The 230,686-nt window shown below is 31.5% G+C and carries 192 protein-coding genes, 1 tRNA gene and 4 pseudogenes (2 of these 197 only partly in view); 120 read left to right on the top strand and 77 right to left on the bottom strand.

The window, feature by feature from the left end:
* Positions 1 to 2,384, top strand: the 3' portion of a protein-coding gene (locus Q4487_RS03590; protein WP_303541684.1) for a right-handed parallel beta-helix repeat-containing protein. The gene continues 355 nt to the left of window position 1, outside the view; the window shows 2,384 of its 2,739 coding nt (coding positions 356–2,739); the start codon falls outside the window, past its left edge; the stop codon is at positions 2,382 to 2,384.
* Positions 2,385 to 2,500: 116 nt separating this feature from the next.
* Here the strand turns inward: Q4487_RS03590 and Q4487_RS03585 are convergent, their stop codons facing one another.
* The 11 genes from Q4487_RS03585 to Q4487_RS03535 form a co-directional block, all read right to left on the bottom strand.
* The gene (locus tag Q4487_RS03585; protein WP_303541685.1) at positions 2,501 to 3,544 is read right to left on the bottom strand and encodes a hypothetical protein; all 1,044 of its coding nucleotides are present in this window, start codon (positions 3,542 to 3,544) and stop codon (positions 2,501 to 2,503) included.
* A gap of 68 nt (positions 3,545 to 3,612) precedes the next feature.
* Positions 3,613 to 3,870, bottom strand: coding sequence for a hypothetical protein (locus tag Q4487_RS03580; protein WP_303541687.1), 258 nt, complete (start codon positions 3,868 to 3,870; stop codon positions 3,613 to 3,615).
* 6 nt (positions 3,871 to 3,876) lie between these two features.
* Complete coding sequence (locus Q4487_RS03575; RefSeq protein ID WP_303541689.1) at positions 3,877 to 6,249, bottom strand: hypothetical protein; 2,373 nt, start codon at positions 6,247 to 6,249, stop codon at positions 3,877 to 3,879.
* Positions 6,250 to 6,292: 43 nt separating this feature from the next.
* A complete protein-coding gene (locus tag Q4487_RS03570) occupies positions 6,293 to 7,150 on the bottom strand; it encodes a hypothetical protein (protein ID WP_303541691.1) in 858 nt (285 codons plus the stop codon).
* 114 nt (positions 7,151 to 7,264) lie between these two features.
* Positions 7,265 to 8,017 (bottom strand): hypothetical protein, encoded by a 753-nt coding sequence (locus Q4487_RS03565; protein ID WP_075695694.1) that lies wholly within the window; start codon positions 8,015 to 8,017, stop codon positions 7,265 to 7,267.
* A 1-nt stretch (position 8,018) separates the two neighbouring features.
* Complete coding sequence (locus Q4487_RS03560; protein ID WP_303541693.1) at positions 8,019 to 13,442, bottom strand: hypothetical protein; 5,424 nt, start codon at positions 13,440 to 13,442, stop codon at positions 8,019 to 8,021.
* Between the two features lie 28 nt (positions 13,443 to 13,470).
* Positions 13,471 to 14,556 carry a fibronectin type III domain-containing protein gene (locus tag Q4487_RS03555; protein WP_303541695.1) on the bottom strand — a complete coding sequence of 362 codons (1,086 nt, stop codon included), beginning with the start codon at positions 14,554 to 14,556 and terminating at the stop codon, positions 13,471 to 13,473.
* A gap of 20 nt (positions 14,557 to 14,576) precedes the next feature.
* Complete coding sequence (locus Q4487_RS03550) at positions 14,577 to 15,974, bottom strand: PKD domain-containing protein (RefSeq protein WP_303541696.1); 1,398 nt, start codon at positions 15,972 to 15,974, stop codon at positions 14,577 to 14,579.
* Positions 15,946 to 19,266 carry a T9SS type A sorting domain-containing protein gene (locus Q4487_RS03545; protein WP_303541698.1) on the bottom strand — a complete coding sequence of 1,107 codons (3,321 nt, stop codon included), beginning with the start codon at positions 19,264 to 19,266 and terminating at the stop codon, positions 15,946 to 15,948. The genes Q4487_RS03550 and Q4487_RS03545 overlap by 29 nt, the downstream gene beginning before the upstream one ends.
* A 3-nt stretch (positions 19,267 to 19,269) precedes the next feature.
* A complete protein-coding gene (locus tag Q4487_RS03540) occupies positions 19,270 to 21,342 on the bottom strand; it encodes a fibronectin type III domain-containing protein (protein ID WP_303541700.1) in 2,073 nt (690 codons plus the stop codon).
* Entirely contained in the window at positions 21,342 to 26,060 is a 4,719-nt protein-coding gene (locus tag Q4487_RS03535) for a hypothetical protein (RefSeq protein ID WP_303541702.1), read from the bottom strand. Before Q4487_RS03535 ends, Q4487_RS03540 begins: the two co-directional genes overlap by 1 nt.
* 338 nt (positions 26,061 to 26,398) lie before the next feature.
* Here Q4487_RS03535 and Q4487_RS03530 point away from each other — a divergent pair, with 338 nt between their 5' ends.
* The 15 genes from Q4487_RS03530 (at position 26,399) to Q4487_RS03460 (ending at position 51,222) form a co-directional block, all read left to right on the top strand.
* Positions 26,399 to 27,385, top strand: a complete 987-nt coding sequence (locus Q4487_RS03530; RefSeq protein ID WP_303541704.1) for a GntR family transcriptional regulator — start codon at positions 26,399 to 26,401, stop codon at positions 27,383 to 27,385.
* Between the two features lie 2 nt (positions 27,386 to 27,387).
* The gene (locus tag Q4487_RS03525; protein WP_303541706.1) at positions 27,388 to 28,872 is read left to right on the top strand and encodes a xylulokinase; all 1,485 of its coding nucleotides are present in this window, start codon (positions 27,388 to 27,390) and stop codon (positions 28,870 to 28,872) included.
* Position 28,873: 1 nt separating this feature from the next.
* A complete protein-coding gene (gene xylA / locus Q4487_RS03520) occupies positions 28,874 to 30,199 on the top strand; it encodes a xylose isomerase (RefSeq protein ID WP_303541708.1) in 1,326 nt (441 codons plus the stop codon).
* A gap of 54 nt (positions 30,200 to 30,253) precedes the next feature.
* Positions 30,254 to 31,705: a D-xylose transporter XylE gene (xylE, locus tag Q4487_RS03515; RefSeq protein WP_303541920.1), complete on the top strand. Its 1,452-nt coding sequence runs from the start codon at positions 30,254 to 30,256 to the stop codon at positions 31,703 to 31,705.
* A 413-nt stretch (positions 31,706 to 32,118) separates the two neighbouring features.
* Positions 32,119 to 44,880, top strand: coding sequence for a T9SS type B sorting domain-containing protein (locus tag Q4487_RS03510; RefSeq protein ID WP_303541710.1), 12,762 nt, complete (start codon positions 32,119 to 32,121; stop codon positions 44,878 to 44,880).
* Positions 44,881 to 44,996: 116 nt separating this feature from the next.
* The gene (locus Q4487_RS03505; protein ID WP_100895792.1) at positions 44,997 to 45,191 is read left to right on the top strand and encodes a hypothetical protein; all 195 of its coding nucleotides are present in this window, start codon (positions 44,997 to 44,999) and stop codon (positions 45,189 to 45,191) included.
* Between the two features lie 136 nt (positions 45,192 to 45,327).
* A complete protein-coding gene (locus tag Q4487_RS03500) occupies positions 45,328 to 46,023 on the top strand; it encodes a hypothetical protein (protein WP_303541712.1) in 696 nt (231 codons plus the stop codon).
* A 5-nt stretch (positions 46,024 to 46,028) separates the two neighbouring features.
* Positions 46,029 to 47,243, top strand: coding sequence for a DUF4272 domain-containing protein (locus tag Q4487_RS03495; protein ID WP_303541715.1), 1,215 nt, complete (start codon positions 46,029 to 46,031; stop codon positions 47,241 to 47,243).
* A gap of 29 nt (positions 47,244 to 47,272) precedes the next feature.
* Positions 47,273 to 47,803, top strand: coding sequence for a hypothetical protein (locus Q4487_RS03490; protein ID WP_198519434.1), 531 nt, complete (start codon positions 47,273 to 47,275; stop codon positions 47,801 to 47,803).
* A 20-nt stretch (positions 47,804 to 47,823) separates the two neighbouring features.
* Positions 47,824 to 48,084, top strand: coding sequence for a hypothetical protein (locus tag Q4487_RS03485; protein ID WP_303541717.1), 261 nt, complete (start codon positions 47,824 to 47,826; stop codon positions 48,082 to 48,084).
* A 144-nt stretch (positions 48,085 to 48,228) separates the two neighbouring features.
* Positions 48,229 to 48,849, top strand: a complete 621-nt coding sequence (locus tag Q4487_RS03480) for a hypothetical protein (protein ID WP_303541719.1) — start codon at positions 48,229 to 48,231, stop codon at positions 48,847 to 48,849.
* Positions 48,850 to 48,890: 41 nt separating this feature from the next.
* A complete protein-coding gene (locus Q4487_RS03475) occupies positions 48,891 to 49,379 on the top strand; it encodes an ATP-binding protein (protein ID WP_303541721.1) in 489 nt (162 codons plus the stop codon).
* Between the two features lie 23 nt (positions 49,380 to 49,402).
* Entirely contained in the window at positions 49,403 to 49,786 is a 384-nt protein-coding gene (locus Q4487_RS03470; protein ID WP_100895799.1) for a hypothetical protein, read from the top strand.
* 29 nt (positions 49,787 to 49,815) lie between these two features.
* Positions 49,816 to 50,499: a hypothetical protein gene (locus Q4487_RS03465; RefSeq protein ID WP_303541723.1), complete on the top strand. Its 684-nt coding sequence runs from the start codon at positions 49,816 to 49,818 to the stop codon at positions 50,497 to 50,499.
* 120 nt (positions 50,500 to 50,619) lie between these two features.
* Entirely contained in the window at positions 50,620 to 51,222 is a 603-nt protein-coding gene (locus Q4487_RS03460; RefSeq protein ID WP_303541725.1) for a DUF3592 domain-containing protein, read from the top strand.
* Here Q4487_RS03460 and Q4487_RS03455 read toward each other — a convergent pair.
* Positions 51,204 to 52,028: a hypothetical protein gene (locus tag Q4487_RS03455; protein WP_303541727.1), complete on the bottom strand. Its 825-nt coding sequence runs from the start codon at positions 52,026 to 52,028 to the stop codon at positions 51,204 to 51,206. The genes Q4487_RS03460 and Q4487_RS03455 overlap by 19 nt on opposite strands.
* Positions 52,029 to 52,063: 35 nt before the next feature.
* Positions 52,064 to 52,516 carry a hypothetical protein gene (locus Q4487_RS03450; RefSeq protein WP_303541729.1) on the bottom strand — a complete coding sequence of 151 codons (453 nt, stop codon included), beginning with the start codon at positions 52,514 to 52,516 and terminating at the stop codon, positions 52,064 to 52,066.
* A gap of 158 nt (positions 52,517 to 52,674) precedes the next feature.
* Between Q4487_RS03450 and Q4487_RS03445 the strand changes: the two genes are divergently transcribed.
* From Q4487_RS03445 to Q4487_RS03380, 14 genes are all read left to right on the top strand, one after another.
* Complete coding sequence (locus Q4487_RS03445; RefSeq protein WP_303541731.1) at positions 52,675 to 54,519, top strand: tetratricopeptide repeat protein; 1,845 nt, start codon at positions 52,675 to 52,677, stop codon at positions 54,517 to 54,519.
* The gene (locus tag Q4487_RS03440) at positions 54,516 to 55,250 is read left to right on the top strand and encodes a LytTR family DNA-binding domain-containing protein (RefSeq protein WP_303541732.1); all 735 of its coding nucleotides are present in this window, start codon (positions 54,516 to 54,518) and stop codon (positions 55,248 to 55,250) included. Before Q4487_RS03445 ends, Q4487_RS03440 begins: the two co-directional genes overlap by 4 nt.
* A 110-nt stretch (positions 55,251 to 55,360) precedes the next feature.
* The gene (locus Q4487_RS03435; RefSeq protein WP_100895806.1) at positions 55,361 to 55,771 is read left to right on the top strand and encodes a hypothetical protein; all 411 of its coding nucleotides are present in this window, start codon (positions 55,361 to 55,363) and stop codon (positions 55,769 to 55,771) included.
* Between the two features lie 12 nt (positions 55,772 to 55,783).
* Entirely contained in the window at positions 55,784 to 56,245 is a 462-nt protein-coding gene (locus tag Q4487_RS03430) for a DUF3806 domain-containing protein (protein ID WP_303541735.1), read from the top strand.
* Positions 56,246 to 56,259: 14 nt separating this feature from the next.
* Entirely contained in the window at positions 56,260 to 56,814 is a 555-nt protein-coding gene (locus Q4487_RS03425) for a hypothetical protein (RefSeq protein WP_303541737.1), read from the top strand.
* A gap of 36 nt (positions 56,815 to 56,850) precedes the next feature.
* Positions 56,851 to 57,570 (top strand): DUF6882 domain-containing protein, encoded by a 720-nt coding sequence (locus Q4487_RS03420; RefSeq protein ID WP_303541739.1) that lies wholly within the window; start codon positions 56,851 to 56,853, stop codon positions 57,568 to 57,570.
* Positions 57,571 to 57,741: 171 nt separating this feature from the next.
* A complete protein-coding gene (locus Q4487_RS03415; RefSeq protein ID WP_303541741.1) occupies positions 57,742 to 58,236 on the top strand; it encodes a MepB family protein in 495 nt (164 codons plus the stop codon).
* Positions 58,237 to 58,309: 73 nt separating this feature from the next.
* A complete protein-coding gene (locus Q4487_RS03410) occupies positions 58,310 to 59,767 on the top strand; it encodes an SH3 domain-containing protein (protein ID WP_303541743.1) in 1,458 nt (485 codons plus the stop codon).
* Between the two features lie 137 nt (positions 59,768 to 59,904).
* The gene (locus Q4487_RS03405; protein WP_303541745.1) at positions 59,905 to 60,399 is read left to right on the top strand and encodes a hypothetical protein; all 495 of its coding nucleotides are present in this window, start codon (positions 59,905 to 59,907) and stop codon (positions 60,397 to 60,399) included.
* Positions 60,400 to 60,411: 12 nt separating this feature from the next.
* Positions 60,412 to 60,990, top strand: a complete 579-nt coding sequence (locus Q4487_RS03400) for a DUF1287 domain-containing protein (protein WP_303541747.1) — start codon at positions 60,412 to 60,414, stop codon at positions 60,988 to 60,990.
* A gap of 124 nt (positions 60,991 to 61,114) precedes the next feature.
* Positions 61,115 to 61,705, top strand: coding sequence for a hypothetical protein (locus Q4487_RS03395; RefSeq protein ID WP_303541748.1), 591 nt, complete (start codon positions 61,115 to 61,117; stop codon positions 61,703 to 61,705).
* Positions 61,706 to 61,784: 79 nt separating this feature from the next.
* The gene (locus tag Q4487_RS03390; protein ID WP_303541750.1) at positions 61,785 to 62,072 is read left to right on the top strand and encodes an acetyltransferase; all 288 of its coding nucleotides are present in this window, start codon (positions 61,785 to 61,787) and stop codon (positions 62,070 to 62,072) included.
* A gap of 21 nt (positions 62,073 to 62,093) precedes the next feature.
* Positions 62,094 to 62,693: a DUF4272 domain-containing protein gene (locus tag Q4487_RS03385; RefSeq protein ID WP_303541752.1), complete on the top strand. Its 600-nt coding sequence runs from the start codon at positions 62,094 to 62,096 to the stop codon at positions 62,691 to 62,693.
* 137 nt (positions 62,694 to 62,830) lie between these two features.
* Complete coding sequence (locus tag Q4487_RS03380) at positions 62,831 to 64,678, top strand: PLP-dependent transferase (RefSeq protein WP_303541754.1); 1,848 nt, start codon at positions 62,831 to 62,833, stop codon at positions 64,676 to 64,678.
* 322 nt (positions 64,679 to 65,000) lie between these two features.
* Here Q4487_RS03380 and Q4487_RS03375 read toward each other — a convergent pair whose 3' ends face one another.
* Positions 65,001 to 66,035 (bottom strand): NAD(P)/FAD-dependent oxidoreductase, encoded by a 1,035-nt coding sequence (locus Q4487_RS03375; RefSeq protein ID WP_303541756.1) that lies wholly within the window; start codon positions 66,033 to 66,035, stop codon positions 65,001 to 65,003.
* A gap of 282 nt (positions 66,036 to 66,317) precedes the next feature.
* Here Q4487_RS03375 and Q4487_RS03370 point away from each other — a divergent pair, with 282 nt between their 5' ends.
* The 4 genes from Q4487_RS03370 to Q4487_RS03355 all read left to right on the top strand — a co-directional run bounded on the left by Q4487_RS03370 (position 66,318) and on the right by Q4487_RS03355 (position 69,129).
* Complete coding sequence (locus Q4487_RS03370; protein WP_100895817.1) at positions 66,318 to 67,127, top strand: hypothetical protein; 810 nt, start codon at positions 66,318 to 66,320, stop codon at positions 67,125 to 67,127.
* Positions 67,128 to 67,174: 47 nt separating this feature from the next.
* Positions 67,175 to 67,432, top strand: coding sequence for a hypothetical protein (locus tag Q4487_RS03365; protein ID WP_303541758.1), 258 nt, complete (start codon positions 67,175 to 67,177; stop codon positions 67,430 to 67,432).
* Positions 67,433 to 67,434: 2 nt separating this feature from the next.
* A complete protein-coding gene (locus tag Q4487_RS03360) occupies positions 67,435 to 68,448 on the top strand; it encodes a hypothetical protein (RefSeq protein ID WP_303541760.1) in 1,014 nt (337 codons plus the stop codon).
* A 138-nt stretch (positions 68,449 to 68,586) separates the two neighbouring features.
* Positions 68,587 to 69,129, top strand: a complete 543-nt coding sequence (locus tag Q4487_RS03355) for a hypothetical protein (RefSeq protein WP_303541762.1) — start codon at positions 68,587 to 68,589, stop codon at positions 69,127 to 69,129.
* A gap of 114 nt (positions 69,130 to 69,243) precedes the next feature.
* Here the strand turns inward: Q4487_RS03355 and Q4487_RS03350 are convergent, their stop codons facing one another.
* The gene (locus Q4487_RS03350) at positions 69,244 to 69,636 is read right to left on the bottom strand and encodes a hypothetical protein (protein WP_100895820.1); all 393 of its coding nucleotides are present in this window, start codon (positions 69,634 to 69,636) and stop codon (positions 69,244 to 69,246) included.
* Positions 69,637 to 69,817: 181 nt separating this feature from the next.
* On the opposite strand from Q4487_RS03350, the gene Q4487_RS03345 reads away from it, so the two are divergent.
* The 10 genes from Q4487_RS03345 to Q4487_RS03300 all read left to right on the top strand — a co-directional run bounded on the left by Q4487_RS03345 (position 69,818) and on the right by Q4487_RS03300 (position 77,308).
* Positions 69,818 to 70,276, top strand: a complete 459-nt coding sequence (locus Q4487_RS03345) for a hypothetical protein (RefSeq protein WP_303541764.1) — start codon at positions 69,818 to 69,820, stop codon at positions 70,274 to 70,276.
* A 24-nt stretch (positions 70,277 to 70,300) separates the two neighbouring features.
* Positions 70,301 to 70,495: a hypothetical protein gene (locus Q4487_RS03340; RefSeq protein WP_303541766.1), complete on the top strand. Its 195-nt coding sequence runs from the start codon at positions 70,301 to 70,303 to the stop codon at positions 70,493 to 70,495.
* Between the two features lie 31 nt (positions 70,496 to 70,526).
* Positions 70,527 to 70,892, top strand: coding sequence for an arsenate reductase family protein (locus tag Q4487_RS03335; protein WP_303541768.1), 366 nt, complete (start codon positions 70,527 to 70,529; stop codon positions 70,890 to 70,892).
* 89 nt (positions 70,893 to 70,981) lie between these two features.
* Positions 70,982 to 71,827: a universal stress protein gene (locus Q4487_RS03330; protein ID WP_303541770.1), complete on the top strand. Its 846-nt coding sequence runs from the start codon at positions 70,982 to 70,984 to the stop codon at positions 71,825 to 71,827.
* Positions 71,828 to 71,969: 142 nt separating this feature from the next.
* On the top strand, positions 71,970 to 72,821 hold the full coding sequence (locus tag Q4487_RS03325) for a universal stress protein (protein WP_303541771.1): 852 nt from the start codon (positions 71,970 to 71,972) through the stop codon (positions 72,819 to 72,821).
* Positions 72,822 to 72,968: 147 nt separating this feature from the next.
* Positions 72,969 to 73,190, top strand: a complete 222-nt coding sequence (locus Q4487_RS03320; protein ID WP_072302358.1) for a hypothetical protein — start codon at positions 72,969 to 72,971, stop codon at positions 73,188 to 73,190.
* Between the two features lie 425 nt (positions 73,191 to 73,615).
* Positions 73,616 to 75,427, top strand: a complete 1,812-nt coding sequence (locus Q4487_RS03315) for an ATP-dependent endonuclease (protein ID WP_303541774.1) — start codon at positions 73,616 to 73,618, stop codon at positions 75,425 to 75,427.
* A 40-nt stretch (positions 75,428 to 75,467) separates the two neighbouring features.
* Entirely contained in the window at positions 75,468 to 76,493 is a 1,026-nt protein-coding gene (locus Q4487_RS03310; RefSeq protein ID WP_303541776.1) for a hypothetical protein, read from the top strand.
* A gap of 116 nt (positions 76,494 to 76,609) precedes the next feature.
* Positions 76,610 to 77,068 (top strand): RNA methyltransferase, encoded by a 459-nt coding sequence (locus tag Q4487_RS03305; RefSeq protein WP_303541778.1) that lies wholly within the window; start codon positions 76,610 to 76,612, stop codon positions 77,066 to 77,068.
* Positions 77,069 to 77,223: 155 nt separating this feature from the next.
* Positions 77,224 to 77,308 (top strand) — tRNA-Ser (locus Q4487_RS03300).
* Between the two features lie 115 nt (positions 77,309 to 77,423).
* Here Q4487_RS03300 and Q4487_RS03295 read toward each other — a convergent pair.
* The 6 genes from Q4487_RS03295 to Q4487_RS03270 all read right to left on the bottom strand — a co-directional run bounded on the left by Q4487_RS03295 (position 77,424) and on the right by Q4487_RS03270 (position 82,958).
* On the bottom strand, positions 77,424 to 78,185 hold the full coding sequence (locus tag Q4487_RS03295; protein WP_303541780.1) for an RDD family protein: 762 nt from the start codon (positions 78,183 to 78,185) through the stop codon (positions 77,424 to 77,426).
* 119 nt (positions 78,186 to 78,304) lie between these two features.
* Positions 78,305 to 78,685, bottom strand: a complete 381-nt coding sequence (locus Q4487_RS03290) for a Fur family transcriptional regulator (protein WP_100895830.1) — start codon at positions 78,683 to 78,685, stop codon at positions 78,305 to 78,307.
* 93 nt (positions 78,686 to 78,778) lie between these two features.
* The gene (locus Q4487_RS03285) at positions 78,779 to 79,258 is read right to left on the bottom strand and encodes a DUF4625 domain-containing protein (RefSeq protein WP_303541783.1); all 480 of its coding nucleotides are present in this window, start codon (positions 79,256 to 79,258) and stop codon (positions 78,779 to 78,781) included.
* Positions 79,259 to 79,312: 54 nt separating this feature from the next.
* Positions 79,313 to 80,101 (bottom strand): DUF4625 domain-containing protein, encoded by a 789-nt coding sequence (locus tag Q4487_RS03280; RefSeq protein WP_303541785.1) that lies wholly within the window; start codon positions 80,099 to 80,101, stop codon positions 79,313 to 79,315.
* Positions 80,102 to 80,129: 28 nt separating this feature from the next.
* The gene (locus tag Q4487_RS03275) at positions 80,130 to 82,493 is read right to left on the bottom strand and encodes a TonB-dependent receptor (RefSeq protein WP_303541787.1); all 2,364 of its coding nucleotides are present in this window, start codon (positions 82,491 to 82,493) and stop codon (positions 80,130 to 80,132) included.
* 156 nt (positions 82,494 to 82,649) lie between these two features.
* On the bottom strand, positions 82,650 to 82,958 hold the full coding sequence (locus tag Q4487_RS03270; protein WP_303541789.1) for a hypothetical protein: 309 nt from the start codon (positions 82,956 to 82,958) through the stop codon (positions 82,650 to 82,652).
* A gap of 294 nt (positions 82,959 to 83,252) precedes the next feature.
* Between Q4487_RS03270 and Q4487_RS03265 the strand changes: the two genes are divergently transcribed.
* The 3 genes from Q4487_RS03265 to Q4487_RS03255 all read left to right on the top strand — a co-directional run bounded on the left by Q4487_RS03265 (position 83,253) and on the right by Q4487_RS03255 (position 85,924).
* The gene (locus tag Q4487_RS03265) at positions 83,253 to 84,005 is read left to right on the top strand and encodes a sulfite exporter TauE/SafE family protein (protein ID WP_303541922.1); all 753 of its coding nucleotides are present in this window, start codon (positions 83,253 to 83,255) and stop codon (positions 84,003 to 84,005) included.
* A 14-nt stretch (positions 84,006 to 84,019) separates the two neighbouring features.
* Complete coding sequence (locus tag Q4487_RS03260) at positions 84,020 to 84,652, top strand: nitroreductase family protein (protein WP_303541791.1); 633 nt, start codon at positions 84,020 to 84,022, stop codon at positions 84,650 to 84,652.
* Between the two features lie 78 nt (positions 84,653 to 84,730).
* The gene (locus Q4487_RS03255; RefSeq protein ID WP_303541793.1) at positions 84,731 to 85,924 is read left to right on the top strand and encodes a DegT/DnrJ/EryC1/StrS aminotransferase family protein; all 1,194 of its coding nucleotides are present in this window, start codon (positions 84,731 to 84,733) and stop codon (positions 85,922 to 85,924) included.
* A gap of 80 nt (positions 85,925 to 86,004) precedes the next feature.
* On the opposite strand, the gene ribB is transcribed toward Q4487_RS03255, so the two are convergent.
* From ribB to tpx, 6 genes are read right to left on the bottom strand one after another with little or no spacing between them, the layout of a single operon-like run.
* The gene (ribB, locus tag Q4487_RS03250) at positions 86,005 to 87,135 is read right to left on the bottom strand and encodes a 3,4-dihydroxy-2-butanone-4-phosphate synthase (RefSeq protein WP_100895837.1); all 1,131 of its coding nucleotides are present in this window, start codon (positions 87,133 to 87,135) and stop codon (positions 86,005 to 86,007) included.
* Complete coding sequence (locus Q4487_RS03245) at positions 87,125 to 88,618, bottom strand: LptF/LptG family permease (protein ID WP_303541924.1); 1,494 nt, start codon at positions 88,616 to 88,618, stop codon at positions 87,125 to 87,127. Before Q4487_RS03245 ends, ribB begins: the two co-directional genes overlap by 11 nt.
* Positions 88,619 to 88,643: 25 nt before the next feature.
* Complete coding sequence (locus Q4487_RS03240; RefSeq protein WP_303541795.1) at positions 88,644 to 89,285, bottom strand: outer membrane lipoprotein carrier protein LolA; 642 nt, start codon at positions 89,283 to 89,285, stop codon at positions 88,644 to 88,646.
* A 20-nt stretch (positions 89,286 to 89,305) separates the two neighbouring features.
* Positions 89,306 to 91,702: a DNA translocase FtsK gene (locus Q4487_RS03235; protein ID WP_303541798.1), complete on the bottom strand. Its 2,397-nt coding sequence runs from the start codon at positions 91,700 to 91,702 to the stop codon at positions 89,306 to 89,308.
* 38 nt (positions 91,703 to 91,740) lie between these two features.
* Positions 91,741 to 92,112, bottom strand: coding sequence for a diacylglycerol kinase (locus Q4487_RS03230; RefSeq protein ID WP_303541800.1), 372 nt, complete (start codon positions 92,110 to 92,112; stop codon positions 91,741 to 91,743).
* Between the two features lie 2 nt (positions 92,113 to 92,114).
* Entirely contained in the window at positions 92,115 to 92,612 is a 498-nt protein-coding gene (gene tpx, locus Q4487_RS03225) for a thiol peroxidase (RefSeq protein ID WP_100895841.1), read from the bottom strand.
* 228 nt (positions 92,613 to 92,840) lie between these two features.
* Between tpx and Q4487_RS03220 the strand changes: the two genes are divergently transcribed.
* Positions 92,841 to 94,298, top strand: coding sequence for a catalase (locus Q4487_RS03220; RefSeq protein ID WP_303541802.1), 1,458 nt, complete (start codon positions 92,841 to 92,843; stop codon positions 94,296 to 94,298).
* A gap of 60 nt (positions 94,299 to 94,358) precedes the next feature.
* Positions 94,359 to 94,832 carry an ankyrin repeat domain-containing protein gene (locus Q4487_RS03215; protein WP_303541804.1) on the top strand — a complete coding sequence of 158 codons (474 nt, stop codon included), beginning with the start codon at positions 94,359 to 94,361 and terminating at the stop codon, positions 94,830 to 94,832.
* Between the two features lie 136 nt (positions 94,833 to 94,968).
* On the opposite strand, the gene Q4487_RS03210 is transcribed toward Q4487_RS03215, so the two are convergent.
* The 4 genes from Q4487_RS03210 to Q4487_RS03195 all read right to left on the bottom strand — a co-directional run bounded on the left by Q4487_RS03210 (position 94,969) and on the right by Q4487_RS03195 (position 97,956).
* Positions 94,969 to 95,226, bottom strand: a complete 258-nt coding sequence (locus Q4487_RS03210; RefSeq protein ID WP_100895844.1) for a hypothetical protein — start codon at positions 95,224 to 95,226, stop codon at positions 94,969 to 94,971.
* Positions 95,207 to 95,521, bottom strand: a complete 315-nt coding sequence (locus tag Q4487_RS03205) for a thioredoxin family protein (RefSeq protein WP_100895845.1) — start codon at positions 95,519 to 95,521, stop codon at positions 95,207 to 95,209. Before Q4487_RS03205 ends, Q4487_RS03210 begins: the two co-directional genes overlap by 20 nt.
* 7 nt (positions 95,522 to 95,528) lie before the next feature.
* Positions 95,529 to 96,173, bottom strand: a complete 645-nt coding sequence (locus Q4487_RS03200) for a peroxiredoxin (protein WP_100895846.1) — start codon at positions 96,171 to 96,173, stop codon at positions 95,529 to 95,531.
* A gap of 118 nt (positions 96,174 to 96,291) precedes the next feature.
* Positions 96,292 to 97,956: a Na+/H+ antiporter NhaC family protein gene (locus tag Q4487_RS03195; RefSeq protein ID WP_303541808.1), complete on the bottom strand. Its 1,665-nt coding sequence runs from the start codon at positions 97,954 to 97,956 to the stop codon at positions 96,292 to 96,294.
* A gap of 277 nt (positions 97,957 to 98,233) precedes the next feature.
* Between Q4487_RS03195 and Q4487_RS03190 the strand changes: the two are divergent.
* Both Q4487_RS03190 and lpdA read left to right on the top strand, forming a co-directional pair.
* Positions 98,234 to 98,338: pseudogene (locus Q4487_RS03190) on the top strand (AsnC family transcriptional regulator); the annotation flags it as partial.
* 120 nt (positions 98,339 to 98,458) lie between these two features.
* Positions 98,459 to 99,859 (top strand): dihydrolipoyl dehydrogenase, encoded by a 1,401-nt coding sequence (gene lpdA, locus Q4487_RS03185; RefSeq protein WP_303541810.1) that lies wholly within the window; start codon positions 98,459 to 98,461, stop codon positions 99,857 to 99,859.
* A 54-nt stretch (positions 99,860 to 99,913) separates the two neighbouring features.
* On the opposite strand, the gene thiD is transcribed toward lpdA, so the two are convergent.
* The 4 genes and pseudogenes from thiD to Q4487_RS03165 form a co-directional block, all read right to left on the bottom strand.
* Positions 99,914 to 100,732 (bottom strand): bifunctional hydroxymethylpyrimidine kinase/phosphomethylpyrimidine kinase, encoded by an 819-nt coding sequence (gene thiD, locus Q4487_RS03180; protein ID WP_303541836.1) that lies wholly within the window; start codon positions 100,730 to 100,732, stop codon positions 99,914 to 99,916.
* A 139-nt stretch (positions 100,733 to 100,871) separates the two neighbouring features.
* Entirely contained in the window at positions 100,872 to 101,078 is a 207-nt protein-coding gene (locus Q4487_RS17045) for a CDGSH iron-sulfur domain-containing protein (RefSeq protein ID WP_348132925.1), read from the bottom strand.
* A pseudogene (locus tag Q4487_RS03170) lies at positions 101,070 to 101,126 on the bottom strand (hypothetical protein); the annotation flags it as partial. The gene Q4487_RS17045 and the pseudogene Q4487_RS03170, both read right to left, overlap by 9 nt.
* A 38-nt stretch (positions 101,127 to 101,164) precedes the next feature.
* Positions 101,165 to 102,283 carry a heparan-alpha-glucosaminide N-acetyltransferase domain-containing protein gene (locus Q4487_RS03165; RefSeq protein ID WP_303541838.1) on the bottom strand — a complete coding sequence of 373 codons (1,119 nt, stop codon included), beginning with the start codon at positions 102,281 to 102,283 and terminating at the stop codon, positions 101,165 to 101,167.
* A 123-nt stretch (positions 102,284 to 102,406) separates the two neighbouring features.
* Here Q4487_RS03165 and Q4487_RS03160 point away from each other — a divergent pair, with 123 nt between their 5' ends.
* The 9 genes from Q4487_RS03160 (at position 102,407) to Q4487_RS03120 (ending at position 113,327) form a co-directional block, all read left to right on the top strand.
* Positions 102,407 to 102,937, top strand: coding sequence for an NADPH-dependent FMN reductase (locus Q4487_RS03160; RefSeq protein ID WP_303541840.1), 531 nt, complete (start codon positions 102,407 to 102,409; stop codon positions 102,935 to 102,937).
* A 4-nt stretch (positions 102,938 to 102,941) separates the two neighbouring features.
* On the top strand, positions 102,942 to 104,246 hold the full coding sequence (locus Q4487_RS03155) for an anthranilate synthase component I family protein (protein ID WP_303541843.1): 1,305 nt from the start codon (positions 102,942 to 102,944) through the stop codon (positions 104,244 to 104,246).
* 20 nt (positions 104,247 to 104,266) lie between these two features.
* Positions 104,267 to 105,574, top strand: coding sequence for a tRNA lysidine(34) synthetase TilS (gene tilS / locus Q4487_RS03150; protein WP_303541845.1), 1,308 nt, complete (start codon positions 104,267 to 104,269; stop codon positions 105,572 to 105,574).
* An 84-nt stretch (positions 105,575 to 105,658) separates the two neighbouring features.
* Positions 105,659 to 108,052 (top strand): penicillin acylase family protein, encoded by a 2,394-nt coding sequence (locus tag Q4487_RS03145; RefSeq protein WP_303541847.1) that lies wholly within the window; start codon positions 105,659 to 105,661, stop codon positions 108,050 to 108,052.
* Positions 108,053 to 108,140: 88 nt separating this feature from the next.
* Positions 108,141 to 109,676: a YifB family Mg chelatase-like AAA ATPase gene (locus Q4487_RS03140; RefSeq protein WP_303541849.1), complete on the top strand. Its 1,536-nt coding sequence runs from the start codon at positions 108,141 to 108,143 to the stop codon at positions 109,674 to 109,676.
* Positions 109,677 to 109,784: 108 nt separating this feature from the next.
* Positions 109,785 to 111,017, top strand: a complete 1,233-nt coding sequence (locus tag Q4487_RS03135) for an Nramp family divalent metal transporter (protein WP_303541851.1) — start codon at positions 109,785 to 109,787, stop codon at positions 111,015 to 111,017.
* A complete protein-coding gene (gene pxpA / locus Q4487_RS03130) occupies positions 111,017 to 111,757 on the top strand; it encodes a 5-oxoprolinase subunit PxpA (protein ID WP_303541853.1) in 741 nt (246 codons plus the stop codon). Before Q4487_RS03135 ends, pxpA begins: the two co-directional genes overlap by 1 nt.
* Before the next feature lie 6 nt (positions 111,758 to 111,763).
* Positions 111,764 to 112,489 (top strand): 5-oxoprolinase subunit PxpB, encoded by a 726-nt coding sequence (gene pxpB, locus Q4487_RS03125; protein WP_303541855.1) that lies wholly within the window; start codon positions 111,764 to 111,766, stop codon positions 112,487 to 112,489.
* Positions 112,482 to 113,327, top strand: a complete 846-nt coding sequence (locus Q4487_RS03120) for a biotin-dependent carboxyltransferase family protein (RefSeq protein WP_303541857.1) — start codon at positions 112,482 to 112,484, stop codon at positions 113,325 to 113,327. The genes pxpB and Q4487_RS03120 overlap by 8 nt, the downstream gene beginning before the upstream one ends.
* A 114-nt stretch (positions 113,328 to 113,441) precedes the next feature.
* Here Q4487_RS03120 and Q4487_RS03115 read toward each other — a convergent pair whose 3' ends face one another.
* Positions 113,442 to 116,297, bottom strand: coding sequence for a T9SS type A sorting domain-containing protein (locus Q4487_RS03115; protein WP_303541859.1), 2,856 nt, complete (start codon positions 116,295 to 116,297; stop codon positions 113,442 to 113,444).
* 378 nt (positions 116,298 to 116,675) lie between these two features.
* Between Q4487_RS03115 and Q4487_RS03110 the strand changes: the two genes are divergently transcribed.
* Positions 116,676 to 117,497 carry a GLPGLI family protein gene (locus Q4487_RS03110; protein ID WP_303541861.1) on the top strand — a complete coding sequence of 274 codons (822 nt, stop codon included), beginning with the start codon at positions 116,676 to 116,678 and terminating at the stop codon, positions 117,495 to 117,497.
* A 96-nt stretch (positions 117,498 to 117,593) separates the two neighbouring features.
* A complete protein-coding gene (locus Q4487_RS03105; protein ID WP_303541863.1) occupies positions 117,594 to 120,185 on the top strand; it encodes a hypothetical protein in 2,592 nt (863 codons plus the stop codon).
* Between the two features lie 39 nt (positions 120,186 to 120,224).
* On the opposite strand, the gene Q4487_RS03100 is transcribed toward Q4487_RS03105, so the two are convergent.
* From Q4487_RS03100 to Q4487_RS03090, 3 genes are read right to left on the bottom strand one after another with little or no spacing between them, the layout of a single operon-like run.
* Positions 120,225 to 120,989 carry a TIGR02757 family protein gene (locus Q4487_RS03100; protein ID WP_303541865.1) on the bottom strand — a complete coding sequence of 255 codons (765 nt, stop codon included), beginning with the start codon at positions 120,987 to 120,989 and terminating at the stop codon, positions 120,225 to 120,227.
* Positions 120,989 to 121,546 carry a CPBP family intramembrane glutamic endopeptidase gene (locus tag Q4487_RS03095; protein WP_100895865.1) on the bottom strand — a complete coding sequence of 186 codons (558 nt, stop codon included), beginning with the start codon at positions 121,544 to 121,546 and terminating at the stop codon, positions 120,989 to 120,991. Before Q4487_RS03095 ends, Q4487_RS03100 begins: the two co-directional genes overlap by 1 nt.
* A 1-nt stretch (position 121,547) precedes the next feature.
* Complete coding sequence (locus tag Q4487_RS03090; protein WP_100895866.1) at positions 121,548 to 122,210, bottom strand: ABC transporter ATP-binding protein; 663 nt, start codon at positions 122,208 to 122,210, stop codon at positions 121,548 to 121,550.
* A gap of 166 nt (positions 122,211 to 122,376) precedes the next feature.
* Here Q4487_RS03090 and folE point away from each other — a divergent pair, with 166 nt between their 5' ends.
* From folE to Q4487_RS03065, 5 genes are read left to right on the top strand one after another with little or no spacing between them, the layout of a single operon-like run.
* Positions 122,377 to 122,976, top strand: coding sequence for a GTP cyclohydrolase I FolE (gene folE, locus Q4487_RS03085; RefSeq protein ID WP_303541868.1), 600 nt, complete (start codon positions 122,377 to 122,379; stop codon positions 122,974 to 122,976).
* A gap of 52 nt (positions 122,977 to 123,028) precedes the next feature.
* Positions 123,029 to 123,331 (top strand): hypothetical protein, encoded by a 303-nt coding sequence (locus Q4487_RS03080; RefSeq protein ID WP_100895868.1) that lies wholly within the window; start codon positions 123,029 to 123,031, stop codon positions 123,329 to 123,331.
* A gap of 1 nt (position 123,332) precedes the next feature.
* Positions 123,333 to 123,518 carry a hypothetical protein gene (locus Q4487_RS03075; protein WP_303541871.1) on the top strand — a complete coding sequence of 62 codons (186 nt, stop codon included), beginning with the start codon at positions 123,333 to 123,335 and terminating at the stop codon, positions 123,516 to 123,518.
* 21 nt (positions 123,519 to 123,539) lie between these two features.
* Positions 123,540 to 124,760 carry a sulfite oxidase gene (locus tag Q4487_RS03070; RefSeq protein WP_303541873.1) on the top strand — a complete coding sequence of 407 codons (1,221 nt, stop codon included), beginning with the start codon at positions 123,540 to 123,542 and terminating at the stop codon, positions 124,758 to 124,760.
* Positions 124,760 to 125,242 carry a monoheme cytochrome C gene (locus tag Q4487_RS03065; protein ID WP_303541875.1) on the top strand — a complete coding sequence of 161 codons (483 nt, stop codon included), beginning with the start codon at positions 124,760 to 124,762 and terminating at the stop codon, positions 125,240 to 125,242. The genes Q4487_RS03070 and Q4487_RS03065 overlap by 1 nt, the downstream gene beginning before the upstream one ends.
* A 35-nt stretch (positions 125,243 to 125,277) precedes the next feature.
* Here the strand turns inward: Q4487_RS03065 and Q4487_RS03060 are convergent, their stop codons facing one another.
* The 6 genes from Q4487_RS03060 to Q4487_RS03035 form a co-directional block, all read right to left on the bottom strand.
* Positions 125,278 to 125,598, bottom strand: coding sequence for a DUF6787 family protein (locus tag Q4487_RS03060; RefSeq protein WP_100895872.1), 321 nt, complete (start codon positions 125,596 to 125,598; stop codon positions 125,278 to 125,280).
* A 32-nt stretch (positions 125,599 to 125,630) separates the two neighbouring features.
* Entirely contained in the window at positions 125,631 to 126,083 is a 453-nt protein-coding gene (locus tag Q4487_RS03055; RefSeq protein ID WP_303541877.1) for a DUF6146 family protein, read from the bottom strand.
* Between the two features lie 80 nt (positions 126,084 to 126,163).
* A complete protein-coding gene (locus tag Q4487_RS03050; protein WP_303541879.1) occupies positions 126,164 to 126,805 on the bottom strand; it encodes a DUF937 domain-containing protein in 642 nt (213 codons plus the stop codon).
* Positions 126,806 to 126,887: 82 nt separating this feature from the next.
* Positions 126,888 to 127,841, bottom strand: a complete 954-nt coding sequence (locus tag Q4487_RS03045) for a D-2-hydroxyacid dehydrogenase (RefSeq protein ID WP_303541881.1) — start codon at positions 127,839 to 127,841, stop codon at positions 126,888 to 126,890.
* 26 nt (positions 127,842 to 127,867) lie between these two features.
* Complete coding sequence (gene serC / locus Q4487_RS03040) at positions 127,868 to 128,932, bottom strand: 3-phosphoserine/phosphohydroxythreonine transaminase (RefSeq protein WP_303541883.1); 1,065 nt, start codon at positions 128,930 to 128,932, stop codon at positions 127,868 to 127,870.
* Between the two features lie 161 nt (positions 128,933 to 129,093).
* Positions 129,094 to 130,155: an acyl-CoA reductase gene (locus tag Q4487_RS03035; protein ID WP_303541884.1), complete on the bottom strand. Its 1,062-nt coding sequence runs from the start codon at positions 130,153 to 130,155 to the stop codon at positions 129,094 to 129,096.
* A gap of 87 nt (positions 130,156 to 130,242) precedes the next feature.
* Between Q4487_RS03035 and Q4487_RS03030 the strand changes: the two genes are divergently transcribed.
* The gene (locus tag Q4487_RS03030; RefSeq protein ID WP_100895878.1) at positions 130,243 to 130,596 is read left to right on the top strand and encodes a 4Fe-4S dicluster domain-containing protein; all 354 of its coding nucleotides are present in this window, start codon (positions 130,243 to 130,245) and stop codon (positions 130,594 to 130,596) included.
* Between the two features lie 74 nt (positions 130,597 to 130,670).
* On the opposite strand, the gene Q4487_RS03025 is transcribed toward Q4487_RS03030, so the two are convergent.
* A complete protein-coding gene (locus Q4487_RS03025) occupies positions 130,671 to 133,361 on the bottom strand; it encodes a TonB-dependent receptor (RefSeq protein WP_303541888.1) in 2,691 nt (896 codons plus the stop codon).
* A 108-nt stretch (positions 133,362 to 133,469) separates the two neighbouring features.
* Here Q4487_RS03025 and ychF point away from each other — a divergent pair, with 108 nt between their 5' ends.
* The 4 genes from ychF to Q4487_RS03005 all read left to right on the top strand — a co-directional run bounded on the left by ychF (position 133,470) and on the right by Q4487_RS03005 (position 140,331).
* Complete coding sequence (gene ychF / locus Q4487_RS03020; protein ID WP_303541926.1) at positions 133,470 to 134,564, top strand: redox-regulated ATPase YchF; 1,095 nt, start codon at positions 133,470 to 133,472, stop codon at positions 134,562 to 134,564.
* Positions 134,565 to 134,793: 229 nt separating this feature from the next.
* Positions 134,794 to 136,650, top strand: coding sequence for a DNA topoisomerase IV subunit B (locus Q4487_RS03015; RefSeq protein WP_100895881.1), 1,857 nt, complete (start codon positions 134,794 to 134,796; stop codon positions 136,648 to 136,650).
* Positions 136,651 to 136,681: 31 nt separating this feature from the next.
* The gene (locus Q4487_RS03010) at positions 136,682 to 139,321 is read left to right on the top strand and encodes a DNA gyrase/topoisomerase IV subunit A (protein ID WP_303541891.1); all 2,640 of its coding nucleotides are present in this window, start codon (positions 136,682 to 136,684) and stop codon (positions 139,319 to 139,321) included.
* A 50-nt stretch (positions 139,322 to 139,371) separates the two neighbouring features.
* Positions 139,372 to 140,331 (top strand): sterol desaturase family protein, encoded by a 960-nt coding sequence (locus Q4487_RS03005; RefSeq protein ID WP_303541892.1) that lies wholly within the window; start codon positions 139,372 to 139,374, stop codon positions 140,329 to 140,331.
* A 151-nt stretch (positions 140,332 to 140,482) separates the two neighbouring features.
* On the opposite strand, the gene Q4487_RS03000 is transcribed toward Q4487_RS03005, so the two are convergent.
* Together Q4487_RS03000 and Q4487_RS02995 are read right to left on the bottom strand one after the other, a co-directional pair.
* Complete coding sequence (locus Q4487_RS03000; protein WP_303541894.1) at positions 140,483 to 140,863, bottom strand: hypothetical protein; 381 nt, start codon at positions 140,861 to 140,863, stop codon at positions 140,483 to 140,485.
* 66 nt (positions 140,864 to 140,929) lie between these two features.
* Entirely contained in the window at positions 140,930 to 141,292 is a 363-nt protein-coding gene (locus Q4487_RS02995; protein ID WP_100895885.1) for a helix-turn-helix transcriptional regulator, read from the bottom strand.
* A 304-nt stretch (positions 141,293 to 141,596) separates the two neighbouring features.
* Here Q4487_RS02995 and Q4487_RS02990 point away from each other — a divergent pair, with 304 nt between their 5' ends.
* The 3 genes from Q4487_RS02990 (at position 141,597) to Q4487_RS02980 (ending at position 143,889) form a co-directional block, all read left to right on the top strand.
* The gene (locus Q4487_RS02990; RefSeq protein WP_303541897.1) at positions 141,597 to 142,712 is read left to right on the top strand and encodes a M14 metallopeptidase family protein; all 1,116 of its coding nucleotides are present in this window, start codon (positions 141,597 to 141,599) and stop codon (positions 142,710 to 142,712) included.
* A 107-nt stretch (positions 142,713 to 142,819) separates the two neighbouring features.
* Complete coding sequence (locus Q4487_RS02985) at positions 142,820 to 143,299, top strand: Lrp/AsnC family transcriptional regulator (RefSeq protein ID WP_013622539.1); 480 nt, start codon at positions 142,820 to 142,822, stop codon at positions 143,297 to 143,299.
* A gap of 74 nt (positions 143,300 to 143,373) precedes the next feature.
* On the top strand, positions 143,374 to 143,889 hold the full coding sequence (locus Q4487_RS02980) for a DinB family protein (protein ID WP_303541899.1): 516 nt from the start codon (positions 143,374 to 143,376) through the stop codon (positions 143,887 to 143,889).
* Between the two features lie 13 nt (positions 143,890 to 143,902).
* Here the strand turns inward: Q4487_RS02980 and Q4487_RS02975 are convergent, their stop codons facing one another.
* Positions 143,903 to 144,202, bottom strand: a complete 300-nt coding sequence (locus tag Q4487_RS02975; protein WP_100895888.1) for a hypothetical protein — start codon at positions 144,200 to 144,202, stop codon at positions 143,903 to 143,905.
* A 98-nt stretch (positions 144,203 to 144,300) separates the two neighbouring features.
* On the bottom strand, positions 144,301 to 145,362 hold the full coding sequence (gene aroB, locus Q4487_RS02970) for a 3-dehydroquinate synthase (protein ID WP_303541902.1): 1,062 nt from the start codon (positions 145,360 to 145,362) through the stop codon (positions 144,301 to 144,303).
* Positions 145,363 to 145,457: 95 nt separating this feature from the next.
* Here aroB and Q4487_RS02965 point away from each other — a divergent pair, with 95 nt between their 5' ends.
* Positions 145,458 to 146,624: a proline dehydrogenase family protein gene (locus Q4487_RS02965; protein WP_303541904.1), complete on the top strand. Its 1,167-nt coding sequence runs from the start codon at positions 145,458 to 145,460 to the stop codon at positions 146,622 to 146,624.
* Positions 146,625 to 146,700: 76 nt separating this feature from the next.
* Here the strand turns inward: Q4487_RS02965 and Q4487_RS02960 are convergent, their stop codons facing one another.
* The 4 genes from Q4487_RS02960 to Q4487_RS02945 all read right to left on the bottom strand — a co-directional run bounded on the left by Q4487_RS02960 (position 146,701) and on the right by Q4487_RS02945 (position 150,381).
* The gene (locus Q4487_RS02960; protein ID WP_303541906.1) at positions 146,701 to 147,087 is read right to left on the bottom strand and encodes a DUF4258 domain-containing protein; all 387 of its coding nucleotides are present in this window, start codon (positions 147,085 to 147,087) and stop codon (positions 146,701 to 146,703) included.
* A 1-nt stretch (position 147,088) separates the two neighbouring features.
* Entirely contained in the window at positions 147,089 to 148,288 is a 1,200-nt protein-coding gene (locus Q4487_RS02955; RefSeq protein WP_100895892.1) for an alanine dehydrogenase, read from the bottom strand.
* Positions 148,289 to 148,373: 85 nt separating this feature from the next.
* Positions 148,374 to 148,781: a tRNA (adenosine(37)-N6)-threonylcarbamoyltransferase complex ATPase subunit type 1 TsaE gene (gene tsaE, locus Q4487_RS02950; RefSeq protein WP_303541909.1), complete on the bottom strand. Its 408-nt coding sequence runs from the start codon at positions 148,779 to 148,781 to the stop codon at positions 148,374 to 148,376.
* 55 nt (positions 148,782 to 148,836) lie between these two features.
* Positions 148,837 to 150,381: a bifunctional response regulator/alkaline phosphatase family protein gene (locus Q4487_RS02945; RefSeq protein WP_303541911.1), complete on the bottom strand. Its 1,545-nt coding sequence runs from the start codon at positions 150,379 to 150,381 to the stop codon at positions 148,837 to 148,839.
* Positions 150,382 to 150,418: 37 nt separating this feature from the next.
* Between Q4487_RS02945 and Q4487_RS02940 the strand changes: the two genes are divergently transcribed.
* From Q4487_RS02940 to hisIE, 19 genes are all read left to right on the top strand, one after another.
* On the top strand, positions 150,419 to 151,642 hold the full coding sequence (locus tag Q4487_RS02940) for an HD domain-containing protein (RefSeq protein WP_303571875.1): 1,224 nt from the start codon (positions 150,419 to 150,421) through the stop codon (positions 151,640 to 151,642).
* Positions 151,643 to 151,869: 227 nt separating this feature from the next.
* On the top strand, positions 151,870 to 152,895 hold the full coding sequence (gene lpxD / locus Q4487_RS02935) for a UDP-3-O-(3-hydroxymyristoyl)glucosamine N-acyltransferase (RefSeq protein WP_303544655.1): 1,026 nt from the start codon (positions 151,870 to 151,872) through the stop codon (positions 152,893 to 152,895).
* Positions 152,885 to 154,288 (top strand): bifunctional UDP-3-O-[3-hydroxymyristoyl] N-acetylglucosamine deacetylase/3-hydroxyacyl-ACP dehydratase, encoded by a 1,404-nt coding sequence (locus tag Q4487_RS02930; RefSeq protein WP_100896862.1) that lies wholly within the window; start codon positions 152,885 to 152,887, stop codon positions 154,286 to 154,288. The genes lpxD and Q4487_RS02930 overlap by 11 nt, the downstream gene beginning before the upstream one ends.
* Position 154,289: 1 nt before the next feature.
* Positions 154,290 to 155,075 (top strand): acyl-ACP--UDP-N-acetylglucosamine O-acyltransferase, encoded by a 786-nt coding sequence (lpxA, locus tag Q4487_RS02925; RefSeq protein WP_100895897.1) that lies wholly within the window; start codon positions 154,290 to 154,292, stop codon positions 155,073 to 155,075.
* 8 nt (positions 155,076 to 155,083) lie between these two features.
* Positions 155,084 to 155,650 carry an elongation factor P gene (efp, locus tag Q4487_RS02920; protein WP_303544648.1) on the top strand — a complete coding sequence of 189 codons (567 nt, stop codon included), beginning with the start codon at positions 155,084 to 155,086 and terminating at the stop codon, positions 155,648 to 155,650.
* A 45-nt stretch (positions 155,651 to 155,695) separates the two neighbouring features.
* Positions 155,696 to 156,631: a UDP-3-O-(3-hydroxymyristoyl)glucosamine N-acyltransferase gene (locus Q4487_RS02915; protein WP_303544646.1), complete on the top strand. Its 936-nt coding sequence runs from the start codon at positions 155,696 to 155,698 to the stop codon at positions 156,629 to 156,631.
* Between the two features lie 69 nt (positions 156,632 to 156,700).
* The gene (sucD, locus tag Q4487_RS02910; RefSeq protein WP_077399679.1) at positions 156,701 to 157,573 is read left to right on the top strand and encodes a succinate--CoA ligase subunit alpha; all 873 of its coding nucleotides are present in this window, start codon (positions 156,701 to 156,703) and stop codon (positions 157,571 to 157,573) included.
* Positions 157,574 to 157,758: 185 nt separating this feature from the next.
* Entirely contained in the window at positions 157,759 to 158,505 is a 747-nt protein-coding gene (gene fabG, locus Q4487_RS02905; protein ID WP_013622522.1) for a 3-oxoacyl-[acyl-carrier-protein] reductase, read from the top strand.
* A gap of 43 nt (positions 158,506 to 158,548) precedes the next feature.
* Positions 158,549 to 160,585, top strand: coding sequence for a vWA domain-containing protein (locus Q4487_RS02900; RefSeq protein ID WP_303544640.1), 2,037 nt, complete (start codon positions 158,549 to 158,551; stop codon positions 160,583 to 160,585).
* Between the two features lie 8 nt (positions 160,586 to 160,593).
* Complete coding sequence (locus Q4487_RS02895) at positions 160,594 to 161,409, top strand: prohibitin family protein (RefSeq protein WP_303544637.1); 816 nt, start codon at positions 160,594 to 160,596, stop codon at positions 161,407 to 161,409.
* A 255-nt stretch (positions 161,410 to 161,664) separates the two neighbouring features.
* A complete protein-coding gene (hisG, locus tag Q4487_RS02890) occupies positions 161,665 to 162,522 on the top strand; it encodes an ATP phosphoribosyltransferase (protein ID WP_303544634.1) in 858 nt (285 codons plus the stop codon).
* Complete coding sequence (gene hisD / locus Q4487_RS02885) at positions 162,522 to 163,805, top strand: histidinol dehydrogenase (RefSeq protein ID WP_303544631.1); 1,284 nt, start codon at positions 162,522 to 162,524, stop codon at positions 163,803 to 163,805. Before hisG ends, hisD begins: the two co-directional genes overlap by 1 nt.
* Positions 163,805 to 164,854, top strand: a complete 1,050-nt coding sequence (hisC, locus tag Q4487_RS02880) for a histidinol-phosphate transaminase (protein ID WP_303544628.1) — start codon at positions 163,805 to 163,807, stop codon at positions 164,852 to 164,854. Before hisD ends, hisC begins: the two co-directional genes overlap by 1 nt.
* A gap of 43 nt (positions 164,855 to 164,897) precedes the next feature.
* A complete protein-coding gene (hisB, locus tag Q4487_RS02875; RefSeq protein WP_303544625.1) occupies positions 164,898 to 166,031 on the top strand; it encodes a bifunctional histidinol-phosphatase/imidazoleglycerol-phosphate dehydratase HisB in 1,134 nt (377 codons plus the stop codon).
* Between the two features lie 25 nt (positions 166,032 to 166,056).
* Positions 166,057 to 166,638, top strand: a complete 582-nt coding sequence (gene hisH / locus Q4487_RS02870; protein WP_303544623.1) for an imidazole glycerol phosphate synthase subunit HisH — start codon at positions 166,057 to 166,059, stop codon at positions 166,636 to 166,638.
* A gap of 90 nt (positions 166,639 to 166,728) precedes the next feature.
* Entirely contained in the window at positions 166,729 to 167,043 is a 315-nt protein-coding gene (locus Q4487_RS02865; protein ID WP_303544620.1) for a four helix bundle protein, read from the top strand.
* 62 nt (positions 167,044 to 167,105) lie between these two features.
* Complete coding sequence (gene hisA / locus Q4487_RS02860; protein WP_100895908.1) at positions 167,106 to 167,834, top strand: 1-(5-phosphoribosyl)-5-[(5-phosphoribosylamino)methylideneamino]imidazole-4-carboxamide isomerase; 729 nt, start codon at positions 167,106 to 167,108, stop codon at positions 167,832 to 167,834.
* An 18-nt stretch (positions 167,835 to 167,852) separates the two neighbouring features.
* On the top strand, positions 167,853 to 168,608 hold the full coding sequence (hisF, locus tag Q4487_RS02855; protein WP_303544614.1) for an imidazole glycerol phosphate synthase subunit HisF: 756 nt from the start codon (positions 167,853 to 167,855) through the stop codon (positions 168,606 to 168,608).
* Positions 168,609 to 168,630: 22 nt separating this feature from the next.
* Complete coding sequence (gene hisIE / locus Q4487_RS02850; RefSeq protein ID WP_100895910.1) at positions 168,631 to 169,227, top strand: bifunctional phosphoribosyl-AMP cyclohydrolase/phosphoribosyl-ATP diphosphatase HisIE; 597 nt, start codon at positions 168,631 to 168,633, stop codon at positions 169,225 to 169,227.
* Here the strand turns inward: hisIE and Q4487_RS02845 are convergent.
* Positions 169,224 to 170,711 carry a cell wall metabolism sensor histidine kinase WalK gene (locus Q4487_RS02845; protein ID WP_303544610.1) on the bottom strand — a complete coding sequence of 496 codons (1,488 nt, stop codon included), beginning with the start codon at positions 170,709 to 170,711 and terminating at the stop codon, positions 169,224 to 169,226. The genes hisIE and Q4487_RS02845 overlap by 4 nt on opposite strands.
* A gap of 2 nt (positions 170,712 to 170,713) precedes the next feature.
* Positions 170,714 to 171,406, bottom strand: coding sequence for a response regulator transcription factor (locus Q4487_RS02840; RefSeq protein WP_303544607.1), 693 nt, complete (start codon positions 171,404 to 171,406; stop codon positions 170,714 to 170,716).
* Positions 171,407 to 171,624: 218 nt separating this feature from the next.
* Between Q4487_RS02840 and Q4487_RS02835 the strand changes: the two genes are divergently transcribed.
* Positions 171,625 to 172,506, top strand: a complete 882-nt coding sequence (locus tag Q4487_RS02835) for an anti-sigma factor (protein WP_303544604.1) — start codon at positions 171,625 to 171,627, stop codon at positions 172,504 to 172,506.
* A gap of 82 nt (positions 172,507 to 172,588) precedes the next feature.
* Here the strand turns inward: Q4487_RS02835 and Q4487_RS02830 are convergent, their stop codons facing one another.
* Together Q4487_RS02830 and Q4487_RS02825 are read right to left on the bottom strand one after the other, a co-directional pair.
* The gene (locus Q4487_RS02830) at positions 172,589 to 173,074 is read right to left on the bottom strand and encodes a hypothetical protein (RefSeq protein ID WP_303544601.1); all 486 of its coding nucleotides are present in this window, start codon (positions 173,072 to 173,074) and stop codon (positions 172,589 to 172,591) included.
* A gap of 183 nt (positions 173,075 to 173,257) precedes the next feature.
* Positions 173,258 to 173,695 (bottom strand): hypothetical protein, encoded by a 438-nt coding sequence (locus Q4487_RS02825; protein ID WP_303544598.1) that lies wholly within the window; start codon positions 173,693 to 173,695, stop codon positions 173,258 to 173,260.
* 87 nt (positions 173,696 to 173,782) lie between these two features.
* On the opposite strand from Q4487_RS02825, the gene truA reads away from it, so the two are divergent.
* Positions 173,783 to 174,577, top strand: a complete 795-nt coding sequence (truA, locus tag Q4487_RS02820) for a tRNA pseudouridine(38-40) synthase TruA (protein WP_303544595.1) — start codon at positions 173,783 to 173,785, stop codon at positions 174,575 to 174,577.
* Between the two features lie 26 nt (positions 174,578 to 174,603).
* Here the strand turns inward: truA and cysM are convergent, their stop codons facing one another.
* Together cysM and Q4487_RS02810 are read right to left on the bottom strand one after the other, a co-directional pair.
* A complete protein-coding gene (cysM, locus tag Q4487_RS02815) occupies positions 174,604 to 175,485 on the bottom strand; it encodes a cysteine synthase CysM (RefSeq protein WP_303544593.1) in 882 nt (293 codons plus the stop codon).
* The gene (locus Q4487_RS02810; RefSeq protein ID WP_100895918.1) at positions 175,475 to 176,269 is read right to left on the bottom strand and encodes a serine O-acetyltransferase; all 795 of its coding nucleotides are present in this window, start codon (positions 176,267 to 176,269) and stop codon (positions 175,475 to 175,477) included. Before Q4487_RS02810 ends, cysM begins: the two co-directional genes overlap by 11 nt.
* A gap of 98 nt (positions 176,270 to 176,367) precedes the next feature.
* Between Q4487_RS02810 and Q4487_RS02805 the strand changes: the two genes are divergently transcribed.
* Positions 176,368 to 177,048 (top strand): DUF2461 domain-containing protein, encoded by a 681-nt coding sequence (locus Q4487_RS02805; protein ID WP_303544590.1) that lies wholly within the window; start codon positions 176,368 to 176,370, stop codon positions 177,046 to 177,048.
* On the opposite strand, the gene Q4487_RS02800 is transcribed toward Q4487_RS02805, so the two are convergent.
* Positions 177,040 to 177,447 (bottom strand): glyoxalase, encoded by a 408-nt coding sequence (locus tag Q4487_RS02800; protein WP_100895920.1) that lies wholly within the window; start codon positions 177,445 to 177,447, stop codon positions 177,040 to 177,042. The genes Q4487_RS02805 and Q4487_RS02800 overlap by 9 nt on opposite strands.
* A 102-nt stretch (positions 177,448 to 177,549) precedes the next feature.
* On the opposite strand from Q4487_RS02800, the gene Q4487_RS02795 reads away from it, so the two are divergent.
* The 8 genes from Q4487_RS02795 (at position 177,550) to Q4487_RS02760 (ending at position 188,163) form a co-directional block, all read left to right on the top strand.
* Entirely contained in the window at positions 177,550 to 178,446 is an 897-nt protein-coding gene (locus tag Q4487_RS02795; RefSeq protein ID WP_303544586.1) for a DUF72 domain-containing protein, read from the top strand.
* A 31-nt stretch (positions 178,447 to 178,477) separates the two neighbouring features.
* Entirely contained in the window at positions 178,478 to 178,867 is a 390-nt protein-coding gene (locus Q4487_RS02790; protein ID WP_072302246.1) for an acyl-CoA thioesterase, read from the top strand.
* A gap of 280 nt (positions 178,868 to 179,147) precedes the next feature.
* Positions 179,148 to 180,821 carry a response regulator gene (locus Q4487_RS02785; protein WP_303544583.1) on the top strand — a complete coding sequence of 558 codons (1,674 nt, stop codon included), beginning with the start codon at positions 179,148 to 179,150 and terminating at the stop codon, positions 180,819 to 180,821.
* Positions 180,822 to 180,831: 10 nt separating this feature from the next.
* Positions 180,832 to 181,206, top strand: coding sequence for a response regulator transcription factor (locus Q4487_RS02780; protein WP_330400365.1), 375 nt, complete (start codon positions 180,832 to 180,834; stop codon positions 181,204 to 181,206).
* A gap of 27 nt (positions 181,207 to 181,233) precedes the next feature.
* On the top strand, positions 181,234 to 183,111 hold the full coding sequence (locus tag Q4487_RS02775; protein WP_303544580.1) for a HEAT repeat domain-containing protein: 1,878 nt from the start codon (positions 181,234 to 181,236) through the stop codon (positions 183,109 to 183,111).
* A 25-nt stretch (positions 183,112 to 183,136) separates the two neighbouring features.
* A complete protein-coding gene (locus tag Q4487_RS02770; protein WP_100895925.1) occupies positions 183,137 to 184,567 on the top strand; it encodes a glycosyltransferase in 1,431 nt (476 codons plus the stop codon).
* Between the two features lies 1 nt (position 184,568).
* Positions 184,569 to 186,896, top strand: coding sequence for a sulfatase-like hydrolase/transferase (locus tag Q4487_RS02765; RefSeq protein ID WP_303544576.1), 2,328 nt, complete (start codon positions 184,569 to 184,571; stop codon positions 186,894 to 186,896).
* A gap of 37 nt (positions 186,897 to 186,933) precedes the next feature.
* On the top strand, positions 186,934 to 188,163 hold the full coding sequence (locus Q4487_RS02760) for a YaiO family outer membrane beta-barrel protein (protein WP_303544573.1): 1,230 nt from the start codon (positions 186,934 to 186,936) through the stop codon (positions 188,161 to 188,163).
* 446 nt (positions 188,164 to 188,609) lie between these two features.
* Here the strand turns inward: Q4487_RS02760 and Q4487_RS02755 are convergent, their stop codons facing one another.
* Positions 188,610 to 189,473 (bottom strand): RNA polymerase sigma factor RpoD/SigA, encoded by an 864-nt coding sequence (locus tag Q4487_RS02755; protein WP_100895928.1) that lies wholly within the window; start codon positions 189,471 to 189,473, stop codon positions 188,610 to 188,612.
* Between the two features lie 209 nt (positions 189,474 to 189,682).
* Here Q4487_RS02755 and Q4487_RS02750 point away from each other — a divergent pair, with 209 nt between their 5' ends.
* The 5 genes from Q4487_RS02750 to Q4487_RS02730 all read left to right on the top strand — a co-directional run bounded on the left by Q4487_RS02750 (position 189,683) and on the right by Q4487_RS02730 (position 194,806).
* Positions 189,683 to 190,192, top strand: coding sequence for a DUF6155 family protein (locus tag Q4487_RS02750; RefSeq protein ID WP_303544567.1), 510 nt, complete (start codon positions 189,683 to 189,685; stop codon positions 190,190 to 190,192).
* Positions 190,193 to 190,341: 149 nt separating this feature from the next.
* Positions 190,342 to 191,853 (top strand): DEAD/DEAH box helicase, encoded by a 1,512-nt coding sequence (locus tag Q4487_RS02745; RefSeq protein WP_303544563.1) that lies wholly within the window; start codon positions 190,342 to 190,344, stop codon positions 191,851 to 191,853.
* An 11-nt stretch (positions 191,854 to 191,864) separates the two neighbouring features.
* Complete coding sequence (locus tag Q4487_RS02740; protein WP_303544560.1) at positions 191,865 to 193,100, top strand: glycosyltransferase; 1,236 nt, start codon at positions 191,865 to 191,867, stop codon at positions 193,098 to 193,100.
* Between the two features lie 13 nt (positions 193,101 to 193,113).
* Positions 193,114 to 193,956: a 1,4-dihydroxy-2-naphthoyl-CoA synthase gene (locus Q4487_RS02735; RefSeq protein ID WP_170932137.1), complete on the top strand. Its 843-nt coding sequence runs from the start codon at positions 193,114 to 193,116 to the stop codon at positions 193,954 to 193,956.
* 238 nt (positions 193,957 to 194,194) lie between these two features.
* Positions 194,195 to 194,806 carry a DEAD/DEAH box helicase gene (locus tag Q4487_RS02730; RefSeq protein WP_100895932.1) on the top strand — a complete coding sequence of 204 codons (612 nt, stop codon included), beginning with the start codon at positions 194,195 to 194,197 and terminating at the stop codon, positions 194,804 to 194,806.
* A gap of 154 nt (positions 194,807 to 194,960) precedes the next feature.
* On the opposite strand, the gene Q4487_RS02725 is transcribed toward Q4487_RS02730, so the two are convergent.
* The 5 genes from Q4487_RS02725 to Q4487_RS02705 form a co-directional block, all read right to left on the bottom strand.
* Complete coding sequence (locus tag Q4487_RS02725; RefSeq protein ID WP_303544557.1) at positions 194,961 to 196,292, bottom strand: alkaline phosphatase; 1,332 nt, start codon at positions 196,290 to 196,292, stop codon at positions 194,961 to 194,963.
* 228 nt (positions 196,293 to 196,520) lie between these two features.
* Positions 196,521 to 197,762: a right-handed parallel beta-helix repeat-containing protein gene (locus Q4487_RS02720; protein WP_303544554.1), complete on the bottom strand. Its 1,242-nt coding sequence runs from the start codon at positions 197,760 to 197,762 to the stop codon at positions 196,521 to 196,523.
* Positions 197,763 to 197,780: 18 nt separating this feature from the next.
* Positions 197,781 to 198,176 (bottom strand): hypothetical protein, encoded by a 396-nt coding sequence (locus Q4487_RS02715; RefSeq protein WP_303544551.1) that lies wholly within the window; start codon positions 198,174 to 198,176, stop codon positions 197,781 to 197,783.
* A gap of 126 nt (positions 198,177 to 198,302) precedes the next feature.
* Positions 198,303 to 199,073: a TIGR03915 family putative DNA repair protein gene (locus tag Q4487_RS02710; protein WP_303544548.1), complete on the bottom strand. Its 771-nt coding sequence runs from the start codon at positions 199,071 to 199,073 to the stop codon at positions 198,303 to 198,305.
* A gap of 9 nt (positions 199,074 to 199,082) precedes the next feature.
* Entirely contained in the window at positions 199,083 to 200,345 is a 1,263-nt protein-coding gene (locus tag Q4487_RS02705) for a putative DNA modification/repair radical SAM protein (protein ID WP_303544546.1), read from the bottom strand.
* A 135-nt stretch (positions 200,346 to 200,480) separates the two neighbouring features.
* Here Q4487_RS02705 and Q4487_RS02700 point away from each other — a divergent pair.
* The 4 genes and pseudogenes from Q4487_RS02700 to Q4487_RS02685 form a co-directional block, all read left to right on the top strand.
* Positions 200,481 to 200,657, top strand: a pseudogene (locus Q4487_RS02700) (helix-turn-helix transcriptional regulator); the annotation flags it as partial.
* A gap of 48 nt (positions 200,658 to 200,705) precedes the next feature.
* A pseudogene (lexA, locus tag Q4487_RS02695) lies at positions 200,706 to 201,083 on the top strand (transcriptional repressor LexA); the annotation flags it as partial.
* A gap of 275 nt (positions 201,084 to 201,358) precedes the next feature.
* On the top strand, positions 201,359 to 201,991 hold the full coding sequence (locus tag Q4487_RS02690) for a hypothetical protein (protein WP_303544543.1): 633 nt from the start codon (positions 201,359 to 201,361) through the stop codon (positions 201,989 to 201,991).
* Between the two features lie 175 nt (positions 201,992 to 202,166).
* A complete protein-coding gene (locus tag Q4487_RS02685) occupies positions 202,167 to 202,799 on the top strand; it encodes a hypothetical protein (protein WP_100895939.1) in 633 nt (210 codons plus the stop codon).
* Positions 202,800 to 203,016: 217 nt separating this feature from the next.
* On the opposite strand, the gene Q4487_RS02680 is transcribed toward Q4487_RS02685, so the two are convergent.
* A complete protein-coding gene (locus tag Q4487_RS02680; RefSeq protein WP_100895940.1) occupies positions 203,017 to 203,169 on the bottom strand; it encodes a YqaE/Pmp3 family membrane protein in 153 nt (50 codons plus the stop codon).
* A gap of 349 nt (positions 203,170 to 203,518) precedes the next feature.
* Between Q4487_RS02680 and Q4487_RS02675 the strand changes: the two genes are divergently transcribed.
* The 3 genes from Q4487_RS02675 (at position 203,519) to Q4487_RS02665 (ending at position 210,262) form a co-directional block, all read left to right on the top strand.
* Positions 203,519 to 204,967, top strand: coding sequence for a T9SS type A sorting domain-containing protein (locus Q4487_RS02675; RefSeq protein WP_303544535.1), 1,449 nt, complete (start codon positions 203,519 to 203,521; stop codon positions 204,965 to 204,967).
* A 430-nt stretch (positions 204,968 to 205,397) separates the two neighbouring features.
* A complete protein-coding gene (locus tag Q4487_RS02670; protein ID WP_303544532.1) occupies positions 205,398 to 207,239 on the top strand; it encodes an NACHT domain-containing NTPase in 1,842 nt (613 codons plus the stop codon).
* On the top strand, positions 207,239 to 210,262 hold the full coding sequence (locus Q4487_RS02665) for a S1 RNA-binding domain-containing protein (RefSeq protein ID WP_303544529.1): 3,024 nt from the start codon (positions 207,239 to 207,241) through the stop codon (positions 210,260 to 210,262). The genes Q4487_RS02670 and Q4487_RS02665 overlap by 1 nt, the downstream gene beginning before the upstream one ends.
* A 545-nt stretch (positions 210,263 to 210,807) precedes the next feature.
* Here the strand turns inward: Q4487_RS02665 and Q4487_RS02660 are convergent.
* The 8 genes from Q4487_RS02660 to Q4487_RS02625 all read right to left on the bottom strand — a co-directional run bounded on the left by Q4487_RS02660 (position 210,808) and on the right by Q4487_RS02625 (position 228,008).
* The gene (locus tag Q4487_RS02660; RefSeq protein ID WP_303544527.1) at positions 210,808 to 212,154 is read right to left on the bottom strand and encodes a vanadium-dependent haloperoxidase; all 1,347 of its coding nucleotides are present in this window, start codon (positions 212,152 to 212,154) and stop codon (positions 210,808 to 210,810) included.
* A complete protein-coding gene (gene glpK / locus Q4487_RS02655) occupies positions 212,135 to 215,305 on the bottom strand; it encodes a glycerol kinase GlpK (protein WP_303544524.1) in 3,171 nt (1,056 codons plus the stop codon). The genes Q4487_RS02660 and glpK overlap by 20 nt, the downstream gene beginning before the upstream one ends.
* A 31-nt stretch (positions 215,306 to 215,336) precedes the next feature.
* Positions 215,337 to 216,992, bottom strand: a complete 1,656-nt coding sequence (locus tag Q4487_RS02650) for a solute:sodium symporter family transporter (protein ID WP_303544521.1) — start codon at positions 216,990 to 216,992, stop codon at positions 215,337 to 215,339.
* Between the two features lie 4 nt (positions 216,993 to 216,996).
* The gene (locus tag Q4487_RS02645) at positions 216,997 to 218,769 is read right to left on the bottom strand and encodes a glycoside hydrolase family 36 protein (protein WP_303544518.1); all 1,773 of its coding nucleotides are present in this window, start codon (positions 218,767 to 218,769) and stop codon (positions 216,997 to 216,999) included.
* Complete coding sequence (locus tag Q4487_RS02640) at positions 218,766 to 222,119, bottom strand: VCBS repeat-containing protein (protein WP_303544515.1); 3,354 nt, start codon at positions 222,117 to 222,119, stop codon at positions 218,766 to 218,768. Before Q4487_RS02640 ends, Q4487_RS02645 begins: the two co-directional genes overlap by 4 nt.
* Before the next feature lie 93 nt (positions 222,120 to 222,212).
* Positions 222,213 to 223,790: a RagB/SusD family nutrient uptake outer membrane protein gene (locus Q4487_RS02635; protein ID WP_303544512.1), complete on the bottom strand. Its 1,578-nt coding sequence runs from the start codon at positions 223,788 to 223,790 to the stop codon at positions 222,213 to 222,215.
* Between the two features lie 18 nt (positions 223,791 to 223,808).
* Positions 223,809 to 226,829, bottom strand: a complete 3,021-nt coding sequence (locus Q4487_RS02630; protein WP_303544509.1) for a TonB-dependent receptor — start codon at positions 226,827 to 226,829, stop codon at positions 223,809 to 223,811.
* A 162-nt stretch (positions 226,830 to 226,991) separates the two neighbouring features.
* Entirely contained in the window at positions 226,992 to 228,008 is a 1,017-nt protein-coding gene (locus Q4487_RS02625; RefSeq protein ID WP_100895968.1) for a GntR family transcriptional regulator, read from the bottom strand.
* Between the two features lie 647 nt (positions 228,009 to 228,655).
* Between Q4487_RS02625 and Q4487_RS02620 the strand changes: the two genes are divergently transcribed.
* Both Q4487_RS02620 and Q4487_RS02615 read left to right on the top strand, forming a co-directional pair.
* Complete coding sequence (locus Q4487_RS02620; RefSeq protein ID WP_100895969.1) at positions 228,656 to 228,961, top strand: hypothetical protein; 306 nt, start codon at positions 228,656 to 228,658, stop codon at positions 228,959 to 228,961.
* A 198-nt stretch (positions 228,962 to 229,159) separates the two neighbouring features.
* Complete coding sequence (locus Q4487_RS02615; protein WP_100895970.1) at positions 229,160 to 229,462, top strand: HPF/RaiA family ribosome-associated protein; 303 nt, start codon at positions 229,160 to 229,162, stop codon at positions 229,460 to 229,462.
* 58 nt (positions 229,463 to 229,520) lie between these two features.
* Here Q4487_RS02615 and Q4487_RS02610 read toward each other — a convergent pair whose 3' ends face one another.
* Positions 229,521 to 230,686: the 3' portion of a dehydrogenase E1 component subunit alpha/beta gene (locus tag Q4487_RS02610; protein ID WP_303544505.1), read on the bottom strand. Its footprint extends 811 nt past the window's final position; only the last 1,166 of its 1,977 coding nucleotides appear in the window; the start codon falls outside the window, past its right edge; it ends in the stop codon at positions 229,521 to 229,523.

Here is a 230,686-nt window from a genome sequence, read left to right as displayed (position 1 = left end):
GTGGTAATATCTGGAAAACAAACCTAGGTAAGGTAAATAATGGTAGAATTGCGTCTCTGTTTTTAAACAACCAAGCACAGCAAATAGGTAGGGAGCCAAATGTTAGTGCAGCTAATGGTGGTTACAGAACAATAAAATCTCACGCAGGAAATAATAAATCTATTTCAGAAGCATCAAGTTTACCATATGCATCAAATAGGTTTAAAGGCGGTGAAATTACTATTAGAACTACAGACGATAATGTAAAGGTAGAAACAGTTACATCTCACGGAGGTACAACGGTAAATTTTAGTTTATCTGATCCTAGTGCAGGTTTTGAAAACAATTTGGAAAACAATTTTGGATACTTTTTTCAGAATCACGTTAACACATTAGACAAAAACGGAGAATGGGCACACGATACCAATGCTGGTGTTTTGTATTTGTATAGCAATGGTAACCCTAACAATTTAAATGTAGAAATACCATCAGGGGAAGAGGCTTTAGCTTTAAATAATACCAATTATATTAAAATTCAGGATTTAAGAGTAGAAGGAGGTTTAAGTCAGACTTTATCTATTAGCGGTGCATCTAACTTAACTATTACAAACTGTAATTTTTACAATGGTAATAACTACTTGTCTTTAGGATATACACTAACAAATATTACAGCAACTAACAATACGTTTGAGGAGAGTAATAATATAGCTTTACGTTGGGAAGGTGTTAGTGGTTTAACCTTTAAAAATAACACAATAAAAAATATAGGTATGCGCTCTGGTATGGGAGCACGTAGTTTTATTGGGTATACAGGAGCTAGATTTGTAAGCAGATCTGGATCATCTGTAAATATTATAGAAAAAAATGTATTACAAAATATTGGATACCATGCAATGCTTTTTGCTGGCGGAAACTTAAAGATTAGATATAATGATATAAGTAACTTTTGCTATACCAAAGATGATGGTGGTGGTATATATTCTGTAGGTAATAAAAACGGAAATAACAGTATTTATAACAATATGGTACATGATTCTCCTGGTGCCATTAGAGGTATACCTGCCGGAAGAGGTGTTAAAACAGCTGGTATTTACATAGATAATGACTCTCAAAACCAGTTAATTTATGAAAATACGGTATACAACATTGTAGGCTGGGGGTTAATGGCAAACCTGTCTAGTAAAAATACAATTAAAGACAATACGGTTTATAATTGTGATAATGGGTTAGTACTATCTACCTATAATAATAGTTTTGGTGCTGGTGGTAGTGTAGCAAAATCAACAAATAATACAGTTACTAATAATATATTGTTTTGTAAAAAACCAAACCAGTTTTCTGCAAGGTATACCAACCAAATTACAGATGCTGGTTTTAATACTTTTTTAGGAGATGTAAATAGTAATTATTATTGTATGCCCTTTAATGGAAGTAAACAAATTAGTATAAGAGCTGGCAGACAAAATACAGAGTATAACTTAAATGAATTTAAATCAAAATATCCTAATTACGAGAAAAAAGGAAAGAGTGCTCCGGTTACTTTTGCAGCAACAGCAAATCCAAATACTTTTATAAAATTTGTAGTAAATACAACAGGTGTGGCAAAATCTGTAAGTTTAGGATCTACAGATTATGTAGATGCAAAGCATAATAATTACACAGGAAATATAACTGTAGCTCCTTATTCTGCTATTGTATTGTTAAAAGGAAAAGCAGATGCAGGTTCGCCAGTAACCTCTCAGTTAATAGATAATGGAATGTATACTATAGAGTCTGTAACTTCTAACCAAAGATTATTGTCTAGAGCCTTAGAGACATTTAACGCTAAAATGGTAAATCCGGGTAATTATGATGATCAAAAATGGATTTTTACGCATTTAGGTGATAATGTATATACTATAAAAAACAAAGCAAACAATAGATTTTTAGAAGTGCCTTATGCTAAATGTGAAAACGGAATTCAAGTAGCAACTTATACAAGTGCTGCTGGCAAACATCAACAATGGAAAGTTATAGAAAACGGAACTAATGTATACGGCTTATTGCCTAACCACTGCCAAACACAAGGTTTAGACCGTAATAACGGAACACTTAATACCAATGCAATAACTTATACTTATGAAAAAGGAAATGGCAACCAAAAATGGAAAATAGTACCAACAACAGCTAGTTTAAGAAGCAGTGAAGCTGTTTTAACAGTATATCCTAATCCTGCAAGTGAATTAATAAAAGTAGCAGGAGTAAAAGTAGGAGATAAGCTTGTAGTTAGGAATATGAATGGTGTTGTTGTAAAAGAGATGAATGCAACAGCAGAAGAAGCAGTTATTATTTTAGATAATTTAAAAACTGGAATGTATATTATTTCTATACCAGGAACAGAAAGTAAACAGTTTTATAAACAGTAATACTTTAAAAATTAGTAAAATGCCACCTGAATGTAACATTTGGGTGGTTTTTTAATTTGCTTTTACTCTGCTTACTCTTTAAGGCACGAGCGTGACGCTCGCGCTAGCGGGGTTTTCTAAATTTCCTCAAAAATGTGGAGAGTTTTAGAACTATCTAGAATGTACAGTTTACCCTCTTTAATTTGTGGCGCTTCTTCAAAGTAAATACCAGGTTTACATTTAGTAGTCCAAAGTATTTCTTTTGTGTTTCTATCTATAACCCCTGCAACCATTGGAAATTTACCTAAAACATTTGCTCCCGAAAAAGTAATATAATTATCACATAACCTACTGTACTTAAAATACCACTCTTTTTCTCCTAAATTATTATAATCCTTTATAAGTTGCGATTTCTTTTGATTTAAATCTAACTCGAATAAATAATTTAGGACTAATAAATAAGCTTTGCTCTCTACTTCTGAAAGGAGCCATTTAATACTATTCCGCTTTTTTGATTCAATAATTGGGTTTAATGATACTTCTTCAATAAAATCATCTATCCTCCAAAGCTCTTTCCCTTTCTCTAAGTCAAACGAAACAATTCTAAACCTTCCTATGGATACCAAAAGCTCATTTTTCCATTGACCTATAATCTGAAATACTTCTCCATCAAACTTTTCTCCTTCTAAGTTAGACCATTGTTGATTGGTAATATCTATGGAGTAAAATTTAATAGTATCGGAAACAAGGAAAACATTAATTTTATTAGCTGTGGCAACTTCAAGAGATACAAACAAGTTCTCCGCAGTATAGTGACCTCCTGTGTTAAATTCTTTTTCAAAAATTACTTCTAGCTTTTTATTTAAAAATTGTATGTGTTTTTTTCTTTCTTTTTTATAAAGAGTAATCAAATAATCTCCTATATGACTAACCGAATCAAATTCTTTTCTAAATATTTCTTTTCCATTATTCCAAAAAGAAGATTTTTTTTTATTTACATTTGAAAAAACTAAATAGTTATTCCAATAAAAGGGAATACCAAAAACTTCTTTATCAATTTTTGCTGAACTATCTTTAGTAAGAATAGTAATTTTATTATCTGAAGTCTTTTGAAAAAAAAGTTCTTCAGCTTCTAAATTATAGCTATCTATTTTATCTCTCTTTTCTAGAAGTCTGTACATTATTTTACTTTTATGAAACCCCCGCTAGCGCAAGCATCTTGCTTGTGCCGTTAAACAAACAAAAAGTGTTACTTATTTTTACTAAAGTCCCTTATTATTTTATAAATATAATAGCTGCTTAAAACAAGTAAAGTTCCTTTACCTAAAAATACACCAAATTTGTTGTTGTGTAGGTATCTTAATATTGCTTCTAACAAACCGGCTCTCCAACTAGAAGGAAATTCCTCCATAGGAGTCCAAAAGTCATAAATATAGTAGAGAAACTCTAAACAGAGTATAGAAAATAAGTTATGTAACAGCTCTTGTGTTTTTTCTGAGAGTTTCATTATAACCTATTTCTTAATCTGCTTATGGTATAAATCAGCTAAATAATACTCTAAAAAGTTTACAATGTCTACTTCGGTTTTACCATTGGTGTACATTAAATAAACTTTGTTTATATGCTTGTCTTTAAAGGCAGTTAAACGTGTACTATTAATTTCATCCATAATGTCCCAAGTACGCATACCTTCTAACATATTTCTATGGTTGTCAAAACGCTCATTAACAACCTTTAGTTTTTCTACAGAAGCTTTTGTTTTTTTAACTTTAGGGTCGTTATTCTCAGCATTTAAACGTATAAACTCTTTTTCTAGTTTGTAGTCTATATCTTCTGCATCTTTAACCAACTTGTTATAAGCACGTAGTACAAAGTCGTTGTATTTTTCCTGAAAATCTTTAAAATCTTCTAAGGACTTTAAATAGATAATAGCTTGCTCTTTGTAAACGGCATCTTTTTTACCAATAGCCTTAATCATATTATCTGCCAAGCCTCTTAACTCAAGGTTTTTATCGTCTGGTATTTTTCCAAAGTTAGGATCTTTGGTTAGTTGTAAAATGGTGTCTGTAATATTATTGGCGTAATCTACGTATTTGTATTTTTTATAATTAATAGTAATAATACTGTCTCTAGTTTTACGTTTTTTGTCTTTTTTCTCCCATTTAATTTTAGGTTTTTTAACGTCAAAAGAATAGTTGTAAGAGAAGGTTGCTGTAAATTCTTTTAGACCAGAAACCGTTGGTGTGGTTCTAAAAAGTTGAACTGCATTTAGGCTAAAATTGTGCTTTTCTAATAATATGTAAGACACACCACCTCTAAAGTTAGTTATGTTAGTAGTGCCACCAGTGTTTTCAGTTTTATTGTAGGATGATGCTAAAACCGATTTTAACTTATTGTCAAAAAAACCTTTTTTAACGCTTAGAGTAGGACCCCAAGTAGTAGCATCTTCACGACCAATAGTATTGTATGTACCATTTAATGATGGTGTAATATTTAGGTTTAATTCTGTAAAACCAATAGTGTAGGAGGTAGCTATGTTATGAAAAGTAGACGCATCACCAATTCTAACAATTCCGCCTTGCTCGTTGGCAATATCACTTACATTGTAGTTTAAATTTATATTCTCTTTTTTTGTTTTAGAGCTCGATAAAATATAGTTGATATTTAAATTTGCATTTTGCGATATCTGCTTGTAGTTTAAAGAGTCTGTAGCGTTGTCTAGTAAATTATCATCGTTAATATCATCAAACTGATTGGTTCTAACGTTGGTATAAGTACTAAAGTTAGAGTAGGAGCCAGTAAATGTTAAACGCTCTGATGCCGTATACGTTGCATTTGCAGCACCAACAAATCTGCTTGTAGGATTTGCTTTTTGGTCGTCTAAATCATCTCTCTGAAAACCGACATTAAAGCTTAAATTAACTTTATTGTTAAATAGCGGTCTAGATAAGTTTAGTGTAATATTCTCAAAATCGTTATTAAAAAAATAAGCACCTAAAGTCTCATAACCAGGATCTACACGCTCATAATTAACACCAAGATTTGCTTGGTAAAACGAGTAATTTACACCTAATTTATAAGCATTGTAATATTCTGTAGAAGCTCGGTTTTTAAAAAAACTACCCAATAATCCTTTTTTACCGCTAGAGGTTTCTTGTGCTCTAGTGTCTTGTGTTATGGCAGTTGTAGCATATTCTGCACGCAACTCTAAGTTTTTAGATAGGTCTACACTACCTTCAAAACCAAGAACAAGGTTTTCTTTAGGTAACACACCTTCTTCATCTGGGTTAATATCAATAGAGTTTTCTTTGTCCGATGCATAAAAAGTAGACACGCCTACACTGTATTTATCTTGCTCAAACACCGTTTTAAAACCATAACCCATTCTTTGGTAGGCAACAATAGCACGCTCATCTTCTACAGGCTCTGTGGCCTTTAAAAGTCTGCCATACATAGCACTAAATGTAAAACCTTTGCTAGGTGTTAGTTCTACACCACCACCAGTAAATTGGTGTCCGCTTAAGGTGTAAGGAGAAAATGTCATATTTACATCTCCAATATGGGCAGTAATCCATTTGTATTTAGGGTGTAAGCTTAGCCTGTTAAAATTAAAAGGCAATTGGTAGCCTAACTGTTCCCCTTGGTTAGAGTAGTTGTAGCTAACAGGAATAGAAAAATTATAGTAGCTAAAATTTAAATTTCCTTGTGCGTAATATGTAAAAGGTTCTCTGTTGTTTCTTTGGTTGCTACTATAAAATACAGAACTAGCGGAAATACCTCCGCCTACTTTAAAAGGCGAAGATTTTCCAAAAGTCTCTAAATCTACACTTTGCGATATGGCAAGTGTAGGTAGTAGTATAAAAAGTGAAAGTAGTAAGTTTTTCAAGAAAAAAGTTGGTTGGTGTTTATAGTAATAGTAAAAACAAGAATTATAGTTTTTCTCTTAAAATATGGTTTATAGCCATAGCTTTTAAAACCTCTTCTTTGGTTTTTAACTTGTCTAATTTGTCACTTTCTTCTTTTCTAAAAGGAACGTATGTTTTGTAATTATAGGTTACGTATGATGCCAGAGGCACCCTTTTAGCATTTAATAAGTACGTTTTTTTATACGTAGTATTATTTGCAAATGTTTTAAACTCATACACACCGTAACCAATTAATAAAGGCTCACTATCTGGGTTTTCTTCTGTAGCAGTATTTTGGTAAATTTCTAACTCAGTAGCAGTAACCATCATAGTACTTTTAATACTAGTTGTTTGTTTAGGAGCATAGGTTTTTATAAAAATATCACGATTTTCAAAGTCTCTTTCAACTTTGTAGCCAATGTGTTTTTTAAGCTCTTTTTCGTTGTTTTGTAACTCTACCAATTTTGTTGGTATTTTGGTAGATTTTGCAATTAAATTAGGAATATTAGCTTCATTATAGCCGTTACTATTTAAAAAACCAGCTTCTACCAAGTACTTTACAATTCTTTTTTGCGTAATATAAAAGCCTTTTTCTACTATAGCAAGTGTGTCTTGTATTTTGTCTCCTGTAACCACGTGGTAGTCTTTAGTTTCATCATCATGAAATAAGATAGACTTGTAAACTATAGTTTTTACTTTAAAAAGCGGATTACCATCTACGTCTGATATTTGATAGTATTTAGGCTTTTCTGTTTTTACCTTTTCTATGTTTGCAATTTTCACTTTATCTAAAAATATCTCTCCTTTTTTTTCTTTTATTTTTTGTGCGGTAGCACCAAGAGATACTAAAAATAATGAGGCAATAAGCAATTGTTTTTTCATAATTATATGTAATTTATTTGGGTGATTTTTTTGTTTTTATATTGATTTGTTGCTCTGCTTAATCTTTACGGCACTAGCGTGACGCTCGCGCTAGCGGGGGGAGGGCTAGTGGGGCTAATAGTTTTTATTGGATTTTAAACGGTTGTAAACCTCTTCAAAAACAATAGGTATATTTTTAAAGTATTCATAACCTATTTCTTTTGATGCTTCTATGTAGTCAGGAAAAAAACTTCTTTCATGCTTACAAATTTCTTCATAGAGTGGATTGTTCGTCAATCTTGCAATAATAATTCTTCGTAATAAAACACCATTATCATTAATATTATATTGTTCGAAATTATCCAATTCTATAGAAGAATTTAGCTGATTATCTAAAATTTGTAAGGAACGTACGTTTTCGAGTTTAGGTATTAAATCTTGTTCAATAATATATTTGATTACCTCTTTAAATTCTTCTATTCCATTGTCACTAATTTCAAAGGTTAACCATCCTGTTTCTTTAACATTTTGAGGAAATTTTTCTTGAATTTGTTTTTTGTCAAAATATACTGAATAAGTAGGAGGAGTATATTTTTTATTCCATTCTGTAAATTCGGATTCTCCTTTAGTTAAGTAATATAAATCTTTCCATATATTTTCTATTTCAAGAATTGTGCAATTTCCACTCAAAGTAACTTCAAATTGATTATTAGACACACCAAGGGTTACTGTTTGAGAAAGGCTTAAAGAGTGAATAAATTTGTTGTTCTTTCTAATGTTTGTTCCTCCAGTATTACCATCAATAGTTTGTTTATTTGAATACTTATTATGTTTACATATTTCAGCAAAAGCATCATTTAATCTAATATCTAAATCTTTTTTTTTCATTTTATTTAAAAATCATTTTTAATGTTGATTTATCTACAGTCAGTTTTTTTGCTTCATTGATAATGAAATCCTGTCCTGCAGGAATAATTTCTTCCCCAGAAATTTTATCAACAATTGCTCTTCCGTTTTTTTCAACAACTGTTGATGGTAAATTTTTGGTAATAGCTTTTTGTGAATTTGTAAATTCAACATCATCTAGATATTTTATTTCAAGGTAAATGACATTTTTTTTAGTTATACTACCTACTTTCTTATTTCCAAAAAGTAATAAATCTGGTTTAGGATTTTTTCCAAGAGTGCTTACTTGTGGCTCAATTGCTAGCCTATACCCTTTAGATTTTAAGTCACTTAAATAATTAGAAATATTTGTTGGGAAATTTGAAAAATCTCCTGAAACCCACGATGAATTTACATTTTGTGTAACGGCATCATCAAATAGTTTTCCTATATATTGAGGAGATAAATTATCAAGAGTTTCATATTTAGCATCTCTTAATTTTAATTTGCCGCCTCCAACAGGTGACACTTCAATATCTCCAATATATTTCTTAAACTGAGTTGGAACAGTAGAACCTGAACGCTTAGAGATTCCTGCCATTGAATATTTAGACCACCAAGTTTCTTCTACTAATTTAAACTTATCGAATAAATCTGTATTTAATTTGAATTCATCTAAAAGTCCAGTATAATTAGGATTTTTAACTAAATCATCAAACTTTGTAAGTGTTGATGGCTTCCAATCATCTAACTTAGATAATATCTTTGGATCAATTATTCCAGCTGCTCTTAAAGTGTTTTTAGCTTTAATAAGTAACTCACTTGAAGAATTTCCAATATTTAAAAGTTTTCTCCAAACTTGTCCTTGTTTTAATATTATTTGTTTTTCAGTTGGTAATAAACCGTCTAAATTACGAGTTGCTGCCTGCCAATCTAAATGGGCTTTTAATACTAGTGCTCTTATGCTATTGTTCTTTTTAAGAGCTTCTTTAATTTGTGTTGGAAGTTTTTTAGGTATTGCTTTAATCCCATTTTTGAGTAAATTTTTAACACCGATGACAGCCATAATATTATTATAAATATTAGTGGCATTTTTTAAATTTGGGTTGTTTGTACCTAACTCAGTACTATTAACTGTTATATCGCCAATTGCCCCAGCAACTTCTGCCAATGCATATAGTCTAACCGCATAAGAAGCTCCTGATACAATTACTGGGGCTCCTGTAATAATCGTTATTCCGTTTAATGATAAGTATATATTTTTTTCAATAATATCATTTCTAATTTTATCATAGCTAAATTTCAAAAATATAGAAGGAATAATAGCTATTGAATTCTTGCTAAACCCATTATTATAAAGGGCCATTTCAATAACCTTTAATTCACCCTCATTAAAATCAATCATTATTGGAGATAGGGGAGATGTCTCAAACTGATTTAACGTTTTTACACCCGTAACAGTATACCAAGCGTATTCATTATTTCCAGCTATTGCCTGTATTGTCTCAGCTTCTTCACTAATAGAAATATTTCCGTTACTTGAATTATACATAAAAGTACGTGAATAAATTTCCGAACTTCCTGTAATTAACTCTTCTAATGATTCAATCTTTATATTTGGTTTTGTAAAATATCTTGCTGCAAAATAACCACCAACACTTTCTATATCTTCAATTTCAATTCTATTCATCCAAGCTAATGGATTGGTTTGATACATATATAATAATGTATTTAAGAAATTAGTATAGTTATCTCCATCCCAAGGGTCAAGACTTTTATCTTGTAGTTTACCTATTAAGTTTTTAATTATTTCATTGTTGTTTTCTTCAAGTAAATCAAAAAACCTTCCATAATCATCACTTGAAATTACACTTGCTAATCTATTAATGGCAATTTCTTGTTCTTCCCAAATACTTCCCTCTGAATTAGATAAAAGTGAGAATAGAGTTTCAATTTGTTCAAAACTAAGTCTTCTTAAGTTTGTTAAACAAGCAGAGTTAATTGCTTCATAAGCATTTTCGATTTTGATTGAAGTAGAATCAAATAGCGGACTTAAAATTGCGTTAAATTCTTTATCTAAATATTCAATATTACCACATACTGTATTTTTATCATTATTAGAAATTTCTAAAGACCTTAAGGTGTATGAACATGATGAACTAGCATTTTTTAAAATATGTCTTTCATTAAATTTAGGTGTTTTAGACTTTATTTTTTGAATTACTTCATTCACGGAAGAATTTTCATTAGAAATCCAATTTATTTTAGCTGAGTAATAGGAGCAGCCGTCTCCTGTAGTTCTATAGATTACAGTGCTATGTTCAATATTTTCTGGCTCATATTCAATTACACAATAATCATTTAAGCCTTCATAATTTTGAAACTTTCCTTTAGAAAATAAGGCTTTAGAAACAAAAATAGGATTAGTAAGCTCAGTTTTCTTATAAATTTTAAACCCTGAGATTAAATATGGATTTGCACTTGAAATCATCTTAACATATTTGTACTCATTTGGCTTATGAAGTATAATGTTTTTTATTGTTTTTCCATTAGGAGCAATTCCTATATTGTTGCTAAAAAATACATCTTCAAAATTTAATGTGACTAAATTTTCTGACGTAACACTTTCCCCATCTTCTTCATCTTGAAAAATATAGAACTTTAAATTTGGGTTGTGTATTTGTGCCCAGTCCATATGGCTTAAAAGATCACCGTTAGCATAGTCCATAAGCCAAGGAGTTTTTCCTTTTATATCATCTCCATAAGTTGTAAAAGGGTGTTGTAAGGCAAAAATACCGTGAGCAATTTCATGCGCTGTTACTTTTGCTAAATCTTCTTTGCCTTCTTCATCTGAGCTTAACCCACCATTAAATACAAAGCCAAATTGGCGTTTTAGTGGCATAAAGCCAGCTATAGATTTAGTTGTATTAAAACTAGAATTAAATGTAAAGACGTAGTATTTATCTTTTTGGTAGTCTATTTTTTGTTTTAAATCGCCAATAATTGCTTTTTGCTCTTGGTTATAGGTGTTTAACCAAGGTTTGTCTCCAATTTCTAATTTATTATCGGCTCCTAATAAGCCATTAGTTAAAGAAACACTTTTAGTTTCTATATTAAGCGTAGTTGCTGCTTGGTTAAAAATTGTATTTAACTCTATTGCTGTAGGTAGCTGTGCACCGTTTACAGAAACGAGTACAACATCTACAGTTTTTCTAGATAAATGCCACAAATTAAAGGCACCAGCTGTTTGCTGCTTGGTAGTATCTTGTTTAGATTTTACAACAGCGTAAATAGGTTCGTTCTCAAAAGTATACCTTCCTTGTACACTTAAGTTAATAGTGTTGTTAGTAGCTTTTGTATGCGTTAATAACTCTCCTTGTTTGGTCTTAAAAATAAGATCATCAATGGTGTAGTCCGAGTTAGATATTGCAACCGTTGCTGTAATTAAAGAAGGTGTATTTTTTTCTGCTACGTGGTTTACAATCTCATAATTGCCACCTTGTGCATCTTTTATAGTTTTGTATTCTTCATTTAATTTGGTATTATTTATTCCTGTTGGTAATTTATCATAACCGTAAGTTCCTTTAGTATTAAAAGTTACAGTAATACCTTTGGCAGTTAAAGACTCTATTTCTCCGTTTTTGGTTACACCTTCTACATTATCTGCATTTACAGGTCCGCCTTCGTCTATTTTACCACCTTTGGTTACATTACCTTCTGCATCTACGTGGTAGGTGTTGCCAGCACTATCTACAATAACTTTATCATCACCTAAAGGAGAAGTTCTAACTTGTGCATCATTAGGGTTCGTGATTACAACTTGTCCGTCTTCAACAGTAATGTAATCTTCAAAATAATCTGGAGGAATAACAAAGTTTACATTTATATTATCAATATCATTATCACCTTCAATAAGCTCAGTTAGTTCAGATACATCAGACATACCAGCACCACCGGTAGTAGCAAACTTTTCATCATACTCTGTCTCTACAAGGCCAGTTGTTAATTGCTTGTCTGTATTTATTTGTATGTTGTTAAAACTAACCCTTATTTGTGTGTCTCCTAAGTAAGGAACTACAATAAATCCCCAACCTGTGTAATTGCCATTGCCACCGTTTACTTCTTTTACGGTTACAGGAAAATCACCCGCAGTAAAAACATCGTTAACACCTAGTAGCTGTAATGGGTCTTGGTTGGTAATTACAATTTCTGGAGGTATGCCACAATTGTACTCACTAGCGTCTTCTTTACCAGGAGTTGTAAATGTGTTTATTGCAGAGTAGCTGTATCCTCCATTTTGTACACATTGGCCACCAACTCTATACTCATAGGTAGTTTCTGCTTCTAAAAAGAATAATTTCTTTTTAGTTTCTACAGTTTCAGACTCAAACCAAACATTATTACTACCGCCTTCTTTTCTAAATTGTATTTGGTAGTTGATATGGTCTGGGTTTTGTTGCCACGTAATTTCTTCTGTGGTTGTACCTTCAGACTTTGCTAAAATATACTGTGGAGCATCGCACTTGCCAGTATAGGTAAAGTAAAAAATTTCACTATAACCACCATTTTTAAATACAGCAGTTTCACTAATACCGTCGCTAACAACAGCACGCACACGCCAGCCGTATGTTTTGCCTTCTAAAAGGCTAGTTTCCCCAGGACCGTAGAGTAGGGTATTGGCAAAACCTGTAGTTTGGTATAAGTTAGGCGAAGCTAAAAAAGCCGTTTGTGGGTCTACGTTAGTATCCCAAAGTTCTCTTAACTCAAACTCATATTCTACACCTGTTGCATTTACGTGTCTTGGTGTCCATTGAAAAATAAGATTTTGAGGGTCTTGAGCAGGTACTTGTTCTCCGTTTTGTGGTAAATTTAAAAAAGGAGGATCGTTAAGTACTAAGTAAACAGGGTAACATTTTTTTTCTGATAAAGGTCTACCTGTAGTCCAATCAAAAACCTCAAAACAAAACTGATATAGGCCATCTGGTAGCGGTTTGCTGTATTCGCTAGGTGTAATGCCATCTAAGTTTTGTAAATCAAAATACGGTTGCAAATCTAGGTTAGATAAACGCAACGGAATACCTCCAGTTAATTGTATTGGAGCAGCATTTTGAACAAAATCTTTAGATTGTATGTTTACACTATTACCAGAGATAGAAAATCGTAAACGCACTTGTAAGTCGGCCTCATTAACATCTGTTAAAAGCAAGTTTACCAGTATTTTTTCTGTGGTAGAAGTGCTATAGTCAGACAGTTTTAAACTGTAAGGAGGTGTTAACTGTGGCGATACTTGTACAGGGAATAATTGAGAATGAGTAAACTGTACAGATACTACTGTAAAAAAGAAACATATAAGCCATTGTCTTTTTGCAAAAGACGACATTACTCTTGCAGAAAGAGACTTAAATAATATACCTGATAATTTACTCATTTTCAATTTTTAAAAAGTTATAAGACTTTTATTCTGTTATTTCAAACTCAAATGTATTGGATTCATGAAATCCATCATCTAGATTATACATTATTTTTACAGAATAATTTCCAGGTACAAGCCCTTGATCTATTGATTCTAAAAAATTTATATGCAGAGCACTATGATATAGTCCCTTCCAAGAATTTTGCTTTTCAATAATTCCTTGTGAAAATGTATTACAAGTATCCACCTCTGTGCTTAACATTAATAATTCTGTCCCATTGTCTAAATTAGTTAAAAGAACACTTTGGGGACCTTCTCTTAGCCAATAGAAAGAACCTTCAAAACTTATTCTAAAAGCTTTATTAAAACCACAATTGGTATTAGTGTATATATCTTGACTAAAGAAATGTCCAATGTAAGTCTCTGGTCTATATACATCAATACGAATGCTTCTTTTATAATCATTATTATATTTGTATTCTAAAGGTGTTAATTTATTTGCATTTGTTCCGTAATTTAATGCATATACTTTTCGGTAAGATCTTAAAGTAGGAAGAGCCTCCTGCGGTACTTCAAATTTTAAAATGTTTCCTTCTTTTGTTACATTTAACTTTACTTTATAGTCTTCATTTTCTAAATCAACTAAAAATAATTGTGTGTTACCTAAATCACTACCTGAAATTCCATCCACTTCAAATTCAGCGTTATAACCTAGCTCTGTTTGTAAAAAGGTACCTTCTTCCATATTTGATTTAAGTACATATTGAAAAGGTGCAGTTGTAAATTCAACAGTATTGTAAGGTGATTCTTTAAGTCCATCTACTAAGACAGTTACTTCATAAGTTTCAGAAGGACTAAGCCCTTCAAATGTATATGGATTAATATTTGTATAGACTGAATTTATATATTCTGTTTCTCCTTTTTTTCTGATAGCGAAATTTATTGAATATGTACTTTCATTAATTAAATCACCAGAATAACTAACGGTAGCTTCAGTTCCACTATTAGACACTAAGGTCACCATTCCATTAGCGTCAATTTCGGGTTCAAATTGTTCATCTTTTGAACAGGAGCTAAATACTAAAGCAAAAAGCATTAAAAATGATAGTATTGTTTTGTTGTTTTTCATTTTTATATTTAATTAAAAGGTTATTTTTTCTGTATTTTAATATCGGTTAGTATGTAAGAGGCTTGTCCGTCTTTTACATATTCTTTTATTTTTATAGCTCCGTTTCTACCATCTGCCGTAGTAAACAAAACAATTCTAGGTACTGTAGCATCTGTAAAATGCTGAGAACCACCATTGGTTTCTGTAACGGTTAAACTGCTTAAAATACTATCATCTGTCATAGCATCAAATTCAGCAACAGTTTGTAATGTAGAGCAGCCACATTGTTCTTGAGAGTTTATAATACGTGTGTTTTGTGCATTTGCTAATGCAGGGAACGTAGTAGTGCTTAAATCGTCTGGTGAAACAAACTTGTTAAAAGTAAAATCTTCGCCCAAGCCAAAAAATGCAATATCTATTAGACTACCATCTATGGCACCAAGTTTTTCTTTAGTGTAGATTTCTCTGGTTGTGGCAGAATAAAAAGCACCAATAGTATTGTTGTTATGAGCAGTGTTAATTCCGAATTTTACATCCGTTAAAGTTCTAATATTAGTATCAGCTAACAGTTCTATTGTTTTAGAGATAGATTTTGATTCTTTGCCGTTAGAAACTGTTAATGTTAGTGTTTGTGTGCCTTCAGCAGTAAAAGTAACACTTGGGTTTTCTTCTGTACTAGTTGATGGCGTTGCATTAGTAAAAGTCCAGTTGTAGGTTAAAACACCTGTACTATTATTTTGCATTGTAAGGGTTACCGGAATTTGAAGATCATCATCCTGAAAAGCAACTTCCCAATCAAAATCTGCTACCAAACCATCTGCAACCGTTATTGTTTTTTCTAGTTGATGCGTTTCTTTTCCGTTACCAACCACTAATGTTATAAGATGATTTCCAGGTTCATTAAAAACTACCGTTCCTGGTTGTTCCTCTGTAGAAGTTTCTGGAGTACCACCTGTAAACGTCCAATTATAAGTTGTGGCTCCTTTTGTGTTATTTGTAATTAGTACTGATGCAGGAGCAAAATTATTAGTTTGTATTTCGGCATCAAAAGCAACTTCTACAGCAGCATCTATACTAAAAGTAATTTCTTTATTATCTACAGATCCATCTTTGTTTGATGCGTCTAAACGTATAGTATATTCTCCTTTATTGTTGTAAACTAATGCCCCAGGATTTCTATCTGTACTGGATTCCCTATCTGCACCTATAAAAGACCAAGAATAAGAATCTGCACCAACAGTTTTGTTTAACACTTTAACAGTAACAGGTATAGAGTAATCTTCATTAATTATAGCAATTTCAAAATCTATAACTACTGGTACAGCTTGCTCTTGCGTACAACCAGTATACAAAAGTAAAATTGCAATTAAATTACAATAGTAAAGCGCTATTTTTTTAGAGTTAAGCATATTAGTTAATAATAATTTTTCTGATTTCACTCCCTTTAGCAGTTTCTAATAATAGAACATAGGTTCCAGAGGCTAATGTTGTACCGTATTCTAAATTAAAATTAACAGCAGCTTTTTCTTGACGTTCGTTTACCAAACCTTGAGACGCCATACTAAATATTTTAAGTGAAATAGGACTGGCTTCAGAAAGTAAAATATCTACATAAAATTGACCGCTAGAAGGGTTAGGATATATTTTAAAATCTTGAATAAACGGCGTTTCTGCATCGCCAATATCTGGAATGTTTGCCGCTTCACCAATAATAATAGTTTTCATATAGTCTAAGAAACAAGTTCCTTGGTTAGAGCGTAGCAATATATCATAAGAACCAGGTTCATCAAACAAAAGAATAACATTTTCATCTGTTTTAGCAATAATTACAGCTTCCTCTGGTAAAAACCATTCTACTTTATCACCTATAGGTTCACTAATATTAACCAAAGCTAATTCTTCACCAGCAAAAGCCTGAGTACTTACAATAAAGTGGGCATCTATTGGCGTATCAGATACTGTAATTACAATACTATCACCACCATTACAACCCAATAATGTTGTAACTTCTACAGTATACGTGCCAGCTTCTGTTACTTCAATGCTAGGATCCGTACTTGTAAATCCGTTATCTGACGTCCATAGATATGTAGTTCCACTACTTTGGTATGTTGCATCTAAAACAACACTTTGTCCGCCACAAAGTAATCTGTCTTCTCCTAAACTAATTAAATCTGGACTAGGATTTTCTAATGTAATTTCAACTGTCTCTGAACATAAATTAGCATCGGAAACTGTAATTGTATATGTGCCTGCCGTTAAGTTGTTTGCGTAAAAACCAGTCTGACTAGGTATAACATTACCATCTTTAAGCCAATTGTATGTGTAATCTTCTAATCCGCCACTTATACCTAAAGATATTACACCGTCTGATCCGTTGTTACAAACAGGATCGTTTTCTTCTAAAATAGCTACTTGGAGTGGGTTAGGAGCATCAATTATAACCTGACTAGTTGCTTGACAACCTTTTTCATCAGTTACAAAAAGAAGGTAAGTTCCTTTTTCAAGATTTTCAATTCTAGGTTCAGTAGAACCATTAGACCAGTTTAATGTATACGAACCAGTTCCACCAGTAATTGTAGCTTCTGCCCAACCTTCAGTACCATCAGAACATAATAAATCTCCTTTAGTAAATGTAATTACAAAAGGTTCTGGATCTAGTAAGTCGTGAATAACATCCGTCTCATTAACCAAACTATTGTTTACATAATTGCCAATAACAATACCGTTTGCATCTCTAATATTTACAGCATAGCGAGCAGCAGTTAAATTGCTAATAATGCTATCTTTTTCCTCTGTGAGTTCTTGAAAAATGCCATTTTCATCTTCTTTTTTCCAAGTATAATAATATGGTAATCCGCTATTTGCTAAAGCATCTAATTTAATACCACCTGAAGCGTGGGCAACTAATTGTCCGTCTCCAACAGGATTGTTAAACTCATTTAAACTGTTACAAGAAACAGGGTTTGTTTCTTCAATAGTAAGTAACAATTCATCAGGATCTTCAATGGAAAATTCTCCTTCAGCAAAACAAGTAGTTTTTTGTGTTGCTTGCGTATGGTTAGCATCTGTTACCGTTAAAGTATACGTGCCTTCTCCAATATTGTTTAAAGTAAAAGTTTGACTTTCTTCAACTGCATCATATGGAGAACTAGAAACAGTTGTAACTTCAACTCCAGTATTTTTATTCGTCCATACTACATTATAAGGTGCTGTACCACCAGTAACTACTGCAATAATACGGCCATCAGTGAAGCCATTTGCGGTAGCGTCATTACTTTCGTTTAATCTATCTACTGTTACTTGTAAAAATCCTAAAGCTAATATGTTGTTAGGTTCTTCAATTAATTGTTCTAAAGTTAAATCGGTATCATGATCGGGAGTATCATTGCCATCATCATCAGGTACTAATTCTTTTGCGACACATTGGTTGCCATCTCTAACCTTAATTTTATTAAGTCCGGCAGATAAGTCACTAACTGTATGTGTATATGTATTATCAAAATTAACCCAATCTTCAATAGTACCATCTGGTCTTGTTAGTTGGTATTGATAATTACCATTGGTACCACCTTCTGCTGTAATTAAAACGGTACCATCTTGTCCATCTTTACAGTATACTTTGGTTGCATCTGTAAGAGTAAATTGCACAAAATCTGGTTCATAAACATTAAAATCAATTTTATGATTATCACCATCAGCAAAAAGGGTAGTACCACCAACAAACTCAATACGAAAACCATCGTCAGTACTTCCAGGTAGATCTGTTATGGTTAATCTATCATTAATGATGTCATCAGCAATAATATTATTGATGTTTTTTATTGGGCTAGAGTTAGATAAATCTCTTATTACTATACCAAAACTTTCACCAGATTCTAGATTTTCATCAAAAACAAGAGTTATTTCGGCATCATCTGTACCGTTACAGCGCAACCCATTGTTATTTTCAATCGCAGTAATATTTGGTGCAGATGGGAGGATTTTAAATACATTATTAGTTGGAGATTCTAAATCTCCACACGTATTAGCTCTAATTGCTAAAAATTTACCAATGGTACTTTCATTTAAAAAACTTGAAGGTGTTAAAGAAAATGAAGTTTCACCTTGAGTCGCAGTTGACAAGGGCATATTTAACCAATTGCTATTAGATATATCACTTTCGTTATCTACAACTTGATATTGCCAATTGTAGATAGATGTGTTAAAGCCCATTGAATTAGCTGTGACACTTACATCAAATTCATCTTCATAACCAATAAGGTCACTAGGTGGGGTTTCTAGTTCTAATATAGGATTTATGTCGTAATTCAAGCTAATTGATAGTTTAGCATCTCCTCCATCATCGCTTCCTTGTATATTTCCTTGAAAAACACACCCAGTTGTAGGGACATTACTTGTAATATCTAAACTTGCTGTGTCTCCGTTACAATTTCTAGGGAAACCTCCTTTTTCGTGGAGAAAAGAATGGAAGAAAACACTTTTTATTCTTTTATTAACTATTCTTGTCAAGAGTAAGCTAGCTGTTTTATCATCATTATAAGCTTCATAAATTCTCTCTTGTGTATTGTCGTAGTAAGTTATGTCAATCCATAAATTGTTTGTGCCGCATCTACCATCGTCATGATATTCGTCAAATACATAATTGTAAATTTTTAATTCATATGATTGACTTAATAGAGAGTTGGAAACACCTAAAAAGAGAATTAATAAAAGAAATAGTTTTTTCATAGCTTAATAATTTACTTCTATACTCTCCAAAGTTCCAAAACTACCATTAGTAAATACAGGGCGTACTTGGTATATGTATATGTTATTAGGAGATATATTGTTATCTGTAATTTTTGTAAGTGTTGCCGGCAGTTGTTTCCAAGTAGAAGGTTTCTCTTCCTTTTTAGATTTAAAAATGACCAATTCTTTAATTTCAGATGGTAATTTTCGCCAATATAACGTAATGTTGTTTTGCTCTCTGTCTACTGTTGCATTTAATCCCTTTAAAACTTTGTCTTCTGTATTAGAAGCTGTTTCTATGGTTAGGGTAGGTGAGTCCGCAGAGACTAATCCGCTATCATCTACAGCCTGAATTTTATAGGTGTATTTTGTAGCTGCAGTTACTTTGGTGTCTTCAAAATTTGTAATAGTGTCATTTGTTTCAAAAACAAGTTCCCATTCGCTCACAGTATTTTTACGGTATAGTTGATGTTTGTCTACATCTGTACTAACACTTTTTATCCAAGAAAGCGAAACTCCATCTTTATGAACCTTATACTCTTTAAAAATAGGGGAGGAAGGAGGTACAACATCTGGCTTTTTAATTTCTAACACCTCAGAGTAGTCTGAGTTATTGTATCTGTTATCTACAGCAACTATAGTATAGTATACTTTATTATTTAAAGATTTAACTTGTACTGTATCTGTAAACTTATTTGTAGTAACAGGATCTATAGTAATTTGTGCATATTCTTCGTTTTTTATGTTCCCTCTAAAAACACGATAACCCAAAATATCTTTTTCTATGTTTGGTTCCCAAGTAATTGTGGTTATTCCTAAGCTATCCATAACACCAACAAGACCAACTGGTTTTACAGGCGGAATAGAATCTACAAACTGCACTAAAGCAGAAAACGATGCTGTTTCTGTACTATCTTTTCCAATAGCAATAACTTTTATATAATTGGTAGCGTATGGTGTGGTTACATTAGCAGACCTTACTTGCGGATTTATACCTTTTTTAATAATTTCATATTTGCCATTATCTTTAGTGGCTGCTCTTATTTGAAATTCAGCTACCTCTAATTCTTTTTCTTTTGGAAACTCCCAGAATATATCGGCATTGGTGTCTCCAATTAATTTATGATTGGTAATAAAAGGCGTTGCAGTTAATGCTTTTTGCCCTTGACCAACAATAGATTTAGAGGGCTCACCTTGCTCTCCAAAAGGCGAAACTCCTAATACTCTATAGTAGTATTTTTTGTTGTTTTGGGTTAAAGTATCTACATAATACATACGTTTTGTGGGCGAATCTTCTGTATTGTTTAGATTTACTAATGGTAAGTCATCTAAGCGTTTATAATTGGTGCCATCTTCAGAACGTTCTACATAATAAGTTGCGTAAATGCTTTTAAATAGTTCATATTCCCACGTAAGTAATACTTCTTTGTCTTTAAAAACACCCACTAAATCTATAGGAGCGGGTAGTAGCTCTGTATTAGAAGCTTCTATATAAATTAAACCTTCTTTTACATTAGTTGCTAACTCTGCAGGAATTGCAGATTTTACACGGTATAAATAGCCTTCATTACTTTTAATATTTGTGTCTTCAAAACCTAAGCCAGCTAATTTTGCAGCTTCAAAATTCATATCAGCAGCAAATAAAGCAAAAGAATAACGCTGTTCTAATTGTTGTACTTTATTTACAATAGCCATTAGTTCACCTTCATCTGTACCTACTTCAAAATCTTCACCGTGAATTGCTTGTGCTAGTATAGCGGCATTATCATTAGACATAGAAATTTCTTCCCAAGATTCTACAGGAGCAGGTTTTAAAGTGCCAGTAACAATGGTTCTTTGTTCTGGTGCATCTAACCTTTTACCATCTCTATATACTGTAAAGCGTTCTAGTGTATAGCCATAAGTATTTGCTCTTTGCCATACAACAGCATCTGTTGGTGCCCAACGCACTAAAATTTTGCCTTGTTGCGCTCTGGCAATAGCTTGTATAGAAGGCGTTGCAATGCTGTCTTGTTGTTGTGAATAAGCAGAGAACATTACAAATAAAGAAAAAAGGAAAAATATTTTTTTTATCATTAGTCTAAGTCTAATAGATTTTTAAAGTTTACAGTTTCAGATGTACCTAATTTATTGCCAGGTAAAACATATTGTACTTTTATAGTATATGTCCCTTTTGGAATAAAAGTATACTCTGTATCTAATATTGCTGAATTTGGATTAGTTAACGTAATTATACCATCTACATAATCATTTAAAACATTAGTTTTAGTAGTAGTGTAGTCTAATTTGTAAATCTCTGGTAAATTGTATCTAAACGGAAAATGTGTTCTTGTCCATCCTTTATTAATGCCATATGCGATGTTTGTAACATAATTTGTAAACAACGGTAATGCTCTTTTAGGAGGTAAACCATAAGGATCTTCTGGACGTTCTATTTTATATGCACCTGAACTGTAGTTTTGATATAGAATAGGGTTGATATCTTGCTTAAAATAACTATCATTTAAGTCGGATTCTGCAACTATCATTGGTTTATTATCTGTATAAGCAGTACCTACTATCTCAGCGGTATCAAAAGCCTCATGGTTATCTATAGCGTTGTATAGGTAAACCACATCATTTGTAATTTTATCCCAACCATAGCTATTAACTTTTATTGCTTTTATTTTTTTAGCAAAAGTGTTGTAAGCACTACTAGTAAAATTATAGCCAATACGTTCAATACTACCATCTTTAGAAACAGATTGCGCATTGTTATCTGTCACAGTCATAGTATTATCATCTCCTAGATCTGTATTGTTTTCTGTTCTACTAGATGTAGTTTCTGAACTAGCATTTTTCGGTTTACTAAAAATAGATAAAGAATACGTAGTAGATTTGTCCAATGTTGGTAAAGCATAATTAATTGTGTTACTAGCATTATTGTATGAAAATTCGGGTTTTTCTTCTTCTCCAGTTTCATTAATTAATGCCAATTCACTTTTCCACTGCGAATCGTCAAACAAGTAATCTTGACCTTGTTTTAGTTGTATATAACCTTTGTTGTATTCTTTAGGATAATAATATTCTTGATCTATAACAGGGTAGGAGTATACAATGTTTTTTAATGGAATGTACTCAGGAGCCCCACCAGTGGTAAAAGAACGTTCTTCTGTTTCTTTTGCAGGAGCACCATCTACCATTACTATTTGGTACACTCCATTTACTCTCTCTTTAAAACCAACCGTTACACTAACTTTTAAAGGTGTAGAAGGAGGTAAAATATCTTCAGGAATAAAAGTTACATTGTTACTATTTTCTCCCCATTCTAAAGTACCAGGAATTTCAGTATTACTTTCATCTGTAATTTTAAATTCGTCTAAGGTAATTTTATAAATATGGTCGCCATCTGCTTCAGGAATAGTCAATGCTTTTTCTACAGCCATATTAAACGCAGCTTGCGGAGCAGAGAATACATCGGCTTCTGTTTCACCATCTCTTGGAGTTAAGTCACTAACTATTTTTAATCCTCCAAGTGGGGATGCATTGTCAAACTCACATTCTTCACCAAGAGTTACTTTAAAGTTGAACTTACCTTTAACCAAACCTCCTAGTAAATCATAATGTCCGCCAACATAACCACGCATCCAAACAGGGTTAGGAGCTTTGGCTTGTAATAATACAGCAGCACCAGCTTTTATAATAGGAATACGCTTTTTAACAAAGAATAACTTTAAATTTATACCTAATTCTCCTTGTAAATATGCATATGCTTGTCCGTTTGCATACCAACCATTAATACCAACTTGGTCTCCTGTATTTACACATTGAGCTTGTCCATAATCTTTTAGCATAATATCAAACCCTAAACCAGCTTGAAAACGAGCGTAGAACATTAAAAAGTTCATATCACCTGTGTCTATAGAAAAATCAGAGCCAAATGCAAATCCACGACCATCACCTAATGCATTTTCATCTCTCATATAATTTAAAGATTCGGCATCTACTCCCAAAATTTCAGCAACAATTGCAGGGGGAGGAGGACTACCAGGGATATTGTCACCCAACATAAAATAACCGCCAGCTTCTGCAGAAATAGCACCCACGCCTAATTTTAGACCAAGTCTGTCTGTTGGTGTACCCATATGTACATACCATTCATCTTCAGAAGAATGAAAAACACCCCAACCAGCTCTACCACCAGAAGCTCTTCCTTGTAACACGCCACCTACTACATTAACATAAAGATCCATATTTGCATGGAATGATTTATTTACAAAATCGAACTCCATACCTATTTTAGCCGTTATACCAGCTTCACCTACAACTTCACTTTCATATTCATCATCAGCTTTATCTAAAAATGTTTTTCCAACCTTGCTATCCATAACACCATTTAAGACCTCGGTATCTACCATTTTACCTAGCTTATCTGTAAGTTTAGCAACAGGGTTGGGAATATCAAAAGCTTTCATCATTTGTGCTTCACCAAAGAAACCTAATCTATTAACACCACCGTTATTATTGAATTCAATTTCAAAGCCAGCACCAATACTTATTGCACTTTCATCAGGAATTCCTCCAAAAATCATTGCTTTTACACCTAAGCCAGTATCATCATTAGGAATGTATGAAAGTCCTGAAGGAGAAAAATCTGGACCAGCATTTGGTTGTCTAGTCATTTTATAAAATGCGCCACCAGCAAAACCAGATAGTTGTATAGGGCCAGCATTTATTTTAAGTCCGTGAACAGCAGCATCTACATACCAATATCTAAATTCTCTTTTTCCAAAAATAGCTTTACATGTAATAGGTCCAAATTCACTAAAAGTACCTTCTATATTACCAGAGAAACCATTGCCATAAATAGGATCATCATTCATTAAGAGTAACCCTCCCTTTATTTTAACGGCGCCCATATTGGCTTCAATGTTTATTTCAGAAAGGTCTATACGGTCATACTTCCATTTTTGGACAAAGTTTTCTTCTTGAAATTTACCAATAATACCCAATCTTGCATCCGCAGCAAATCCTTTATCTGATTTTCCCATAAGATTTATCTTTAAATCAAATGAAATACCAGCTTCTTGGTCATTAGAGTTAAAAGCAATATCTGCAATGGAAACAGGGAAGTTGGCAAGCTTAACTTCGTCTTTGTATCCAAAATAATCAACCTGTAAAATAGGAGCTTCTGTTTGCAGTACTAAATTCTGAAACTCTATACCTTTAAAGTTAACCATACTACTATCAGCATCTTTAGTGCCTTCGTTTTCTAAAGATTCTTTTTGGCTAGCAGATATTGCCATACGACCATTTAAAACAGCTTTAGGCTTAAAGTTATTATCTGCAACTTTAAGTTCAATAAAAGAGTTAGGTAGCAATTGTGCTTTAGCTTGCCAAACGTTAAAATTTAAAGTATCTGCAGTAGCAACACGTACAAGATATTCTTCTTCACTTATTAGTCCTTTGTAAGATAAACCAAGTTTTTTATCTTCTTTGGTAGAAGAAGTTGTTTCTTTTTTAGCAGAAATAGGTAACACTATTTGTCCATCAAATTCAGCACTAGTTATGCGGTTAGTGGTAAGTTCTACACCAATATAATCAACAGAGAAAGCCCAAGCTTTTTTATCATTAGTTCTACCTTTATCTAGTGGAATAATATTCTCAGCAGAGAATAGTCCAGATACACCATTGTTATCAATAATCATATTGGTAGCAGCAAACTTAACACGCTCTTGTTTTGCTATACTTTCTGATGTTTTAAAAGTCTTTGGCAATGAAACCTCTAAGGACTGAACATATACTCCACGCCACAATTCAACATTTGGCAATAATAAACCTTTTTCATGGTAATGCTGTGGAAAAGGAATGTCAGGAGTTCTAGTATCACTAAAATCTAGTGTGGCTTCATTTAAATTAAAAACAAACTTTTCAGGGTGTTTTGTAAGTGCAAACGGTTGAAGATCTATCGTCGCAACAATATCATTCCATCCACTAGCAACCATATCAAATTTTCCGGTAACTCTATTTGGCACCTGAGCTGTTGTACCATCTATTCTTTGTACGTTTTTAAATTCTTTTTCTGGTTCACCAAGATCCGTCACAGGAATAATTAAATTTCTAGAAAACTGTACATCTGCTGCTAGTCCCATTTCTTTTACACCATTACAGTCTATAGTAACGTATGTTAGGTTATCTGTATTTCCTGTTTTATAGTCAAAACCACCTTTGAGTTCTAATAGCCAGTTGCCAGCATTAAAAGGTATTTGCACATCACCTAAAAGAACCAGATTTGCGTCACCAAAAATACCACCATCGTGAGATAGTTTTACATTATTTGCTCCAAAAAATATTTCTAATGGATCTCCGCTTTCATCTGTTTGAGGTAATCTAACTCTAGCAAAAACTGTTAGTTCTGTATAATCTTTGTGTATTGTTGCTTTAGCTATACCTATAGAGTACTCTACTTCACTAACTGTTGTTTTAATACCTACAGGTAAGGTAACTATATCATTGTTAGATATAGTATTAACCCAAGTGTCTTTTAGATCTATTTCTTCAAGTACAGCTGCAGCTTCATTTCTATCATTAACGATAGGAGTAGGTACAGGAAATTCGTTTCTAATATTAAAAAAAGAGAATAGATTTTTAGAATTTTCTATATCCAAAAAATAACTACTAGTAGTGGTATTTTTTAAAATACTATCTATTGTAACCCTTGGTAAGTCTGGGTTTAGTTTTCCAAAACTTATAAAAGGTAAAATCAATAAAATTAATAACAAAAAACTAGAGTTGAATCTTTTTTTGTAGTTCATAAGTAGGGTTTAACAAAATGAATTTAGAGGCCAATATAGGAATTTACTTTCATTAATTTTCTTTAATAGGAGTAAAGTCGATTATAAATATATATTCGATGGGACTCAGTTTATATACGTAAATACCATTATTATAGATCTTACAATTTAACATTTTTTTAATAAAAGCATTTATACAGTTATTTATTATGTTTTTTAGTTATAAGGTCTTTTAATTACGTTGAAATGCATCTTTTGTTTAAGAATTTACTTACTATATATATTTACTAATTATGACTTATTTACTAATTAAAAGTAATTTTCTATATTTGACTAACCAGAACAGAACAGAACGGTTTATGAAATTTAAAATTAACTCTAACAGTGATATTCCAAAATACTTACAATTGGTTAATGCAATTAATGATGCTTTAGCTAGTAATGCTTTAACTAGTGGTGATGCTTTACCTTCTGTAAACAATGTATGTAAAGATTTTAGTTTGTCTAGAGATACCGTATTTAAAGCATATTCTATTTTAAAAGAAAATGGTGTTATAATATCTGTTCCAAATAAAGGATACTATATAGCAAATGATACCAAAAAAGTACTTCTAGTTTTAGATACTTTTAAAGCGTACAAAGAAGTTTTATATCATTCTTTTGTAAATAACTTGCCTAAAAATGTAATTGTAGATGTGCAGTTTCACCATTACAAAATAGAAAACTTTAAAACCATATTAAACAACAGCAAAGGAAAGTATTTTAAGTATGTTGTTATGAGTTTTAATGATAATGAAGTTGCCGAGGTATTGTCTAATTTTGATAATGACGACCTGCTTTTAATAGATTGGAATATACACGCAAAAGAATATAACAATTATGTATTTCAAGATTTTGGCGTTTCTTTTTCTAATGCTTTAAAAGAGGCTATCTCTAATTTAAAAAAATACAAGCGGCTGGTATTTGTGTATCCTACATTCACATTTCATCCTTTTGAAACGGTTACATATTTTAAGAAATTCTGTAAGGAAAACAATTTAGATTTTGATGTTGTATTAGATGTAAATGACTTTAAGGTTATAAATAATGAAGCTTACATAAGTGTAAGTGATAGAGTTTTAGGTAATTTTTTAGAACAGTGTAAAGATCAAAATTTGGAGCCAGGTACAGATGTAGGTTTCTTGTCTTATAATGAAACTCCAATGAAAAAATTTATATATAAAGGTATTAGCGTTGTATCTACAGATTTTAAAGCCTTAGGTTCTACAGCTGCTTCTTTCGTTACTAATGATAAGCCTTTGCAAAGCTATATTCCAACAAAATTAATATTAAGAGAATCTTTATAAGTATGTATTATATAGGGTATGATATTGGTAGTTCTTCTGTTAAAGCAGCATTGGTAGATGCAGATACAGGCAAACAAATAATTATTGTTAATGAGCCAGAAAGTGAAATGGAAATTATTGCTCATCAACCAAATTGGGCAGAACAAGATCCTAATGAATGGTGGAAACACGTTTGCAACGCTACAAAACGAGCAATTAAAGAATCTGGTATTAACGCATCTAAAATATCTGCAATAGGTATTTCTTATCAAATGCACGGTTTAGTAATTGTAGACAAAGAGTTAAAGTCATTACGTAATTCTATTATTTGGTGTGATAGTAGAGCTGTAGAAATAGGGGAAAATGCTTTTAATAAAATTGGTAAAAAAGAATGTGCAGCAAGACTTTTAAATTCACCTGCAAATTTTACGGCATCTAAACTAAAATGGGTTAGAGATAATGAACCAGATGTTTATAGTAAAATTTATAAATATATGCTTCCAGGAGATTTTATTGCAATGCAACTTACAGGGGAAGTAAACACTACAAAAAACGGATTGTCTGAAGGGATTTTGTGGGATTTTAAAAATGATGAATTGGCTTCGTTTTTATTAAATCATTATGGGATAAATGAAGGGTTAACACCAACCATTCTATCAAACTTTACAAATCAGGGTGTTGTAACTAATAATGCATCTTTAGCTTCTGGACTTCCTGTTGGTATTCCTGTAAATTACAGAGCCGGAGATCAACCAAATAATGCACTTTCTTTAAATGTATTTAATCACGGAGAGGTTGCAGTAACCGGAGGTACATCTGGTGTAGTATATGCAGTAACAAGCAATTTGCAGTCTAAAGAAACATCTAGAATTAACCATTTTGCTCACGTAAATTATACTCAAAATACGCCTGTATTAGGTAAACTCTTAAATATAAACGGTGCCGGAATTCAATACCGTTGGTTAAAACAGAATTTAGGAGCTACTAGTTATAAGGAGATGAATAAAATGGCCTCTAAAATTTCTGTAGGGTCTAATGGATTAAGTTTAATACCATTTGGTAATGGAGCAGAACGTATGTTTAATAATAAAACTATAGGGACTCATTTCTGTAATCTAAACCTAAATAAACATACAAACGCACATTTATATAGAGCAGCATTAGAAGGTATTGCTTTTTCATTTGCGTATGGTATGCAAATATTAATAGAGGATAATACAGCTATTAATGTTATTAGAGCAGGAAACGATAATTTATTTAGGTCTCAAATTTTTTCTGAAACAGTAGCTACTTTAATTGGTTATGAAATAGAAATATACAATACCACAGGCGCTGTTGGTGCAGCAAAGGCTGCGGGTGTAAAAAATGGTGATTTTACAGTATTTAAAAACAATAGCACAACTAATGATCACATAAAAACATACAAACCATTAAAAAATAAAACTCCTTATGTTTTGGCATACGAGAAATGGAAAAACGAATTAGAAATCATTTTAAAACATAAATAATATGGCATTAATTGGCAATAAAGAATATTTTAAGGGTATTGGAGACATCAAGTTTGAAGGGAAGGAGTCTACAAATCCTTTAGCGTTTAAATATTATAATCCAGACCAAATGGTAGCTGGTAAAACAATGAAAGAGCATTTTAAATTTGCTATTGCGTATTGGCATTCTTTCTGTGGTCAGGGTTCAGATCCTTTTGGGCCTGGGACTCAAAATTTTCCTTGGGACTCTTCATCAGGCCCATTACAAGCAGCAAAAGATAAAGCAGATGCTGCATTTGAGTTTATTACAAAAATGGGATTTGATTATTATTGTTTTCACGATTTTGATTTGATTAATGAAGGTTCAACTTTGGTAGAATCGGAAAAAAGAATTCATAGTATTACAGATTATCTTAAGGATAAAATGGAAGCTTCAAAAGTGAAGTTACTTTGGGGAACATCAAACTGTTTTTCTAACCCAAGGTATATGAATGGTGCTGCTACTAATCCAGATTTTAATGTGGTTGCAAGAGCAGGAGCACAGGTAAAATTAGCATTAGATACTACTATTGCTCTAAACGGAGAAAATTATGTGTTTTGGGGTGGTAGAGAAGGTTATATGTCTTTGTTAAACACAGATATGGGCAGAGAGTTAGATCATATGGCGCAGTTTTTAACTACAGCTAGGGACTATGCTAGGTCACAAGGGTTTAAAGGTACATTTTTTATAGAGCCAAAACCTATGGAGCCAATGAAACATCAATACGATTTTGATTCGGCTACTGCAATTGGCTTTTTACGTAAGTATGGTTTAGATAAAGATTTTAAAATTAATATAGAGGTAAATCACGCTACTTTGGCACAACATACTTTTCAGCATGAGTTGGAGGTTGCAGCTAACGAAGGTATGCTTGGTAGTATTGATGCAAACCGTGGTGATTACCAAAATGGTTGGGATACAGACCAATTTCCTAATAACATACAAGAAACTACAGAGGCAATGTTAGTATTTTTAAAGTCTGGAGGTTTACAAGGTGGTGGTGTTAATTTTGATGCTAAAATTCGTAGAAATTCTACAGATTTAGAAGATGTTTTTTTAGCACATATTGGTGGTGCAGATACTTTTGCTAGAGCACTGTTAACAGCAGAAAAAATTATAAATTCTTCTGCTTATGATGAGCTTAGAAAAAAACGTTATGCTTCTTTTGATACAGGAAAAGGTAAAGACTTTGAAAACGGAAAATTAAGCCTTCAAGATTTACATAAAATAGCATTAGAAAATGGTGAGCTAGATTTAAAAAGTGGCAAGCAAGAATTGTTTGAGAATATCATAAATCAATATATATAATAAAATATAACTTAAGGTGCATAAGCCGCATAAACTGGCTTTGCACCTTTTTTTATTAACAAGTACCAACCAACAACCTTAAAACTTATGAAAACCTCAACCAATACTTTATTTTTATGGAGACTAACCTTGGTAGCTACTTTAGGCGGACTCCTATTTGGTTATGATACTGCAGTAATATCTGGAACAGTAAGTTCTCTGGAACAGTTTTTTGTATTACCATTTGGGTTGTCTGAAACAGCATCTAATGTAAGACTTGGCTTTTTAGTGTCTAGTGCGCTAATAGGATGTGTTATTGGTGGTGTTTTTGGAGGTTTAATAAGTAAAATCCTTGGAAGAAAAAAAGGATTAATCTTAGCAGCTACTTTGTTTTTAATATCAGCCTTAGGTTCTGCTATGCCAGAGCTGTTTATAAAACCAATAGGAGAGGCAGACCATACTTTTATGTATATTTTTATCTTATACCGTATTATTGGAGGTATAGGTGTTGGTTTAGCGTCTATGTTATCACCTTTGTACATTGCAGAAATTGCTCCAGCTAATAAAAGAGGAAAGTTAGTTTCTATGAATCAGTTTGCTATAATTTTTGGTATGCTTATAGTTTATTTTGTAAACTATTCTATTTCAAATCAAGGAGATGAAAATTGGTTAAATACAATTGGTTGGCGTTGGATGTTTGCATCAGAAATAATACCTGCAAGCTTGTTTTTACTGTTATTGGTTTTTGTACCAGATACACCAAGATCTTTAGTTTTAAAATCTAATCCAGATAAAGCGCTAGACGTTTTAATTAAGGTTAATGGTGAGCGAGAAGCTTTACATATTTTAAATCAAATTAAAAATACGGTTACAAGTAATTCTGCTAAATTATTCTCATATGGTATACCTGTTATAATAATAGGAATATTGCTATCTGTTTTTCAGCAATTTGTAGGCATAAATGTAGTCTTGTATTATGCTCCTGAAATTTTTAAAAGTATGGGGTCAGAAACAGATACGGCTTTATTACAAACCATTATTGTTGGAGCCATAAACCTACTTTTTACAATATTAGCTATACAAACAGTAGATAAGTTTGGGAGAAAACCATTAATGATTATAGGAGCTATAAGTATGGCAGTGTCTATGTTTGCTCTAGGAACCTCTTTTTTTACAGCGTCATTAGGTGTTTTTGCATTATTGTGTATGTTAATTTATGTTGCAGGTTTTGCTATGAGTTGGGGACCTGTTGCTTGGGTTTTGTTAGCAGAAATTTTTCCTAATAATATTAGAGGTAAAGCACTTGCAGTAGCTGTTGCTGTACAATGGGTTGCTAATTATTTGGTGTCTTGGACTTTTCCTATGATGGATAAAAACAGTTATTTAATTGAAAAATTTAATCACGGTTTTGCATATTGGGTTTACGGTTTAATGGCAGTTTTGGCAGCATTTTTTGTGTGGAAATTTATACCAGAAACAAAAGGAAAAACATTGGAAGAAATGAATGATTTGTGGCGTAAAAAATAACCCATATTTTAAGTCATTCAACTTAATTTCTTGTTATAAATTTTAGCCTAAACAAAGAAATTTTTAGGTTAAAAAGCTATTAAAACACGATAAAATTCATTTGTGTTTTTTGTTCTTCATTTTCTCTTGAGCGCTCTATTATAGTACGTTCACCGATGTTTTTTACATATTTAAAAAAATCATTTTAACTTTTAATTTTTCTTGATGTTCACAAATGTAGTTGTGGCAACATTCTGATGGCGTTTTACAACAAAATATTGCAATTATGCCTACTAAATGTTCTTTTTGATAGTATTAATAATAGTGAAGTTACAAACAAATACCATCTGATGAACAAAAGAATACTTATTTTACTTTTCTTACTTCTCGGCTTTAGTTTTTCAATAAAAGCCCAATTAAGTGATCTCCATTATTTGCCCCCATTAAAGCAAGGTCAAAATAATCAAGCTGTACAACAACAGGCTGTTTATTTATCTACACCAGAACCAACAACTTTTACGGTTAATGCTTACAGAGGTACAAATACAACACCAATTGCAACGTTTAACATTTCAAATGTTAGTCCGGCTGTATACACACTTGGTAACGGAGACAACAATATTACGTTGGTTACAAATGAAAATACGGGTGTTGTATTAAACAACAGTGGTTTACGTTTTGAATCTCCTAGTGGAAATAAATTCTATGTTAATTATAGAGGTTATTCTGCAGCACAGGCCGCATCTTTAACATCTAAAGGTAGAGTTGCAATGGGAACAAGTTTTAAATGGGGAGGTATTCCTAATTTAGGACAGCACTCATCTAAATCTAATACATTAGGTATAATGGCTACAGAAGATAATACTGTGGTAGATGTATATGGTTATGATCCAGATTGTGTATTTAGAAACGGTAATGATGTAGATGGTCATACAGATAATACTTATCAGATAACATTAAACGCAAATGAGTCTTTTGTTTTTGAAGCTTACGTTGGTAACTCTCCTACTCAAGCTCAAAGAGATGGGTGGATTGGAGCATCTATTAAATCTACAAAAGATATTGTAATTAGTAATGGTGGTATGAACTTTGGTCGTCAGGCAGGTTCATCAAACCGAGATGCAGGTATAGATCAACCTGTACCAGAAAATAGATTAGGAAAAGACTATGTTTTTGTAAGAGGTAACGGTAATACAAATGGTACAACAGAGTTTCCTTTAATTATAGGAACAGCAGATAACACAAATATATATGTTAATGGAGGCACAACACCAATAGCAACAATTGATGAAGGAGAGTATTTTGAGGTGCCAAGCAGTTACTATTCTGGTAACAGTGTTGGTGCAAATATGTTTGTACAAACCTCTAAAGATGCTTATGCTTACCAATGTATGGCAGGTGCAGCAGAAGTGTATACACAAGGTTTAAACTTTGTTGCTCCTGTAAACTGTTTGCTGCCAGATAATATGGATAATATTCCTAATATTAGAAATATGGCAGGTACTACTGTAACAGGTGGTGTAACTATTATTGCGGCAACTAATACTCCAGATGCAAACATAAAAGTTTATGAAAACGGAACAGAAATAACATCTATGCCAGCTTCTGTAGCAGTTGCAGGAACATCAGACTGGAAAACATTTTTTATTCCTAACTTAGATGGTAATATAAGTGTACAATCTACAGGACCAGTAGCTGTTGGCTTTTTTGGTTATAATGGAGCCAGAGGTGTTGCAGGATATTTTTCAGGTTTTGATACAGTACCAGAAGTTATTTTAGAAATAAGAGGAGGTAGTGGTTGTTTTGTTGGATCAGAAATATATGAAGCAACAAATAATTTTGATGCTTACCAATGGTATGAAGATGGAGTACTTATACCAGGAGCAAATAGTCCTAATTATGCGCCTTCTGGAGCAGGAGAATTTTTTGTAAGAGGAACAAAAGGACCTTGTACATATGACTCTCAGCCTATCAAAGCTCTTTATTGTGACCCAGATGTTGTTTTAGACAAAACGGTAGACAAGTCTGAGATAGTAGAAGGTGAAACTGCGACCTTTACAATTAAGGTTCGTAACTTAGGTCTTGGGCCATTAACCAATCTTCAAATAACAGATAATATACCAACAGGCTTAACATTGGTATCTAACTTTACAATAACAGGTTCATTTAGTGGTAATGTTTGGAACATAGGTACACTAGATGGAGGAGAAACTGCTGAATTAGAATTAGTGGTTAGAGGAGATGAGATAGACATACTTCCTTTATTAAATTTAGTAAATACAGTAACTAACACACAAGATCAAACAGATACAAATAGAACTACAGATAGTCCAACAGCAAGAATTATTGTACATAATGATTATGATAATGATGGTGTAATTGACTCTATTGATTTAGATGACGATAATGATGGTATTTATGATTCTGTAGAGCAACTTTGTACTATATCTGGAGATGTAACTTTTGGAACTCCTTCATCAACAGTACAAGGAGGAACACCAATAACAGAAATTTTTACCAATTTTAATGATTTTTGGAGAAGTTCTTCTACAAGTATAAATAGTGTAAGACCAAACTTATCTCATGAATTATTAGCTTTTACTTCTGGCGGAACAACTTTTTCTACAGGTGTCATAGATGATGATCTTTTTGACGCTAATAGTAATGGCTTAATGGATGGTATTGACACTAATAACGATGGTTTTGCAGACTTAACCGTTTCAGAATCTAATTGGTTAGGGTTAACGCCTTCTAATAATATTTTTGGAGAAATGACTATAGAGGGTAGTCTTAACGATGGTGATGTAAATAATGCTTTAGGTTTAACAGTAGTAGGGGACCCTACAACAGACCCACTAAACCCTTTATTAACTAACGGTCAAAATAGTTTAGATTTAGGTACAGCAATTGCAAATATTGGAAATAACTGGACCTATGAAATAGATCCGATTGTAGCAGCTACAGTTGGTGATGGTATTCCTGATATTTTATTAACACAAGTTGCACAACCAGGTGGTGCAGGGCATATTATTAGTTTGTACGATGCTACAGGTGCTCCTTTAGGTAATGCTGTACAAATACAAGCTTCAGGTAGTGGAGCATTATCTACAGTAGTTGGGGCTTATAATTTAGATGTCTATTACCCAAATGGTAGCGTTTTCTTTGCAAACACAACCAGAGAATATCGTTTAGCTACTATTGAATTATCTGAATTTGGTATACCAGCTAGCAGTATAAGTGATGTTGCATTTTTACGTTTAGAATTATCTAGTGATGCAGACATTGCTTTTTTAGCTTACAATACAGACTCATTCTCTGGATTTTGTGCTAATTTAGATACAGACGGCGATGGTATTCCAGATCACCTAGACTTAGATAGTGATGGTGATGGGTGTAGTGATGCTAACGAATACTATAAAGATGATAATGCAGATGGAGGTGATGATGGTGTTTATGGTGTAGGAACACCTGCTGTAGACCCTACAGACGGTACAGTAATTGCTGCTTCATACACACAGGTTTTTGCTCCAGAAATTTTATTAGAAAATACAGTTGAAGATTTATCTGGTACCGATATTAATGGTGATGCAGTTAGCTTAGGGCAAACAATGCAGTATGTACTTCGTTTTCAAAATACAGGAGATGATGATGCTACAAATTATACTATTAGAAATATACTACCAGAGAATGTTATTTTAGACGGAGTAGATTTTTCTGGTGCTCCAGGAGCATCTTATACAGAAGATGTTGCTAATCACACATTAAACTTTACTATTCCAAATAGCTTAGTAGAAGTAGGAGATCCAGAATATATTATAAGAATAAAAGTATCAATTACAGCCAATTGTTCTGAGTTTGTAGCAGCTTGTTCTTCAACATTAGAAAACATAGCATACTCTACTTACCAAGGTACAGTAAATACAAATACTTTTTCAGATGAGGGTGGTGCAACTTCTATAGGAGCTTGTACAAGAGATCCAGAAGTGGCTAGTAATTCAATTTTAGATGATTTAGCAGCATGTAACCAAGCAAGAACAGTACAATTGTGTGGAGATGATGTTGTTTTGTCTGCAGGTACTGGTTTTACGGCTTACAACTGGGTATTAGATAATAATGATAACGGCATTGTAGATTCTGGTGATACGGTATTAAATGATGGTGATCCAGATACAGATCCTAGTACATACTTAACAACTGTTATTGGTAATTTTATTGTAGAAAAAACAGGAGATGCTACTTGCCCTAATTTAATAGAGCGTATAAAAGTAGAACGTTTTGGTACTACGCAAACAAACCCTGTATTAGACTATTTTAATTTTGTAAATAGTGATGCTAACCCAGATAATGATATGCAAGGTGAAATAGCTACTTGTCCTATAGACGGTAGTTTATTACCTAAAATATATTTATGTGGTGCAGCAGATGAGGCTACAATACAGTTAGGTATTACAGATGCAGAAAGTATTACTTGGGAAAAATTAGATGATACTAGTTGTTCTGATGCTGGTGATGACTGTGCAAATAAAAATGGAACCTGTACTTGGAATGCTGTATCTAATGTAGATAACTATACAGCTACAGAAAGCGGAGAATATAGAGTTGTTGTTCGTTACTCAGGTGGTTGTTTTAGTCGTTTTTACTTTACAGTTTTTAAAAATGAATTAGATATAGAATTTACATCTAAAAATATCTTATGTGATACAGATGGTAACATAAGAGTAACTAATGTAGGTGCTGGTTACGGTTTTCAGTTGGTAGACGGAATTAGTGGTGCAGTAGTTGTTCCTTTTTCAGCTAACAACGGACCAAACTTTGATATTGCTACAATTGGTACATATAGAGTGCAAGCAACACAATTAAACCCAGCAGATAATACACCTATAGAAGGTGCTTGTATTTTTGAAACTGAAGATATAGGTATTAGGGAAGATATTTTTACTGTTAATATAACTACAACTCCAGAAGATTGTAATACGGGTGGTACAATATCAGTACAAGTAACTAACGCATTACCAAATTACGGTTACGAACTTCGTTTAGATGATGGGTCTAATGGAGGTGATGGTTCTCCATTACGTAACCATCCAACTGTGAATGATAATACATATGAGTTTACAGGTGTTTCACCAGGAGATTATATTGTAATTACAACTACACAAGATGGTTGTTTAAATTCACAAGATATAACAGTAGGTGAAATAGAAGAGCTTAAGTTAGGTGCCGTTACTACAGAAAATATTACTTGTACAGCCGGTGTTGTAAACTTAACTCCTACGGGAGGTTTACCTAGCCCTGTATATGAAATGGCTATTTGGAGTAAAGACGGAGTAGCATTATATGCCGATGAAGCTTCTATTCCAGATTCAGCCTTTACAGAAAGTACTACTTTCTTATTTGGATACAGAGGTGCGCCATTAACTTATTTTGATAATGAGGAAGGTGAGTACACTTTTATAGTAAGAGATAAGAATGGATGTTATGCTACGTCTGTTCCTGTTATTGTTGAAGATTTAGGAACTCCAGAAATAACAGCAACACATAGTACAATTACCTGTGCAGATTCTGCAACATCTACACTAACAGTTAATGTTACAGGAGGTACAGCACCTTACAGATATAGTCTAGATGGTGGTACAAATTACCAAACAGTAAACACATTTAATAATTTAGCTGCAGGTATTTATACCATTACAGTTATGGATTCTAGCGGAGCTACTATAGACACAGGTTGTGAGGTAAGCGAAGATTATGAAATAGACCAACCTTTTAGGTTATCTGCTTCTGCATCTATTATAGAAGACGCTTCTTGTAACCCGGCTGGAGCCTTAATAAAAATATTAAATCCTAACGGAGGAGATGGTACATACGAGTATAGTTTTAACGGCGGTACAAGCTTTAGTGCTACAGATACAGCTAATTTAGCTCCTGGAGATTATGAACTAGTTTTAAGAGATGGTTTAGGTTGTACTTACGAAATGGAAATTACAGTTCCAGATCCAATTACGGCACCAACATTTTCTAGTAGTGTTACGTATGACTGTATTGGAGATGGTACAATAACTATGACACCGTCTAACACAACAGACTTTAGCTATATTTATAAGTTAAATACAATAGACAATACACCACCAAGCAATAATGTATTTGCAGGAGTTGGTAATGGTAGTTATACGGTTACTGTAGACTATGCAAGTGTATTAACTGCTGGTCAGTCTACATTGTTCTATGAGAGTTTTGGAGCAGGTGCTACTACACAAATAGCAGAAATAGGATCCGATTATTGTTATGAACCGCAAAGTGGAGCAGAAACAGCTTGTAACCGTGGTCCGGCTGGTATTTTAGTAAATGGTGAGTACACAGTTACTAACACTGTTACCAATCCGGTTCCTAGCTTCAGAAGCCCTAACGACCATACAGGTTTAACAGACGGTCGTTTTTTAGCTATAGATGTTAGTACATTTTCAGATGTATATGCAGCTCCAGTTTTAAACGGTGTTTTATGGTCTAGAAACGGAATAGAAGTATTAGCTAACCAAGATATTACTTTTTCATTATGGGCATATAACTTAATGCAAGTAGGTAGCAGCGGTAATAACCCAGAAATGACAATAGAATTAGTAGATGGTTCTGGTACTGTTATTTCTAGTGTAGCAACTGCAGAAATACCTAAAAATACAAGTGCAGACGACTGGCATAACCGTACGGTTACTTTTAACCCAGGAGCTAATACAACTGTAGGTATTGTTATACGTAATAACGTAAATAGTAATGATGGTAACGATTTAATAATAGATGACCTTAGAGCTACACAAGCACCAGAAGCTTGTGCGCAATCTGCAGATGTTACTGTTGTAGTAGAAGATAATAAAGAGTTTAGTGCAGCATTACTAGGAACAAAAGATCCTAATTGTAATGGTGGTTCAGATGGTAATATCCGTTTTGAGGTTTCTAATTTTGATGCAGCAACAGGATTTGAATATTCTGTAGATGGAGGTACAAACTGGGTAACATCTTTAACATCACCAGTAACAACAGCATCTAATTTAGCAGATGGTGCATACAATGTACTTATTAGAAAAGTAAGCGATAATGCTTGTGTTACAGATATTGATGCGACATTAACAGATCCAGCAGCAATAGTACCAAGTTTAAGTGAGACTTCTGCATATACTTGTTTTAACACAGGCGCAACATTAACAGCTTCTGCTACAGGTGGTTCTCCAGGTTATGAATATCAGTTAGAAAGAGCTGCTGATAATTTTATAATTAGAGCATACCAAACAGATGTTAACTTTGTAAATGTTACAGAAGGAGATTATGTAGTTCGTGTTAAGGATGATAAAGGTTGTGAGCTTGCTTCAACAGTAGCTGTAACAGTAGATAAATTTGAAGATATAGATTTTGATTTAACTGCTACATCTTGTTATGATGGTGCAAACAACGCTACTGTAACTGTTACAGTTACAAGTGGTAATGGCGACTACAATTTTAGAATAAATGGAGGTGCTTGGATTACTCCAACCCCATCAACTTCTAATACGCATACATTTACAGGTTTACCAAATGGTAGTTATGATATTGAAGTTACAGATGCTTTTGGATGTGTATCAGTATTAAAAACAATAGTTATACAACCAAACTTAAATGCAACTGTAAATGTTGTAGATGTAAGTTCTTGTGCAGATGGTAGTATAACCGTAGATGCTAGAGGTGGAGATGGTAATTTAGCTTATGCTTTTGTACCAGCAACAACTCCTGTTACTGCAGCAGATTTTTCAGGAACAGATACATTTGCTGTAGCAGCAGCAGATGCAGGTAGTTATGATGTGTATGTTTGGGACAATGGAGCGTCAGATCCTCATTGTGAGTATATGGAAACTGTTACAGTGAACCCAGCAACACCTTTAACTTTTACAGCTGATCCAACAGATCCTGATTGTTATAATGGTTTAGGAACAATAGCGGTACAAATAACTTCTGGTATTGCACCTTATACCTACGAGATTGTAGATATAGATAACGCTGGTGCCTCTAACGAGACAGTTACCAATGTAATTAACAACACCAAAACATTTTACAACTTAGCACCAGGAAATTATACAATTAATATTACTGATGCTAGTGGTTGTACAGTAACAACTACTCCTAATGTAACCATTAATAACCCTGATGAGTTGACGGCAGATATTATAGGTATTACACCTGTTACTTGTACAGGTACTGCTAGTGATTTTGGTTTTAGATTTGATGCTTATCCATCTACTTTAGGAACTATAGAATTTAGTGCAGATGGTGGTGCTACCTGGACTGCAGATAACTCTGTACCTGGAACGACAGATAGGTTAACTGGTTATTTATCTGGAGATAGCGTTTACCCTTCTATGAGAACGGTAGATGGTTCTGGAAATACAATTTGTCAAACAGATTTTCCAAGGTATACAATTCCTTATCCTTTAGATAATTTAGATATTACGATAGATGCTGTTGTTGTAAATTGTAATGAGTTACAAGTTAAAGTACAAGGTTCTGAGGGTACTCCGGGTTATGAGTATGCAATTTCTGAAGATCCAGCAAACTTTAACCCTGCTGCTGCTACTTGGATAGCTGGTGGGTCAGTAAATGATTCTTCTGGATCTGCTGTACCGGTTACAGCAGGGCACGGTAATTACTTGTGGACAGGCTTAACTCCTGGTAGAACATATGTTTTTTATGTGCGTGATTTTAACGGTTGTGTTCGTCAGAGTGATGTGAATGTAAATGATATTGTAGATCCACTTCCTTTAGATGTAGATTTTACATCTACTCCTTCTTGTGATGGAGCAGATAATGCAACAATAGATTTTACAATTACAGATAATGATCTCCCTTTTGGATCACAATACAGATGGGAATTGTACAATATAGCAGGTAACATTATTAGATCTAGTGGTAATGGTACTACTCCTGGTATGGCAGGTACTATAGTTACTTTTGATAGTAATTTACAAATAACCAATTTGGTGCCAGATGAATATTACATTGTAGTAACAGAAATTGATGGTGCTACAGATACGTGTATATCTGCATCAGAGAATGTGCTGTTAGAAGAATTAGAACCTATTACTGCTACTTTAAGAAAATTAGAAGATATTGCTTGTGACACTCCTGGACTTATTGCAGTAGAGAGTATCACAGGTGGTGGCGGTACATATACATTTACTCTTACAGATCCTTCTGCAACAGTAATTGCTACTGGTACACCAGATAATCCTTTAGAAATTCCTGCTGGTTCTGTAGCAGGTAATTATACTGTTAGTATTAGTGACCAATATGGTTGTGATTATCCTTTAGGAACAATTAATATGTTATTAGCTGCTAATCCAACAATTGATGGTATTGAAGTTGATAACTGTAGTACATCTACAACGGTAACAGTGAATACAACTATTGGAGATTCATCAACTTTAGTTTACTCTATAGATGGCGGTGCAAATTACGTTTCTAACGGAGGTGTATTTACAAATGTAGCTGTGGGCAACTATACTATTTTTGTAAAAGATGGTAATGGGTGTATAGATTCTAGCACTGTAGATGTTTATCCTTCATTGCAGGCGTCTGCTACTCTAGAAGAAAGTTTAGGTTGCACCAATGATGCCGAGATTTTAATAAAGGCAACAGATGGATCTGGTAATTATGAATATAGAATTGTTAACTCTTCTGCCACTGAAATTGTAGCTAGAACAGGTTTCACAACTTCAGTAAATGCAGTAGTAACAACTGCAGATACCTATACTGTAACTGTATATGACACTTATTCTGTTCCAGAATGTTTAAGACAATTTACAGTTGTAGTTGCACCAGCAATACAGCCTAACTTTACAGCTACGCCAACAGACGTAACTTGTAATGGTAGTGCAGATGGTGTTATTAAAATTACCGAAGTAAATAATGGTAATAACCCATTAACATATACAATATCACCAGCAGCAACTTATGATCCAGTTACAAATTCGTTCTCTGGTTTATCTGCAGGATCTTATGATGTTACAGGTACAGGGCCAAACGGTTGTGTAACTACTAGAACATCTGTAGTGGTAGGTGAGCCAAATGTAGTAGCGTTTGCTACACCAGTTGTTAACCAATTTGGTTGTACATCAGATAATACTGCAAACAATGCAACTATTGTTTTAGATGAAACTAGTATAATAGGAGGTAGTACTACTTACGTTCGTTATGAGTTTGAAGATGTAGCTACTGGTACTGTATTGCAAAGTGGTACAAATGCAACATATAACTATACAGAATTTGCCGGAGGAGATGTTATTGTTCGTGTTATTGATGATAAAGGTTGTAGTGCAGAGCAAACAGTTACAGTGTTAGCATACAATCAATTGCTAACGGCCAATGCTGTTGTAACAGACGCAATAGCTTGTTCTAATGCCGGCGAAGATATTAGGGTAGATGTTACAGGTAGCATTACAAGTTATACTACTGGTGCTAACCCTGGTGATTATCAATTTACATTATTGCCAAGTGGTACACCTCAAGCATCTAATTTGTTTGCAGATTTACAACCAGGTACGCATACTATATTAATAGAAAATACAACTACTGGTTGTCAAATAACTACAGAGCACATTGTAGCAGAGCCTAATACTTTTGATGTTCATGTTGAGATAGTATCTGATGTTATTTGTTTTGGTACTGAAGGACTAGTTAGGTTAACTATAAGTGATGCCACTTATACAGGAGGATTTACATACAGAATTTATGAAACTAATAATACACCAGCAGATCCTTTAGATGATGGTATGGCTATTAGAAGTGGTAGTTCTGCAGATTTTGGACCTACTGCACCTATAAACCTAGACGCTGGTAATTACAGAGTAGAGGTAATACAAGATGGTTTCCCAGATTGTACTCAAAATAGATTGTTTAATGTAAAGTCTCCAAGTGCTGCTTTAGCATTAGATCCTATAGCTACAGAGGATGTTGGCTGTACAAATGATATGGGTACGGCAAATATTAAACCAACAGGAGGTTTAGCTCCATATACAATTTCTATTGTAAATAATGTTACTCTGGCTACAGAAACAGTAAGTGGTGTTAACTCATACTTATTCCAAAACTTAGCTGCAGGCCAATACACCGTTACTGTAGATGATGCTCTGGGATGTTCTAACACTTTCTCTAATGCGTTTAATTTGGTAGTTCCAGATCCTATTTCAGGAACAATTACAAACACAGATTTAGTTTGTTATGGAGATTCTGATGCAACAGTAACGTTAACTGTAAACCCAAGAAATGTTACTACTACTTACAAGTATGTATTAAATAAATACACAGATGCTAGTGGTAGTACATTAGAAACAAGTAGTGTTAGTCAGTCTGCAGACACATTTGGTAATTTAAGTGCAGGTTTCTATAGTATAAGTGTTGTAGATGCTATGTACTGTGACTTTGAATCTTCAATTATAGAAATTGTAGATCCACTAGAGCCAAATGCTAGCTTGGCTACAGAAACATCATTAGGTTGTACTACAGGTGCAGCATTAGAGTTGTCTGCTACAGGTGGTACTGCTCCTTATACTTGGAGTACAGATGGTGTAACGTTTACAGCAATGAACAATGCAAACGGTCCAGGAACGCACGTATTTACTGGTCTTTCAGATGGTACGTATCAATATTATGTTAGAGATAATTTTAACTGTATCTCTACTGTATCTAATGTTGTTGTTATAGATCCAATTGCACCTTTAACACTTGTTGTAGATGAAAGTGCAGCGGTTATTAATTGTAACGGAGAAAGTACAGCTGTAATTACTGCTAAAGCAGATGGCGGATTAGGTAACTATGAATACGGATTATTTACAGACGCTACGTTAACTAATCAAGTTAGAGCATACCAAACCTCTGAAATATTTGCAAACTTACCAATGGGTACGTACTATGTAAATGTACAGAGTCAGGATTGTGAAACATTATCAAGTGTAATAAATATAACAGAACCAACACCATTAAATGTAGTACCAGATATTACAAATGTGAGTTGTAATGGTGATGATGATGGTAGTATTGTATTAAATGTAACTGGTGGTACAGGTAATTATCAATATGCAATATCTCCAGATCTTAATAGATTTGATGATGAAAATATGTTTGATGAGCTTGTTGCTGGTGATTACAGTGTAATTGTACAAGATGAAAATGGATGTTTTGATCTTATAGAGTTTACAATTACCGAACCAGTAGAGTTACAAATGAGTTTAGCATCTACACCAGAAATTTGTGCAGGTGAAGAAGATGGTACAATTACAGTAACTGTAACTGGAGGCACAGCGCCATACAGTACTAGTATAAATAGTAATGCTGATGCAGATTTTGTAGAGGGCAAAATGACGTATACAGATTTAGCAGCCAATAGTTATGTAATTTTTGTTAAAGATGCTATGGGTTGTATTACTAATGAAATTGTAGAAATTGCAGCAGGTGCAAACCTAACAGCATCGGCTGAGGTTATGTACGAGTGTACTGGTGATACTCCAAATAACAGTGTTGCTATAATTTTTGAAGATCCAACAGTTACAGCAGATGTACTGTATGGTTTAGATACTACAGACCCAGCGTTAATGGTATTAGATCCAGACTTTACAAACTTGTCTCCTGGTATGCATTATATTACTATTGCACACGCTAATGGATGTGTAAACACGGTAGATTTTGAAATAGAAGACTTTACACCATTACAACTAATTGCAGAGCAGCAAAGTATTAATGAAATTACAGCTTTAGCAACTGGTGGTAAACCAGGGTATACATACTACTTTAACGATGTTAATAATGGAGATGATAATACATTTTACATTAAAAAGACAGATACGTATACAGTAAGAGTTGTAGATGAAAACGGATGTGAATCTATACAAACCATATTTATGGAATTTATAGATATTGAAATTCCTAATTTCTTTACACCAGATGGTGATGGTCAAAACGATTTTTGGATACCTAAAAACATAGATCAGTTCCCAGATATTTATATTACTATTTTTGACCGTTATGGTAGAGAAGTATATAAATTAGAGGATAATGAACAAGGTTGGGATGGTTTATACCAAAATACAAATTTACCAACGGGTGATTATTGGTATGTTATTAAATTAAATGGTGAAAGTGACGAAAGAGAATTTATGGGTCACTTTACATTATACAGATAAGCAATTTTTAAATTATATTAACCCTTCTAAATTTTTAGAAGGGTTTTTTATTTTGGCAAGCTTTTAAAATTGTATTTACTACATTTGAAAAATTATTACATAAATAAACTTTAAGGTTGGACTCCACCAAATTTGTATTATTTACCGCAGACAATAAATACGTAGTAGAGTATTTATTGCAACAACTTATACTTAGCGATAGTATTACAGAAGCCTTAATTTTTGAAGAGTACGACCTAGCAGTAGGTTTTAGAAAAATGCTTGCTAAAAACTGCAAATTAGACTGCTCTATAAATACGTATATAGAATAATTTTTTTGCTCTATTAAAAAACAATCTCTAAATTACTCTCTGTAAGAACTATCTTTTTTTATTGAAAGTAAAAACTTTTGTTTAATGTGAATATGTAATAAAAGAAGTTCATAAATAACTCAAAATATACCCAGATTTGAAAGATTATTTTTATGAGGTTGAGAAACCAAGAATTTTAAAAATTTTAATGTTTTTAAAGGAGTCTTTACCAAAAAAATGTACAAGAAGTAATTATCAACTTACGCAAAATTTATTGCATAAACCATTTAGTTACGAATTAAATCTTCAGGAAAAACTGCAAATAATTGCAGACGAAATGCGTGAGCACTTATTAATTAAAGAGCCCATAAGGATTTTAACACTCAACAATGTTGAAGCAGGAAAGTTTGAAATGATAGATAACTTTAATTGTATTTATATCAATGCAAATACAAATACTCAAAATTTTCATCAAAAAATAGCAATCTTAGCTCACGAAATGTCGCATTATTATTTAATGAGAAAACATAATATTAAAAAAGAGTTTGTAAAAGAGAATGAACTTTTAACAGAATTGAATGCCGTTTATTGTGGATTTGGATTTTTATTATATAACGGATATCACGAAGAAAAAGTAGAAATAGGCAATAAGATTCACAAGCACAAAGTTGGTTATATTAGTACTAAAGTTATACAGGAAACAATAATACAAACAGCTTATGTTAGAAAGCAAAATCCTAATCATATTATGAAAAACTTAGATTTAGGATTTAAAGACACAATTACTTTAAAGTTTAAACTAAAAAAATTAATTAAGGAATACAATTTAGCAATGGCTAATAAAAAACAATAATACATATGATATGTACCGTATACACACATAAAATTGGTGTAGATAAAATTGTAGAAGTACTAAAAAAAAGTATTTCTAATGTAAGTGTAAATACTACAGGAAACTCTAGTAAAGTAGTAGCAGAAACCAAAGGTGGTTTGTTTGGTAAAGGCAGTAAATTACTAATTAATTATAGAGAACGGTTACAGCCAGATTATCAAATTCATGCAACAGAAGATTGCCCTTTAAACGAGAACTTAAAAGGTTTGTATGGTTATATAAATTCTTTGCCTACCAATAATGAAAATGTAAAAGGCTTGTGTTTAGCCAAAGTACAAACTTTAAACGCAGAGTTTTCTATTCAGCAAGAGGGTACCATTAAAAACTTAAAAGAAATAATATTAGAGTTAGCACAAGAATTAGATGCCTTACTTTTTGTACAGCCAGATGCTCTAATTTCAAAATCTAATGGTCAGCATTTTTTAGATAAAAATTTAGACTTAATTATAGATGGTGATGGTAATTGTGAAATAGAGGAATTAGTTGTAAATATAGACTCTAAGTACTATGACAAACCTCAAACAGAAGCTACAGAGGACCAAAAATTAAGAAAAGAACAAAATGATGCCTTTATAGCATCAAAAAATATAAAAGTAAATAAGAATTTACCATTTGTAGAGAGTGAAGATAGTGTAGAAATTCGTTCAGCAAAAGAAATAGCAGAGCGTGTAACTATACTAGCTGTTACTAATTTTGTTGCATTTAATTCTATGTCGGGTTCAGATGCATTAGAGTATATAAGTAAATATAATTTAATTGATTTAGTAACACCAAAAGAATTAGATTTTTTACAAAACCCTACCGAAGACAAAAAAAGTCAAGAAACTTGGAAATGCGAGTGTATTTGGGTGCTTTTTTGGGCATTAGACAAGACAACAGAAATAGGTTTTCCTAACGCATTGGCTGACTTAAATAATATACCAACAGAGCAATATCCCGTAGGTAAAGATAAAGATCCTTGGAATTTTATAAACGCACAAACTAGTGTAAAAAGTACAGCAGAAATATTAAATGCAAACGACTTATATTACCGTTTAGATTGGGCTTGTGTAGACGCAAGAATTAATGGTTTACAAATAGAAGAAGTACACCCAGGCGTAGTTTACGAGCGTCATTACGCATTAAACTGGCTTATAAATTACAACAATGCCCAGTGGGATGATGTTAGTTGCGACACTTAAAATTTTAAATTGAATAAAAATCTAAAAATATGCCTAGAGCTATTATTTTAATTATTGTTGTATTTGCTGCAATTATAATTTTTTCTGTTTTTATTATGCCTAAAAAGAAAAAGAATAATATAGCAGTTGTTAACGACACTAAAAGTTTAAAGTCCAGCAAGGTTCCTGTTGTGGTTGCTAATCAATCTTTATCTTATGCAGATAGACTTTTAGAAACCAAAAAGTATTATCCTTTTGCTATGTGGCAAACAAACTTTACAGAGTTTAATATGGAGCAGTACACAGAGGAAAATTGTAGTGCAGCAAGGCATATTTTTAATACCTTAATAGCTAATTTAATTACTTTAGGAGAAAATGGAAAAGAAATAGAGAAAGTTTCCTTTTTTGAAACTGCTGTAACTGAACTAAATAATTTAAATAGTAATGCTGACGGTTTAATAGAAACCGGAGAAAGAGAAGATTTATGTGAGCTTATAGATCATATTACAATAGCAGCTGATTTAAAACCAGATGATTATGCAGATGGTGAAGGATTAGCCGATTTATGGAGAGAATGGTAAGTTTTAACTAAAAAAACAAGATGAAAACACAGGACCTAAAAAATAAACCAACAGATAAATTAAAAGGAGAACTAAAAGGGTTAAAAGTAATTACAACTGCATTAACAATTGTAGTCTCTTTTTTAATTATTATATGTATTTATGGTTTAGTAGCAAAAGGTAATAATGCTGTTTTTACTCCCTTGTTAGTTGTTGCTTTCTCTACTGGAAGTATGATTCCTTTAAACTATATGAATATGAAAAAAATAAAAAAAGAATTAGAGTCAAGAGGGGTAAATTAAACTTTCTTAAAAACAAAATATAGACTAAAACTAGTACCAGTTTTTTTCAAATATAAAACTATACACTACGCATATAAAAGCATTTTTTTAGTTAAGAATATTTACTGTATTTTCAATATTCAGTTTAAATAAAATAGTAGAAGAATGAGTGACACTGTTCATGGCGATGAAAGATCTAAAGAAGAAATTGAAAAATTAGCACAACAAGCAGAAAGTGGTGCGTATAAAATTTACCCAATACTTAAACCGGGAGACTGGGTTGGTATTAAGGCAGGTGCTGTAAAATCTAACTTAATAGGTACAGAAGACGATTTAAAAGTTGTTGTAGGTTTTGGGTATGATACTCCAGATAATTTTGTGTTTTTAACTCATCAGCATTTAGAAAAATTAGATCCTGATGAAGTTTTACAAGAAGCTTTTAAAAATTTAGAAGAATTTGAGACAGAATTCACCGCAGTAGAGAAGCTAGACAATAAAGTTTTAACTTCTAGCGGACTAGATTTTTGTAGTGAACGCATATTATCTGCAAAACATATGCGTAAAGCACATGAAATGTTAGGAGCAGAAGAAATTTTGGTTAGTATACCTAGACGTACTTGTATGATGGTTGTTGCTAGGCACGCAGATACACAATTATTAGGCACATTTATAAACTTGCACGTTGGTACTTGGGAAGATGACAGTTACGGTAATGCTCCTATTGCAAATTTACTTTTTGTGTTAAAAGAAGGCCAAATAGTGGGTACAATTCCTTTAGAAAAATAATTTTCCTTATTTTTTTATCTAAAAATCAATAATTACAAAAGATGATACATTTAATTGTAGGAAACACTGGTTCTGGTAAAACAACCTACGCTAACAAATTAAAAAATAAAACTGGCGGAATTGTTTTTTCTATAGACAAATGGAATAACACATTGTTTCTTGCAGATAAAAAGCCAGAAGATGGTTTAGAGTGGTTTTTAGAACGAATAAATAGGGCAGAAGAGGTAATTTTAAACCTGGTAACACAGCTGCAAAACACCAATGTAGATGCTATTTTAGATTTAGGGTTATCTAAATTAGAACACAGAGAAAAGTTTAGAAGATTTGCAAGTGAAAATGATTTTAAACTAACAACTCATTTTTTAGATATACCCAAAGAAACCAGACTAAAAAGGGTTTTACAAAGAAATACAGAAAAAGGTGAGACGTTTGAGTTTGAAGTTACAAAAGATAATTTTGACTTTATGGAAACTTGGTTTGAAAAACCAAGCGCAAACGAAATGAAAAATGGAATTGTTATTACAGGGTAATAACAGCTAAAAAATATATACAGATGATTGCAATACGTTTAGACGAAAAAATAGATGGAGAAGTACAAAATCTAATGATAGATACTTTTGAAGTTGTTGGTGCCAATAAAGGTAATTTAACTACTGATGATTTATTAAAAGGAGAAGAAAAGCTAGAACAAGTATTTTTTAAAGTAAAAGAAACTGGTTTTTACAAAGAAAAAGAGGTTGTAAGCCTTGTTAAAGCATTAAATATAGAGTTTCAGGAGAATAATAATACTATTGAAGATGCACTTTATAAAGCTTGGTCTACTATGGTTGCTACAATGAACAAGGCTACATCACAAGAAGATTTTAATGCTAAGTTTGCGTTATTTGTGCCGTTAGTTTTAAAAAAAATGAACGAATTTAAAGCACAAGCAAGCTAATTAAATTTTTTACTTTTTAAAATAGATGTATGAACAACTTGCTCTATGAGGTTAAATATGCTGTAGAAACACATTTTAAATTTCTTCAGGACAATTATAATTTTACACCTTTTGAGCAGGTTTCGTTAGCATATGAATATCACTTTAAAGCAAATGATAGCGCAGGTAATTTTATAAATATTCATATAGAGTTAATAGCCTCTACGCCAATATGGGTAAATTTTAATGGTGTTTATATAGAAAACTTAATTACAGATAACCTTGTAGATAAGTACAATATAGAGTTGCATAATTTGTATGATAGTAACTTTAAAAAATACTTAAAAACAAAAGATACAAAGTATATAAGTGCCAATATAGATAACTATAATTTGTATGGTAACACTTTAAATAACAATCGTTTACAGCGTATTTCTGAACTAATAAAAGAAGATTTTTATAAATTAGTTAGTGCTAGTAAAAAATATAAGGATCTAAAGGAGGAGGAAGCTGTAAAACAAAATCAGCAAATAAATTCTAATACGCTTAAAGAGTTTGCATTACTGGCAAACTCACAAGAATTTAAAGAGAAATTTATTAGTAACAACGTATTAATTGTAGATACAGATAAATGCCAAATAGACATAACATCTATAAAAGAACTGAAAAGTTTAATAAATACATTAACAAAAAATAAAAACAATGTAGTAATTAACTGGCATTTTGTTAATTAATTTAATTATGATTACTTTTTATTGTGTTTTATTATATAATTCTAATCATTTTTCTTTCTTTTTTAATAAATGTTGTATAACTTAACTATCTAAGTAACTCCTTAATTTTGTAAGTTATATATGGCTATAGTGGCAAGTTCAATATTTGTAATAATAGGATTATTTTTAATTCTTGCTTTTCTTTACATTTTAATTAGAAATGGAAAGATAAAAAGAAACGGAATCCTAACTACAGCTAAAGTGGTATCTATATCTCTAGAAAAAGGTTCTGAAAATGAAGAAGGATTTTCTGGTGTTATAAAAGTACCTGTGTATAGTTTTGAGTATTATAAAAACGGAAACTTGCAAAGCCATAGAATTAAAGGAAGAAGTAACTCTAAAGTAGAAATAGGAGATGTAACTCCTGTTTATTTTAATCCTAAAAACCCGCCAAAGGATTACTATTTGCCAAAGAAAGACTTTTTTATAAAGTATGTTTTTTTGGTAATAGGATTTGGTTTTTTTGCTATTGGTATCTCCAAAGGGTTTGATTTTTACAGCAATTATTTTTATGTATTTGGCATTCCTAATATAGATAAAGAAGGCTTCTTTATTAGACTATTCTTTGTGTTTTTAGGGTTTATCTTATGGTCTTCTATTACAAGGATAATTAACAACCTTATTTTTAAAAAGAAAAATAGGGCCGTTGATTTACAGCATAAAAATTACAAGGAATCTATTTGATTCCAATCTGTTTTTTGGTACTCATCAATCCATTCTTTTGGATAGGTAGCATACAAGTCTTTTAATAGTTTCTTGTTAGTATCTGATTTTTTAAAATCCTTGTAAAAGCTACCTAATAACCAAACGTTAGTGTTTTTTAAATTTAACTTATGCAGATTATATAAAACTTCTTTAGAGCTAGTATTAGTATCTAAAAGTAAAAGAACTAAAGAACCAGAAGTTATAAAATCGCTCTTAAAATAAAGAGATAACCCGTTTTTAATACGACGCATTATTGTTTCGTTTTCTAAAAACTGAATAAAGCGAGCTCTCTTTTTACGTAAATTAGGAAATGTTGTATATGAACCACATAGGGTAATAAATTTTAGGCTTTCTGTATAATCTTCATAAGCGGTATCGTAAACACTATCAGCATTTTCGTTATTTATTATTCCAAATAAAAAATATAAATGAGTTGGGTTTAAAAATGTATTATCTAAATCGTTATCATCAATATTATGAGCTACAGCCTTTAAAAATAAAGGATAATGTTTTTCTAAGGGTTTGTATATGTTTCCAAGTTTAAGTTGATAGTAAAATGCCAAATAAATATCTTCATCATCAATTTTAGACATTTTAGAACTCATTACACGGTTTATTTCATAATGATAAGAAGGATAAAACTGCCCTTGAAAATTGTTTTTATAAGCTTCTTTTTCACTAGCTATAAAATGCTTTATAATACCAATATTGTCTTTTTTAATTTCTGCAGCAAAATTTAAATTGCCGTATAATTCATTTTGTTTCTCTAATAAATCGTTTTTCATTTTATACGTTAATTTAACTTTTATTCTGTATAATTTTAAATAGTATCTACTAAATAGTTTTTTGCAGCTTTATTTGCCAGTCTTTTTGCTTTAGTTTCTTGGGTATTAAAAGGGGCAGTGTTAGAAAAAGAAACACCTAGTTCTTTCTCTATTTTCTCTTTAGAAATCTCCAATGCTTTATGCATAAATAAAGGGTACATATCTTTAAAAAACCAGTCTTGCAGATTGTTGTAAAACTTATTATCAAAATCGTAAAAAGTATTTTTTGTGCTTATCTCGTATTTTTTATCATTTAAAATAAAAGAGTAGTGTAAGGCAATAATTATACTAGTGTTGGCACCTTCTTTATCATCTGGCCAGTCATAAATTAAAAATATAGCATTATCTACGCCAATTTTGGGAGTAACTTTTTTAGTCACTTCTTTTTTGCTTGTAATCTCAAAGCCGCCACCAGTGGTTATTTTTAGTATATGTTCTGGATAATCCATTATATTTTTTGTTTAAAAATATAAGAATTATGTATTGGTTATAAATGCCTTTTGTAAGTGTTACTATTTGTTTTGTATTTGCTATTTAGATGTTAAAAATATTCCTGTTTTAAAATGAAAAGGTTAGCTTCGTTTTTATAAGAACGCATACCGCATACATGAAATATTGCTTTTTAAATAATAGTTTAATATACAGTAGTTTACTCTTTTTAGTGTTAAGTTGTACACAACCTAAAAACAACCTAGTAGAGTTTAATAACACTATAAAAATAACAGACAGTCTTTCGCAATTTAAGTATGAAAAGTCAATACAAATATTAGATAGTTTACAAACTAATTTTATAGGAATTACACCTGAGCAAGAAGCTTTAATTCTGTTTAAAAAAGGCGAAATATACTATGTTAACAATATGTATTTAGAGGCTATAACTGCACAAAAAAAAGCAAATAGCTTATTTACAGCCCAAAAAGATATTTACAATAAAACAAGGAGTTTAATAACGCTAAGTGCTGCCAATTTGCGTTTTAAAAATCTAGAGAAGTCTCAAGAATACGCTTTAGAAGCATTAAGCAATGCTACAGAGTTAAAAGACAAAAGACTGCTAGCTAAAGCTAACAATTTATTGTTTCAGTTACATTTTACTTTAGAAGATTACCCTAAAGCTTTAAGCTACATACAAAAGGCAGATAGCCTTTTTACCTACCAAAAAGATACAACATCTGTTATTGCTATAAAAAGTAATATTGCAGCCATTTATTTAAAGGAAAAAAATTATAACAAAGCCTTAGAGGCATACCAAAAAGCACTGCAATTAGGACAATATACCAAGTCACCCCAAACCTTAGTTAAAATTTTAAATAACATAGGTTTTACGTATATAGAAACAGAAAATTATGCATCTGCAGCAAAGTTTTTACAAGCAGCTATAAAGGTAAATAAAAGCATTACCGCTAAAAACGGTGCGCCATATAAAGGCTTAGGGTATACTTACTTTTTAAATAACAATTTTATAATTGCAGAAGGCTATTACAAACAATCGTTAGAAATTTACCAACAGAATAAAGACACGCCACAACAAATACAAATTTTAGACAAGCTTATAACTATTGCCATACGTACTAATAAGCCAGAAGATGCACTTGCGTATCAACAAAAAAGAGATGTACTACAAATAGAGCAGCATAAAAAAGAAACAGAGCGTTTATTAAATTTTTCTAATGTAAAATATAAAACAAAAGAAAAAGAGGCTGAGTTACTATTTTTAAAGCAAATTACTGCTAAAAACAGAATGCTTTACGGTAGTTTGTTTGCTGCGCTATTGTTACTATTGGTTTTGTTAGGTGCCTATTTGTACATTACAAAACTAAAGGCAGCCAATAAGGCATCACAACTAGAGCAGAGCTTGCTTAGAATGCAAATGAATCCGCATTTTATATTTAATACACTTGCCGCAATACAAAATATTACTTTAGAGAAAGACCCTATAAAATCATCTAACTACATAGCTAAATTTGCTAAATTAATTCGTCAGAATTTTGACTATGTACGCAAAGAATCTATTAGTTTAGAACGAGAAATTAATATGATTTCTAACTACATAGAAACACAACAATTACGTTTTGATTATGCTTTTAATTACGTTTTAAATGTTGCTGAAGATTGTGATGTACATACTTTAAAAGTACCACCAATGTTGTTACAACCGTTTTTAGAAAATGCTATAGAATATGGTTTAAAAGAAAAAAAGCAAGGCGGTATTTTAGAGTTATCAATTTATAAAGAAGATGCTAAATTGTGTTTTGTTATTACAGATAATGGTTTGGGAAGATCACATCAATCTAAAACAAAAAAAAGTAAAGAATTGCACGCTACAGATGTTTTTATAGAACGATTAAAATTGCGTAAAAAAGCAGAAGAAAAGAGCTTTGTAATTGAAGATTTATTTAACAAGGAGAACCAACCTATAGGAACAAAAATAGCCTTTAAATTAAGTATTACATGATAAAAGTAGTTATAGTAGAAGACGAGTTTAATGCTCAAAATACCTTATCTAAATTACTAAAATACACTCAAAAAGATATAGATGTAATAGCAACAATAGATACGGTTAATGATGCTATTTTATTTTTAAACGAAAATACACCAGATTTAGTTTTTTTGGATATAGAACTAATTGGTGGTAATGCATTTACAATATTAGATGCATTAGATAAAATATCTTTTAGAATTATTTTTACTACTGCTTATGATGATTTTGCTATACAAGCTATACGCGTAGATGCTATAGATTATTTACTTAAACCAATAGATTCTGATGAGCTTACAGCGTGTATAGACAGGTTTAGAACTTTATACAAGCAAGATAAGAAGGTGCTTAGTTTAGAAATGAAAATTCAGGATTTAGAAACTAAGGACGAGCATAAGAATTTATTAATTAAAACCACTCAAGAGCAACACATATTGCCTTTAAATGACATCATTAGGTGCCAGTCTGATGGGAGTTACACTATTTTTTATACAGCAGATAAAAAAATAATGAGTGCCCGTAATTTAAAGTATTATGAGAATATTTTAAGCGAACAAATATTTGTTAGAGTACACCAATCTCACCTTATAAATATAAATTATATAGAGTCTATTGTGCTAAATAATATTTTATTAAAAGACGGAGAAAAAATTCCGTTAGCCTCTAGAAAAAAGAGCTACTTAAAACAGTTTTTAGCCAATTTGTAAACGGATTTAAAACAAAAAACAACGCTTGTAAAACCGTTTATCACATAAGTGTGTTTTAGTGCTATTTTAGAATCATAGATTATTAAAATTAACACTTAAAACATACAATTATGGGACTTAAAGAAAAGAAAATTACAAAAGCATTTCAAGACGAAAAATTTCCTGCGTTAAAAGAACAAATAACTAAAGCAGCTGGCTTTGATGTTCCTTTAGAAATAGAATGGGAAACATTATTTGAAGACCGTTTTACGCATTTGTATATGGATACATATTCTCAAATTTATTTTGAGCCATTAGTAGAAGCTTTTACAGCAATTACTGCAGATGATATGGGTAAAGAAGCATTACAAGAAGGGCTTAAAAAAGTTGTAATTGTAAACAGAGATAATCACCACAATCCAGAAAGAGCTTATACTTTTACAGATGGTGTTTTAGAAGTAAATCACTGCCCAGTAAGTAATGCTCCAGATGTTAGTAGCAGAGTAAAAGTACTTACAAATTTGTTAGAGAATAACTTGTAAAATATAAGTTATATGCAAACTACTCTAAGAGATTTAACACAAGGAGAAATAAATAATTTAGAGCTAGATTTAGATTTGGCGTATTCTATTTGTAAAAAATATGAACCTGATTTTAGTGGTTCATTTACAGCTAGTCTGTTAACCAAAGTTTTTGGACTTTGGTTAACAGATTCGTCAAATTTTGTAGCTAATGAAGATATAGCAGGCTTTAACTCTAAATGTCTAACCAAACCAACGCCTAAAATGGTAGAGTTTGGTTTAGGAAGTGCTTACGGCGAAGTCTTAAACGAGGAGTTTGGTACCAGTTGGAAGCATATTACAGATGAGTATGGTGCAGAAATTTGCATTCGTCATAAAGATCCTGTGTATACTACTTTCCCTTATACAATAGTTCAAAAAAGAATAGATTCTAAAGAAACTTCTTTTTTTGAGCCTATAATGGAAACTATGAGGTATAACATAGGTAAAAAATAAGAGGCAATTATTTAATGACAGATGATGATAAGGGAAAAGTAGACCTGCAAAAGTTAATAGTAAATAACACCTATGCAGGTTTATTGTTGTTTTATAGAGATTGTGATTTAGATGAATCATTAATTTCTAAGTACAAAAAAAATCAAATTTTAAAAGAAGAAGGCTTTACAGACGTATCTGCATTTAGTGCAGGCTTGTCTAAAAAGGTTAGGTTTACAATTGCAAGTAACAAAGCCATAAATATGGCTAAAATTAATCCGGATGTAGCTAAGTTTGGCTTTTATGTAGTTAGGGCGCCTGGCTTTTTTAAAGTGTTAGATGTATATAAAACAGGAGATAAAACACATATTATTTTACTTCATATAGATAAAGATTATGTTGTGTTTTTTAAAAGGAGCAATATGTCTTTAGACGAACAAATTATAAACTTAGCAAAAAAGAGATTTTCAAGAAATTTAGTAGCAGATTATAATGTGTTTTTATATGAAGAAGAATGGCTAGAGAGAACTAAAAACCCTATAGGAATGACAGATGATGGAGAGCTTTTTTTACTTACAGCCAATAAATAAAACTAAAAAAACCAAGATTAATACTTAAAAATGTAAATGGAAAACGAAAAAAATAACCAAGAATTAAATATGGCTGACTTTAAGATAATAGAGAAATTAAAACCACAATCTTTTAATGATTTAGTTGAAAATTATGCAGGTTTGTCTTTTGAAAAACAATATGTTTTTGGCGATGTAATAGGAGATAATGGTTGGCAACTAGATATGGGTAAAGCTACTATTGCTTTTGGAGAGTTATCTTTTCCAATACAAGTAATAGGTTCATTATCTTTTAATACAAGTTCTTGGATGTGGGGCTGGGCAAACACGCAAAGCGGAATTCCAGAAAATTTATTGTTACAGTCTAATAAGTTGAAAGAATTTGGAGAAGAACATGCTATTAAAGAGCTTATAGAACCTCATTTTAATGTAGATGAAAATTTTGAGCATAAAATGGGAATGGTTGCTTGTGGTTTGTTTAATTCTAAAAGCTATTACTGTGCTAATTACGGACAAGGAACATTGGTTGTAACTATAGATGATAATAAAATACCAGCAATAGATAAGAGCAAACTAGAGAAGGTTTTAACTGTATTTCCTCAGTTAATAAGCTCTATAAGTATAGCGCACGTGAGTGCTTTAAAAAACTATTTAATAGATCGTGACTTTAAGCTTAGTATGTCTGATAAGGAGATAAAAGGAGAAAAAGATGGTAAAGTAGTTACGGCTGAGTTTGATGATTTAGGAAGGTTACAGTCCTTAAGTGGTAAACTCTAAATATTAGAATCCAACTAAACCAAATAAGTAAAGCTCTGTAGCGTAAATGTTACAGGGCTTTTTATGTTTTAAGTATTTAAATAGTATCAAAATTGAATAATAAACATTACTTTCTTAATTAATTTTTTAGTTTTATTTTCTTAAAAAATAATCTGATATCAAACTAAATAAATGAACAACCAATTAAGTCTAATTAAAACTAAAATTTACGATAAGTGTAAACTCACCATAACCAACTTTATATTAGAAGAAGAAAGTAAGGAATATGATGCTTGCAGGTTTTTGTTAAGCGGACACGTTATTATTAGCAGAAACTCTAAAATAACACCTAAAAAACTTGGTCAGTTTGTTACGTTTTGGAAAAGAAGTAAAAGTGGACCAATAGAGCCGTTTAATGCCACAAATAACATAGACTTTTTTATTGTAAACGTAGCAGATCAAGATAAGTTAGGGCAATTTGTTTTTCCTAAATCTGTTTTACAAAAAAAAGGAATACTATCTACAGAGAAAAAGGAGGGTAAAAGGGCATTTAGAGTATACCCTAGTTGGGTTGTGCCAATAAGTAAACAGGCTTTAAAAACCCAAGAGTGGCAATTAAAATATTTTTATATTATTAACCATAAAACTAATTTAGAGAAGGTTAAAACGCTTTATTGTATTCAATAATCCCCTAATGCAGTGATGTATAAATTAAGTAGAACTACTTAATTTGTAAATTATAAACCTAAAGAACCGTTTAATGAAATTACATTATGTATTAATTTTCGTTTTAGTATGTTTTACTACACAAGCACAAGAGTATTACCTAATTAATGCAGAAAGCGGACTAAATGTTAGAGAAAAAGCTAGCGTAACTGGTGAAAAAGTAGCTAAAATACCTTATGGAGTTTTAGTAGAAAAAATTGAAGACACTGCTATTCCTTTAACCATTTACGATAATGGCAAAGCTGTAATGGGTAAATGGGTTAAAATTAAATATGATAATTATTTGTATTTGGTTTCTAACGAAAAAGAGCAAATACAAAATGAAGGTTATGTTTTTGATGGCTACTTAAAACAATATAAGAATCCCAGTTTAAAAATTTCTACTAAAAAAATAAACGAATTAGCGTATACTAAAATAGTTTCTAAGCTTCCAAAAGTTACGCATACATATAAAAAAATAGTAGATCTTGACTCAGTAAAAACCTTATTAAAAGATAAGGTTACTTGGAAAACTATTTTTTATGATGAAAAATATTTAAGAGATGATGCTCTAGAGAGCATTAAATTGGACAATGGACAAAAGATTTTGCTAAATCAAGTATCTAATGACTATAGTTTTTCTAAAGGGTGGTCTGGTTATTATCCAGATCTAGGTATTTTATTGCTAGAGGGCGGACATTCTTCAGATATTGTAATAAATGTTAAAACAGGTGAGTCTAACAATACTGTTGGTAATCCAGAGTATTTAATTCCTTCTCCCACAGGTAAGTACCGCTTAAATGGTTACTATAGTGGCCAGGAATGTGTTACATATTCTCTTCAAAAAAGTATAAATGGTAAATACACTTATTTAGGTAAGCTTAATCCTGATTATGGTATTTGTGTGTTTCATAGTTTTACTTGGGTTAGTGATACTCAGTTTGTTTACACAGTAGTATTACCTGAAGATTATGCAGAAAAGAACCCTAGACTAACATATTATTCAGGAGAAATAGAGGATAAGACACCAACAACGCAGAATACACGCAATTTTAAAGCTATAACTAGTCTAATAAAAACAAGAACATTACCAGCTGCAGATACTACTAATTTTGATAATTTTAGCAAAACCAACTTCTATAAAAAAGAAACAGTTAAACTATTACAGTTACAAAAAATATTTCCCGATTATTTTAAAGAAGGGTATAACAACAAATCTATTGCATCATATAAATTAGAATTTTCTAAAGATTTTTATTCGCTAGTTATAGTTACATACAAAGGAGATCATGAAATGGAATCTACTTTAATTAACTACAGTTTAAATGGTGAATTAATAGATTTTAAAACAATTTCTTATGACGAAATAGCAGAAGGTTGGTCTAGAATAGAATCTAAAATTGAAAAAGATAAACTTACAATTACAGATATCCTTTGGACTGATGAAAAACAAGAAGAAATAACGTATTTTAAGATAGCGTCTAACGGTAAAATTATTCCGGTTACAAAATAACTGTTCAAAATACTGTAGACAACATCATTTCCCTGTAAAAAGGGTGGTGTTTTCACTAGATATAGGCTTATAATCCTAGTGAAATAGTTACATCTTTGAAGTATCTAAATATTGTAATACAACTTTAAAAAGATGGTATGAAACTAAAACACACTTTATCTCTAATATTACTAGCAGCTTTGTTTTTTACTTCTTGTAAAGACCGGCAATATGCTTCTAACATACAAACCAACTATGTAACTAAAAGTAAGGGAGATATTTTTATGAGTAGTAGAATAGAACTATTAGAAGATACCATTAGAGACTTAAAAAAAGAGGTAGATTCTTTAACGTCTTATAAATCAAAGGTTGTAAGCGGAAAATTAATATTTGGAGTAGAAGTTGCAACTTTTCAGCCTTGTGGCAGTGATAAAATATTTTGGATTACTGATAACTATAAAAAAACTGGTAAATTAGAGAAACTTTATTATGCCTTGGCAAACGGAAAAGAACCTTATAGTCCTATTTACGCTAAAATTGAAATAATAGATAAAGGCAAGGATAAGTATGGTTTTGCAGCAGATTACAATGGTACATATGAGTATGTTAATGTTTTAGAGGTAAGACATATAAAGTCTTCAGATTGTAAATAAAATTATAGATTGATGAAAAAAATACTTTTACTCTTATTTTTAGGTATACAATTTGGCTTTGCGCAAACAAGTGTTAAACAAATTAGCTTGTCAGACGCCGCATTGCAATTAACCAAGGATAATGTAACCTACGATCCTAGTTACTTTTCTATAGACTATCCTAATGGCGATGTGCCTAGTGATAAAGGTGTCTGTACAGATGTTATTATTAGAGCGTACCGAAAATTGGGAATAGATTTGCAAGAAAAAGTACATATAGATATGAAGTCTAATTTTAATGTCTATCCAAAATTATGGGGTTTAAAAACTACAGATAAAAATATAGATCACCGCAGAGTACCTAATTTAATGACCTATTTTAAAAGAAAAGGAGAAGAAAAATTAATATCTAAAAAAGCAGAAGATTATGTTGCTGGCGATATAGTTTGTTGGAGTTTAGGAGGAGCCACTACACATATTGGTATTGTTGTAAATAAAAAATCTAAAGATGGTAAAAGAAACTTAATTGTACACAATATTGGAGGTGGCCAAGTTTTACAAGATTGCCTTTTTTCTTTTAAAATTATTGGTCATTATAGGTATAAAATATAGACTTTATTACCCTGTAAACTGCTAGTTTGTTTTTACCATAAGTAGGTTATTTTTAAGCACTAAATATCTTCAACTTTGTTACCTTAATATCTGTAAAGATCCAACAGGAAAACGTTTAATTTATATGCGTATTTATAAAACTATTACATACTTCTGCTTTTTTTTGGTAATGTGCTCTTGCGCAACACTAAAAAATACACCTACGGCAGTAAATAGGGTAGAGTTAACAGCAGATAATTTACATTTAATAAATGGTACATATCAAAATAACATAAAAAATACGCCTTACGCTTCAGAGTTTTTTTGGGGATCTTTTTTTAGCAAAAAGGAGAGTGATGCTGTTTATGGTAATGAGTCCAAAGAAAAACCACCTTTTTTTATCACACTAAAAGCAGTAAACAAAAAAAGAATAAATGCAACTGTTACGTTAAATGATAGTGTTTTAAAAACAATAAAAATTAGAGGCCGAATTAAAAATGGATACTTTGAACAAAATAGAAAAATGTATATTATTCCTATTGCAATTATAAATGTTGCTTATTCATCAAAATTTAGAATAGGACTAATGAGTAATAGCAACGTTACTACAGATTTTCAAAAGATAGAAACAGGAACGGTCTACTTTTTTCATCCATTTAATAACAATATTGCTAGTTATAATTTAGAACATAAAAAAACAGCTAATTTTATTACTGCTCAAAGAGTTTTTAAGTGAGATACAATTAAAACAACAAAAATAGATACAAAATAAAAGTAATTAATAGCAGTTACAAATACTAAAAAGGCAATATAAGATGTTTTACATTATAATAATTATACTAACTATAATTAGTGCATTAACACTAGGTATGTTTAGGAAAAATGCTGTAACACAACCTAAAAAATATATAGTTGTAGTGTCTGCTATAGGCTTAGTTGTGAGCCTAATAATGGGGCTTTATATAGGAACCGCTTATAGTCACGGTTTTGATATTCCGTGGTGGTTTTTTAGTATTCTATTTTTTATAATGATACTAGTCCCGTGCCTTATTTTAGTTGCATTAGCACAATTAAAATTAAAAGTAAAAAAGCGCAGAGATTAAAAAAGTAATACCAGAACAGTAATGAAAGACGATTTAAATAATAAAAACTTAGATATGGATAACGAAGAGTTAGAAGATGATATGCAAGTAAGAACTAAAACTGCAGTAGCAGAACGTATTTTAGGTTTGCTAGCAATTATAGGTAAGGTTCATCAAGGACAAGAACCTAGTTTTAAGTCTTGGATTACCAATAATGGCATAAACAATTACTTGTCTTTTAAAGAAACAGAATTTATAAATACAGTAGAGCCAGAAGAAAATGACATTGTAAACTTTAGTTGGCGAGCAGAGGCCTTAACATCTTTGTTTTGGGCAGTAAATTTAATAGAAGAAATGCCAGCCTTAAATACACAGTTTGATGTGTACAGCATTAGAGAGCTTGCCGAAATAATAGGCAATCCTAAAGCATTTATAAAATCTGTTACGCTAAGGTCTGATGAGGATTTAATGGCCATGGAAACAGAGTTGTATAATCAGCATTGGCGAGTAAGAGACGCACAATTATTTGGTAAAGAAATGCCAGAAGAATTAAACCCTAGTGTTGTATATGAAAGAAGATATGCACTTAGTTGGATAATTGGCTATGGTGATGATTGGGACAGTGTACCAACAGACACCTAAAAATTATAATTAGGATGTTAATACAGTAAAAAACACAAGGCGTTAAATCTATGGTAAAATAGAACAATACGCCTTGTATCACTTCATAAAAAAATCTAATTAACGTATCTTGCAGGCTTCATTTAAAGATGAATCTTATGCAAGACAATAAAACACTAAATTATATAAAAGATGTAGTAGCAAATATGCCAAAAGATTGGTTAAACTTAACTACACATCGTCTAGATATCTACAATGAAGAACTAGCTAAAGTTCAGTTTTTAAATGAGCTAGAGGCTTTATATGTAGCAAATAATAGTACTACAACTGCTTTAAGTGAGTTACACACTGCTTATGACTACATTAGATTAGGTCATCCTTTATCTTGTGTGCTAGAGTGGGGAATAGCAAAACTACACGGTTTAGACACACAAAATGTAATAAGTTTTGACTCTAACACTGTTCCTGTTTTATCAATATTGCGTAAAAATTTATTTGATAAAAAAGAAACTCAAATACTATATACAGGTGAGTTGCCAACTAATTTTAATGTAGATGTTATTAAAAACGTTTATGGCTACAATTTCAACCTAAAAAAAATAAATAGCGCTAATGATGTTACTGCTTTTAATGGTAGTACAGTTTTTATTGAAGATCAGAAAACCATTGGTGCAGTTACCTTAAATTCTAACATAGATTTTTACATAAGCCTACACGGCAAATTAGGTAGTGTTTTAGTAGTTAATACTACAGAGAATACTGCTGCATATGTAAAAGACATACAGCACGTGCGCAGAAGGGAAACAATTGCAATGACACCTGCAAACTCGCTTTTAGCTTTAAACTCACTTACAGCAGAAGCAGAGTATGTATATGTAGAAGAAGATATAAAGGCAGATAAGGCAAGTGTTTTAGCTTCTATAAAAGATATTACTCGTGCAAGTACAAAACCATTAGTTGCCTCTAGCGGATTATCTATACAATATGCTATTTTAATGGGCTTGGTTAATGATGCGTTAGAAAACCATAAAGGAAAAGCTATAAAAATTATTGTACCACCAAACTGTTATGGCGGTACAAATGACCAGGCTAGGAGAGTAGCAGCTTGTTTACAAAATGTTGCTATAGTAGATTTGCCTGTAGATGGTGATAATGATATGGTACAAAGCGTACACACTGTTTTAGACGCTATTGCAGCAGAGGATGCAGTACCTTTAATTATAGCAGAAATACCAACAAATCCACGTGTAGAAGTTCCAGATTTAATTGCGTTAAAAGATGCATTAAGCAAGGAGCGTAAAACACCATCTGGAGCAATAGCAATAGATCCTGTTTTTATATTAGATCAGACATTTTGCCCTAACGTACACTTTTTAGGAGAAGATGATGTATTATCTTCTGTTAGAATAATTTCTTTTGCAAGTGGCTCAAAATTTCCTAGTGGAGGAAAATGTACAGCTGGTTACTGTGTTGGTAATACTAAGGCAGCAGACCTAATGGAGAAAATAGAGTTGCATTTAACGCTTTGTGATAATGAAGCAACGGCATTGCAGTATAGTATATTGGCAGAACAATTGCCAAGTATGAACCAGAGAATTGCAGATGCGTATACAAATACGCGCGACTTTGTAAACTTTATACACGCTAATTTACCAGGAGCAAAAATTAACTTTGTGTCTAAAGAGTTAGCATCAGAAGGCTTTACACCGTCTGTTTTTTCTTTAGACCTACCAACAAAAGGTAATACAGAAGAAGAAAGAGAAACATACAAACGTGCATTAAATTTAAAATTGATTAATTTAATGATAACTAAAATACCAAACGAGAGTAAGTTTTGTGTTAGTTACGGACAATTAAAAGGGTGCTACTGGACTATACCAGCAACCTCTACACAAGGAACAACAAAAGAAGGTGATAAGGATTATATAGTACGTGCATCTTTATCTCCTAATTTAGACTTAGATCTACACAAACAAGTGTTTTTAGAGTTTGTAGCATCAATATAAAAACAGTTTAAAAACGCATATATAAATCGTAAATTGAGAATTGTCTTAAGGCTTTCTCAGTTTACGATTTCGTTTTTTAATCAATGAATCTCAAAGTATCGGGACTTAAATAATTAATAGTATTAATTGAAGATAAATTTCACAATGTGTTCGTGAGTCTAGATTTTTTGGGATAGCTCACAAGATTTTTATTGTTTTTAAAGGAGTTCGTGAATCTATATTGTGATTTGCCTAATGGCAATCTCAATCTGCGATTTCGTTTTTTTATCAATGAAAAAAATGAACAAAAGCCTGTTTTAAGGCAATGCCTCTTTTACAAACATTATTCAATAACACTAGCCAAATAACTAGCATCTTTTTGCACACCACCTAAAGTAGCAGAACCACGCGTATACATCCACGGCAAGCCAATAAAGTACAAGCCTTTAATATTACTAACACCACGTTTGTTTTTTGGGTAATTATCAGCATCTAATTCCAAACCTTCAATCCAGTTAAAATTAGGACGGTAACCCGTTGCCCAAATAATATTTTTAATGGTAGAAACCTTCTTTTTCTCAAAAAATAACATTTCGTTTAAAGCATCATTAGTTCTACCTACAGGAATAACGTTTTCTCTAGCTAAAATTTCTTTTACATTAGTACCAATTACAGGTTGTTTGGCAGCATTTATACGCTTACCTAGCCAACTATATTTGGTAAAACTTAAAAAACCAGTAACTGTAAACCACCACCAAATGGTTTTACCTAAAAATTGTTGCGGAATAGATTTTACAGTAATATCACCAGAAAAATAAACAGTTCTAGAACCATCTTTAGAGAGCTCGTTTAAAATTTGGTAACCAGAATCTCCTGCACCAACAACCAAAGCATCTCCGTTTTGTAATTGTTCTGGTGTTTTGTAGTAGTTGCTATGCATTTGTAATATGCTGTCTGCAAGCTTAGTATGGCAGGGAGGAGTGTAAGGTATATGAAAAGGTCCAGTAGCAATAATAACATTTTTAGCTCTAATTTCTCCGTCTTTATGCGTAATAAAAAAACCTTTGTTGGTTTTACGTACTGCAGTAACTAGAGTATTTAATTGTACCGGAATATTATACTCTTGCACATAAGTTTTAAAGTAATTAGCAACTTCAAACTTAGAAGGGTAGTGGCCCTTAGGCGCATCAAATTTTAAACCAGGCAAATTATTGTAGGCTGTACAGGTAAAAAGCTTTAGAGAATCCCATCTGTTTAGCCAAGATGCACCAATTTGGTCTTCGCCATCTACAACTAAGAAATTCTTATTCATTTTTTTTAAATGATACGCCATAGCTAATCCTGCTTGTGCACCACCAATAACCACATAATCTAACATTAAATTGCGTTGTTTAATTTGTACAAAAGTAGCAACATTTGCAAGACCAACAAGGAAGTGCGTAGTAAAGCTTAAAACAATTACTTGTGAACAAATAGTATAGCATAAGAAATTAAAATTATAACTATCTATAAAATAAAATATGTCTAAAATTAAACCGTTAATTAAAAAAGTAGCACGAAAATACTTTTTGTGCTTACGTTTATAGGTTCGCTATTTTAAACTGTAGACTTTAAATGTAATTTTAGCTTATAAATTATTAGATAATTAATTAGTAAACGTATGGGTTGGGATATAAGTTATCATCCAATTAATGAAAAGCAAATAAACAGTTGGTATTTTGATGTATTAGATAACCAAAACTTAATAAATACACTTGCAGAAGAACATAGTCTAGATGATTTTTACAAGGATAAATATATAGATGTTATAAAAGTTGCATTAGAAACGAGTAAAGAAGATAGTTTTGATATGACACACGGCTATTATGTAGCTGTTGTACAGGGTTTCTTTAATAAATATTTTTACACTAGAGGAGCAGCTTTATCTTTTTTAGAACAACCATTTTTTGAAAAATACTATAAAAAATGGGATCAAATAATAGATCAAGACAAATACTCAAACAACATAAGCAATAGTATAAGTACTAATTATAGTTCTGGTGTTTATATACCAGCTAATATGGTTGTTCAGTTGTTACAGGATTATGATACAAACGCAGAAGTTAAAAGTGAACTAGATAATTTATTTTCATATGATAGAATTATAGTTTTTTTAAAGGCTTTAAATTATGCAAAAGAACACAATTTAGGACTTTTAGAAGCAACGGAAGTTGTAGAGCCTAACCCTATGGATTTAAATAAATCGGCTTGTTATTCTAATCTGTTTAACTGTGATCTAGAAGGTGCGTTGCTATACCAACAAGCAGCACTAGAACAACTTGCAGAAATAGAAAAAAAGGAAGGTTTGCCAGAGGGTCATATCTCATCTAAGGCAGAGTATGAGGTTACTAATATAAACCCAACAGAGGTAATTAACCCAAAAGAAGAAAAAGTAAAAAAGAGTTTTTGGAAGCGATTATTAGGTAAGTAGCCAATTGTAAGATTAATTAAAATTAAATAACCATATCAATAAAAATTATGTTAGAAAGATTATTATTAAAACATTTAACTAAAAAAGGAAAAATAGGATATTTTGTAGGTATAGTGGTATTATTTGTCTTGTTGGCAGTTTACCTTTTTGGAATAGAAGATTACAGTATGGATCGTGGGCGTAACCCATTTTTTATAGGAATGATTATCATAAACCTATCTTGGGCAGGTGTTTCTTATGCTTTATGGAAAAAACCTAAAGAAGAAGAGAGTACAACTACTAAAGAAGAAATACAAAAGAGATAATAATGACTGAAAATCAAGAATTCATATTTGAATCCATTTTTAATCAAGTTAGAGCTGGTTTTACTCCTATTTCTGAAATAAAAGAAAATATATTAGAAGAAATTGAAGACAATGAATTTGATGATGAAATTTCTGAAAAATGGGCTATTGACACTATTGAAAAAGAGTATAATAAATTAGTTTTAGAAAGTAAAAATTGGAAAAATCCTACAGACACAGAGCGGCTAATTGAAGCTTTTGATGAATTATGTAGTCAAAATATCATAGCATTGCACAATGCTGGTTATACCACTAGTGATGGCGAATATGAAGTTGTACACGTAGAAAGGAGTTTACTTAAAAAGCAAACATCTTCAGATGGGTATTGTTTTTATCATGAACAAGATCTATCAAGAGCACTTAGTACTGAAAATCCAAGTCTATATATTGCTTTTCAAAAAGTAAATAACTCAGACAACAACGTAACTTTAGAAGTAGGTAAAAAAATAGTAAAAGTTTTAACCAATAAAGGGTTTAACGTAAAGTGGGATAATGATGTTAACACAAAAATTTTAATTCAAGATTTTAAATGGCAGCATATTTACAAGGAAAACGGTAGAGATTTGTTAGATTTTGATAAAGTAGCCGAATTAATTTCAGAAAACAAAGGAATAACAATTGAAGCTAAAAGCATAGCAGATTTTTATTTAGAAACTGATGTAATAGATAATAATAACCCTACTTTAACAGATGTTTTAAATGCAATAGAAGATATGAAATACAAAGAGGAAGATCCTTCTTTTATTGTATTAGATTTTACTAAAAAAATAGCAAATATTTTATATATACAAGCCGTAATCAATAAGGATTCATCTTATGATATAGAATTGAGAACGGGTAACGCAGAAAATTTTAACCATTATAGATATATCACAAAAGATAAAAATGAATTGCTTGCCTATTTTACAAAAATGTACAATAAAATACCTGTAGATTATAGTAGTTGGCTAAATGTAACAGAAGAGTTTACAGCATAAAATATATTTTATATAAAGTAACTATAAACCTCAAAACAACGTGTTTTGAGGTTTTTTTATTCCAGAACTAGTAGTAAGGAGTAGACAATTTTTCTATATTTATGAGCTAAACAACCACAAAAGCATTAATCAATACTAATGAGTTTATACTCTTTATACCCTAAGTTAAAATTAACACACCAAGATTATCTGGACTATAACACCTATTTTGTTAAACATACTAGTGACAGGGTTTCAAAAAACGACATTGAGTCTAGGTTGCGTTTTATAGCAGATAGTTACAACAAAAAACACGCTTTGCTAAGTGATGAAGCTATTTTGGTAATAAATAAAAGAGTAAAGAAAAAACTAAAATCAGAAAAACGCATTTTTTTATCATTTGCCTTTGCTGCTATGGTATTGTTGTATTTTGGAATTAAATATTTAAAACCAGTTATAGGAGTAAGTGTTTATTACAATGTACCTGTGGTTGGTAATAATCCTTGGGAAATTATTCTTGTTGTACTTATATTTTTATGCGCTTGGTGGTACGAGAAAAAGAATTATAAAAACAAACTTATAAGTGGCGTAAAAAACCAAATTATAGCAAGTGTAGAGACGTATATTGCTTCATCAGAATACCGTAAACAGCAACACAGTAAAAAACAACAGCATAAAGTAACTAAAAGTCGTAGATGGTAATTGGTTACACTATCTACTAAAAATACCCTGTGGTAATAACTTTTAATTTATCTATTAAGTAAGAAAATCAGTGTTAAGGTTTAGTATTTTTATTTTGTAGTTTTATTAGATTGCTTAATTTTCTCCCATTTCTGCTTGGGTAATATTGGTAAACGTTGGTAAACCTTCTGTAATACTACCAGCACCTTTTTTGTTTATTTTAAAAGTAACATCTTTTGTAGTTGTAAAAAGTAATACCGAAAAAAATGAAGTTCTTAAGTGCTTTTGTATTATTGGAAAAGCTTCTTCTAGTGTTAGTTTTTTTTCAATATCCTCGGTTTCTCTAGATCTGTAACGTAATTTAAGTAATACCATAAATCCGTCATCAGCATATACAGGACGCACAAAAATATTTTTTAAGTCTGGCTTACCAATAGTTTTAGCCATAGTTAATTTTGCAAAACGGTTTTCTTCAACACTCTCTTTTACTTGTTCCCAAAACTGAACAAAAACATCATTATACGGCATAAATTACAGCTAAAATTATAAGTTATTTAGGGTGTCAAAAGTACTACATATAATTCAATTCATAAATCTCAAATCATTATTAATAGCAGAATAATTTACAGACTTCTTTTTGTTTCACAAATGATTTAAGTCATATTATAAACAAATTTGCATACCTACTTTTACTACAAAATAAATTAGTATGAGCATTTTTAGAAACAGACCACAAGACAACTACATTAATGAGGCTAACTGGCAAGAGCTTTACACTTTAACAGAACATTGGAAGTCAGACCTATTATTTTATAAAGACGATTTAAGATTTTTACATCAACTAATTAAAAAATATTTAGTGTGGATTTCTAAAAAAGAGAATTTAGATTTAGTTAAAGAAATTGAAGTTAGTTTGTTAGAAGTAGACCATCAATGTACCTCATTATTGGAGCGTACCACAAAGCATTTACATCATTTAACAGAGCTTATAGAAAACCCTTTTGCTTATGACTCTCATAAATTTAGAACAGAACACGGAGTTTTAGAGGACGATTTATCAAAATTTGTAAAAGACTTTAGAAAAAACAGAAAAGAAGTTTTTAGCATTACAGAATACATTATAGATGGTGAGCAATTGGTAAGGCAGTACACAGATTTGGCAGACTAATTAGTAATTTAAAAGTAACAAGCTATGAAAAGTGTAGATGACATTTTAAAAGAAATTACAGATATAACTACAGAGATAGAGACCAATTACCCAGAGCTTTATCGTAATTTAAATGAAAACCCTATTACGCTTAAAGAAAATCATAGTTCGCATTTAAACAAAAAAGCGCTTCAAGATTATTTAGAGCGTTTAAAGCAACTATTAAAACATCATACCTAACAAATATGGTATAACCAATAAAGACAAAAATATGGGAGAAATAGCTACGTCTAATAGGCAAATTACATTGTATTATAGTTCTGAGTCTATTAGGGCAAAACAAACCTTAGCTTATGCAAAAACAGAAGGTTTTATAGTGCAAGAAGTAGACATTTTAAAAGAAAAACTTACTGGCATACAAATTATAGAGCTGGCAGATAGGTTACACATAACGGTTGCAGAATTGGTAAACCAGCAGCATCCAAAGTACAAGAAAAATTTTGAGCCTCATAACTTTTCTACCAACGATTGGATAAAGATGATACAACACAACCCTACTATAATGAAGCAGCCCATTGCTTTAAGAGGAGATATTACCATTTTAATAGAGACACCTACAGACATTCTTAAAATTTAACGCATTTTTAAATGAATTTGTATGATATAAGTCATTTTATATCTGGTATTTAGAGGTTACATTAGAGTGTAATTAAAAAACGCTCTACAATGAAAAAAATAGTTATTCCCACAGATTTTTCAGAAACAGCTATGAATGCCATAATGTATGCCATACATTTATTTAAGCATGATATTAGCCAAATAACAATAATACACGCCTTTGCAGACGAAGTATATAAAAACACAACCACGTTAGATAGAGAAGATTTTGAGGAGTACAAAAATGCCTATCAACAAAAAATAGAAACAGCATTACAAAAAGAAGTTGCAGATATATTAGAAGCATCTCCTAACCCAAAACACAAATACACTTATGTCTCTTGCTTTGGTAGCTTGGTAGATGAAATAAACCAAATTGTAGAACAACAAAATGCAGACTTGGTTGTAATGGGCACAAAGGGCAAAACAAACAACCGCAATATAACTTTTGGTAGCAATACATTGCAAGTTATAAAATATGTAGAATGTCCGGTTTTAGCAGTACCGGTAGCATACCACAGAGAGTATCCTAAAAACATACTTTTTCCTACAGATTATATGCTGGCGTATAAACGCAGAGAGTTAAAGTTGCTAAGTACCTTGGCAAAAAACTACAGTGCAACGGTAAACTTCTTGTATGTGTCAGATTTTAAACCATCATCACACAGGCAGTTAGACAATAAAATGTTTTTAGACGCCACATTTAAAGACAATACCTGTACCAATTTAAAAACCTCTGGTACAGATATAACAGCAAGCATAAATAACACCATAGCAGCAGAAAAAATAGATATGTTAGTAATGGTAAACCGCAGACACTCATACCTAGAAAACATACTTTACAGTTCTACTATAGAAGAAATAGGGTTGCAAATTAAAATACCATTTTTGGTATTACAAAACCTTAGTCGTTAGTAGTTTATAACTAGTAATTATAAAAATAGGTTTGTTTTTTTATAGGTTGATGTGTTTAAGGCTTAAAAACAGTAAACACGTATACCACAGTGTTTTACAGCACCACGAATTTGAAATTTTAACCATTTAAAAACCAGTTGTTATGAAAAAAAAGATACTATTACCTACAGATTTTTCGGCAAATTCTAATAACGCAATACACTATGCAATTCAGCTTTATAAAGAAGAGCAATGCGAGTTTTTTATACTACATTCTTGCTACGTACCAGGTTATGCCAAAAGCAACCTTTTAAGTTTAGATAATGTAGACCAAACTTTAGCGGCAGCAAAAGAAGCAGCAGCAGTAAAAATGGAAGAATTAAAAAAACAACCTCCGTTTAGCGTTACAAACACCAACCATACTTTTAAGTATCTTATAAAAATTGGCGACCTCACAGACAACATAAAAGAGACCATAAAAAGCAATAATATTGCATTGGTAGTAATGGGTACAAGAGGAGAAACAGATAGCAAACACCTAATTTTAGGTAGTAATGCCGTAGTAACTATGGAAAAAGTTAGGGCTTGCCCAGTACTAGCCATTCCGGGGCATATTGCATACAAAGCACCATCAGAAATTGTATTTCCTACCAGTTTTAAAACAACATATACTAAGGCAGAGTTGGCAACTTTGGTAGAAATTGCAAGCCTAACCAATGCACCAATACGCGTATTATATATACAGAAAAACTTAGATTTTAGTAATAAACAAATAGAAAACAAAGCACTATTAAATACAATACTAAAACCAACAACATTTACACACCATAAATTATACAGCCAAAACCTACACAATGGCGTACGGTCTTTTGTGCAAAGTAGAGATAGCGGTTTAATAGCCTTTGTAAATAAAAAACACAATTTTTTTGGTAGTATATTTTCTAATCCTATGGTAAAAGACCTAGGTAACAACACCAATGTGCCCATACTAGCATTGCATAATTTAATAAACTAAAGCAACCCCATATATTTAGTTTAAAAGCCCTTTTTGGGCTTTTTTGTGTTTAATAGCCAAGTATATCCTTAATTTGGGTTTTTATTGCCTAAATTGTGTACAACACACAAACACTAAGTATACCCGGTACAATTATAAAGCACAATTATGAAAATAAACCTATTATCCTGTGATGCTCAAAGACCAGACAAAAGAGCTATAGCCAAATGCATAACAGAAATTTCTGCAACAGATAACTCCTTAGCCAATGAGCTAACAGAAATACTTTTAGAAGGCGATGCTGTAGACATAGAAATAGAAGATAAAAATACAGGCTCTGCCCTAAGAGCATTGCGTAAATTAGATATAGATTACGAAATTGTAGAGTAATAAAAATATTAGACACTAAAAAAAGCCATTGCAAACCATTGTAATGGCTTTTTTTATGTTTTAAACTATGGTTTAGTAGTTTTTTATATGTAAAAATTACAATTAAGAGTTTAAGACTCCCAACTATAAAGTATTTGTACCCATTTATACATTAGTAGTCTTGTTTTACATAAAATAGAATTACATTACTTACCTAAAATTATAATGTATCTGCGTTTGTAATTACAGTTGTTATTAATTTGAATATCGGTAGTTAATATGGCGTAACGTAGATTTACTTTTTTTTGAGAGCATTACGGAAAAGCGTAAAAAAAGTATATTGTTTTTTAGGATATTTACGAATTATAACAAAACGTTTATATCTTTTAATTATTAAAATTAGATAGAAAGATTTTTTCTATTGTAGAATACAAACTGAAAAATACATGTCAGAAATCAGAATTAATGCCATATCAGTAGAAAATTATCGCTCATTTAAAGATAGACAAAACTTTGTGTTTCCAGATGCTACTTATAAAAAGCCAGTTGCTATTGTTGGTTATAATAATTGTGGTAAAACAAATTTGTTGAACGCTATTTTATATGGTTTGCAAGTTAATTTTGTTTCAAAGGATACGTTTTCGCAAGATGATTTCCATAATAGAGATATGGATAATGTGCCTTTTATACTTCTAAATGCAACCAGTACTAGAGAACAAAAGTTTGATGGTGAAAAGTTTGCAAGTTTAACGGGTTATCATCGTTTAAAAATGTTTGTTGATGGAGAGGAAATTGAAGGTAGTAAAATTGAATCCTTAAATGGATTGGCACAAATTCAAGGTTATGATGGCGCACCAAAGGACGATATAAATTATGATGCATTTGGAGCAACTAGATACTTCAATATCTTCTATATCAATTTCCATAAAATTAAAGAAGAAATAAATACCAATAAAACAAGTTGGGGAAACTTAAGGTCTTTTTTAGCGAAACACATAAAAAAGATTGTAGATTCTGATGTCCCAATGAATGACAAAAAAGCCGAATTTGAAGAAGAAGTACAAGCCAGTACAGATAAGGTTTTAGAAGATTCAGAGTTAAATAGGTTTATAAGTCTTATTAAGAAAAATTATTCAAGCAATCTTCGTAACGATGATTGTTCAGTAAGTTTTGGTCTGCCTAATTATCACGATATTTTCTTAAAAATGTTGTTTAAGGTTGGTTTAAATGGTGATGTAGAAAATCAAGTGCCTATAAGTCATTTTGGTGATGGATATATATCAATGTTTGTAATGGCTGTGGTTCAGTCTATTTCAGAATTTAATGACAATGATAAATGCCTGTTTTTATTTGAAGAACCTGAAAGTTTTCTGCATGAAAATCATCAGGAATATTTTTATAAAACAGTCTTGTGTGGATTAGCAGAAAATGACCATCAAGTCATTTACACAACACATTCTGATAAAATGATAAACCCTTTTGATACCAAAGGATTAATTAGATTGGAGATTAATGAGAACAACCAAACGGTTAAAAAATATAACACCCTAGACGACTTTGATGTAATTACTGAAGATGAAGTGACAGGTGAACCTATTAATTACTCAAAGTACAATGAGTTTATTAAAACCATTGAACCTAATTTAAGCAAGATTTTATTTAGTAAAAAAGTCATTCTGGTTGAAGGACCAAATGATGTTTTAGTGTATAAATATGCTATAAAACAAAAGGTTTTAGAGTTTATAGCAGATAATGAAGCAATTCTAAATAAAGTAAGGCATGCAGATACTTTTATGAATTTTGAGAATATTGCAATTGTCTGCCATCACGGAAAAGCTACAGCAAACTATTTGATTGAATTATGCAAACACTTTAAAGTCGATTATTTTGTAATTAACGATTGGGATTTTGAAGCAGACGAATTATCTATTGATGATATTTCAAGCTTTTTAACGCTAGACTTATTAAAAGCTGATTCAATCTATACAGGAAGCGATAAAAAGGCAATGATTACTACTAACTATAATTTAATAAAAGATGCAGGTATTGATAAGATTCATTTTAACGTTAAGAAATTAGAAAGCGTGATTGGTTATGATTCTAATGACAAAAGTAGTCTTGCAATTTGGGAGTTGTTAAATTCAGATAGATTTATTTTTCATGAAAATTTGTTCCCAGAAAGCCTTGAAGTCTTTTTAGGGTTAAAAGATAATGTTCAAGAAGAATTAGTAGAAGATGATAATGATTTACCTTTTTAATATATAAATAATTTATTAACGCACAAATAAAATAATCAAATTGAAAAAAAATTACTTACTTCTACTATTACTTACATTTTCTATTCAATTACAAGCAGAAACAACACCAATTAATGTTGTGGATTTAAATTTTAGAATTCAACCAATGTCTATTCATCAACTTGCTTATGGGTTTGCAGAAGGAGATAAAGTAATAATTAATTATTCTGAAGAGAGAGGCAAAAAGCTAAAAAACTTTACAGTTTTTGAATATAATGGATCTAGTATCTTTTCTGATTTTAATTTAGTTTCTATTAATAATAAAGAAATTACAATAAAAAGGACAGGTATATACATATTCAAGTTTGAGAGTACATCCTTGGCAAGACGTATTTGTAAATTAAAAATTGATAGGATACCAATTTCTAAAGACCTAATATCATTTAATACAACGGTAAAAGAGCGTACTGTTCTAGATACAACGTATACAGTAAAGAAAGAAAGTTATGTTAAAAGTGAAGAGTATAAAGTAAAAGAAATTACAAAAAATCAGCATTTTTATGTGAATAGCGGTTCTAATGCAATGTTTAAAGGCGGTAAGTCTAGAGTTTCTTTACCTTTTGTATTACCAGCTAATACAGTTAAATGGTATTATTCGGTATCATCTTTTAGGGATAATAATGTTATAGAGAGTACTTCTGAACAAATAAATTTGGTTGCAGATTTAACTAGGTTAGTTGACAGTTCAGGAAGCTTAGAATTTGCTATAGACCAGATTTCAACTCCTCCTGGAGCAGATTATTGCGATATATATTTATTAAATTTTGATAATAATAGTCTCTTTTTAAACAAAAAAGCTTACCATCATATATTAATAGGGACAAGAGAGAATATTATAGCTGCAAATGTAGAAGTAAATAACAGTTTTTCAGAGCAAATGTATCTTGGTATTAAAAACCCGGACAATATGCATGGAATTAATGTTTTAGTAAGTATCGCTGCAATTATCTATAAACAAGAAACAGGAATTAGAGAAGTTAAAGTTCCCAATATATCACAAAGGAGAGTTTTGTATTTAGAGGATTAATGTTTTTAATCATACAAATGAGTAAATTCACAGAAGCAATATTAAAAAAGTTTTTATTGAATGTACTACTATTGCTTTTGGTTATTAATACAGCAAAAGTTTAATATTTTTGCAGTATGAATGATAATTTTGTGAATGAATACTTTGGTATAGGCATACAAAACGGTAAAACACCAGAAAATTTAGGCGTTTTATGGCGTACAGCACAAAACTTAGGGGCTAGTTTTATTTTTACCATAGGAAACAGGTATGCAAAACAAGCCTGTGATACACACAATGCGGTAAAATCTATACCGTATTACCATTACAATACGTTTAAGGATTTTAAAAATAACATTCCTGTAGGCACCAGAATAGTAGGAGTGGAGCTAGATGATACTGCGATAGATTTAGAAACCTTTGAGCATCCTAGACGCTGTGTGTACTTACTAGGAGCAGAAGATCACGGTTTAAGCAAAGAAGCCATAGAGGAGTCGCACTTTTTAGTAAAATTTAAGTCTACCTTAAGTTTAAATGTAGCAGTTGCGGGCAGTATTGTACTTTATGACAGACAACTTGATAAGCCAAGAAGTTAATTTGTAATTTTTTTTAGGGTCTAATTTTTTAAGAAACAAAGAGTTATCTAATATGCCAATAAAAATTACAGAAAAAAGCACAAAATAGTTTTATAGAATAAAAAAAGGTTCTTATATTTGCACCCGCAATAAGGGAATAACCTTATGAGACACTTGGAGAAATGGCAGAGTGGTCGAATGCGGTAGTCTTGAAAACTATTGAGGGTCACACCTCCGGGGGTTCGAATCCCTCTTTCTCCGCAAACAAGCGCAAAGCTTGAAAACAAAAAACCGCAGAGTTTACTCTAGCGGTTTTTTTGATTTTAAGATATAGGCATTTGCAAAATGCCGTAAGAGGGATAGTATTTTTTTAATATTATTTACTAAGCTCTATTAGTTCCCATTCGCCATTACTCTCTTTAGTTAGGTAAACATCTACATTAATATCTTTATCATTGCCAATTACTTTTATTCCTAGTAGAGCCTCACCATAGCCGTTAGTCATATTAATGCTCCCTGTTGGCATCATACCATAGTCTTTTATGCCTCCGGTTTCAGATTGTATTTCTTCATTTTTTTCAATTTCAATAATAGCAACCTTATAAGCGTCAGAGTTTTTCATTACAGAGCCAACAAAGAAAAATATAAATATAAAAAAGGTAAATCCTGTTGCTACTAATGCTATTATTCTTGGTAGTTTTGATGGTTTGTTAGGGTTTTTAACTACAATTGCTTTTGCTGTTTTATCTCCTAATCTTTTTTTATTTTGATTGGTAGCAAGAACTATAAATTCTACTGGCCAAATAACTAAAAATAAGTTTCTAGTTAATAACCTTCCAAAAGAAGGAACCTCAGAGGGGTTATTTTCATCACGAACCATAATTCCCATGATCCATTTACCAGGACTAATACCTTTTATAGTATCTTTTGAAAAGTAAATTAATAAACCAATAACCATAGATGGTAGCATCTTAAACAAAATGTTACTAAAATTGGTTTCGTTTATAAAATCCGACCCAAGTGATAAAAAAACAATACTTACAATTAAAAATGTGAATAAACAGTGATCAATAGCAAATGCAACTATTCTTCTTTTTCTGCTAGATAAATTATACGTGTTTTCTAAATTTTGATTCATCGGTTGGTGGCTATTATTTATGATTGGGTATGCTAGTAAATGTATAAACTATTTAAAACTAAAAAAAGAGATAATGACAATTACCTCTTTTTTTTAGAATTATAAGTTATGTTTTGTGTTTATGTATGGCACTGCTCGCACTTACCTTGTAAAAGTACTTGTGAAACATCTACAACCCTGTTAGGTATTTTAGGTATTACAACATCTGCAGGCAGGCAATCTACCTTACCACAGTTAGAACATTGAAAATGTGGGTGCGCATCTGAATGATTGCTAGATGAACATCCATTACATTTTGCGTACCATTTATGACCGTTTTTGCCTAAAAATGAATGTAAATAACCATCATCTTCAAACTTATCTAAAACACGATAAATAGTAGTTTTATTCATTTGAGCACTAAAACGCTCAATTAAAGTAGTTACAGAAATTGCAGCTGAACTTTTATCAAATTCATCGTGTAATATTTTAACCGACTTTGTTTTTCTTACAATACCCATAGTACAAAAATAATGCAACTGGAATGCAAAAAAAAAGAATCTGCTTAGTTTTAACTTAATTAACACCTAGCATTGTACTACTTAACGGTAAAATTAATCTACTATTTTTATGTCTATAGAGGTTCTAGATTGCCAACCTGTTTGGTCTGTTACAGAGTAAGCACAGTGGTAATCACCCGTATCAATATCGTCCGGAATTGTTAAGCTCACGTTTATTTCATAACTGGTAGAACCTTCAGGAACCGTAAAGTTTTCCATATAAATAAAAGGGTTTACGGGATCTTTAATAGGATCTAAATTGCATTCTCCCTCTTGGTCATCATGGGTATGATGATCAAAATTATTATGAATATCTAAACTATAAGAAGCCAAAGCTTTGTTGTCTGTAACCTGAGCTCTAAAACTATAGGTTTCTCCTTTTACTAATTGCACACACGGTTGCGGAAAACCTTGAGTGTAATTAATACTAATTGTTGGTTTTTCTTCATCTTTATCACTACTATCATCACTAGAACAAGAAGAAATAATAGCTAATAATGGTAAAAAGAAGAAATATTTTAATTTAATTTTCATTTTTCAGAATTTTTAAAACCGCATAGAGAAAAACCCTCTATGCGGTATTTTTTATTATTCAGTTACATCAATATGTGTATCGTACTTTTTGGTGTTACCGTCTTCATCTTCAACAGTAAAAACCATATGATACTCGCCAGCAGGTGCAGTAGCAGGCACGTCTATATGCTCATGAAATTCAGCTTCAGTTTTTTCATGGTATTTTTCTAAGTATTCTTTTTCAAAATCCCATTCTTCTTCACCGTCTTTAAGAGTAAGACCGTGAGCGTGTATATCTACAGTAATATTATGTATGCCGTTTACAGCATTAATCATAAATTCTGCATGAAAATCCTTTCCTCTAGCAACGCTTGCATCTAAAGAGATATCACTTAAAGCAATAGGATCTTTAATATCTATATGACCTTCTACTTCAGTGCTATTTCCTTCTTCATCTGTAACAACTAACTCTATGTGGTACTCACCAGCAGGTACATTAGATGGTACATCTATGTGCTCATGAAATGTAGGATTAATTACTTGGTAGTTTGCACCAGTATATACTTTTTCAAAATCCCATTCTTCTTCACCTTCACCAACTTCTAAGTCGTGTGCATGAATGCTAATAGCAATACTTTTTACAGTAGCTTCTGCATTAATTTTTGCTTCTAAATGAATGTCAGAACTTCTATAAACGTACTGTTCTGTAGAATGGTCACCACCTTCGCCATACTCAAAATCTGTAATTAAAGGAGCATTTAAAGCATTAGAATCATCATCACTACTACATGATTGTAAAAAGAGTCCTAGAAAAGCAACGATTGCTAAAAATTTAAAATTTGCCTTTTTAATGTTTGTTTTCATTTTTTTTAATTTTAATTGTTGTTTGTATTTATTTAAATGGAATTGTTAATGACACCGAAATGTTTCTACCAGCTTCAGGAACATCTATCAGCCTATAAAAACTAGTGTGATTGTAATATTTGGTATTGAATACGTTATTTAATTTTAATCTTAAATCTACTGGAGCACTGTTTTTAAAAATGTTCATTTTTGATGTAAACGACATATGCAGCACATTGTAACCGTCTGTAGTCTGCTCTGGAGGTACAATTTCTTCTTGTGCTGCAGTAATTCTATAATCTACAGAGATTAGAGGTCTTTTAAAAAATGAAAAATCTTTAAATTGATAAGAGGCAGAAAATAGACCAGATAATGGAGGTGAAAAAGGGAGTGTAAAATCTTTTTTTAACCCACTAGTTTGCCTAGAGTACACATATTCTGCAGATGCGCTTAGTGTTACATTTTTTATAACTGTGGTACTTGCATTAAATTCTCCGCCAAACCTAAAAACTTTGCTTTGTGTGTATTCGTAAATTTGTAATGTTTCAAAATAATTTGAGGTTGGATTTAAGTATATGTAGTTCTCAAATAAATTAATAAAAGGGCTAATGCCTAAACTAAATTGTTTTTTAGTATGATTTATATCTAAGTCTAGTTGATAAGCTACCTCTGGTTTTAAATCTAAATTTCCTTTCTCAAACCTATACATATGATAATTAACACCGTCTGATGCCAACTCGTTAGCTAGTGGCATCCTAAAGCTTTTACCAAGGTTTATTTTGTAAGTTGTATTGTTGTTAATGTAGCTAAGACCAACAGAAGCACTTAAGTTATTAAAGTTTAAACTTTTGTTTTTAGAGCGTTGTAAATATTCTTGGGAGTTAGAGCCATCATTGTTTTTTACAGTAGAAGGAAACCAATCATAATACGCTTTAGTGTCTATAATGCCATAGTCATAACGTGCACCAGCTAGTAGGTGTAAATTAGAATTAATTTTAAACTGATCATACCCAAAAGCACCAACAGTAAAACGATTATATTTAGGAATTAAAAATCCCCAACCACCAATAGTGTTGTTTTGCAGTTCCATATTTACACCCATTACCATATGGTGTTTGTTATGAATGTTAAATGCATCTCTGGCATTTAAAGTGTAGGTATTTTTAGTAAAAACACGTTCTTTAGTATTTGGTGGTTTAGGCATATACCCATGCGGAATAGGTTCTGAGTGTTCTTCTCTTTTGTTGTTCTGAAAACCTAAATCAAAATGTAAAATATGTTCACCTGTGTTTACAGTAGTGTTATTGCTAACCCTAAAATGATTTACCTTGTGGTAGGGTAAATCTATATCTCTGTTAGAGGTATCATAATCTATTTTAGATGTTCTAACCTCTAAACCATGCGCATTTGCAAAAAATCCGTTTTTGGCATTTACATTGCTAAATAGCGTTTCTGTTTTTATATTATCTGCAACGTAACCAATACTAACACTGGCATTGGCCTCTTTACCAGCAGTGTTTCTTAAATTATTTTTATGAAGTTCAAAAATGTAATTTTCATAATTAATTTTAGATGTAGGTACTTTATAGTCACCATAATCTCTAAATGTTAATCTTGTACGATAAAACCATTTTTCTTTTCTAGATGTTAAGCCTACAGATACACCAAGTAAGTCGTTATTACTTTCTCCAAGAATATTTAGCTCGCCATTAAAAGAGTTTTGTAATGGTATTTTATTTGGTTGAATATTAACAACGCCTGCAATAGCATCTGACCCAAAAAGTAATGAAGCCGGACCTTTAATAATTTGTATGTTTTCAATTCCTTGTTGGTCTATTTCAAGTCCGTGGTCGTTACCCCATTGTTGAGCCTCGTGTTTAATACCGTTTTGCACCACAGAAACTCTATTAAAACCAAGCCCTCTTATAACGGGTTTACTTTGTCCAGAACCAATATTTATAGTACTAACACCAGGTATTTTACTTAAAGTCTGCATAAGACTGTTTTCTCTATTTTTATCTAGAAATTCTTTGCTAACTATATGTGTAACTATTGGAGATTCTTTTGCTTTTCTACGTTTAGTTTTTCCTGTAACTGCTACTTCATTTAAAACGGTAGAAGACTCTTTTAAAAGTACTTTAATGTGTTTGTTAGCATTATTTTTTAAATTAATAGTAACAGTTTCTGAAGCATAACCTACGTGAGATATAGTAATAGAACTAGTTTGTTTTTTGTTGTTTTTAATAATAAACTCTCCTGTAGAAGAAGAAACGGCAAATAAATTATTACCCGTAATATTAGCACCTTCTATAGGTTTTAAGGTATTGGCATCTAGCACAGATCCTTTTATCTTAAAAGAATTTTGCGCTGTTGCAGTAGAGCACATACTAATAAATAAGCATATACTCAGCATTTTATAAAGCATAATTAGCTGTTATGTATTGTTATAATGTTATTTAACTAATAAATATGTCTATAGTTTTATGTGTAGTTTAACATTCATAAGGTTAGCGTTGTAACAAAGCAAACTAGCTCAATTACAAAATAATCACACAACTATAAAAGACAATTAGCAGTAAGGCGGAGGAGGTCTACAAAATAACTGAACACTACTATCTGGGTTAGAAAAGTAAACATTGTAACCTTTAGTAATTTTTTGTGCTAAAATAGGTTTTAGCTTACAAACTTCTGTAAAAGTAAAGTTTACAGAAAGGATGGGAGTATTGTTTTGTACAGTTATAAAGTCGCAAATAGCACAGTCTGTATGCTCATCATGATTGTCTAAGTGAGTTATAGAGTGTAGTCCTGCTATTTTCATTGTAAAGAAAAGGGCAAGTAACAAATATGTAATGCTATTTTTAAACTGATGTAATTTCATAAATTACTACAAACAATACTTTTATATTACAACTATGTTGCGTTAACTGAGTGCAAATATATTATTATTTTATTTTAATGCAACTAAAGCGCAATAATAAAAATTTTAAAAAGTATGGAGCAAAAACTAAGTAGCATATTTCTAATATATTAAGTGTTTATAGTACTTTTTGAAGAATAGATATAAAAGTATTATTGGCTGTAATAATGTGTTTTTTGATCAGTTTTACGGTTAAAAATCACTAATAATCCAAAAGTTATATAAAAACACTATAAAACCGTATTTTTGCACGCTATGGAAGAATGGTATCATTACCTACTATTAATTGTAGTTGGTTTTGCAGTAGGATTTATTAATACAGTTGCAGGTGGAGGATCCTTAATTTCATTGGCAGTATTAATATTTTTTGGTGTGCCACCTAGTATAGCAAATGGTACCAATAGGGTTGCAGTAGCTATACAGTCTGTCTTAGGTGTTGCAGGTTTTAAAAGTAAAGGTGTAAGTACTTTTCCGTTTAATATTTACTTAGGTATATCTGCAATGTTGGGTTCTATAGTTGGCGCAAATATAGCTGTAGAGGTAAGCGGTGAAACTTTTAATAGAATTTTAGCTGTAGTAATGATGGTTGTATTGCTCATCATTATTTTTAAACCAAAATTAAAAACCGAAGATATACACGAGCGTATTACAGGTAAATACTTGTGGATTGGAGTAATAGCCTTTTTCTTTTTTGGTATTTATGGCGGTTTTATTAATGCAGGTTTAGGTTTTATAGTTATTCTGTTTTTACATTATGCCAACCGTATGACCTTAGTACGTGCCAACGCAACAAAAGTAGCGGTAGTTTTAATCTATACTTTAGCGGCGCTTGCGGTTTTTATATATTATGATAAAATAATTTGGGAAATAGGTCTTGTTTTGGCAATAGGTAATGGTTCTGGTGCTTGGGTAGCAAGTAGAGTTTCTGTAGCTAGGGGAGACGGATTTATAAAAAAGTTTTTAATGCTAATGATTGTTGTTATGGCTGTTAAACTTTGGTTTTTTTAATACAATTGATGAAAATGGAGATTATTAAAAAGTTAGAATGGCGTTACGCTGTTAAAAAGTTTAATGAAGATATTGTACTATCAGATGCAAAAATAGAAGCAATAAAAGAAGCTTTTAACTTAACAGCTACATCATATGGTTTACAACCTATAAAAATGGTTGTTGTTAAAAACAAAGCGTTACAGCAGCAGTTGGCAGCAAGTTCATACAAGCAACAGCAAGTATCGCAGGCGTCCCACGTATTGGTTTTATGTAGAGAAACTGAAATAAGCTCTGCTTATATAGCTAATTATTTTAAACGAGTACAACAAGTAAGAGGTACTAGTTCTGATATTTTAGATCCGTTTAAAGAACAATTAACAGCTAGTTTTAGTAAAAAAAATGAGCAAGAAATAGCACATTGGGCAATTAATCAGGCTTACCTTATTTTAGGAAACTTGTTAACTGTTTGTGCTGCGGTAGAAGTAGATGCTTGCCCAATGGAGGGCTTTGTACCTGCAGAATATGATACACTATTAGGATTAGATAAGCTAAATTTGGCTTCTGTGTTGGTTATGCCAATAGGTATAAGAGCAGATGACGATGTGTTTTCTACCTTTAAAAAAGTACGTAAAGAGACTGTAGAAAGTGTGATAGAAATAGCCTAAAATTACTAACTTTACAGTTCTATTGAAGCTATTTTATAATAGCGTTGTTAAGATTAAAAAATAAGAAAAATATACAATATGCCAGGATTTGAATTTTTTGGAGATAAGGAAAGAGCAGAAGTACAAAAGGTACTAGACTCAGGTGTTTTAATGCGTTATGGTTTTGACGGTATGCGTGGCGACCAATGGAAGGCATTAGAGCTAGAGGAAGCCTTAACTAAAAGAATGGAAGTAGGTTATGCACAATTGGTAAGTAGTGGTACTGCAGCTTTAACAGTTGCATTGGCTAGTGCAGGTATTGGTGCAGGAGACGAAGTAATTATGCCAACATTTACTTTTGTTGCTAGTTTTGAGTCTATTTTAGCATTAGGAGCTGTTCCTATTTTAGTTGATGTAGATAATACGTTAACCTTAGATCCAGAAGCGGTAGAAAAAGCAATTACACCAAAAACAAAGGTAGTTATGCCTGTGCATATGTGTGGTTCTATGGCTAATTTAAGTGCGTTAAAAGCTATATGTGACAAACATAATTTATTGTTATTAGAAGATGCTTGCCAAGCAATTGGAGGTACTTATGAAGGTAAACCTTTAGGTAGTTACGGAGATTTAGGATGTTTTTCTTTTGATTATGTAAAAACAATAACTTGTGGTGAAGGTGGTGCTGTAATTACTAACAATGAGCAGTATTATAAAAATGCAGACCATTACTCAGATCATGGTCATGATCACATAGGTAAAGATAGGGGAGCAGAAGATCACCCATTTTTAGGGTACAACTACAGAATTTCAGAATTACACGCAGCAGTAGGTGTAGCTCAGGTACAAAGATTAGATGAATTTATAGCAATACAGAAAAAAACGTATACTATTTTACGTAATGCATTGTCTACAATACCAGAAGTAACTTTTAGAGCTGTACCAGAAGGAGGAGAAGAAAATTACTCTTTCTTATCTATATTTTTACCAACAGAAGAATTAACTAAAAAAGCACATAAAGCTTTAGGTGAAAATAGTGTTGATGCTTGTTTTTACTGGTATGCAAATAATTGGCATTACTATAAAAAATGGGCTCACTTAACTAATTTAACATCTTTAGGTAAGCTACCTAATGAGGTTAAAGAGCAACTGCCAGATTATAGCAAGTCAGACTTTTCTAAATCTGACCAATGGATTAGTAGAACAATTTCTTGTCTAGTAAAATTAGGATGGACTGATGAGGAAGTAGAGCAAAGAGCTGCTAATATGGTTAAAGCAATAAAATCTGTATTATAATTTAGTATAGATTATTAAAAATAGAAAAATCCCTTAAAACTAAGTTTTAAGGGATTTTTTATTTGTTGTAGTTAAGTTAATTAGTACTTAACGTAATCTATAATTTCTAAACCATAACCAACAATACCCACACGTCTAGATTGCGTAGTATTAGTTAGTAGTTTTACTTTGCTAATATTTAAATCGTGTAATATTTGTGCACCAACACCAAAATCTCTACTATCCATATCTACTTTAGGTGCTTTAACTAAACCGTTCCCTTGTAGTTTTTTAAGCTGAGATAATCTATTTAATAAATTAAGAGACTGAGATTCTTGGTTAATAAAAACCATAGCTCCTTTACCTTCTTTATTAATAGCGGCAAACATATCCTCCAATTTCTGATCTGGATTATTGGTAAGCGTACCTAAAATATCATTATTTACTAAGGTAGAGTTTATACGCGTAAGTATTTGTTCATCCTTATTCCAGCTACCTTTTGTAAGAGCAATATGTATTTGGTCATTAGTTGTTTGTTGGTAGGCGTGTAGTCTAAATTCACCAAAACGAGTTTCAATTGTAAATTGTTCTTTCTTTTCAATAAGACTATCGTGCTCCATTCTATAGGCAATAAGAGCTTCAATAGAAACAACTTTTAAGTCAAACTTTTTGGCAACATCTATCAATTGTGGCAAACGAGCCATAGAACCATCTTCGTTCATTATTTCTACAATAACACCAGCTGGCTTAAATCCAGCTAAACGAGCAAAATCTATTGCAGCCTCGGTATGTCCTGTTCTACGTAAAACACCACCTTCTTTAGCAATTAAAGGAAAAATATGTCCAGGTCTTGCTAAATCTTGAGGTTTTATATCGTTCTCTGTAAATGCTTTTACAGTTGCAGCTCTGTCTCCTGCAGAAATTCCTGTAGTAACGCCTCTACCTTTTAAATCTACAGATACTGTAAAAGCAGTTTCCATAGGATCTGTATTATTAGTTACCATTACGTGTAAACCTAATTCTTTACAACGACCTTCTGTTAAAGGAGCACAAATTAAACCACGACCGTGAGTAGCCATAAAGTTTATCATCTCTGGAGTAACAGCTTCTGCAGCAGCTACAAAATCACCTTCATTTTCTCTATCTTCATCATCAACAACAATAATAACTTTTCCTTTACGGATGTCTTCTATTGCTTCTTCAATTGTATTTAACTGTATTTTATTTTCCATTAGTTTTAGTCTTGGAATTTTTAATAAACTGTTTTTTTATCAAGTAAATAATATCGCCAAAAGAAATTAGGCCCTTATCATTTGTTGCTCTTATGGTTAAAAATACACCTAGAGGTAGCATTACTAAAGTAGGGATCCAAGCAGCTAGTGCTGGTGGTATTTTACCAACTTTAGCTGAGTTACCAACAAATACTCCTAAAAAGTAGTATGCCAAGAAAAGTACAATAGCAATTACCATAGGTAATCCCATACCACCTTTTCTAATAATAGCGCCTAACGGTGCACCAACAAAAAATAAAATGATACAAGAAAAAGCCAATGCATATTTACTATGTAGGGCTAATATATGTATGTTGTAACGTTGGTATTTTATAACTAATTCTTTTTTTCTGGCAGTAACAGAGCTTAATACATTGGTAGTAGAACTGTGTGCTGAGTTATATAATTGCATTTGCATAGGCTCTTCATACAACGCTGCAATATCTCCAGTATAAACAATGGTATCTTTATTAGTCTTTTCGGCTTTTTTGTCTTTTACTACAGCAGCAACTTCTTCTTTAGAAGCCTCGTCTAACATAGGTTTTGGCTTTTTAAATCCAAAATCAGCTTTAAAAGCGCCAGATCTACTAATTATATTTTTAGAAAAAGCTTTTATAGTTTTTATGTTATCTTCTCTAATAGAATCTATGTCTACAATAAGTCTAGATACCTTTTTCATTTTTTCGGTATCTACATTACGATCCTCTTCTAAATCCTGATTGTCCATAGAAAGTACAATGTTTATAATGTACTCGTTAAACTTAGCTTTAGCAAACGGAACTTTTTGCTTGGTTTTACTATTTTTAGACTGCACATCTTCATAATAGTTACCGTCTTTTAGTATAAGTTTTACAATATCAGAATCTTCACTACTAACTAATTCACCTTTTTTAGCTTTTATAACTACATTGCTAATATTATTTCTAGTTTTTTTGTGAATGATAATATTATCTAAAAAACGATCGTTTTCTCCAGACTTTTTATCAACCTTGATGTTCATCCCTTCAAAATCACTAAAAATACCTTCAGCAATTATGGCGGCAGGTTTTACGTTACCTATGTTTCGTTTTAGGTTGTAAATTTTATGAGCAGCAGCAGGGGCAACATTGTTTGCAAAGAAAAAAGCAACAGTGCCTAAAAGTAAAACAAATACCACAATGGTACGCATTGCACGCTGCAAAGAAATACCCGAGGCTTTCATTGCGGCAAACTCATAATTCTCTGCTAAAGTACCAAAGGTTAAAATAGAAGAAAGCACCACCGTTAAAGGCAATACTTTATCTACTAAACTTGGCATAAAGTAAAAAATAAACTTACCAATAATAAGTAAGTCTAGTCCTTTACCAGCTAAGTCTCCTATATACAACCAGATCGTTTGGAATATGAAGATTAACATCAATATTGCAAACGAACTGAAAAAGTTAAAAAGAAACTTTGTTAGAATGTAACGATCTAATAATTTCAATGGCTTAATTTCTTATGATATAGTACCCGTCATCCTCGTACTTTTTAAGGTCAAAAGTAAATAAGCTTTTTGATAAAGTTTGATTTGTTTTAAAAGAATTAACAGTAATTGTGGTTTTTGTACCATTATCACCAGTTTCTATAAGGTTGTAGATGTGTTTTGTTTCTACATCTATACCCAAAAGCCTAGATTTTATCTCAGAATTAGAGTCTATCGGAATTAATTTAATGTATTGTATTTTTCTTCCGTTTACAGTTTGTAATTTATCCCAAGCATAATTATGTCCAGATTTGTAAAATGTAAGCATTTTAGAAGGTGTCATTGCATTGTCATCATTAGACTTATCTTCAATAGTCACTTCTTCGTTATCTGGTACAACAGTATAGACTTTTTTACCATCAAACAATTGCATAGAACCAAGGTAGTTAAACAAGTATTTTTCACCTTGTAAAGTAACGTCTCCTCTTGTTTCTCTGTTTATATTGGCTTCACTATTGTTAAGTGAGTGTTTAAAGTCCACAAAAATATTATCATAGCTAGTTACTTTATTATAAACTTTATCTAATAAAGCTTTTGCTTTCTCGGAATTTTGCGCAAAAGATACATTTGCTATTAATATGAATACTAAAACTCCTAATTTTCTCATTTTATATGATTTATTAATTGTTATTTTTTTTCGTTTTCTAATAATTGATCTAGAGCCATCATATCTGGTACCAAAACCTGTCTTGCTTTACTACCTTCAAATTGACCAACAATGCCTGCAGCCTCTAACTGATCTATAATTCTACCTGCTCTGTTGTACCCTAATTTTAATTTTCGTTGTATTAAAGAAGCAGATCCTTGCTGTGCAATTACTATAACTTCTGCAGCTTCTCTAAATAATTTATCGCGATCTGCTATATCATTAGCAATACTTGTGCCAGACTCATCTGGACCAACATATTCTGGCAGTAAAAGAGCTTCTGCGTACGCTCTTTGTGAGCCTATGTAACCTGTAATTTTTTCTACTTCTGGCGTATCTACAAAGGCACATTGTACACGAATTACATCGTTACCCTGTGTATAAAGCATATCTCCACGACCAATTAATTGGTCAGCTCCTTGTGCATCTAGTATAGTTCTAGAATCTATTTTAGAAGTTACTCTAAATGCTATACGTGCTGGGAAATTTGCTTTTATAATACCTGTAATTACATTTACAGACGGTCTTTGTGTTGCTATAATTAAGTGAATACCAATGGCTCTGGCCAATTGCGCTAAACGAGCAATAGGAGTTTCTACTTCTTTACCAGCTGTCATAATTAAATCTGCAAATTCATCTATTACCAATACAATGTATGGTAAAAACATATGACCGTCATTTGGGTTTAGTTTACGAGCTTTAAATTTAACATTGTATTCTTTTAGGTTACGTACCATTGCAGCCTTTAGCAACTCGTACCTGTTATCCATTTCTATACAAAGAGAATTTAAAGTGTTTATAACTTTTGCATTATCTGTAATAATGGCATCTTCAGAATCTGGCAGTTTGGCTAAAAAGTGACGTTCTATTTTATTAAATAGCGTTAATTCTACTTTTTTAGGATCTACCAATACAAATTTTACCTCTGCTGGGTGTTTTTTGTATAGGAGTGATGTTAATACAGCATTTAAACCAACAGACTTACCTTGCCCAGTAGCACCGGCCATAAGTAGGTGTGGCATTTTAGCTAAATCTACTACAAGTGTTTCATTACTAATTGTTTTACCAAAAGCAATTGGTAGCTCCATTTCTGCTTTCTGAAATTTTGTACTTGCTATTACAGAACGCATAGATACTATAGAAGGGTTTTTGTTAGGAACCTCTATACCAATAGTTCCTTTACCAGGTATTGGAGCTATAATACGTATGCCAAGTGCAGCTAAAGAAAGTGCAATGTCATCTTCTAAGTTTTTAATTTTTGAAATACGCACACCAGCATCTGGTACAATTTCATACAATGTAACTGTAGGTCCAATAGTGGCTTTAATTTGTGCAATTCCTATTTTGTAGTTTTTTAAAGTTTCTACAATTTTGTTTTTATTTTCTTCTAACTCTTCTTGGTTAATTGTTATTCCGCCACCTGCACCGTGTTGGTCTAATAACTCTATGTGTGGAAACTTGTAGTTTGCAAGTTCTAAAGTAGGATCAAATTCACCAAAATCATCAACTAGTTTGTCTGCTAGGTTGTCAATCTCTTCTTTTTCTTCAGTAATTTTTTCTACCTCTATATTTAAGCTTTCTTCTACATTTTCTTCATCTTCGGCTACAGTAACCTCAAAACTATTATCCTCTACAGGTTTTTCCTTTTCTATAGGAGGAATTTTTTCTTTGTGAGTATAAGTATCTACAACTGCAGGAGTTTCCTCTACAATAACCTCTTCAGTTTGCTTTTCTTTTTTTGTTGAAGTAGAAGACTCATCATCAACATTGTTTAACTCATCAGTTAAAGCAGTTTTTTTCTGTTTAAAATACTGTAATGCACTTTCTGGCGTAAACTTAAATAGTCGGACTAAAATAAATATCAATCCAAAAATTAGAAGTAGTAAAACACCAATTTTACCGGTATAGTCTTGTAGAAAATCGTTCATTTCAAAACCAACTAAACCACCTAATAAAGGCCATTTAGCGGTAAAGAAACCTAGTGCTACAGATAACCATAGTACAAATATTAACCCCCAAATCCATTTTTTTACAAGTCCGTTTTTAGGTAAACTAAAAAATAAAGTTAAACCAGATAAAAATAATAGAACAGGAAAAATAAATGAAGCAACTCCAAATCCTTTATATAAAAATAAATGACCTATGCTTGCGCCAAATTTGTTTAGTAAGTTTTTAGCTTGTTCATTTCTATTAGCAAATTCAGACAATAAACTTTGATCGTCTTGCCACGTAAAATAGAAAGATGTAAAAGAGAAAAACAAAGCAATAGCAAAAAGCATTATAACACTACCTAACAATATTTTATTTTGTTTAGATAAGCCAATACTGCGTTTCTGCTTAGGAGTAGCTGCTTTCTTTTTAGTAGTCTTTTTTGCCATTAAATATGTATACCTTAATATATGTAACTTAAATTTGGTTACAAGTTAAAAATTTTTGGAATGTAAATAATACATCCTATAATAGATGCTGCTATAGAAACTATCATAACAGCACCTGCAGCTACGTCTTTTATAAAGCCAATTTTTGCATCAAACTCTGGTTGTATGTAGTCTGCTATTTTTTCTATAGCAGTATTAACACCTTCTATGCCCATAACTAAACCAATGGCAAATATCTGTAATATCCATTCTGTATTAGATATATTATAATAAAAACCAAAAATGGTAATAAAAATACATATAAAGAACTGAACCTTTATACTAGCTTCAGTCTTTAAAAGTAAAAAAGCACCCTTTAAAGCGTAACCAACACTACGAATTCTGTTTAATACAAAATTTTCTTTTGGCATACTTATAAAGCTTCTAAAGCTGACTTATAATTTGGTTCTTCAGTTGTTTCTGCTACTTGTTCTGTGTAAACAACGTTTCCTTCTTCATTTAAAACAACAATAGATCTAGACAATAAGGCTTCTAATGGCCCATCTGCAAAAGATAAATTATAAGCTTTACCAAAGTTACCGTCTTTAAAATCTGATAACATTTCTACATTATCTAAACCTTCTGCACCACAAAAACGTGCTTGTGCAAATGGTAAATCTTTAGAAATACATAAAACAACAGTGTTTTCTAATGTAGATGCTTCTTTATTAAATTGTCTAACAGACTGTGCGCATGTGCCAGTGTCTACACTTGGAAATATATTTAATACTACTTTTTTACCCTTGTAATTTTCTAAGGTAGCAGTAGATAAATCGTTTTTAGTTAATTTAAATTCTGGAGCTGTAGCACCAACTTCTGGTAAATTACCTAATGTATTTATTTTATTTCCTTTTAACGTTACTGTAGCCATAATGTGCGTGTTTTAATTTTGGTGTGAAATTAAAAAATATATGAGTGATATGTAACTATTTTAATAAAAAAGAATATTGCATAGATTGAGTCTGTTTTAATAGTGTAAATTTATTGATTTTACTTTTAGTATAAGGTTAACTTATTCTTTGATAAAATCTATCAATTTCTTAACTTATATCCGAAAAGATTTTTAGCTAATTTTATCTCAATAAAAATATAGACTGTTATGGAAAATAAAAAACTTACCACATCTGCAGGAGCTCCAATATCTAACAATCAGCGTTCACAAACGGCTGGTGATAGAGGACCTGTTTTAATACAAGATTACAAGCTGTTAGAAAAGTTAGCACACCAAAATAGAGAGCGTATACCAGAACGTGTGGTACACGCAAAAGGTTGGGGGGCAATGGGTACTTTTACGGTAACCCACGATATAAGTAAATATACAAGAGCAAAAATATTTTCATCTGTAGGTAAAAAAACACCTGTTTTATCTCGTTTTTCTACAGTAGCAGGTGAAATGGGAGCTGCAGATACAGAAAGAGATGTGCGTGGTTTTTCTGTTAAGTTTTATACAGAAGAAGGTAATTGGGATATGGTAGGTAACAATACTCCAGTTTTCTTTTTAAGAGATGGTTATAAATTTCCAGATTTTATACATACACAAAAAAGACATCCTAAAACAAATTTACGCTCACCAGAAGCAATGTGGGATTATTGGTCTTTGTCTCCAGAGAGTTTACACCAAGTAACTATTTTAATGTCTGATAGAGGTATACCTGTTACTCCAATGCATATGAATGGTTACGGGTCACATACCTATAGCTTTTGGAATAATGAAGGAGAACGTTTTTGGGTGAAATTTCACTTTAAAACACAACAAGGTCACAAACATTACACCAATGAAGAGTCGGCTAAAATAATAGGAGAAACTAGAGAAAAATACCAAGAAGAACTTTTTGGAGCTATTGAAAAAGGTGATTTTCCTAAGTGGACATTAAAAATACAGGTAATGCCAGAGGCAGATGCTGAAAAAACACCATACAATCCGTTTGATTTAACTAAGGTTTGGCCGCACGCAGATTACCCGTTAATTGAGGTAGGAGAGTTGGAGCTAAATAAAAACCCAGAAAATTACTGGCAGTATATTGAAAATGCGGCTTACTCACCATCTAACATAGTACCAGGAATAGGTTTTTCTCCTGATAAAGTACTACAAGCTCGTATTTTTTCATACGCAGATGCTCATAGGTATAGATTAGGTACGCATTATGAAGCTTTACCGGCAAATGCAGCTAAATCTGAAGTTAATCACTACCATAAAGATGGTTCTATGCGTTTCTTCACCAATGATTTTGGTAACCCAGATGCTTATTATGAACCAAATAGTAAAGGAGGAGCTGTAGAAGACCCAACTGTAGAAGAACCACCAATGAAAATTAGTGGTGATGCCAAACGTTATGAAGAAAATGATACGTATGGCGAGTATAAGCAACCAGGAGATTTGTTTAGAATGTTTGATGAGGGGCAGAAAAACAGATTGTTTAACAATATAGCTGCTGCAATGCAAGGTGTTTCTATGGAAATTATAGAGAGACAGTTAGTGCATTTTGATAGGGCAGATCCTGCTTATGGAAATGGAGTACGTAAGGCTTTAGGTATATCAGAATTAGAAAATTATTAAGATAATAACGCATTATTTGGGGTAAGCATTAGTGCTTATCCCTTTTTTTATAACTATAAAATGACAGAAACTACAACAGCATTTTTTAATGCAATACGAGAAGAGAATACAGAAGAAGTAGCAAAAATGTTAAAAGAGAACCAAAAATTAGTATCTGTAAAAGATACACGTGGCTCTACACCTTTAATTTTAGCAACTTATTATAATTACTTAGATATAGCTAAGGTTTTACTAGATAATAATGCACCAATAGATGATAAGGATGCCTCTGGAAATACGGCTTTAATGGGAGTGTGCTTTAAAGGTTTTGATGCAATTGCAGAATATCTAATTAGTGAAGGAGCAGATGTAAACGCAGTTAACTTATCTGGAGCTACTCCTTTAATTTATGCGGCAACCTTTAATAGACAGTCAATTATTAAAATGTTATTAGATAAGAATGCAGATAAAACTGTAGCAGACCAAAGAGGTAATACAGCATTAGATCACGCAAAGATGCAAGGTTTAAGCGATTTAGAATCTCTTTTAGTCTAGTTAAGAATAAAAAAACCTCTGAAAATTAATTTCAGAGGTTTTTTTAGTAGTTTGTTGTAACAGTTTCGTTAATAAATAAAAGCCACAATTCTAATTTCTAGAATTGTGGCTTTATTATGTAACAGTGTTTTACTGTTTATTTGTCTATAGAACCTAATACACGTTTCATAAAACTGTTTAGAGCTTCTTTTTCTGGCACACCTTCTTTAATAGATTTTTGTACCTCTAAAGCACCATACATATTAGAAATTAGTTCTCCAATAACATCTAGTTCTTCATCTTTTATAGATGATACTTCTGTTAGCGCCTCTAAAGTTTCAATTGTTTCAAGAACGTAATCTTCATCGTTCTCTTTTATAAAACTTGTAAGGTGTTTAATTACTGGCAATTTCATGTACTAATTCTTTTAAAACATCATATTTATTTGTCTGCGTCTGGTTTTTAATGTTTCCGTTTTCAAACGTAGCAAACGTAGGTAAATTATCTACATTGGCTAATTTTCTAGATTCCGGAAATTTTTCAGCATCAGCTAAAATAAATGTAATGTCTTCGTTAGCAGCAGCCTCTTTTTTAAATTTAGGCTTCATTATTCTACAGTTTCCACACCAAGTAGCAGAGTATTGCACAACCACTTTTTTGTGCTCAGCAATTAGTTCTGCTAAATTGTCTTGTTCTAGTTCTAGTAACATACTAAAATTAGTTTACGTTAGATGCTAAGTATTCTGCAGTACCTTTAGCGTTAGCTTGCATAGCTTCTTTACCTTCTTCCCAGTTTGCAGGACAAACTTCACCTTTTTCTTGTACGTGAGTGTAAGCATCTACTAAACGTAAAAACTCGTTTACATTTCTTCCTAAAGGCATATGGTTAATTCCTTCATGAAAAACAGTACCTTCTTCGTCAATTAAGTAAGTTGCTCTATAAGTAACATTGTCACCATCTACAGTTATAACTCCTGTTTCATCATTATAAGTTTCGTTAGATATATCTAAGATTCCTAATGTAGAAGCTAAGTTTCTGTTGCTATCTGCTAAAATTGGGTAAGTAACACCTTCTATACCACCATTATCTTTTGGCGTATTTAACCAAGCAAAGTGTACTTCAGGAGTATCACAAGAAGCTCCAATTACGATTGTATTTCTTTTTTCAAATTCTGCTAATGCAGACTGAAAAGCGTGTAATTCCGTTGGACATACAAAAGTAAAATCTTTAGGGTACCAGAATAATAATACTTTTTTATTATTGTTCTTAGCTTCTTCCAATACGTTTAGTTTGAAAGTATCACCCATTTCGTTCATTGCATTAACGTTTAAATCTGGGAATTTTTTTCCTACAAAAGCCATATATTTTTTATTTAAGGTTATACATTTTGTTACTGCAAATATAACCTACAAATATGCTTTTTTAGTTTAATAAAATTTTAATTCTTTATAGAAGAATAAAGATTCTTTATGTTAATATTTATTTAGAACGTAACTGTCTTATTTTAATGTTTAAAGCAGCAAATAATAATGTAGTAAATGGGCTTAACCAGTTAAACATAGCGTAAATAAAATACTCGCCAACCCCAACGCCTAAAACACTAGATTGATAAGCTCCACAAGTGTTCCAAGGTATTAGTACAGAGGTTACAGTACCAGAATCTTCTAAGGTTCTACTTAAGTTTTCTGGTGCAAGACCTTTATCTTCATATGCCTTTTTAAACATTTTACCAGGAATAACAATTGCTAAATATTGATCACTAGCAATAGCATTTAAACCCAAACAACTAGCAACAGTACTTGCAAACAAACCAAAGGTAGTTGTAGCTATAGATAGTAGTGCTTTGGTAATTCTTGCTAAGGCTCCAATACCATCCATAATACCACCAAAGACCATTGCGCAACATATTAGTAAAATAGTCCAAAGCATACCATTAATTCCGCCAGCACTAAATAGTTTTCGTAATCGCTTTTTGGTAATTAATTTATCTAAATTATCAGCAGTACTTGCTAAAACACTTTTGTCTTTAGTTAGACCAGAAAAAACAGCTGCTAAATCTTCTTTTGTATAAATACCTTCTAAATCATCACCGGTAAAAACTTTGCTTAAGTCCTTATTTTGTTTAATAATTGCTATTTCTTCGGTAGAAAATTTTGCTACTTGTTCACTATCATCTATACTTACGTTAGTATCTGTTAAAACAGCAGTAACAATAGAGTTTATCTTAGAATCACTTAATTTATCTAGTAATTTTGGCTGAAAGATAAAAGCAAATATAATAGCTAAGCCTACACCAGAAAGTAACGCAACCAAAGGTTTGGTTTTTAATAAAATAAGAGCAACTACAGCCACAGGTACTATAAATAATAATGGTGTTATGGTAAAATTAGCATCTATTGTATCTAATATAAAGGCAATATCTGTAGTGCCATTTGTATCTATATTGGCACTTAAAACACTAAAGAAAATAAGTGTAACTATAAGTGTTGGCACAGTAGTAATAGTCATATATTTTATATGTGTAAACAAATCTGTGCCAGCCATAGCAGGAGCAAGGTTGGTTGTGTCACTTAAAGGAGACATTTTATCTCCAAAATAAGCTCCAGAAATTACAGCACCAGCAATCATTCCTGGGTTAATACCAAGGGCAGAACCAATACCAATTAGTGCAATACCAACTGTTGCAGACGTGGTCCAGCTACTACCTGTAGCTATAGAAATTATAGCAGCAATAATAACAGAGGCAGGTAAAAATATACTAGGGTTTAAAACTTGTAATCCGTAATAAACCATAGCAGGTATAATACCGCTAACCAGCCAAGTACCAGCTAAAGCACCAACCATAACCAATATTAGTATAGGTATAAAAACACTTTTTAGGTTTTCCCAAACTTCTTTTCCCATTGTAATGAAAGAAGTTTTATTAAATAACCCAACAATTGCAGCAATAACACCACCAATTAAAAGTATTATTTGATTTGTGTATGCACCAAACCATTCTTGTCCGTCTACAAAGAAGATATTGTAAGCTAAAAGCGACATTAAAATTAAAACCGGAATTAAAGCTTCAAAGAAATTTAATTCTTTATTATCTACAATATGCTCATTTTTAGGGTCTGAGGTGCTTAAGTTTTGGTTTTGCATTAAATTGAGTTAGTTAATTACCTTGTAATATTACAATTTTGGAGCGTTTCTTGCAAGTTTTATATCTTCATACTAGTGGTTGTATTATTATAAAATAGCCAAGTTTTGTTTACACTTTTTTATCAAATTATAAGTTCTTTTAATATCATTATCTAAAACAATAGATAGTCTAATTAAACCATTAGAAAGTCTAATTAGTTCTTTTATTTTAGAATGATATAGATGTAAACCATTCTTTTTTTTAATTCTGAGATAATTATATTGTGTTTTTAATGTATTTATGTTTGTTAAGTTAATAGCATTAAATCATATTGGTAGTACGCAAAGTTCTTTTGTAATAAATGAGGTAAAACATACTACAGCTATAGAACTTGGCGTTTAGTTTATGTGTTTATACGCACTAAAACGCTAAAAATTTGTTATAATAAAAAGAGGAAGGTATTATAATTTCCTATCCACAAAAAATAGTGCTAATTTTACAACTTTAATCAAAGAAAAAGATATGAATTCATATGATGTTGCCGTAATTGGCTCAGGTCCTGGAGGGTATGTTGCAGCTATACGTTGCGCACAATTAGGAATGAAAACAGCAATAATAGAGAAATATTCAACTTTAGGTGGTACGTGTTTAAATGTAGGCTGTATTCCGTCTAAGGCGTTGTTAGACTCTTCTCATCATTATGAAGATGCAGTAAAGCATTTTGAAGAGCACGGAATTGATATTCCTGGCGAAATTAAAATCAATTTAGAGAAAATGATTTCTCGTAAGCAAGCCGTTGTAGACCAAACTACTGGTGGTATTGATTTTTTAATGAAAAAAAATAAAATAGACGTTTACGTAGGTACTGGTTCTTTTAAAGATGCTACGCATATTTCTATAGTAGGTGAAGAAACTACAGAAATTGAAGCTAAACATACAATTATAGCAACTGGTAGTAAACCATCTACCTTACCTTTTATTAAGGTAGATAAAGAGCGTGTTATAACATCTACTGAAGCATTAAAACTTAAAGAAGTTCCAAAACACCTTATTATTATTGGTGGTGGAGTTATTGGTTTGGAGTTAGGACAAGTATACAAAAGGTTAGGTGCAGAAGTATCTGTTGTTGAGTATATGGACCGTATAGTACCAACTATGGATAAAGGAGTTTCTAAAGAACTTAATAAAGTTTTAAAGAAACAGAAATTTAAAATGAACTTGTCTCACAAGGTAAAATCTGTGGAACGTAATGGTGATGAAGTTATAGTTAAAGCAGATAACAAAAAAGGTGAAGAAGTTACTTTCACTGGAGATTACTGTTTGGTAGCTGTTGGTCGTCATGCTTATACAGATGGTTTAAATGCAGAAGCTGCTGGTGTAAAACTTACAGACAGAGGTTTAGTAGATGTTAATGAGCATTTGCAAACAAGCGCTTCTAATATTTATGCTATTGGTGATGTAATTAAAGGTGCTATGTTGGCTCACAAGGCTGAAGAAGAAGGTACTTTTGTTGCAGAAACTATTGCGGGTCAAAAACCACATATAGACTACAACTTAATTCCTGGTGTTGTTTATACTTGGCCAGAAGTTGCTGCTGTAGGTAAAACAGAAGAGCAGTTAAAAGAAGCTGGTGTTGATTATAAAGTTGGTCAGTTTCCTATGCGTGCTTTAGGTAGATCTAGAGCTAGTATGGATTTAGACGGTTTTGTAAAAGTACTTGCAGATAAAAATACAGACGAAATTTTAGGTGTACATATGGTTGGTGCACGTGCAGCAGATATGATTGCAGAAGCAGTTGTTGCTATGGAGTACAGAGCTAGTGCAGAGGATGTATCTAGAATGTCTCACGCTCACCCAACATTTACAGAGGCTATTAAAGAGGCGGCTTTAGCTGCAACAGGAGATAGAGCTTTACATATTTAAGCTTTTATCTAAATAGATATAAAAAAGGCTGCTCAACAGAGCAGCCTTTTTTGTTTAATGTAGTTTGTAAAAATGGTCTACAGGACCATTTCCTTTACCTAGTTCTTTACTTTTACCAGCAACTATTGCGTGGTGTGTGTAAGTTATTCCTTTTTGTACAGCGTCTTTTAAACTATTTCCAAGTCCTAAATGTGTAGCAATAGCAGAAGATAATGTACAACCAGTACCGTGTGTGTTTTTAGTGTTTACCTGTGTTTTACTAAAATTGTGTAACGAGTTGGTTTGGTAGTTGTATAATACGTCTACTAAGGTTTGACTATTTTCTATATGTCCGCCTTTTAACAAAACCGATGTTTTGTACATTTTTCCAATTTTTTCTGCCATTTGTGGCATATTTTCAGGAGAAATAGTATCAATTTTAAGTAAAACTTGTGCTTCAGGTATATTTGGAGTTATTAAGGTTGCTAATGGCAAAAGTAACTTTATGGCCTCTAAGCCTGCATTGTCTAACAAATTATCTCCAGAAGATGCTACCATCACAGGGTCTAAAACAATAGGCATATCTTTATGAGCTTCTAGAGTTTCTAATACTGCTTTTATAATCTTTGCAGATTGCAGCATTCCAATTTTTATAGCACCAACATTTATATCGCTTAATACAGCTACTATTTGGTTTTTAATCTCTGTAGTAGGAATTGGATAAATTGCATTAACTCCTAACGTGTTTTGTGCTGTAATAGCTGTAATTGCAGTAGTTGCAAAGCCTCCGTTAGCACTAATGCTTTTAATATCTGCTTGTATGCCTGCGCAACCTCCAGAGTCGCTCCCTGCAATAGTTAATACAGAGTTGTAAATGGTTGTAGTGTTTTTCATTCGTATTTTAATGTCAGTATGCAAATCTATATAATTTGTAGTTTTTTGTACTAAATTGTTTCTAATTAACATACGTGTAAAACACAAAAAAAGTCCTCAAGAAAAATTACTTAAGGACTTTTTTTATGTTGTAGTGTGCTTATTTTTTATGAGAACCGTCGCAAAATGGAGGGTTGCTTGTTAATTTACAAGTACACATATTGTAGGTTTTTGCTTCTTCAACAGAAAAACGCATAGACGGTGTTGCGTTATGTGCCTTGTGAGAACCATCACAAAAAGGTTGGTTGCTGCTGTGTGCACAAGTACACCATCCGTAGTTTTTATCTTTTTCTAATTCTACTTTAATTGGAGAGTATTGTTTGTCGTTGCTCATTTTTATAGTTATTTGGCTGTAAACATAGCGTAAAACTAAGCATCAAAAAATAGCAAAACTTAATTTTTAGCTAGTCTAAATAGCTTTAAAGTAGCAAACTTTACCTTTTGTATTCTGTTTTTAATTTTAAGTTCGTGTTTATCATACAATAAGGCCAAGTATGTAGAGCTAAACATAAATAAAGCAGCGCCAATTATAGCTTTTGCAGGGGTTAAAGAATATTTAAAAAAGTGATAAAATCCAAGTCCAGTAAAACTACCGTATAAAATAATAAAGTGTATTACGTAAATGGCAAGCGTGTTCTGACCAATTTTTAAAACAGTTTTATTGGTAAGGTAGGAGCGTAGCATCATAAAAATAAAAAATATGATGAGCACATCTCCAAGCCTAATAAATAAATAATTGTTAGTGTACACAGCATACAAAAAACTGGTATTTGTTATATCGCATATAAAAGCAAATAAAGGCGATGATCCAAAAATTAAAAATAGTCCTGTAACAACACATATTGGTATAGCTGTTATGTATAGTTTTTGGTAGTTTTTATATTTTGTAAATAACATAGCCATAAAAGCACCAAAAGTAGCATAGCCAAACCAAGGTATTATAGTAAATACAGAACCATATAATTTAGTAATGTAGTTAGCAATAGCTTGTGGTAAATAAGAGTGTGGTAGTTTGTCGTATGTTGGTTCAAATAAAAATAAAACAATTGTAATTGTCACTAATATAGTAGTAAAAATAACTGGTTTTGTTTTACTTGTTAGTAAATACAAAGCTATTATTCCTAAGATAGAGAATCCAATGCAATGTAGTACATCTACGTAGAAAAAGGAGTCGTAGATTTCTCCAAAAATAACACTAAAAAGGTTCATTCTTAATAAATAGCCTATTAGAATTAATTGTAATCCACGTTTAATTCCTTTTTTTACTCGCGGATTTTTTAATCCTTTTTTATCTCCTCTAACAAGTAAATACGTAAATATAAAGCCAGAAACTGTAAAAAAAACGGGAGCAGTCATTCCTCTAAAATAACTCCATATGGCATAAGCTAAAATAGATTTATCTCTATAATCAAAATCTAATAATCCGTCTATAAAATGACCTTGTAACATCATTAAAATAGCCCAAGCACGCATTGCGTCTATAAAGTATAATCTGTTGGTTTTATTCTCCATTAGTGGTTTAAAAAAAGCTATGTGCTTGTTTTACAGTTGGTTTTATTATTTTCGTTTGCAAAATTAGCTAAAATGCTCGCAATTGATTGTTTTTTACGGTATTTTCGTTAAAAACTATATAAAATGAGTACTATTTTAGCCTTTGCAGGTAGCAATTCTAGCACCTCTATAAACCATAAATTAGCAACATTTACAGCAGGTATTTTAGGCAATAATGATGTAACAGTTTTAGATATGGCCAAGGTTACTATCTCAATGTATAGTGAGGATGCAGAGAAAAACAACGGGTTTTCATCAGAATTAAAAGAAATTAATGATGCTATAGCCAAGGCAGATGCTCTTGTTATTTCTGTAAATGAGCACAATAGTGGTTTATCTTCCTTTTTTAAAAATTTAATTGATTGGCTATCTAGATTAGATCGTAATTTTCTTGAAGGTAAAAAAGTACTTTTATTGGCAACTTCACCAGGTAAAAGAGGCGCTTTAAGCGCTTTAAAACAAGCAGAAGGTGTATTGCCTCGCTTTGGAGCAGAAATAGTAGCTACCTTTGCTTTACCATCTTTTAACGACAATTTTAAAGACGGTATTTTAATAGAGTCTGATGTAAAAACAGAATACCAAGCAGCTGTTAATCAATTTTTAGAAAAATTATAAGCCCTTGCGTAAGTCTTTTTCTTTTAAAGTTGATGATGTACAAGTTTTTAAAGCTAAATTACTTGTATGGAGTCAGCAATTCTATGAGGTTGTTTGGTTAGACAGCAACTCACATAATAACCAATATAGTTCTTTTGATGGTATGTTGGCAGTAGATGCCTTAACCGCATTGTCTACAGATAGTTTTAATGCTTTTGATGATTTAAAAACGTATCAAACAGAAACAAAAGACTGGATTTTTGGTTATCTAACGTACGATTTAAAGAATAATGTAGAACGATTAAAATCTGAGAATTTTGACGGACTTCATTTTCCTGAATTATATTTTTTTCAGCCTAAAAAAATAATACAAATACAAGGTGATACTGCTCATTTTCTATACCTAAATATGGTTGATGATGAGATAAAAATTGATTTTGATGAGATTACCAATATCACCCTTAAAAACAAAAAAGAGACAAAAGAAAAAAACATACATATTAAAATGAGAATTTTTAAAGATGATTATTTTGATAGAGTAGGTAAAATGCTTCAAAAAATACATAGAGGAGATATTTACGAAGCTAATTTTTGTCAGGAATTTTATGCTGAAGACACAGAAATTAATCCGTTAGAAACTTATAATGAACTTAATAAAATATCTAAAGCTCCTTTCTCAGTTTTTTTAAAGTTGAATGATAAGTATGTGGCATCTGCTTCCCCAGAACGTTACATAAAAAAAGAAGGTACAACAGTAATTTCTCAGCCTATAAAAGGCACAGCAAAACGTTCTTTAGATAAATTAGAAGACGAAAAACTACGAACAAATTTGGCGTTAGATGAAAAAGAACGTGCAGAGAATGTAATGATTGTAGATTTGGTGCGGAATGATTTGTCTAAAAGTGCCATTAAAGGAAGTGTGCAAGTTACTGAGTTGTGTAAGGTGTATACTTACAATCAAGTACATCAAATGACTTCAACAATTACTTCAACTGTTAAAAGTGATAGAAATGTAGTTGATATTATAAAAGAAACGTTCCCAATGGGTAGCATGACAGGTGCACCTAAGGTTTCTGCGATGAAAATTATTGAAGAATTAGAAGCTACAAAAAGAGGTGTTTACAGTGGTACCGTTGGGTATATTACTCCAGAACAAGATTTTGATTTTAATGTAATTATACGTAGTATTTTATACAATGCCACAGAAAAATATGTGTCATTCTCTGTTGGTGGTGCAATTACAGCAAAAGCTAGTCCAGAAAAGGAATATGAGGAGTGTTTGCTAAAAGCTAAAGCAATGAGACAGGTTTTAGAGGGTAAAGTATCTTAAACTTTAGTTACATTTGTAGTGTGCTAAAAGAATTTAAACACCATATAAAAACAAATTTTCCGTTGTTATTGCAACGTCCATTTTTGGTGGCCTGTAGTGGTGGTGTAGACAGTGTTGTTTTAGTGCATTTGTGTGCGCAATTAAATTTAGATTTTTCTATAGCGCACTGTAACTTTAAGCTGCGTGATAGTGCTAGTGATGCAGATGAAGAATCTGTTCGTAATTTAGCACTGCAGTTAAATAAAAAAATATATGTAACTAATTTTGATACAAGTGGTTATGTTAATAAGAATAAAGTATCTATTCAAATGGCAGCAAGAGAGTTAAGGTATGCTTGGTTTGCCAAATTAATAGAAGAAAACAACCTTTATACGTTACTAACCGGTCATCAAGCAGATGATAATTTAGAAACCTTTTTAATAAACTTATCTCGTGGTACAGGAGTAGATGGTTTGCTTGGAATTCCGTCTAAAACAGCTTCACTTTCTAGGCCATTATTACCTTTTACTCGCGCTCAAATTTTAGACTATGCTAAATTAAATAATATTAGCTGGCGAGAAGATAAAAGCAACCAAGAAACCAAATATTTAAGAAACAGAATAAGGCATAATATAGTACCAGAGTTAAAAGAACTGCATTCAACTTTTTTGCAAAACTTTAGTAATACACAGACTTACTTGCAAGAAACCAACATACTAGCAAAGGATTATATTAGACTACTTAAAAAAGAGCTATTTATATCAAAAAAGGGAATAACAGAGATATCTGTACAAAAACTATTAAGTTATACACCCTTAAAAACCTATTTGTATGCCTTGTTTAGTGATTATGGCTTTACAGAGTGGCAAGATGTTGCCAATTTACTTACAGCAATGAGCGGTAAGCAGGTTTTATCTAGAACACACAGATTAGTAAAAAACAGAGAAAATTTGTTATTACAAGAGCTAAAAGAGCCTAATTCTGATGTTTACCTAATAAATAAAGAACAAGATACATTAGACCACCCAATACACATAAACTTAAAAGAGGTTGCTGCCATAGAAAAACCAGAAGTGACAACTATTTTTGTAGATAAGTCAAAGCTTAAATTTCCATTAGTACTGCGTAAGAGGGAAGAAGGAGATGTTTTTTACCCATTTGGACAGCACGGAAAAAAGAAACTAAGTAAATTTTATAAAGACATAAAATTAAGTGTTGTGGCTAAAGAAGAACAATGGTTATTGTGTTCTGGCTCCGCTATAGTTTGGGTAGTTGGTATACGTGCAGACAATAGATTTAAGGTTGATGACGAAACATCTAAAATTCTTAAAATCAAATTGTTAAAATAATACCGTTATTTTTTTATTTTTTGCTGTTGAAATAGATTTTCTTTTTTAAAATTTAATTTTACCTTTAGGCAAACAACCTACGCCATGCGCCGATTGAAAAAGATACTAAAAATAACAATCCCAATCTTAGGATTGTTATTCTTGGGACTTTGTATTTTTCTTTACTCCTTAACTCCTGTTTATGAAGGGGAGAACGATTTAAAAAATTTATCAGAAAAAGTAAATGTCTATTATGACAATTACGGTATTCCTCATATTTATGGAGCTACAGAAAAAGATGCAATACGCACACTAGGGTATGTGCATGCGCAAGATAGGTTGTGGCAAATGGAATTACTTAGACGTATTGGAGCAGGAGAATTATCAGAAATTTTTGGTGAAGACTTAGTAGAAACAGATAAATTGTTTTTAGCGTTAGGAATAGATGATTACTCTAAAAAAACTGTAGCTAATTTAGATCCAAATAGTGACTATGTAAAGCTTGCAGAGGCTTATTTAGATGGTGTTAATCAATTTATGGAAGAAGGTCCAACTCCGGTAGAATTTTATCTTACAGGAGTAGATAAGCGCCCTTTTACACTTAAAGATATACACAATACCATTGGGTATATGGCTTTTAGTTTTGCTATGGCACACAAAACAGACCCGTTACTTAGCAATATTAAAAACAAGCTTGGCGCTGCTTATTTGCAGGATTTATCTATAGAATCGGAACCAACATCAACCTATATTAAAAATTATGATCCTTTAAAAGATACACTGCAGCTAAATTTAGCTAGTAAACTAGCTTCTGCATTAGAAAAGCTGCCGGTACCACAATTTGAGGGGAGTAACAGCTGGGTTTTGTCACCAAATAAAACAAAGAATGGAGCTGTAATACTGGCAAACGATCCGCACATTGGGTTTTCACAACCTACCGTTTGGTATGAGGCGCATTTGAGTACGCCAACCTATAAAAAATACGGGTACCATTTAGCAGGAGTTCCTTTTCCTTTATTAGCACACAACAGACAGTTGGCTTATGGTTTAACAATGTTTGAGAATGATGATGTAGATTTTTATTACGAGGAAACTAATCCGCAAGATACTACAGAATACAAAACAGAAAACGGCTGGAAAAAATACACTTACAAGGAAAAAGTTATAAAAGTAAAGGGAGAAGACGATGTAAAATTTACACTTAAATCTACAAGGCACGGAGCTGTATTAAACGGTTTAGCTGCAAGTGTAGCAGGAGAAAGTCCAGTGACAATTTCTTGGATATACACACAGGTAGATAATAAATTACTAAGTGCCTTATACGGAATGTCTCATTCTGAGTCTATGAGTACTTTTAAGCGACATTTAAGAGATCTACACGCACCTGGCCTTAATATTATGTATGGTGATGCAGATGGTAATGTAGCTTGGTGGGCAACTGCTAAGCTTTATACAATGCCAGATAGTACCAATACAAAGTTAATTTTAAATGGAGCAAGTGGAGAGCAAGAGCGAGGAGATTTTTTAGATTTTTCTGAAAATCCACACGCAGAAAATCCACCTTGGGAGTTTGTGTACTCTGCCAATAACCAGCCAGATACTATTAATGGAAGATTTTTTCCAGGATATTACTTACCAGAGAACAGAGCAAAACGTATAGAGCAGCTTTTAAAACCTAAAAATGACTGGGATAAAGAGTCGGTTTCTAAAATGATTACAGATATTACTTCTGCTGTAGATCCAATGGTTGCTAAAAATATGTCTAAAAATATAGATATTAGTAATTTAACAGATGATGATATTAAGTTGCTAGATAAGCTAACCAATTGGGACGGCAGTGCCACCACAAATAGCATAGAATCTAGTATTTACCAACGTTGGGTATTTTTTATGCTTAAAAATACATTTAAAGATGAGTTGGGTGATGAGCTTTTTAAACAATTACTAACTACACATTTTCATAAGCGACTAATTGCACCCTTGGTAAGCAACAAAGCTTCTATTTGGTGGGATAATGTAAGCACAACTAAAGTAGAAACTGCAGATGACGTTTTTCAGGCTTCTTTTGTAGATGCTCTAACCTCATTAAAAACACAATTTGGGACAAATACAGATGTATGGACTTGGGGAAAAATACACACACTAGAACACGAGCATCCTATTGGCAAAGTAGCATCTTTAAGAAAATATTTTAATGTTGGTCCTTTTCCTGTAAATGGTACAAAAGAGGTTATAAATAATATGGGTTTTACGTATAGTGGAGATAGTGTGTACAAAGTAACTTCAGGGCCATCTACACGTAGAATTATAGATTTTTCTGATATAGAAAACAGTATAAGTATACTACCAACAGGGCAATCTGGTAGTCCATTTAGCTCGCATTACAATGACCAAGCTAAAATGTACTTAAAAGGTGAGTTTCGCAAAATGATGATGAATAAAGAGGAGATTATAGCAACAAAAAAATCTTTATTAGTTTTTAAGCCAGAAGATAAGTAGAGCAGGATCTTATATGTGTATTCATATTAAAATATACAAGTGTTAACTTTTAGATTATTTTTCTTACTTTTAAGAAAAATAAAATTGAATGCTTACAAAGGTTTTTGGTAGTGCTGTTTTTGGAGTAGAAGCTACAACAATTACAGTAGAAGTTAATATTAACAAAGGTATTGGCTACCATTTAGTAGGTTTGCCAGACAATGCAATAAAAGAAAGTAACTACAGAATTGCTGCTGCTTTGCAGAATAACGGTTACAAAATTCCAGGTAAAAAAATAACCATAAATATGGCTCCGGCCGATTTACGTAAAGAGGGTTCTGCGTACGACTTAACACTTGCTTTAGGAATTTTAAGTGCATCTGGACAAATAAAATCAGACAACATAGAAAAGTATTTAATAATGGGAGAAATTTCTTTAGACGGAAGTTTACAACCCATTACCGGTGCTTTGCCAATAGCTATTAAAGCTAAAGAAGAAGGTTTTGAAGGATTTATATTGCCTAAACAGAATGTAAAAGAAGCTGCAATAGTATCTGGTTTAAAGGTGTTTGGAGTAGAAAATATTACAGAAGTAATAGAGTTTTTTGATAAAGATGTGCCTCTAGAACAAACTATTGTAGATACGCGAGAAGAATTTTATAAAAGTTTAGAGTTTCCAGAGTTCGATTTTTCTGATGTTAAAGGGCAAGAAAGCATTAAACGAAGTATGGAAATTGCTGCAGCAGGCGGACATAACATTATTTTAATAGGTCCTCCAGGAGCAGGAAAAACAATGTTAGCCAAGCGTTTACCATCTATTTTGCCTCCAATGACACTACACGAGGCTTTAGAAACCACTAAAATACATAGTGTAGTAGGTAAAATTAAAAACACAGGATTAATGAATCAGCGTCCGTTTAGAAATCCGCACCACACCATTAGCTCTGCTGCTTTAGTAGGTGGCGGAAGTTACCCGCAGCCAGGAGAAATATCTTTATCTCATAACGGAGTTTTATTTTTAGATGAGCTGCCAGAGTTTGAGCGTAAAGTGCTAGAGGTTATGCGTCAACCAATTGAAGATAGAGAGGTAACTATTGCTAGAGCACGTTTTACGGTAACCTATCCAAGTAGTTTTATGTTGGTTGCAAGTATGAATCCTAGTCCGGGTGGTTATTTTAACGACCCAGATGCTCCAGTAACATCTTCACCAGCAGAAATGCAACGGTATTTAAGTAAAATATCTGGCCCCTTATTAGACCGTATAGATATACATATTGAAGTTACTCCTGTTCCTTTTGAAAAACTATCAGAAGAACGAAAAGGAGAAAGTAGTGTGCTAATTCGTAAACGTGTAACCGCTGCTAGAGAAGTGCAAACCAAACGTTTTGAAGCCTTAGAAAACATACATTATAATGCACAGATGAATACCAAGCAAATACGTGAGTATTGCGCTTTAGATACAACTTCTAAAGAATTATTAAAAACAGCTATGGAGCGTTTAAACTTATCTGCTAGAGCGTATGACAGAATTTTAAAAGTAGCAAGAACAATTGCAGACTTGGCTAATTCTGATGCTATTTTAGGAGATCACATTTCAGAGGCTATACAATACCGTAGTTTAGACAGAGAAGGGTGGTTGGGGTAAGCTTCATCAATCTTAAAAAACAGAACAATTTATTTAATATTTGTCACATTTTAGGTATAATAAACTTATAAGTTTTTTATCTTTCAACTAAAATAACCAACCTACAGAATGATAAAAAAATGGTTTAAAAACATTGGTCCAGGTCCGCTAGTTGCTGCAGCTTTTATTGGTCCAGGAACCATAACAGTATGCACGTTAGCTGGTGTAAATTTTGGATTTGCTTTGTTGTGGGCTATGGCACTTTCTATAGTTGCTACAATTGTTTTACAAGAGATGTCTGCTAGAGTAGGTATTGTATCTCAAAAAGGACTCAGTAATATTATACGTACAGAAATTAAAAATCCAATTTTAAAATGGTTTACTATTCTGCTTATACTTTCTGCAATTGTTATTGGTAATGCTGTTTATGAGGCTGGTAATATTAGTGGTGGTATATTGGGGTTAGAGGCACTTTTAGGAGAATCTTATGTAAGTTTTGGTAGTTTTTCTTTTAATTACTTAAGTATGTTAATGGGGGTAATTGCTTTTGTTTTGCTGTTTATTGGTAATTATAAGGTTTTAGAGAAAGCACTAATTTCTTTAGTAATAGCAATGAGTTTGGCTTTTTTAATTACTGCAATTATTACCAAACCGGATTTAATAGCAATTTTAAGCGGTATTTTTAAGCCCAGTTTACCTAAAGACGGATTATTAACCGTTATTGCTTTAATAGGAACAACTGTTGTACCTTATAATTTATTTTTACACGCTTCATTAGTTAGTGAAAAATGGAAATCTGTTACAGATTTGCAATATGCTCGTAAAGATACTATTGTTGCCGTAGTTTTAGGAGGTGTGGTATCTATGTGTGTTATAATATCTGCTGCTGCAATACAGGGTAGTGACATTAACTCTGCTGCCGATTTAGCCAAAGGACTAGAACCTTTGTTTGGTAGTTTTGCAAAGTACTTTTTAGCTATAGGTTTGTTTGCTGCTGGTATTACTAGTGCAATTACAGCTCCATTAGCTGCTGCCTATGTTACTTGTGGTTGTCTGGGGTGGTCTACAAATTTAAAATCTTCAAAATTTAGAACTGTTTGGATGCTTATTTTGTTTTTAGGTGTTTTGTTTTCTTCATTAGGAATTAAACCTATTGACATTATAAAATTTGCTCAAATAGCAAACGGAATTTTACTGCCAATTATAGCTGCTTTTTTATTGTGGATAATGAATAAGAAATCGGTTTTAGGTGTATATAAAAACAATATTTATCAAAATATATTAGGCTTTATAATTCTTGCTATTAGTATTTTACTATCTGTAGCAACTTTAAATAAAGTGTTTTCTTTAAATTTATTTTAATGGCAGTAAAAACAATAGATATTAATGTAGATGTTGGTGAGGGTGTAGGTAATGAGTCGCAATTAATGCCTTTTATTTCCTCATGTAATATTGCTTGTGGTGGTCACGCTGGTACTATGGATTTAATGAAACATATTGTACGCTTGGCAAAAATAAATCACGTAAAAATAGGTGCACATCCTTCTTTTCCAGATAAAGAAAATTTTGGAAGAGTGGCAATGGAAATTAGTAATGATAAGCTGTTAAACTCCATACAAAAACAATTACTAAACTTACTAACTGTAATTGTAGAGGAGAAAACAGTGTTACACCATATTAAGCCACATGGCGCTTTGTATAATTTGGCAGCTATAGACGAAAACATTGCAAGAGTGGTTGTAAAAGCTGTAAAAAGCATTGATTTACCTGTAAAATTATATGTTCCTTACAATTCAGTAATTGAAAAAATAGCAATAAAGGAAAATTTAAAAATTAAGTACGAGGCATTTGCAGATCGTAATTATAATGATGATTTAACACTGGTTTCTAGGTCTCAAAAAAATGCAGTTATAGTAGATTTTGATAATTTATTTAGTCACGTTTACGGTATGTATACCAATAAAACTGTAATAACAGCTCAAGGTTCTATAAAGAAAATAATGGCTGACACATTTTGTCTGCACGGAGATAATCCTAATGCTGTAGAAATTATGAAGCAGTTAAAATATAAATTGAAGAGTTTAAATATTGATGTTGCTTAAGATATTATGACTAACGTAAACTATAAAATATTTGGAGACACTTCTATTTTGGTAGAATGGGAGCAAGTTATAGCAAAAGATATTTTGAATGATGTATTGGCGTTTAAATTTAAAATTGAAGCAGCTTATACATCCAGAATTCAAGTTACAACAGCATACAATTCTCTTTTAATAGTTTTTGATGATTTTAAAGTTGATTTGTCTGATGAAATTGAAAATTTAAAACAAATATACCTTCAGAAAAGAAAAAAAACAGATTGTAATAGTACACTTTGGAAAATTCCGGTTTGTTATGAAGATGAATTTGGAATAGACCTTAAAGAAGTTGCTAAAGAGAAGAATACATCAGTAACCAAAATAATAGAATTACACACAAAAACGGTGTATACAGTATATTTTATTGGGTTTTTACCAGGTTTTTTATATCTAGGCGGATTGCCAAAAGAGTTAACAATGCCAAGAAAAGCAACGCCTAGGTTAAGAGTAGAAAAAGGTGCTGTGGCAATAGGAGGTAACCAAACTGGTATTTACCCAGTAGAAAGCCCTGGAGGTTGGAATATTATTGGCAACTCACCACTTTCTTTTTTTGATGCAAACAAAGATGTTCCTTGTTTTGCTAAAGCAGGAGATGCTATTCAGTTTTATTCGGTTACAAAAAAGGAATATGATGATATTAAAACTTTAGTTAATGCTAATGTTTTTCAAATAGAAAGTGATATTTACAATGGTTAGGGTATTACATACAGGTTTTTATACGTCGGTACAAGATTTAGGTAGATTTGGCTACCAGAAATACGGAGTACCTTACGCTGGTGTTATGGATAAAAGAGCTGCTATGTTGGCTAATTCTTTGTTAGGAAATACTACAAATGCAGCTGTTTTAGAGTTTACAATGACAGGACCAAAGCTTCAGTTTTTGTGTTGTACTAGAATATGTATTACTGGAGGAGATTTTCAGTCAAAATTAAATAACATACCAGTAAATAATAATAGTGTAATTGTTGTAAAAAAGGATGATATTCTCTCTTTTGGAGTAAAAAAGAGTGGTTTTAGAGGTTATATTGCTGTTTTAGGTGGATTTTTAACTGAAGTTGTGATGAAAAGTAGAAGTATGTTTAAAAACGTTACTCAACATCAAACCATACAAAAAAATCTCCTTTTGTCTATTAATAGTGTTGAAACTCTAGAAAAACAATCAAACGCTAGTTTAGCTGTAAATAATGTTTATTTAGATGAGAAAATTATTAAAGTTTATAAGGGTTCTGAGTTTTGTAAGTTAAATGCTCATCAACAAAAAAAACTATTAAACACTGTGTTTACGGTATCTAAAAATAATAGTAGAATGGCATATCAACTATCAGAATTGGTAGAGAATAGATTAGAACCCATAATAACCTCTGTGGTTTTGCCAGGAACAGTACAGTTAACTCCGTCTGGCCAACTTATAATTTTAATGAAAGACTGCCAAACAACAGGTGGTTACCCAAGAGTGTTACAACTTACAAGTGCTGCTATAAACGTGCTAGCTCAGAAATTTACAGGAGACGAAATTGCTTTTAAGGTGATTTAGAGTTATATGTTAAGAATCAAGTGGCAAGAAAATAGAAAAGATAAAAAACAAACAATAGTAAAGAGTAGGAGAAGTTAAAAGGCTATCAAAAATGACAGCCTTTAACTAATATATTTATTTTAGAATTACTTTTTTTGTAAAGCCTTTAGTTTCATTTTTTGGCTTAAACTGAACAAAATATATTCCTTTTTTTAAACCAGAAAGAGATACCTCTTTTGTTGAATTTTTACCTAGAAATAAGCTCTTAACAATTTCTCCGTTAAAATCAAAAATTGTTATATCGCAGTTGTTTAAACTGGATCTAATTTTAATAATATCTGTAGTAGGATTGGGAAAAATAGAGAAGCCGTTATCTTTTTCTAAACTATTATCTTTAGATGTAGTTTTTGATGTAGCACTTAATGTATTGGTGTTATTCCAAGTTGCTTTGTACCAACCGCTTCCCCAACCAGAACACCAAAATGTGTTTTCGTCCTTATTATCGGGTTTAATATCTGTAATAGAGTGTGCGTGTGCTAAATTTTTGTTGGCTTTACTCCATGAGTTTCCTCCGTTTTTAGATATATAAATGCCTGGGTTTTTGTGTTGTGGAGATCTTGGGACTGTAACAGCAATAATTTCAGGGTTAATTGGAGAAGTCTCGGTTTGCCAAACATAGTTTAAATCAAATATTTTTTTCCAAGTTTGTGCATTGTCTTTACTTCTCCAAACACCTCCTGAATTATTATTTGTAGACCCTTTTACTCCGCATGAGATGTAAATATCTTTTGTAGTTTTATCTATATGTACATTATTTACAGATTTTATGGAAGATGGTAATGTATTTATTTTAGTCCATGTTTGGGCTTTATTGTTAGTTCTGTACAGCCCACCATTTACACCTTTGTATAAATTTGAAGCAGCATAAATTATGTTACTATTTGTAGGGTGCATCTCTAATCTTCTTATACTAGATTTAGCTGGTAAACCATTATTTTTTAAAGACCAACTTTTTCCTCCATCTGTGCTTTTGTATACACCATACTTGCTAAAATTAGTCACTGGAGTACCTTCATTAATTTCAGAAGGACTGTATCTCATAAGTGTAAAATATATAGTTTTTGCAGACACAGGATCTATCATTAAAGAAGAACTGTAAAAGTGCTGAGACGATAGGTTTGTGTCAGGATAGTCAATGGGAGTACTTATATTTTCCCAAGTTTTTCCGCCATCTTTAGATCTTCTAAATTTATCTCTGTGTTTTTGTCTAAATTGTAGTGTGTATATTATATTGGGATTGTTAGGGTGTACTGCTAAAGTTGCTATAGAATGTGCTCCGTTTGTATTATTTTGACCTTCTAATTGGGTTGTAGCAACTTTATTAGAGTTTGCAAACCTACCTAAGCCTGTAGATTTCCATAATCCGTGTTCTCCACTTAGAAAAAGTTTTCTGTTGGGAATTCCGGTTTCAAGATAAATATATCTACCAGGGAGATTACTACCTCCTTTACCTATCCATGATTTACTGCCGTAAAAAGTTTCATCATCATCAATCTGTTTCCACTTATTTTCACCATTAGTAAGTTTAAGTACTTGTTGGTCTAAGCTAGTAAATACGTTCCCTTCTACATCAATAGACATAAACCTACATCCCCAAATTTCTTCTCTTTCATCCATATTTTTTTGTATGTGAGCAAATTTGGTATTACTACCAGATACTTTTACAGCTCTGCTATTCCAGTAATTTTGGTCTGTATTATTTTTCCAATATTTTCCTGTTCTAGCAATAGGAAACCAAGTTTGTCCGCCATTGTTTGTTTTCCAGATGTCTCCAGGACCAAAAGAAAAGTCATGTTTTACATTGTGAGAAACGTAGATCTGGTTTGAGTTTTTTGGGTTAACAACTATTCTATTATAGTTTTGCAATATATTTTTAGGTAAATTATTACTTACATCAGAAATATTAATTCCTAACCATTTAGCAATAGACCTTTTATAGTAATATTTTGTAGGATTACTAGTTATTTTAGTTAAGTTTATACCTAAATCTCCTGTTATTGAAGTCCAACTTTTACCACCGTCTGTGCTTTTGTAAATACCACCTTTAGAAGAAAATGTATTTTCAGTTTTGTAAAAACTAGTTTGATCTACTAAAAATAAAGTGAATTTATTTGTTTCCTTATTATAATGAGATGTCATATCTCTAGGAAGGTTATTAGGTAAGCCATTATTTTTTGCCAAAGTCCAACTTTCTCCCTTGTTAGAGCTTAAATAAAGGCCTGTATTTGCAGCCATTATTACGTTATTGGTGTTAGTTGGATCAACAATAATTTTAGCTACAGCAAGTTTTGCAGGGAGTCCGTTTGTAATTTTTTTCCATGTAGAGCCTTTATTAGTACTTTTATAAATATGACCTAAAATAGCTTTGGGTCTAAAAGTACCTCCAGTTTTATCATTAGCGGTTCTATGAAACCTTTTAGAATCCCAAAAAGTTCCTGCTCCTATATACCAAATATTGTCATTTTTTGGGTCTACAGCTATTTCATTATGTGCTCCACCTAAATTAAAATTTGTTTTTTTCCAACTTCTTCCTTTGTTTGTTGTCTTATATAGTCCAGCGAGTTCATCAGTTGCAAAGCCTAAATTTGGATTTTGTCTAGAAAATTCAACATCATAAGTTCTTCCCATATCAAATCCTTCTCCATCATAATCTTTAATAGTTTGCCATGATTTTCCACCATCAAAGGAACCGTAGCCATTAAACATATCTGGAGCCATTAAAATAGTGTTTTTATCCGTAGGGTGATTCCAGAAAAATTCGCAATATCCAGACATTCCTGGACCAAATTGAACCCAATTTACAGAATTAGTAGAAATTACTTTTTCTGTTCGTAGTTTATTAAAATAAGCGGTATTTTGTGCATAAGATATATTTATACACAAAAAAGTAAACGCATATAATAGTTTAATAAATAAGAGTTTTTTCATCATAGTAAGTAGTTATTTATAAGTGGTTAATAGTATTATTGACCTTTATTCTAAAAAATATTATAGGATATAAGTCTTGATGTACTATATATAATACAAGTTATAAATGTATGAATAAATCTACATAAAAGTAAGTTTATTATTACAAATAAATATTTATGATATATATTTATTATGAGAAGATATTACTATGTTTAGTATTATAATTGTGTTGAAATTTTAAGAGCTAGTCTTTACTATATAGTGGTTGTTCTTAGTAAGAAATGAAAATATATTGTTTTTAACTTAAATATATAAAGTATTCATAATTTTTTCTGTTAAACGCTGTTTTTCTTACAATAAGTAGTATTTTCCGACTAATTAGAAATTAGTTTGCTAAATATGTTAAGAAATACATTTCTTATAATAATAACATTATTAACTTTTTACAGTGCGTTTGCACAAAAAGATTCCATAAATATTTACAAAGTATTGTATGAGAGAACTTTATCTATTGAAGAAGGTAGAAAACCTTTTATAGGTGTTTATGAGCTAAATAAATTTGTAGAGCTAAATAAGTCTATTTACACAAAAAAAAGCAAATCAAAAATTACAGAAGTTGTAATTACAGATGAAGATGACGATTCTAGATTTACTTTTACGCCAACTGGTAAAAATATTAGTACGTTATTTAAGGACTATAACAATGGCACCTTTTATTCTAAACATGAAGTTGCTTACAAGTATTTTGTTGTTAAGGATAGTCTAAATATTTTTAATTGGAGCATACAAAATAATTCAAAAGAAATTTTAGGTTTTAAATGCCAATTAGCAACAATGGACTTTAGAGGTAGAAAATATGAGGCTTGGTTTACATCAGATCTACCTGTAGGTGGCCCTTATAAATATGATGGCTTACCAGGTATGATTTTAGAACTGAAATCTATAGATAACTTTATATCTTTTAAACCTATAAAAATTAAAAATACTAAGCTAAAATTAGCTACTTTAGAAAATCCTTTTGATACAAAAGATGCACTAACTTGGCAGGATTATAAAGACTTGTACAAGAAAAAAGCAATAGAACTTTTAAGTTATAGACCTAATGAAAATACTGGAGGTGTAGTATCTTCTAGAGGTGGTATTGAATTATATATAGATGAAGACGACAAAGAGTATAATGATGCATTAGATAAATACCATAAGAAATTTTCTAAAAATTAATAGCACATATAACTTTTGAAAAATTTCCTTTGTTCTAAAATTTTACTAGTACTATTCCTTTTATTGAGTAGTATAGCATTAAGCTATTCACAAGTAATGAAAGGTACAGTTACTACTAGTGATAATACACCTATAAACGCACAAATACTACTAAAAGAACCTAGCGCTAGTGTAATTAAAGAGTTTGTACTTGTTACTAAAGGAGCGTTTACTTATAAACTTAAAAAAAATTACTCTACTAATAGTTTGTTTTTAACTGTTAAAGCCACAGGGTATACAGCTTATACAGAAGAGATAAAAGGATTAAAACCATTAGATACATTAACTTTTAAGTTTGTATTGTTTAAAGAAAAGATTGAATATTTAGATGAAGTTGTAGTTGAAAAAAAGAAAGCATTTACAATAAAAGAAGATACTGTTACCTACAATGTAGATTCTTATGCAGATGGTACAGAAAGAAAAGTAGAAGATTTACTAAAGAAACTTCCGGGTATAGAGGTTGATAATGGTACGGGTAATATTAGTTACAGGGGTAAATCTATAGAAACTGTTACAATTGAAGGAGATAATTTGTTTGATTACAATTATACTATAGGTACTAAAAATATAAATATTGACTTAATTGAAGAAATTGAAGCTATAGAAAATTACTCTGAAAACAAACTTTTAAAAGGGATTGAAAATAGCCAAAAAGTTGCTTTAAATTTAAAACTAAAGAAGAATAAAAGTGATATTTCTGGTAGTGTAGATATTGGGTTGGGTGGTTTTACCAAGTCTAAAAAAAGCCCGCTAGATGTATCAACAAATTTATTGGCTATAAATAAAATACATAAATCTTTTGCTGTAGGTACTTACAATTCTATTGGTGAGAATTCGTCTCCTTTTAATTATTCTGGTAATCAAATTACACAAGAGCAGTTAAAGGATGAAAATTACCATACTCAAAATATAATTCCAGAATATAATATTAATCAGGTTACTAATAACAATTTATCAAATCAAAATAGTCAGTTGTTTACTAATTTTAATAGTATTTATAAATTAAATGACAAATTAAAGGCCAAAGTAAATTTATATTATTTGTCAGATAAAATAAACAGTAATCAGTTCTCAGAAAGTTCTATAATTACTGGTGATGAGCAGTTTGCAATTTTTGATGATAATTATATAAACAAAAAACCTTTGCATTACAGAGGAGATTTAGAATTAAAGTACAACACATCTAAAACTTCTTTGTTAGAGTATAACGTTAGTTTTAGGGATGAAACGATAGATACGGAATATAGAACTATATCTAACCAAGAGAATGATTTTAATTCACTACTTAATACCCAAAATAAATTGTTTAAACAGAACTTGGAGTATACCAACAAGGTGTCAGGTAACAAGGCTTTACAGATTAACTTGATAAACTCTTTTAATAAATTAGATCAAAATTTTACCATTAATCCTTCTGTTTTTAATACAGAAAATTTTAATACTGATATACAAAGTAATTCTTCTAAAAAATACTACACGGATTTTAAAACAGTTTTGTTAGGTAAAAGCAAAAACAACAATAAATATAGTGTTTTAGTAGGGTTTAATTTAGATAAAGAAACTTTTTATTCTAATTTAATTAGCAAAAGTAACACTCAACAGTTAGCAATTGATGGTAGTTTAAATGATATCAATTTTATTAAAAATAGCATATACACTCAAGGGTCGTATAATTGGAAAATAGGAAAATTTTCTATTTCACCAAAACTCTCTTTTCAACAACTTTATCAGGAGTTAAAAGGCGCTACAAACCCATTAGATGATATTTTTATTTTTGAGCCTTCATTATCAGTGATGTATAAGTTTAATTTAAATTCGTATTTAAATTTGAATACAGGTTTTAATCAAAACACACAGGAAATTCAGAATGTATTTGAGAACCAAGTTTTAATTAGTAATCGTATGGTAAAAAATAATATACCTGATATTACAACACGAAAAAATCAAAAATATAGTCTTATGTACTCTAAAAATGATCTTTTTAATCAGTTAACATTATCTTTTGGAGTGGATTACTTAAAGCAAAAAGGTAATTATTTTTCAAATACAGATATAAATGAAAACGCTATAAAAACAACAAGTTTTTTTCTAAATGAATACACAGATAATACTAGTTTTTTCTTTAATTTTTCGAAACTAATACCATCAATAAAAACTAATTTTAAAATTTCATCAAACTATTCAATTTACAATTATAAAAACATCATTAATAATTCAGGATTAAGAGACAATAAAACTCTTTATTTGTTTAATAGTCTTTTCTTAAAAACCGCTTTTAATTCATCAATTAATTTTGAGAATACAACGAAGCTTACTTACCAAGAAACGGTAAGTCAGAGTTCATTTGTAAATAAGTCTTTAGAAAATAATTTTAAAGTACTGTTTAGACCATCAAGGTCTTTATTTAGTACTGTTTCATATAACTATTTTATTCCAAATTTTAGAGACAAGGGCACAAACAATTCATTCTTAAATTTTGAAGTAATGTATGCACCAGAAAATAAAAATTGGCAATTGGGATTAAAAGGGGTTAATTTATTAAATAACACTTCATTTATAGAGAGAAATGTAAATGAATTTTCTATAAATTCTCAAAAAACGAATTTATTGGGTAGGTATCATTTACTTAGTTTTATGTATTCATTTTAATTCTTAATAAAAGCATTTATTAGTAGTTGATAAAACTATCTAAAACCCTTCAAAAACACCAAGTCCAAATAAAGCAAAATCGTACTTAGATGGGTCTTTTGGGTCTAATTTTCGTAAGCTTTTATCTAATTCTGCTAATGCTTTAGCATCATTTTGTTTGCGCTTTAATAAGCCTAATTTACGAGCAACGTTGCCGGAGTGTACATCTAAAGGGCAAGAGAGTAGTGCAGGGTCTATGGTTTTCCAAATACCAAAATCTACTTTGCTACTAGCATCACGTACCATCCAACGTAAAAACATATTAATACGTTTAGCGGCAGAACCTTTTAAGGGATCAGATATGTGTTTTGTTGTACGTTTTGGGTGTTCAATCTCAAAAAAGGTAGCTTTAAATTTAGAGATTGCGGTTTGCAAGTCATTACCTTGGGTGTGTTTAGCAAAAAGAGCCTCTAAACCACCGTGATTTATATAAATGTTACGTAAACTCTGTACAAAAAAAGTAAAATCGGTTTCATTAAATGTACGGTGCACAAAACCTTTAAAGTTACCCAAATCATCATCAGAATGGTTTAAAACAAAATCGTGAGGAGAATTGTGCATTAGAGTCATCATTTTATCTGCATTTTTAATAATACTCTTACGGTTTCCCCAAGCTATAGTTGCCGTTAAAAAACCAGCAATTTCTATATCTTCTTTTTTTGTAAAACGATGCGGAATTTGTAACGGATCTGAGTCTATAAAATCTGGATTGTTGTATTGTACAACCTTAACATCTAAAAACTCTTTTAACTCGGCTTTTTTCATTATTCTATAGGAAGTTCTAAAAGTTTAATAAGTGCTAAAGGTAAAAACAGGATAAAGTTATGACAAGCGTGTAGTGCAATAGACCAAATTAGTCCAAACTTAACTCTAATAAAACCAGCAAAAGCACCTAAAACCAATTGTGGAGCTACCAAAAATGGAGATAACGCTAATGCCATTGGTGTAATTTCAAAATTACTAATGTGTACGGCACCAAATAATAAAATAGATACATATAAAGCTATTTTAAACCTTTTGGTTTCTTTAAAAAAAGCAAGTGGACCTCTAAAAAGTAATTCTTCAAACAAAGGAGCAACTATAACAATTAATAAAAATAGCATAGGAGTAGTATAGTCGTCCATAGCAGAGCTTAAAGCGTGCTCGTTAGGTCCTAAAATACCTGTAGTTTCCCAAATAGAGTTAAAAACAACTATGCCAATACCTATTAATAATCCCCAAAAAAGTATTTTTATAAAAGATATAAATCTGTATCCAAAATCTGTGTTTTCATCAGGAGTATTGGTTGGATTTTTTAAAAACTGATAAACTATTTTTAGCATATTATGTTGTTATTTGTCCGTCTACCATTACCAATTTTCTATCTGCCATATCTGCAAGTTCTTCATTGTGTGTTACAATTACAAATGTCTGTCCAAATTCATCTCGTAATTTAAAAAATAATTTATGCAGGTTATCAGCACTTTCAGAATCTAAGTTACCACTAGGTTCATCAGCAAAAATAATAGAAGGGTTGTTTATTAAAGCTCTTGCAACAGCAACACGTTGTTGTTCCCCTCCAGATAATTCGTTAGGTTTATGTTGGTATCTATGAGAAAGCCCTAGAAAGTCTAAGAGTTCTTTTCCTCTTTTTTCTGCTTCCTCTTTAGGTGTTTTTTTTATGTAAGCAGGTATACAAACATTTTCTAAAGCAGTAAACTCTGGTAATAGTTGATGAAACTGAAAAATGAAACCAATGTTTTCATTCCTAAACTTAGCTAACTCCTTATCTTTTAGTTTTGTAACATTTGTGTTTTTAATTAATAACTCACTAGAAGATGTTTTAGAAATAACATCTAGAGTTCCTAGTATTTGTAATAAAGTTGTTTTACCAGCACCAGAAGAGCCAACAATAGAGACAATTTCTTTTTCTTTAATATGAAGATTTACACCTTTTAAAACCTGAAGTTTCCCGTAAAACTTTTGAATATTTTTAGCTTTTATCATTCCTTGTCTTTTTCGCTGATGAAAGTACTCATTAGCGTTGATATGGCAAAAATAAATAAAAGAAAGCGGTATTCAATTTTAATACCTATTTTTGAAATAGAAGAGTCTGTTTTAGTTAAACAAGGACTTTATCAACCTAAAAACAAGTATAAAACACAATATATAGATGTCTTTTTATAAAAATTTTGAAGAATATAATTTAGAAGCAACCGAATCTGTAAAAGAAAAATATGCTAAAATTATTGAAGGTGTAGGCGAAGATGTAGAAAGAGAAGGTTTGGTAAAAACACCAGAAAGAGCAGCAAAAGCTATGATGTTTTTAACGCAAGGTTATGAACAAGATCCGGTAGAAATATTAAAAGCTGCAATGTTTAAAGAGGATTATGATGATATGGTAATTATTAAAGATATAGAATTATACTCTTTATGTGAGCACCATATGTTGCCTTTTTTTGGTAAAGCACACGTAGCATATATACCAAACGGACATATAGTTGGATTAAGTAAAATACCTAGAATTGTAGATGTTTTTGCCAGAAGGTTACAGGTACAAGAACGTTTAACACATGATATTTTAGAATGTTTAAATAATACCTTAAAGCCACAAGGAGTTGCAGTTGTTATAGAAGCATCGCATATGTGTATGATGATGCGTGGCGTACAAAAACAAAACTCTGTAACCACAACATCTGGTTTTAGAGGGCAGTTTGAGAAGCAAGAAACACGTAATGAGTTTTTAAAGTTAATAAGCTCAGACTTATCCTAATAAACACTGGCATTACTTTTGTATATTAGTAGATAACATTAACTATTTTAATATGACAAATAAAAAAAATACAAAATACAGAGACTTACTCTTAGGTCTTCTTTTTGATGCTATAGGAATGCTTTCATTTTCTGTTTTAGGAATAGGAGAGTTTTCAGACGTTGTTTGGGCGCCACTTTCTTTTTGGTTAATGACCAGAATGTATAAAGGTACTGCTGGTAAAGCAGCTGGTATGGCATCTTTTGTAGAGGAATTAATACCTGGCACAGATTTTATACCTTCATTTACTATTATGTGGATTTATACTTATGTTATAAGTGGGTCTAAATTAGGAGAAGTACTAGAAAAAAAATAGTATGAGTAAAAAAATTATACCATTTATTGTAATATTCTTCTGTTTATTACTAATTTTAATGCACTTACTTACTGCAGACTTTAACAATTTAAGCATAGGATTTTATGTAGGCATCATATCAGCTGTGGTAGTGTCTGTGGCTATGTTTTTTAATATTAGAGCAAGAAATAGGGGTGAAATTGAGTAATAATTTGATTTTATAATTAGTTTGAAAAGAAGAAATTTTGTTAAAAAGGCTACTTTAACTACTATGGCAGGTATTATTGGAGCAGATATTGTTTTTGGTTCTAAAATGCCAGAAAATTACCAACCTTTAGCCATACAAGATACAGACCCGTTTACCTTGTTTAATTTAGATAAGGAAATGGTTGTTTTAAATGATAAACCTTGGAATATTGAAGCTAAAGCACATTTGTTAGATGAGAAAGTAACATCTAATAAAAATATGTTTATCAGAAATAACGGAATTCCACCAGAAGATGTAGATATATCTGCATGGACACTTACCATAGATGGCGAATCTGTACAACAGAAAAAAACGTATACTTTATCAGAATTAAAATCAAAATTTAAACAATACACTTATCAACTTACGGTAGAGTGTGGTGGTAATGGTAGATCTGAATTTAATCCGCCAGCAAAAGGTAACCAATGGACCGTTGGTGCGGTATCTTGTGCAAGCTGGACAGGAGTTAGACTTAAAGATATACTTGATGATGTAGGTATTAAAGATTCTGCAGTTTATATTGGGTACCACGCTGCAGACTCACACATTAGTAGAGATCCTAATAAAGAACCTATCTCTAGAGGCGTGCCTATGCACAAAGCCTTGCAAGATGAAACTTTGGTTGCTTTTAAAATGAATGGTAAAGATATACCAGCGGCTCACGGTTACCCTTTACGCTTAGTTTGTGGTGGTTGGCCTGCGTCTACATCTGGTAAATGGCTAAATGGTATTAGCGTAAGAAACAAAGAACATGATGGGGCTAAAATGAAAGCTCCGGCATACAGAGTGCCTAAAAACCCTGTAGCTCCAGGAGAAAAGGTTAAAGACGAGGATATGAAAATTATAGAGTCTATGCCTGTAAAATCTTTAATTACTTACCCTAAATCTGGAGCAATGATAAATTTAGGAAAAAAACTAAACATTCGCGGACACGCTTGGGCAGGAGAGTTAGAGGTAGTTAAAATGGAGTATTCTATAGATTTTGGCGCTACTTGGCATACTTGTAATTTAGAAAAACCTGTAAACAGATTAGCTTGGCAGCATTTTAATGCAGTAATCGCATTTCCAAAAAAAGGATATTATGAGGTTTGGGCTAGAGCAACAGATGTAAATAATGTAGCGCAGCCAATGCTTGTACCTGGTTGGAACCCTAAGGGGTATTTAAACAATGCTTGTCATAGAATAGCTGTAAAAGTGAAATAATGAGCGAAGAAAACAAGTTTAAAAATCAGGCTAAACAAGTATACAGAATGCTTATTATGGTGTGGTGCATAGTACTTTTAGGAGTAGTATTTGCAATTTATGCACTTGTAGACCCTAACTTATCAGCATTTAAAACTGATGAGGAATTACAACCTGTTGTAGTAGAAAACACCATTGAAGAAGATGATTGGGACAAAATTGAAAATGGGATACACTTAAGAACAGGCTTTGTAGAGGATGAAGGGTTAATGACTGTAGTTGATAATTGTACTAGCTGCCACTCGGCCAAAATGGTTACTCAGAATAGAATGACAAAAGAGCGTTGGATAACCACAATTAGATGGATGCAAGAAACCCAAAACCTTTGGGATTTAGGAAATAATGAAGAGATTATAGTAAACTATTTAGCCAAAAACTATGCACCCAAAAGTATGGGCAGACGTGCTAATTTAGAAAATATTGAGTGGTATCAATTGAATTAGCTATAGAACTAAAATGTTTGTTTGATAATAAAAAGTTACTCTTTTAAAAAACGTCCTAAACCTAATCTTGATAGCATCTTTTTTTCAAAAGCCCAAAAGAATTTAAACTGACCAAACAACCAACCAAAAGCAACAAGTAGTATTTGATATATTGGAAATATGATTAATATGCGGACTGTCCAATATAAAATTGAAAAATACCAATCTGAAGGAAAAATTTCTCTTGTAAAGCCTATAAAGTCCAAAAGTGGTCTTGCAACTTTTAAAGATGAAGATCCAGTTACGGCAAATACAATAAGTATCATAACAATGGCGAAATTAGAATCTATTCCCCAACGTTGTTTTAATTTTTCCATAGTAGCATATAATCGGTCGCAAATATAATAGCTTATATGCGAGGAACAAAATGACCAAGACGTTGATTGTATTTTCTTTGAAAATAAATAAAGTAATTGTATAGTTTATAATTTACTTCATAACCATAATCTATGTTTGCTGAATAGTTAATTTGCATTTCATATAAATCTGGATTAAACCTAAAGGGTTGTGTAGCTCTTTGGTTCCATTCTGTTACATACAAGCGGTTTCTTGTTTCTAAATAACTCTGAGAATAAAATTGCTCTGGCCTAGCAAAACTAACTAACCAGGCATTAAAACCAGGATCTATTATTATAATTTCGTATTCAGATTCTTCATCAGCAATTACAACCGATTCTCCTTCTTTCTGATTAAAAACATTTTTTTCTGCTTCTGATATAGCAACTACTTCTTTACTGCTTGTGCAATTTACAAATAGGGTAGCAGTAAATAGTATGGTAATTAAATATACGATCTTTTTCATAGCATATGTATTTATCCTAAGATACAAAAAAAAGCCACTTGATTTTTTCAAGTGGCTTATATATGTTTGTCAAAGTGTGCTTATTTTCCGAAAAGGCCGCCTAAAAGACCTCCAATTCCAGAACCTCCACTTTTATTACCTCCAAGAACCATACCGGCAACATCATCTAAAATACTACCATCACCGTCAGAGTCTAAAAAAGACTCTATTAAAGATTGTTCTTTATTGCTGTTTTCATCACCTCCTAGTAAACCTCCTAAAAGATTTCCTATACCGTTAGACTCAACAACATTTTCGTTTCTTGCTTTTTTACCTAAAACACCCATTAAAAGTGGTGCAGCAACTTTTAAAATAGTAGCAACAGTATCAGAACTTACACCAGCTTTTTGACTTAGTGCATTTTCTACCTGTGGTTGTTTTGCTCCTAATACGTGATTTAAAATTCCTTGACCGTCGTTCATTACATTGTCATCTACACCGCCACCAAATAAACCTCCAAGGTTGTCTAAAATACTACCATCGTGTTTGTTTGTTAAAGCACTCATAAGTCCTTGCGCACCTTCTGGAGTAGCTGTGTTTTTTTTCATTGCACCCATTAATAAAGGTAGTGCCATACTTAATACACCTGCTGTTTTTTGTTCTGATTCTCCAGCCTGTCCTGCAACACCTTTGATAATTTGCGAGCCAATTGGGCTATTTAATAAGTCTAATAATCCTGACATTTGTTTAGTTTAGTTAATGTTTAATAATGCTTCAATTTACAAAAAAAAAACATGTTATTATAGAATAACCGATAATCTGCAATTATTTAAGTAAAGCAGTAATTTGTAAGGCTAATTCTTCACCAATTCTATCTTGAGCTTCTTTAGTAGCTGCGCCAATATGCGGAGTTAAAGATATTTTGGGGTGCATTAGTATTCTAATCTCAGGGTTTGGTTCAGACTCATACACATCTAAACCAGCAAAGGCTACTTTGTTTTCTTCTAAAGCATCAACTAAGGCAACTTCATCCAAAGCACCACCGCGAGCTGCATTAATAATACCTACACCATCTTTCATTTTTTCAAAATCACTATCACCAATAGTATATCCTTTTTGTGCCGGAACGTGAATGGTAATAAAGTCAGCTTCTTTTAAAAGAGTGTCTTTTGTAGTGTTTTTAAAGTTAAAAGAAACCGATTGCCCATCAAAAAAAGGAACAGAAACAGTAGCTTCTTCTACTTCAATATCATGGTAAATAACCTTCATACCTACACCAAGTGCAATTTGTGCCGTTGCTTGACCAATTTTACCAAAACCAACAATACCAATAGTTTTACCTCTTAACTCAACACCTTTAGCATAGGCTTTTTTAAGCTGTTTAAATTTGCTATCGCCCTCTAAAGGCATAATACGGTTGGCATCATATAAATAACGAACACCATTATATAAATGAGCAAAAACAAGTTCTGCAACAGAAGCAGCAGAAGCTGCGGGCGTATTAATAACATGTAGTCCTTTTTCTTTGGCGTAAGCTACATCAATATTGTCCATACCAACGCCACCACGACCAATTAACTCTAAAGTAGGGCAGTTGTCTATAATATCTTTACCTACTTGTGTAGCGCTACGGACTAATAAGCCAGCAATTTTGTTTTTATTTATGTAATTAGCAAGCTGTTCTTGTGCTACATTGGTTGTAACTACAGTAAAACCAGCTTTTTCTAATGCGTCTATACCATTTTGAGATATACCGTCGTTTGCTAATATTTTTTTCATACTCAATCTTAATTATTTATAACAGCTTATGCATTTCTTTCTAAATCGCTCATTACATCTACAAGTGCACCAACACTATCTAATGATAATGCATTGTACATAGATGCTCTATAACCACCAACAGATCTGTGACCATTAATACCATTAATGCCTGCTTCTTTACACATTTCATCAAAAGAGTCTTTTAATTTTTCATCAGTTAAAGTAAAAGTAGCATTCATATTAGAACGGTCTGCTTTATCTGCATACCCTTTAAATAACGGGTTTAAATCTATTTCTGAATATAGCAATTGCGCTTTTTTATTGTTAATTTCTTCAATTGCATCAATACCACCAAGGTCTTTTAGCCATTGCATAGTTAGCATAGATGTGTAAACAGCAAAAACAGGTGGTGTATTAAACATACTGTCTTTACTAATATGTACTTGGTAGTTTAACATAGAAGGTGTTTGTCTTGTTACTTTGCCAAGAATATCTTCTTTAACAACAACTAGAGTTGTACCAGCCGGACCCATATTTTTTTGTGCACCAGCGTAGATTAAATCAAACTGAGAGAAATCTAATTTACGAGAAAATATATCAGAACTCATATCACAAACCATAGGAATTTTAGTTTTAGGAAACTCTTTAATTTGTGTTCCAAAAATGGTATTGTTAGAGGTAAGGTGAAAATAATCTAAATCTGCAGGAACCATATAATTTTTTGGTATATAGTTAAAGTTTTTGTCTTTAGATGATCTTACTTCAACTATTTCTCCAAATAATTTTGCTTCTTTGATAGCTTTATCACTCCAAGTACCTGTATTTAAATACCCTGCTTTTGTTTCTAATAAATTATAAGCTGTCATTAAAAACTGCATACTTGCACCACCTTGTAAAAACAATGCTTTATATCCTTTGTCTGTAAGGCCTAAATGTTCTAAAGCTAAAGATTGAGCTGTTTCCATAACAGCTACAAAATCTTTACTACGGTGAGATATTTCTATTAAAGATAATCCTGAACCATTAAAGTCTACAACAGCTTCTGATGCTTTAAGTAATACTTCTTGTGGTAAAATACAAGGTCCTGCGCTAAAATTATGCTTTTTCATTTGTATGTGTTTTGTTTGTAATTGGTTTGTTGGCCAATTAATGTTTAGAGAGATAGGTAATTAATTGTTAATTAGCAGTTTATCTCTTTATTAAAATTGTTTAAATATAAGGTAAAGGTCTAAATTTTATAACAATAGACCTTTTAAAATTGTAATTAATTCTAGGATGTTTTCAACAAGAATTTAACAGTATCTATATTATCTGCATAATCTGTTAAGCTAGGTTGTTGTGTTTGCCCAAAAGCAACTTCAGTATCTAATAAGCCATTTGCAACTACGCATTGTATTTTATCTTCATCATTCTTTAATTTCTCTTTTAAGGAGTCTAAAGAGTCGTAATACTCATAAAAAACAGAAGAAATAGGTGAGGCGTAGCTTTCATCTTCTTTAATCATTAAAAAACCATTTTCTAAAATATTAAATTCGCTCATTAAATACACAGCTTTGTTATAGTCGTAGTTGTTTGCGTATTTTACGTGGTGTATAATATCTTGTTTAGGATACATTGCTTTAAAAAATGCATCAAAATCATAGCCCTTTGGAACAAATAGTTTGGATACACTTCTACAACCTAATCCATAATATCTAAAAATATCTTCACTAAGGTTTTCTAGTTGTTCTTTGGTTTCGTTGCCTGTTAAAACTGCAACAGAATTTCTATTTTTTCTGATAATATTTGGCTTTTTACCAAAGTAATGCTCAAAATAACGAGCAGTATTATCGCTTCCGGTAGCAATAACGGCATCAAAACCTTCTAATTTTCCATCTACATACACAATAGAATTAGCTAGTTCTGGTAATTGTTTAATTAAGAATGAAGAAACAAAAGGTAGTAGTATTTTATCGTTTGAAGATAACTTAACTAAAGCAGTATTACCACTTAATATTGTAGCTAAAAAATCATGAAAACCAACAAGCGGAATATTACCAGCCATTATAATAGCTATATTGCTGTTTTTTATAGAGTTTAAGTCATAAGATTTAAACCAATTGTTTAACTTTTTTTTAGTTAGTAATTTGCTCCAACTACTAATACAAAAAAGAATGTTTTCTTCTGTAAACCAACCATTGTGTAAGCTAGCTGTGTGTATTGCATCTTGTAGTTTTATAATCCACTCGTTTGTGTTTTCTTCTTGTTTTTCTGAGTTTGCATATTCGTAATAATCTGCAAACAAAGTTCCTAATTCAGAAAAAGCAACTATTCTATCTTCAAGTTTAGCCATTTTATTTGTATAGTGATTTAATAGGGTTTACCTTTGTGCAAAAGTAGATATACTGATTAAATATCAGTCTAAAAATTGATATAAATTATGGCAATAATAATAACAGACGAATGTATTAATTGTGGAGCTTGTGAGCCAGAATGTCCAAATACAGCAATATATGAAGGTGCAGACGATTGGAGATATGCAGATGGTACGTCTTTAGAAGGCACAATTGTTTTACCAAATGGTAAAGAGGTTGATGCAGAAGAGTCTCAAGAGCCTATTAGTGATGAAATTTACTATATATCTCCTGATAAATGTACGGAGTGTAAAGGTTTTCATGAAGAGCCACAATGTGCTGCTGTTTGTCCTGTAGACTGTTGTGTACCGGATGAGGATATTGTAGAAACCGAAGAGGAATTACTAGGTAAGCAGCGTTTTATGCATCCAGAAGATTAATATTTTAAACTTATTTAATATAAAAAACGAGGACTAATTGTCCTCGTTTTTTTGTTTGTAATATTTTAATTTTCTTAAAAATTAAAATTAATTCTACTAAAGATATAGGTCCCATCAGAACCCATTTGTACAGAATCTGCTAAGCCACCTTGATCTGTCCATCCATCAAATTGTGGAGTAGGGTACTCATTAAATAAGTTGTTGGCACCAACTGTAAGTTTTAAGTTCTTGCAAAATTCATAACCAACACTTAAATCTACAACAAGAGCAGCTTCATAAATATCTGTAGCTACAGGGTAAAGCAAATCTGCTTCTGCTTGTGTAGTGGCAGGTGTGTCTACCCACTGAAAATCTTGTAGTTCAACCTCGCTAAACTGTGTTAAAGTAGCTTGTGCATTAAATTTAGAGTTTGTGTATCCAAGGTTAAGTCCAAACTTATAATCTGGTGCGGCAGCTTCTAAGTAAGCTTGAGAAAATGGACCAAAGAATGTAAATTCATTTAAATTACCATTGTGTATTTCTTTTACCTCTAAGTCATTAAAGTTACCAATTAAGCCAATACTAGCTTTTCCGTTTGCACCAACAGTAGTGGTGTAATTAAGTACAATGTCTAAGCCAGTGGTTCTGGTATCTACGCCATTAGCAAAAAACTGAGCGGCATCTACACCTAAAGGGCCTAATACAGCTTGGTCTGTAAAGTTATCAGTTAAAATAATACGATCGTCTACAGCTATAGAGTATGCGTCTATTGTTGCAGAAAACCCGCCATTGGTATAAGTAAATCCTAAGCTAGCATTAAGAGCTTTTTCTTCATTTAACTGTCCAATTCCAAATGCTTTTGTTACAGTGCTGTTATTTGCAGATAATAAAGATGGTACAGACCTACCAGCTACAATGTTTGTAAATATTAAGTTGTAGTATAGTTGTGCTAAAGAAGGTGCTCTAAAACCAGTAGAAACAGAACCTCTAAAAGCTAAATTGTCACTTACTTTATATCTACTTGCTAGTTTAAAGTTAAATGTGTTGCCAAAATCACTATAATTCTCATAACGCAGAGCGCCACCAACCATAAACTCGTCAGTAACATTTAACTCGGAGTCTACATAAATACCATAATTTGTTCTGCTGCGGTCAACTTCATTTGCAGGGCTGTAGCCAGGAAAACCTTGTGAGCTGCCAGGTAATTCGTCCCCATTGCCATCCTGTGCTGCTGTTTGTGTAGCAGGATTAGTAATAACAACTCCGTTATCATCATATAAAGAATACGAAGATTCTTCTCCAGAAAAGATTCCGAAATTCTCTGTTCGATATTCAAATCCGTAAGCTACATTTAAGCCAGCTGCAACATCTTCAAAATACTTATTAAGTTCTAATCCTGTAGTATTCATAGAAAGGTAATGTCCACCTGCATCAAAATCTGTAGGAGAAGCATCTTTCATAGAGGCATTATTAGTGTTTTTTACAAAATAATGAAAGTTGTTTTTGCCGTAAGTGTTGTTAAAGTCTACATTCCAACCATTTTTAGTTTTACTTCTAACACCAGCAGAAACAGAGACATCTGTAATTAGAGATGTAATTTGAGGTGTAAATCCGTCTGGGTACAAACTTGGAACAGCTCTATTGTCTCCGTCTGCAAAGCCATCTCTAGAAAAAGCATTTGCATTGGTATCTCTGTAGTTTCTACCTCCAAAAGCATATACTTCTGTATTTTCATCAATAGGGACAGCAGAATTAATCATAAAGTTAAATCCATCAATAGCAGCACCACCATACCCTTTTCTCCAGCTAAAACCAGGTCTAAGTGTTTTTTCTTTTGATAAGAATTCGGTTGTAACGTTAAAGAAGCCACCATTTTCTCCAAGAGCCATACCGTAGTTAAGGTCTATTTTGGTAGTTTCACCATCAAAATTTTTGTTTTTTCCATCTAATCTGTTTTCTCCTTCAACATTAAAAAGTGTTTCTCCAGATTCTTCTGCCCAACCATCTCCAATAGCAGTGCTGTATGCTCCGTAAGTAATTCCGCCAGAAAATCCGTTTGTATTATTCTTTAATACAATATTAATTACCCCAGCAATGGCATCAGAACCATATTGTGCAGAAGCGCCATCTCTTAAAACTTCAATTCTTTTAATAGCAGAAGCAGGAATTGCGTTTAAATCTGTACCAGAATTACCACGACCTCTAGTACCAAAAATGTTTACTAAAGAAGATTGATGTCTTCTTTTGCCGTTAATCAAAACAAGAGTTTGGTCTGGACCTAACCCTCTTAAACTAGCAGGTACAATGTGGTCTGCACCATCAGAACCAGACTGTTTAGTGGCATTAAAAGAAGGGGCAGCGTATTGTAATATATCGTTAACTTCTACTTTGCCTGTATTAGAAGCAATTTCAGCAACATCTAAAACATCAATAGGTACTGCGGTATCTGTTGCAGTACGCTTAGGGCTTCTAGAACCAACTAGTTGTATTTCATCTAAAAGCATACCCTCAGACAGGGTTACGTTAATAGTTGTTTTTCCAGAGGTGCTAATTTCTTGTGTGTTAAAGCCAATATAGCTAAATACTAGTGTAGCGCTTGCTTGTGTTTCAATACTGTATTTTCCATCAAAATCTGTAGATGTTCCGTTTGTAGTACCTTTTTCAAGAATATTTACTCCGGCTAGTGGTGCTCCTTCATCATCTACTACAGTACCTGTAATTGTAGATTGACTAAACGCGAATGAGAAGCATAAAAGGCTTAAAATAAGAATGCATTTTTTTTTCATATAGATTGATATTTAGGTTTTTATAAATCTAAAGGTAATCAAAAAACGTTTTATTTGTTCTTCAAAATTTATAAATGGTATATTTGCGGCACTAAAATAGAATTAGAAATGAAAGCAGGTATTGTTGGATTGCCAAACGTGGGGAAATCTACCCTTTTTAATTGTTTATCTAATGCAAAAGCGCAAAGTGCAAACTTTCCGTTTTGTACTATAGAGCCTAATATTGGGGTGGTGAATGTACCGGACTCAAGATTACAAAAATTAGAAGAATTGGTAGACCCAGAGCGTGTTTTACCAGCAACTGTAGAGATTGTAGATATTGCAGGTCTTGTTAAAGGTGCTAGTAAAGGTGAAGGTTTAGGAAATCAGTTTTTAGGAAACATACGTGAGACTGATGCTATTTTGCATGTGTTACGTTGTTTTAATGATGATAATATAGTGCATGTAGATGGTTCTGTAGATCCTATTAGAGATAAGGAAACCATAGATATGGAGTTGCAGTTAAAAGATTTAGAGACTGTAGATAAAAAGTTAGAAAAAGTAAAGCGTACTGCTAAAACAGGTAATAAAGAGGCTCAGAAAGAAGAAGCTGTTCTTTTAAAGTTAAAAGAAGGTTTAGAATCTGGAATTTCTGTTAGAGCTATAGAGGTTGATGAAAAAGATCATTTAGAGTATGTTAAGCCATTACAGTTTATTACAGATAAGCCAGTAATGTATGTTTGTAACGTAGATGAAGAAGGAGCTGTTAATGGTAATGAATATGTAGAAAAGGTTAAGGCAGCTGTTGCAAAAGAAAATGCAGAAGTTATTTTTTTAGCAGTTGGTACAGAGGCAGATATTACTGAATTAGATAGTTATGATGAGCGCCAAATGTTTTTAGAGGATTTAGGTTTAGAAGAGCCTGGTTCTGCTAAATTAATTAGAGGAGCTTATAAATTATTAGACTTAGAAACATATTTTACGGCTGGTGTTAAAGAAGTTAGAGCTTGGACAATACCAGTAGGGGCAACTGCACCACAAGCTGCAGGTGTTATACATACAGATTTTGAAAAAGGATTTATCCGTGCAGAGGTTATTGCTTATAATGATTATGTTACTTTTGGTAGTGAGGCAAAAGTGAAAGAAGCGGGTAAAATGCGAGTAGAAGGTAAAGAGTATATTGTAAAAGATGGAGATGTAATGCACTTTAGATTTAATGTGTAAGTACACTCTTTGTTAAATAATAATAAAATGCTGTAACCTTGTTGCAGCATTTTTTTGTGGTTTATGGTTAAATTGATGAATTTTTATGACCGTACACCATATGTAACTACTTAATTTCTATCTATCAACAAAATAAAATGCACTATTGTTAATTACTTTAAGCTGTATCAGTTTCATTTTTTTCTAACACTTACTATATTAGCGTGCAAACTGCAATTATCCTAAATCAATGTCAGACAATACTAAATATACCGAAGATAATATTCGTTCGTTAGACTGGAAAGAGCATATACGTATGCGTCCGGGGATGTATATAGGTAAATTAGGTGATGGTTCATCTGCAGACGATGGTATCTATATTCTTTTAAAAGAGGTTTTAGATAACTGTATAGATGAATTTGTAATGGGAGCTGGTAAAACCATTGAAATTGGAATAAGAGACAATGTAGTTAAGGTACGAGATTATGGTCGTGGTATACCGCTTGGTAAGGTTGTAGACGTAGTGTCTAAAATGAATACTGGTGGTAAGTATGACTCTAAAGCCTTTAAAAAGTCTGTTGGTTTAAATGGTGTTGGTACTAAGGCCGTAAATGCTTTGTCTAACTTTTTTAAGGTAGAATCTTCTAGAGAAGGTCAATCTAAATGGGCAGAATTTAGTCAAGGTAATTTAATTGCAGAGGAAGGACCAGTAGAAAGCTCTAAGCGAAAAGGAACTAAAGTTTCTTTTACTCCAGATGAAGCTATCTTTAAAAATTATAAGTATAGAAATGAGTATGTAATTCGTATGCTTAAAAACTACGTATACTTAAATCCTGGGTTAACTATTGTTTTTAATGGAGAAAAGTATTTCTCTGAAAACGGATTAAAAGATTTACTTGAAGAAAATAATAATGCAGAGGATTTATTGTATCCTATTATTCATTTAAAGGGAGATGATATAGAAATTGCTATAACACACAGTAAAACTCAATATAGTGAGGAATATCAATCTTTTGTTAACGGACAACATACAACACAGGGTGGTACGCATCAAGCAGCTTTTAGGGAGGCAATAGTTAAAACTATTAGAGACTTTTACGGAAAAAATTACGAAGCTTCAGATATTCGTAAGTCTATTATTTCGGCTGTTTCTATTAAGGTGATGGAGCCTGTTTTTGAGAGTCAGACTAAAACAAAGCTTGGTTCTACAGATATGGGAGGTAATTACCCAACTGTACGTACCTATATTAATGATTTTGTAGGTAAGTATTTAGATAATTACTTGCATAAGAACACTGAGACTGCAGATGCTTTGCAACGTAAAATTATACAGGCAGAGCGAGAACGTAAAGATTTGTCTGGTATACGTAAATTAGCTAAGGATAGAGCTAAAAAAGCAAGTTTACACAATAAAAAGCTTAGAGATTGCCGTGTGCACTTGGGTGATTTAAAAAAAGACAGGAGATTAGAGTCTACTTTATTTATTACAGAGGGAGATTCTGCATCTGGTTCTATAACTAAGTCTAGAGATGTAAATACACAGGCTGTTTTTAGTTTACGTGGTAAGCCATTAAACTCTTATGGAATGTCTAAAAAGATAGTTTATGAGAATGAAGAGTTTAATTTACTACAAGCAGCATTAAATATAGAAGAATCTATGGAGGATTTGCGTTACAATAATATTGTAATTGCTACAGATGCTGATGTAGATGGTATGCATATTAGATTATTGTTAATAACCTTCTTTTTGCAGTTTTTTCCAGAGTTAATAAAAGAAAATCATTTATATATATTACAAACGCCTCTTTTTAGGGTTCGTAATAAAAAACAAACTTTCTATTGTTACAGTCCAGAAGAAAAAGCTGATGCAATTGAAAAATTAACTGGTAAGCCAGAAATAACCCGATTTAAAGGTTTGGGGGAAATTTCTCCAGATGAGTTTCAGCACTTTATTGGAGATGATATTCGTTTAGAACCTGTAATGCTAGATAAGGCTATGTCTATAGAGCAATTACTTAGTTTTTATATGGGTAAAAATACGCCAGACCGACAAAAATTTATTATTGAAAACCTTAAAGTAGAACTTGATATAATCGAGGAAAACTAATTATAAACCAGATAAACACGAGTCTTTCTTTATGGAAGAGAACGAAGAAGTAAACGAGAATCTAGATAGTAACATAGATGATCCCCAGAATGAGCTTACCAAGGTCACAGGGATGTATAAGGATTGGTTTTTAGATTACGCCTCTTATGTAATTTTAGAACGTGCTGTCCCTGCTATAGAAGACGGTTTTAAGCCTGTGCAACGTAGAATTATGCATTCGCTAAAAGAGTTGGATGACGGTAGGTATAATAAAGTAGCTAATGTTGTTGGTCATACAATGCAGTATCATCCACACGGTGATGCAAGTATTGCAGATGCTATGGTTCAAATTGGTCAAAAAGATTTGCTTATTGACACTCAGGGTAACTGGGGTAACATATTAACAGGAGATAGGGCTGCAGCATCTAGATATATAGAAGCGCGTTTGTCTAAATTTGCTTTAGATGTTGTTTTTAGTCCAAAAATTACAGACTGGCAACAATCTTATGATGGTCGTAAAAAAGAACCCGTAAACCTCCCTGTAAAATTTCCATTATTATTGGCTCAAGGAGCAGAGGGTATTGCTGTAGGTTTGTCAACAAAAATATTACCTCATAATTTTATAGAGTTAATAGATGCTTCAATTAAGCATTTAAAAGGTCAGAAGTTTAAACTGTTTCCAGATTTTCCTACATCTGGTATTATAGATGTATCTAACTATAATGATGGTTTGCGCGGAGGAAAAATTAGAGTTAGAGCAAAAATAGCTCAATTAGACAGGAATACACTGGTTATAAGTGAGATACCATACGGGACTAACACTTCTTCTTTAATAGATTCTATCTTAAAAGCAAACGAAAAAGGGAAGATAAAGGTTAAGAAAATTGAAGATAACACAGCTGCGGATGTAGAGATTTTAGTGCATTTGCCATCTGGAATATCTCCTGATAAAACCATAGATGCATTGTATGCATTTACAGCGTGTGAGTCTTCTATTTCTCCTTTAGGTTGTATTATTGAAGATAATAAGCCGCTTTTTATTGGTGTTACTGAAATGTTGCAACGTTCTACGGATTATACAGTAGAGCTTTTAAAAGCTGAATTAGAAATTCAATTAGGTGAGTTAGAGGAACAATGGCATTTTTCTTCATTAGAACGTATTTTTATAGAAAACAGAATTTATAGGGATATTGAGGAAGAAGAAACTTGGGAAGGAGTTATTTCTGCTATAGATAAAGGGTTAAAGCCGCACACAAAACATTTAAAAAGAGCTGTAACAGAAGAAGATATTACTCGCTTAACAGAAATTAGAATTAAGCGTATTTCTAAGTTTGATTTAGATAAAGCGCAACAGTTATTAGATAGTTTAGAGGAGCGTATTGCAGAAGTAAAACATCATTTAGAGCATTTAATTGACTTTGCAGTAGATTACTTTAAAAATCTTAAAGATAAATACGGTAAGGATCGTGAACGTAAATCAGAAATTAGAATTTTTGATGATATTGAGGCGACTAAAGTGGCAATTAGAAACACAAAACTTTATGTAAATAGGGAAGAAGGTTTTGTAGGAACCTCTTTAAAGAAAGATGAGTATGTTACCGACTGTAGTGATATCGATGATATTATTGTGTTTACTAAAGATGGTCATATGATGGTTTCTAAAGTAGATTCTAAGACTTTTGTTGGTAAAAATATTATTCACGTCGCTGTGTTTAAGAAAAAAGACAAGCGTACTATTTACAATTTAATTTATAGAGATGGTAAAGGTGGTCCTAGTTATATTAAGCGATTTAATGTTACGTCTGTAACAAGAGATAGGTTGTATCCTTTAACTACTGGTAAGCCAAATTCTGAAGTCTTATATTTTTCTGCAAATCCTAATGGAGAGGCAGAAGTAGTTACTATACATTTAAGGCAAGTTGGTAGTATTAAAAAATTAAAGTGGGATATGGATTTTTCAGACATTCTTATAAAAGGAAGGTCTTCAAAAGGAAATATTGTTAGTAAATACGCTGTTAAACGTATCGACTTAAAAGAAAAGGGTGTTTCTACTTTAAAACCTCGTAAAATTTGGTTTGATGATGTTGTTAGTCGTCTAAACTTAGATGGTAGAGGTGAATTACTGGGGGAGTTTAAAGGAGATGATTTAATTTTGATAATTACTCAAAAAGGAATCGCAAAGACCATTAAGCCAGAAATTACGATCCATTTTGATGAAGATATGATTGTTTTAGAAAAGTGGAATCCTAAGAAGCCAATTTCAGCAATTTATTTTGATGGAGCAAAGGAGCGATATTATATTAAGCGTTTTTTAATAGAGAACGAAAATAAGGAGGAATTGTTTATCTCTGAACATCCAAAATCTGTTTTAGAGTTAGTTTCTACAGATTGGCGACCTGTGGTAGAATTGGAGTTTGTAAAACCTAGAGGTAAAGAGCAGAAACCGAATCAAGAAGTTGATGTAGAGGATTTTATAGCTGTTAAGGGGATAAAAGCTTTAGGTAATCAACTGACTGCAGATAAAATAAAAAGCACAAATGTTTTAGAATCTTTACCTTATGAAGAAGTTGAGGAGGTAATTGAGGCTCCTAAGAAAACAGAAGTAACAGAAGAGGAGGATGTTACATCAAAAAAAACAGATAGTAAAGAAGATTTAGAAGATGATGATACAGAACAAACAAGTCTGTTTTAGAAAAATTAACCTTTAATAGTCTTATCTTAGCAAAAAAAAATATTTTTTATATGGATTTAACAAACCCGCTAGTTTACGGCGGTCCAGCGTTTATAATTTTTATATTATTAGAATTAACATATAGTAAAAACCATGAAGAACATCATGATCTTTACGACTGGAAAGATCTTTTTGCGAGTGGTTTTATGGGTGTTGGGTCTGCAGTATTAGCAGCGGCACTTAAAGTAATATCAGCAATTGTAATTTTTGAATTTGTTTTTGAACTATGTAATCCGGAGGTAAACGGTGTACATACTAATATATTAGGCTACCAATCTTTTGGTTATGCTTGGTATGTTTGGTTGCTTTGTCAGCTTGCAGATGATTTTACATATTATTGGTTTCATAGGGCTAATCATGAAATAAGAATTTTATGGGCAGCACACATTGTGCATCACTCATCAGATAATTTTAATTTAGGAACAGCTGTTAGAAACGGGTGGTTTACTTTGTTGTATAAGCCATTGTTTTATATGTGGATGCCAGCAATAGGCTTTGAGCCAGAAATGGTTGTATTTTGTTTAGGTATTGAGGCTCTGTGGCAATTTCAGTTGCATACAGTATTACTGCCAAAGCTTGGTATTTTTGAGAAATTTATGAATACGCATACAATGCATCAAGTGCATCATGCACAAAACGTTGAGTATTTAGATAAGAATCATGGTGGTTTTTTAAATATTTTTGATAGAATATTTGGAACATGGTTGCCTCTAGATGATGGTATAGATGTTAAGTATGGTGTAATACATGCGCCAAATTCTAACAATCCAATAGTTATTTTAACGCATGAGTTTAAGGACATTTGGATGGATATGAAAAAATCTAAAAAGCTATCTCATAAATTAATGTATATTTTTGGCCCTCCAGGTTGGAGTCATGATGGTAGCACAATGACCGTTAAGCAGCAGCAGAGGCAATTTAAGGAGTATGCTAAAGATCATCCTAAAAAATCTTTTGAAAGGCCTAATTAGTATTCTGCTTGTAAAATAAAAAACCTCGCTTATTTTTTAATAAGCGAGGTTTTTTATTTTAAGCCTTTTTAAGGCTGTCTTTCTTTGTTTCTGGTAGTTTGCTGGTGTTATGTTTAAAACACTGTTAATTGTGATTTAAATTAACTCTAAGCTATTTGTTAACTCTAACAGCTGTGCCTTTCATGACTACCAACTCCTTTTTTGGATCTCTAGCAGCATTGCTGTATTCAAAAGTATAGCTGTCTTTGGTTGTTTCTAAAATTTTAAAATGTATGGATGATTGGTCTTTAAGTGATTTTAATACAAATTCGCAATCGTTTATCCATCTTACAGAGGAGCTGTCTACTTTGTTTTCGTAATACTCTACACTGTATTCTTCATCTCTTGTAAAACGGCCTGTTTTTTCTTCTCCGTTAATCTGATAGTCAAACGTAAATTCTCCTGTTTTAAAGTCAGCGCAATTTCTTGTTGGATTGTAGCAAGATGTAAAGCAAAGAGCAGAAGCTAGTATGTAAAAATATTTTATTTTCATAAGCACAAAAATAAATAATTAATAGAAAGCTATTTGCTTTTTTGCTGTTAAAATAAGTGTTGAAACTTATTTTTTGTCAAAGGTTTCAAAAGTGCCATCGGTGTAAAAAATAATTACTTTACTAACTTCTTTTTTTAAGTCTGTTTTGTTAATTATTGTTTTGGTATTTTCTTTTGGTAGAGGCTTAGTTTCTTTTTTCTCAACAAAAGGAAAACTTCCTTTTCCGTTTAGTAACCAATATAAATTTACCTCAGGAAATTGAGTTACAACTTTTAAAACAAATTCTAAGCTTGGTTTGTTTCTGCCAGATAATAGGTGAGAGATGCTAGAGCGTTGCACTTCAACTTTATCAGCAAAAGCAGCAGCGGTTAAGCCGTAGTAATTAATTACTTTTTCTAATCTTTTTATGAACTCTTCAGAATTTACCATTGTAATTACATCTTAATTATTTTGCTTGGTTCGTAGGGAGATTAGATTTGAGATTTCTACTAGTTTTAATTCTATTAAACTTTAGATAAAATAACTTAAATTATTGATTTTAAGATTGTTATTGTTTTTTAATAGAATTTACTGATATAAGCAGTAGTATTGTGTTACAAATGTAATCATTTTAAATAAACAGCAATGGTTTTTAGTTTACATTTGTAATGTTTAATGTTACAAATGTAATAACAACTGTTACATTTGTAATTCAATATAACGCTATCTTTACGCTTTACTAATACCTTTTGTAATGATAGATTTTAAGCAGATATTTAAAGATTGTAAGGTTAATAATATAACTGGTCGTTATGTGACAAATAGTTTGGTTTTTCCTTTTTTAGAAAAAACATTGTTTAAAGATGGTATAGAAGAAATTGGAAAATCTGTTTTAAATGAGCCTATAAAAATGATTACTATAGGACATGGAGAAACTAAAATTTTAATGTGGTCTCAGATGCATGGAAATGAATCTACAACTACAAAAGCAGTTTTAGATTTTATTCATTTTTTAGAAAAAACATCTTCTTTGCAATCATCAATTTTAGATAATTGTACTATAAAAATTATTCCTATTTTAAACCCTGATGGAGCAAAAGCATACACTAGAATTAATGCTAATGAAATTGATTTAAATAGAGATGCGCAGAATAGGACTCAGCCAGAAAGTAAAATTCTTAGAGAGGTTTATGACAACTTCAAACCAGATTTCTGTTTTAACCTACATGATCAGAGAACAATTTTTAATGTAGGTGAAACAAATAAGCCAGCAACTGTATCTTTTTTGGCGCCTGCTTTTAATAAGGAAAGAGGTATGTCTGTTGCCAGAGATAAAAGTATGCAGTTAATTGTGGCTATGAATAGTGTTTTGCAAAATTTTATTACTAATCAGGTTGGCAGGTATGACGATGGTTTTAATAGTAATTGTGTTGGTGATGCTTTTCAAATGTTAAACACTCCAACTGTTTTATTTGAGTCTGGCCATTACCCAGAAGACTATGAAAGGGAAAAAACTAGAGAATTTATTTTTTATTCTTTATTAAAAGGAGTATCGGTTATTGCCACAAACTCGCTAAATAAGTATAAGGTAGATGCTTATTTTGAAATTCCAGAGAATGGCAAACAGTTTTTAGACCTTATTATATATAATACTAAAAAAATAAATACTTTACATCCAGAGGCTAATTCCTTAGGGGTTCTGTATAAGGAAGTGTTAAAAGATAAAAAAATTATTTTTGAACCAGTAATAACAGAAACACAAGGGCTAGAGAAATTTTACGCTCACAAAACTCTTAACCTACTAGATAAGAGTGATTTAGATTATGTTGAAAATAACATTCTTTTATCTAAGTCTTTACTTGGTAATTAACAATTTAATTAGTATATGTAAAATAATTGCATTATTGATAAAAAAAAGATAGATTTAGTGCGTATATCTTCTTATTTTACTATTTTTGTTCCAAATTTAATTAAATAATGACTAAAGTTAAGCTAGACGAAATTGATCACCAGATTCTGGATATGTTAATAGATAACACCAGAACTCCGTTTACAGATATTGCAAAGAAATTATTAATTTCTGCGGGTACTGTTCATGTTAGGGTAAAGAAAATGGAAGAAGCCGGAATTATACAAGGTTCATCTTTAACGTTGGATTATGTTAAATTAGGTTATTCTTTTATTGCTTATGTAGGTATATTTTTAGAAAAAACACACCAAACTAAGTTTGTTTTAGAGCGTTTAATTGGTATTCCTTATGTTACCGTTGCGCACATTACAACAGGTAAGTTTAATATTTTTTGTAAAATTAGAGCTAGAGATACGCAACATGCAAAAAATATCATTTTTAAAATTGATGATATTGATGGTATTAGTAGAACAGAAACAATGATTTCTTTAGAGGAGAGCATTAACGATAAAAAGCGTTTAATGCATACAATTTTTAATGAATTGTAGATTTCTTAATTTAAGAGATGAATTAATAACACTAAGCTCAATGTAAATTACATTGGGCTTTTTTATTTTATTTTATGAAAGCATCAGAATTAACACCACTAGATTACAACCCTTATTATAAAAGTTATATAGATTTGGTAGAAGATACAAGTTTGTTAACAGCTTTAGAAAATGGTAGAAAAAAGTTTAAAGATTTAATTGCTGTAATACCAGATAGTAAATTGAATTATGCTTACGCCTCTAATAAATGGACAACAGCAGAAGCAATAGTGCATATAATAGATACGGAGCGTATTTTTCAGTATAGGGCTATGCGTTTTTCTAGATTAGACGCTACGCCTTTGCCTGGTTTTGAACAAGATGATTACGTGCCAACTTCTAATGCAAACAGTAGAACTAGACAAAGTTTATTGCAAGAGTTTTTAGATGTAAGGGCGTCAACAATTTCATTGTTTACGCATTTAACAGAAAAACAGTTAAAGTTTGTGGGTACAGCAAGTGATTCTCCTATGAGTACAGCTGCTGCAGGTTTTGTAGCGTGCGGACATCAAGAACATCATTCAAAAATTATTTTTGAAAGATATTTATAGGAGTAGCATTGCATTAATCCTCTAATTCTTTAGTGTTTTCTGTATAGACAGTTTCAGACATATTAGAAACAGGGGATTCTAGCTCTTTTTCAATGGTGTCATCAAAATTAGCAATAAAGTTAGATAAACTTTTACTTATTCTAACCAAGTAAATGGTGTCTTCTGTTTTTACTTCTACAGCTTCTACAAATTCTCCTTTTGCATTTTTAAAAACAATAATGTCGTTATCTCCATATCCATGTGGATAGGATTCTATTAATTTTGTGGCTACTGTGTGGTCAAGTTTTTTGTAATCTACTAGTTTGCGTAACATAATTCATCGGTTTTAGTTTTATAAGAACTAAACTAAAACTTTTTTCACTGCAAAAATGTAATTAGTTGTGTAACAGTGTTTTTATGTAGGTGTGCAACTTAAACTTTGTAGTAAGCAAAAGACTGGTGTAATAAATCTTCAGGAACGGTTACATCTATTTGACAATTACCAATAGATTTTAGTAAAACAAAATTAATATTGCCATGAGAGTTCTTCTTGTCAAACTTTAAATATGTAAGTATATTTTTTATATCCTCTTCTGTAAATTCAACTTTGCCATATCGTTTCGTAAAAGTAGATTTTATAGCATTTAATTCTATCTCAGACAGGTTAGTTAGTTTGTTACTTATGTATGCTTCTAAAATCATACCAACTGCAATAGCTTCACCGTGTAATAATGTTTTTTTGCTTTCTGTTTCTAAAAAGTAAGACTCTACTGCGTGACCAAGAGTGTGGCCAAAGTTTAGTATTTTACGTAAGTTTTGTTCTGTTGGATCAATAGTAACAACATCATTTTTTATAACTACAGAGTCGTAAATAAACTCATCTAAATTATTAAAATCAGAAACTAAATTAAGTTCATTCCAATATTTTTTATCTTTAATTAAGCCGTGTTTAAGCATTTCTGCAAAACCACTGTGTAGTTGTCTTTCTTCTAAAGTTTGTAGAAAAGAAGAAACAACTAGTACCATTTGTGGTTGATTGATAACGCCTACCTGGTTTTTTAAAGAACCTAAATCTACTCCTGTTTTACCTCCAACAGAAGCATCTACCATAGATAGTAATGTAGTAGGTACGTTTATAAAATCTATTCCTCTTTTAAAGGTTGATGCGACAAAACCACCTAAATCTGTAATAACGCCTCCGCCAAGGTTAATCATAACGCTTTTTCGGTCTGCATCTAGTTCAGATAAAACGTGCCAAACTTGTACACAAGTTTCTATAGTTTTGTTTATTTCGCCTTCTTCAATTTCTATAATTTCATAGTTGTAATCACCATAAATCTGAGCCATAAAGCTAGGTAAGCAGTGCTGATGTGTATTTTCATCAACTAAAATAAAAACCTTAGAATAATTTGCTTTTTCTAAGTGAGAATTTAATTCTGTATATGCTTTTTCATTAAAATGAACTGAATATGTACTTGCTAAAATTGACTGCATAATTATATATTTACATCACGCAAAATAAAGACATATTTTAGTTATTAGAATACAAAATCTGTATTTATATTTGCTGCATTACGAAATTCATAAAAATGGAACAAATTTTTGAAAATACAGCAACTGCTTTTGCTCTAAAATCAGATTCTGAACTAGAGAGAGCGTATTTTTTGTTTAAATTAATAGCAAATGAACCATTGGTTCGTATTGGTACTGCTGTTACTAATTTTGCTATAAAAGCTCATTTACCTGTAGAAGGTTTAATAAGAGCTACTGTTTTTGACCATTTTTGTGGTGGTGTTAGTGAGCAAGATTGTATGCCAGTTGCAGATAAAATGTACGATAAAAAAGTAAGTACTATTTTAGATTATTCTGTAGAGGGTAAAGAAGATGAGAGTCATTTTGATGAGGCTTACGAGAAAATTTTACACGTATTAGATTTTGTTAAAGAAAAAGAGGCTATTCCGCTAGCGGTTTTTAAGCCTACCGGATTTGGAAGATTTATTCTTTTTGAAAAAGTAGGAGCAGGTATAAAGTTAACAGATGTTGAGCAGTTAGAGTGGGATAGAATTGTGTCTAGGTTTGATAAGGTTTGTAAAAAAGCTTACGATTTAGGTGTAGCTCTTTTGGTAGATGGTGAAGAAAGCTGGATGCAAGACGCTGCTGATGATTTGTGCGCGCAAATGATGCGAAAATATAATAAGGAGAAAGTTGTAGTTTATAATACATTGCAAATGTATCGTTGGGACAGGTTGGCTTACCTTAAAAAATTACATTTAGAAGCAAAAGAAGAAGGCTTTAAAATAGGGATGAAGGTAGTGCGTGGTGCATATATGGAGAAAGAAAATGAGAGAGCTGAAAGAAAAGGGTATCCAACACCAATTTGCGCCAATAAAAAAGCTACAGATGATAATTTTGATGCTGCTGTGGTTTATATGATAGAGAATTTAGATGTGATGTCTATTTTTATGGGTACCCATAATGAAAATAGTTGCTATAGTTTGATGCGTATAATGCAAGAGAAAAATATTGCACACTCTGACTCGCGTGTTTGGTTTGGGCAACTGTATGGTATGAGTGATCATATTTCTTTTAACCTAGCAGCTAGTGGTTATAATGTTGCTAAATACTTGCCTTTTGGACCTGTTAGAGATGTTATGCCTTATTTAATACGTAGAGCTGAAGAAAATACCTCAGTTGCAGGGCAAACAACCAGAGAGTTGTCTTTATTGAAAGAAGAGCGTAAAAGAAGAAAAATTTAATAAAAATATAGCGTTTTAAATAAAAAAAAGGTGAGTTTTAAAACTCACCTTTTTTTATGTGTTGACTTAGTTAAACCTAATTACTTAAATCTATTTTATCTACAACTACTTTGTTTGTGCAGTTTATTACAGTTAAAATAGCTTCTTTTTCTTTAACTAAACCTTCAATTTTATAGGTTTTGCAAGGAGTAGATTTTGTGTCACTATTTCCAAAATCTATATCACCATCATTTAAAAAATAAGAGACTGTTGTAGAGTCTATAGTTTTATTGTTGAATAAGACTTTAATTTCGTCAGAATATGATAAAGGTTTAGAGCGTAAATCTTTTAAAACTCTACAGTTTGGAAAATAACAGAACTCGGTTCCTGTTTCGTCTGATTTCTTTTTCAGGAAAAAAGTTAAAAATACAATGCCGATTGATAGTCCAACTAAGTACCATCCTAATCGTTTGATGAATGCCATATTAAAAAATTAAAAAATTGATATCACTATACTGCAAGTCGTACCATTCTCCTACAGATTTGTTTGTTAAAATTCCGTGGTACATATATAGTCCGTTACGCAAGCCTTTATCAAAACGCAATGCATTTTCCATTCCGCCATCTTCTCCAATTTTTAATAAATAAGGAGTAAAGATGTTGCTAATAGATATTGAAGATGTTTTAGGGTATCTAGATGGTATGTTGGGAACACAGTAATGTATAACACCGTGTTTTTTTATTGTTGGTTTATTGTGTGTTGTAAGTTCAGATGTTTCAAAGCAACCACCCATATCTATACTAACATCTATAATTACTGCATCTTTTTTCATATTTTCTACCATAGTTTCTGTAACTACAATAGGTGAGCGGTCTTTGCCTCTAATTGCGCCAATAGCAACATCACATCTTTTTAAAGATTTTAAGAGGTTTTTAGGTTGTAGTGTAGATGTGTAAACTGTTTGTTTTAGGTTGGTTTGTATTTGTCTTAATTTGGTAATGGAGTTATCAAATATTTTTACATTAGCACCTAGTCCAATTGCAGATCTAGCGGCAAATTCTCCAACGGTTCCTGCGCCAATAATAACAACTTCTACAGGTGGTACGCCACTAATGTTACCAAACATTAGGCCGTTACCATTATTAGTAGTAGCCATTAATTCTGATGCTATTAAGACAGATGATATACCAGCAATTTCACTTAATGAGCGTACTGCAGGATATTTACCATCTTCATCTTGTATGTATTCAAAAGCAATTGCTGTAATTCGTTTTTTTGCTAATTCTTCAAAATATTTTTTAGACTGTGTTTTTATTTGAAGCGCAGATATAATAGTTGTCTGCGGGTTTAGCATTTGTATTTCTGATATTGTAGGTGGCTCTACCTTTAGTATAATAGGACAAGAAAATACCTTTTTAGTGTCTTTTGTAACTTCAGCACCAGCATTTGTATAGTCTAAATCTGTAAAATTTGCACCTTCACCAGCACCAGACTCAATTAAAACTCTATGTCCGTTGCAAGTAAGTGCATTTACGGCATCAGGAGTTAGGCAAATTCGTTTTTCTTGATACTGGTTTTCTTTCAGCATACCAATGAATAATTCACCCTTTTTTCTAAGAATTTCTAGCTTCTCTTCCTGTGGTAATAATTGGAATTTGCTAAAAGGCGAAGAAGGCTGATTCATATCCGTTAGTATTTGTTATTTTGACCATCAAAATTACAATTTTATTTTTAAAATAGTTGCTTTAATTACTTTTTCTAAAAGTGTTTTAAAAACTGATTTTACGGTCGGTAGGGTTAATTACTTCTAGTTTTATATTGGTAGCGTCTTCAGGTAAAAATGAACTTATTTTTTCTGGCCACTCTATAAATACCCATTTGTTTGCGTAAAAATAGTCTTCTACGCCAATGTCTAAAGCTTCCATTTCGTCTTCAAGTCTATAAAAATCAAAATGATAAGCTAAAGTGTTGTTCTTGTTGTCTTGGTATTCGTTTACAATGCCAAAAGTAGGGCTAGAGGTGTCGCCAACCACACCAAGCTCTTTCATTATAGCTTTAATTAAAGTAGTTTTTCCTGCGCCCATTTCACCGTAAAAACATAGGGTTTTGGTTGGTGCATTTTTAATTATATCCTTAGCAATATCCTGAATTTCTGGTGTAGAAAAAGTTTTATTCATTTTTATAAAAAAATTACAAGCGTACAAAAGTAATTAGTAGTAAGTTTTAAAACAATTATCTAGGCTCTAAAACAGCAAATGGTATAATCATTTCTTCTAGTGAAACGCCACCGTGTTGGTAGGTATTTCTATAGTAACTAACGTAGTGATTATAATTATTTGGGTAAGCAAAAAATAAATCGTTTTTAGCAAATATAAAAGAGCTGCTCATATTTATTGTTGGCAGTTGTAAATCTTTAGGGTTTTTAGCAGCAAGTACATCTTTATCCTCGTAAGACAAACTACGACCTGTTTTATATCTTAGGTTTAGACTAGTGTCTTTATCACCAACAACCTTAGATGGTTGTTTTACATTTATAGTGCCATGATCTGTGGTTATAATTAATTTTTGACCCATTGTTTGTGCTTGCTGTATAATTTCTAACAAAGGGGAGTTTTTAAACCAGCTAACTGTTAAAGATCTGTAGGCTTTGTCGTTACTGGCAAGCTCTTTTATTACTTCCATTTCTGTTTTAGAGTGAGAAAGCATATCTACAAAATTGTATACAATAACTGTTAGGTCGTTATCTTTTTGTGATTTATAATTTTGAGATAATTGTTTGCCTTGTTTTAGACTGCTAATTTTATGGTATTCCCATTTTAAATCTAATCCAAGTCTTTTTAATTGTGCGCCAAGAAAATCTGCTTCGTGTAAATTTTTACCGCCTTCTTCAGTGTCGTTTTTCCACCAATTTGGATGTTGTTTCTCCATTTCTAAAGGGGTTAGACCAGAGAAAATGGCATTACGAGCATACTGGGTAGCAGTAGGTAAAATACTAAAATAAGGTTCTTCTTTAGTTTTTTTGTAAAATGAGTTAACGGTACTTTCAAAAGCTAACCATTGGTCATATCTTAAGTTGTCTACCACAACTAAAAGCGTAGGTTTTTCTTTTAGTTCTGGTTTTATTAATTTTTTAAATAGATTTTGGGATAAAACAGGAGCATCTCCGCCAGCAAACCAGTCTGGGTAGTTTTTTTCAATAAACTTGCTAAATTGATTATTTGCTTCAATTTTTTGAGATTCTAGAATTTCAAACATTCCAGTATCTTCAATTTCTTCTAATTGCAGTTCCCAGTGAATTAAGTTTTTATATAAATTTACCCATTCTTCATAGCAATTAACCATAGATAAATCCATCGCTATTTTACGAAACTCTTGTTGGTAGTTAGACGTTGTTTTTTCAGATATTAATCTAGAGTGGTCTAAGCTCTTTTTTAAGCTAAGTAGTATTTGGTTTGGGTTAACAGGTTTTATAAGGTAATCTGCTATTTTAGATCCAATTGCCTCTTCCATGATTAACTCTTCTTCACTCTTGGTAATCATTACAACAGGGAGAGATGTGTGTGTTTTTTTTATTTCAGATAATGTCTCTAAACCACTAATACCAGGCATATTTTCATCTAAAAAAACAATGTCCACTTTTGTATCTTCTAGTTCTTCTAAAGCTTCTCTACCACTTTGGCAGGTTATTACTTCATAATTTTTCTTTTCTAGAAATATAATGTGTGGTTTAAGTAAATCTATTTCATCATCTACCCAAAGTATTGTTATCTTGTTCATTTAGTGTCTATATTTGTAATTGTAAAGAAAGAAGATTTTGATTATATCTAACAAACTTAAAATATTCAATGATCCAATTTACGGATTTATTGGCATACCAAGCACGCTAATTTTTAATATTATTGCGCATCCTTATTTTCAGAGGCTTCGTAGAATATCACAAACGGGCTTAACTTATTTGGTGTATCCTGGCGCACAGCATACTAGATTTCAGCATGCTCTTGGTTGTATGCATTTAATGGAGCAAGCTGTGCAAATACTACGCTTTAAAGGAGTAAAAATAACAGATGTTGAAGAAGAAGGACTTTTATGTGCTATTTTATTGCATGATATAGGTCACGGTCCGTTTTCACATGCAATGGAGCATACTATTGTAGAAGGTGTAGATCATGAAGCTATTTCATTAGTGTTTATGCAGCAATTAAATAAAGAGTTTAAGGGCAAGTTAGATACTGCAATTGCTATATTTAAAAAAGAACATCCTAAAAAGTTTTTAAACGATTTGGTGTCTAGTCAGTTAGATATGGATAGATTAGATTATCTAAAAAGAGATAGCTTTTACACTGGTGTTGCAGAAGGTAATATTAATGCAGAGCGTTTAATTACAATGCTTAACGTTGTAGGCGGTGATTTGGTTATAGAGGAAAAAGGAATTTACTCTGTAGAAAAGTTTTTAATGGCTCGTAGGTTTATGTATTGGCAAGTTTACTTACACAAAACAGGCTTAGTTGCAGAGCAATTGCTTATAAAAACACTAAATAGAGCAAAAGAATTAATACATAAAGGAGAAAATTTACCTTGTAGTTCTATTTTATCATTCTTTATAAAAAATAAAATAGAGTTAAAAGATTTTAATGCAGATGTGATTAAAAAGTTTTCTGAGCTAGATGATGTAGATATTATGGCGGCTATAAAAGAGTGGCAACATAATAACGATTTTGTTTTATCTACATTAAGTAGAATGATATTGCATAGAGATTTACTTCATATTAAAATGAAGAAAAAGCCAATAGCGACATCAAAACTTAAAAAAGAATTTTCTGCTTTTAAAGAAAAATACAATTTAACTGATGAAGAAACAGCATATTTTGTTTTTAGTGGAGAAATAAAAAATACGGCTTACATACAGCATACACAACCAATTAAGGTGTTAAAAGAAAACGGAAAAGTAACAGATGTATTAAAGGCATCAGACCAATTAAATAGTAAAACGTTATCAAAAACGGTAACTAAATACTACGCTTGTTATCCAAAATTATAATATGCTAGCGTAAAAATATTGTAAAGTATTTTTATTAATATTACAATAGTTTAATCCGTATAACACAGCATTTTACTAGGTTTTAATATAAGCCAACTTAAGTTAAGTATAATAATTTCACTATTTTTCTTACTTTTGTGACCGTTAATTGTGGTTTTATAAAAAAGCCTTAATTTTTACTCATATATAATAAAGGATAAAATACCTTAATAATTAATTAACAATAAGTGAAGTTTACAGCTAGTCAGATTGCAGGTATTTTAGAAGGCGAAGTTCAGGGAGATCCTGAAACAACCGTACATACACTTGCTAAAATAGAAGAAGGAGAAGCGGGTTCGCTTACCTTTTTAGCTAATCCCAAATACATACCTTACCTATATACTACAAAATCATCTATAACAATAGTAAATAAAGATTTTACTCCAGAAAAGGAATATACAACTACCCTAATAAAGGTAGATGATGCTTACCAGTCTTTTACAAAATTATTAACTTATTATGATCAAGTTAAAAATGACAAAAGCGGTATAGAGCAACCGGTTTATATAGATGAGTCATCTAGTTATGGAGAAAATGTTTATTTAGGCGCATTTAGTTACATAGGTAAAAATGTTACAATTGGTAAAAACGCTAAAATTTATCCTAATGTTTACATATCAGATAATGTAACTATTGGCGATAATGTATCTTTGTTTTCAGGTGCAAAAATATGTTCAGATTCTATTATAGGAGATAATTGTGTTATACATACAGGAGTAATTATAGGTTCTGACGGGTTTGGTTTTTCTCCAAATGCAGATGGTACTTTTACAAAAATACCTCAAATAGGTAATGTAATTTTAGAAGATAATGTAGATGTTGGTGCAGGTACTACTATAGATCGTGCAACAATGGGGTCTACTATTATAAAAAAAGGAGTTAAGTTAGATAACCAAATACAAATTGCACACAATGTAGAAATTGGAGAAAATACCGTAATTGCAGCGCAAACCGGTATTGCTGGTTCTACTAAAATTGGTAAAAATTGTATGATTGGTGGTCAGGTTGGTATTGTGGGGCACATTTCTATTGGAAATAATGTGCGTATACAGGCTCAGTCTGGTATAGGAAAAAATATAAAAGATAATGAGGTTTTACAAGGCTCACCAGCTATGAATTATGGTGATTTTAATAAATCTTATGTGCATTTTAAGAACTTACCAAAAATAGTAAAAGGAATAAATAACATTGAAAAAAAGTTTGATGGCAAATAAACCAAATGCAAAACAGAGAACTATAGCTAAAGAAGCTACCCTTACAGGTGTAGGTTTACATACAGGTGAAAAAGTTACAATGAAATTTTTACCTGCTCCAGAAAACCATGGTTATGCTTTTAAACGTATAGATTTAGAAGGAGAACCTATTATAGAGGCAGATGCTAATTATGTAGAAAATACACAACGTGGTACTAATTTAGAAAAAAAAGGAGTTAAAATACAAACTCCAGAACACGTTTTAGCAGCTTTAGTAGGTTTAGAAATAGACAATGTTTTAATAGAGTTAAATTCTCCAGAACTTCCAATTATGGATGGTTCTTCTAAATACTTTGTAGAAGCTTTAGAAGGTGCAGGTGTTGTTGAGCAAGAGAAAGAAAGAGAAGAGTATATTGTTAAAGATGTAATCTCTTATAAAGATGAAGCTACTGGTAGTGAAATAACTATTATACCTTCTGATGAATACCAAGTAACAACTATGGTAGATTTTGGTACTAAAGTATTAGGTACTCAAAACGCTACCTTGTTAAAGTTGTCAGATTTTAAAGAGGAAATTTCTAATGCAAGAACTTTTAGCTTTTTGCACGAATTAGAAATGTTATTAGAACACGGGCTTATTAAAGGCGGTGATTTAAATAATGCCATAGTATATGTAGATAAGGAAATATCTGATGAAACTATGAAAAAGCTTGAAAAAGCTTTTGGAAAAGAGAAGTTATCTGTAAAACCAAACGGAATTTTAGATAATTTAACATTGCACCAGCCTAATGAAGCTGCGCGTCATAAATTGTTAGATGTAGTGGGTGATTTAGCTTTAACAGGTGTAAGAATACGTGGTAAAGTTATAGCTAACAAACCAGGGCATTTTGTTAATACACAATTTGCTAAAAAATTAGCTAAAATAATTAAGTTAGAGAAAAGAAATAGTGTGCCTAAATATGATCTTAGTCTGCCTCCTTTAATGGATATTCACCAGATTATGGATATGCTACCACATAGACCTCCTTTCTTATTAATAGATAGAGTTTTAGAGCTTTCTGGTAACCATGTAGTTGGTATGAAGAATGTTACTATGAACGAACCCTTTTTTGTAGGGCATTTTCCAGGGGCACCTGTGATGCCAGGAGTATTACAAGTAGAGGCAATGGCGCAAACAGGAGGTATTTTGGTTTTAAGTACTGTGCCAGACCCAGAGAATTACTTAACATTTTTTATGAAAATAGATAAAGTTAAGTTTAAACAAAAGGTTTTACCAGGGGATACGTTAATATTTCACTGTAGCCTTATAACACCAATACGCAGAGGAATATGTCATATGCAAGCGTATGCTTATGCAAATGATAAATTAGTTTGTGAAGCCGAAATGATGGCACAAATAGCAAAAAAACAATAGAATGAATCAACCTTTAGCGTATATACACCCAGGTGCTAAAATCGCAAAAAATGTTGTTGTAGAACCTTTTACAACAATACATAACAATGTAGTAATAGGCGAGGGAACTTGGATTGGGTCTAACGTAACTATTATGGAAGGCGCAAGAATAGGAAAAAATTGTAATATTTTTCCAGGCGCAATTATATCTGCTACACCGCAAGATTTAAAATATGCTGGTGAAGAAACTATTGTAGAGATAGGAGATAACACAACTATAAGAGAATGTGCTACAATAAACAGAGGTACATCAGATAGACAAAAGACTAAAATTGGTAAAAATTGCCTAATTATGGCATATTGCCACGTTGCTCACGATTGTTTTGTGGGTGATAATTGTATTTTTTCTAATAATTCTACATTGGCAGGTCATGTAACAGTTGGCGACAATGTAGTTTTAGCTGGTTTGGTTGCTGTGCATCAATTTGTATCTATTGGTAACCATGCATTTGTAACTGGTGGTTCTTTGGTACGTAAAGATGTTCCTCCTTTTGTAAAAGCAGCAAGAGAGCCTTTATCTTATGTAGGTATCAACTCTGTAGGTTTACGTAGAAGAGGAATAACTTCTGAAAAAATTAGAGAAGTTCAAAATATTTACCGAATATTATATCAAAAAAATTATAATAATAGTCAAGCTGTACAGATAATTGAAGCGGAAATGGAAGCAACTCCAGAACGTGACGAGATTTTGCAGTTTATTAGAGATTCTCAAAGGGGAATTATGAAAGGCTATTTTAGTTCAAATTAAATAAAAGTATGGCATCAACATCAGACATTAGAAAAGGATTGTGTATTAGATACAATTATGATATTTTTAAAATTATAGAATTTTTACATGTTAAACCAGGAAAAGGTCCTGCTTTTGTAAGAACTAAATTAAAAAGTGTAACCACGGGTAAAGTAATAGATAATACTTTTTCTGCAGGTCATAAAATTGACGATGTTCGTGTAGAAACACGTTCTTATCAATTCTTATATGCAGAAGGTCCAACGTATCATTTTATGAATACGGATGATTATAACCAGATTACATTAGAAGAAAATAGCTTAGATGCACCAGGATTGTTAAAAGAGGGTGAAGTTGTAACTATCTTATTTAATACAGAAGATAGTTTGCCATTATCTGTAGATATGCCAGCTAGTGTTATTTTAGAGGTAACATATACAGAGCCAGGTGTAAAAGGGAATACAGCAACAAATGCGACTAAACCAGCAAAGGTAGAAACTGGGGCAGAAGTAAATGTTCCTCTTTTTATTAATGAAGGTGATAAAATAAAAGTAGATACAGAAAAGGGTTCTTATATGGAACGTGTAAAGGAATAAACTCTTTGCAATTTTGTAAAATATAAATATACGTACAATAGAAATTTGAAATTTCCCATTCCACATACTTTAAAGCAAATTGCAGCTATTATAGACTGTAATTATGTAGGTGAAGATAGTTTTTCTGTTTTAGGGATGAACGAGATTCACGTAGTTACCAAGGGCGATATTGTTTTTGTAGATCATCCAAAGTACTATGATAAGGCCTTACAATCTAAAGCAACCATTATTTTAATTAATAAAGAGGTAGCTTGTCCAGAGGGTAAAGCATTATTAATTTCAGACGATCCGTTTAGAGATTTTAATAAACTCACGACGTATTTTAAGCCTTTTTTAAAATCTGTTTCTACGGTTTCAAAGACAGCAAAAATAGGAGAGAACACAGTAATACAGCCTAATGCTTTTGTTGGTAACAATGTAACTATTGGTAAAAACTGTGTTATACATTCTAATGTCTCTATTTATGATAATTGTGTGTTAGGTGATAACGTAACAATACATGCGGGTTCTGTTTTAGGAGCAGATGCTTTTTATTATAAAAATAGGCCAGAAGGATTTGATAAGCTATTATCTGGAGGAAGAGTTGTAATAGAAAGTAATGTAGATATTGGAGCTCTTTGTACTATAGACAAAGGTGTTACAGGGGATACTACTATTGGAGAAGGTTCTAAGTTAGATAATCAAGTGCATGTTGGTCATGATACTGTAATTGGTAAAAAGTGTTTAATAGCTTCGCAAACGGGTATTGCTGGTTGTGTTGTTATAGAAGACGAAGTTACTCTATGGGGTCAGGTTGGTACAACTAGCGGCATTACAATAGGTAAAAAAGCTGTAGTAATGGGGCAAACTGGTGTTACAAAATCTATTGTTGGTGGTAAAAGTTATTTTGGCACTCCAATTGAGGAATCTAGGGAAAAACTTAGACAATTGGCTAATGTTAAAAAAATACCATCTATTTTACAAAATATTAAAAATAAATAAACAAAGAATACTTTAATAATCGCTAACAAAGCTATATTTTTGTGAAGCGAAAAAATAACAAACGATATAATGAGTGTTTTAGTAAATAAAGATTCCAAAATAATTGTACAAGGGTTTACAGGTAGTGAAGGTACTTTTCACGCTGAGCAAATGATAGAATACGGTACCAACGTTGTTGGTGGTGTAACACCAGGTAAAGGTGGTCAAGAGCATTTAGGAAGACCAGTTTTTAATACAGTTTTAGAAGCTGTTGAAAAAGTTGGTGCAGATACAACTATTATTTTTGTACCGCCAGCTTTTGCTGCGGATGCAATTATGGAAGCTGCTAACGCTGGTATTAAAGTAATTATTACTATTACAGAAGGTATCCCTGTTGCTGATATGGTTAAAGCTTCAGATTATATTAAAGATAAAGATTGTCGTTTAATAGGTCCTAACTGTCCAGGTGTTATTACTCCAGGTGAAGCTAAAGTAGGTATTATGCCTGGTTTTGTATTTAAAAGCGGTACAGTAGGTATTGTTTCTAAGTCTGGTACTTTAACTTATGAGGCGGCTGACCAAGTTGTACGTCAAGGTTTAGGTATTACTACTGCAATTGGTATTGGTGGTGACCCAATTATTGGTACAACTACTAAGGAAGCTGTTGAATTACTAATTAATGATCCTGCTACAGAATGTGTAGTAATGATTGGAGAAATTGGTGGACAGTTAGAAGCAGATGCAGCAAAATGGTATAAAGAGAGTGGAAGTAAAAAGCCAATTGTTGGTTTTATTGCTGGTGAAACTGCTCCTGCAGGTAGAACAATGGGGCACGCAGGTGCTATAGTTGGTGGTAGTGATGATACTGCACAAGCTAAAAAAGCAATTATGAAAGATTGTGGAATTCACGTTGTAGATTCTCCTGCTGAGATAGGTAAAAAAGTGAAAGAAGTAATGGGTTAATCCATATTCTTTTTAAAAATATAAAAGCGTTTACGTATTTAGTAAACGCTTTTTTTTATGCATCAACTTAATGGGTTGCACTGTTATAAAGTTTTTGTTTATCAATCTTAAAAAAAAGAAGTATGTCTTTTAAAGGTGTAAAACATACCCTATATTTGGCTTGCAACAACGCAAAATTTTATTAGATGAAATTGTTAGAAGGAAAAAACGTAATTATTACTGGTGCTAGTAGAGGTATTGGTATGGGAATAGCAAAAGTATTTGCAGATAATGGTGCAAATGTAGCCTTTACATATAGTTCTAGTGAAGCTCCTGCTTTAGAATTAGAAAAAGAATTAACTGCTAAAGGTGTAAAAGCTAAAGCATATAAAAGTAATGCAGCAAGTTTTTCTCAGGCAGAAGAATTAGTAGCAAATGTATTAGAAGATTTTGGTGGTATAGATGTATTAATTAATAATGCAGGTATTACTAAAGATAACTTGTTAATGCGTATGGGAGAGGAAGATTTTGATGCCGTAATTGAAATTAACCTAAAATCTGTTTTTAATATGACAAAAGCAGTACAACGTACGTTTTTAAAACAACGCAAAGGTTCTATTGTAAATATGAGTAGTGTTGTTGGTGTTAAAGGTAATGCAGGACAAACTAATTATGCAGCGTCTAAAGCCGGAATGATTGGTTTTACTAAGTCTGTAGCTTTAGAACTAGGTTCTAGAAACATTAGATGTAACGCTATTGCACCTGGTTTTATTGAAACTGAAATGACTGATAAGTTAGATGAAAAAGTTGTTCAAGGATGGAGAGACGGAATTCCTTTAAAACGAGGCGGTTCTCCTGACGATGTGGCAAATGCTTGTTTGTTTTTTGCTTCAGATATGTCTGCTTACGTTACTGGCCAAGTGCTTAACGTAGATGGCGGAATGTTAACATAATAGAATACTTAAATTTATATTGAAAAATAGAGACAATTAATACATGCAAATTACAACTGTACTGTGGGTAATTTTAGCAGCAATATTTGCGCTGCTTGTAGTCTTGTTTCAATATTATTATAAAGCTAAAAGGAGAGGTAAACTTATTGTTTTACTCTCCTTTTTACGTTTTTTAGGTATTTTTGGAGTTTTGCTACTACTTATCAATCCAAAAATCACTAAAAATATTTATACGGTAGAAAAAACTAAACTAGTGGTTTTAATAGATAATTCTGCCTCTATAAAAAATAGTAAGTCAGCTAATAAAGTACTAGAAGTAGTAAATAATATTAGTGAAGATGTAGATCTAAAAAGTAAATTTACAATAGACACGTATTCCTTTGGTGGTAGTTTAAATAGCTTACAAGATAGTTTAACATTTAAAGAAGTGAATACGAATATTGGTGCTGCACTACAAGGAGCAGAAGATATTTATAGAAACACCAATACGGCTATAGTTTTAATAACAGACGGAAACCAAACATTAGGACAGGATTACGAGTTTTTAACATCAACCTATAAAAAGCCTATTTATCCTATAATTGTAGGAGATACTACAAACTACACGGATTTAAAAATAGATCAGGTTAATAAAAATAATTTTGCTTTTCTAAATAACAAATATCCTGTAGAAATTTATGTTTCGTACACAGGAAATAAAACTGTAACTAAGCAGCTTACTATTACTGAAAATGGTAAAAATGTATTTAAGGAAAATATAACCTTTTCTAAAACCGAGAACAGCAAATTTATTACAACAAATATAGAAGCAAAAAGTATTGGTGTTAAAAAACTTAGGTTAGCAATTTCTGCTTTAACAGATGAAAAAAATACCATAAATAACACTAAAACAATAGCTCTGGAGGTTATTGATGAAAAAACAAATATTGCAATTGTATCTAATGTAGAGCACCCAGACTTAGGCGCGTTAAAAAAGTCTATAGAAAGCAATGAGCAACGGTCTGTTACTATAATTAAACCTAATAGCTCGCTTAGTTTATGGCAAAACACAGATGTATTTATATTTTATCAGCCAGTAAATAGTTTTAAAAATGTTATAGACTATGCTGTAAATTCTAATAAAAACTCTTTTGTAATTACTGGTTTACAAACAGATTGGAATTTTTTAAACTCGGTTCAAAACACTTATGTTTTTGAGAGAGGCTTTCCTGTGCAAGAAGTAATGCCAACTATAAATTCTTCTTTTTCTAAGTTTGATGTATCTGAGTTTTCAACTAATAATTTTCCTCCTTTACAAAGTAATGTTAGTCCTGTTTTTCCTAAAAATGAAAGCTTAACTATTTTAAAAACAACCATTCGTGGTGTAGCTATAGAATCTCCTTTACTGTCTGTTTCTGAAATAGATAAAACAAAGCAAGTGTATTTGTTTGGTGAAGATATTTGGAAATGGAGAATGCAGACCTACAGAAATGATAAGGATTTTAAGTCTTTTGATGATTTTATAGGTAAAATAATACTGTATTTGGCACCTAGCAACTCTAAAAATAGTTTTACTCTAGATTATAAGCAAGTATATTTGGGTAGTAATGAAGCGGTTATTAACGCTTCAGTTTTTGATGATGCTTTTGAGTTTGACTCTAATGCTACTGTTTTATTAAAAATAAGGGATAAAGAAAAATCCACCTATAAAGAAATTCCAATGTTGCTTAGCGGATTTAACTATAAAGCAGATTTAAGTAGTTTGCCTGCTGGTGATTATACATTTACTGCAACTGTAAAAAACACAAATACTTCTAAATCTGGTGCTTTCACTATTTTAGATTATGATGTAGAAAAACAATTTACATCTAGTAATTATAAAAAAATGAATCGTGTTGCACAAAATACAAATACAGATCTTTTTTATGTTAATAATATAAGTGGTTTAAAACAAGATTTATTAAGTAAAGATGCCTTGAAACCAGTACAGAGGAGCAAAGAAAATATTGTATCTTTGGTAGAATTTAAATTTCTATTAGGCTTAATTTTATTGGTGTTTGCAATAGAATGGTTTCTTAGAAAATACAACGGATTAACTTAAAAACCACTATGGAAAGATTACCAAAAATTGCATTACCTGTATTATTTGTTATCATATTAATTATTGTTATTATCTCTAAATCTGCAGTGACAATAGATTCTGGTCACGCTGGTGTTTTATACGAGACTCTTGGAGATGGTGTTGTTACAGATGAACCTCCTATGGGAGAAGGTTTTCATGTTGTAGCTCCTTGGAATAAAGTATTTATTTACGAAGTTCGTCAGCAAGAGGTTTTAGAAAAAATGAATGTATTATCTAGTAATGGTTTAGATATAAAGTTAGAAGCTTCTGCTTGGTTTCAGCCAAAACGTAATGAATTAGGTAAGTTGCACCAAGAAAAAGGAGAGGATTACATACAAAGAGTTTTATTGCCAACTATTAGATCTGCAGCACGTTCTGTTGTGGGTCGTTACACGCCAGAGCAGTTGTATTCTAGTAAAAGAGATGCTATACAACAAGAAATTTTTGATGAAACAAAAAAAATTGTTGATGGTGAATACATTCAATTAAATGAAATTCTAGTTCGTGACGTTACTTTACCACCAACAATTAAAGATGCTATTGAACGTAAGTTAAGACAAGAGCAAGAATCTTTAGAATATGAATTTAGATTAGTTACAGCTAAAAAAGAAGCAGAAAAAGTAACTATAGAAGCACAAGGTAAGGCAGATGCAAACAAGATATTAAGTGCGTCTTTAACAGATAAAATTTTACAAGATAAAGGTATAGATGCTACAATTAAATTGTCTGAATCTCCAAACTCTAAAGTTATTGTAATTGGTAGTGGAGACTCTGGTTTGCCGTTAATTTTAGGAAACCAATAAATTAACGTTTGTTTGTTAAGAAATTATTAATAGTGAACTAAAATTATAAATTCCCTTTTTTATAATAGAAATAAGTTTTACTTTTACACCATAATGAGAAATAAAAACACACATCATCATCACTTTACTCCTTGCTTTCAGGCGAGCTAGAAGTGTTTTGCAGTGTTTAAACATATATCTAACCCGTTTGAGAAATCAAGCGGGTTTTTTGTTTTTAATCCCTTTTGATTTCTTAAACATATACTAAAAAAAAGAATGACTAAAATTAGAATTGCAATTCAGAAAAGCGGACGTTTAAACGAAGATTCCATAGCTATTTTAAAAGACTGTGGTATCTCTATAGACAACGGTAAAGATCAGCTAAAAGCATCTTCAAGAAATTTTCCAATGGAGGTTTTTTACCTTAGAAATGGTGATATTCCTCAGTATTTAAGAGATGGTGTAGTAGACATTGCTATAATTGGAGAAAATGTTTTGATTGAAAAAGGAGAAGACATAACATTTTCTGAAAGATTAGGTTTTTCTAAATGTAAAGTATCTTTGGCGGTACCTAAATCATTTGAGTACACATCTGTACAAGATCTTCAAGGAAAACGCATAGCAACATCGTACCCAAATACCGTTAAAAATTATTTAGAATCTAAAGGTGTTACGGCAGATTTACACATTATTAATGGTTCTGTAGAAATAGCACCAAATATTGGTTTAGCAGATGGTATTTGTGACATAGTATCTAGTGGTAGTACATTATTTAAAAATAACCTTAAAGAGGTAGAAGTAATGTTAACTAGTGAAGCCGTTTTAGCAGTTTCTCCTAAAATATCTGAAGAACGTAAAGATATTTTAAGTCAGTTAGAGTTTAGAATAGAATCTGTTTTAAGAGCTAGACAATCTAAATACGTGCTTTTAAATGCTCCTAATGAAAAATTAGATACAATTATATCATTATTGCCAGGAATGCGTAGTCCTACTGTATTACCATTAGCAGAAGAAGGTTGGAGTTCTGTACACACAGTAATAAACAAAGATAAATTCTGGGAAGTAATTCAAGAACTGAAGAAGGAAGGCGCGGAAGGCATTTTAGTTTGTCCAATTGAAAAAATGGTATTGTAATGAATAAGATTGATAATCCGCCTTTTGAAAATTGGAAACAAGTTTTAGAAAGGCCAACACAAACTGTAGCAGATATAGAAGGTACTGTGGTTTCTGTTTTTAATGATGTTAAACAGGATGGCGATACAGCAATACAAAAATATACAGCTAAGTTTGATGGTGTAACTTTAGACTCTAATGTAGTCTCTAATGAAGAAATTATAGAGGTCGAAGCATTGGTTACTAAAGAGCTAAAAGAGGCAATACAATTAGCAAAAAGTAATATTGAAGCTTTTCATAAAGCACAAAAAACTAGTAAAGTAAGTATACAAACAACAAACGGAGTAAATTGTTGGCAAGAGAAAAGACCTATACAAAAGGTTGGTTTATATATTCCTGGTGGTACAGCTCCATTATTTTCTACCATTTTAATGTTAGCAACACCAGCAAACATTGCTGGTTGTAAAGAAATTGTTTTATGCTCACCTCCTAATAAAGAAGGTAAAATAAACCCTGCTATTTTGTATGCAGCAAATTTATGTGGTGTTACCAAAATATATAAAGTTGGTGGTATACAAGCTATTGCAGCTATGACGTTTGGTACTGAAACAATACCACAAGTGTATAAAATATTTGGTCCTGGTAACCAATTTGTTACCGTGGCTAAACAAATTGCAACTAAGTATGGAGTAGCAATAGATATGCCAGCTGGTCCAAGTGAGCTGTTAGTTTTAGCAGATGATACAGCTAACGCTGCATTTGTAGCATCAGACTTATTAAGTCAGGCAGAACACGGTACAGATAGTCAAGTAATATTGGTATCTACTTCTAAAGAAATGATCTCTGCTGTAGAGGCAGAAGTAGAAAAACAATTATCAGTTTTACCACGTGTAGAAATAGCTACACAGGCAATTGCAAATAGTAAGCTTATTTACATAGAAACAATAGAAACAGCTATGCAATTGATTAATGAGTACGCTCCTGAACACTTTATTGTTTGTGTAGAAAATGAAGACTATGTGTTAAGCACTACAGAAAATGCTGGTTCGGTTTTTATTGGTAATTATACACCAGAGAGTGCTGGTGATTATGCTTCTGGTACCAACCACACATTACCAACAAACGGCTATGCCAAACAATACAGTGGTGTTAACTTAGATAGTTTTACTAAGAGTATTACGTTTCAAAAAATATCTCAAGAAGGTATTCAAGGTATTGGTAACGCTATAGAACTTATGGCAGAGGCAGAAGGTTTACAGGCACACAAAAATGCAGTTACATTACGTTTAAAGAGTTTAAAATAATGAAAAATTTTAACTTAGATAAATTAACTAGAGAGAATGTAAAAGGACTTAGTCCGTATTCTTCTGCTAGAGATGAGTATGTTTCTGATGGTACTGAAATGGTCTTTTTAGATGCCAATGAAAATCCTTTTTCAAACGGAGTAAATAGATATCCAGACCCACAACAACGTAGTTTAAAATCTATTTTAGCAGAACAAAAAGGTATAAAGTCAGAAAACTTGCTTTTAGGTAATGGTAGTGATGAAGTTTTAGACTTAATTTACAGAGCATTTTGCGAGCCTAAAGAAGATAATATTATAACGTTACCGCCAACTTATGGTATGTATAAAGTATTATCTGGAATTAACAACATAGAGAATAAAGAGGTGTTGCTTACTGCTGATTTTGAACCTAATGTAGATGAAATTTTAGCAACAGCAGATAACAATAGCAAAATTTTATTTTTATGCTCACCAAACAACCCAACTGGTAATAGCTTTGCTACAGAAAAAATGCATCAGTTGTTAACTAAATTTAATGGTTTGGTTGTAGTTGATGAAGCTTACATTGATTTTTCGTCAGAAGAAAGTTGGGTTTCTCAATTAGATAATTATCCTAATTTAATAGTTACGCAAACACTGTCTAAAGCGTACGGATTAGCAGGTGTAAGATTGGGAATTTGTATTGCGTCAAAAGAAATTATATCAGTTTTAAATAAAATTAAACCACCTTATAACGTAAACGAATTAACACAACAACGAGCAAAAGAGCGTGTTTTAGATTTGAATTCTGTAAAACAGGAAGTATCTGAAATAATGATTGAAAAAGATGCTTTATCTAAAGTATTGCTTGAAGTAAATTTTGTAGAGAAAGTATATGCTTCTGATGCTAATTTTATTCTAGCAAAAGTAGATGATGCTACAAAAAGGTACAATCAGCTTTTACAAAAAGGAATTGTAATACGTAATAGAACAACACAGCCTTTATGTGAAAATACGTTACGCTTTACCGTAGGTACACCAAAGGAAAATAAGCAGCTAATAAGCGCATTAAACCAAATTAATAACTAACCGTAATTCTTTTTTAAAATTGAATTATAACGAACTATAGAAGATGAAAAAAGTATTATTTATAGATAGAGACGGCACTATAATTAAAGAGACTGTTGATGAGCAAATAGATGCATTTGAAAAAATGATTTTTTATCCAAAAGCATTTACTTATTTGGGTAAAATAGCTAAAGAGTTAGACTATGAGCTTGTAATGATAACCAACCAAGATGGTTTAGGTACAGATGTTTTTCCTGAAGATACGTTTTGGCCAGTACACAACTTTATTTTAAAGTCTTTTGAGAATGAAGGTGTAGTTTTTGATAAGGTGTTTTTAGACAGAACTTTTCCTCATGAAAATGCAAATACACGTAAACCTGGTACAGGTTTGTTAACTGAGTATTTTTCTGCAGAATATGATTTAGCAAATTCATTTGTTATTGGCGATCGTTTAACAGACATAGAATTAGCTAAAAATTTAGGTTCTAAAGGTATTTTTATTAATGATGAAACTAATTTAGGTACAGGAGAAATTACTGTAAAAAGAGATGAGTTAAACGATGTTATAGCCCTAGAAAGTAATGATTGGGAGAAAATATACGAGTTTTTAAAATTGAAAGATAGAGTTTCTGAAGTTACACGTAAAACCAACGAAACAGATATTTACATTAACGTAAATTTAGATGGTACTGGTAAAAGTGATATAAAGACAGGATTATCTTTTTTTGATCATATGTTAGACCAATTGGCTCGTCACGGTCAAATGGACTTAGAAATTAAAGTAAATGGCGATTTAGAAGTAGATGAGCACCACACTATAGAAGATACTGCTATTGCTTTAGGAGAGGTATTTGTTAAGGCTTTAGGCACCAAATTGGGTATAGAACGTTATGGTTTTTGTTTACCAATGGACGATTGTTTAGCACAAGTTGCTATAGATTTTGGTGGTCGTAATTGGTTAGTATGGGAAGCTGATTTTAAACGAGAAATGGTTGGTGATATGCCTACAGAAATGTTTCTACACTTTTTTAAATCATTTTCAGACGGAGCAAAGGCTAATTTAAATGTTAAAGCAGAAGGTGTAAACGAGCATCATAAAATTGAGGCTATTTTTAAAGCATTTGCAAAAGCAATTAAAATGGCGGTAAAAAGAGATGTAGAAAAAATGGTTTTGCCTAGTACAAAGGGAATGCTGTAAATAGTGTTAATACTTAAACTTTAAAATGAAAATAGTAATTATAAATTACGGCGCAGGAAACATACAGAGCATTAAGTTTGCTATAAAACGACTTGGTTTTGAAGCCATTTTAACAGATAATGTAGATGAAATTTTAAATGCAGATAAAGTTATTTTTCCTGGTGTAGGTGAAGCTAGTAGTGCTATGAGTAAGTTACGAGATAGTGGTCTAGATGCTTTAATTCCTACATTAAAACAACCTGTTTTGGGTATTTGTTTAGGTATGCAGCTAATGTGCAATGCATCTGAAGAAGGAGAAACAAGAGGTTTGGGAATTTTTAATGTTGATGTAGTAAAGTTTTCAAACAAGGTGAAAGTTCCACAAATTGGATGGAACGAGATATCAAACTTAAAAACAAATCTTTTTAGTGAAGTAAAAGAAAAGTCTCATATTTATATGGTACATAGTTTTTACGCTCCAGTTACTAATGAAACCATTGCAACATCTAATTATGATGTAGATTACAGTGCAGCATTACAAAAAGATAATTTTTATGGCACCCAATTTCACCCAGAAAAGAGCAGTGAAGTAGGAGAGCAGATTTTGAGGAATTTTCTAGAAATGTAGTCGTTTTTAATTAAGTCTAAAGTCAATAGTACGAAGTATTAGGTAAATAATATGAATAAATATGAGAATTTAATTGTTTGGTAAAAGGCTATGGATCTAGTTGAGGAGGTTTACAAATTAGTAAAGGTTCTGCCAGATGATGAAAAGTTTGGTTTATCATCTCAAATAAAAAGATGTAGTGTCTCTATTCCTTCCAATATTGCAGAAGGAGCTGGAAGAAATTCAAAAAAAGAGTTTAAAAATTTCTTAAGCTATGCGAATGGTTCTACAACAGAATTAGAAACTCAATTACTACTAGTAATCAGACTAGGTTTTGTAGAAAAAGAAAATATAGAACCTTTATTACGGTTGGCTACTGAGATTAAGAATATGAATTTTGCTCTACAAAAGAGCTTACAATTATAAATTAGTATTAAAACTTATGACTTTGTTCTTAAAACTTAATACTTTCTTTACAAAAAACAAAAATGAGAATAATACCAGCAATAGATATTATAGACGGTAAATGTGTACGCTTGTCTAAAGGAGATTACAACACAAAAAAAATATATAACGAGAATCCTTTAGAGGTTGCTAAAGAGTTTGAGGCTCACGGTATAGAATACTTGCATTTAGTTGATCTGGATGGAGCAAAGTCTAAGCACATAGTAAACCATAAGATTTTAGAACAAATTGCATCTAAAACAAGCCTAAAAATAGATTTTGGTGGCGGATTAAAGTCGGACGATGATTTACGAATAGCCTTTGAAAGTGGAGCAAACCAAATAACAGGAGGTAGTATTGCAGTAAAAGATAGAGAAGTATTTTCTTCATGGCTTGAAAAATTTGGCGCAGATAAAATTATCTTAGGAGCCGATGCTAAGGATGAAAAAGTAGCCGTTTCTGGTTGGTTAGAAGAATCTAAAGAAGAATTAGTGCCATTTATACAAGCGTATCAAAAGCAAGGCGTAAGCTATGTTATTTGTACAGATATTAGTAAAGACGGTATGTTAGAAGGACCATCTTTTGATTTGTATTCTAAAATTTTACAATCATCAGAAAAAGGATTAAAACTAATAGCAAGTGGAGGAATCTCTACTTATGATGAGCTTCCTAAACTAGCAGAAATTGGTTGTGAAGGTACCATAATAGGAAAAGCTATTTATGAAAATAGAATTTCTATGAAACAATTAGAAGAATTTATATTAAATAAATAAGGAATTTGAATAAAAACTATGTTAACAAAAAGAATAATACCTTGTTTAGATATTAAGAACGGACGAACCGTAAAAGGAGTCAATTTTGTAGATTTACGAGATGCTGGTGACCCAGTAGAACTAGCAGAAATATATGCGCAAACAGGAGCAGATGAGCTTGTCTTTTTAGATATATCTGCTACAGAAGAGCGTAGAAAAACATTAGCAGATTTAGTATTGCGTGTTGCAGAAAAAGTAAATATTCCTTTTACTGTTGGTGGTGGTATTTCATCAATTGAAGACGTAGATATATTGTTGCAAAATGGTGCAGATAAGGTATCTATAAATTCATCTGCAGTTAAAAATCCGCAATTAATAAACGATTTGGCAGCCAAATTTGGCTCTCAGTGTGTTGTTGTGGCAATAGATGCAAAAAATATAGATGGCAACTGGATTGTACATTTAGTTGGTGGTAAAGTACCAACAGAACTTAATTTATTTGATTGGGCTAAAGAGGTAGAAGAAAGAGGAGCAGGAGAAATTTTGTTTACTTCTATGGATAATGATGGTACCAAAGATGGTTTTGCAAATGAAGCATTAGCTAAATTATCAACCGAATTAAATATTCCTATTATAGCTTCAGGTGGTGCTGGTTCTATTCAGCATTTTACTGATACTTTTATAGACGGTAAAGCAGATGCGGCATTGGCAGCAAGTGTTTTTCACTTTAAAGAAATAGAAATAAAAGATTTAAAAGAAGAATTAAAAACTAACGGCATACCAGTTAGATTATAATATCAATAGTAAAACGAATAAAATGACAATAGATTTTACAAAAAGTACAGATGGTCTAGTACCTGCTGTTGTACAAGATGCAACTACTAAAACAGTTTTAATGCTTGGCTATATGAATAAAGAAGCTGTAGACAAGACAAATGAAACAAAAAAAGTTACGTTTTATAGTAGAAGCAAAAATCGTTTATGGACTAAGGGAGAAGAAAGTGGTAACTTTTTAAATTTAGTTGATATAAAGGTAGATTGTGATAACGATACCTTATTAATTACAGCAAACCCTGTAGGACCAACGTGCCATACTGGTTCTGATACATGTTGGAATGGCGACAATACAAGCAATTATGGTTTTTTAACTGAGCTTGAAGATATTATTACAGACCGTAAAGAAAATCCAGAAAATAAAGACAGCTATGTAGCCTCTCTTTACAGAAAGGGAATTAACAAAGTTGCCCAAAAAGTTGGGGAAGAAGCCGTAGAAGTAGTTATTGAAGCAAAAGATAGTGATGACCACTTATTTAAAGAAGAAAGTGCAGATCTACTATTTCATTACTTAATTTTATTACAAGCAAAAGGCTTTAAATTAAACGATATTGTTAAAGTATTAAAAGATAGACATTAGTGCACAGGTAATGTAAAACTAAAGGTGCTGCCTTCTTTGGGTTTGCTAAGTACAGTTATAGTGGTGTCATGCATTTCCATTATTTTCTTAACTATGGCTAAACCTAAGCCAGCGCCTCTTTTCTTTTCAGACTTGTCTAGCTGCTTGTAACGATCAAAAATATAAGGTTGCTCGTTAATTGGTATTCCTGCACCAGTATCTGTAATATTAATCTCTACTTTTTTAGCTTGCTTTTTAATTGCTAATGTTACTTTTCCGTTTGGTTCTGTGTATTTAATAGCATTTTCTAGCAAGTTTTGTAATGCACGTTCTACCATACTAACATCTGCATATACAAGGTTGTTTTCATTAGAAGCATCCATTTCTAAAACAATTTGTTTCTTTTCAGCTATTACCTTAAATTTTTCAATTAAGTCATAAGACAGTTCTGTTATAGAAAAGGGTTCTTTTACAGGTGTAACCTGTTCAGACTCTAACTTAGAATACTCAAACAATTGGTTTATTAAGTTTGATAATCTGTCTATGTTGTTATGAGTAATTTGTAAATACTCATCTTTCTGAATTTCTGTAAGTGTATCTTTTTTAATTTGAAGCGTTTCAACATATCCTTTTAAAATAGCAAGTGGTGTTCTTAAATCATGTGATACGTTAGCTATTAATTCTCTACGTAATGTATCTACAGACTGTATTTTATCAATATTGCTAACAATAGTATCTGCCATATCATTAAAAGAGTTTGCAAGAACTTCAATATCAGATTTTTTTGTGTCTTTGATACGTGCAGTACGGTCTCCTTCCTGAAATTTATTTACAGTACTAATCATTACACGTAAGTTTTTAGTTAAAAACCAAATACTTAGTAAACCTAATAATGCAGCAAAAAGCATAGTCAGTAGGGTAGCACCAAGCCCTAACTTCATAAAATATTGAGATAACAAACTATTACTTATAGCCTGAAACTCTTGACCTGCAAGAATAATATATATGTAACCTTCTTTATCTCCGCTTTTATAAGGTGCGGCAGAAAATATTTTTTGTTCTTCTGTATTTCTAGGATCATCACCCAGAATATACTTTTGTCCGTCTGCTTTTATAAATTCTTTAATGGGATCTAGTGATACGTGCTTAATAGGCTCATTGGCATCATGTTTTAAAACAACAGAATATAGCACAGAGCCTGCATTGTCTAGTAAATACACTTCTATACTACGGTTAACCGCCATCATGTCATGCATTAAGTCCCCAAACAATGGTTTATTTACACTACCATCTTCTAAAAAAGGAGAAGCATCTTTAAACTTTTCTTCAATAAGGTGGTTAGCTACTTTTGCGTTTACTTTTTGTATTGTAGCTTCATTGTATTTATTAGCAAAGTAACCAGTTATAAGTATGTAACAGGCTCCCATTAATATGATAATGAGAATAAAGGCAATCCACAATTTTTTTATCAGCTTAGTGCCAAGGACTTTTTTAGATGTTCCCATAGTTATATTTCTTCATTAAATTTATAGCCAACTCCCCAAGTGGTAAGTATATACATAGGGTTAGCCATATTAGATTCTATTTTAGCACGCAATCTGTTTATATGTGAGTTTACAGTATGCTCATAACCTTCAAAATTATAACCCCAAATAATGTTTAACAGTTCTGTTCTAGAGTAATTTCTTCCTGGGTTAGAAGCCATTAAAACTAATAACTCAAACTCTTTTGGAGATAGCTCTATCTTTTGCTTGTTATGTAGTACTTTACGTTTATCAATATCTATAAAAAGACCTTCAAAAGTTAAGGTAGTAGAGTTGTTTTCTTCTATTTTAGGAGCATCAGACCTACGTAAAACAGCTTTAATACGAGCAAGTAATTCTCGTATGCTAAAAGGTTTAGTTAAATAGTCATCTGCACCAATTTCTAATCCTAATACACGGTCTATTTCTTCAGACTTAGCAGTAAGCATTATAACAGGAGTATTTTTTTTAGTTCTTAGTTTTTTACAAACCTCAATACCATCCATAATAGGTAATGTAAGATCTAATAAAATAAGGTCATAATCATTTTCTAAAGCTAAATTTAGACCAGTTTCACCGTCCATAGCTTTAGTTGTGGTATATACCATATCTGTTAAATGTATTTCCAGCAATTGTATAATTTCTGGATCGTCTTCTATAATTAAAATCTGTTTCATAATATGGTTGCAAAGAAGTTAATATATATCACAAAGCTATCACAAACTTAAAAAGTTTATAATGTCAATGAAATTAAGGCTTTTAACGCTTTGTGACTACTGTAAGGTAGAATTTATCACAAATACCTTACAATATTGGCTGTAAAGTTTACTTTTTTGTGATTTCATCGTTAAAAACAACCCGTTAATTTGTCTCATAATCTTAAAAACTCTAAAATATGAAAAAGTTACTATTATTATTTATGGCAACAGCTCTTGTAGTAAGTTGCGATAGTGATGACGACACAAATGAACCACAAACAGCAAATTTAACAATGGGTATTGATGGTCTAGAAGACTTAGGTGCCGATTATGTTTACGAAGGTTGGATAATTGTAAATGGCGCTCCAGTATCTACCGGAGTATTTACTGTAAATGGCGATGGTGTACCATCTAAAACATCTTTTAGTGTAGATGCCGAAACACTAGACCAAGCAACAGCTTATGTACTTTCTATAGAGCCAGCTGTGGATAATGACCCAGCACCAGCAGCAACTAAATTATTATCTGGTGCATTTGCAGCAGAAACGGCAACTGTTAGTATTACAGATTTAGTAGGTGATTTTTCTAGCGCAAGTGGTGAATTCTTTTTAAGAACTCCAACAGATGAAGATGATGGTATGAATAATGGAAACGATCAATACGGAATTTGGTTTGGAATACCAGGAGCACCACCTGCAACAGGTTTAGAATTACCAGTTTTACCTGATGGATGGGTTTATGAAGGATGGGTAGTAGGAGCAGAAGGACCAATAACTACTGGTACATTTATGGATCCTACTGCACAAGTAGAAGATTCTGGCAACCCTTTTAGTGGTGCTAATCCAGGACCTCCAATTCCTGGTGAAGACTTCTTTAATAATGCACCAACAGGATTTATGTTTCCTTTAGATGTTAGAGGTAAAACAGTTGTTATATCTGTAGAACCATCACCAGATAATAGTCCGGCTCCATTTTTACTAAAACCATTAGTAGGAGTATCTGGACAGGAAACAGCACCAACAACTCATGCTTTAAGTTTAAACAGTGATTCTTTTCCAACTGGTTGGGTTAAAAGATAATTTGTTTTAGTTTATAAAAATAGCCTCTAGAAAATCTAGAGGCTATTTTATTTATGTTTGTATTTGGTTTTGTTTTAGTTCTTTAAGGCCAAGTATCTAAGTCTTCTTCTTCATAACAATCTGTACTGTAATTTCCAATTTCATTTTTACGAATAGAAAATATTTTTAATGTAACTAAGCACAAACCTAAATAAGCAAGTACAATTGCAATACCTACAGGTAAAAAGTGATTTGGTAAAATAAGATCATCATATGTACTGTATCCAAAAACAATACTAGCTATATCTACCATTTTATAAATGTAAAAAGCGAAAATAGCATAGAAACCATATTCTAAGTTTCTCATTTCTTTATCTGGATATTCATTTTCGGTTAATTTAAACCAAAAAGCATACAAATAAATAATGTGTACTGTAGCTAAAAGAATAAAGAAATAACTACCAGGCTGGTTAAAGTGAAATTTATCTGTTAACAATCCGTAAAAGTTTGAAAACGATACAAGAATTAGTAAAAAAACAGATATTAGGACAGATAACTTCCAAGAAATTTTTATTGTTGGTATTTTCATATCATTATAGAGTATAAAGCGGGGGGCTCTATGTTTAATTTAACACAAAATTATATCTTATGTTAAATTTTGATAAATAAAATCGGTTAAACACATAAATATAAGTGTAACTGTATTAGTTTAGATAAACGGTATTTTAGCATAGATAATGTGCACATTAAATAGCTAAAAACAATTAAAACTCTATACTAACCAGCCCTTTTTTGTAGCATAATTAGAGAATAAAAATAGAAATACAGCAATTACTATTATCATTATAGGAAAATAGATAGAAGATGTACCTAAAACCTTTAATGCATTACTCATAAAAAAGGTATACATATTTTGCGCTATAATACCTGCTAATGAGATTAAGAATACGGTTTTAGCTGCTTTTTTACGTATAAGAAGTAACATACTTGCTAATACACCACCAAAAACGGCTATTGCGTAAGCTCCTGTGACCCAAGAAGGTCTTTTATTGTATAACTCTTGTACTTCTTTGGTAAAAGAAGAGAAAATTTCATCAGATATATAAGCCTCTGCTATATATGCCATAACACCCATACAGTTCCAAATTAATGCTATAACAGCAATAACCCAGAACCAAACTGGAATTTTACTTGTGGTTTCGGTATTCATTTTGGTTGGTTTTGTTGGTTAAACAATTGTAAAATACAAAAAAATAAGTTGTTTCTAGTGTTTTATTAATTGCATACTTTTGCTTTTGTGAAAAAACAGAAACAATATTATTTAATACGATTACAATTTTTGGGCTACAGATTTAGTGGTTGGCAAAAGCAACCAGGTTATAAAACCATTGAAGGTATGTTAGCTAAAACACTAAAATTTATACTTCCAGAACGTCAATATAAAATTCTAGGAGCTGGTCGTACAGATGCTAAAGTATCTGCTTTAGATGCTGCTTTTGAGCTTTTTTTAGATGGTGAACCGTTAGAAGATTTAGATTTTTTTTTAAGTGATTTTAATAAAAACTTACCATCAGATATTAGAATTGTTGATGTAAAGCACGTAAAAGAAAAATTTAATATAATACAGCATAGTAAAGAAAAGGAATATGTGTATTTATTTTCTTTTGGAGAAAAAAATCATCCCTATGCTGCACCATTTATGGCAAATATACAGGCAGAGTTAGATTTAGATTTAATGAAAAAAGCTACTAGCTTATTTGTAGGCACACATAACTTTAAAAGTTTTACTGCCAAACCTAAAGAAAATGGCAAGTTTATAAGAAAAGTAAACTCTGCAGAAATAAAAGAAAATACAATTTTAAGGGCAAATTTTTTTCCAGAAAAGTCATATGCTTTTCACATCAAAGGCGAGGGGTTTATGCGTTACCAAGTACGTATGTTAATGGGAGCTTTAATTCAGCTAGGAAAAGGAGAAGTAACCCTTTCTGATATAGAAGAAGCCTTAAAGCTAGACAGTACAACTAAATTTGTATTTGTAGCTCCAGGATCTGGCTTAATGCTACATAGTTTAGATTTTAAAGATGATGCTTAAGAGTCATAAGCATCATCTTAATTATTTTATCCAAATAAACCAGAAGACAAATACCTGTCACCTCTATCACATACAATAGAAACTATGGTTCCACTGTCTAAAGTACGGGCTAATTTTGCAGCAGCAAATGCTGCGCCACCGCTACTAACACCAGCAAAAATACCTTCTTTTTTAGCTAGTAGTAATGTTGTTTGTTCTGCTTCTTCTTGGCTAACATCTATAATTTTATCAACCTTAGAAGCATCAAATATTTTAGGTAAATATTCCTGTGGCCATTTACGTATACCAGGAATTTTAGCACCCTCTTTAGGTTGTACACCCACAATTTGTATGTCTTTATTTTGTTCTTTTAAATAGGTAGATGTGCCCATTATAGTACCTGTTGTACCCATAGAAGAGACAAAATGTGTAATTTTATTATCAGTATCTCTCCAAATTTCTGGTCCTGTAGATTTGTAATGTGCTTTCCAATTATCATCATTACCAAACTGGTTAAGCATTACAGCCCCTTTTTTAACTTGCTCGTCTGCATAATCTCTAGCGCCTAAAATCCCAACACTTGCTGGGGTTAAAGTAACTTTTGCTCCATAAGCACGCATTGTTTGTATGCGTTCTTTAGTAGACCCTTCAGACAATACAATTTCTATATCCAAATTAAAAATACCGGCAATCATAGCTAGTGCAATACCAGTATTACCACTAGTTGCTTCCACAAGCTTGGTTGTTTTGTCAATATCACCCCTGTCTAAAGCACTTTTTATCATATTATAAGCAGCTCTATCCTTAACACTTCCGCCAGGGTTGTTGCCTTCTAACTTAAAAAGTAATTTAACATTTGGGTTGGTATTTAAAACCTTAGACTCTACTAATGGTGTATTACCAATTAAATCTAGAATACTATGAGACATTTTGTGTAGTTTTTATTTGTATTTCAGATTTGTAAAAAACCTTTGAATTTGCTGGTATAGAGCTTGTAACCCAAGCATTACCACCAATAATTGTATTTTCTCCAATTACAGTATCACCTCCTAAAATAGTTGCGTTGGCATAAATTGTAACATTATTTTTTATAGTTGGGTGTCTTTTGGTTTGCTTTAAATTTTTAGCAACATATAAAGCCCCAAGTGTAACACCTTGGTATATTTTAACGTGGTCTTCTATAACAGCAGTTTCGCCAATAACAACACCTGTTGCATGGTCTATAAAAAAAGAGTTTCCTATTTTGGCTCCAGGATTAATATCTACACCAGTTAACCTATGTGCATACTCCGTCATTAAACGCGGTACTAAAGGAAAACCAATAGTGTGTAATTCATGTGCCAATCTGTAAATAGCTATGGCATAAAAGCCAGGATAAGCCATATAAACTTCTTCAATAGATAAAGAAGCAGGGTCACAATTTACTATTGCTTCTGCATCTAAATTAAGTTTTTGCAATATACTAGGTATGGTAACAACATATTTGTCCCAAATTTTTTTGCAGGGTTTTTCAAGTTGCCAGCAAGCAAGATTTACGAGTTCATCAAATTGTACTTCTAATTGTTCTAAGTTTTCAGCAACAGGTGTCTGCGTATCAAACAAAGTATAAAAAAGTTTTTGTGTAAAAACTTCGGTTTTCTCTTTTAGACTAAAGTTTAAATTGGGTTGTTTTTTATGTAACTCAATCTCTTTAATTACAGATTTTAGTGTCATATGTAATGTATTCAACTATCAAAATTAACTATTATTTCTATAAAAAAACTTTTAAAAACAGTTAACTTTAGCATAAATAATAGATTAGTAAGATTTTTATGAAAAATGATGTAATCTCTAAAAATACATTCAATTTTTTAAATAAGTTGAAAGAAAACAACACTAGAGAGTGGTTTTTAGAGCACAAAGACGAGTTTAAGGTTGAAGAAAATGCGTTTAAAGGATTTATTTCTTTGTTAGCTGAAAAATTGAATGAACACGATGATATTGAAAAATCTAAGGTATTTAGAATTTATAGAGATGTACGTTTCTCTAAAAATAAAACACCATACAAAACACATTTAGCAGGTTCTTTTACTAGGGCAGGAGCGCGTTTACGTGGTGGTTATTATGTACATATAGAGGCAGAAAATAGCTTTATAGCTACAGGATTTTGGGCTCCTAGTAAAGAAGACTTATTTAGAATAAGAAAAGAGTTAGAGCTTGATGCGTCTGAATTTAGAGAAGCAATAGGTTCTAAAAAGTTTAAAGCCGTTTGGGGAGAGTTAGCTGGTGATGAACTAAAGAGAGCACCTAAAGGCTTTGATGTTGAGCACAGCGATATAGATTTAATACGTAAAAAACAATACATCTTTACCAAAGAATTTACAGATAAAGAGGTATTGTCTGCTAACTTTTTAGATACCGTAAACGAGTCGTTTGCCACTATTAGACCATTTTTTGATTTAATGAGTGATGTATTAACGACTAATTTAAACGGCGAGTCTATTTTAGACTAAAACAGGCTCATTAAAGTATTGTAATTGATCTTTTAACCTTGTTATAGACATAGACATCATTCTTTTATTAAGCGCAGAAGAGTTAAGAATATAAGTTTCATATTCTTCAACTGTAAATTGCCCTATAATTAAGCCTTTTAAAGCATTTCTAAATTTAATGTCTCTTTGTATGGCATTTTCAATATACTCTAGTCTTTTTTCTAAAGTAAGGTTGTAAAATTTGTTTTTGTGTTTTTTAATGTAGTTTTTAAAAACAAGTAGAATTAAATCGTTTTGCAATTTAAGAATAGGTCTAATTGTTTTGTTCTGAAAAAGTTCGTCATTACTAATTCCTTCTGCTACTTTAGTAGCTTTAATCTCTGGCCTTATGCGTAAGAGATCTGTAGATCTTTGGTTCATAACTAGCATTTTTACTAAAGGTACAACAAGATATTACCCTAAATAAGTTAGGTTAATATAGTTTTTAACTGGTTTATGAACATTTAACAAAAATGTATTAAAATGAAATTTGGAAAAGTTACCAATCCAGAATTATTAAATTTAAAATTACCACAAGACCATATAGACACTGCAGCTGTTTTAAAAAAAGTAACAGTTAATAGTAATTTAAATGTATCTGTTGGGTGTGCTAAGTGGAACAAACAAGATTTAAAAAACTTTTATCCAAAAGGAACAAAAGATAAGCTAAAGTACTATGCATCTCAATTTAATTCTATAGAGTTAAACGCTACTTTTTACAGGATTTTTCCAGCAGAGCAGTATCAAAAATGGTATGACAAAACACCAGAAGATTTTAAGTTTTATCCTAAAATAACTAATGAAGTTAGTCATTTAAATAGGCTAAATAATAATGTTTACCCTATTTTAGATAGGTATTTACAAGCAACATCAACTTTAAAAGAAAAGTTAGGAACTATATTTTTACAATTGCATACTAATTTTGATACTAAAGAATGGTACAAAGTAGTACAGTTTGTAAAGTATTGGCCCAAGGAATTTAAGTTGGCAATAGAATTTAGACATCCAGACTGGTTTGCAAACAAAACTATAGCACAAGAATTGTACTACTTGTTACAAGAAAATAATATAGCAAATACCATTGTAGATACTGCAGGCCGTAGAGATTTGTTACATATGAGATTAACAAACAATGAAGCTTTTGTACGTTTTGTAGGTGCAAACCATAAAAGCGATTATGATAGGCTAGAGGAGTGGACAACAAGGTTAGAAAATTGGAAAGAAAAAGGGCTTAAAAATATTCACTTTTTTGTGCATCAGAATATGGAATTAGAGTCACCATTATTATCGGCTAGTTTTATTGCCAGTTTAAACAAAAAAGTTGACTCTAATTTAAAAATCCCTAAAACTTTGTTAGATAATCGTCTAACTTTATTTTAATACCTAATTTTGTAATCTAAATCGTAATATTATGAGATTTCACAGTAGAAAATGGGTTAAGCCAGGAGATTTAAATGCAAATAAAACACTTTTTGGTGGTAAAGTTTTAGCGTGGGTAGATGAAGAGGCTGCGTTGTATACCATTATACAGTTAGAAAATAAGAAAGTGGTAACCAAATATATGTCCGAGATTAATTTTATGAGCTCTGCAACAGAGGGTGACATTGTAGAAATAGGTATTGAGGTTGAAAAATTTGGAGTATCATCTTTAACTTTAAATTGCGAAGTTCGTAATAAAATGACAAGAGAAACTATTTTAACTGTAGACAATATAATTATGGTTAATCTAGGGCCAGATGGTAAACCTAAGCCACACGGAAAAACAAAAATTGAATACGTAAAAGACAGGTTGGCACAGTAACTTTAACAAACATAAATAGCAAGTCCTAGTAGAAATACTAGGACTTTTTTTTTGAAAAAAAGCGAATGTTATTCTTATTAAAATAAGATAAAAAGTCAATAATAACGGTTATTGGTAACTTTCTGTAAGTATTAAACTAACAAATAAGGTTGTTTCACAACATAAAAAGGCATATATGTAACATTTTATTGTTAGTGCCTATGTAATTATTGAGATTTACATTGTAATAAGTCAGTTATTTTAAAGATTTGTTATTTAATAATGTAAAATTTCCTCCAAATTGAAATTGAACGACCTACATACTTCATTATCTAATTTGCAAGAAAAACTAAACAGTTTTTCTTTTAACGAGTTGTCTGTTAAACAAGCAGATGCACTTAGGGGTGTCCTAAATAATTTTAAAAAACTTCTTGTAGAAAAAAATAAGGAGCGCGAGTTTTCTTTAGGCTTTTCAATGCATAATAACACTGCTACTGTACAAGATAGTTTAATATCCAAAGCAAATAATGAAATTAAGCAACCTTTAAATGGCATATTAGACAATACAGAAAAGCTATTAAAAAGTAATTTAACTATGGAACAAGAGAAAATAGTAAAAGACATACAAGCCACCTCTAACACAATGTTAAACGTATCTAAAGATTTATTAGATTTTAAAGATGCAAACGCCGTTAATAGCAATGTTAATGAAAGTATTTCTATAAAGTTTCAGAATGTAGTTAATGATGTTTTGTTTTTGTGTAATACATTAATAACAAATAATAATCTTGTTTTAAATAAGCAAATAGATGCTGCCATACCAGAGGAGTTAATAGGAGATCCTTCAAAATTATCTCAAATACTATTAAATATTGTTGGTAACAGTATACAATCTACTGCTAAAGGTGAAATTTTAGTTACTGCTGCAGTAAAAGAAACGTATGCAGAAACTGTTATTGTAGAGTTTACTGTAAATGATACCAACGGAACTATTTCTGATAAAAAGGTTCTTGAAATTTTTGATATCTATAGTCAAGATAAGTCTAAATTAGGTTTAGGCTTAAATGTAGCTAAGGAATTAATAGAGTCTCTTAACGGTAAAATAGAAGTATCTAATAGAGAAAATGTTGGCACAACTTTTACTTTTACTATCCCTTTTAAACGACAAATAAAAGCTAATTCTGTAGAAAGTATTAGAGGGATGAATGTTTTGATTTTTGAAGATAATAAGCTAAACCAAAAATTGTTAGAGTTTAAGTTAGATAAATGGAAATGTAAATCTTTTGTTACAGATAGTTGTAGTACAGGATTAGAAATTCTTGAAAACAATATTATAGACATCATTTTAATGGATTTAAGAATGCCAGAAAAAAATGGTGATGAAATAGCAGAAGAAATTAGAAATCATAAAAATATAAGAATAAGCAATACCCCAATTATTGCTGTTACAGCAGATGATGAAATAGAAACAAGTACAGAATTTAATACCTCAAATTTTACTAATTTTTTATTAAAACCCTACACCTCTAATGAGTTACTTAACATTTTATTAGAGCAATTACAAAACAATGCAAATATGGAAACATTAACAAGCAATCATATTAATGATCAAGGAGATGTAAGAAAGCTTAATTTAACACCTGTATTAAATGAATGTATGGGAGATTTGGCAATGCTCCAAGAGCTAGTTAAGTTATTTAAAAATAATGCCTTAGAGTTTATAGGTAAAGCAATAGTACACATTAAAAATGAAGATTACGAGGCTTTAAAATTTGCAACTCATAAAATTAAAGCTGGTTTAAAAATGATGAAGGCAGATGCCTTATTTGAAAGTGTTTTACAAATAGAAAATGCAATTAAAGATGATATAGATGTTAAACATCTAAACTTTTTATATAACTGTTTTGTTAGTGAATACCCTAGTATAGAGCAGCAATTAGATGATGAGTTACTAAGGTTAGCAGAAGAAGTATAAAAAAGATATTATGCAAAAGAGGTTATTGCTAGCAGAGGATGATGAATTACTTTCTTCTCTATTAAAATTTAGATTACAAAAAAGTGGCTATATAGTAGATGTTGTTGTAAATGGTAAAGAAGTTAAAGAATACCTTACAAACAATACTCCAGACCTTATAGTTAGCGATATAATGATGCCTTATATGTCTGGAATAGAGCTTATTGATTATGTTAGAAATACATTAAACTCTATGCTTCCCATTATTATTATATCATCTGCAGGTAATGAAGAAAATGTTTTAAATGCTTTTGAAATGGGGGCAAACGACTTTTTATCAAAACCAGTTAGTCCACCAGAATTATTAATTCGTGTAGCAAGAGTATTAAAAAGAATACCTGTTTAGTAAATGAATAAAGCCAATCATATATTTATGAATATAGCACCAAAAATTGGTGTTGATTTGTTATGGATATTGGCTATTGTTTTTGCCATTGTAGCAGCTATATACATAGCAATTACTTTTTATGCTAAAAACAATATTACTCTTGGTTTAAAATACAAAAAAATAAAGAAGAAAGAGTTAGGTCCTATAGTAAGTGAATTTCTCTTTTTTGATGAAAAAACAGCAACGTTAGAGGATAAAAACAATTACGTACGTCTTAAAATTAAAATAAGACAAATGCTAAAAAACAAGCGTAATAGAACTGTTTTTTCTGAAGTATTAGTAGAGTTGAGTCAAGATTTATCTGGAGAAACATTAAAATCTTTACATAGTTTATATAAAAATTTAGGTTTAGATAAAGATGCGCTACAAAAGCTTAAAAGCTGGCGTTGGCATACAATATCTCAAGGTATTGTAGAGCTTACACAAATGAAAGTAACAGACTCATATGAGCAAATTACAAGGTTTGTTAACGGTAGTAGAGGAGTAATTCGTAAACAATCTGTAATAGCAATTGTTTCCTTAAAAGATGAAGGTATTAATTATTTTTTAGATACTACTCAGCATAAAATATCAGAATGGCAACAGTTAAAATTATTAGAGATTCTTCAGAACAAAAAAAATTATAATCCTCCTAGATTCAAAAACTGGTTGTTTTCTAAAAATACAGATACGGTACTTTTTGCATTACGCTTAGTAAAACATTATGACCAGAGTGATGCTAATGATTCTATTGTACAATTAATTAGACATAAAAACAGTCAAATTAGACAAGTAGCCATACAATGCGTTAGTGAATTTAACTTGGTGGAAGCAAGAGAATCTCTTAAAAAAGTATTTAATAGTAGTACCAACGATAGTAAATTATTAATAATTGAAGCGTTAGAAAACCTTGGTTTTCAAGAAGATGTTCAGTTTTTAAATACAATAGAAGACCGTACAGAAGTTTTTGCTGTTAAAAATAAAGCATTAGTAGCTATTAATAGCTTATTACCAGATAACCATTTAGAGTTAGAAGGGCTAGAAGAAATGGCTACAACAACAATACCCGTTGCAGATACTAAAACAATTAACCCATTAGAGGTAACAGTAACTCCAAGAACTGAGGTAGAAAAAGATTTAGCTTCTGTAATAGACCAGTTAACAGACAATACAGATGATTTAGCAATTGTTAATGATGTTAGTGAAGAAGACGAGGATAAGGAAGAACTTATGACTTTTGCTCTAGAAGATACTATAGAAGTTGTTACACAAGTAGCTCCTATGGATGATGATAAACATTTAGAGTTTGTTAGGTTTTTAGAAGCTAAAAAAGATGTGTCTGATGAAGAAGTTGATAATGCAGTTTATTTTAATTTAAGTGAGCCTAAAGAAGTTAAGGAACAAACATCTAAGTCTTTAGGATTAGAGTCACAAACTGTTTTTAAAAGTTTATATGACGGTTGTGATACCGAAGCTAAACTTATATTATTGGATGAAATAGGTGCTCTAGGAGATCAAAAAGAATTGAATTTTGTAAAAACGCTATTAAACGATAAAGAACAAGAAATTAGCAAAAAAGCAATAGCTGTTAAGGCTGCAATTGAAAATAGATTAGAAAAGATTGCTAAAGAAGATGCAATAGAAGAAAGTTTTAATGAGTTAAACACATCTACAACAGAAAATAATGTTGTTACTCTACAACCTACAATAGATACCTCTTTAAAAAATACAACTACCAATATAGTATTACCAGAAGAAAAAAAGCTTAAACCTTTAGAATTTTGTTTTTTACAAGAAGAGGAAGAAAAACCAACTAAAGGGTTTAGTTATTTAGATATTGACTTTTTATTATCTGAAGAATTTTACAAAGATAATAGCAACTAACATCCAGTCAAAAACTTGACATTATATGTTTCAGAGTGATTTTTTTACTATTCTAGTAGATTATATAAACGTTATTTTTTTAATGTTTACTATAATTTTATTCTCTGGATACACAGTAATGGGGTATTTAGCAACTAAACACACATTACATTACCGTAGAAAAAATAGCTTTGGAGACTTATCTAAAGTTATGGCATCACCTTTAGCACCTAGTATTACAATAATAGCTCCTGCTTATAATGAAGGAATGAATATTGTAGAAAATGTAAGGTCTTTATTGTCTTTAAACTATGTAGATTATGAGGTAATGGTTGTTAATGATGGAAGCAAGGACGATACTTTAGAAAAAATGATTAATGCCTATGATCTTGTTAAAATTGAACAAGAAATAGATCCTAATTGGCAGTCCAAGCCAATAAGAGGAATTTATAAATCTAAGCAAAAGGCATTTCATAAATTAACAGTAATAGATAAGGAAAACGGAGGCAAGTCAGATGCTTTAAATACAGGAATGCAACTATCTAACAATAGGTATGTTGGCTGTATAGATGTAGATTGTTTATTGCTACCTGATGCGTTACTACACGTTGTAAAATCATTTTTTCAAAGATCAGGAAAAAGAGTTATTGCTGTAGGCGGAGTTATACGTGTTGCTAATTCATGTATAATAGATGGTGGTGAGTTAGAAGAAGTAAGGTTACCAAAAAACTGGTTAGCTAAATTTCAACTTTTAGAATACACAAGGTCTTTTATTTTGGGTCGTATGGCTTGGGGTAGTATAGATAGTTTACTAATTATTTCTGGTGCTTTTGGTTTTTTTGATAGAGAAATAGCCTTGGCAGCTGGTGGTTATGATACCAACACCGTGGGTGAAGATATGGAGATTGTTTTTAGAATGCGTAGATATATGCATGAGAGAGATCTACCGTACACAGTAGAATACATTCCAGATCCTTTATGTTGGACAGAAGTTCCTGAAGAAGTAAAAATATTTGTAAACCAAAGAGATAGGTGGTCTAGAGGAAATTTAGAAACGTTAACTAAGCATAAGGATATGTTTTTTAACCCTAAGTATGGGCGCTTAGGTATGCTAAGTTACCCTTATTGGTTTTTTTACGAGTGGTTGGCTCCTTTGTTAGAGTTTTTTGGGTTTTTATCTATAATACTATTTTATTATTTGGGAATTTTAAATTTTCAATTTTTCATTGCTATTACAGCGGCAGTATTTTCATTCTCTGTAATGTTTTCCTTCTTTGCTATATTTTGGGAGGTTTATGCTTATAATCAATACAAAACAAAAGATATTTTGGTTTTAATGGTATTTGCCATTTTAGAACCTTTTATTTTTCATCCCTTAGTTACCTACTCGGCGGTTAGAGGTAATTATAAAAAACTTTTTAAAATAAAGTCGGGTTGGGGTACAATTACACGTAAAGGGTTTACAAAGGCTGCTTAGTATGAGTATTACTGCACTAAATACAAATCCAGATTTATCCTTAAAGCACTACACAAGGTTACTAATTGCATTTGCTTGTGTGTTGTTAATTTTGTCTTTATACCAATATATTGTGCTTTATAATAGAGGTATAATTAGCAGTGTTTTTAGTATTAGTTTTTTACTAAGTATTACTCATCACATTGGTTTTGCTGCTTTTGTTGGCTTGCTACTTGTGGCGCCTTACTATTACTTAGAAAAATCTAAATATTCTAGAGGCTACAGATTTACATTTTTTATTTTAATTATTTTACTAGCCTTAGAGTGTTTTTTAGTTTTATATTTTACAAGAGCATATATACCCTTAGGAGCTAACGTATTAAATTATGGTTTTTTAGATTTTAAAACAGCAATAAACAGTAATGTTGTAGTTCCATTTCTTTTTTTATTAATGTTTATCATAATAGTTTTATTGTTTTATGGCTTGTATTTAATTACATCAAAATACTACCATTATGTAAATAAAATGTTTCCATTCACCTTTTTTTTACTTACCGTTTTTGTAGCGTCTATGTTTATGTCTGGGCAACCAATAAACCAAAATAAGACCCAATACTTAGCTGTAAATTTATTTGAAAACTTTATGGAGGACGATAGTTACTTTGATAATAAAAATAATCCGCCTTATCCTTTACTAAAAACAGCAAAAAACGATTATAGCTTAGGAGGTAATTTTAATTTATCAACCAAAAAACCAAATATTGTAATAGTAATGGTAAATGGTTTGGGTAAGGATTTTGTTGGTAAAGAATCTGTTTATAATGGATTTACACCTTTTTTAGATTCGTTAGCGCAAAAATCTCTTTACTGGAAAAATTGTTTTAGTACAACAGCAAAAAGTTTTGGTGCTTTACCAGCTATTATAGGCTCTTTACCTTATGGTAAGCAGGGTTTTATGAGTATTCCTAAACCTATAAACCGTTTAACACTATTTGGTATTTTAAAAAATAATGGGTACGCCACAGCCTATTTACAAGGTACAAATAGCTCTTTTAATAATGTAGATAATTTTTTACAACAAGAGCAAGTAGACTTAGTTATAGATCGCAGCTATTTTGGTGCAAAATATATGCTTTCTCCCAAAGATAAAGCTGGCGAATCTATAGGTTATCCAGACAAGGAGTTATTTAAAAAGAGTTTTAATACTCCCAGAAATAATAATAAACCAAAATTAGAGGTGTATTTAACAACTTCATTAAAAGAGCCTTTTTTAATACCTAATAAGTCTAATTTTATAGATAAAGTAACAAATATATTAGCAAGGTCTAAGGCATCAGAACATATAAAAAAGCAGCAGAACAATAATAAAGATGTTATGGCTAGTATTTTATATACAGATACTTCATTAAAATACTTTATAGAGTCATATAAAAATAAAGAAGAATTTAAAAATACCATATTTATAATTACAGGAACACATAGGTTATTAGAGTTACCCGTAAATAATGAGTTGTCAAAGTATAACGTACCATTGTTAATATATAGTCCAATGTTAAAGGCACCAAAAAAAATAGAATCTATTACATCTCATTTAGATATTACCCCATCTTTAACAGGACTAATGGTTAATAAATACAAAATAAGTGTACCTAAAAAAGTAGCTTGGTTGGGAGAGACTTTACCTTTACATACTACATTTAAAGCCAACAGAAGCGTGCCTTTAATGCGGGCTAAAAACCAAATAGAGGAATATTTATATCAAAATTATTTTTATTCTTCAGGAACAACTTTTAAGGTTGATGACAATCTAAATCTAACACAAAGTGAAAACGATAGTGTATATGCAGCCCTTAAAAGGTTTAGGTCTATAAATGCTTACGTAACAAAATACGATAAACTATTACCACAGAATTTAGCTGTTTTTAATATTAAAAACATTGTGTTTACTGAAGAAGATAAAATATGGATTAACAGTGTTTTAAACGGGCAAAGTTTTGATAGTGCTTATAAAACGGCACAAAAAATGGCTTTTAATGGTAAAACTGAAGACGCTTTACGCTTGTGTAACTACATTATACAAGAAATTCCTAGCCATATTGATGCTAAAATATTAAAAGGCAGAATTAAATCTTGGAGTAAAAATTATGATGAAGCAGAAAAGATACTATTAAAATGCATTGCTACAAATCCTACATATGCAGATAGTTATAATGCTTTACTTGATGTTTACTTTTGGTCTAACCAAAATAATAAAATTAAAGAAATAGAGTCTATTATTATAAAAAATGATGTTAAAGATAAAAGCTTGTCATTAAAAATAGAAAGAGCACATACAGAACTTACAAAATAAGCGTTATACCTATACCTACAACTACCTTTTATAACATATGAAGTTTCCCAAATACATAGTTTTACTTTTTTTATTGATTAATACAGTAGGTATTTGTCAAAGTAAATACAAAGGAGACCCAGATGTATCTTTTACTGTTGCACGTCAATTAGCTTTTAATAATAAACGAGAACAAGCAAGAGACACACTAAAACTTATACTAAGCAAATATCCAAATTACACAGATGTACAAAATTTATTAGCTAAAACTTTAACTTGGGATGCTAATTACAACCAAGCCAGACTAATTTTTAATGAAATAATTACAAGAGATAAAAGTAACATAGAAGTTTGGGTAGCCGCAATAAAAAATGAAATGTATGCTAAAAACTATAGTATAGCTATTGGATTAGCCAATAAAGGATTAAAATCTATACCAGGAAACAAAGATTTAATTGCATTAAAAAATGATGCCCTAACTGAAATAGAAAAAACAAATGTGGCTAATCAAGATTTAGCACAAGCTATAGAACCAGAAGAACAATTAGAAACTGAAAGTAAAAATGCAATTTTAATAACAGCAGAGGCACAGTCTTTTAACAAAGTATATAGTACAATGTCTATTGCTAGTATTGCTTATAAACGCACTACTAAATACGGAGATGTAATACCAACAATTAATTATAGTAACAGGTTTAATACAAATGGTGTGCAGTTTCAATTAGATGCGTACCCCAAAATTGGTAAAAAAATGTATGCTTATACGAGCTATGCATTTTCAGATTCAGAAATTTTCCCTTCCCATAGAATAGGAGGTGAGTTGTACAGGTCTTTACCAAAGTCTTTAGAAGTATCTGTAGGTGCACGCTATTTAGAATTTAGTGGTAAAAATGCAATGGTATTAACCGGCTCTGTTAGTTGGTATCCGGGCAACTATTATTTATCATGGAGACCTTACGTAAACCCTAGTAATGATGGTTCTGTAAGTTTTTCTAATAGTTTTACGGCTCGTAGGTATTTAAAAGACAAATACAATTATTTAGATGTACAGTTTGGTTTTGGGTTTTCTCCAGAAACTACACAGTTAACAGAAAATAATGTTTTACTATCCGAATCTATTTTTTACTTAGAGTCACAAGATATTGCGCTAACCTATAATTTTACAGTAAAAAGCACCAAGAATATACTAGCAGCAACAGTAGGTTTAACAAGGCAAGAATTAATTTTTACTCCTAATGAGTTTTATTTGGCGGTAACTGGTAGGTTAAAATATCAATTTAATTGGTAATTATATTAAAGGTGATGTTTCACAACAAAAAAGAATAAGTTCACCACATTTAATTGTCACACCCAAAGTGTTTCTGTAGTTTTAGACCAGATTAGAAACCCAAATAACCTACTTATTATGTTATACGATACTTACGGAGAAGAATACCTAAACTTCTTACATGATTTAAACGAAATTTTAAGTCTTAATGAATTAATAGAATTAGATTACATATAAGTTTTATTCTTGTTTCTATACATTTAATAAACCCCAAAAAAATCTTTTGTTATGGCAAACCAAAACAACTCGGCTTACTTATCATTTGTAGAGAGCCTAAATGAAATTTTATCAGAAGTAAATATTACAAAACTAAATTATTCTTAGTTAGGTATTTACATTGAAAAAAATCATAAAAAAAGGAGCAACTAATATTAGTTACTCCTTTTTTTATGATATAAAACTAAAGCTTATCCCAAATATGTTTTTAAGATTTTGCTTCTAGAGTTATGTTTTAATTTACGAATTGCTTTTTCTCTAATTTGCCTAACACGCTCACGTGTTAAATCAAAAATCTGACCTATTTCTTCTAAAGTCATAGAATGTTTATCACCTATACCGTAATATAATTTAACAACATCTGCTTCTCTAGGAGATAAAGTTTCTAATGCTCTATTAATCTCTGTATTTAAAGATTGATGCATTAATTTTTCATCTGGGTTAGGAGATTCTCCGTATTTAATAACATCGTATAAGTTAGAGTCTTCGCCTTCTTTAAAAGGTGCATCCATAGATACGTGTCTTCCAGAGTTTTTCATAGACTGCTTAACCTCACTAACAGACAATTCCAATTCTTTTGCAATTTCTTCTGCAGAAGGAGGTCTTTCATGTGTTTGTTCTAAATAAGAAAAAGCCTTTTTTATCTTATTAATAGATCCAATTTTATTTAATGGCAAACGCACAATTCTAGACTGCTCAGCTAAGGCTTGTAAAATAGACTGTCTAATCCACCAAACGGCATAAGAAATAAACTTAAAACCTCTAGTTTCATCAAATCTTTTAGCAGCTTTAACCAAGCCAACGTTACCTTCATTAATTAAATCTGGTAATTTTAAGCCTTGGTTTTGATATTGTTTAGCAACAGACACAACAAATCTTAAGTTTGCATTTGTTAATTTTTCTAGCGCAGCTTCATCACCTGCACGTATTCTTTGAGCTAACTCTACTTCTTCATTTGCAGTAATTAGATCTATTTTGCTGATATCTTGCAGGTATTTGTCTAATGATTTTGATTCTCTGTTAGTTACCTGTTTGATGATCTTTAGTTGCCTCATATATCTGTTCTGTTAATTTAAAGTTTAAAGGTACAGTATACATTTTAAAATGTTATTTTCCAAACATTTAACATATACTTTATACATTACTTATAAATAAAATACTTACCTTTTTAAATATCAATGTTTTTAAGACCAAAAAGGTTTTAAATATATTTCTTTAATTTTTTGATTTATTTGGTAACTTTCCGCAATTATAGATTTTTTGTATGAGTAAAAGAGCTTTAAAAAAGTATTTATCAGAATTAAAAAAAGGAGAATTAGAAGAACAACTTTTAGGATTGTATGAAAAATTTCCGGCTGTTAAAGCATACTACAGCTTTGTTTTTAATCCAAAGGAAGAAAAACTGGTACAAGAAGCTAAATTAAAAATAGGTAACGAGTATTTTCCTGTAAAACGTAAACGCCCCAGAGCTCGTAGATCTGTAGCTCAAAAATATATCAAAAACTTTTTGTTATTAGGTGTAGATGCTCCTTTGGTAGCAGATGTTATGCTATATAATATAGAAATAGCACAGGAGTTTGCACAGCACAAAAATGTGCCAGATGCTTTTTATAAAAGTATGCTTAATTCTTTTGAGCAAGCTGTACAGTATGTAGCAGTTAATGCAATTTTACTAGAGTTTAAAGACCGCATTTTAGTTATTTACAAGCATACGCAAGACAATAATTGGATGTTTCAAGACGGTTTTTCTAGAGCTTTAGATAGTATAGACTAAGCGCTAGGCTGCCTATTTAACAGCACTTTTTATCAGTTTTATGCTTTTAAGTTTTCTTAAAGCACAAAAATCGACTAATTTAGCAAGGTTTATTTTTAAACTTAAATACATCGTTTTTCTACGATTAATTACAAAATAGGTTATCCCATTTGGAAGAACAAAAGACAACTACAGAAAAAACATTATACGACTATCAACAGGAAGATTTAAGTAAAATATTTACTTATTTTGATGAAAATCCTCCTGGTACAAACCTGTTGTATCAATTGCCTACTGGTGGCGGAAAAACTGTTGTTTTTTCTGAAATAGCCCGTAGATATATAGCACAAAAAAACAAAAAAGTTGTTGTGCTTACCCATAGAATTGAGTTAAGCGCACAAACATCTAAAATGTTAGATAGTTTTGGCGTACATAACAAAGTAATAAATAGTAGTGTAAAAGATTTAAACGATCAAGATAGTTACAAATGCTTTGTAGCTATGGTAGAAACTTTAAATAACAGGCTACAAGAGGAGAACGTGGAGCTAAAGGACATTGGACTTGTAATTATTGATGAAGCCCATTATAACTCTTTTCGTAAGCTATTTAAATACTTTAAAGATTCGTCTATACTTGGTGTAACAGCAACGCCGCTTAGTTCTAATATTAAGCTACCAATGAAAGACAATTATAAAAAGTTAATTATTGGCGAGTCTATAAAGTCGTTAATTAGCAGAAACTTTTTGTCTAGTGCCAACCAATATAGTTATGATGTAGGTTTAAAAACTTTAAAACTAGGTATTAATGGTGATTATACTGTTAAATCTTCAGATGAGTTGTACAGTAACCAAACAATGCAAGGCAAGCTATTGTCTTCTTATGAAGAGCTGGCAAAGGGTACAAAAACCTTAATATTTAACAACGGTATTAGCACATCATACTACGTGTATGAAACCTTTAAAAAAGCTGGGTATAATATTCGCCATTTAGATAATAAAAATTCGGCATCAGAACGTAAAGAAATTTTAGAGTGGTTTTCTACAACACCAGATGCTATATTAACATCGGTTAGTATATTAACCACTGGTTTTGATGAGCCTACAGTAGAAACTATAATCCTAAATAGGGCTACACGGTCTTTAACATTGTATTTTCAGATGATTGGTCGTGGTTCTCGTGTAACAGATACCAAAGAAGAATTTACGGTTATAGATTTAGGTAACAATACCAAAAGATTTGGGTTGTGGAGTGAACCTATAGATTGGCAAGAAATTTTTCATTTTCCTGATTTCTTCTTAGAAAATATTAAGAATGATGAAGAAATAGAGCGCGATTTTGTTTACGAAATGCCTCAGGCCTTACGAGATGAATTTTCTAAATCTGAAAACATATTTTTTGATATTAAAGCCGAATATAAAGATGCTTTTGCTAAAGGATTAAAATCTAAATCGGTCTTAGAAAAAAGTATAGAACAACACGCAAAAATATGCGTAGAAAATAGCGAAGATGTTTTTGATGCACGTATCTTGGCCAAAAAGCTAAAAGAAGAGATACAATTTAGAGTAAGACAATACTCTTACTGTATAATGAATAATACAAAAAACTATAAAGAATGGTTAGAGGAGGATTATGAGCGTAAATTACGACTTAGTATTTCTCAGAAATTTTCTTCTAAAATGTAAATTCTTCTAGCGTGAAAAATGTTTTATTTATTGGTTTTGTTTGGCCAGAGCCCACAACAACGGCAGCTGGTGGCAGAATTCTACAGCTTATTACATTTTTTATACAACAAAACTATACGGTAACATTTGCTAGTACTGCAGCAAAATCTGTCTACTCTGTAGATTTTTCATCTTTAGGTGTGTTAGAAAAGCAAATACAGCTTAATAATGCTAGTTTTGATGATTTTATAAACGATTTAAATCCGGATATTGTTGTTTTTGATCGGTTTTTAACTGAAGAACAGTTTGGCTGGCGAGTAGCACAAGTTGTGCCAAATGCAATACGAATTTTAGATACTGAAGATCTTCATTTTTTACGCAAAGCAAGAGAAGAAGCGTTTAAAAAAGGAAAAATACAACCTACTGAAGAAGCATTAAAAAAATTAGAGATTACTAAGAGAGAAATTGCAAGTATTTATCGCTCAGATTTTTCATTAGTAATATCAATGTATGAGGAGCAGTTGCTAAAAAACACCTTTAAAATAGACAGTTCTTTACTATTACATCTTCCTTTTATGTTAGATGCTTATAGTAATACTGGTAATAGTTTTAAAAACAGGAAAGATTTTGTGTGTATTGGCAATGGAAAACACAAACCTAATGTAGATGCTGTTTTGTGGTTGCATAAAGAAATTTGGCCGCTAATACGCAAAGAGCTTCCAGAAGCAAAATTACATATTTACGGTGCCTATTTACCACAGCAGTTAACAGAAAAACACAATGCTAAAACAGGGTTTTTGGTACACGGTTGGGGAGAAGATGCAAACCAAATAATGCAACAAACTAAAGTAAATTTAGCGCCATTGCGGTTTGGAGCGGGCATAAAAGGTAAATTAATAGATGCTATGCGTAACGGAACACCAAGCGTAACTACTAAAATAGGGGCAGAGGGTATGTACGGTAATTTAGCTTGGAGCGGAGAAATTGCAGATACAGCAGCTAATTTTGCTGCTAATGCTGTAAACTTATATACAAATGAAGCTGCTTGGTTACAAGCACAAAAAAACGGAGCGGAAATTCTAAATACCTATTATGCTAAGACTAAATTAGAAACCAAGTTATCTAATAAAATTAGTACTTTGCAAAAAGATTTAGAAAAACATAGAAATGCCAATTTTATAGGCAGTTTACTACAGCACCATAGTATGATGAGCACAAAATACTTATCTAAATGGATTGCTGAAAAAGAACAAAAAAACGAAGTCTAAAAATAAGATTAAAATGAAAAATATTGAGTGGAAAGTAGCTCAGGAGTTCGAGGATATTACGTATAAAAAGTGCAATGGCGTAGCGCGTATAGCGTTTAACAGACCAGATGTGCGTAATGCGTTTAGACCAAAAACTACAAGCGAGTTATACAAAGCATTTTATGATGCACAAGAAGACACGTCTATAGGTGTTGTTTTATTATCTGCAGAAGGCCCATCTAGTAAAGATGGTGTGTATTCTTTTTGTAGCGGAGGAGACCAAAAAGCCAGAGGCCACCAAGGATATGTTGGTGAGGACGGTATGCACAGACTTAATATTTTAGAAGTACAGCGTTTAATACGTTTTATGACTAAAGTTGTTATAGCTGTAGTTCCGGGTTGGGCTGTTGGTGGCGGTCATAGTTTACATGTAGTTTGCGATTTAACTTTGGCTAGTAAAGAGCATGCTATTTTTAAACAAACAGATGCAGATGTTACTAGTTTTGATGGTGGTTATGGTTCTGCTTATTTGGCAAAAATGGTAGGACAGAAAAAAGCTAGAGAAATCTTCTTTTTAGGACGTAATTATTCTGCACAAGATGCTTATGAAATGGGAATGGTAAATGCTGTTATTCCGCATGATGAGTTAGAGGATACTGCGTATGAGTGGGCTCAAGAAATATTAGAAAAGTCGCCAACATCTATAAAAATGCTAAAGTTTGCTATGAATTTAACAGACGATGGTATGGTAGGGCAACAGGTTTTTGCTGGTGAAGCTACTAGATTAGCGTATATGACAGAAGAAGCTAAAGAAGGCCGTAATGCATTTTTAGAAAAGCGTAAGCCAGACTTTGGTAAAAATAAGTGGATTCCTTAGTAGTTAAGGAATAAGTGTTGTAAATGAAAAAGAGTCTTGTCGACAAAAACAAGACTCTTTTTACGAGAACACTATATGAAAATGAAAAATTTATTACTCTTTAACAACACTGCTAAAGTATAGTAGCTTTAACTTTAAATAAAATCTATGTTGTTAATACAATGGTTATTGTTGTATAACTTTGCAATTAAGTTGTAAGCTTATTTACAAATAGAGAAAACTGCTAAAAAAATATAAGATGTCGTTTAAAAAAATACATCCAGAGTTAAAAGAAGCCTTAGAACGTTTAAAAATTACAGAACCATTACCTTTTCAAAAAAATGTACTTTCTAAAATAAAAGGCGGAGCCAGTATTTTTGGTTTAGCGCCAAAAGGGTCTGGTAAAACAACAGCTTTGGTCATTAGTACATTACAAAAATTAAAGTGCCAAGAGTATCAAGATGCTCCTAGAGCTTTAATATTTGTAAAAGACAAGCAATCTGCATTAGACTTAAAACAAGAGTTTGATAGGTTTACATTTAGAATGTCTATACGTACGTACTGTGCTTATGAAGAGCAAAATATAGATGATCAAAGAGATGATATTTATGATGGCGTAGATATTGTAATAGCAACTCCAAAAAGACTAAATCGTATTTTTTATACAAATGGTATTAACTTAAATGTACTACAATTGTTTATTGTAGATGATGCAGAGTTTTTAGTAAAGCCAAGTTTGTTTTCTGAGGTTATAAGAACACCAGAAAGTATAGATAAATGTCAGTATTTGGTATTTGGGACAAAGTTTGATGACCGTATGCAGCGTATGCAAGATTCTTTTATGGCTTCTGCACAGATTGTGAAGTTGTAATTTTCTATTTGCAACTGTTACTTTTAAAGGTGAAAATGTATCACTTTTCTAAGTAAAACGAGAAGTTTAATTCTTGATAGACTTATGAAAGTATTTTACAACTATATTTAGGCTATTGCATACAATAAAAGTATAACCAAAAAGCAATTGCTTTTTAGTTATACTTTAAATCTTTCTCATTAATTTTTTTGGACCATAACTCTTTACCATCTTTATTAAAAATAGAAATAGTAAGCTCACGTTCTTTACGTGGGCCTTTTACATTTAAAATTCCAAAGTTATGCTCGCCTACAATGGTATCATCAATTTTGTAAACATTTAAAGGTTCTTTGTTATTATTAGCACCAGCTGTTAAAGAAGAACACGTAAGGTCATATAACGGATATACACTATTACTTTCTTGCATGCGACTTAATACAGTGTGGTGCCTGTCTCCATCAAGAAAAACAACACCTTCAATTTTTGCTTCACGTATTTTCTCAATTAAGTAATTACGCTCTTTAGGAAAAGTAGCGTGGTTTTCATACATCGCTTCAGAACTTACTACTTGTCCGCCAATAACAACAAACTTAAAAGGAGCATCACTAGTAGCTAAAGCGTTTATAAGCCAGTCTATTTGTGTTTTACCAAGTATTTGTCTTTCTGTAGTGTAATTATTATTAGCAGTTCTGTAGTAGCGATTATCTAATAAAAAGAACTCTAAATCTGCCCATGTAAAAGAACCTGTGATTCCGCCTTTATTAATAATGTCATAATTAGGATTACCCCAAAATAGTTTAAAAATTTCTGATGACGTTTCTTTTAGAGGAAAGCTACTGTTTGAGTTATCTGGACCATAGTCATGATCGTCCCAAATAGCATAATTGTGTGTAGAAGCCAACAATGGCTGAAGTTCTGGTAAAGACCTAGTATGTGTATAACGGTGTAATAAACCAGTACGTGAGCCCCAATCTGGTTCTCTTAAGTACGTGTTGTCTCCTAACCACAACATAAAGTTTGGATTTTTTTTATGTATAGATGTAAAAATGTCAAAATCGCTACCATATGGTTTTCCATTTCTATCAAAACGTTCTTCGTTTACATAATTACAACTACCAATAGCAAAACAAACCTCTGGTGGGTCTGTTCTCCATTTCCATAGTTTTTGAGACTCAAACTTCATAGCGTAATCTCTTTGTATCTTTTTACCATTTACAAACAACTCATATACGTAGTTTTTACCAGGTAAAACCTTATCTGCAATTAGTTTAGCTACAAAACCAGTATTGGCCTCTGTAGTATACTTTTTTGTTTCAAATCTTTGTTTAGCATTTCCTTTTTCATAATACTCAAAATGTACCTCTGCCGCTTTAGTGGTTTGTGTCCAAAGTAACACCTCTCTCATAGTAGAATATCCTACCATAGGACCAGATTGCACTAAGTCTTGTGCACATAATAAGCTAATGTTTACCATAAATAGAAGGACAAAAAGTATATGCTTTTTCATAAAAAAAAGAAGATTTATTTAAGCTCGTAAAATTACAAGTTAATTAAAAATTACTGTTAACTAAAGCTAAATATAGTACTAATTTTACGTAAAGTATTTTTTATTTAAGGGTATAGGAGGGATGTATAGTAGTTGGAAAATACTGAAGATTAAAAACAATTATTAAATTAACTGTCACATTTTAAGATGTATAAATTCATCTTTAATGTGACAGTTTTAATTTTTAACTTATTCAGCTTTTATATCAGAAACGTAGTATATATCTCTTTTAATTTTTAGAGGTTCATTTTTTATATCCGAGTATAACTTTCCTTTCATTCTTGTTTCATCAGCAATTTTTAGACTAGTATTTGTGTTACTTCTTCTAACGTTTAGAGCTTTTTTTCTAGATGTTATGGTATTATTTCCTTTTAACGTTAAATAACCATTTAAATAAGTTGCACTAACAGCATCTAAGTCTGCATCAATAATGTTATTTGTAATTATAACATTTCCAGATCCTTTAGCTTTTTTTTCAGCTTCTGTAAAATTTCTTCCTTGTCCGTGACCTACTTTGCCTGTAGAAAACAATAAAATTGCTACCTGCTTACTTTTCATTTTGTTGCCTGTAATACTAATGTTTTTACACCTATCTTCAATGTGTATAGGTTGTGAATAAGACTCTGTACCACCATCTATTTGGCTGTTATTTCTTATAATAACATTGTGAGTATTAGCTAAAGCGATATTAAAAGACTTTGAAATTTTAAACTTACTTTTTTCAATTATGATATTATTATGCTTTGTTAGTCTCTCACCAATACCATAAGTTGGATCATTTTCATCTAACAACGCACCATCAAAGGATATTTGATGACTTCCGTTACTAAATTCACATTCAGTAATTTTAAAGTTATCTAAAGTAGGGCAGTCTCTAGCAACTAGTCCAAACCAAAAATTAAATTTACAGTTTTTAACTAATATGTTTTTAAAACTTCCCTCAAAAAAGAGACCTCTTGCTGTGTCTCTAGCATTTTTTTGAACAAAATTGCAATCTATAAATTTTAAATTACTGTACATTACTTTTCTATTTGCAGGCAAACCAACATCAATTGCCTTATATCCAGTGTTATCATAAATTACAAGATTAATGTTTTCAATAGTAACATTACTAGAGCGTATTAGTAAAATGTTTCCTTTACTACGATTTCCATTAATTGCTTTTCGTATTAATTTATATCTATCATTTGGTTTATTAGCACCTCTAATAGTAATACCTTTTGTTATTGTAATTGTTTTATCACCTGCATTAAAAGGTATGTTTAAGTCTAAAATTATGACATCGCCAGCATTTGCATTTTTAATTGCGTTTTCAAACTTTTTATAAGGTGTTGTACCTGTTGTACTTTTTACAAAGATATTTTTTGCACTAAGACTTACAGAAGCTAAACATAGCAATATAATTATATATGTTTTATAAGTAGGTTTCATATTTTAATGGTGTTAAAGTTAATATTTAGCATATGTAATTACTGTACCAGATAGTTCTCCAGAGTAAGTTAACTCAAGTAAGTTCTCAGTTATTTTTATACTTCCGGTTACAGTCTCTTCTTCATTTTTAAATTCATTATTTAATGTATTTATGTTTGCAGATTCATAAGAAATAGCAGAGCATTGACTATTAGATGTATCAAAAAATATTTGATTTAGTTTATTTTCTGTTGTCAATTTTAAGGTATTTTGTTTGTCACATTCAGTAGTGTAGTCAATTCCATTCTGTACTATACTTACAAGTTCCCAACTATTATTAGTTGTTACGCTTTGTTCATAAAGATCATCTTCTAGTTTCTCGTTTTCACATGAAAATAGTAGCGCAATTGTTAAAAAAGGCAATAATTTTTTCATAGTATTTAATTTTAAAGATTAAGTTACTAATATCTAAATTTTGTAGTAAAATTCTTTAAAATAAATAAGAAAAATATTTTTTTTGTTTAATTTCTGAATGTGTTTGTAGAAGTTAGCGATTATAGTTTAAAGAATACTTTTCTCGCTTAAGTATTTCCAATAGCGTTTAGGAACATGTTGTACGTGTAGTTTCATATTTTTTCTAGAAGCAATATTTGTACTCTTAAAATAATCGTTCCATAATTGCTGAAACTCTAATTCTATTTCAGCAAAAATCTCTGAAGATGTTTTAGTAGGATCAAAATCTGCACCTAATTCTAGAGTAATAATATCTACTTTTTCTAAGTTGTAATACAAGCCATACTTTCGTTTTAAATCGTAAATAAGCCATTTTTGGTCTGCATAACGCTTCTCAAAATGCCTTTTTATTAGTGGTAACACATTAAAATCTGGCTCTATGTTAGCAAAGTAAACACCATCTTTAGTAAGTTTAAAACGTACAAAAGCTTCCATTCTATGCTTTTCTCGTCCTACGTTTTTAGTTAGTTTAGCTATTTCTAATATATGTTCATTTGTATAATCTGCTCCAACATTAACTTTAGCAGCAAACACATACACAATAGCATTAAATAAGGTATTTTCTACAGTTGGTTTTTCACTTAAAAAAGCATAATAAAACCTGCGTAAATCATTGCTAGGCATTTTCTTTTTTAAACCTGCCCAAACACGGTTACTTTTTTCTTGGTCTGTAAACACAGTTTCAAAACTACCAAACAAAGGTTGCTGAAATCTTTGTTCTGTAACAATAGTCACTGTTTTTAATTTCATCTCAAAAGCAGTAAAAACAGCCGTTAAAAATCCATCAAAAGAGGCGTCATAAATTAGTGCAGTTTCCATAGCAAAAGTCTATCCAAAAAGATTTAATTGGTTGCTAAGCATATCTGTGTATTTACTTTTAGAATTTTGTAGAATTAGACCTTTAATTTTCTCTGCAGTAAGATCTCGACTTTCAAACTTGTTAGATGCACAAATTAAAAAGTATTGTGCACGGTTTAATGACACGCCAATTGCCTTTAAATGTTCCCAATTAAGTTGTCTGTAACGCCTTGCTTTTAGTATTTTGTATACAGATTTCATACCTAAACCAGGGATTCTAGCTAACATATGTTTGTCTGCCTTATTTACATCTATAGGAAACTCGTGCATATTACGTAATGCCCAACCCAATTTAGGATCAATATCTAAATCTAAATGTTGGTTATGCTCATTTAAAATTTCTTCAATATTAAAGCCATAAAAGCGTAACAACCAATCGGTTTGGTACAATCTGTTTTCACGTAGCATAGGAACAGGAGTACCAATTTGTGGCAAACGTGTATCATAACTAATTGGCACATAACCAGAGTAGTATACACGCTTTAAATTAAAATTCTTATAAAAATAGTTAGAGGTGTACATTATTTGCATATCATTTTCACCACTAGCGCCCACAATCATTTGTGTACTTTGCCCACCAGGAGCGTATTTAGGCGTACTTTTTATAAGCTTTTTCTCGTTTTTATACTGTATAATTTCATTTTTAACCTTAACCATAGGTTTAATAAAATCTTCTCTGTTTTTATCTGGAGCTAAAAGTTTTAAGCCTTTTTTAGTCGGAATTTCAATATTAACACTAAGTCTGTCTGCATACAAACCAGCCTCTCGCATTAGCTCATCACTAGCACCCGGAATAGATTTTAAGTGTATGTACCCATTAAAATTTTCTTCTAAACGCAATTTTTTAGCCACCGCAACCAAACGCTCCATAGTATAGTCTGCACTTTTAAAAATACCAGAGCTTAAAAAAAGACCTTCAATATAGTTACGTCTGTAAAAATTTATAGTCAAATCTACCACCTCTTGCACTTTAAAAGCAGCACGTTTAATGTCATTGCTTTTACGTGTAACACAGTAAGCACAGTCAAAAATACAATGGTTGGTTAATAATATTTTTAGGAGAGATACACAACGGCCATCCTCTGTGTAGGTATGGCAAATACCAGAAGCAGACGCATTACCCAATCCTTTATTGGTATTGGTTCTGTTGCTGCCGCTAGAGGAGCAAGACACATCGTACTTTGCAGCATCTGCAAGGATGTTTAGTTTTTCTTGTACACGTTGAAAAGACATACCTTAAAATTAGAGTTTAGACTGTAAAGATACAATGTAAACTAATAAAAAGCACATTTTATAATTAATTTATATCTCATATTATGATATATAAGTATGTAATTTACTATATTTGACACTGAAAAAAATACAGTTATGAACCGTATTAAGTACGTATTAGATGATAAAGGAATTAAGCAAACCTGGTTGGCAGAAAAACTAGGTAAAAGCTACAATATGGTAAATTCTTATGTACAGAATAGGAGGCAACCCAGTTTAGAATTACTGTATGAAATTGCACAAATTTTACAAGTAGAAGCCAGAGATTTATTAGATGGTAACCAAGCCGTATTTAATACAACTACAACAGAAACCGATACGGTAAACATACCTTTAGTAGGCTCTGTAGCTTGCGGTTTACCAATATTTGCAGAAGAACATATAGAGGCACAAATTGCCATATCTACAAAGTTGGTAAAAACACCTTCAGATTATTTTTTGCTAAGAGCTACAGGAGACTCTATGAACAAAAAAGGAATAGACAGTGGTGATTTACTACTAATTAAACGCCAGCATACAGCAGAAACCGGAGATTTAGTATTGGCCTTGTTAGATGATGAAGCTACGGTTAAAGAGTTTAAAAACAATGGTAGCAACCTTGTTTTAAAACCGCACTCTACAAACCCAAAACACCAACCAATTATTTTAACTACAGATTTTAAAGTACAAGGTATTGTAGCAGATGTTATTAAGGTGTAATTAAACACATAATTTTTTTAATATTTTTTTGTAAAAAGTAGGAGGGAAGTAGTATTTTCTAAAATCTGTAGATGATGTTACCAATAACTAATTTTATACCATTTATAAATAAATAGTACCCAATTACACATATCCGTAATTATAGTAAAAAAAATAGTTTTACATTGTAGGAAAATTTAACAGCCAAAACTAACCAAACTACATTATATACGTTTATACACCCGTATTGGCGGAATAAACGTTAGTATTTGAGTTTATATGTAATTCTAAGCAATTTGAAAAAAACCGTACTTAAAATATTAATTCTGACTTTAATTTTGACTAGTTGTAAGCAAAACAATAAATCGGAATTAAAAACTCGTGAATTAGCTCAAATTGAAATTAGCGATGGATTTAAACTTGAATTTCTAAATCAAATCTTATCTGATAATTCAAAATCGAGATTATTATTTGATAAAAAGGAATTGATTTCTAATTTATCTATAAATGTTCCACCGACTTTACCAATAGACTTAAAAAATCCCAAAAAGACAATATCTCATTCGGAATTTATATCTGATACCTTAAGAATAAATGATACTGACTTTGTAAAAAAACAGTTCCAAAAGAACAAAGACTTTGACATTTCGAAAATAAAAAAATACGGATTTAATATAATTGACATAAAACAATACACAGAAAATGAAATTGCGTGGGATTCAATAAATAATATTGCTGAAAAATATTATAAGAAAAATAGTCTTAAAAATATTTATTCAATTTTATACATAACCAAACCCATTTTCAATAAAAAACTGAATTTAGCTTATGTGCGTATTAGACAAGGCTCTGGTGGAATGACTCGGATTTATGAAAAACAGAACGAAATTTGGAAAGTAAAGTATGAATTAGATGAATGGGTAGAATAAAACAGCTTAGAACAACGTGTATAATTAATTGCTAGTCCTAACCTACTTACGAAAGTCTTCTCAGATTTTCTATTCTGCTTTTATTTGCTAAATTAGGTGCTTAAACCACGCAGCAAACCATATACATAAACGTTGTGTACTATTTAAGAAAAATTACATCTGAAAGAATACTTTAATGAATAAACATTTTTTAATAATTGCTATATTTTCAATCCTATCACTTACTTCTTGTGATCCATACGGAGTAAATAAAGACAGAGATTTTCAAGCAATAAGAAATCAATTATCGGAAAACTTAAATGTGAATTCAATAGAAATTAAAGACAATGAAAACTTATTGATTAAAGTAAAAAGTCCTTTTAAAGAAAATAAAGGTTCATTCGAAAATTTTGCTTCTGTGGCTCAATATATTATCGGAAAAAACTATAAACCGAATACTTTGAGTATGGATAAAAATATAATTATTGAAATGAGAGATACATTGAATAATAATTACAAATCCCAAACAGACTTTAAATCAATATTTTATCTTGAAAAATTTTTCGATAAAACTTTAAACCATTTAGAATTAATTTTTAACCCAGAATATAATGGAAAAGAATATGCAATTATTGAATTTCACAAAACAGATTGTTTCAAAAAAATAATAAGTAACGGAATTAAATCAACAAATATCGTTGGGATTGAGAAAGATAAAACTGGAAAAGTAAATGTAATTATTATAACGGAAGCAAACAAAGAGCATTATTTAAAAATCAATTACACTGGAACAGAATTAGATACTATAAAATGTTTAAATAATAAATAAAACAGTACACAACACCGCAGTAGGAAATAACTGAATTATGTCATATACAATTTCAAAATTTTCAAAATAACCATACATAATAATTTACCTTTTTTATTACTTGGTTAAAGTTGTACATAGTTAGTCCAACTCAAAAAAAATCGTGTATCTGTACTTACGTACTGATACACGATTTTTGAGATTATGTATTTTTATTAAACTTAAGTTACTAACACATTTAATCATTAACTATAAATGCGTGTATAACTCCTGGTAACCATCCAATAATAGTTAGTATAAGACTAATTAAAAATGTTTTTCCTATTCCGTGTTTCATAAATACGGCTAATGGTGGTAGTATAATATTTAGTATAATTGTTACTAATGACATATGTAGTTGTTTTAATTGTTAAACAGTTATGATATTTGTTTTTGTAAGTATTTTTATGCTAAATTAAATGTATTATAACTAGTGCTTTATCTCAATTAGTCATATTGTTAACCTTATCAAGTAAATAGTAATTTATACATCGTTTTTATAGAATTTCTACTCTATTTCTTCACTAATATTTAGCAACAAAAGAATATTTAAATGTAAATACCCCTTCATAAGTAGTTAATTATCCAATGCTAATACTATTTTATCCAACCCGTTTACTATATGTTTTTGTAATACAATTCTTACTACTTTTGATTCATAGTTAGAACTATAATTATTAATAACACAAAAGAATTTAGTTATGAAATTAAAAATTATGAGAACAAAAAAGTTAGCTTTAAGTTTTCTTCTAGTAGGTGTATGCTTCATAGGATACAGTCAAAAACCTAAAGGCCAAACATCAAATCCAAATGATAATTTTAAATTATTAAACGATTTTTCTGATGAATTTAACACAGGAAATATCAATTGGAACAAATGGAGTAAAACAGCTAATTTACCCAGTACAAAAGCTTGGAAATGGAATAACAATGCTAATACTAAATCTGTAAATTTTAGTGGAGAAGGTGCTGTTGAGTTAACTATGCGTCAAAATGCAAATAATGCAATAGATGGTATTACTTATTTTAAAAGTGGCTGTTTACAATCTATTAAACAATTGCCTAAAAACTTTGTAGGTTATGTAGAATCTAGAATTTATGGTGCAGAAATTAATTCTCCTAAAGCTACAGGTCTTGACAAAAATAGAGGCGTATGTCCTTCCTTTTGGTTATACAGTAAGTTTTTTGATAATAAACCAATTGGAGAAGCTGTGTATACAGAAATTGATATAGTAGAACTACAGCAATTTGATTTTGACCCTAATGGTCCTGTTGGTCACCAACAAGATTTTATTACAGATGCAGAATCTAATCTACACTTAGTAAAAAAAGCAAGTTTTGGTAGAGATTGGTTTAGACCAAAACAACCAAAAGCAAGAGCTACTCAATTAAATAAGTATGAGCTACCTGGTAAATTTGATCCCACACAAGGTTGGCATACCTATGGTTGTGAAATTACACCTACTAAACTATATTTTTATGTAGATGGTGTAAGAGTAGGTAGGGCATTAAACAACACATACTGGAGCGATAATCCAATGTATGTTATAGCATCATTAGGGTTAAGAGTTCCTTTTGTAGACTTTAAAGGAAATGTATTTGAGCCTGTTAACCCAGAAGTAAATCCTAGAGCAAAAAAGAATATAGACGAAATGCCAGTATCTATGCACGTAGATTATATAAGAGTTTGGAAAAAAGAGGGTACAGGAGGAGCTAGTAATGCTACAGATGTTAATTGCTCATCAGCTACAACTTGGAAAAAATCAGGAAATTTTTTAATAGGAGACAAGGTAAAGCTTAACAATGCAATTTATGAGCTTAAAGCAGGTAATGGAACTTGTAGACCAGGCGGCGCTTCTGGCTGTTCTGCAAACCAATGGACTAAAGTTTTAGATTGTACATCTAATAGTAGTATTATTAATACTGACTCAGGAACAGTATATCCAAACCCTGCCAATACAGTAGTTAATGTGGTAGCTAGTAAAGGAGATTTTATTAGAATTATTACTTCTGTAGGCACTGTAGTACGTACCGTAAAGGCTAAAAATAGTACAACTGTAATAAATATTTCAGCATTACCGGCAGGTTTGTATACTGTTACAATTACTGGTAACAATAAAAACGAAACAAAACAATTGCTTGTTCAATAGCAAAAAAATTACATAAATTGAATAATAAAGGCAGAATTAAACTTAGGTTTGATTCTGCTTTTTTTGTTATTAATGAAACAACGTAGGAGGGAAGTAGCACTTTATATATGCTACCATTAAAATACTACCAATTACGGATTTCCGTAATACATACGTTGTAGGAGTTCGTATTTTAGCGTGATTAAACATATTGTTTCTGGAACACTTTTATGCGACGACGTAGGATGGAAGCGTAATGTGTGTGGAGTGGATTAAAATAATAAAAGATAAATTTTACAGTAAACTCTCAAATATATTGTTGTAAAATTTATTATATTTAAGCTCTCCCTTTTTAATTAAAAAATAAGATTATTTTAATTTCTATGTATATTAAGAATAAATAATTTTAATATGCTCTTAAAATTATGGATAACAATAAATTTCAAATAATATGACTGATTTGATTTTAATTAAAAAAAATCTAACAAAGGAAATAAAATCAACGGTTAATACTATTGACCCTGCTTTTAATGTAGAAGAAAGTGTAGATTTATATTTGAAAATCCTTAAGTATAGTATTTCCATTCCACATAAAGATGATTTAGAAGGATTAGGGAATATAGTAATGGATACACTTAATCAATGTTTTGTTGAAAACAAAATAAATGAAATTGCTATAGGAGCTTTCTGTAAAAACTTTGAACAATTTATAAAAAAAATATATTATATAATTGAAGAAAGTGCATCGATAGATACTGAGTATCATTTGGATTCCTCAAAATATCATGCTTTAACACCTTTTCTTTCTAGATTAAACAAGGTTAAACCTATATATTATGATAATAATGGCGCAGACGTTTATGAAGCCCAATTTGCAAAAATAGAAAATGGGAAACCCAAATACAAAATCAATAGAGAAACAGGAAAAAAGACTTACGTTAGATTATATCCTTCAAGTTTAAACTTTGATAAATATACTGATATAGATAATACAGAATTAAACAGTAAATACCAAAATGATTTTAAGCTTTGTTTATTAAAGGCAATAATATTAAAAAACGAGCAGAGTCATCAAGCACCTAATCCTTCAAGGTTAAAACTAATTGGGAATTTGCATTCAACATTAATTGCTGAATTATGGATTGTTGACTTCTTAAAGAAAGAATTAGTTAATGCAATTAGAATAGTTAATTTACGAACTCGTGATTTTGGAAGTTATATCGATTCTGAAATTGAAAAGTATAAAAAACAGAGTTCAAAGTTTGTGTCATTGAACTTAAAAGAACTTACAACAGTAGATGGAAACCCAGGGAAAAGTATTCTGACTGATACTCTTGTTACAGAACAAGTTAGAAGAATAAGGTTACTTGGACAAGGTGGTTCAGGTAAAACTACTACTTTAGAATATTTGTTTTATAGAGATGCGCTGAAATGGCAAAGTAACAAAATGACCTCAAAATTACCTGTTATTGTTTCACTAACTAATCTATCAATAGGTGAATCAATAATTGAAAATATTTCCAAAAAAATTAATACAGAAGAAAGTTATACAGAAGAGTTATTAGGGACGAATGATTTAAATCTTTTCCTTGATGGTGTGAATGAAATAATTTCTAATAGAGAATCCAAAAAAATGAAGTTGCAGGAAATTGGTTCATTGATTGATGACTATCCTGAACTTTCGATTGTTATTTCTGATCGTTATGAATTTGATAGTTATCAAAATAATATGTTCAATGTACCAACATATTTAATTGAAAAACTAAATGAAAATCAAATTCAAGAGTTTGTTGAAAAATACTGTTATGGATCAAATGAACTATCGGAAAAAGTATTGAATACACTTAAATCAAAAACTGGGATACAAGAATTATTACTTCGCCCATTAGTTTTAACAAGAGCAATAGAAATAATAAAAATAGATAATGATCTTCCAGAGAAAGAAGGTCAAATAATTGAAAAATTTCTAGACACATTGTTGAGAAGGGAAAAAGATGAAAAAAAAGATCCCTTATTAAATATTAATAATTTTAAATTATTATTGGCTTACACAGCAAATTATATCTGGATTACTAATGATAAATCAAATGTACCTATACATGAATTTTCTTTTAAAAAGCTTTTAATCAAAGCTGCTGATGAATTCGGACTTGAAAAATATAATGCTGGATATATTATGAGAATTGGGTATGAATTAGAAATACTATCAAAACATGACGAATATATTCAATTTTATCATCAGAGTTATATGGAATTTTTTGTAAAGCATTACTTAAAATTTGAGTTACATTAATGTTTGAAGCAGCCTTAAATATACATGACCCGTCGGACAAACGTTCTCATAGCGTCTTAAGATTCTTTTCTGAAGATCTAACCGAAGATAAAAAGATAGAATTCGTAAAATCGATATTTAACCGAGGTTCCTGGACACTAGCAACTGAGATTACCAGAACATCTCATTCAATAAAGTTAAGTGAAGAAACAAAGAATATTTTTGCACAAATTTTAGAAAAATGGGTTTTAGAAAGAGTTAACCACTCGAACACTAAGTTATCAAAAGAAACTAAAAATCCTCACGTCCCAAAAATATATTCTTACGAGTTTAGAGAGGCTATAATTGCAATTAAAGATTTAGGTTTTCATATAGAACTTATGCTCATTATTGAAAAGTTTCTCAATGAATGCTATAAAACATATTTAGATAAATTTATTGATAGAGCATTTTGGTTAGTTATTGATGAATTTAGCACAAGTGAATTAGAAACATTTTTTTTATACTTTTCTAATTTATATATGAAAAACGTTTCTGATAATATTGGAAATTTCTTATATGTTTTTCTTCGGAACTTAGCTTATTCTCCAAAAATATTTTTTTTATCTGAAGATTTTTTGGAAAATTTAGAGCAGTTATCACAGAAAATACAAAAATCAGGTACTGATAGTAATTATTCTTTTTTAATTTCTATTTTAATTATTGAGTTCATAAGATTCAAAGAATTAGATCTTTCCAAAACTGAATATGAGAAAGTAATTTTGTCAACAATTAATAAATTAGAAAGCGGTAAACTAGAAAATTTAGAGCTTTTGAGTTTTTTGAAAAAATTCAATTATAAATTTGAAGAATATAATTTTAAACATGAAATAAATTCATTATTGAATAGTATTGAGGTTAATATTAAAAAACTTCAAGAAGCAGATGAAATTATTAAAAAAGCAATTTTACATCATTTTATAAAATCTTCTAATGAATATCTTGAATTGTTAGTTTTTCAATTAGAATTTCTTAACGAACATGAAAAGACTACTGAATTAAAACGATTTATTAATTTAATTGATAGCTTAAGGTTTAATTTAAAAGGGTTTATGTGGTTTAAAGAATATAATAATTTTACACCTATCAAAGGTGAAATTGTTAGTGCATTAATTAATGGTTTTGGCGTTGAATTAAATCCTTGTTATATAAATGAATTCATAAGTGAGCAAAATTATGAGGATTTAAAAAAGAGTGAATTAATCAAGGATAATCTTTTTGGATTTACAAATAAAAAATCATTTAAAAAAAATTCAGATTCAAATGTATATCATTCGTTTTTAAAAAAGAATCCTGTAAAAGAAAATTACAAAAAATCAGGGTTGGATAGTGTATCAGAAACCAATTTATTTCTTATTTCTGAATTAAATTACTCTAGTTCAAATAAAGGAAGTGTAATAAATTTAATCCCATATAATGAATCGATTTACAATCTTTTAAATAGTTTTAAAATCAACTCCTTTTTTTCATGTATCGATTTGTTTTTAGCAAATGAAGCTTTTAACCTTTTAAAGGTATTTTCTCCATTCCGTAAACGACAGTATATCCCTGTATTTAGTAGACTATTACCTTCAACATTAAGCACTCCAATTAAACTTGACTTTAAAGAAGATAAATTTTGGAATATTTTAAAAGATTTAAGGCCAATTATATTTAATGAAACTTACGTTAAAACTAAAGATAAAGAAAAAGAGTTTGAAGAATTAATAGATATTTATAATCAAGGTAAAATAATTGAAGGTACTATCCAATCTATGACACAAGGAGGTTTCTTTGTAGATATACAAGGTCACAAAGCTTTTTTACCTGGGTCTCAAATTGAAAATTATAGCATCCCTGATTATGAATCATATATCGATAAAACTATGGATTTCAAAATAGTCAAAATCGACCATCAATATAAAAGTGCTGTTGTTTCGCATAGAATTATTATTGAAGAACAAAATGAAAAAAATAAAAGTTCTTTAATAAAGAAATTAGAGAAAGGGCTCGTTCTGCAGGGTATTGTTAAAAATATTACTTCTTATGGTGTATTTATTGATCTTGGAGGAATAGATGGCTTAATTCATATAACAGACCTATCATGGGTTAGAATAAATCATCCAAATGAAATTGTAAGGTTAGATCAAAAATTAAATCTAGTAGTTCTTGATTTTGATGATAACAAATCTAGAATTCAACTCGGTCTAAAACAGTTATCTCAACATCCTTGGGAAACTTTAGATAATAATATTAAAGTTGGAGATAAAGTTAAAGGTAAGGTTGTAGTTATAGCAGATTATGGTGCTTTTATTGAAATAGAAAAAGGTGTTGAAGGATTAATTCACGTTTCAGAAATGTCTTGGTTAACACACTCCATTTCGGCTAATGACTTTGTGAATTTAGGAGATGAAATTGAAGCTAAAATTTTAACTATAGATAGGCGAAATCAGAAATTATCTCTTAGTATTAGGCAATTAGAACAAGATCCATGGAATACTATTCATTCAAAAATAGATAAAGGAAAAACAATAAAGGGTAAAATAAGCAAATTGATATCTGTTGGTGCAGTTATAGAAATTCTTCCAGGTATTGAAGGTTTTGCTCATAAGTCAAACATACCTAACAATTTAATTTCTAGTCTTGAAATTGGGAAAGAAATATTATCAAAAGTTATTTTTATAGATTCTTCTAAACGAAAATTGAGTTTAAGTTTGAATTTAGCAACAAAGAAAGAAATTAATTATAAGTTTAAACAAAAAAATAAAACTCCAAATTTAGATTTTCTTAAAAAAATAAAAGTGGGAGATATTTTTGAAGGAATTGTACTTAAAACAAATAATGGAACTGGTATAATAAAAATTGAAGGCAATAGCAATCTCGCTGTTATTTGTCCTTCTAGGCATATGAAAAAGAGGGACGGGAATCCTGTTAAAAAGAAAGATATAGTTAAATTTAAATTATTAGAAATAGATAGTAGTAAATCTAGGCTTATTGTTTCTCATACAAAAACCTATAGCTCTTAATATTAATTCTCAAAAGTTAATATAATTATGAATTGATTTAGACCTTAGAAAATTTTTGGTAAATCAATAGGTGAAGTGAGCGTTCATATTTTAGTCTATCCAAATACAATTATTAAGACTATACTAAAATTAAGTTTTAAGCAGTAGTAAGTTTTTCACTGTGCTGATTTTTTCATAAAACGTTAATCCACGAGAATCGCGTATTTAAAAATTTCTGTACCTAATTACAGAATACGCAAATTATGAGCAGTGTGTGTTTTGTGATAATTATAGGTTTAATTATAATTTTATAACTTTTTGTGATAATCTATTTTAATTTTACTTAACAACTAGTTATAGCTACACATCTAAATTAGTCTAACTAAGCCACAATTAGCTTTACATAATTACTGTATATTGTGGCCTAAAGGCAATTATATCATTAATTATGTAAAATATCGCTGAAATACGCTATTTCCTAATTGTTATAAAATGCCTTATAATTTATATTATGTAAAATAGAATATTTAGAACCACTGTTACACTCCTAATTCTTGTACAATAACTTATTTAGTTAAATTTAGTGTTTCTAGTATGTGTTTGCCTACATTTTGGCCTTGTACAACACCATTGTCTATTGCAGCTCTGTAATGTATACCACCATATAATCTGCTAACTGCAGCTTCTTTAGCAGCATTATTAAAAGAACTAAACTTACGTACTGGTAAACCATATGGAGTTTCAGTATCATCAGAAAAACTAAAGTTATCTCCAAATAACTGAGTTAAAATGGTTGCAGATGCGCCAGATACTACAGAATGTCCGCTTGTGTACTCTGGAAAAGGCGGCGTTTGTAATAATGGTGTCCATTCTTTATCTATAGTATTGTTAATTAGAGTTTCGGGTCTAATTAAGTTGCTACGGTATTTCTCATCCCAGCAACTAATAAAAGCATCAAAAATACCTATAGATGTTATTGTATTTGCGTGTACAGCAGCTGTAAAGTCTAGCTTTTGCTGTTTACACGCTATTTTTGTTATTCCTATCCAATGTGCACCTGGAGTAATTTTTTTTGTGGCAATCATTAAATGGCCTTTGCTAGTAGATACATACGGATTACAGTCCCAAAACTTTGCAATTTCTACTTCTTCAGACGTATCTCCGTTTTTACGTATCTCGTTAGTAACGGTATATACTTCTTGTAATTCTTTATAAAATGTACTTTCTGGATCCATAGAAAACTCAGGATGCCTAATTGGTTTAAATTGCGAAGCAGAATCTAAAACCATTGGTCTTATTTTATTCCAATGTGGCTCTATACCATCCATATACGCAGGTGGTGTTGGTTGCCACCTACCAGGATTATCTGTAGTAACCTCATACCCTGCAAAAGATCTGGTTTCTTTATAATTGTCTTTGTGTAGCCAGTCTTTTACGCGGTTAGCAACTTTTAAACCATATGCCTTAGACACCGTAAACTCTGTTGTATTGGTCTTTTCCCAACTTGTAAAAAGGCTATCTGCATACGTAGTTACAATATTGTCTTTAAAAATAAGCTCTTTACTAACATCTATATATGCCACAAGCGCAGCAACCTCTAAATTTACATCTTTAGTTGCTTTTGGTATAGGCTGTAAACTTTTAATTTTTGTAGTTAAAGAGCTGTATTTGGTATTGTTTTGCGTTATAATCTCATAAGCAGCAACATTTGGGTACATATATATTCTACTAGCCACAGGTGGTGAAAATATATCATGAATCATAGTTTCTGTAATTTTATCTACAGCACTAAAGTACACATCTACAGGTACTTTTATAGGTTGATCCTTGTTTGTACATGATTGTAAAACAGCGAATACTATTAACAATACAAGGACTAAACTTTTGCTTTTTTTATTTAAAATCTTCTGCATAATATGTTTCTGCATCATTTAACAACAATTGCATTTTTTCTTTCTCTAAAATTACTCTTTTATCATCCCAATCCAAATAGTTTACAAAGTCCTTAACAACAATGTCCATAAACGTAGAAATACTAGAAATGTTAAAGTACAAACGCCCTGTTCTGCGTACAAAAAAATCTGCAAGACTATTGGTCATTTCATAATTTACACAATACCAAAGTTCTGCTCTTATTAGGTTTTCTAAGGCATTACCAGTTCTAAAAAAGCTTATTTTCTCTAAAATTGCAGAAGCTTTTTTGCCGTATGTTGTGCATAAATACCAAGCGTAATAACTGTCTTCTATTCCTATTTTTAGTAGTTCGTTTTCTAATTCCTTTTGGTACGCCACAACCTCATTGGCAGAAGTCATTGTTGGGGTTACCAATGCAATATCTTCTGTAATAGATTTTTTTAAATGCTTCTTTTTCTTTTCAGGAATGGTTTTTAAAACCGTATCTATAACACGCTGCGCCATTTTTCTGTATCCAGTTAATTTTCCGCCAGCAATAGAAACTAAGCCACTTTTTGAAACAAAAATTTCATCTTTTCTGGACAATTCAGACGGATCTTTTTCTTCTTCGTGAATAAGTGGCCTTAAACCTGCCCAGTTAGACTCTATATCGTTTAAAGTTAAATTTACATCTGGAAATGTGTGGTTTGTAGCCTTTAGTAAATACTCAGCATCTTCTTCTGTAGCCACTACCCTTTCTAAATTACCCGCATAATTAGTGTCTGTTGTGCCAACATAAGTAGATCTACCACGCGGAATGGCAAAAATCATACGGCCATCTTCTACATCAAAATAAACAGACTGTTTAATAGGTAATTTTTCGTGCGGAAAAACAATATGTACACCTTTGGTTAAGTGTAAATGTTTGTTGTTCATAGACGCATCCTTTTTACGTAAAGTATCTACCCAAGGGCCAGCAGCAGAAACATAATTACGTGCTGTAATATTTAGTCTTTTACCTGTGTTTTTATCAATACAATTTAGGCTTTCAATTTTTTGCTCGCTATCATAAACAAAAGATTCCATTTCGCAATAATTTACAATAGTAGCGCCAAATTCGGTTGCTTTTTTAAGTATTTCTATAGTTAGTCTGGCATCATCAGTTCTGTATTCTGCATAATATCCGCTACCTAAAACAACAGCATCATCTAATAAAGGTTCTTTATCTAAAGTTTCCTTTTTATCTAACATTCTCCTACGGTCATCACCACCAACATTTGCTAGCATATCATACACTTTTAGGCCAACAGATGTCATCATTTTACCATATGTGCCACCCTCTATAAGTGGTAAAAGCATTTTTTCTGGTACAACTAAATGTGGTGCTAATTTGTGTACAATAGCACGCTCAGAGCCAGATTCTCTTACCAAACCAATTTCTAATTGTTTTAGGTAACGTAAACCACCGTGTATTAATTTAGTAGACTTATTACTGGTACCTGAAGCAAAATCGTTTTTCTCTACCAAGCACACATTTAAACCTCTAGACGATGCATCTAAAGCAATACCAGCACCTGTTACTCCACCTCCAATAACTATCAAATCGAACTTTTTAGAAACTATTTTTTTTAACTGTTTAGGTCTGTCTAAAATAGAAAAACGTAAAGGCTTATTTTTTGGTTTAGCTTTGGTAATACTCTTTGTTTTTTCTACCGCTTTTTGCCATCCTTTGTACTTTTTGTTTCGTACTTTAGATTTCATCTCTGGTTTAAAAACAGTATCAATTTCTCTTATTTCAGAAATGTTATCCTTGTTCCAAAAATTAGCTTTTATACCAGCCAATAATGCAGCACCAAAAGCAGTAACCTCAATCATTTTTGGTCGGTCAACTTCTACATTTAAAACATCAGACTGAAACTGCATTAGATAGTTATTGGCACTAGCGCCACCATCTACTTTTAGTGTTATAATTTCTTTTTTGCTATCTTCAATCATAGCATCAATAACGTCCTTAGTCTGGTAGGCTAAAGCATCTACGGTGGCTTTTATAAGTTCTTTTTTACCTGTATCTAACGTCATCCCATAAATACTACCCTTTGCATTGGCATCCCAATACGGAGCTCCTAAACCAGCAAAAGCAGGTACAACATACACACTTTTTAAAGGCGGAATACTGTTGCAAATTTCTTCGGTATCTGCAGCATTATCTATAAGCTCTAGTCTGTCTCTTAACCATTGTATAGATGCGCCACCCACAAAAATACTACCTTCTAAAGCGTATTTTATAGGTTCAGAATCTAGGCTACACGTTAATGTAGTTAATAATCCTTTGGTAGAAACCACTTGTTTTTTACCAATATTAAGCAACATAAAACATCCTGTACCATAAGTGTTTTTTGCAATACCAGATTTAAAACCTCCTTGTCCAAATAATGATGCTTGTTGATCACCGGCAACACCATAAATAGGAATTTTTGTTCCTTTATACTCCACGTTTCCAAAGTCCGACGATGATTTTTGCACCGTTGGCAACATACTTTTAGGAATTTCTAATGCATTAAGCAATGTATCATCCCACTTTAAATTTTTAATATCATACACAAGTGTGCGCGATGCGTTTGTATGATCTGTAAGGTGTTTTTCTCCGTTAGTAAATTTAAAAATTAACCAACTGTCTATAGTTCCAAAACAGAGCTCTCCCCTATTTGCTTTTTCTTTTGCACCTTCTACGTTATCTAAAATCCATTTTACTTTGGTGGCAGAAAAATAAGAATCTATAACCAAGCCTGTGTGTTCTCTTACATATGAAGTATACCCTTTGTGTTTAAGATCTTCACAAATAGGCGTTGTACGCTTGTCTAGCCAAACAATAGCGTTGTATATAGGTTCTCCTGTATTTCTGTCCCAAACAACGGTAGTTTCTCTTTGGTTGGTAATACCTATAGATGCTATTTCTTCAGGAGAAATTCCAGATTCTTCAATTACTTTATAAAACGTACTTAATTGATCTTTATAAATTTCTACAGGATCATGTTCTACCCAACCAGATTGTGGATAATGCTGTGTCAATTCTTTCTGAGAAATGGCTTTTATACCACCTTTTTGATCAAAAATGATTGTTCTAGTGCTTGTAGTCCCTTGGTCAAATGCTATTACATATTTTTTTTCCATTCTCTATAAAATCTGATTGTTACTGCGTTGCTTAAAAAATAAGGTATGTACTTAATACTAAGATAGTAATTATTAAACCGATAATTTTTGCATATTTCCAAGGTACAATATCTATTTCCTCTGTAACCTTTGGAATATACTCATCTTGTTTTGGTTTTATTTTGGCTACTATTAACATTATAATACTATTTACTACAAATAAAATCCCCATAATATGTAAAAAATGTGGATATGCTTCTGCTTTAATTATTGCAAGTTGTTCTGTATTTGTGATACCAAAAAGTGCAGCGTCTTTTAGTGCTTTATTCACAAAATATGGGCTTAGTACAAACTGACTCACCAAATACATTATAACACCACCAATAAGCACAATTTTTGCACCAATTGCAGGTACTTTTTTAGAGACAATCCCCATTGTAACAACCGCTAAAATAGGCACACTTAAACTACCTAAAGATTCTTGTATATACGCAAACAAACCATCAGGAGCATTTGCTATTAAAGGAGAAATTAATATAGATACAATAGCTAGGAAAAAACCAAATATTTTACCTGCTCTTACTGTTTGGCTGTCTGATGCATTTTTACTAAAATACTGTCTATATAAATCAAATCCAAAAAGCGTGGCACTACTATTTAATAAACTGTTAAAAGAACTTAATATAGCACCAAATAATACCGCAGCAAAGAAACCTAAATAAGCACCAGGCAATACTTTACGCACTAATGCCGGGTATGCCTGATCTGCGTTTTCTAAATTCCCCTCGAATAAATGCCATGCAATAATACCAGGTAAAACCACAATTACTGGAATTAAGAATTTTACAAATCCGGCTAAAATCATTCCTTTTTGACCTTCTTTTAAGCTTTTTGCACCAAAAACACGCTGTAATATAGATTGGTTGGTTCCCCAGTAATACATTTGAGCAATCATCATACCCGTAAAAATAGTCCCGAAAGGAATAGAAGAAGTAACACTACCCTTGGCGTTAAACTTCTCTGGGTTACTGGTCCACAAAATATCTAAACCGTTTGTAACACTACCATCACCAATTACCATTAATCCAAAAATTGGAATTAAAAGACCGCCTATTAGTAACCCAATAGCATTAACTAAATCTGAAATAGCCACAGCCCTTAATCCACCAAAAATAGCATAAATAATACCTATAATACCAATAGACCAAACACAAAGCTGAATTACAGCTCCTTGAGAAATATTTAGTGTTTCGGATAAATTAAACATAGTACTAAAAGCCAAGGAACCAGAGTATAAAATGGTTGGCAATAAAACCACACCAAATGCTATTAAAAATAAGATAGATAAAATGGCTTTTGTTTGCCCATCAAACCTGTCTTGTATAAACTCTGGTATTGTAGTTATACCAGAACGCATATACTTAGGTAACAAGTAAATTGCTGTAAAAATCATTGCAATTGCAGCCAATGTTTCCCAAGCCATTACCAATACACCTTCTGCAAAAGATTGTCCGTTTAAGCCTACTATTTGCTCTGCTGATAAATTGGTTAGTAGTAAGGAGCCTGCAATAGTAATGGCTCCTAAACTTCTACCGCCCAAATAATATCCGTCTGCAGTACTTTCATCGGTTTTTCTTGTGGCATACCACGCTACAAAACCTACTAAAATGGTAAACCCTAAGAATGATATAATAGAAAGTGTATCCATAATTTTATTGTTTTTGTGTTAATCTAAGTAATCCGCAAGACGGAATTTCTACAGCTAAAATTCCTTTATTTAAAGCATACTTTTTGGTACTTATTACGGTACCTTCACAATTGTAAATTGTTCCTGTATATGTACCTAAATCTTGCATATTCTGTACAATTAAACTAGTAGAAAGCTTGCCGTTTAAAATATCTATATATTGAGTTTTACTGTTAATTTGTGCCACATAATCATCAAAAACCCCTAAAAGCAACTTATTTTGGTTTACAACTTGCTTTACAGGGTAATTAGCTAAAGGCTTAAAAGGTGTAAAATTACCCGTTGTAATCAGTTCTTTATTTTTATTCCAATATTTGGTATAAAAACCAATCATATTTAAAAATTCTTGTGGAGCATCTTTTAATAAAACCGATAATTGTGGCACTCCAAACAAAGTATTTACAAGTTGTAAAGCTGCTACTTCTAAACGCTCATCATTATGCCAGGTAATCATATCAGAATGTACCGCAGTATTACCAGCTAGCATTTTAATATCTGCTATTCTAATACGGTTCATAGTTGCGTCTCCAGGGCAATCAAAAGCTCTAAACATATTACCATATTTACGCATAGCCGGACCTGTATATTTTTGTCTAAATTCTACAAAAACATCTGGTTTTATTGCTTTTAAAGTACTTATAACGTCTAAAAGCAGTCTATCTACCGCTTCATTAACAGACGTATAATCCATATCTGTGGTAATTTCTTTTTTAGTTTCTGGGTAAAACTTAAAATCATCAATAAAATCTAATTTAAATCCGTCTAAGTTCCAATCAACTAAAGCCGATTTGTAAATGTTTATTAAATAATCTCTAACCTCGGGGTATCTGGGATCAAAAACAGGAGCCCATCTGTGGTTTTCTGTTAAAAACTTGCCCTTAAAACGTTTGTATGCCTTAGATTTTTTTCCGCAAAAAGGTACAGAATACCAAAAGCCTACTTTTAAACCTGTAGCGTGTACTTTACTTACAAACTCTTTTGTTTTGGTAATACGTTCTGGCAACCAATCTCCCGTATAATCATAACCTCTGTTGCCATCGTTTGTTTGCCAACCATCATCAATTATAATAGCTTTATACCCTAATTCGCTAGCCTTTTTACATTCTTTTTCTAAAAGGTCTTCATCTAAATTTTGATGAAAATTGTACCAAGTAGAATATAAAGGAGCATTTGCAATTTCTGGTACGCTTGTAGGTTGTAAATCATCAAAAGTTTCCCACCATTTAGAAACATCTTTTAATACATCAGAAAAATGAATATCTCTAGCATCTATTCTAAGTTGCATATTAAATTCACTTAAAGGAAAATGACGCTCTGTAAAGAGTGTTACAAAACAGTAAAAACAATCATCTTCTTCTCTAATTTGTGCATTTAACTCAAGCATATTTATGGCATTAGAACACGCAAAAGTATGCGTGTTTGTATCGTCATTACCAAATAAGCTAATAATTGGTGCGTCTATAGAAACGCGAGACTCCATAAATTGCAACTCCCAATCTGCTTGTATTCTTTTATTAAAATCTGTAGTAGGTTTCCAAACACCTTTAACGTTATGTGCAGGAATTTTCCATTTTAATGAAATTGGTCCTGGTATTTGTGCTTCTTTAGCGTTTATACTAATATTAAATATAGTTACTTGGTCTTGTGTAGACAAGTTGGTTATTGTGGTAATAAAATTACTTGTATTACCCTCTATTTGTATATCTTCAGCAGAAATGATAGTCGTTTGTTTTATCATTTTATATTTTTATTAATTGTAAAGTTTTGTGTTTTTGTATTGTTTTGCGTTGCAATAAATAAGCTGTTGTTATCTTTTGTATTTACTTCTATTATATGGTTAGATTGATGTGGTACGTAGAAACCCGAATTAGCAGTGTTTACTACTTTAAATCCATTTTCACTACCTTTTAAATACACTCCTTTTATAGCTTCTGTTGTGCCATAAATTGTTTCTGCTGTAGTGTCATTACCAACAAGAAGGGCATCTAAATAACCATCGTTATTTATGTCTTTAACAAGAATGTCGTTTATTGGAGCAAGCTGACAAGCTTGTGGTAATTTGGTTATTTTAAAAGTGTTATTGCCTAAGTTCTCTATATAACTGCTAGCAAAAGTGGTTGCTTTAAGCGTTTCTTCATCTAAATTTTTTATATCTAATAGTGTTACAAAATCTGGTTTAGAAAAATCTTTATAGCTATTGTATTTTTGTTTTAAAACAACCAATTGTTTCATAACATCATCTCTAGTTTGTACAGGAAGTAAAACGTTATTTTTTGTTGGGTCGTTAAAATATTGCGCAACAACAGGGTCTATACTTCCGTTGTTATCAAAATCTTTATTGTATACGTATACCGGCTTATTTTCTTTAGGGCAAACAAAACTATTTTCTCCTTGGTTACCTGCAATAAAATCTATATCGCCATCATTATCAAAATCACCAGCTTTAATGGTGTTCCACCAACCCAAAACTTCTGTGGCTTTATTAGCAGCGTTTACCCAGTTAGGAGTGCTCTTTTTTAAGGTACCATTGTTATTTATAAAAATTGAAATAGACATCCACTCTCCTACTACAATTAGATCTTGCCAACCGTCATTATTAACGTCTTGCCACGTTGCATCTGTAACCATACCAATGCTTGTTAAAGCATCGTTTTTAATAGCAGTAAAAATGCCCGAATTATTTTGTAACAAGCTACTTTCTGGTGTTGTTGGGTAACGGCCTTTAACCAATCTACTACCTATAAAAAAGTCTATATCGCCATCCTTATCATAATCATTTGCAGCAATACAAGACCCAATATTTGTTATTTTTGGTAAATTATTAGTAGCTAAGGAAAAAACTCCTTTTCCGTTGTTAATGTAAATTCTGTCTTGTAATTCAGGTGAATTTTCAGCAAACTCAGACCCTCCACTTGCTACGTAAATATCTAAATCATTATCATTATCTATATCTATAAAACTAGCCGCAGTATCTTCATAAATACTATCTAATTTTTGAGTAATTTGATAAACTCCGTCCTTATTCTGTGTCCATACAGTAGAAGGTTCTCCTTTACTACCACCAATAAAAAGCTCATCTCCAACTTTTAAATCTACGTTAGCAGCCGCTATACACGGTCCAAATTTAGAGTATTGGCGCATTAACAAATGTTGAGAAACAAAATCGTGTCCACTATTTTCTTTATGTGTAAATGGTAAAATAGATGTATTGGTTTGTAATATAGTTGCTGTTGCAACTGTTTTTATATTGTTTTCTTTAGCTGATGAAATATCGATTTCTAAAACTGAATTAATTTTAGGGTTATACAAAGTAGAAATCAAATTGTTTGGCCATATAACCTGTAGAGAGTCTACCTTTGTAGTTTTTACACCAAAGTGAAGAATTGGTTCTACAGACGATAAATAACCACGTGTAAGCGACTGGTATTGCGTTTGCAATACACCATTAGACCACAAATTTACTTTTGCGCCAATTGCTTTTTTATTTTTTGATGTTCCTTTAAGCTTTAGCCTTAAAAAGTTAGATTGTGGTTCTAAAGTTGTTGTGTTATTTTGGAGAATAAATGCATTTTGATTTATGTTATTTACTACAATATCTAAATCTCCATCATTATCTAAATCTGCAAAGGCAGCACCATTACTAAAAGAGTTTTTAGGAGAAACCCAATTGGTACTAACATCTGTAAATTTTAAGCTATTGTTATTCTCATAAAAATAGTTTGGAACAAAAACACCTGGAGCTTTAGCTATTAGTTGCGATAATTTTTTGTTTTTTGAATCTTCTGAGCCAAAAATAGTACTCTGCTTAGAGTAATTTATAAAATCTAAATCTGTAATATCTTTTACATAGCCATTAGTAATATATATGTCTTTATCACCATCATTATCAAAATCTACCATCATAGGAGACCAACTCCAGTCTGTGGCAGCAATACCAGACAAATTACTAGTTTCACTAGCCTTTAAAATAGAATCTTTTAATAATCCGTTATTAATTTGCAGAGAATTATGCATAAACTGCGGTGTGTAGTTATTTCTTTTAGAGGTTAAAAACTTATCATAGTTCATAGTCCCTAACATACTTTTTTGTCTGCTGTAGTTTTCAGGAAACATATCTAAGACCAGCACATCTGGATATCCATTATTGGTAACATCTGCAATATCTACACCCATTGCATTATAGGTTTGCTGACTTAAAAATTTCTTATTTATTTCAGAAAAACCTCTGTGCTTGTTATTTGTAGTGTCCATACCTTTATTTAGGTACACTAAATCTTCTGTTAAAAAGTCGTTTGTAACATAAATATCTGGTAGATTGTCATTATTAATATCTTGTACACTTACACCCAATGAAAACCCTTGATATGTAATGCCCAAAGAATCTGAAACATTTGTAAAAATAGGATGGTCTACTCCTTTTTTACTATCATTACGTAGTAAATAATCTGCCAATTCTTTTGGCATATAATGTTTTGGTACTGGTGAATTTTGAGAAAAGCGAACCTTGCCATTATGACCAATAAACACATCTAAATCACCATCTAAATCATAATCTAAAAATACAGCTTGTTGACTGTATCTAGGATCGTTTAATTGGTATGCCTCTGCTTCTTCTTTAAAAGTTGGTACACCATTTTTGTTTAATTTTTGATTAATAAAAAGTAAGTTATTGCAGTCGTTATTACAATTTGGTCCGCCAACGCTTAAGTAAACATCATCCCAACCATCTGCATTAATATCTACAATTGCAACACCTGTTACCCAAGAATTGGTAGTAAAATTGGCCTCTTCAGAAATATCTAAAAAAGTAAGCTTGCCTTTATTTAAGTATATTTTAGATGATACTTGGTTTCCTGTAAAGACAACATCTTGTAAACCATCATTATTAAAATCGCCAATACCAACGCCTCCACCATTATATATGTATTGAAACGTAACTATATTTAAGCTATCATTATCTATAATAGTATTATTAAAATCTAGGTTTGAGTCACTGGTAGTAACGTACGTAAAACGTTCCTCTTTGTTTTGGTTAGAACAAGAGAAAAGTAATGTTAGAATGGCGCAATAAAAGATTGGATATTTCAAAATAATAAAGAGTTTAGTTATAAGAGCCAAGTTATAAAAACTTGGCTCTTATTTGTAAATTAAAAAAATTCAAAAAAAAACTAACTCAATTCTTTAATAATTAGGATTCTGTTTTAAATTAGGATTAGCATCTCTTTCTGAGTTAGGAATCCAAATAACTTCATCTCTACCAGGAGTAAACGTACCACCACTAATAGATTTTGGATGATTAGGTTGTGCACCATTTGTTACGTGTAAAGATGTTGCTCCCAAATAATCGTCTGCTAATCCCCAACGTACTAAATCAAAATAACGATGACCTTCACCAGCTAATTCCATTGCTCGTTCTTCTATTATAGCCTGTCTAACTTCGTCTTGAGATACAGCTGTAGTTGCTGTTAAACCAGAACCTGGTCTTTCTCTAACCATATTTAAATATCCTATAGCTTCTGCTGTTTTTGCATCTTCATTTAATGCTTCTGCTAACATTAGTAAAACATCAGAATATCTAATAACCCTCCAATTAGTACCAACATTAGTCCCTAATCTATCAACTTCTGTTCTTTCTCCTATATCTAAACCAGCGTATTTTTTAGAGAATATAGGTTCTACACCAAAATCTTCTGCAATAGCTATATCTTCTGCAAAATCTGTAAAATAGTCAGACCCGCCGTAACCTGTAGAACCAGGATAATCATAAACTAAAGTTTCATTTCTTCTAAAGGTATCTCCATTATCTTCAAACAATTTTTTTAACCAAGGATTAAAAATATGTCCGTTGTCAGCAGATTTAGCTGGCGGAGCATAATCTATATGAAAATTACCCATTGTACCAGTTTGCGGAATATCTGAACCCCAAACAAAGTTTGTTTGACCTAAAAATTGTAATTCAAATACAGATTCTGCATTGTTTTCATTAGCTTCAGTAAAATTATCTCCGTATTCTGATGCTGGTAATAAGGCATATTTACCAACTAATGTACTTAATGTTTGGTGTGCATTTGTCCAGTCTTTCGTATACAAATAGCTTTTACCTTTTAAAGCTGTAGCAGCACCAGACGTTACTCTACCTAAATTGGTGCCATCCCAACTTTCAGGTAACATTGTTTCTGCTTTTTCTAAGTCTTCAATTATTTGTTTCCAAACATCTGCTTGTGGAGCCTGGTTTAGTAAAAGATTGTCAAAATCTGGAGTATCTGGAATAATAGGAACATTACCATATAAGTTTAATAAGTACCAATAATCAAAAGCTCTTAAAAAATATGCTTGTCCAACTAAAGGATTGTAATCTTCTTCTGCAATACTTTCTTTAGATGTATTAACTATTATATTATTACATCTAGAAATAGATTTGTAAAGTTCTTGCCAAAGCTCTGTAGACCAACGATCTCCTGGTTTACCTTGTAGAGTAGACATTGTTGTATTAAGATCTAAAGGTATTACGTTATACTCATCTGATCTTAAAAATGCTCCAGTGTGTATAATTCTTCCCCAGAAAAAAGTTCCTGTTATTGGATGAAAAGCTCCGTTAATAGCCGTTTCTACTTGTTCTGCTGTATTACCAAAATTCCCTGTAGAGGTTGCATTATTATTTGGTTGATCTAAAACATCATCAGAACAACTAGAGATAAACACCATAGATACTAATAATAGCGTACTAAAAGGCGATTTTATTTTATATATATTTTTCATAATTGTATGAGTTATTTTTTAAAAACTTGCTGTTACACCAAGACTAATTGTTCTTGCATTTGGATAAGATCTAGCATCTAAACCCCTACCTAATAAAGGGTTTACAGCAGTTCTAACACCAGGCACACCAGAGTTAATGTTTGCTCGGCCACCATTTGTTGAGGCAACATCAGGATCATAACCGCTGTAACTAGTAATTACAAATACATTTTGTAGGTTTAGTGATACTCTTAAATCTTTTACCCAATCAGTACCTAAAACTTCATTAGGAAATTTGTAACCAAGTTCTATATTTTTTAATCTAAAGAAAGAACCATCTTCTACAAAGAAAGATGAAGGAGCTCTATTACCCTGCTCATCAGCAATTGTAGCTCTTGGTATATTTGTATCTGTATTGGTTGGAGTCCAGGAGTTTAAAACTTCTGTTAGTTTACCGCCATCTTGCCATAAAATGTTGTAATAACGACCAACGTTATAAATTTCATTTCCTTGTACACCATTAAAGTTTAATGCAATATCAAAATTTTTATATTCTCCAGTAAAGTTTAAACCATATGTAAAATCTGGTGTTGGATCTCCAATAATACCTATATCATTTTCATCTACAATACCATCTCCACTAGTATCAACACGTACAAAATCTCCTGTAGCTGGATTAACTTTGTGTTCAACCGTCCAACCGTAAAAAGCACCAACAGGGCTATTTGCTTGTGTTCTGTTTACAATACGCAAATCTTCATCTATTTCCGGGCCTAATATGGTAGCAGGTATATCTTTTGCTTCATTTTTAAGGTTAAAAGAGAAATTTGTGCTTACATTATATTTAAAGTCTCCATCAGATTTTTTGTAACTCAAATCAAACTCAAAACCATTATTTACTAATGTACCAGCATTTCTAATAACAGGTAAACTAACACCAGCAGTAGAGGGTACACTAATAGGTACTAGAGCATCATCTACATTTTTTGTGTAATAATCTGCTGTAAATTTAAGAGCATTGTTAAACATTGCTAAGTCTACACCAATATCAAAAGTTTTAGTTGTTTCCCAAACTAAGTCAGGATCTGCTAGTCTTGTTTGCGCTAGTCCAGGTGCTAAAGTACCACCAAAGCTAGTGTTAGACTGATTGGCTAAAAATACTGATTGTGTTGGGTAAAAAGCATCTGGATAAGACCCAAGTTCACCATATGAAACTCTTAATTTTAAAAAGTTAACTGTTTCTGACTCAAAAAAGTCTTCGCTACTAATATTCCAAGCACCAGAGAAAGCAGGAAAATAACCAACTCTATTGTCTTTATTAAATCTAGATGATGCATCTCTCCTAACTGTAGCAGAAAATAAATATTTACTGTCATACCCATAGTTAAAACGCCCAAAATAAGATAATAAAGCAGCTTTATTATCTTCACCTAATGGTTGTATTAACGTACCTAAAGCACTAGCTACTCTTGTATTATTACTAGGAGTATCCTCACCGTACAAACCATTGCTTGTCTGGTTTTCTAAAAATCTTGTATATCCTAAAACAACATCTACCTTATGTAAATCATTAAATGTTTTTTTATAATTAATAGTAGGCTCAAACAACAAGTTTACATCCTCTTGCGTATAGTTTGTTAAATCATTTACTACATTTAAGTTACGCACAGCATCTATTGGATTGTTAGGATCTGTCATCTCAAACGTTGGAGTAAATTGGTAATTTTTTCTGTGTCTATAATCTAAACCAAAATTTACAGCAGCAGATAAATTGTCTGTAATATCATAATCTAACTTTAAGCTTGTAAATAATGTTCTTGTAGTTTCTTTATTATCTTCTAAAGATGCCAAACCGTATTGGTTTAAACCACCAGGACCGTGAATAGGCAAAGAAGGCCCATCAAAACCACCTTCATAATTTGGATTAGATAATGCAATTGTTGGTGCTGTTACGGCATCAAAACCATACCAATTATTACTTTGTAACTCCCCTTCTGTAATACCTAAAGAATGTGTTATTTTTAATTTATTAAATTGATGTTCAGAATTAAACCTTGCATTTAACCTTTTAAATCCAGAGCCTACTAAAATACCATCTTGGTTAAAATAGTTTACAGACCCAAAATAAGATGAAACTTCACCGCCACCATAAATAGACAATCCGTAATCTTCTACAATACCAGATTGTAAGGACTCTTCTTGCCAATCTGTACTTACTCCATTCCAAGTTACAGAGTTAGCAGAACCATCATTAATAAAACGTTGGTTTAAGTAATTGGTATATTGCTCACCATTAATAAAATCCAATTTTTTACTTGGAGAATCTACACCTACTCTGGCATTAAAATCTACTTTTAAAGCCTGATTTTTTCTACCATGATTTGTTTTAATTAAAACCACACCATTTGCTGCTCTAGAACCATAAATTGCAGCAGCAGCGGCATCTTTTAATACAGATATATCATCAATATCCTTTGGATTTACATAATCCATATTGTCTACAAATAAACCATCTACAATGTATAATGGGTTAGCATTACTTAAAGAGTTTATACCCCTTACAAACACATTTGGAGATCCGCCTGGTTGGCCACCTGGAGCTTCAATTTGTATACCAGACAGTTTACCTTGCAGTGCCGTTGTTGGGTTACTAGCAATTGTATTTACTACTTCTTTACCTTTTATTGTAGCTACGGCACTAGTAGCCTCTCTTTTACTTGAGGTACCGTAACCAACAATTACAACTTCGTCCAATGCTTCTGCATCTTCTTTCATTACAACATTTACAGTTTCTTGATTGGTATATGCTATTTCTTGAGTAATGTACCCAACATAACTAAATACCAAAACATCACCAGAAGTTAAGTTCTTAATAGTATAAAGACCATCAAAATCTGAAATTACTCCATTGGTAGTTCCCTTTACAGAAATATTCACATCAGGTAGTGGATATTCCCCATCTGTAACAGTACCTGTTACAGTGTTTGTTTGTGCATTTGTTACAAAGCCAATAAGTAATATGGCTGCATAAAACAAAAGCTTAAGTTGTTGCTTAGTCATTTAATAAAGTGTTAAAGTTTATAGTTGTTCTATTTTAATTTTAACAAAACTGTGATACAGTATGCTACAAGCAAATATATGCATAAATATCATATCTTCAAATTTTTACAAATAAATTTAAAGATTAGCTAATAAACTGTGACTAAAAATTAGGTATTGATACTAAAGAGAATTTCTCTTTTTTATTTGAGAGGGGATAATTTTATGAACAGCAATTTTATCTTTAACAAATGTAGCTGCTTCAATAGCCATTTCTTTAAAATCCGCGGAAATAGTGGTAATGCCGTTAAAAATAATTTCTTTAGCATCACTATCATTATGCGTAATAATACCTACATCTTCTCCTAACTTGTAACCTTCTTGAACTGTGTCTTTTAACACTTGCCACAAATTGGTATCACTAATAAAAAAATAAAGTGTATTTTTTTTAACACTACCTTGTTTGTGAGTTTTTTGTATAGATCCGTTTATAGAGTAATCATCAATAAACCTTGTAAACCCATTTTTTATACCTTCTGGATAATCAGAGTCACTTCTATAAAAAAGAATCATTTTATCATACTTTTTAATACCATCATATAATTCTTGTAGTCTTTGATAGGTAGAGTTTTCAAACTCTTGAGAAATAAAAGAATACTCCTGTGGCATTTCTATATATCTATCTATAATAAGCAATTTTTCAGATGGTATTTGGCGTAGCATTACCCCTACTTCTGGTACAGGAATAGGCGCTATAACATACATCCCATATTTACCATTAACAGTATCTATTATATTTTTGAAAACCTCTAGGTTATTATGATGAAAAAAAATATCTATTTGGTATTTTTTACCAAGCTCTTTTCTAAATGTATTGTAAAAATCCTCGTGGAAAGCCTGAAACGCATATAATAACAAAGCAATTTTTAGCTTAGATTTTGTATTTATGTTAGCTATATAATAGCCTTTAAAGTTTTTAGACTCTACAATGCCTCTTCCTTTAAGGTCTTCATAAGCCCTAACGATAGTTTTACGGGCAAAACCAACTTCCTTTACCATGTTATTAATAGAAGGCAAACGATCTCCTTTTTTTAAATCCTTGTCATTAATAGCATTTATAATACCAGTTACTAATTGCTCATGCTTAGACCTTAAACTTTCGTCTTTTAATTCTTTTATTTTATTAAAAAGCTCATTCATTTATATAGTGGTTACTCCAATAACTTATTGGTACAAGTTCTCAAATTATAAAAATCAAAGTTATTAAACTAATGTTAGATGAGTTGTACTACTTTTTTTTCAACAGCAATATTGAAATATTAATTTTAAAACACCCTTAAAACAAAGGGTTTTACAATATAAACCTATATTATTTATCATTTACTCAGTATAAAATAAAAATAACTACATATTTATAACTTTTATAACATCTAGGGATTATAGCTAAAACGTACATAGAATTTAACCTTTAAACAAAGGTTTATGAGAACACTAAGTTTTAGGTACAGCTGTTTCAACTTTGTTTCTGCAGAAATATTTACAGGAACTAAGAAGAGGAGATTAAAAACGTTTTAGTAGACTTAGAATTGCTAAAAGATGAATAAAAATTTAAAATACATTGCTATTCTGTAACGCATTTCAGTTATAAATACCAATAAAACTAAAATTTAACATATTTTCTTACAAAATAATTAAGATGTTGATTTTAAGGATTTTAAATTTATTTATTATGTTAAATTTACAACTTATACATATAAAAAATACATAAAAGTAATTTTTTATAACATCTAAAGCTATTTTTTGTGCGTAGATATACCAGTTATTAACCCTAAATAAATTTGAACACTATGAAAACATTATCAATTGTATTATTTGCATTAGCTACGGCTGTAACTTCTTTAGTATCAACAGAAAATGTAACTGCAACTTATGCTGGATTTGAAAACGAAGTATATCAATTCTCTGCGGAAGATGGATCTACTTTGGAATTTCAAGGAGTAAGTGCAGAAGCATTAGGTAAGTATGATTTATCTGACGAAGCCTTTAAAGGTAAAACGTTTGCTATTACATACGAATCTGAAACTGTTGTGGATGCAGAAACAGAAGAAGAAACAACTACTAGCATTATTACAGACCTGGAATTGCAGGAGTAATTGCTATTTATCATTAAATTACTAAAAGCACAACTTAATTGTTGTGCTTTTTTTTGTATTTAGTAATTATACAACCTATTAATTTTTAATGTCTTAAATTTAGAACTAGCAACAATGTTTTAACTTTAATATAATATTAGGTTTAAACATTTGATTTTTTAGTGTACTATATGTATCTTCAAATAAAATACTAGACCTATGAATATAAACTTTCACTACGATGGTGTTACAGCAAGTAACCGCTTAGAAATATTAGTAGCTAAAAAAATTGATAAACTTTTAAACAAGTACGACTTTATTGTAAGTGCAGACATTTTCTTTAAAAAAGAAAATACTTCTTCGCCTGAAACAGGAAAAGTAATTGGCGTACGTTTAAGTGCACCAGGACCTAGATTATTTTCAGAATCTAGTGAGGCATCTTACGAAGCTGCTATAACATCTAGTGTAGATGATTTAAGCAGACAATTAGAAAAAAGAAAAGCTAAAATGAAAACATATTAATTCTGTTTTCATCTTAACTTTTAAGTAGTCTTTTAGGCTCTAAAAAATTTGCTAGTTTTTAATACGCTAGCAAATTTTTTAGTTCTTGCTCAAATCTATTTTTAGATTGGTATTCATTTTCTAAGTCTCTAGCAAAAGGTATTGGTGTTTCTATACTAGCTACACGCTTTACAGGCGCATCTAAATACTCAAAACAATTTTCCATTACCATTGCAGATATATCACTAGCAATACCTCCAAACATAGTATCTTCTTGTAAAATTATAAGTCGGCCTGTTTTTTTAACAGATGCATAAATTGTTTCTTTATCTAAAGGAGCTAACGAACGTAAATCTATAAGATCTGCGCTAATATCTTTATTGTTTTCTAATGTGTTTAAAGCCCAATGTACACCTGCACCATAACTTACAATAGTTACGGCACTACCCTCTTTTAAAATACTTGCTTTACCTAAAGGCAATGTATAATAATTTTCTGGTACGTCTTGGTAAATACTTCTATACAATCCTTTATGCTCAAAAAATAAAACCGGATTAGGATCTTCTATAGCTGTTGCTAATAACCCTTTGGCATCATAAGGAAAAGCAGGATACACCACTTTTAAACCTGGTGTTTTGGTAAACCAAGCTTCATTTGTTTGAGAGTGAAAAGGACCTGCACCAACTCCGCCACCACAGGGCATTCGCACCACAACATCTGCATTTTCTGCCCAACGGTAATGAGACTTAGCTAATAAGTTTACTATAGGATTAAAACCACTACTTACAAAATCTGCAAATTGCATTTCTACAACAGCTTTGTGCCCGTTTATAGATAAGCCCATTGCAGTAGAAACTATAGCAGACTCACATATTGGCGTATTCCGAACGCGTTCTGTGCCAAATTCGGCAACAAAACCCTCTGTAATTTTAAAAACACCACCGTATTCGGCAACATCTTGTCCCATAATTACAAGGTTTTTATACTTTTCCATAGCTTGTTTTAAGCCTTGAGAAATAGCATCAACCAAACGTATATTTTTAGATTCACCTACAGGTAAAATTTCTTCAAAATTAAAAGGTTTAAAAACATCATTTAATTCGTTTTCTACTGTAGACGTTATTGTTAGCTCTTCAAAAGCAACTTGCAAGTTATCATTTATTTCAGCTTTGTAATTAGCTGTAATACTTGCAATTAAGTCATCATTTAAAACATTGTTTTTCTTTAAAAAAGCTTCGTAATTTG

Origin of the sequence: Cellulophaga sp. 3_MG-2023 (assembly GCF_030546975.1) — a bacterium.
Lineage (GTDB): Bacteria > Bacteroidota > Bacteroidia > Flavobacteriales > Flavobacteriaceae > Cellulophaga.
This window is presented reverse-complemented; position numbering and strand designations above follow the sequence as displayed.

What these genes read in the sequence shown, in the direction of transcription:
- Q4487_RS03585 (WP_303541685.1), bottom strand. Translation starts at nt 3,544, where the DNA reads ATGTACAGACTTCTAGAAAAGAGAGATAAAATAGATAGCTATAATTTA.
- Q4487_RS03580 (WP_303541687.1), bottom strand. Translation starts at nt 3,870, where the DNA reads ATGAAACTCTCAGAAAAAACACAAGAGCTGTTACATAACTTATTTTCT.
- Q4487_RS03570 (WP_303541691.1), bottom strand. Translation starts at nt 7,150, where the DNA reads ATGAAAAAACAATTGCTTATTGCCTCATTATTTTTAGTATCTCTTGGT.
- Q4487_RS03565 (WP_075695694.1), bottom strand. Translation starts at nt 8,017, where the DNA reads ATGAAAAAAAAAGATTTAGATATTAGATTAAATGATGCTTTTGCTGAA.
- Q4487_RS03560 (WP_303541693.1), bottom strand. Translation starts at nt 13,442, where the DNA reads ATGAGTAAATTATCAGGTATATTATTTAAGTCTCTTTCTGCAAGAGTA.
- Q4487_RS03555 (WP_303541695.1), bottom strand. Translation starts at nt 14,556, where the DNA reads ATGAAAAACAACAAAACAATACTATCATTTTTAATGCTTTTTGCTTTA.
- Q4487_RS03545 (WP_303541698.1), bottom strand. Translation starts at nt 19,266, where the DNA reads ATGAAAAAACTATTTCTTTTATTAATTCTCTTTTTAGGTGTTTCCAAC.
- Q4487_RS03540 (WP_303541700.1), bottom strand. Translation starts at nt 21,342, where the DNA reads ATGATAAAAAAAATATTTTTCCTTTTTTCTTTATTTGTAATGTTCTCT.
- Q4487_RS03535 (WP_303541702.1), bottom strand. Translation starts at nt 26,060, where the DNA reads ATGAACTACAAAAAAAGATTCAACTCTAGTTTTTTGTTATTAATTTTA.
- Q4487_RS03530 (WP_303541704.1), top strand. Translation starts at nt 26,399, where the DNA reads ATGAAATTTAAAATTAACTCTAACAGTGATATTCCAAAATACTTACAA.
- Q4487_RS03525 (WP_303541706.1), top strand. Translation starts at nt 27,388, where the DNA reads ATGTATTATATAGGGTATGATATTGGTAGTTCTTCTGTTAAAGCAGCA.
- xylA (WP_303541708.1), top strand. Translation starts at nt 28,874, where the DNA reads ATGGCATTAATTGGCAATAAAGAATATTTTAAGGGTATTGGAGACATC.
- Q4487_RS03495 (WP_303541715.1), top strand. Translation starts at nt 46,029, where the DNA reads ATGATATGTACCGTATACACACATAAAATTGGTGTAGATAAAATTGTA.
- Q4487_RS03490 (WP_198519434.1), top strand. Translation starts at nt 47,273, where the DNA reads ATGCCTAGAGCTATTATTTTAATTATTGTTGTATTTGCTGCAATTATA.
- Q4487_RS03485 (WP_303541717.1), top strand. Translation starts at nt 47,824, where the DNA reads ATGAAAACACAGGACCTAAAAAATAAACCAACAGATAAATTAAAAGGA.
- Q4487_RS03480 (WP_303541719.1), top strand. Translation starts at nt 48,229, where the DNA reads ATGAGTGACACTGTTCATGGCGATGAAAGATCTAAAGAAGAAATTGAA.
- Q4487_RS03475 (WP_303541721.1), top strand. Translation starts at nt 48,891, where the DNA reads ATGATACATTTAATTGTAGGAAACACTGGTTCTGGTAAAACAACCTAC.
- Q4487_RS03470 (WP_100895799.1), top strand. Translation starts at nt 49,403, where the DNA reads ATGATTGCAATACGTTTAGACGAAAAAATAGATGGAGAAGTACAAAAT.
- Q4487_RS03465 (WP_303541723.1), top strand. Translation starts at nt 49,816, where the DNA reads ATGAACAACTTGCTCTATGAGGTTAAATATGCTGTAGAAACACATTTT.
- Q4487_RS03460 (WP_303541725.1), top strand. Translation starts at nt 50,620, where the DNA reads ATGGCTATAGTGGCAAGTTCAATATTTGTAATAATAGGATTATTTTTA.
- Q4487_RS03455 (WP_303541727.1), bottom strand. Translation starts at nt 52,028, where the DNA reads ATGAAAAACGATTTATTAGAGAAACAAAATGAATTATACGGCAATTTA.
- Q4487_RS03450 (WP_303541729.1), bottom strand. Translation starts at nt 52,516, where the DNA reads ATGGATTATCCAGAACATATACTAAAAATAACCACTGGTGGCGGCTTT.
- Q4487_RS03445 (WP_303541731.1), top strand. Translation starts at nt 52,675, where the DNA reads ATGAAATATTGCTTTTTAAATAATAGTTTAATATACAGTAGTTTACTC.
- Q4487_RS03440 (WP_303541732.1), top strand. Translation starts at nt 54,516, where the DNA reads ATGATAAAAGTAGTTATAGTAGAAGACGAGTTTAATGCTCAAAATACC.
- Q4487_RS03435 (WP_100895806.1), top strand. Translation starts at nt 55,361, where the DNA reads ATGGGACTTAAAGAAAAGAAAATTACAAAAGCATTTCAAGACGAAAAA.
- Q4487_RS03430 (WP_303541735.1), top strand. Translation starts at nt 55,784, where the DNA reads ATGCAAACTACTCTAAGAGATTTAACACAAGGAGAAATAAATAATTTA.
- Q4487_RS03425 (WP_303541737.1), top strand. Translation starts at nt 56,260, where the DNA reads ATGACAGATGATGATAAGGGAAAAGTAGACCTGCAAAAGTTAATAGTA.
- Q4487_RS03420 (WP_303541739.1), top strand. Translation starts at nt 56,851, where the DNA reads ATGGAAAACGAAAAAAATAACCAAGAATTAAATATGGCTGACTTTAAG.
- Q4487_RS03415 (WP_303541741.1), top strand. Translation starts at nt 57,742, where the DNA reads ATGAACAACCAATTAAGTCTAATTAAAACTAAAATTTACGATAAGTGT.
- Q4487_RS03410 (WP_303541743.1), top strand. Translation starts at nt 58,310, where the DNA reads ATGAAATTACATTATGTATTAATTTTCGTTTTAGTATGTTTTACTACA.
- Q4487_RS03405 (WP_303541745.1), top strand. Translation starts at nt 59,905, where the DNA reads ATGAAACTAAAACACACTTTATCTCTAATATTACTAGCAGCTTTGTTT.
- Q4487_RS03400 (WP_303541747.1), top strand. Translation starts at nt 60,412, where the DNA reads ATGAAAAAAATACTTTTACTCTTATTTTTAGGTATACAATTTGGCTTT.
- Q4487_RS03395 (WP_303541748.1), top strand. Translation starts at nt 61,115, where the DNA reads ATGCGTATTTATAAAACTATTACATACTTCTGCTTTTTTTTGGTAATG.
- Q4487_RS03390 (WP_303541750.1), top strand. Translation starts at nt 61,785, where the DNA reads ATGTTTTACATTATAATAATTATACTAACTATAATTAGTGCATTAACA.
- Q4487_RS03385 (WP_303541752.1), top strand. Translation starts at nt 62,094, where the DNA reads ATGAAAGACGATTTAAATAATAAAAACTTAGATATGGATAACGAAGAG.
- Q4487_RS03380 (WP_303541754.1), top strand. Translation starts at nt 62,831, where the DNA reads ATGCAAGACAATAAAACACTAAATTATATAAAAGATGTAGTAGCAAAT.
- Q4487_RS03375 (WP_303541756.1), bottom strand. Translation starts at nt 66,035, where the DNA reads ATGTTAGATTATGTGGTTATTGGTGGTGCACAAGCAGGATTAGCTATG.
- Q4487_RS03370 (WP_100895817.1), top strand. Translation starts at nt 66,318, where the DNA reads ATGGGTTGGGATATAAGTTATCATCCAATTAATGAAAAGCAAATAAAC.
- Q4487_RS03365 (WP_303541758.1), top strand. Translation starts at nt 67,175, where the DNA reads ATGTTAGAAAGATTATTATTAAAACATTTAACTAAAAAAGGAAAAATA.
- Q4487_RS03360 (WP_303541760.1), top strand. Translation starts at nt 67,435, where the DNA reads ATGACTGAAAATCAAGAATTCATATTTGAATCCATTTTTAATCAAGTT.
- Q4487_RS03355 (WP_303541762.1), top strand. Translation starts at nt 68,587, where the DNA reads ATGAGTTTATACTCTTTATACCCTAAGTTAAAATTAACACACCAAGAT.
- Q4487_RS03350 (WP_100895820.1), bottom strand. Translation starts at nt 69,636, where the DNA reads ATGCCGTATAATGATGTTTTTGTTCAGTTTTGGGAACAAGTAAAAGAG.
- Q4487_RS03345 (WP_303541764.1), top strand. Translation starts at nt 69,818, where the DNA reads ATGAGCATTTTTAGAAACAGACCACAAGACAACTACATTAATGAGGCT.
- Q4487_RS03340 (WP_303541766.1), top strand. Translation starts at nt 70,301, where the DNA reads ATGAAAAGTGTAGATGACATTTTAAAAGAAATTACAGATATAACTACA.
- Q4487_RS03335 (WP_303541768.1), top strand. Translation starts at nt 70,527, where the DNA reads ATGGGAGAAATAGCTACGTCTAATAGGCAAATTACATTGTATTATAGT.
- Q4487_RS03330 (WP_303541770.1), top strand. Translation starts at nt 70,982, where the DNA reads ATGAAAAAAATAGTTATTCCCACAGATTTTTCAGAAACAGCTATGAAT.
- Q4487_RS03325 (WP_303541771.1), top strand. Translation starts at nt 71,970, where the DNA reads ATGAAAAAAAAGATACTATTACCTACAGATTTTTCGGCAAATTCTAAT.
- Q4487_RS03320 (WP_072302358.1), top strand. Translation starts at nt 72,969, where the DNA reads ATGAAAATAAACCTATTATCCTGTGATGCTCAAAGACCAGACAAAAGA.
- Q4487_RS03315 (WP_303541774.1), top strand. Translation starts at nt 73,616, where the DNA reads ATGTCAGAAATCAGAATTAATGCCATATCAGTAGAAAATTATCGCTCA.
- Q4487_RS03305 (WP_303541778.1), top strand. Translation starts at nt 76,610, where the DNA reads ATGAATGATAATTTTGTGAATGAATACTTTGGTATAGGCATACAAAAC.
- Q4487_RS03295 (WP_303541780.1), bottom strand. Translation starts at nt 78,185, where the DNA reads ATGAATCAAAATTTAGAAAACACGTATAATTTATCTAGCAGAAAAAGA.
- Q4487_RS03290 (WP_100895830.1), bottom strand. Translation starts at nt 78,685, where the DNA reads ATGGGTATTGTAAGAAAAACAAAGTCGGTTAAAATATTACACGATGAA.
- Q4487_RS03285 (WP_303541783.1), bottom strand. Translation starts at nt 79,258, where the DNA reads ATGAAAATTAAATTAAAATATTTCTTCTTTTTACCATTATTAGCTATT.
- Q4487_RS03280 (WP_303541785.1), bottom strand. Translation starts at nt 80,101, where the DNA reads ATGAAAACAAACATTAAAAAGGCAAATTTTAAATTTTTAGCAATCGTT.
- Q4487_RS03275 (WP_303541787.1), bottom strand. Translation starts at nt 82,493, where the DNA reads ATGCTGAGTATATGCTTATTTATTAGTATGTGCTCTACTGCAACAGCG.
- Q4487_RS03270 (WP_303541789.1), bottom strand. Translation starts at nt 82,958, where the DNA reads ATGAAATTACATCAGTTTAAAAATAGCATTACATATTTGTTACTTGCC.
- Q4487_RS03265 (WP_303541922.1), top strand. Translation starts at nt 83,253, where the DNA reads ATGGAAGAATGGTATCATTACCTACTATTAATTGTAGTTGGTTTTGCA.
- Q4487_RS03260 (WP_303541791.1), top strand. Translation starts at nt 84,020, where the DNA reads ATGGAGATTATTAAAAAGTTAGAATGGCGTTACGCTGTTAAAAAGTTT.
- Q4487_RS03255 (WP_303541793.1), top strand. Translation starts at nt 84,731, where the DNA reads ATGCCAGGATTTGAATTTTTTGGAGATAAGGAAAGAGCAGAAGTACAA.
- ribB (WP_100895837.1), bottom strand. Translation starts at nt 87,135, where the DNA reads ATGGAAAATAAAATACAGTTAAATACAATTGAAGAAGCAATAGAAGAC.
- Q4487_RS03240 (WP_303541795.1), bottom strand. Translation starts at nt 89,285, where the DNA reads ATGAGAAAATTAGGAGTTTTAGTATTCATATTAATAGCAAATGTATCT.
- Q4487_RS03235 (WP_303541798.1), bottom strand. Translation starts at nt 91,702, where the DNA reads ATGGCAAAAAAGACTACTAAAAAGAAAGCAGCTACTCCTAAGCAGAAA.
- Q4487_RS03230 (WP_303541800.1), bottom strand. Translation starts at nt 92,112, where the DNA reads ATGCCAAAAGAAAATTTTGTATTAAACAGAATTCGTAGTGTTGGTTAC.
- tpx (WP_100895841.1), bottom strand. Translation starts at nt 92,612, where the DNA reads ATGGCTACAGTAACGTTAAAAGGAAATAAAATAAATACATTAGGTAAT.
- Q4487_RS03220 (WP_303541802.1), top strand. Translation starts at nt 92,841, where the DNA reads ATGGAAAATAAAAAACTTACCACATCTGCAGGAGCTCCAATATCTAAC.
- Q4487_RS03215 (WP_303541804.1), top strand. Translation starts at nt 94,359, where the DNA reads ATGACAGAAACTACAACAGCATTTTTTAATGCAATACGAGAAGAGAAT.
- Q4487_RS03210 (WP_100895844.1), bottom strand. Translation starts at nt 95,226, where the DNA reads ATGAAATTGCCAGTAATTAAACACCTTACAAGTTTTATAAAAGAGAAC.
- Q4487_RS03205 (WP_100895845.1), bottom strand. Translation starts at nt 95,521, where the DNA reads ATGTTACTAGAACTAGAACAAGACAATTTAGCAGAACTAATTGCTGAG.
- Q4487_RS03200 (WP_100895846.1), bottom strand. Translation starts at nt 96,173, where the DNA reads ATGGCTTTTGTAGGAAAAAAATTCCCAGATTTAAACGTTAATGCAATG.
- Q4487_RS03195 (WP_303541808.1), bottom strand. Translation starts at nt 97,956, where the DNA reads ATGCAAAACCAAAACTTAAGCACCTCAGACCCTAAAAATGAGCATATT.
- lpdA (WP_303541810.1), top strand. Translation starts at nt 98,459, where the DNA reads ATGAATTCATATGATGTTGCCGTAATTGGCTCAGGTCCTGGAGGGTAT.
- thiD (WP_303541836.1), bottom strand. Translation starts at nt 100,732, where the DNA reads ATGAAAAACACTACAACCATTTACAACTCTGTATTAACTATTGCAGGG.
- Q4487_RS03165 (WP_303541838.1), bottom strand. Translation starts at nt 102,283, where the DNA reads ATGGAGAATAAAACCAACAGATTATACTTTATAGACGCAATGCGTGCT.
- Q4487_RS03160 (WP_303541840.1), top strand. Translation starts at nt 102,407, where the DNA reads ATGAGTACTATTTTAGCCTTTGCAGGTAGCAATTCTAGCACCTCTATA.
- Q4487_RS03145 (WP_303541847.1), top strand. Translation starts at nt 105,659, where the DNA reads ATGCGCCGATTGAAAAAGATACTAAAAATAACAATCCCAATCTTAGGA.
- Q4487_RS03140 (WP_303541849.1), top strand. Translation starts at nt 108,141, where the DNA reads ATGCTTACAAAGGTTTTTGGTAGTGCTGTTTTTGGAGTAGAAGCTACA.
- Q4487_RS03135 (WP_303541851.1), top strand. Translation starts at nt 109,785, where the DNA reads ATGATAAAAAAATGGTTTAAAAACATTGGTCCAGGTCCGCTAGTTGCT.
- pxpA (WP_303541853.1), top strand. Translation starts at nt 111,017, where the DNA reads ATGGCAGTAAAAACAATAGATATTAATGTAGATGTTGGTGAGGGTGTA.
- pxpB (WP_303541855.1), top strand. Translation starts at nt 111,764, where the DNA reads ATGACTAACGTAAACTATAAAATATTTGGAGACACTTCTATTTTGGTA.
- Q4487_RS03120 (WP_303541857.1), top strand. Translation starts at nt 112,482, where the DNA reads ATGGTTAGGGTATTACATACAGGTTTTTATACGTCGGTACAAGATTTA.
- Q4487_RS03115 (WP_303541859.1), bottom strand. Translation starts at nt 116,297, where the DNA reads ATGATGAAAAAACTCTTATTTATTAAACTATTATATGCGTTTACTTTT.
- Q4487_RS03110 (WP_303541861.1), top strand. Translation starts at nt 116,676, where the DNA reads ATGTTAAGAAATACATTTCTTATAATAATAACATTATTAACTTTTTAC.
- Q4487_RS03105 (WP_303541863.1), top strand. Translation starts at nt 117,594, where the DNA reads ATGAAAGGTACAGTTACTACTAGTGATAATACACCTATAAACGCACAA.
- Q4487_RS03100 (WP_303541865.1), bottom strand. Translation starts at nt 120,989, where the DNA reads ATGAAAAAAGCCGAGTTAAAAGAGTTTTTAGATGTTAAGGTTGTACAA.
- Q4487_RS03095 (WP_100895865.1), bottom strand. Translation starts at nt 121,546, where the DNA reads ATGCTAAAAATAGTTTATCAGTTTTTAAAAAATCCAACCAATACTCCT.
- Q4487_RS03090 (WP_100895866.1), bottom strand. Translation starts at nt 122,210, where the DNA reads ATGATAAAAGCTAAAAATATTCAAAAGTTTTACGGGAAACTTCAGGTT.
- folE (WP_303541868.1), top strand. Translation starts at nt 122,377, where the DNA reads ATGTCTTTTTATAAAAATTTTGAAGAATATAATTTAGAAGCAACCGAA.
- Q4487_RS03080 (WP_100895868.1), top strand. Translation starts at nt 123,029, where the DNA reads ATGACAAATAAAAAAAATACAAAATACAGAGACTTACTCTTAGGTCTT.
- Q4487_RS03075 (WP_303541871.1), top strand. Translation starts at nt 123,333, where the DNA reads ATGAGTAAAAAAATTATACCATTTATTGTAATATTCTTCTGTTTATTA.
- Q4487_RS03065 (WP_303541875.1), top strand. Translation starts at nt 124,760, where the DNA reads ATGAGCGAAGAAAACAAGTTTAAAAATCAGGCTAAACAAGTATACAGA.
- Q4487_RS03060 (WP_100895872.1), bottom strand. Translation starts at nt 125,598, where the DNA reads ATGGAAAAATTAAAACAACGTTGGGGAATAGATTCTAATTTCGCCATT.
- Q4487_RS03055 (WP_303541877.1), bottom strand. Translation starts at nt 126,083, where the DNA reads ATGAAAAAGATCGTATATTTAATTACCATACTATTTACTGCTACCCTA.
- Q4487_RS03050 (WP_303541879.1), bottom strand. Translation starts at nt 126,805, where the DNA reads ATGTCAGGATTATTAGACTTATTAAATAGCCCAATTGGCTCGCAAATT.
- Q4487_RS03045 (WP_303541881.1), bottom strand. Translation starts at nt 127,841, where the DNA reads ATGAAAAAAATATTAGCAAACGACGGTATATCTCAAAATGGTATAGAC.
- serC (WP_303541883.1), bottom strand. Translation starts at nt 128,932, where the DNA reads ATGAAAAAGCATAATTTTAGCGCAGGACCTTGTATTTTACCACAAGAA.
- Q4487_RS03035 (WP_303541884.1), bottom strand. Translation starts at nt 130,155, where the DNA reads ATGGCTAAACTTGAAGATAGAATAGTTGCTTTTTCTGAATTAGGAACT.
- Q4487_RS03030 (WP_100895878.1), top strand. Translation starts at nt 130,243, where the DNA reads ATGGCAATAATAATAACAGACGAATGTATTAATTGTGGAGCTTGTGAG.
- Q4487_RS03025 (WP_303541888.1), bottom strand. Translation starts at nt 133,361, where the DNA reads ATGAAAAAAAAATGCATTCTTATTTTAAGCCTTTTATGCTTCTCATTC.
- ychF (WP_303541926.1), top strand. Translation starts at nt 133,470, where the DNA reads ATGAAAGCAGGTATTGTTGGATTGCCAAACGTGGGGAAATCTACCCTT.
- Q4487_RS03015 (WP_100895881.1), top strand. Translation starts at nt 134,794, where the DNA reads ATGTCAGACAATACTAAATATACCGAAGATAATATTCGTTCGTTAGAC.
- Q4487_RS03010 (WP_303541891.1), top strand. Translation starts at nt 136,682, where the DNA reads ATGGAAGAGAACGAAGAAGTAAACGAGAATCTAGATAGTAACATAGAT.
- Q4487_RS03005 (WP_303541892.1), top strand. Translation starts at nt 139,372, where the DNA reads ATGGATTTAACAAACCCGCTAGTTTACGGCGGTCCAGCGTTTATAATT.
- Q4487_RS03000 (WP_303541894.1), bottom strand. Translation starts at nt 140,863, where the DNA reads ATGAAAATAAAATATTTTTACATACTAGCTTCTGCTCTTTGCTTTACA.
- Q4487_RS02995 (WP_100895885.1), bottom strand. Translation starts at nt 141,292, where the DNA reads ATGGTAAATTCTGAAGAGTTCATAAAAAGATTAGAAAAAGTAATTAAT.
- Q4487_RS02990 (WP_303541897.1), top strand. Translation starts at nt 141,597, where the DNA reads ATGATAGATTTTAAGCAGATATTTAAAGATTGTAAGGTTAATAATATA.
- Q4487_RS02985 (WP_013622539.1), top strand. Translation starts at nt 142,820, where the DNA reads ATGACTAAAGTTAAGCTAGACGAAATTGATCACCAGATTCTGGATATG.
- Q4487_RS02980 (WP_303541899.1), top strand. Translation starts at nt 143,374, where the DNA reads ATGAAAGCATCAGAATTAACACCACTAGATTACAACCCTTATTATAAA.
- Q4487_RS02975 (WP_100895888.1), bottom strand. Translation starts at nt 144,202, where the DNA reads ATGTTACGCAAACTAGTAGATTACAAAAAACTTGACCACACAGTAGCC.
- aroB (WP_303541902.1), bottom strand. Translation starts at nt 145,362, where the DNA reads ATGCAGTCAATTTTAGCAAGTACATATTCAGTTCATTTTAATGAAAAA.
- Q4487_RS02965 (WP_303541904.1), top strand. Translation starts at nt 145,458, where the DNA reads ATGGAACAAATTTTTGAAAATACAGCAACTGCTTTTGCTCTAAAATCA.
- Q4487_RS02960 (WP_303541906.1), bottom strand. Translation starts at nt 147,087, where the DNA reads ATGGCATTCATCAAACGATTAGGATGGTACTTAGTTGGACTATCAATC.
- Q4487_RS02955 (WP_100895892.1), bottom strand. Translation starts at nt 148,288, where the DNA reads ATGAATCAGCCTTCTTCGCCTTTTAGCAAATTCCAATTATTACCACAG.
- tsaE (WP_303541909.1), bottom strand. Translation starts at nt 148,781, where the DNA reads ATGAATAAAACTTTTTCTACACCAGAAATTCAGGATATTGCTAAGGAT.
- Q4487_RS02945 (WP_303541911.1), bottom strand. Translation starts at nt 150,381, where the DNA reads ATGAACAAGATAACAATACTTTGGGTAGATGATGAAATAGATTTACTT.
- Q4487_RS02930 (WP_100896862.1), top strand. Translation starts at nt 152,885, where the DNA reads ATGGCAAATAAACCAAATGCAAAACAGAGAACTATAGCTAAAGAAGCT.
- lpxA (WP_100895897.1), top strand. Translation starts at nt 154,290, where the DNA reads ATGAATCAACCTTTAGCGTATATACACCCAGGTGCTAAAATCGCAAAA.
- efp (WP_303544648.1), top strand. Translation starts at nt 155,084, where the DNA reads ATGGCATCAACATCAGACATTAGAAAAGGATTGTGTATTAGATACAAT.
- sucD (WP_077399679.1), top strand. Translation starts at nt 156,701, where the DNA reads ATGAGTGTTTTAGTAAATAAAGATTCCAAAATAATTGTACAAGGGTTT.
- fabG (WP_013622522.1), top strand. Translation starts at nt 157,759, where the DNA reads ATGAAATTGTTAGAAGGAAAAAACGTAATTATTACTGGTGCTAGTAGA.
- Q4487_RS02900 (WP_303544640.1), top strand. Translation starts at nt 158,549, where the DNA reads ATGCAAATTACAACTGTACTGTGGGTAATTTTAGCAGCAATATTTGCG.
- Q4487_RS02895 (WP_303544637.1), top strand. Translation starts at nt 160,594, where the DNA reads ATGGAAAGATTACCAAAAATTGCATTACCTGTATTATTTGTTATCATA.
- hisG (WP_303544634.1), top strand. Translation starts at nt 161,665, where the DNA reads ATGACTAAAATTAGAATTGCAATTCAGAAAAGCGGACGTTTAAACGAA.
- hisD (WP_303544631.1), top strand. Translation starts at nt 162,522, where the DNA reads ATGAATAAGATTGATAATCCGCCTTTTGAAAATTGGAAACAAGTTTTA.
- hisC (WP_303544628.1), top strand. Translation starts at nt 163,805, where the DNA reads ATGAAAAATTTTAACTTAGATAAATTAACTAGAGAGAATGTAAAAGGA.
- hisB (WP_303544625.1), top strand. Translation starts at nt 164,898, where the DNA reads ATGAAAAAAGTATTATTTATAGATAGAGACGGCACTATAATTAAAGAG.
- hisH (WP_303544623.1), top strand. Translation starts at nt 166,057, where the DNA reads ATGAAAATAGTAATTATAAATTACGGCGCAGGAAACATACAGAGCATT.
- Q4487_RS02865 (WP_303544620.1), top strand. Translation starts at nt 166,729, where the DNA reads ATGGATCTAGTTGAGGAGGTTTACAAATTAGTAAAGGTTCTGCCAGAT.
- hisA (WP_100895908.1), top strand. Translation starts at nt 167,106, where the DNA reads ATGAGAATAATACCAGCAATAGATATTATAGACGGTAAATGTGTACGC.
- hisF (WP_303544614.1), top strand. Translation starts at nt 167,853, where the DNA reads ATGTTAACAAAAAGAATAATACCTTGTTTAGATATTAAGAACGGACGA.
- hisIE (WP_100895910.1), top strand. Translation starts at nt 168,631, where the DNA reads ATGACAATAGATTTTACAAAAAGTACAGATGGTCTAGTACCTGCTGTT.
- Q4487_RS02845 (WP_303544610.1), bottom strand. Translation starts at nt 170,711, where the DNA reads ATGGGAACATCTAAAAAAGTCCTTGGCACTAAGCTGATAAAAAAATTG.
- Q4487_RS02840 (WP_303544607.1), bottom strand. Translation starts at nt 171,406, where the DNA reads ATGAAACAGATTTTAATTATAGAAGACGATCCAGAAATTATACAATTG.
- Q4487_RS02835 (WP_303544604.1), top strand. Translation starts at nt 171,625, where the DNA reads ATGAAAAAGTTACTATTATTATTTATGGCAACAGCTCTTGTAGTAAGT.
- Q4487_RS02830 (WP_303544601.1), bottom strand. Translation starts at nt 173,074, where the DNA reads ATGAAAATACCAACAATAAAAATTTCTTGGAAGTTATCTGTCCTAATA.
- Q4487_RS02825 (WP_303544598.1), bottom strand. Translation starts at nt 173,695, where the DNA reads ATGAATACCGAAACCACAAGTAAAATTCCAGTTTGGTTCTGGGTTATT.
- cysM (WP_303544593.1), bottom strand. Translation starts at nt 175,485, where the DNA reads ATGTCTCATAGTATTCTAGATTTAATTGGTAATACACCATTAGTAGAG.
- Q4487_RS02810 (WP_100895918.1), bottom strand. Translation starts at nt 176,269, where the DNA reads ATGACACTAAAATCTGTAATTAAAGAGATTGAGTTACATAAAAAACAA.
- Q4487_RS02805 (WP_303544590.1), top strand. Translation starts at nt 176,368, where the DNA reads ATGAAAAATGATGTAATCTCTAAAAATACATTCAATTTTTTAAATAAG.
- Q4487_RS02800 (WP_100895920.1), bottom strand. Translation starts at nt 177,447, where the DNA reads ATGAACCAAAGATCTACAGATCTCTTACGCATAAGGCCAGAGATTAAA.
- Q4487_RS02795 (WP_303544586.1), top strand. Translation starts at nt 177,550, where the DNA reads ATGAAATTTGGAAAAGTTACCAATCCAGAATTATTAAATTTAAAATTA.
- Q4487_RS02790 (WP_072302246.1), top strand. Translation starts at nt 178,478, where the DNA reads ATGAGATTTCACAGTAGAAAATGGGTTAAGCCAGGAGATTTAAATGCA.
- Q4487_RS02780 (WP_330400365.1), top strand. Translation starts at nt 180,832, where the DNA reads ATGCAAAAGAGGTTATTGCTAGCAGAGGATGATGAATTACTTTCTTCT.
- Q4487_RS02775 (WP_303544580.1), top strand. Translation starts at nt 181,234, where the DNA reads ATGAATATAGCACCAAAAATTGGTGTTGATTTGTTATGGATATTGGCT.
- Q4487_RS02770 (WP_100895925.1), top strand. Translation starts at nt 183,137, where the DNA reads ATGTTTCAGAGTGATTTTTTTACTATTCTAGTAGATTATATAAACGTT.
- Q4487_RS02765 (WP_303544576.1), top strand. Translation starts at nt 184,569, where the DNA reads ATGAGTATTACTGCACTAAATACAAATCCAGATTTATCCTTAAAGCAC.
- Q4487_RS02760 (WP_303544573.1), top strand. Translation starts at nt 186,934, where the DNA reads ATGAAGTTTCCCAAATACATAGTTTTACTTTTTTTATTGATTAATACA.
- Q4487_RS02755 (WP_100895928.1), bottom strand. Translation starts at nt 189,473, where the DNA reads ATGAGGCAACTAAAGATCATCAAACAGGTAACTAACAGAGAATCAAAA.
- Q4487_RS02750 (WP_303544567.1), top strand. Translation starts at nt 189,683, where the DNA reads ATGAGTAAAAGAGCTTTAAAAAAGTATTTATCAGAATTAAAAAAAGGA.
- Q4487_RS02735 (WP_170932137.1), top strand. Translation starts at nt 193,114, where the DNA reads ATGAAAAATATTGAGTGGAAAGTAGCTCAGGAGTTCGAGGATATTACG.
- Q4487_RS02730 (WP_100895932.1), top strand. Translation starts at nt 194,195, where the DNA reads ATGTCGTTTAAAAAAATACATCCAGAGTTAAAAGAAGCCTTAGAACGT.
- Q4487_RS02725 (WP_303544557.1), bottom strand. Translation starts at nt 196,292, where the DNA reads ATGAAAAAGCATATACTTTTTGTCCTTCTATTTATGGTAAACATTAGC.
- Q4487_RS02720 (WP_303544554.1), bottom strand. Translation starts at nt 197,762, where the DNA reads ATGAAACCTACTTATAAAACATATATAATTATATTGCTATGTTTAGCT.
- Q4487_RS02715 (WP_303544551.1), bottom strand. Translation starts at nt 198,176, where the DNA reads ATGAAAAAATTATTGCCTTTTTTAACAATTGCGCTACTATTTTCATGT.
- Q4487_RS02710 (WP_303544548.1), bottom strand. Translation starts at nt 199,073, where the DNA reads ATGGAAACTGCACTAATTTATGACGCCTCTTTTGATGGATTTTTAACG.
- Q4487_RS02705 (WP_303544546.1), bottom strand. Translation starts at nt 200,345, where the DNA reads ATGTCTTTTCAACGTGTACAAGAAAAACTAAACATCCTTGCAGATGCT.
- Q4487_RS02685 (WP_100895939.1), top strand. Translation starts at nt 202,167, where the DNA reads ATGAATAAACATTTTTTAATAATTGCTATATTTTCAATCCTATCACTT.
- Q4487_RS02680 (WP_100895940.1), bottom strand. Translation starts at nt 203,169, where the DNA reads ATGTCATTAGTAACAATTATACTAAATATTATACTACCACCATTAGCC.
- Q4487_RS02675 (WP_303544535.1), top strand. Translation starts at nt 203,519, where the DNA reads ATGAAATTAAAAATTATGAGAACAAAAAAGTTAGCTTTAAGTTTTCTT.
- Q4487_RS02670 (WP_303544532.1), top strand. Translation starts at nt 205,398, where the DNA reads ATGACTGATTTGATTTTAATTAAAAAAAATCTAACAAAGGAAATAAAA.
- Q4487_RS02665 (WP_303544529.1), top strand. Translation starts at nt 207,239, where the DNA reads ATGTTTGAAGCAGCCTTAAATATACATGACCCGTCGGACAAACGTTCT.
- Q4487_RS02660 (WP_303544527.1), bottom strand. Translation starts at nt 212,154, where the DNA reads ATGCAGAAGATTTTAAATAAAAAAAGCAAAAGTTTAGTCCTTGTATTG.
- glpK (WP_303544524.1), bottom strand. Translation starts at nt 215,305, where the DNA reads ATGGAAAAAAAATATGTAATAGCATTTGACCAAGGGACTACAAGCACT.
- Q4487_RS02650 (WP_303544521.1), bottom strand. Translation starts at nt 216,992, where the DNA reads ATGGATACACTTTCTATTATATCATTCTTAGGGTTTACCATTTTAGTA.
- Q4487_RS02645 (WP_303544518.1), bottom strand. Translation starts at nt 218,769, where the DNA reads ATGATAAAACAAACGACTATCATTTCTGCTGAAGATATACAAATAGAG.
- Q4487_RS02635 (WP_303544512.1), bottom strand. Translation starts at nt 223,790, where the DNA reads ATGAAAAATATATATAAAATAAAATCGCCTTTTAGTACGCTATTATTA.
- Q4487_RS02630 (WP_303544509.1), bottom strand. Translation starts at nt 226,829, where the DNA reads ATGACTAAGCAACAACTTAAGCTTTTGTTTTATGCAGCCATATTACTT.
- Q4487_RS02625 (WP_100895968.1), bottom strand. Translation starts at nt 228,008, where the DNA reads ATGAATGAGCTTTTTAATAAAATAAAAGAATTAAAAGACGAAAGTTTA.
- Q4487_RS02620 (WP_100895969.1), top strand. Translation starts at nt 228,656, where the DNA reads ATGAAAACATTATCAATTGTATTATTTGCATTAGCTACGGCTGTAACT.
- Q4487_RS02615 (WP_100895970.1), top strand. Translation starts at nt 229,160, where the DNA reads ATGAATATAAACTTTCACTACGATGGTGTTACAGCAAGTAACCGCTTA.